The organism is Salinisphaera sp. SWV1, assembly GCF_052044155.1.
In the GTDB taxonomy this organism is placed as follows: Bacteria; Pseudomonadota; Gammaproteobacteria; order Nevskiales; family Salinisphaeraceae; genus Salinisphaera.
The window spans coordinates 1-230,686 of the sequence record NZ_JBQDYE010000001.1 but is presented as its reverse complement, the minus strand read 5'-3'; the positions used below and the strand labels follow the sequence as shown (position 1 = coordinate 230,686).

The following is a 230,686-nucleotide window of genomic DNA, read 5'->3' as shown; positions in this document are numbered from 1 at the left end:
GGCAACCCCCGCCACGCTCGCCGACTGGGTGAGCGTCCGCAATGGCGCCACCCCGGCATGGCTGATCACCGCCTACAACCCCGGCGCCGAAGCGGCCGCCGCGGTCGACAACCGCGCGCGACACCAGGTGCTCGACACCCTGCTCAAGCGTCGCGGTTTCGACCGTCTGGCCGCGGTCAACCGCGATACCGCCGGCGACTGGCCGAACGAACCCGGCTGGCTCGTGGCCGGCATGGAAGAAGGCATGGCGCGCAACCTGGCGCGACGCTTCGGCCAGGTCGCGATCGTCGCGGTCGATCGGGCACGCGTCGACCTGGTCTGGATTTATTAATCCGACATCAAAACAGCTGACTTCATCCGCTGTTTTTAACGCCTTCAAAAATAAAAGCCGGCGCCTGTCCGTCTTTTATTTTCAAAGGCTTCGCGGCCGATGGCCGCGGCGAGCATGCGATCGCATACTCGCGCTATCAACCCGAAAAATCATCTATTTTCGTGCCGGGTTAATAAGGGCCCATCCCAACAGCGCTTGGGCCGCGGCGACCCCGTACAAACCCGTACAAACCCGGATGGCACCCGGGTCATCGCCGGGCCGCCACCCGACGGGCGAGCGATCTACCCTTCAGAATGCCCGAGGTCGCGGTCGGGGTCGATACGATCGCGGATCATCTGTTTGATCGGTTTCGCCTCGGGAAACCCGCCAGCCGCGGCGCGATCGTGCAGGCATTCGCCATCAAGCCAGACCTGAAATACCCCGCGCCCGGCCGGCACCAGCGCCACTTCGCCGAGCGCGCTCCCGAACGTGGTCAGGATTTCCTGGCCCATCCAGGCCGCGCGCGCCACCCAGCGGCAGGCCGGACAATACAGAATGGCCACCCGCGGCGACCGCGGCATTTCAGACCCGGTGGACTGGCGCATAGGCCTCGGCGAACGATGGCGGCATGCGGCACGGTCGGCCGTTCGACAGACAAATCGTCACATACTGGGTCCGCGCGCGGAAGATGGTGCGACCGTCGTCGGCCCGGCGCATCTGGAAGTAACGCCACATCGATATCCGACCGTCGTTTTCGCCGATCCAGGTGGCAACCTGCAGTCGATCCCCCAGCTTTGCGGCGATCAGGTAATCGAGATTATGGTGCCGCACCACGCACGCGGCATCCAGCGCGACATAGGTATCCCAGTCCAGCCCCAGCGCGAGCGTATGCGCCCAGGCCGCCCGTTCCATATATTGCAGGTACACCGAGTTGTTGACGTGATCGAGCCGATCGATGTCATCCGCGCCGACCGCGATCTCGATGTAGAACGGGACATCGATGTCCCACCGTCTGTCAAACGCCATATCCGGCTTTCCGTTGTGCGCGAGGCGCAATCGAAAGAAGCCGGCGGCATGCGCTGGCTTCTCAACATCACGGCGCGTGGTGGATCAGCTCGCGGCCAGGGTGTCGGCCGCGCTTGCCGCGGTCATATCCGGCGGCGTCCCCACCACCTTGTAAAGGCGCGAAAGGAACGCGTCGGCACTGGGCTTGCCCGCGAACAATTGGGGATAGTTCGCCTGCACCCGGGATTCGAACGCCGACTTATCGCGGGCCTGCATCATGTAAGCCAGTGCATCGAGATCCTCGCCCGAGCCGCGCGCCGCCTCACTCTTGAGCATGGCATACTGGGAACGCACGAATTTCTCGCGCGCCCTGTGCGTCTGGGCGAAGCTGTTCCGCGTCGAGTCGGTCGTGGCCTGACTGGTTTCCCGGACGGCATCGGTCGTCGCGTCGGCAATGCGCGCGGTACCGTTGAGCAGCGTGTTGGAAGTCACCGCGACCTGCGAACAACCGGCGGCCAGGAGACCGAAGCCGGTTATCGCACCCAAGCTTACAATCCTGCGCATCGCGCTCTCCCTGAACGTATTCATGGCGGACTTCATTAGAGCGCGTCGGGCTCGGGCGACGCAAGCCCGTGTCCAGGCAATGCCTTGAAGGTGTTTCATAGGGCCCCACTATCGGAAGTATGGGTACGCGGCGATATTAGCCGGGGCTCATTCGCGTTATACTTTCAGGTCGATAACCGACCTTTCTACCAAGATTCGAGTTGCTATGGCCGCACATCAGGACGACGTCGAAGAACTGGTCGCCACGCGCGAATATGAAGCCGGATTCGTCACGGATCTGGAGTCCGATACGGTCGCCCCGGGTCTGAACGAGGACGTCATCCGGTTCATTTCCGACAAGAAGAACGAACCGGAATGGATGCTGGAATGGCGCCTCGAAGCCTATCGGCAGTGGCAGCAGATGAAGATGCCCCGTTGGCCGCATCTGCACTATCCGCCGATCGATTTTCAGAAGATCTCCTACTATTCGGCGCCCAAGTCCGCCAAGGACAAGCCGAAAAGCCTGGACGAAGTCGATCCGAAGCTGCTCGAAACCTACGAAAAGCTCGGCATCCCGCTACGCGAGCAGGAAATGCTGGCCGGTGTGGAGGGGGCCCAGTACCCGACCTCCGGTAGCAACGTCGCGGTGGATGCGGTCTTCGACAGCGTTTCGGTCGCCACGACCTTCAAGCAGAAACTGCATGATGCCGGCGTCATCTTCTGCTCGATTTCCGAAGCCATCCAGGAATATCCGGAGCTGGTCCGCCAGCACCTCGGTAGCGTGGTGCCGCGCGGCGACAATTTCTTCGCCGGCCTGAACTCGGCCGTGTTCACCGACGGCTCCTTCGTCTACATCCCCAAGGGGGTGAAATGCCCGATGGAGCTGTCGACGTATTTCCGCATCAACGCCGAAAACACCGGCCAGTTCGAGCGGACGCTGATCGTGGCCGAAGCGGGCAGCGAAGTGTCGTACCTGGAAGGCTGCACGGCGCCCCAGCGCGACGAGAACCAGCTGCATGCGGCGGTGGTCGAACTGGTGGCCGAGGAAGATGCCCGGATCAAGTATTCGACCGTCCAGAACTGGTACCCGGGTGACGAAAACGGCAAGGGCGGCATCTACAATTTCGTGACCAAGCGCGGCGAATGCCGCGGCGACCGCTCCAAGATCTCCTGGACCCAGGTCGAGACAGGCTCTGCGATTACCTGGAAATATCCGAGTTGCGTACTCACTGGCAACGACTCGGTCGGTGAGTTCTATTCGGTGGCTGTGACACGCGGCATGCAGCAGGCCGATACCGGCACGAAGATGATTCACATCGGCAAGAACACCAGGTCGACCATCATCGCCAAGGGTATTTCGGCGGTGCGAGGCGAGCAGGCCTATCGCGGCCTGGTGAAGGTCCTGCCGAGCGCGACGAATGCGCGCAACTTCACGCAGTGCGACTCGCTGCTCATCGGCGATAAATGCGGCGCGCATACCTTCCCTTACGTCGAATCCCGGAACAGCACGGCCAAGCTTGAACACGAGGCCACGACCTCGAAGATCGGCGAAGACCAGATGTTCTACTGTCAGCAGCGCGGCCTGTCCGAAGAGGACGCCGTCAATCTGATTGTCAATGGCTTCTGCAAGGATGTGTTCAAGGAGCTGCCGATGGAATTCGCCGTCGAGGCCCAGAAGCTTCTCAACGTCACGCTGGAGAACGCGGTCGGCTAGGACCGCGGCTCGAAGCGCAGTCGTTTTCCGGGCCCGGGCGCCAGTGGTGCCGGGCCTGTCCAGTTTTCATTGTTCGAATAACGCATATGATCTCAATCAAGAACCTGCATGCCGAGGTCGAAGGCAAGCCTATCCTCCGCGGCATCAATCTCGAAGTCCCGGACGGTGAAGTCCATGCCATCATGGGCCCGAACGGTTCCGGCAAGTCGACCCTGGCCAGTATTCTCGCCGGGCGCGAGGAATACGAGGTCACCGAGGGCAGCGTGACGTTCAAGGGCCGGGAACTGCTCGAGCTCGCCCCCGACGAACGCGCCTGCGAAGGCGTGTTCCTCGGCTTCCAGTACCCGGTCGAGATCCCCGGTGTATCCAACCTGTACCTGCTGCGTGCCGCGATCAACGCGCGCCGCAAGTATCACGGCGAGCCCGAGATCGACGCCGTGGAATTCATGCAGATGGTTCAGGAGAAGATCAGCCATGTCGGCATGAGCATGGACATGGTCAAGCGCGGTGTGAACGAGGATTTCTCCGGCGGCGAGAAGAAACGCAACGAAATCTTCCAGATGCTGATGCTGGAACCCGCCCTGGCGGTCCTGGATGAAACCGACTCCGGGCTCGACATCGACGCACTGAAGATCGTCGCGAGTGGAATCAACCGCCTGCGCTCGCCGGATCGCTCCGTCATCCTCGTGACCCACTACAAGCGCCTGCTGGAGCATGTCGTACCCGATCGGGTGCACGTGTTGTACCAGGGCCGGATCGTGCGTTCGGGCGGGCCCGAACTGGCCGATACGCTCGAGGAAGAAGGCTACGCCAACCTGGAAACCGACGAGGCCGCTGCGACGTCATGAGCGCGACGCAACAGATCGAACCCAGCATCGACCACTATCTGGCCGAATACGCCCGGGTCGAGCGCGACCTGCCCGGCAGCGACGACTCCAAGCGCGAGCGCTCGGCCGAGCTGACCCGCTTCTCCGAAGCCGGGTTTCCCTCCACACGCGAGGAAGACTGGAAGTACACCAGTCTTCAGCCTGTCGAGAAGCGTCGCTTCGAGATCAGCGACGAAGCCGAACCGGTGGCACTGGACGAACTGCGCGCGTTCATCCCTGCGGATCTGGACGCCCACCGCATCATCTTCGTCGACGGCCGCTTCAACGCGGCGCTGTCGGATGTCGACGATCTGCCCGCCGGCGTGACCGTGCGTTCCTTCGCGGACTATCTGTCCGAAAACGCGGGCGCCACCGTCAAGGCATGCGAGATCGAAGAAGAGCCGGGCAGCCTGACCGCCATGAACGCGGCGTTCTTCACCGACGGCGCTTATGTCGAAACCGCGGCCAACGCCGTGCTGGAGAAACCGCTGCACGTGATCAGCGTGACCTCCGGCGTACGCGACGAGCGCATGACCCAGGTCCGCCATCGCTACGTCTTCGGCGAGAACAGCCAGGCCGTCATCATCGAGCATTCGGTCGGCCTCGGCAGCAAGGCCTACTTCGCCAACCAGGTGACCGAGGCCGTAATGGGGCGCAATGCACAACTCACCCGGGTGCGCATTCAGCAGGAATCCGAGCGTGGCTACCACGTATCGAGCTTCTTCGCCCAGCAGCGCCGCGATAGCCGCGTGTTCAATCACGGCTTTGATCTGGGCGGGCGCCTGGCGCGTATCGATACCAATGCACGACTGGTCGACCACAATGCGGAAGTCCACTTCAACGGTGTCTACACGGCGACCGGGCGCCAGCATGTGGACAATCACACCCGGATCGACCACGCCACCGAGCACAGTCTTTCCCGGGAACAATACAAGGGTGTGCTCGCCGGTCACGCCCGCGGCGTATTCAATGGCAAGATCGTGATTCAAAAGGACGCGCAGAAGACCGATTCGGATCTGTCCTGCGATGCCCTGCTGCTGTCCGACAACGCCGAAGTCGACGCCAAGCCGGAACTCGAGATCTATGCCGACGATGTGACCGCCGGTCACGGCTCGACCATCGGCCAGCTCGACGAAGACGCGGTGTTCTATCTCAACAGCCGTGGCGTGAGCGAGGAAGGCGCACGCGCCATCCTGACCTACAGTTTTGCCAACGCACTGGTGCAGAAGGTCGGCATCGAGCCGATCGAGCGTTATGTCGAGGCCGCCATCCTGGCCAAGCTGCCGGGCGGTCGCGCATACGTGGATCTGGCCTGAGTTGGCGGGAGAAGCCGTCATGTCCGAAGTGAAGCAGCAGACCGCAAGCGCGGCCCCGGCGTTCGACGCCGAGCACGCGCGCGCCGACTTCCCCATCCTGCTCGAGGCCCTGCCCTCGGGGCGACGGCTGGTGTATCTCGACAACGCGGCGACCACCCAGAAGCCGTTGCACGTCATTCAGGCCAGCGACGACTATTATCGCCACGCCAACGCCAACGTACACCGCGCGATCCACACGCTGTCGCAACGGGCCACGCAGCAATACGAAGCCTGTCGCGACAAACTGGCCGAATTCATCGGCGCGCGCTCGCGCGACGAGATCGTCTATACCCGCGGCACCACGGACGGCATCAACCTGGTCGCCCAGTGCTACGCCCGGCCGCGGCTGAAGCCGGGGGACGAGATCCTGCTCACCGAGCTGGAACACCACTCCAACATCGTGCCCTGGCAGATGGTGGCCGAAGCCACCGGCGCGCAAATCGTGGTGGCGCCGATCGGCGACGACGGCAGTGTATCGCTCGAGGACTTCCGCGCGAAGCTGTCGGAACGTACGGCCATTGCCGCATTCGCGCATATCTCCAACGCCCTGGGCACGGTGCTGCCGGTGGCCGAGATGATCGCCGCGGCGCATGACGTCGGCGCGGTGACCCTGATCGACGGCGCCCAGGCCGTGGCCCACATGCCGGTCGATGTCACCGCTCTCGACGCCGACTTCTACGCGATGTCGGCGCACAAACTGTTCGGCCCCACCGGCTTCGGCGCCCTGTACGCCAAGCGCGAACTGCTGGAAGCCATGCCGCCCTATCAGGGCGGCGGCGACATGATCGAGACGGTGTCCTTCTCGGGTACGACGTACAACGACGTGCCCTACAAGTTCGAGGCTGGCACCCCCAACATCGCCGGCGCGGCCGCCCTCGGGGCCGCCATCGACTACGTCAACGACCTGGATCTGGCCGCCGTGTTCGACTACGAACACGAACTGCTGGCGCGCGCGACGCGCGAGATGCAAGCCATCGACGGCCTGCGCATCATTGGCACCGCGCCGGGCAAGGCCGGGATCATCTCCTTCGTGATGGACGGCGTGCATGCGCACGACATCGGCACCCTGCTCGATGAATCGGGCGTGGCAATCCGGACCGGCCATCACTGTGCGATGCCGCTGATGGAGCGCTTCGCTGTACCGGCGACCGCGCGCGTGTCCTTCGCGCTCTACAATACGCAAGCCGATGTCGATGCGCTGATCGGCGGCCTGGAAAGCATTCAACGTATCTTCGGATAAAAGGATTGTCGCGATGACCGATTGGGTGGATGTCTGCAAGGACGGCGAACTCGACGAAGGCCAGTGCCGCATCGTCGATGTGGACGACACGATGATCGCGGTTTTTTGCTACGACAAGGACTACTACGCGATCCACGACATGTGCACGCACGATGGCGGCGAACTGGCCAGCGGCGATGTCGAAGGCTGCGAAGTGATCTGCCCGCGCCACGGTGCGCGTTTCTGTATCAAGAACGGCAAGGCGCTCAGCGCACCCGCCTACGAGGATGTCGCCACCTTTCCGATCCGCGTCGAGAATGGCGTGGTCCAGGTCCGGGACGATCGTTTCGACTGACGCCTGCCCGCAGCGCCATGCAACGCCGCGATCGGCGTACGCCTCGAAAGCCGCGATGCGTCAATGCAATGCATCGCGGCTTTTTTTGTTTTCCCCAGGTTTGCGGGACTGAGTTAAGAAGGGTACTCGGCGCCGCGGGGCTGCAGAATGGCCCGGTTCGACGTTCACGCTCTCATGACAAGCGCGGGTCCGACCGCCGCGCCGGCGCGTATGGGCTGCCATGCCCACTCGCAGGCGCCGCCTTCGCCCCCGTCGACCACCTGGATACAGCGCAAACAGTCCGGGAGTCTGAGACGCCGTGTCTGTATTTCGGTCCCGTTTGTACGGCGACACCACGTGTTGCCGTGAACCGGCGAAGCCGGCGCCGTGCCGGATGCTCTTCTCTTGGTTACTTCTCTTGAGCAAACAAGAGAAGTGACTCGCGCTGCAGCGCGAAACCGAAGGTCGGCAAAGGCGGAGGGCGTGCGACTTTCACCCGTCCTGGTTCGGCGTTTCCCACCCAGTGCGCCGTGCATCGCGCGCCCCTGTCCTTAACCGCCAGGATTCGCAGGACGCCATGCACCGCTACTCCGCGAAGAACCTGTTTCATCGTCCGCCGTATTCGCCCCATCGCCGCCGGCAGATGGCCGCCGGCCGATCGAGGAAAGACGCGAGTTCAACCGTCGATGCCAACAGCCACAGCACGGCCCCGGTGCAACACGCGCAATGCCTGCTGCCACCAACGATTGATGGCGTCCCGGCACCAGAATGTATATAAAAAGAACTCTTTTCTTTTGTAATCATTTTATGCCTGACCGGCCGCCGATTCTGTCGTACGGGCATCAGCTGCACACCAAGCCCGGTGGTCGCTGGCTGTTCGCCCGCGATCTGCCGGCGTGCGCCGTATTTCGCGACCATCACGCCGCGCGTGAACCTTGTCGAGCCGAGCTTCTGCGCCGCGGCGCTGGGCAAACGGCGGTGACTGCACAACCATATCGGCACGGCGCACGCGATCGCCATGTGCAATCTCGCCGAACGGGCCGCCGGCCTGATGGCCGAAGCCACGGTGAAGCCGGCATGGCGCTGGATTCCCAAAGGGATGACCGTCGCCTATTGGGCCAAGGCCGAAACCGACCTGATTGCCCGGGCCCGCCCGGCCGCCACCGCGACGCTCGATGACGGCGTCGACTACAACGTCGAGGTGTCCATCCGCGATACCGACGAGGTCGAGGTCATGCACGCGACGATCACCCTATGGATCACCCGCACCGTCCATCCCGCCTATTCGTGCCCTGCCCCGGCCAAGGATTGCCTTGTTTATGACCGCCGCCACCGCGCCCTATCCGCATCTGCTCGCACCGCTCGATCTCGGCTTCACTACCCTGCGCAATCGCGTGCTCATGGGATCCATGCATACCGGCATGGAGGACTTCTTCTGGCACTACGACAAGCTCGCCGCGTATTTCGCCGAACGCGCCGCCGGCGGCGCCGGGTTGATCGTCACCGGCGGCATCGCCCCCAACATCGCCGGCTGGGTCTCGCCGCTGGCCGGGCGCATGAGCCATCGCGGCCATGTGATCCCGCATCGCAAGATCACGCGCGCCGTGCACGGCGAAGGCGGCCATATCTGCATGCAGATCCTTCACGCCGGACGCTACGGCTACCACCCGTTCATCGTCGGGGCCTCGCGCCGCAAGTCGCCCATCACCCCGTTCAAGCCGCGCGCGCTGAGTGAACGGGGGGTGCGGCGTACGATCCGGGATTATGTCCGCGCCGCCGAACTCGCACGCGATGCGGGTTATGACGGTGTCGAGGTGATGGGCTCGGAGGGCTATCTCATCAACCAGTTCCTGGTCGAGCACACCAATGACCGGCGCGACAGCTATGGCGGCTCGCTGGCCAAGCGACAACGCATGCCGATCGAGATCGTACAAGGCATTCGTGCCGCGCTCGGCCCGGATTTCATCCTCATCTATCGGCTGTCCATGCTCGATCTGGTCGAAAACGGCCAGCGCTGGGACGAAATCGTATCGCTCGCGCGCGCCATCGAAGCCGCCGGGGCGACGCTCATCAACACCGGCATCGGCTGGCACGAATCGCGCGTGCCCACCATCGTCACCCGTGTGCCCCGCGCCGCGTTCGCCTGGGTCACCGCCAAGCTCAAGCGCGAAGTCGGGCTGCCACTGGTCACCACCAATCGGGTGAACACGCCCGAGGTCGCCGAGTCGCTACTGGCCGACGGCGGCGCCGACATGGTGTCCATGGCACGCCCGTTCCTGGCCGACCCCGAGTTCGTGAACAAGGCGCGGGCCCATCGGGCCGCCGATATCAACAGCTGTATCGCCTGCAACCAGGCCTGTCTCGATCACGCTTTCCAGGGCAAGCGCGCCAGTTGTCTGGTCAATCCGCGCGCCGGGCGCGAAACCGAGCTGAATTTCCCTCCGGTCCAACAGCCGCGCCGCATCGCGGTCATCGGCGCCGGGCCGGCCGGGCTCGAGGCGGCTACCCGGTTGGCCGCGCGCGGCCACCGGGTCAGCCTGTATGACGAAGCGGGCGCGATCGGCGGGCAGTTCAACATGGCCAAACAGATTCCCGGCAAGGAGGAATTCTTCGAAACGCTGCGCTACTTCCGCCGTCGCGTGGAACAGACCGGGATCACGTTACATCTGAACACCCCCGCCACCGTTGACACCCTGGCCAACGAAGGCTTCGATGAAATCGTGATCGCCACCGGTGTGCGCCCGCGCCGGCCGGCGATCGACGGCATTGACCATCCTTCTGTCGCCTCCTACATCGATATTCTGCGCGGCCATCGCGTGGCCGGACCGCGGGTGGCGGTGATCGGCGCCGGCGGCATCGGCTTCGATGTCAGCGAGTTCCTGACCCATGACCGGCCGGCCCCCTCGCAGGATCGCGAACTGTTCTTCGACGAATGGGGCGTGGACCGCACCGCGGTGGCCGCCGGCGGGCTGATCGAGGCCCATCCCTCACCCTCGCCGCGCCAGGTGACCCTGCTTCAGCGCAGCCACGACAAACCCGGGCGCGGCCTGGGCAAGACCAGCGGCTGGGCGCATCGTGCCTCGCTCAAGCACAAGGGCGTGCAGATGCTGGGCGGCGTGGCCTACGAACGCATCGACGACGCCGGCCTGCACCTGCGCGTCGACGGCAAGGCCGGCGTGCTGGCCGTCGATACCGTCGTGATCTGCGCCGGCCAGAAAACCCGGCGCGATCTCGCCGATGATCTGGAAGCGCGCGGGCTGGCCTGTCACATCATCGGCGGCGCGAAGCTGGCGGCCGAGCTCGACGCCAAACGCGCGATCCGCGAAGCCGCCGAGCTGGCCGCGTCATTGGATTGATGCGCCTGGAGCGTTCTTTCTTCCCCGGACTATGTATTCGCCGATCAACGCGGATCTTGATTATGTAAGACACGCAGCTGACTGAATAATCTGGGTATTTTGTCCGCCAATGCACGCGAATGAGCGCAAATAAAAAGTACGATCAAGGCACTGCGGCTTCAGTGACGCAGGTCGGATTAGGTGCTTGCACCGTAATCCGACAGCCGGGCCTCGGAACCTGCGGATTGAGCGTCGGATTACGCGCTACGCGCTAATCCGACCTACCGCTCATGAACGTTGTCGACGCCGGTAACGGGTCATGCCCAGCATCTGCGTGAATCGGCGTTGATCTGCGGAAATTGCCTTGGAAAACAAAAACGTGCGGGCGCGTTTCCGGTAACGTTGGCGTTACAGGGCACCAGCTTCGGCGCGTCGCACGAGCCCGGGCGCGTCGGCGCAGCAGTACTCGACGATCAGGTTCGCGCTCTGGCGCCCGCGGAACTCGTTGACCTGCAGGCGAAAGACCAGCCGATGCACCCGGGCGGCATCCAGCGGCTCGTCGCGGTTGAAGACCATGGCCTCGATCGGCCCGCCGCCGCGGCTCGACTGCACGGTCAGCTTGAGATGTCCGCTACCGACCACACGCTGGTCGAGCACGTGATAGGCGCCGTGAAACAGCGGCGCGTCGAAGCCGGCACCCCAGGGCCCGGCCTGCCGCAGCTCGATCGCCGTTTCGAGGCTATGCTCGGGCCCGTCCAGTTCGCCGTCGGTGACGTACTCGCGCCGGGTCATGGCCGGAGTCAGCCGGGCCGCGACCGCGGCACGCAAGCGCTGCGCGAAGTCGTCCAGCCGTCCGGGCTTCAGGGATAGACCGGCCGCCTGGGCATGGCCGCCGAAGCGTGTGATCAGGCCAGGCGCGTCCGCATCCACGGCGGCCAGAGCGTCGCGGATATGCAGCCCGGGAATCGAGCGGGCCGAGCCTTTCAACTCACCGTGTTCGCCGGGCGCAAACGCCACCACCGGGCGATGAATGCGCTCGCGCAGGCGCGAGGCGATCAGACCGACAATGCCTTCGTGCCAGTCGCCTTCATGCACCACCAGCGCGGGCATATCCTCGTCCAGCGCCGCCAGGCGCTCCAGCGCAGCCTCGGCCTGGCCTTGCATGCGCTGTTGCACATTGCGCCGCTGCCGGTTGATCGACGACAGCGTCTCGGCCGTCCGGCGCGCGGCGTCGGCGGTGCCCGCACGCAGACAGGCCACCCCCAGACGCATGTCCTCGAGCCGTCCGGCAGCGTTGATGCGGGGCCCGATCGCGAAGCCGATATCGTCGGTATCCAGCCGAGCCGGATCGCGGCCGGCGATTTCGGCCAGGGCGACGATGCCCGGCCGGGCCCGGCCGGCCCGGATGCGGCGCAGGCCCTGGCTGACCAGCGTGCGGTTGACGTGATCCAGCGGCACCACATCGGCCACGGTGCCCACGGCCACCAGATCCAGCAGATCGCCCAGGCGCGGCAGCGCCGTGACGCCACGCTCGGCCATGCGCGAGCGCAGCGCGGCCATGACATAGAACACCACTCCGACACCGGCCAGATGCTTGCAGGCAAAGTCGCAGCCGGACTGATTCGGATTCACGATGGCCGCGGCCGCCGGCAGGCGCTCACCGGGCAGGTGATGATCGGTGACCACCACCCGCCAGCCCGCAGCGCTGGCCGCTTCGACGCCGGACAGCGAGGCAATCCCGTTGTCCACGGTAACAATCAACCCGCCGTCGGCGCCCGCCGGGCCGATCGCCTCGACCACGGACGGGGACAGACCATAGCCGTGCGTCGCCCGCTGCGGCATAAAGAAATCCACATGGGCGCCGAACGCCGCCAGCACCTCGAGCGCCAGCGTGGTGCTGGTGGCGCCATCAGCGTCGAAATCGCCCACGATCCGGATCGGCCGTTTCGACACGATCGCCGCTTCCAGTTCATCCACGGCCGCGTCGATACCCTTGAGCGCCGAGAAATCGGGCAAACCCGCCAGGCGATAGTCCAACTCGGCGGCATGCCGCACGCCACGCCCGGCGTAGATCCGCTGCAGCAGCGGCGAGGCCAGCCCATCCAGACCCGACACTCCGGGCATGGACCGATCGACGATGCGCGGCGCGTCATCGAAACCGTTGCGGTCCGATTGTTGCTCCGCCACCGCGCCCGTCACTGCTCAGCGGCGCTTGGCGGCGACGTAGGCCTGGACCTCGGCCAGTTCGGCGGGAAGTACGTCGAAGCGCTCGTCGAGCGACATCAGGTCGGCCATCGCCTCGGGCAGCGGCGCGCCCGGGAATCCGGCCCGCACGATGGCTGCCTCGAACTTGGCCGGATGGGCCGTGGCCAGGGTGATCATGGGCGTCGTGGCATCGGCGCGGCAGCGATTGGCCGCCCGGTAGCCGGTGGCGGTATGCGGATCAAGCAGCTCGCCCGTATGCGCGAACGCCTCGCGAATCACCTCGAGGATAGTGTCGTCGTCGACGCTGTCGCTCGAGAACAGCCGGCGCAACGCGGCGAGCGGTGCGTCGTCGATCACGGCCCGGCCATCGGCGAAGCGATCCAGCAGATCGCGCACCGCCCCGCTGTCGCGTCCGTAGGCTTCGAACAACAGGCGTTCGAAATTCGACGATACGACGATGTCCATAGACGGTGCGAGCGTGGCCAGCAACGCCCGGCGCGAGAAATCATTGTCGGCGATTGTGCGGTGCAGGATATCGTTGGCGTTGGTCGCGATCACGAACTGCTTGACCGGCAGCCCCATGCGATACGCCATGTAGCCGGCAAACAGATTGCCGAAGTTCGCCGACGGCACCGTGAACGATACCTCGCGATGCGGCGCACCCAAGGCAACCGCCGAGGCGACATAGTAGACGATCTGGGCCATGATGCGCGCCCAGTTGATCGAGTTCACCGCAATCAATCGCCGACCTTCGAGAAACCCCTGGTCGGCGAAACTGGCCTTGACCATGGCCTGGGCGTCGTCGAAATCGCCCTCGATGGCGATGTTGTGCACATTGGACGCATGCACGGTGGTCATCTGCCGGCGCTGGACCGCGGAAACGCGCTCATGCGGGTGCAGGATGAAAATATCGAGCTGATCACAGGCCCGGCAACCCTCGATCGCGGCCGAGCCGGTATCGCCCGAGGTCGCGCCCATGATCACGCCGCGCTCGCCCCGCCGGGCGAGAAAATGATCGAGCAGGCGTCCCAGCAGCTGTAGGGCGACATCCTTGAAGGCCAGCGTCGGGCCGTGGAACAACTCGAGCAGATGATGGTTGTGCGACAACTGCTTGAGCGGCACCACCGCATCGTGATTGAAGGTGGCGTAGGTGTCCCGGATGATGCGCCTGAAGTCGGCGTCGTCAATGGCATCGCCCACGAACGGCTTCATCACCCGAAACGCGATCTCGGTATACGGCAGGCCCGCCATCGCCGCCAGCTCGTCGTGCGAGAACTGCGGCATGGTTTCGGGCACGTACAAGCCGCCGTCCGGCGCCAGGCCGGTGAGCACGACGTCCTCGAAGTTCAGCGCCGGCGCTTCGCCGCGCGTGCTGATGTAGCGCATCGCCTCGGTCATTCCTAGTCCTCGAATTCGGCCACACGGTAATGCACCACGCCGTCACGCGTGGTCGGCAGCGCGCGGATATGATCCAGCGCCTCGGTCAGCGTGCCCTCGCGGGCCGGCTTGGTGATGATGATCACGCGGGCGTCATCCTCGGCGGTCGGCGGGTCCTTCTGCAGAATGGCCTCGATCCCGATTTCGAGCTCGGCCAGCAGGCGGGTGATCTCCGCCATGACTCCGGTCTTGTCCGCCACCTGCACACGGAAATAATGCCCGCAGATGAAGTCCGGCGACTCCAGGATCGGCTCTTCGGTGATCTGGTCCGGCTGGAAAGCCAGATGCGGCACCCGACCGCTCGGGTCGACGCTCATCATGCGCGCGGTATCGATCAGGTCGGCGACCACCGACGAAGCGGTCGGTCCCGCGCCGGCGCCGGCCCCGTAGTAGGCGGTCGGGCCCACGGCGTCGCCATACACCATGATCGCGTTCTTCTCGCCCTCGACATTGGCCAGCAACGCGCGCTCGGGCACCAGCGTCGGATGTACGCGCATCGCCACGCCGGTAGGCTGGCGCTGGGCGATGCCCAGATGCTTGACCCGATAGCCCAATTCCTCGGCGTACTCGATATCATCGGCGCCGATGCCGCGGATACCGTCGGTGACGATGCGGTCGAACGACAGCGGAATACCGAAGGCGATGCTGCCGAGAATGGCGAGCTTGTGCGCGGCGTCGATGCCGTCGACGTCGAAGGTCGGATCGGCCTCGGCGAAGCCGAGCTTCTGTGCCTCGGCCAGCGCCTGCTCGAAGCTCATGCCTTCGAACTTCATCTGGCTGAGGATGAAATTGCCGGTGCCGTTGATGATGCCGGCCACCCATTCGATGCGATTGGCGGCCAGCGATTCGCGGATCGCCTTGATGATCGGGATGCCGCCGGCCACCGCCGCTTCGAACGAGACCACCACGCCGGCCGCGTCGGCCGCGGCGAAGATTTCGTTGCCGTGCAGCGCGATCAGGTGCTTGTTCGCGGTGACCACGTGCTTGCCGTTGGCGATCGCGGCCATGACCAGATCGTAGGCCAGACTGTCGCCGCCGATCAGCTCGAGCACGACGTCGATATTCGGGTCCTCGACGATGGCGCGGGCATCGGTTCCGATGTCGATGCCGCCGGTGTCGCATTCACGCGCGCGCTCGAGGTTCTGCACCGCCGCCCGGGTCACACGAATCTCTCGACCGGCACGCCGCGTGATCTCGTCGCCATTGCGCGCGAGCAGATTGACCACACCGGCACCCACGGTGCCGAGGCCGAGTACGCCGACCTTGACCGGTTCCATCATCGTGACTGTTCCTCGTTTGCGAGCCGCGCCCGACGCCGGGTGCGGTCATCCTGGTTGATGCACTAAAAACAGGCTCGAAAGCCCTGCGCGCCGCGACCTGTTCTGCTCAGGCACGCGGCGGCACCCCGCGTTAGGCGGGTTCGACGCCGTCGCGCCGGAACATGCGCTTGATATTGCGCAGCGCCTGTCGCGTGCGCTGGTCGTTCTCGATCAGGCCGAAACGCACGTGCGTGTCGCCGTATTCACCGAAACCGACCCCCGGGGAGACTGCCACATGGGCCTCGGCCAGCAGCTTCTTGGTGAAATCCAGCGATCCCATGTGCTGGTAGGCCTCCGGAATGCGTGCCCAGACGAACATGGTTGCCCTGGGGCGCTCGACCGGCCAGCCGATCTCGTTGAGCCCGTCGCAGAGGATATTGCGGCGCTTTTCGTACAGATCCCGGATCTCGGTGACACAATCCTGCGGCCCGTTGAGCGCGGCAATGGCCGCCACCTGAACCGGCGTGAACATGCCGTAGTCCAGGTACGACTTCATGCGCGCGAGCGCAGCGATGAGTTCCGGATTGCCGCACATGAAGCCCACACGCCAGCCCGGCATGTTGTAGCTCTTGGACAGCGTGAAGCATTCCACGGCGACGTCCTTCGCCCCCGGCACCTGCAGGATCGACGGCGCTTCGTAACCGTCGAACGTCAGATCGGCATAGGCCAGGTCCTGGACGATCCACAGATCGTATTCGCGCGCCATGGCGACCATGCGCTCGAAGAATTCCAGCTCGACGCACTGCGTGGTCGGATTACTGGGAAAGTTCAGCAGCATCATCTTCGGCCGGGGCCACGATTCCTTGATCGCTCTTTCCAGCTCGGCGAAGAAATCGGTGTCCGGCATCATGCGCACGTGGCGCACATCGGCGCCCGCGATCACCGCGCCGTAGGGGTGAATCGGATAGGCCGGATTGGGCACCAGCACCTGATCGCCGTGCTCCAGGATGGCGAGCATCAGATGGGCCAGCCCTTCCTTCGAGCCCATGGTGACGATGGCTTCGCTCTCGGGATCGATGTCGACGTCGTAGCGGCGCTTGTACCAGGCCGAGATCGCCTGTCTGAGGCGCAGCACGCCGCGCGAGACCGAATAGCGATGCGTATCCGGGCGCTGCACGGCCTCGGTGAGTTTCTCGACGATATGCGGCGGCGTGGGCCGATCGGGATTGCCCATGCCGAAGTCGATGATGTCCTCGCCGCGCGCTCGCGCCGCCTGCTTCAACTCGTTGATGATCGCGAACACATACGGCGGTAGGCGATTGATGCGTACGAAGTTGGATTTCGAGGAAGCGTCGGACATGTTGGTTCAAGCGGTTGGGTCGCCCGCACGACGGGCGGCGGAGGTATGCCTGGCCGATGCCGGTCGCAATCGGTCAAACACCGGAGTCTGCCAGATTCGCTGGCCCGGCACTACCAGAGTGCGCGGGTCTGTTCAGCGATCGGGCAAGACCTTCTGCGGATCGATCGGATCGCCATCCTTGCGCACCTCGAAGTGCAACATCGGCTTGTTGCCGGGGCCAAGCCCCATGTTCGCGATATGCGCCCCTGCGGCGACGCTCTGGCCCTGCTTGACGAAGCTCTTGTCGACGAAGCCATAGGCCGACAGATAATGCTTGTCGTGCTTGATGATGATCAGCTTGCCGTAGCCCTTCAGCCCCGAGCCGTTGTAGACCACGGTGCCGCTGGACGCGGCATCGATCGGTGCCCCGACCGTGCCGCCGATTTCGATGCCGCGCCGCCGCGCCGACGGGTCGTAGGCCCGCAACAACGGGCCGCTGGCCGGCCATTGCCAGCCATCCGCACTCGGGCCCCCGGCCTTGACCTTCGTGTGCCGGGTCGCGGCCGATGAGCTCGCGCTGTCGATCGAGCGCTGTTCCCGGGATTGGGTCGGCGAATGCCGGGGTGCGCTCTGTGCAGCGCCGCCGGCATTCGGCTGCGCTCGGTTACCCGCGCCGGACGAATGGTTCGAGGCGGTCGACACCGAATTGCGGGTAACCGTGGGCGCGCCGGGCGTATTGAGCGGCTGGACGTGGCCATTCGACCGACTCGACGGCGCCGCAGACGGTCGATTAGACGGCGTATTGGGCGCACTCGACATATGCGCGTAGTCCAGCCGCGGATAGGGCTTGAGCGTCAGATGCTGCCCCACGTCGAGGCGATACGGCGGCCCGATATGATTCCAGCGCGCCAGCTTGTGCCAGTCGATGTGGTAACGCTGTCCGATCTCGGACAACGTGTCGCCGCGCTGCACAGTGTAACTGTCGGGGCGCATCGCCCGGCTGATCGAACAGCCGGCCATTGCCATCGAGCCCGCCATCACCACGATGGCAGCCGCCGCTAGACGAAGCGATAGACCAGGCAGGCGGTCACGACCAAGGCGACGAATATCCATCCGATCCAGTCCAGATACTTGAGTAGTCGGTCCTCGAACACTGGCCCGAGACAGCGCACGAGCCCGGCGACCAGGAAAAACCGTGCGCCGCGCCCCGCGATCGATGCAAGCACGAAGGCCAGCAGCGGCATGTCGAGCGCACCCGCCGCGATGGTGAAAAGTTTATAGGGCAACGGGGAAAAGCCGGCAAACAGAACCGTCCAGAAGCCGTAGTCGGCGAACCCGCGCCGGACCGTGTCGTAACTCTGTCCATAGCCCACACTATCCAGCCAGGGAAGTATCTGTTCGATGAACAGCGCGCCGATCAGATAGCCGAACACAGCGCCGGCAGCGGAACCGAGCGTGGCGAGCACGGCATAGCGGACAAAGCGTTCGCGCCGGGCCAGCGTCATCGGCATGAGCATGACGTCCGGCGGAATCGGGAAGAACGAACTCTCGGCGAAGGCCAGGGCTACCAGCCCGCCCTGCGCATGCCGGTGCCCCGCGGCGCGGACCACGGCCGCGTAGAGCCGCCGCCACATCAGTCGTGGCCTTCGATCAGGGGCACGAAGCTGACCGGGTCGAGATCCTCGCGCTGGAACGACTGGCCCTGACGGCGCACCACGACCAGGCGCTGGCCGGCGCCGCCGGTCTCGCCCACCGGCACGATCATGCGGCCCTGCTCGGCCATCTGCTCACAGAGCGAGGTCGGCAACGCCTCGGCACCGGCGGTCACCAGGATCACGTCGAAAGGGCCGTACGAGGGCAGCCCGAGCACATCCTCGCGCGCTTCCCGCGCCCGGATATTGCGATAACCCAGTTCGGCGAGCCGGCGCCGCGCCTGGTCGTAGAGCGGCTTGATGCGCTCGACGGTATACACCGTGTCGACCAGTTCGGCCAGCACGGCCGCCTGGTAGCCGCTGCCGGTGCCGATCTCCAACACATGGTCGGGGACGCCGTCGGCCAGCAGCAGACTCGTCATCTGGGCCACGATATACGGCTGTGAAATCGTCTGGCCATAGCCGATCGGCAGCGCCGTATCGTCATAGGCCCGGCTGGTCATGGCCTCGTCGACGAACATATGCCGCGGCACGCGATTCATCGCCGCCAGAACGCGTTCGTCGCGGATACCGAGCTGCTCGAGGCGCGCGATCAGTCGCGCCCGGCTGCGCGCCGAGGCCATGCCGAAACCGCGCACGTGGGGATGCTTGTCCGGCTCGATCATCACAGCCGATCCAGCCAGTCGGACAACGACGACAGACTGGCATGCCGGGTCAGATCGATCTGCAGCGGCGTAATCGATACGAAGCCATTGTTGACGGCCTGGAAATCCGTACCGGGCCCGGCATCGGCCTGCCCGCCGGCCGGCCCGATCCAGTACACTTTTCGCCCGCGCGGATCGCGATCGGCGATCAGCTTCTCGGCACGATGGCGATAACCCAGCCGGGTGGCGCGATAACCGGCCAGCGCGTCGTATGCCACATCCGGGACGTTGACGTTGAGAATGGTATCGGCCGGCAGCGGGTGGGCCAGCAACAGGCGCACCATCGACACCGCGACCCGCGCCGCCGTATCGTAGTGAATACAGGCGTCGCCCGCCAGGGAGACCGCAATCGCGGGCAGCCCCAGCGACCGGCCTTCGGTCGCGGCCGCCACGGTGCCGGAATACAGCACATCGTCGCCAAGGTTGGCGCCCGTATTTATGCCGGAGACGACCATATCGGCGTCTTCATCAAACAGCCCCGTGGTCGCCAGATGCACGCAATCGGTCGGCGTCCCGTCGACGGCGAAGACATTGTCGTCGACCTCGCGCACCCGTAGTGGCCGCTCCAGCGTGAGCGAATTGCTTGCGCCGCTGCGATTGCGGTCCGGCGCCACGGTGACGATATCGTCGCAGACCGCGGCCATGGCCGCGCGCAGCGCGCTCAGGCCGGGGGCGTGACATCCATCGTCGTTGCTCAGTAGTAAACGCATGTACTCACAGACTCGAATTGATCCGGGCGCGCGTGCGCGTGCAGGCACGCGCTCAGCCCGATAGCATAGCTCATACAGGCCCGGCTTGACTTTGTGCCGCCAGCCGCGCGGCAGGGAATACGCGATCATGAGCGCTTCGAATCGCGACGACGACAAAACCAGTGAGGACGAAGCCGCGCTGTTCCGCAGCACGGTCGGGCCGGTCACGGATATCCGCCATCACCGGCGCGCACCGCAGCGTCCCCTGCCCTCGGCTCGCCCGCGCATGCGCGAGGCCGACGAGGCCGCCGTGATGACGGAACTTCTCGTCGACGCCCCGCCCGATCCGGACATCGAAACCGGCGACGACCTGGTGCATCGCCGCGAAGGTGTCCAGCATGCCGTGATCCGACGCCTGCGCCGCGGACATTATCGCTGCCAGGCCGAAATCGATCTGCATGGCATGGTGGTCGACGTGGCCCGTCATTGCCTGAGCGAATTCCTGCACGAGGCGCTGGATCGCGGCTATCGCTGCGTGCGCATCGTCCATGGCAAGGGCCTGCGCTCCGGCAACCGCGGGCCGGTACTCAAGGGCAAGGTCGCCGGCTGGCTGCGGCAACGGGATGAAGTGCTGGCCTATGCCTCGGCCCGGCCGGTCGACGGCGGCACCGGCGCGCTCTATGTCCTGCTTCGCAAGACATGAGCCCCGATCATGCGCCTCAACCGCGACCGGCCATGTCCTCGGCCCGGACCAGCTCGCGGATCACGCTGGTTGCGAAGGCTCCGGCAGACAGCGTGAATGAAAGCCGCATGTCGTCGCCTTCCACCGTAGCCTCGAGCCCGGTCAAGGGCAGTCGAAGGGCGCGCCGTTCGGCGTCCACGCCGAATTGCGCCAGACCGTCGCAGAAATCCGGGAAACCGGCCAGAACGCGATTTTCCATCTCGGCCGCGGCGTCGGAAGGCGACACCGCGCCGTCCCGCCGGCGCCCCGGCATGGGCCCGGTGGGCTCGATATCGCCACGTGCCGCGCGGGCGATGAGCGAATCCCAGGATTCCTCCGTGTCGGCGGCGGCGAACACACTGTGTGATCCGGCCAGCATGAAGACATCCCCGGTCAGCGGGCCGGGCCAGGCACCGGCCCGCAGGCGCGCATCCAGCACCGCATTGAAGATCAGCGAACGGGCCGCCGACAGGGCAAAACTGCGCCGCCCGCGCGACAAGCGACGACCGGAAAACAACGCCTGCGACAGCTCGATGTTGCGGCCGCCGTGGCCGAACCGCTGCGGCCCGAAATAGTTGGGCACACCGTCGCGCCGTACCCGCGCCACACGGGCCGCGAACGCTGTCGCGTCGAGGCCGTCGACCTGGCGCACGACAATATCGAAGCGATTGGCACGGTGCGTACCGCACCGAAGCTTGCGCCCGTGGCGGCGCGCCTCGAGTACGCGCAAGTCGTCGTCCGCGGGCCAGGCCGGCAGCGCCTGCTTGATCGGCCAGGTCAGCGACAACCATTGCCGGGTCATGGCATGGCGATCCTTGAGGCCGCTGTAGCCGATGTTGCGCGCCGCCACACCGATGGCGGCCGCCAGTCGTTCAACCGCCTGCGGGGTGGTCAGCCCGGTCTTCTCCACCCAAAGCCAGACATGCTCGCCCTCGCCGGACAGCTCGACATCGCAGATTTCCTCGACCCGAAAATCGGCCGGCGTCGCGCGCAACCGACCGCTTGCGCTCGGCCCGGATTCGACATGCGCGAAGGCGGCGACGTCGACCGCGTCGCCGTTCAGATAATCCATCCCGCGATCAGCCGGCGCTGGCGGTCTTGCCGGACGCGGCGTGCGACGCCTTCGTCGGGGCGGATTCGTCGGGCACGGTCAGAAAGAACGTCTCACCCGGCTTGACCATGCCCATTTCGACCCGCGCCCGACCCTCGGTCGCGCCCACGCCGGACTTGAGGTCATTGATCCGGGCCTGCATGGCATTGTTGCGCGCGCGGTCGTGCTTGTTCTCCCGGACGATCTTCTGGTGCATCGATTGCAGATGGTGCACCTGCGCCAGACTGCCGTCACCGATCCACAGCCGGTATTGCAGACCCGCGAAAACCACGACCAGCGCAATGACGGCGACGCGATACATGCCTCGATTGTAGCGCGTCGCCGCCGGCTGTCCAGCGTAGGTTTCGTAGTCGGGAACGCCGTCGCGCAATCTCGTCAGATTTCGCAGTTGAAGGCTTTCTTGCCCGGATACACCGCTCGGCTGCCGAGTTCGGCCTCGATCATCAGCAGACGGTTGTACTTGGCAATGCGGTCCGAGCGCGACAGCGACCCGGTCTTGATCTGCGTGGCCGCGGTCGCCACGGCCAGATCGGCGATGGTCGAATCCTCGGTTTCACCGGAACGATGCGACACCACGGCGGTATAGTCGGCGCGGGTCGCCACGTCGATCGCGCGCAGGGTCTCGGTCAGTGTGCCGATCTGGTTGGGCTTGATCAGAATCGAGTTGGCAATGCCTTCCTCGATGCCCCGCTGCAGAATACGCGTATTGGTCACGAACAGATCGTCGCCGACCAGCTGGATCCTGTCGCCCAGACGCTCGGTGAGCAATGCCCAGCCGTCCCAGTCGTCCTCGGCCATGCCGTCCTCGATCGTGATGATCGGATAGCGTTCGACCAGGCCGGCCAGGTAGTCGACGAACCCCTTGGCGTCGTAGTCCTTGCCTTCGCCGGCGAGCTTGTAGGTGCCGTCCTCGTAGAACTCGGTGCTGGCGGCGTCGACGCCCAGGTAGACCTGTTCGCCCGGCTTGTAGCCCGCACGCTCGATGGCCTCGACCAGCGTCTCCAGCGCGGCTTCATTGGACGGCAGGTCCGGCGCGAAGCCGCCCTCGTCGCCGACCGACGTCGACATGCCGCGCTCGCCCAGCAGTTTCTTCAGATTCTGGAAGATTTCCGCACCACAGCGCAAGGCATCCGAAAAACTCGAAAAGCCGGCCGGCACGATCATGAATTCCTGGATGTCGACATTGTTCGAGGCATGCTCGCCGCCGTTGATGACGTTCATCATCGGCACCGGCAGATGCGTCGCTTCATCGTGACCGAGAAACGCATACAGGCCCTGACCGGCATTGTTGGCGGCGGCGTGGGCCGCGGCCAGGGACACGCCCAGCAGCGCGTTCGCGCCCAGACGGCCCTTGTTGTCGGTGCCGTCGAGTTCGATCAGCACCTTGTCGAGACCGGCCTGGTCGTTGACGTCGAAGCCCTTGATCTTCTTGGCGATCTCGCCGTTGACATTGGCCACGGCGCGGGTTACGCCCTTGCCGAGGAAGCGACTCTTGTCGTTATCGCGCAACTCGACGGCCTCGAGGCTGCCGGTCGAAGCGCCCGACGGCACCATGGCCGTACCGGTCACCCCGGATTCCAACTCGATTTGAACCGCGACCGTGGGATTGCCGCGCGAGTCGATAACCTGATAGCCGCGCGTATTGGAAATCTTCGACATAAGCTTTGAATATCGCGTTGGTGTGGAATGAGCCCGAGCCACCGCGTTCTACTGCGGTCGACCAAGATTACCCGCTGTGCGGCGACGGCGCCATGACGCCGCGACGCTTGGCCACGCCATCGAGCTCGACCAGCGTTTCCAGAAGCTCGCGCATCTGTGCCAGCGGCAACGAATTCGGCCCATCGCACAGGGCGTTGTCGGGGTCGGGATGGGTTTCCATGAACAGCCCGGACACGCCCGCGCCGACCGCGGCCCGTGCCAGCACCGGAATATGTTCGCGCGCGCCGCCCGAGGCATGGCCGAGCCCGCCGGGCAACTGCACCGAGTGCGTCGCATCGAACACCACCGGGCAGCCGGTATCGCGCATCATCGCCAGGCCGCGCATATCGACCACGAGATTGTTATAGCCGAACGAGAACCCGCGCTCGCAGACCATGAGCGCCCGGCCGCCCGCTTCACGGGCCTTGGCCACCACGCCGTTCATCTCCGCCGGCGACAGGAACTGGCCCTTCTTGATGTTCACCGGCTTGCCGGAGGCGGCGACGGTCTGGATGAAATCGGTCTGGCGACACAGGAAGGCGGGCGTCTGCAACATGTCGACCACGACCGACACCGGCTCCACCTGGGCCTCGACATGCACATCGGTGGTCACCGGCACGCCGATCTCGCGCTTGACCGCCGCCAGCGTTTCCAGCCCCTGATCCAGACCGGGTCCACGATAACTGGCATGCGAACTGCGATTGGCCTTGTCGAAGGAGCCCTTGAACACATAGCCGATGCCGAGATCGGCACAGATTTCGGCCACATGGCCGGCGATATCGATCGACAGCTGCTGCGATTCCAGGCTGTCCGGCCCGGCGATCAGGAACAGCGGCGCATCGCCGCCGACTTCGAAACCGGCCAGATTCATTTCAGACACCGCGCGCGCGCCGCCGAGATGAAGCCCATGAACAACGGATGGCCGGCCCGCGGCGTCGACGTGAACTCGGGATGAAACTGGCAGCCCAGAAACCAGGGATGATCGGGCAGTTCGATGATTTCGACCAAGTCGTCCTCCACCGAGAAGCCGGAAAACACCAATCCCTTGGCCGACAGTGTCTCACGGTAACGGTTGTTGAATTCGTAGCGATGGCGGTGGCGTTCGAAGATCTCGTCGGCGTCGTAGCAGCGATGCGCCAGCGTGCCGGGCACCAGCCGGCAGCGCTGTTCGCCCAGGCGCATGGTGCCGCCGAGATCGACATTGGCGTCGCGGGTCTGGCGGGCGCCGCCGGCGTCGGTCCATTCGGTGACCAGCGCGATCACCGGATGCGCCGGCTGCGGCTCGAACTCGGTACTGTGCGCGCCGGCCAGCCCGGCCACATCACGCGCGAATTCGATACAGGCAACCTGCATGCCGAGACAGATGCCGAGATACGGCACCTTGTTCAGGCGCGCATAACGCGCGGCCGCGATCTTGCCCTCGATGCCACGTTCGCCGAAGCCCCCGGGCACCAGGATGGCGTCGCAGTCGGCCAGGGCCTCGGCCGGGTCCTTCTCCACCGTTTCCGAATCGACATAGTGGATATCGACACGCGTGGCCGTATGCAGCCCCGCATGCGACAGCGCTTCGTTGACCGACTTGTAGGCATCGGCCAGATCGACGTACTTGCCGACCATCGCCACCCGTACCGACACATCCTGGGTGGTGCGCGCATCGACCAGCGCGGCCCAGTTCGACAGGTCCGCCTTGGGCGCGGTCATCGAGAAATGATCGATGACCAGATCGTCGAGATGCTGGCTTTGCAGCAGACTCGGCATCTTGTAGATGTCGTCCACGTCGACCGCGGCGATGACCGCGCGATCGGAGACATTGGTGAACAAGCCGATCTTGCGGCGCTCGTTCTCGGGTAGCGGCCGGTCCGTGCGGCAGACCAGGATATCCGGCTGGATGCCGATCGAGCGCAACTCCTTGACCGAATGCTGCGTCGGCTTGGTCTTGAGCTCGCCGGAGGACGGGATAAAGGGCACGAGCGTCAGATGCATGAACATGACGCGATCGCGACCCAGCTCCACTCCGAACTGGCGGATCGCCTCCAGGAACGGCAGCGACTCGATGTCGCCGACGGTGCCGCCGATCTCGACCAGACAGATGTCCGCGCCCTCGCCGCCTTCCAGAATGCAGCGCTTGATCTCGTCTGTGATGTGCGGAATCACCTGCACCGTGCCGCCGAGATAATCGCCGCGCCGTTCCTTGTTGATGACGTTGTTGTAGATCTGGCCGGTGGTGAAGTTCGACAGGCGCGAGGTCCGCGTCTTGAGGAACCGCTCGTAATGACCCAGATCCAGGTCGGTCTCGGCGCCGTCGCGCGTGACGTACACCTCGCCATGCTGGAACGGGCTCATGGTGCCCGCATCCACATTCAGATACGGGTCGAGCTTGATCACCGAGACCGACAGGCCACGGGCTTCAAGCAGCGCGCCGAGCGAGGCGGCGGCGATGCCCTTGCCGAGCGAGGAGACAACCCCGCCGGTGACAAAAAGATAACGAGTACCGGTCGCGTGCCCAGCCATGCGCGCTCTTGTGGGGTCGAGGGAGGTGCCAGGCGCGCATGCTAGCCCAAAGCCGGTGCGCGAACAACGCGCGCCCGGTCGCGACATCGCCCGACCGGCGGCATCACACGGCCTGACATGGTATGCCGCGCCGGCTGATCCGCACCGGCGCGCGCGACCTGACCGTCGTTGCGCGAGTCGTGTCGTTCGCTGGCTCCGGGCGCTCAGTCGCGCACGGGGTCGCCGGCCAGCTCATGGCGCCAGACGAACGTCGGCGCGTATCCGCCGAACCAATCCACGATCGCGGGATGCTGCCACCGGCCGGGCAGTGCCACGAGCCGATCATCGACATACACCCGCGGCATCCGTTCCCGGATCCAGGGCGGCACCCGCGTTCGCCGCAGATATTCCGACAGGGCTTCCGTCCCGCCATCGGCGCGGCTCAGACGCGCGCCCGCACCACCGAACGCCAGCACGAGGCCGCCGGGCCATGCGCAGGCCGGCACGCCGTGAACCCGCAATACGCCACAGCCCGGGGGCAGCGTGATCGCGTCGCCGGCATGCCAGGCGAGCACGGTCGCGGCGGGCGGCGCGGCCGGCAACCGAGGCATGGCGAAAAGACGCGCATCGAAACGACGGACTTCGGTCCCGGCGAACGAAACACGGGGGCCGGCGTGTTCCCGGGCGCCGAGCAGGCGTGCGATTTCGGCCAGATGACGATGATTCGGCCGGTCATGCCCGGCTTCACGCAGCCAGCGGCGCAAGACTTCGGCGCGCCGGGCCGGCGACAGCGTGGCAAGGGCGTCGATGGACAGCGTATCCCTGTCAGTCCGCGCGGCCGCGAGATCCAGCGCGGCCAGCGCCCGGACCGCGTCGTTCGCCTGTGCCGCCCATGCCGCACTGCGTGCCAGGGTTTCGGCCGCGGCCGGCCAGCGCTCGACCAGCGCCGGCCAGACGCGGGTACGCAGTTGCCCGCGTGCGCGCTGCCGGCTGTGGTTGCTCCGATCCTCCACCCAGGCCAGGCCGTGCGCTTTCGCATAGGCGGTGATTTCGGCGCGTGGCCGGTCGATCCATGGCCGCCAGAGCCGCCCCGGGCCGAACGACGTCAGGCCCGGCATGCCGGCCAGGCCGGCCACGCCCGAGCCGCGCAGTGCCTGCAGCACAAACGTTTCGGCCTGGTCGTTGGCGTGGTGCGCCGTGAGCAACACCTCGCCCGGGGCGAGATCGTCGGCCAGTGCGGCATAGCGCGCATGGCGAGCCGCGGCTTCGAGCCCGCCGCCCCCGGCACCGACGTGGACATCGAGCCGGGAATAGGCCACGCCGAGATCCGCGCATTCCTGCGCGCAGTGCGCGGCCCAGTCTTCGGCCGCGGCCTCGATATGGTGGCACACATGTACCGCGCGCACAGCCGCCGCGCCGCCCGCATGGGCCAGCGCATGCAGCAGCGCCGTGGAGTCGCGCCCGCCGCTGTAGGCGACGACCAGACCGGCCGCGTGTTCCGGCGGCGTGCGCAGCAGGTCGGTCAACGTGGGCTGGTGTGTCACACCGCGGCGCGCGGCACGCTCGCGCCCTGTCCGGAGCGGCGCGGCGGCATCACCCCGCCGACTTGTAATCGCCGAAGGCCATCCAGCGCTTGTAGCGCGCGTCCAGCAACTCGTCGATGCTCAGGTGCTGAAGCCGGGTCATGTGGGCTAGCAGGCGATCCTTGAGATGCCCCATGAGGCGGGCCGGGTCGCGATGCGCACCGCCCAGCGGCTCATCCACGACTTCGTCGACCAATTCCAGGCGTTTGAGATCGATCGAGGACACCCGCATCGCCTCGGCCGCGTCCTCGGCCTTGGCCGCGGATTTCCACAGAATCGAGGCACAACCTTCCGGCGAGATCACGGAGTAGATGCTGTACTGAAGCATCATCAGCTGGTCGCCCACGCCGATCGCCAGCGCCCCACCGGAGCCGCCCTCGCCGACCACGGTGCAGATTACCGGCACGCGCAGCTTGGCCATCTCGAACAGATTGCGGGCAATCGCCTCGGACTGGTTGCGCTCTTCGGCGCCGATACCCGGATAAGCACCCGGGGTGTCGATGAAGGTCAGCACCGGCAGTTTGAAGCGCTCGGCGGTCTTCATCAGACGCAACGCCTTGCGATATCCCTCGGGTCGCGGCATGCCGAAATTGCGATGAATCTTTTCCTTGGTGTCACGGCCCTTCTGGTGCCCGATCACCATCACCGACTGACCGCCCAGACGCGCGGTGCCGCCGATGATTGCCGGGTCGTCGCCATAGGCCCGATCGCCGTGCAGTTCGACGAAGTCGGTGAACATGCCGTCGATGTAATCCTGCGTATAGGGGCGCAGCGGGTGACGCGCCATCTGCGCGACCTGCCACGTCGATAGCTTGGAAAAGATCTGCTCGGTCAAATGCTTGCGCTTTTCTTCCAGACGCGTGATTTCTTCCGAGAGATTGACCTCGCTACCGTCCGCGACAAAGCGCAACTCCTCGATCTTCTGCTGCAGTTCGGCGATCGGTTGTTCGAAGTCCAGGTAATCGAGGTTTTTTTGCGCCATCGGTTCGTCGTTGCCGGTTGTCGGATCAGCTTACGCTCGTCTGGGCGCGACGATAACGTACTTGCACTTTATCCGCACCCACGAGGCTCTTCAGATCGGCCAGCAACTCCTCGCACAGGCGCAGCCGGGTATCGCCCAAAGTCAGCACCGCGCGGGCCTGTGCGTTGGCGTAACGCAACACGACATCGCAGCCGGCGTCGGCCTTGTAGCGATCCACGCAGCCGGCGAGTGCGCCGACATCCAGCGTGGCTTCGGACTGCAACTGCAGCAGGATACGGCTGGCATAGGCCGCACGCGCGGTCTCGATGTCCATGACCGTGTTCGCGTTGAGCCGGAAACCGTCGGAGAAGTCGTCGTACTGCAGGCTGCCGTCGACGATCACGAGCTTGTCCGAGACCAGCAGATGGCCGAACTCGGCGGCCTTGTCCTCGAACAGGGGGCACTCGATGCGCCCGGAGCCGTCGTCCAGCACGACGATGATCCGCTTGCCCTTCTTCATGCGCCGGACCTCGACCACAAGCCCGGCGACCACCGCGGCCTTGCGCGGACTGCGGCGGCCCTCGCCGCCCTCTTCCGGCCGGGGCATGGCCGCGACCTGATCGGCGATCTTGCCGTCGGTCATGCGCGCCAGCTCGGCCTCCCAGGCCTTGATCGGATGCCCGGTCAGATACAGACCCAGCGTGTCGCGCTCGGCCTTGAGCCGCTCGTCCTCCGGCCATTCGTCGAGATGATCAAGCGGCGGCCCGGCGGTGTCCGGTGTTTCGGCCAGGCCGAACATGTCGTTCTGGCCGACGCGGCTGGCCGCGCGGTCCTGTTCCGCGGCCGCCAGCGCGCGGGTTACACCGTGCATGAGGCTGGCCCGGTTCGGGCCGAGATCATCCAGCGCGCCGGCGTTGATCAGGGCCTCGATCGCGCGCCGGTTGATCTTCGACGTATCCACCCGGCGACAGAAGTCATACAGATTGACGAAGGTGCCGCCCTCGCGCCGCTCGGCGATCACGGCTTCGATCGCGCCCTTGCCCAGCCCCTTGATCGCGCCCAGGCCATAGCGGATGGTCGCATCGTCGACCACCGAGAAGTTGTATTCGGAGGCGTTGACGTTGGGCGGCGCCACCTCGATGGCGAGCCGGTGGCACTCGTCGATCATGATCACGACCTTGTCGGTGTGATCCATATCCGCCGACAACACCGCCGACATGAAGTCGGCCGGATAATGCGCCTTCAGCCACGCGGTCTGATACGACACCAGGGCATAGGCCGCCGAGTGCGATTTATTGAAACCGTAGCCGGCGAATTTCTCGACCAGATCGAAGATATAGGCGGCGGTATCCTCGTCGATATTGTTCGCGACCGCGCCCTTGACGAAACCGTCGCGCTGCTTGGCCATTTCCTCGGGCTTTTTCTTGCCCATGGCACGACGCAACAGGTCGGCGTTGCCCAGGCTATAGCCCGCCAGCACCTGGGCGATCTGCATCACCTGTTCCTGGTACAGGATGACGCCGTAGGTCGGTTCCAGCACTTCCGCCAGGCTGTTGTGCGGATACACCACCTTGGCCCGGCCGTGCTTGCGGTCGATGAAATCCTCGACCATGCCGGATTCGAGCGGCCCGGGCCGATAGAGTGCGACCAGCGCGATGATGTCCTCGAACTCGGCCGGCTGCAGGCGCTTGATCAGGCGCCGCATGCCGGACGATTCCAGCTGGAACACAGCCGTGGTGTCGCCTTTCTGCAGCAGGTCGAACGAGGCCTTGTCGTCCAGCGGGATCTGGCGAACGTCGATCGGCCCCTTGCCGGTTTTTTTCAGGCGGGTGTTGGCGACCTGGACCGCGTTGTCGATGATGGTGAGCGTGCGCAGGCCGAGAAAGTCGAACTTGACCAGGCCGACCGCCTCGACATCGTCCTTGTCGAACTGGGTGACGCGATTGGTGCCGCCCGGCTCGCAGTACAGCGGCGTGAAATCGATCAGGTTGGACGGCGCGATGACCACGCCGCCGGCGTGCTTGCCGGCGTTGCGGGACAATCCTTCCAGCGACAGCGCCAGATCGAGCAGGTAACCCACCTCCTCGTCTTCGCGCGAGGTCCGCAGTTCCTCGGATTCCTCGAGCGCCCGGGTGAGCGTCATGTCCGGGGCGAACGGGATCTGCTTGGCGATGCGGTCAACGAAGCCGTAGGGGTGATTGAGCACGCGCCCGACGTCGCGCACCACGGCCTTGGCCGCCATCGTGCCGTAGGTGATGATCTGGCTGACCTTCTCGTGGCCGTAGGCATCGGCCACGTATTCGATCACCCGGTCGCGGCCGTCCATGCAGAAGTCGACGTCGAAGTCGGGCATGGACACGCGTTCGGGATTGAGGAAGCGTTCGAACAGCAGATCGTAGGCCAGCGGGTCCAGGTCGGTGATGCCGAGCGCATAGGCCACCAGCGAACCGGCGCCCGAACCACGGCCCGGACCTACCGGCACGCCGTTCTCGCGCGCCCAGCGAATGAAGTCGGCCACGATCAGGAAGTAGCCGGGAAAACCCATGGTCTTGATGACGTCGAGTTCGTGGGTCAGCCGGCTCTCGTATTCCTCGCGCCTGGTCTCGCGCACGTCCGCGTCCGGATACAGGTCTTCGAGGCGTTCATTGAGTCCGGCCCGGGATTCGGCCTTGAGAAACGAATCGGTATCGTGACCTTCGGGCACCGGGAAATCCGGCAGCACGTTCTCGCCGAGCGTGAGCTGGAGATTGCAGCGGCGCGCGATCTCCACCGAGTTCTCGATCGCCTCGGGCAGGTCGGCGAACAGCTCGACCATCTGCTCGGGCGTCTTGAGATACTGTTCGGCGGTGTAGTGGCGCGGCCGGCGCGGATCGGCCAGCGTATAGCCGCCGTGGATGGCCACACGCGCTTCGTGCGCATCGAAATCGTCGGCGCCGGGAAAGCGCACGTCGTTGGTGGCCACGATCGGAATATCGGTGGCCAGGGCCAGGCCGACGGTCTCCGCCAGCCAGGCGGCCTCGCCGCTGCGCTGGCAACGCGTGACCTCCAGATAGTAGCGATCGCCGAAAATCGATTGCCAGTGGCGCGCGTGCTGCTCGGCCAGTTCGGTCTTGCCGGCCAGCAGCGCCTGGCCGGTATCGCCGCTCATGCCGCCGGACACCGCGATCAGCCCGTCCGACTTCTCCACGATCCATTCGCGCCGGGTGAGTACCTGGCCGCCGGTCTGGCCATGCAGGTAGGACCGCGTGAGGATTTCGCAGAGGTTGCGATAGCCCTCGCGGTGCTGCGCGATCAGGGTCAGCCGGGAGGCCGGCGCCGCACCTTCGTCCACCAGCAGATCCACGCCCACGATCGGCTTGATACCGGCCCCGAGCGCGGCCTTGTAGAACTTCACCATGCCGAACAGGTTGACGTTGTCGGTCACGCCGACCGCTGGCATGCCGGCCTCGGCCACCTGCTTCATCAACGGCTTGATGCGCACGATGCCGTCGGACAGCGAATACTCGGTATGAACGCGCAGATGGACGAAGGGCGTCGTCATCGATAATCCTCGAACTCGGGGGCCGGAGCCCGCCTATCCTAACGTGAAATTCAGCGTGGTCTGCCGGGCCGCCGCGGCGCGGGCGACCGGCGCGAAACTATGTCGATGGATCGGCGTCGGGCCCAGTTCCGCGAGCGCGGCCCGGTGTGCGGGCGTGCCATAGCCCTTGTGTGCAGCCAGGCCATAGCCCGGATAGGCCACGTCGAGTTCGACCATCTGACGATCCCGCGCCACCTTGGCGATCACCGACGCCGCGCTGATCGCGGGCACGCTGCCGTCGCCGCCAACGACCGTGCGCATCGGCAGCGACAGCGCCGGCGCGCGATTGCCGTCGATCCAGGCGGCGAACGGCTGAACCGACAGCGCGGCCACCGCGCGCTGCATGGCCAGTAGCGTGGCGCCGAGAATATTGTAACGATCGATTTCGGCCACCGAGGCCTCGGCGATGGCCCAGGCGATGGCGCGCTCGCGGATCTTGATATCGAGGGCTTCGCGCGCCTCGGCGGTCAGCGCCTTGGAATCGGTCAGCCCTTTCGGCAGCGGTCGAGGCGGCATGATCACCGCCGCTGCCACCACCGGGCCGGCGAGCGGTCCGCGCCCCACCTCGTCGATTCCCGCCACCACCGGACAGGCAAACTTGCGCCCGGCGCGCGGCCTCATGAACGCGCCTCGATCAGACCCGCCACCGCCTCGGCGGCGCGGGTATCGGCAGCGCGTGCCAGACCCGCATGAATCGCCTCGAAGGCATCGATCTGGGCGGCGCGCGCGGCCGGCGAATGCACGAGCCGATACAGCCAGGCGCCGAGCATGGGCACCTGCGCGTCGGTCTGCAGCAGTTCGGGCACGAGGCGTCGTCCGGCCAGGAGATTCGGCATGCTCACGAACTCAGTCTTGATGAGATCGAGCCCACGTGCAATCCAGTAATTGACGGGCGACAGCTCATAGGCCACCACCATCGGTGTCTTGGCCAGCAGCGCTTCCAGCGTTGCCGTGCCCGAGGCCACCAACAGCGCGTCTGCGGCGCGCATGACCTCGCGCGAACGCCCGTCGACGAGTCGCACGTCGAGATCGGGGAAATCCTCGAGATCGGCCTCGAAGCGCTGGCGTACGCGGGCATTGGCCATCGGCGCAATGAAGCGCAGGCCGGGATCGCGGCGTCGCAGCCAGCGCGCAACGGCCAGGAAGCGCGGCCCGAGCCGGCTGACTTCGGCCCGCCTGCTGCCGGGCAGCAGGCCGACCCAGTGCGCGGCCCGATCCATGTCCAACGCCTGGCGCGCGGCCGCGGCGTCCGGGTGCGCCGGCAGCGCGTCGGCCAATGGATGGCCGACGAAGGTGACGGGAATATCGTGCGCGGCGAAGAATGCCGGTTCGAACGGGAAGATCGCCAGCATCAGATCAACGGCACGGCGAATGCCGCGTGTGCGCCCGGCGCGCCAGGCCCAGGCGGTCGGGCAGACGTAATGGACGGTGGCGATGCCAGCACGCCGCACGCGTTGTTCCAGCCGGGTGTTGAAGGCCGGCGCGTCGACGCCGATGAAGACATCGGGCCGGCAGCGCGTGACTTCGCGATACAGGCGCTGGCGAAGCCGCAGCAGGCGCGGGATCTGGCCGATCACCTCGCTCACACCGAACAACGACAGCGCGTCGATGCCCGCCCGCGATTCGCAGCCTTCGGCGACCATGCGCGGCCCGGTCACGCCGACGAACCGTGCCTCCGGATAGCGCCTGCGCAACTCGCGGATGAGCCCCGCAGCCAGCACATCGCCCGACACCTCGCCGGCGACGATGAAAAAAACCGGAGCGCGACGTGCCATCGACGCCACCGAACCCCCGCCGCCGGTCAGCGGATGATGCCGCGCTGGGCATTATCCAGCGACGCGAGCATCGTGGCCACGGCCGGGCTGGTCTCGGCGTATTCGCGAATCGCCTCCTTGGCCTCCGCCAGACGCATCTTGGACCGATACAGGGTGCGATAGGCCTTCTTCACGGCCGCGATCTCGTCGTTGGAATAACCCATACGACGCATGCCGATCGAATTGATGCCGTGCGGCTCGGCCGGGGAACCGGCCGAGCGTACGAAGGCCGGCACGTCCTGAACCACCCCGCTGCAATAAGCCAGGAAGGCCAGCGTGCCGATATGACGAAACTGGTAAACGAGTGCAAACCCGGCCAGGATGCAGTGGTCGCCGATATGAACATGTCCGGCCAGACTCGCGCCGTTGGCCATGGTGATACCGTTGCCGAGCACGCAATCATGCGCCACATGGGTATACGCCATGAGCAGATTGTCGTCGCCGATGCGAGTCATGCCCTGGTCGAACAACGTGCCGCGATGCACGCTGCAATACTCGCGGAACGTGTTGCCATCGCCGATCACCAGCTCGGTCGGCTCGCCCTTGTAGCCGCGGTGCTGCGGCTCGGCGCCAAGCGAGACAAACTGGGACACCTTGTTGTTGCGACCGATCGTCGTATGCCCGTCGATCACCGCGTGCGGCCCGATTCGCGAGCCCGCGCCGATCCTGACATGCGGACCGACCACCGTGAACGGCCCGATATGGACGTCGTCATCGATCTGCGCTTCGGGGTGAACCTGAGCCGAGGCGTCGACCGGCATTATTCGACCTCGTCTGGCGCCGGCTTGCTCGGGATGGCCATGACCTGCGCGCGACACGCCAGCTCGTCGCCCACCCAGGCTTCGGCGTCGAAACGCCATAGCCGTTTCTTCGCGGAATCGATTTCAAGCTTGAGCAGCAACTGATCGCCCGGCACCACCTGGCGCTTGAAGCGTGCCTTGTCGATACCCGCGAAATACACGATGGTTCCGTCGTCGGCATCGACCGTGCGCATGCCCAGAATCAGACCGGCCTGGGCCAGCGCCTCGAGAATCAGCACGCCGGGCATCACCGGATGGCCCGGGAAATGCCCGCCGAAGAATGGCTCGTTGACCGTCACGTTCTTCAACGCCGTAATCGACTTGCCCGGCTCGCATTCGAGTACCCGATCGACCAGAAGAAACGGGTACCGGTGCGGCACCCGCTTCATGATTTCTCGGATTCCATCCTGTTCGTTCATCAAGGGTCTCCAGCAATCCCGTTTGTCGTCTCGACACGCTTGAGCCGGGCCTCGATTCGATCGAGCGCCCGGAACAGCGCCAGCCGTTTGCGCCAGCTTCGCGCCGGCATGGCACGAAAGGTCGACGAGTATACTCCTTCGACCGCAATATCCCTGGGCACTTGACTGGCCGCGGTGATGATCACGCCATCGGCAATGGTGACGTGATCGCCGATGCCCACGCCGCCGCCGATCATGCAGCGCGCGCCGATCGTGGTCGAACCGGCAATTCCGGTACAGCCGGCAATCACGGTGTGCTGGCCGATCACGCAGTTGTGTGCGACATGGACCTGGTTGTCGATCTTCGCCCCGGTGCGCACGATCGTATCCTCGATCGCGCCGCGGTCGATGGTGCTGTTGGCGCCGATCTCCACGTCGTCTTCAATACACACACCGCCCAGCTGCGGAACCGGCTCAAACCCGGCGGGCCCGGGCACCAGCCCGAAGCCACGCTCGCCCAGCACCGCTCCCGAGCCAATGCGTACGCGCGCACCGACGCGCGTATTCGCACAGATCGTCACCCGCGAGCCGATCACGCCGTCCGCGCCGAGGCTGACGTCCGCATCGATCACACTGCCCGCGCCGATCACCACCCCGGCGCCGACCACGGCGCGTTCACCGATCACCACATGGGCGCCGATGCTGGCGGAGGCCGCTACCCGGGCGCTGGCCGCCACGACCGCGCTGGCGGCCGTACCCGGGGCCGGGGACGGCCGGTCGAATACCGTGGCCACGTGCGCGTAGCTCAAACGCGGGGTATCGCTGATCAGCAGCGCCGGCCGGTCGATGTCGGCCAGCGCGCGCGGCACGATAATGAGGGCGGCACGGCTGGCCTCGACCCGTTGGCGCTGTCGGGGCGTCTCGGCGAACCCGAGACCGTGTTCATGGCCGGGGTCGAGACTACAGACGCCCGCGACCATGACATCGCCATCGCCGACCATCTCCAGCCCGAACCGACGCGCCAGATCTGCGGCACGGAATCGCGTCGACGCGGTCGAGTCGGCCACGGCTTTTTCCTCGTTCAATTCGTCTTTTGGGCGCTGGTAGGTGCGTGATTTGTCCTGGCGTCACCGGCGGCCTGCTTTTTCAGTCGCCGCAGTATGGCATTGGTGATGTCAACCGAGTCGCTGGCATAAAGCACCGAGTCTCCGACGATCAGATCATAGCCATTGTTCCTGGCGTAATCGTCGATCACCTGTCGCAGATCCGAGCGCATCACGGCCAGCTCCTTCTGCTCGGCGTCGGAGACGTCGTCGTTGTAATGCGACCGCTCGCGCTGGAGCTGGTGCCTGGCGTCACGGATCGCGGCCGACAGCTGATCGCGCTGATCGTCACTCATCGAATCCGCCTTGTCCTTGAGCCGATCCATCTTGACCTGGAGCGCATTCGAAGCCTTTTCCAGAGCCTGCTTGCGCTTGGCGAACCGCTCGGCCATGTTCTTCCTGGCCGTCCGCGCCTGCGGCGATTCCCGCACCAGCCGATCGAGATCGACCACCCCGATCCTGGCTGGCGGCCGGGTCGGTTGCGCCTGCACCGCCCCGGCACCGAGCACCGCGACCAGGGCCGCCACCACCAACCAGCAAGGAGCCCGCACCCTCGTTCGCATCAGGTATCGAGCCTAGAAATTGGCGCCGAAGGAGAACTGGAACCGATTGATGTTGTCGCTGGGCTGGGCCTTGCTGACATACGGCGCGTAGCTGACCCGCAGCAAGCCGAAGAAAGGCGTAAACCAATCGAATGCCACACCGGCCGACTTGCCCATCTTCGCGGCGTTGAAATCGCTAGCATTGGCGTACACGTTGCCCATGTCGTAGAACAGACTGAAGCGCGTGGTCTTGTTATCCGACTTGAGGAACGTCGGAATCACCAGGTCCGTCTGCAATGTGGTCAGGAACTGGCCACCGTAGGGGTTGTTGAACGAATCCTGCGGCCCCAGCCCACCGTTTCGGAAACCGCGCACCGACTGGGCGCCGCCGCCAAAGAAATTATCGTACGGCGGCACATCCGTGCCCTTGCCCCAGATCGCGGTCTGGCCAATCTTGCCGTCGAGCTGCAGCACCACCTTGTCGGACAATTTCGGAATCCAGGAGCCGACACGCAGATAGCGCTCGTGCTCGATACTCGCCTTGTAATACTCAAGATCAGAGCCCGGACCCTTGATATTGAACAATATCTTGGTATCCGAACCGCGCGTCGCGAAATAGGTACGATTGCGCGTATCGCGATCGAAACCGGTACGCAGCTCATAGGTCAGTGCGCTCTTGCCATTATCGCGTACGAACTTGGCGACCTGATCGGACACCACCTGATTGCCATTCTTGTTGATGGTCGAGGCGATTTGATTGTCTTCGACCCCCAGACCGGCCCGAATGCTGGAATATTCGGTGATCGGGAAATTGAACGTGACGGCGCCGCCAATGGAGTTGAGATCGAAACTCGAGCCGGTTCGCACCAGTTGGCTGGTCTTGCGATAGAACCCGGAGATCGTGCGTGAGACGCCCTCGGGGGTGAAGTAAGGATTGGTGAAGCTGCCCGAAACACTTTTTGCATAGGAGTTGGTCTGGGCATTGAGCTGGATGGTGTCGCCCGTGCCGCGGAAGTTCGTGTGCTTCACGCCGCCATTGATCAGGAAGCCTTCCGAGTTGGAATAACCGATACCCGCGTTGATCTGCCCGGCCGCGCGTTCGGTGACGTTGTAGTCGACATCCACCAGGTCGTCGGAACCGGGCACTTTCTTGGTATTGACCTTGACGTCCTGCATGAACGGCAGGCGCGCCAGACGGGTGCGCGAGCGTTGCACCGCACGCCGCGAATACGGCGCGCCCTCGAACTGACGCATCTCGCGTCGGAGCGTCTTGTCGTTGGTCTTCGAATTGCCGCTGAAGATAATGTTGCGGACATAGGTCCGTTTCCCGGGGTTGACGTAGAAGGTCAGATCAACAGTCTTTTTCTTGTCGTTAATCTTCGTCAGCGGATCGACATTGGCGAAGGCATAACCGAAATCGGCCATGCCGGAGGTAATCGCCTTGACGGAATCCTGCACCTTCTTGCGCGAGAAGATCTGGCCATCCTTGACCTTGACCAGCCGTTGCAGCGTAGCTTCCGGCACGATCATGTCGCCGGCGAACTTGTAGTTCTTGATCTTGTACTGGGCCCCTTCATCGACGTTGATCGTAATGAAGACGTTCTTCTTGTCGGGCGACAACGACACCTGAACCGAGGTGACATTGAAACGGATATAGCCACGGTTCTGATAATAGGAATTCAGCGATTCCAGATCGCCCACCAGCTTCTCGCGCGAGTAACGATCCGGATGCTTCCAGAACGTCAGCGGGTGGGTATAGAACGGCTTGTGCGACTTCAGCTTGAACACGCTCTTGAGCTGATCATCGGAAAACTGGTGGTTACCGATGATGTTGATGTCCTTGATGGACGCGATCGGGCCTTCCTTGACCTTGATGTCGATCGCCACCCGGTTATTACCGAGGTGCTTGACGTGGGTGTGGATCTTCACGCTGTAGTAGCCGTTGGCGTAGTACTGGCGTCGCAGCTCCTGCTGCAGCGAGTCCAGCAGCGAACGCTTGTACAGCTCGCCCTGCGCCAGCCCCTGCTTCTTGAGGGCCTTCTTGAGCTTCTTGCCGCCGATCGCCTTGTTGCCCTCGATCTTGAAGCTGGCGATCTCCGGTCGCTCGGACACATTCACGATCAGGGTGTTGCCACGCCGGTCCAGGGCCACGTTCTGGAACAGGCCCGAGTCATAAAGCGCGCGAATCGACTGCTGCGCGCGCGCCTCGGTCATCTGGTCACCGACCGAGACCGGCAGATAGGTCAGGACCGTGCCCGGCTCCAGCCGCTGCACGCCCTCGACCTTGATATTGCCGATCTGGAAGTCATACGACTGCGCCCACGCGCCTGCCGCATACATGACCAAGAGCGCGCCTGCCGCACGCTTCACCACTCCATTCATAATTGAGCTCCGCTACCCGAGCAAGCGCAGGATATCGTTATAGAAAGCCAAGGCCATCAACATCAGCAACGCGACCATGCCCGCCTGCTGGCCCGCGGCCTGAACGGCCTCGGATAGGGGCCGCCCCCGAATCCATTCGATCGCATAATACAGAAGATGCCCCCCGTCTAACACCGGGATTGGCAACAGGTTTATGAGCGCCAGGTTGACGCTGATGAAAGCCAGAAAACTAATGAAGGCCACCAGCCCGATCTGGGCTGTCTGGCCGGCGTAGGTGGCGATCTGAATCGGCCCCCCCACGTTATGCCAGGAAATCTGTCCCATGATCATCCGCCCGATCAGACGCACGGACAGGGCCGAGAGTTCCCAGGTCTTGTGCACCGCCGCGGGGATTGCGGCCAGTGGACCGAGCCGATGCACGGTCTGCATCGATTGCCATGCGGCCGGGTCCACCGTAATGGCGGCACCGAGATGCCCGATCTGCCCGCCCTTGGCGGTCTTGCGCTGGGCCAGCCGGATATGAATCTCCTGCGTGCGCCCATCACGACGGATCTTCATGTTCACGCGCTGGCCCGGGTGCGCACGTACCGCATCCACGAGTGCCTGCGGCGAATCCACCGGCTGGCCGTCAACCGACAGCACGGCGTCGCCCCGCGCCAGGGTCGAGCGGGAAGCCGGCGAGCCGGGCTCAATCTGGCCGATGCGAGGCGTCGCCGGCGGCTGATACAGCGTCAACCCCACCTGTTTGAACAATTTCTCCGGATCGCTCGGGGCGTGAGTCAGATCGAGCGTGAGCCGCCGTGTCGTGCCCTCGGGGGTTTTCACGGTGACCTGGACCGGCTTGCCATCCAGCCCGCGTTCGATCAGCGCCAAACGCAGACCCTGCCAGTCGTCGATCGACTGGCCGGCCAATGCGACCACGCGATCCTTGGCGTGGAATCCGGCGCGCGCCGCAGGCGTGCCGACCTCCGGCGTGCCCAGGATCGGCTTGACGCCGGGCACGCCCAGCAACAGCACCAGCCAATAGGCGGCGATGGCGAACAGGATGTTCACACCGGGGCCCGCCGCGACGATTGCGATCCGGCGCCAGGGATGCACGCGATTGAACGCGTAGCGCTTCTCGGCGTCGGCCACGGGCGCCTCGCGCTCGTCCAGCATCTTCACGTAGCCGCCCAGTGGAATCGCGGCCAGCCAGTACTCGATGCCGGTCTTGCGGCTGGTCCAGCCGACGATCTTGCGACCGAAACCGATCGAATAGCGCAGCACACGCACGCCGAGACGGCGTGCCACCCAGTAATGACCGAACTCGTGGATCGAAACCAGGATGCCAATGGCGACGGCGAAGGCCGCGGCCGAGATCAACCCCTGCGTCATGGGCTAACACCCCGCCAGTGATTGCAGGCAGGCACACCGGGACAAGCCATACCGTCGGTCTTCGTAACGCATCCTACCCCTGATCAACCGCTGAGACGGTGTGGATAATTGTCTGGCGCCGCGGTCAGGCCGCCAGCAGCACCAAGTGCAGGCCGATGACAAACCACGGGGCGGCCGCAAGCATGCTGTCGAGGCGATCGAGCACCCCGCCATGGCCCGGAAACAGACGCCCGCTGTCTTTCACGCCGGCCGAGCGCTTGAACATGCTGATGGTCAGATCGCCCACGATCGAAATCGTCGCGATCCAAGCCCCGAGCAACGCCACGCTGAGTGTACGCCAGCCGTCCAGCCCCAGCACTAACGCGCCGAGCGCGCCGAGGATCATTGCCGTCGCCAGCCCACCGGCGGCGCCCTCGATCGTCTTGCCGGGGCTGACACGCGGCACCAGCTTGTGCCGCCCGAGCGTGCGCCCCGCCACATAAGCGCCGGTGTCGGCACCCCAGATCATCAGACACAGCAGCAACACCAGCAACGGCCCCTGATCGGCCTGGTCGATGTACGCAACCGCCACCACCGGCGCGGCCAGCACGATCAGGCCGACCACGAGCGCCACTGGTCGCCGGCCGAGCGTGGCATGCCAGCGCGCCGGAAACCGGACCACGAGCCCGATCGCGCCCACCCAGAAAACAGCCGCCAGCCCGAGGACCAGGCCATCGGAAGATACCGGGCCGTCCGCCTCGCTCAGACCGAGCGCCAGCGCCATGACAACCGCGGCTGCGACCACGAATACGGCTCGCCCGCGCATCGCCAGCCCGGCCAGCGCCGCCCACTCGAAGGCGCCGGCCAGCATCAGCGCGCCCACCGCCACCGCCAGGCCCATGGGCGGCAGAAACAGAATCGCGAGTACCGCCAGCGGCAGTGCCACCGCGGCCGTGAGAACCCGGGTGCCGAGCATGCCTCAGCGCTGGGCCGCTGGCGCCGCAAGACTGCCGAAACGTCGGTTGCGGCCGCTGTACCAGTCGAGTGCGTCGTAGAGTTGCTCCGGGCCGAAGTCGGGCCAGAGCACGTCCGTGAAATAAAGCTCGCTGTAGGCCAGGTCCCACAGCAGGAAATTGCTGATGCGCCGCTCACCGCCGGTGCGGATGAACAGGTCCGGTGGGCCGAACGGGCCCAGACTCAAACCCCGGTTGAAATACTCTTCGGTGATCGAGTCGGCGTCGATTTCGCCCCGGCCGCAGGCACGGGCCAGGTCGCGGGCCCGCTCGACGATGTCCCAGCGACCGCCATAGTCCACGGCAATCAACAATTGCAGGCCGGTATTGCCGGCCGTGCGCTGTTCGGCCGACTGCATTTCGTTGGCCAGCGCCGCGGAAAACCGTGTTCGATTGCCGATGAAGTGCATGCAGACATTGTTGGCATCCAGCGACGCCAGCTCCTTGCGGATGGTGCGTCGCAACAGATCCATGAGCAGACGAACCTCGGGCCGCGGACGCTTCCAGTTCTCGCTGGAAAAGGCGAACAGCGTGAGCGCCCCCACGCCGGCCTTCGACGCCGTCTCCACGATCTCGTGCGCGATCTTGGCGCCGGCCCGGTGCCCGGCCGCTCGCGGCAGCCCGCGCCGGCTGGCCCAGCGACCGTTGCCGTCCATGACCACGGCCACATGTTCTGGAGTGCTCATCTGCCGCGCGCCGATCAGACCGTCATCAGTTCCTGCTCCTTCTCCTGGAGCAGGCTGTCGATATGCTCGATATGCTGATCGGTCAGCTTCTGGATACGGACCTCGCCGTCGTGCTGGTCGTCTTCCGTGATCTCTTTTTCCTTGACCAGTTCCTTCAGGTCCGCGTTGGCATCGCGGCGTACGTTGCGCACGGCGACCCGGGCGTCCTCGGCCTCCTGCCGGATTACCTTGACCAGATCGCGGCGCCGCTCCTCGGTCAGCGGCGGCAGCACGACCCGGATGACCTGGCCGGCGGTGGACGGGTTGAGGCCCAGATCAGCGGTCATGATCGCCTTTTCGATCTTCTGCACCATGGTCTTTTCATAGGGCATGATGGAAAGGGTGCGGGCATCCTCGGTGGCCACGTTGGCGGCCTGATTCAACGGCACTTCGACACCGTAGTAATCGACCGTCACGTGATCGAGCAGGCTGGTGCTGGCGCGGCCGGTGCGTATCTTGGAGAAGTTATCACGCATGACGCTGATGGTCTTCGCCATGCGTTTGTTGGCGTCGTCGTGGATATCGTCGATCATCGATTGGCTCTCGTCGTATTGTTATCGACCAGGGTACCGACGTCCTCGGCCCCCCGGGCGATGCGCATCAAGTCGCCCGGCCGATTGATGTCGAACACCCGCAATGGCATGCCATTGTCGCGGCACAACACGATCGCGGTGGTATCCATCACGGCCAGGCGCTGGTCTATGACTTCATCGTAAGTCAAATGGGTATAGCGAAGCGCATTGTCGTCGGTAAACGGGTCTGCGCTGTAAATACCATCGACCTTGGTCGCCTTCAACATGAGATCGGCATTGATCTCGATCGCACGCAGGCTGGCCGCCGAATCGGTGGTGAAGAACGGGTTGCCGGTACCGGCGGCGAAGATCACCACACGCCCCTTCTCCAGATGGCGGATCGCACGTCGGCGAATATAATCCTCACACACCTGATTGATCCGGACCGCCGACATGACGCGGGCATTCAACCCGGCGTGCTCGACCGCATCCTGCAGCGCAAGCGCGTTGATGACGGTGGCCAGCATGCCCATCTGATCACCGGTGACCCGGTCCATCCCGCGCCCCGCCAGGCCGATGCCGCGAAATATATTGCCGCCGCCGACAACCAGGGCGACCTGTACCCGCGCCTCGACCAGTTCGCGAATCTCCATCGCGAGGCGCTCGACCACTTCCGCCGCAATACCGAAATCCGCGCCCCCCATCAAGGCCTCACCACTGAGCTTGAGCAGGATGCGGCGGTAGCTCGGCGTCGGTTTGTCGGTCATGGGCGGATTGTCCTGGTCGGTCGCGTTCAAACCGGCGAATTATGTCACAACGCGGCGAACAACCCGCAGTGACACCGAGCAAAAAAAAGCCGGCCGCCCCATGGCAACCGGCTTGTCGGCTGGCGCGATCAGGCCGTCTTTTCGGCCTGTGCGCGAACTTCGGCCGCGAAGTCCTCTTCTTTCTTCTCTATACCCTCGCCCACTTCAAGGCGGGCGTACGACTCGATCTTCGCGCCGCGCTGGGATACCAGCTTCTCGACCGTCAGGTCGGGATCCTTGACGAAGGGCTGCCCCATCAGCGTGATCTCACCGAGGAACTTCCTCAGCCGCCCCTCGACCATCTTCTCGATGATCTCCTCCGGCTTGCCGGAATCGCGGGCTTGCGCCATCAGAATTTCCTTCTCGGCGTTGCGACGCTCTTCGGGCACATCCTCGGTGGAAAGATGTGCCGGCGCCGAAGCCGCCACGTGCATCGCCAGGTCGCGCAGCAGCTCGTCGTCGCCGCCGGACACGGCCACCGCGGAGGCGATGCGCGCCCCGTGCGAATACACATCGATGCGACCTTCGGCAGCGTCGACCCGCTCGAACCGGCGCACCGTGATCTTCTCGCCGAGCTTGGAAATCAGGGCGCGCCGCTTGTCCTCGACGGTCTCGCCGCCCAGGTCCATATCACCCAGCGCGTTCACATCCGCGGGCTGCTTTTCGAGCACCAGCCGGGCGACCTGATCGGCGAATTCGATGAACGCTTCGTTCTTGCCCACGAAGTCGGTTTCGCAGTTCACCTCGACCAACACCGCCGCGGTGTCGTCGGCCGAGGTGGCACTTGCAATGCGGCCCTCGGCCGCCACGCGGCCTGCCTTCTTGTCGGCCTTGGCGAGCCCCTCACGGCGCATGTTCTCGGCCGCGGCGTCGATATCGCCGTCGGTCGCCTGCAGCGCCTTCTTGCACTCCATCATGCCGGCGCCGGTACGCTCGCGCAGTTCCTTGACCAGGGAGGCACTGATTGCCATGTCGATTCTCCAGAAATTCGGTCGTTGTTAATCCGTCAACGCGGCAGCCGGCCACGCCGGCTGCCTTGAGTGCCGTGCGGCGGGCAGGCCTACTGATCCGCCTTGTTCGGATCGGCCTTGGCAGGCTCTTCGGCCGGCACCGAGGCGACGTCGCCCAACGCCGCGGTCGCCCGCGGCTCGGCCTCGCCCTGCGATTCCTGGATGACCGTGTTCTGGGTCACCTTGCTCGCCTCCTGGGCTTCGGCCGGCTTGCCCGGCTCGTGTGCCTGGCCGTCCGCCTGCGTCTCGACGAGGTTTTCCTCCTCGCCCGAGAAATCGCCCTTGCTGCCACGGCCGGCGAGCACGGCGTCGGCCACCATCTCGCTGTAGATACGAATCGCGCGGATGGCATCGTCGTTACCCGGAATGACGACATCGATGCCTTCGGGCGAGCAATTGGTGTCGACCACGGCCACGACCGGGATACCCAGCTTGCGCGCTTCGTCGATCGCGATCTTCTCGAAGCCGACGTCGATCACGAACAACGCATCCGGCAAGCTGGTCATTTCCTTGATGCCGCCGATCGAACGTTCAAGCTTGTCACGCTCGCGGTACAGATCCAGGCCTTCGCGCTTGTTGAGCTTGCGGATCGAGCCGTCCTCGATCATCTTCTCGAGATCGTGCAGGCGCTGGATCGAGTTCTTGACCGTCTTGAAGTTGGTCAGCATGCCGCCGAGCCAGCGGTAGTTGACGAACGGCATGCCGGCACGCTGCGCCTGCTTGCCAATCGCCTCGCGCGCAGCGCGCTTGGTGCCGACAAACATGATGCTGCCGCCGTTGGCCGACAGACGGCTGATATAATTATAGGCATCCTTGATCAGCGGCAGGGTCTGCTCAAGGTTGATGATATGAATCTTGTTGCGGTGACCGAAGATGTAAGGCGACATCTTCGGGTTCCAGTAGCGCGTGCGATGACCAAAGTGCACGCCTGCTTCCAGCAGCTGACGCATGCTGATTTCGCTCATAGGTTTTCTCCGGGTTGAGCCTCCGCGCATCCCATGGAACAACCCCGGCCCGGAATGGGCAAGAGGCACCCTGAACCATGTGTCGATACGCGTGTGTATTTCGAAAAATTCGGGCGATGAAAACGCCGCCCGAACGCTGCGGATTGCCGCGAACGCGAGCGGTTTATACCATAGCGGCCCTTCACAGGCCACCGTCGCGCCCGCGCGACGTTGTCATTCTGCCACCGGCAAGGATCGAACGCGATGAGCGCGACAATCAAGACGCCCGAGGAACAGGACAAGATGCGCGAGGCCGGTCGGCTGGCCGCGCAGGTGCTCGACATGATCGGCGCTTACGTCAAACCCGGGGTGACCACCGACGAACTCAACACCATCTGCCATGAATACATGGTGGATGAACTCGGCACCACGCCCGCCCCGCTGAACTACAACGGCTTTCCGAAGTCTGTCTGTACGTCGATCAACCACGTGGTCTGCCACGGCATTCCGGGCGACAAGAAGCTCAAGAAAGGCGATGCGGTCAATATCGACGTGACGTTGATCAAGGATGGCTTCCACGGCGACAGTTCGCGCATGTATTTCGCCGGCGAGCCGTCGATCAAGGCGAAACGCCTCTCCGACGTCGCCGAGAAAGCCATGTACATCGGCATCGAACAGGTCAAACCGGGCGCCACGCTCGGCGACATCGGCGCGGCGATTCAGCAATACGTCGAATCCGAGCGCTGTTCGGTGGTACGCGAGTACTGCGGGCACGGCATCGGACGTGGTTTTCACGAGGAGCCGCAGGTGCTGCATTACGGCAAGCCCGGCAGCGGCATGCGGCTGGCGGCCGGCATGACCTTCACCATCGAGCCCATGGTCAACGCCGGCAAGCGCCACGTGAAGATGCTGCCCGACGGCTGGACCGTGGTGACCAAGGATCACTCCCTGTCCGCCCAATGGGAGCACACACTCCTGGTCACGGACACCGGCGTCGAGATTCTCACGCCGAGCCAGCTCGTCACCGCCTGAGATGACGTCCAACCTGCCCGTTGAAGAACTCGAGTCGGTCGGGCTGACCGACTGGGATGGCTTTCTCGATCGTGTCTGGGCACTCGACATCGGCGACGCCAAATCCGTGCGCGCCGCGCTCGACGAGGGTCAGCAATACATCGCCGACGCGTTCCGGCACGGCGAATCCATCACGCGGCTGGTTCGTGCACGCTGCGAAGTCGTGGACGCGGTGCTGGTGCACGCCTGGCGCGAGCTGGTCGCGACCGACAGCGCCTGCCTGGTGGCCGTCGGCGGCTATGGCCGCAACGAATTGCTGCCGCAATCCGATATCGACCTGCTGGTGCTGTATCAGCATAATCGGCTGGACACGGTGGCCCCTGCGCTGGAAGGCTTTCTGACCTACCTCTGGGACCTGGGCCTGGAAATCGGGCACAGCGTACGCTCGCCGACCGACTGCGCCGAACTGGCGGCCGACGACATCACCATCATGACGAACCTGATGGAATCGCGCGTGCTGGTGGGCGACCCGGCCCTGTTCGCGCGGATGCGGGCCGCGACGTCGGCCGAATACGTCTGGTCGTCGGCCGATTTCTTCAATGCCAAGATCGCGGAACAGGCGGCGCGCCACGCGCGTTACGACGAGACCGCCTACAAGCTCGAACCCAACGTCAAGGAATCCCCCGGCGGGCTGCGCGATATCCAGACCATCGCCTGGGTGGCCAAGCGTCAGTTCGCCGCACATACGCTGGATGGTCTGGTCGACTACGGCTTCCTCAGCCGGCGCGAGTTCTCCGAACTGCATCGCGGCCAGGCCTTTCTCTGGCGGGTGCGCTTCGCGCTGCACATGCTCACCGGGCGTAACGAGAACCGCCTGCTGTTCGACCATCAAATTCAGATCGCGGATCTGCTCGGCTACCAAGACGCTGAAAACACCCTGGCGGTCGAGCGCTTCATGCAGGTTTACTATCGCAATATCAAGGCGCTATCCGCGCTTAATGATGTTCTGCTTCAGCTTTTTTCCGAGGCGATCCTGCATGCCACCGAGGACGAGCGTCCCAAGCCGATCAACGATCGCTTTCAGGCGCGCCACGGTTTCATCGAGGTCACCCATGACAAGGTCTTTGTGCAGACGCCGAGCGCGCTGCTGGAAATCTTCTACCTCATGGAAACCCGGCCCGGCCTGAACGGGATTCGTGCCCGCACCCTTCGGCTGATGCGCCGGGATCGTCGCCTGATCGACGATAACTTCCGCAATTCAATTCATTGCCGCCGGCTCTTTACGGAAATCCTGCGCCAGCGCAGCGGTGTCACCCGGGCCCTGCGCCGCATGAATCGCTATGGCATTCTCGGGCGTTACCTGCCGAAGTTCGGCCAGATTATCGGCCGCATGCAGTACGACCTGTTCCATACGCTGACCGTGGATGAACACACACTGTTCGTGATCCGCAACATGCGACGGCTGGCGATCCCTCGCTTCAACGACGAAATGCCGTTCGCCAGCGAGCTGATGCAGGCACTCAACAAGCCGCAGATTCTCTACATTGCCGGCCTGATGCACGACATCGCCAAGGGCCGTGGCGGCGATCATTCGGAACTGGGCGCCGAGGATGCGCGCGAGTTCTGCAATGCCCACGGTATTTCCTCCGACGACACGGATCTGGTCTGCTGGCTGGTGCGCCGCCATTTGCTGATGTCGATGACCGCCCAGCGCCGGGACATCAACGATGTACAGGTGGTCAACGAATTCGCGCGCGAAGTCCGCTCGCGCGAACGCCTGGACCGCCTGTTTTTGCTCACCATCTGCGATATCCGGGCGACCAATCCGGACCTGTGGAATTCGTGGAAGGAAAGCCTGCTCACCGATCTGTACAACAACACGCGACGGGCGCTCGAGCGCGGCCTGGACGACCCGCTTGACCGCGACGAATTGATCGCGGAAACACGCAGCGCCGCCGCTGCAATGCTCACCCGGGCCGGCGTCAACACGCCGCACTTCAAGAACCTCTGGTCGCGTTTCGACCCGGAATACTTCCTGCGCCACAGCCCCGACGAGATCGCCCGCCAGACCCGGGCGATCATCACCCACGGCGATGACCAAACCCCGCTGGTGTCGATTTCGGAGATTCCCGAGCAGGGCACGACATTGTTCGTCTACACCCGCGATCGCGATTATCTGTTCGGCGTGACCACCGGCGTACTGGCCCAACTCGGCCTGTCGGTCATGGATGCGCGGATCAATACCACCAGCGACGATTACACGCTGGATACCTACGTGATTGCCGAGAACGACGGCCACCCGGTCGAGGATGCCTACCGCCGCGGCGAGGTCGAAGCCGCGCTGGTTCAGGCCATCGCCGACCCCAGGGTCGAGAGCATCGACGTGACCCGCCGCCAGGGACGCCGCAACCAGTACTTCAACGTGCCCACGCAGATCTACTTCACACAGGCGACCGAGCGCGACTGCACTGTGATGGAGATCATGACCGCCGACCGCCCGGGTTTGCTGTCAATCATCGGTGATGTCTTCCACCGCTGCGGCATCCTGCTGGAAACCGCCAAGATCGCGACCATCGGCGAGCGTGCCGAGGATGTGTTCTTCATCACCGACCGCCAGCAGACCGCCATTCGCGACGACGACATATTGCGGGAACTGCGCACCGTGATGACGGCCGAACTCGATCAGTCCGACAACTGAGCGGCGGCGACGGCCGTGAGGCAACGGGTTGCCGGCGGGCCGCGAAGCGCGTCGTACCCGCCGGCGAGCGCCCGCGTCAGGTCTGGATGTACGCCACGTGGGTGCGGGTGTACTCGTACAAGCCGTGCTTGCCGTCGGCGCCGCCGATACCGGACTTGCCGGTGCCGGCGTGGAAGCCCTGCATGGCCTCGAAGTTCTCGCGGTTGACGTAGGTTTCGCCGTATTCGAGTTCGCGGCAGGCCTTGAGCGCGGCGTTGAGGTCGCGGGTATAGATCGACGAGGTCAGCCCGTAATCCGAGTGATTGGCCAGGGCGATCGCTTGGTCGAGATCGTCGACCACCTGGATCGGCAGCACCGGCCCGAAGATCTCGTCCCGCATCACCTCCATCTCGGGCGTGCAGGCCGCGAGCACGGTCGGCTCGTAGTGGAAACCCTGGCCGATATCGGCGACCTGCCCGCCGGTGAGCACCTCGGCCCCGGCCTGCCTGGCTGATGCCACCATGGCGGCCACCTTGTCCAGGCCGGCCTGATTGATCAATGGCCCCATGTCCACCGAGGCGTCGGCGCCGGGGTCGCCGTAGGTGGTCGCCTGCATCGCTTGGGCGATGCGCTGCTGAAAGGCCTCAGCCACGCCGCGCTGGACATAGACCCGCTCGGCACAGTTGCAGACCTGGCCGGTGTTGATCACCCGCGAATCCTTGATCGCTTTCACCGCCAGATCGAGATCGGCGTCGTCGAGGACGATCGCCGGCGCCTTGCCGCCGAGCTCGAGGTTGACCTGGGTGATGTGGTCGGCGGCGTTGTGCATGATCGCCGAGCCGGTGGCGACACTGCCGGTGAAACTGATCATGTCGATGTCGCGATGGGCGCTCAGCGCGCTGCCGGTGGTCGCCCCGCCGCCGGAGACGACGTTGAACACGCCCTTCGGCAAATCGAGGGTATCGAGCAACTTCGCGAACTCGAAACAGTTGTTGGGCGTTTCCTCGCTCGGCTTGATGACGATGGTGTTGCCGGTCACCAGCGCCGGCGCCATCTTGCGCGCGATCAGAAAGAACGGGAAGTTCCACGGCAGAATGCCGGCCACCACGCCGAGCGGCTTGCGAAACAAAAACATATGCTCGCCCGGGCGATCGCTTTCGATGATCTCGCCTTCGATGCGGCGTGCCCACTGGCCCATGTAATCGAGATATTCGGCGGTGAAGTTCACCTCCACCTCGGCCAGACCCGCCACCTTGCCCTGCTCGGCGACGATCACGGCCGCGAGATCGTCCACGTTGGCGCGGATTTTGTCGGCGAGCCGGTGCAGATAGCCCGCGCGCTCGATCGCCGGCCGGGCGGCCCAGGCCTTCTGGGCGCCACGGGCGGCCTCGACCGCGCGCTGGACGTCGTTGGCATCCGATTCCGGCACCCGCGACAACAACGCCCCGGTCGCCGGGTTGCGGTTCTCGCGGGTCTCGCCGGACGCCGACGGCGCGAACGCGCCGCCGATATAGTTCTGATAAGTCGTCACGTCGCTCATCTCGGTCTCCTGGCTGGGTGAGTGCGGGGCAACGCCCCGCTCCGGATCAATAGGTGGCGCGTTCGGCGGCCGGCAAGCCGTCGCGATGGCGGGCGGCGTTGGCATCGGCGGCGCGCTTGAGCATGACCACGTCGAGCCCTGTGGCAATGAAATCGAAACCGGCCTCGCGATAACGGTGGCTATCGGACTCGGCCGGCGCCAGAATGCCCGCCGCCTTGCCGGCGGCGTGCGTCGCTTCGAGCACGCGCCGGATCGCGCCCTGCACGTCGTCGTGGCCCGGGTTGCCGAGATGGCCCATGTTCGTGGATAAATCGGCCGGGCCGACGAACACGGCGTCCACACCCTCGGTGTTGGCAATCGCCTCGACATTCTCGACCCCGGCCGGCGATTCAACCTGCGTGATCAGACACAGCGATTCGGCCGCACGGGTGGCGTAGTCGGGCACCGACCCCCAGCGGTCGGCCCGGATCACGCCCGCCCCCATGCCGCGGAAGCCGCCCGGGGCATAGCGCATCGCCGCCACCAGCGCGGCCGCCTGGGCGCCGGTCTCGACCATCGGCACCATGAGCGTGCGCGTGCCGATATCCAGCAGCTGCTTGATCAGCGCCGGATCGTGATTGACCGCGCGCACGATCGCCGCCGCCGGCCAGGGCTCGATCGCCCGCAGCTGATCGAGAATGGTCACCACCGTATTCGGTGCGTGCTCGCCGTCGATGAGCAGCCAGTCGAAACCGGCGGTGGCGACGATCTCGGCGCTGTAGGCATTGGCCAGACCCAGCCAGCAACCATAGAGCGGCGCCTCGGCCAGTTTGGATTTGAACGCGTTGGCAGGAAGTTCCATGGCGTGTTCCGTAAACGTGATGTGGGTCACTGCAGGTTGACGTACAGCCCGCCATCAACCAACAACGCGGCACCGGTGACGTACTTGGCCAGATCGGAGGCAAGGAACACCGCGGGCCCGCCCATGTCGTCCGGCGCGCCCAACCGGCCGAGCGGCGTACGCAAGATCATGTAATCGCGCTTGGTCGCATCCGACAGATCCTCGCGATTGATATCGGTTTCGATCGTGCCTGGCAGCAGCGCGTTGCAGCGGATGCCGTGCGGGCCGAGCGCGATCGCGGTGGACTGCATCAACGACAGCACACCGGCCTTGGTCGGCGTGTAGTGCGTCTGCATGCCGCCGCCAACCAGCGCCGAAATCGAGCTGACCGCGATGATGGCCCCGCCCTGGCCCTGCTCCACCATCCGGTTGGCCGCCGCCTGCACCGCGAAGAAGGCACCGTTCAGGTTCACCTCCACAGTCTTGAGATAGGTCTCGCGCGGCATGTCCAGAAACGAATGAAACGGACAAATGCCGGCGTTGTTGATGAATACATCCAGCCGGCCGAAGGCATTGACCGCGGTTTCGACCAGCGCCGCGCCCGTCTCCGGATGCTCGGCCGCTGCGGCGACCCAGGCCGCCCTGACGCCGTACGCCTCGATCTCGGCAGCGGTCGCCGCGAGTATTTCGCGCTCGGCGGCCGTGTCCTCGGCGCTGATCGCGACGTTCGCGCCGTGCTCGGCACAGGCCAGCGCAATGCCGCGGCCGATGCCGCGCGAGCCGCCGGTCACGAAAATGTTCTTGTCCTTGAGCAGCATGTCATTGCCTCGTTGTGGTTGCACGGGCGATGCGTCGGCTCGCGCATCAGCTCAGATAATTGCCCCAGCCGACCATGACGATCGAGACCAGGATCACCGAGATGCCGGCGGCCAGCACGCCGCGGTTGGCCGCGGTCGTGCCCCGCCATTCCTTGAAGAACACGCCCCATAGGCTGGACACCACGATGATGAACGACATGTGCAGCACCCAAGAGCTGGCGTCGTTGTGCAGGCGTGACGCGCCCATGCCGTAGAAGAAGAACTGCAAAAACCATGTGGTACCGGCGGCCGCGCACAGCAGGTAGTTGCGCAGCAGCGGCGACTCGGTGTTCACGTAATCGCCGTAGCTGCGGTTGCGGATGTTCATGGCCACGCACCAGAGGGCGTTCGTGGTGAGTCCACCCCACATGATCACCATGAAGGTGACGTTGTTCTGGAACAGTGAATTGGCCCCGCTGGCGACGGCCGCCCGAGCCAGCGGATGACCGGCAGCGATGCCCCAGTTGAACGACGCCGAGAGCACGCCGGACACGACCGCCACGATCAGCCCCTTGCCGAGCGAGAACTCGGCGACACCGGCGTACTTGTCGGCGTCGGAGACCTGTTTCTCCTTCATTATGCCGGCACGGCCGCAGATCGCGATCCCCACCAGCGAAACGGCCACGCCGATCAGCACCCACTGCCCACCGGCGTGGGCGAACATATAACTGATCGTGCCCTGGTCCGCGTTGGTGAACAGATCGCGATAGACCGGCGGCATGAGCGCGCCGAAGGCGGAAGTCAGCCCCATGACGATCGACATGCCCAGGCTGAGGCCGAGATAACGCATGGTCAGGCCAAACGTCAGCCCGCCGACGCCCCAGAGAACGCCGAAGAGATAAGTCCAGAACAGGGTCGAGGCGCTGGCCTGAGATAACACCGATGCATAACCGGGCACCGTCAGCAGCGCCGCGATCCACGGCACCAGCAGCCACGAGAACAGCCCGCCCAGAATCCAGAGGCTCTCCCACGACCAGCGCTTCACTTCCTTGTAGGGGATATAGAAGCTGCCCGCCGCGAATCCGCCGACGAAATGCAGGAAAACTCCGAGTATTACAACACTCAAAAGACGCTCCTTTCAGCCCAGACGGCTCACGCCGTCGGGTCGCCGAGGCGATAGACCCGACGGGCGTTGTGTTCGAACAGCGCCGCTATCTCGGCCGCGCTCGCGCCGGAAACGATCTCGGCATAGGCCTGCCAGATCGCGTCGTAGCCGGCGTACAGCCCGTCTACTGGATAATTCGAGGCGAACAGACAGCGCTCGACGCCGAAAGCATCAATGGCCTCGAGAATCAGCGGACGGATCGAACCCAGCGTCCAGTCGTGATCGAGCATGCCGAAGCCCGACAGCTTGAGCGCCACGTTGGAAAGACTCGCCAGCCGCCGCAGACCGTCGCGCCAAGCGCGCCAGCCGGCAACGCTCGATCGGTCGACGTACATGCCGGCGTGGTTGATCACGAACGGCACATCCGGATGCTCGGCCGCCAGGATCGCGGCCGCCGGCATCTGATCCGGATAGATCTGCAGATCGAACGACAGGCCGAGCTCGGCCAGCAAGGCGAAATTCGCGCGCCATGTCGGTTCGCGCATGTAATGCCGCCCGACATAATCGAACAACGGATCGGCGTGCACATTCAGGATCTGGCGCACGCCGCGCACGCGCTCGCTGGCTGCAATCTGGCGCTCCAGCACGTCGCGTGCGTCCGGCTTCGACAGATCGGCGCCTATCACGAGTGCCGTCGGTAGATCGCCCGCGCCATCCGAATCCGGCAGACTCACGAGCCATTCGGTCTCGCGCACCGGGTCGACTGCATCGGCCTCGATATGCACGGCTGCCGCAATCTCGATATCGCCGGCCGCGGCACGCAGGTCGGCCGGGCCGAAATCATGCGCCATCGGCGAATAATCGCCCAGCAAATTCGGCTCCGGATTCTCCAGCCACGGCTGATTACCGAGATCCAGCCGCCAAAAATGTATGTGCGGGTCGATAATACGCATAGTCAGAAGCGCTCCCGGGCCTCGCAACACGGCGAGCGCTCATGAGTTCTGCTCGCTCCTGCCGGGGTCGCTGGCTGCCGGCAGCGGCCGCAGGTTGGCGCCACGGCCAAAGACACCACCGGAAACCGCATCCCCAACAGCGTCGATCTGCCCACCCGCGAGCTAAGGCTGCCGGCAACGATCGAAGCCTTCATGATTGCGCCGCCACCGCCCGCGGCGGATTCATCTTTTTCAGGCCCCAGATCAAGAACGAGCCGATGACCGCAACCGCTGCCAGAGTCAGCAATCCGGCCGATTTATTATTGAACAGTTCGTCTGCGTGCACCCGAATGATCGGGGCCAGGAAACCGCCGACCGCCCCAAACAAATTGACGAAGCCGATCCCGGCCGCCAGCGCCGTGCCCGACAGCAGGCGGATGGGCATGGTCCAGAAGACCGGCTGTACTGCGATGAAGCCGATAGCCGCCACGCATAGCCCGATCATCGCCAGCAGTGGCGGGACAAGACCGGATATTCCGATTCCGATGCCTGCGGCCAGCAACGTTAGCGCTGCCGTATGACGACGCTCGTTAAGCCGGTCGGAAAGCCGGGGGATATACCAGGTGCCAAACAGCGCGGCGACCCAAGGAATGGCGGCGACCACCGAGGCGAGAAAACCGATCTTGGTTCCCATCAGCGCCGCGACCTGAGTCGGCAGGAAGAAAATCAGGCCGTAGACAGCAACCTGGATCATCATGTAGATCAGCGCCAGGTGCCAGATACGCGGATTGCGCACCGCCTCGCCGATATTCGAGGTCACGGAATGTTCGCCGTCGTACTTGAGCCGGCTCAACAGCGCCTGTTTTTCATCGGCGGTCAGGAAATCGGCTTTTGCTGGCGAGTCATCGAGCCAGATGAACGTGAACAGCCCTGCCACGACTGCCATCAGGCCTTCGACCATGAACATCCAGAACCAGCCGGGCTGGCCGAGAAAACCGTGCATCTCCAGCAACGCACCCGACAGCGGCGAACCGAACGTCAGGGCCAGCGGCGCGCCCATATAGAACAGGCCCATGACGCCGGCCCGGCTTTCCTGAGGGAACCACTTGGACGTGAGATAGATCATGCCCGGGAAGAACCCGGCTTCGACCGCCCCCAGCAGAATACGCACCAGAAGAAACTTGGCCTCGGTATCGGCGAACGCCATGCTGGCGGACAACAGGCCCCACAACACGGTAATGGTGCCAATCCATTTCTTCGCGCCCCAGCGATGCATGATCAGGTTAGCCGGCACACCCAGAAAGGCATAGAGCACGAAAAAGATACCGGCGCCCAAGGCATAGACGTCATCGCTCAAGCCAGTGCTGAGCTGGTAGGCATCCTTGGCGAACCCGATGTTGGATCGATCCAGAAATGCGAGCACATACAGCGCCAGCATGAATGGCACCAGCCGGTATCGATTCTTTCTTACCGCTGTTTCGACAGATGACATGCCTCAAGCCCCCTCCAGCGCGTTATATCCTCGATGCAAGCCGCACGAGCCTTGGCCGATATCCGCCCGGCTCATCGACTTGTCTCCTCACCGTCCGGCTCGCTCATGACGAACACTGGGGCCAGATCCTCGGTAACCGGCGCATTGTCCGGCCGAGTGGCCATCAGATCGGCCATTGCATCCCACCAGCGCTGCATGACGGGTAGATCCGGCAGTGCATCCACGGTGTGGTCTTCGTCGAGCCGCATAACGGCGAACAGACGATGGCTGTTCTCGTTCACGAAGATGCGGTAATCACGCACGCCAGCCGCTCGTAGAGCATCCACGAGCTCCGGCCAGATCGCGTCGTGGCGCCGCCGATATTCGGCGGCCTGCCCCGGCTTGAGCTGCATCTCGAAAGCAAGAACAGTCATGGCCTGGCTCTAGTGCTCGTAGGGCCGCGCCAGATCGGCGTCGGCGGCGATGGTCACACCAAAGCCCGGCTTATCCAGCGCCGAGGCCCTGATGCGCCCGTTCTCCGGCACCGGCTCGCCTTCCAGCAGGGGCGTGAACATGGGCACCACCTCGTCGGCCGCGGGCGCCATCATCAGGAATTCCGAGAACGGGCTGTTATGCCGGGTAATCACGAAGTGGTAGCTGTAGACCGACGAGCCGTGCGGAATCACCAGTTTCTGGTGCGCATCGGCCAGTGCCGAGATCTTGATCAGCTCGGTGATGCCGCCGCACCAGCCGACATCCGGCTGGATCACGTCGCAGCATTCCATTTCCAGCAACATGCGAAAGCCCCAACGCGTGGCCTCGTGCTCGCCGGTATTCACCCACATGCCGACCGGCACGTTGCGGCGCAGCTCGGCATAGCCCCAGTAGTCGTCCGGCGGCAACGCCTCCTCGATCCACTTGAGCCCGTATTCGGCGGCGCCATGCGCCAGGCGGGTGGCGTATTCGACGTTCAGGCTCATCCAGCAATCGAACATCAGCCAGAAATCGTCGCCCACCCGATTGCGCATATCGGCGAGCTGGTCGAGATTCGCCTTCAGGCCGGCATCGAATTCGGCCGGACTATGCTTGAGCGGCAGCTTGCCGCCGATGAAGCCCATGTCCTTGGCTAGATCGGGCCGCGCGCCGGTGGCGTAGAAAATAAGTTCGTCGCGTACCGGCCCACCGAGCATGGCGTGCACCGGTTCATCGCGCACCTTGCCGAGCAGATCCCACAGCGCCAGATCCACACCGGAGATGGTGTTCAGCACGATGCCCTTGCGGCCGTAGAACAGCGTGGCGTGGAACATCTGGTCCCACATCAGTTCGATGTCGGTGACCTTCTGGCCTTCGATGAAGCGCGCCAGATGTTTTTCCACGATGAAGGCACCGATTTCGCCGGCGGTGGTCACGCCCACGCCGATATTGCCGTCACTGGCTTCGACCTCGACCACCAGCGTGCCCAGCACGTTGAGCCCGAAACTGCGCCGCTTGGCGCGATATTCCGGGTACTTGCTCATCGGCGTCGAGATCTGGCTATCGATCCAGTGGCCTTCGCCCTGATCGTGATAGTCGGCCCCGCCACCACGCACCGTATAGGCACGAATCTGCTTGATCGTCGGCATCGCCATCGTGGAACGCTCCCGTGTACGCCCGTCGTGTCTTGAATCGGCTACTGGAATAACAGCCGCTCGGAAGCCGCGACCAATACGGCCCACATGAAAGCCGATACGATCTTGTTATCGGGCGCCGGAAATACCGACGCTTCAAGCTTTTCAAAGGAACGTGTAACGCCTTAGCTCAGCGTTCATTCGACCAATGTCGAACACATCGCCAGGCCGATAGCATTAAGGTATTGAAACTTTCCGCGTTCGACAGGTCGGCCCATGGCCCTGGTTTCCCGCACCACCCTGCTCAATCGGCTGCGCTACAAGCACCTGCTGCTGATCCGTCTGCTCGATGAGCGCCGCAACCTGCATCGCGTGGCCGAGGCGATGAATATCTCGCAGCCGGCGGCCACCCGCATGCTGCGCGAGATCGAAATCACTTTTGATAGCGCGTTGTTCACCCGCGACGCCAAGGGCGTGGCGCCGACCCGTCTCGGCGCCGTGCTGGTGTCGTTCGCCCACAACGCGCTCACGCGGTTGGACCGCTGCGCCGAGGAATTGCAGCGCTATCGCACCGGCGACGGCGGCGAGCTGGCGGTGGGCGCCATCATGGGCGCCGCGCCGGATCTTGTCGCCCAGGCCGTGATCGAGATGAAACAGGACCGGCCGCTGCTGCGCATCCGACTCATGGGCGAGACCAGCGACCAACTGCTGGACCTGCTCTCGCGCAGCCAGATCGACATGGCGATCGCGCGTTTTTCCTCCGCGCTCCAGCACAACGAGTTCGACTTCGAGCCACTCGGCAACGAGCGCATGATCGCCGTGGTTCGGCGCGGCCATGCCCTTGTCGGCCAGTCGGGTATCGAACTTTCCCGGTTGCTCGAGGAATGGCCGTGGCTGCTGCAACCGGTAGAAACACCCGCGCGCCAGGCGCTGGAAAAAGAACTGGAACAGCGCGGGCTGGTCTCGCCGCGCGACGTGGTCGAATGCGGCTCGATCTTCGCCGCCTTGCAGTTGGTCAAGCGCAGTGATGCGATTCTGGTGATGGCCGAATCGGTGGTCCGGGACTATCTCGATTTCGGCGTGCTCACCCGCCTCCCGATCACGCTCGGCCAGGCGCTGGCGCCGTTCGGCATCCTCACCCGCCGCGGCGAACGCCTGAGCGAAGCGGGGCATCAGTTCGCCGCCGTGGTCCGCGCACATGCCGCGTCCTGCGCCGCGCCGGCTGTCTTGCGACATGGCGACGCTGCGTCAGACGGTGATTCCACGTTAAACTCGCGCGCTTGAATTGCACCCTTGAGCGAAACGACCATGGCCGGAATACAGCAGATCATCGAGGACGCCTTCGACCACCGCGACCAACTGTCGCCGGCTTCGGCCGACCCGACCATCGTCGAGGCGGTCGAATCCGCGCTGGCCATGCTCGATGACGGCTCGGCCCGTGTCGCCGAACCCACGGCCAATGGCTGGCAGGTCAACGAATGGCTCAAGAAGGCCGTGCTGGTGTCGTTCCGCCTGCGCGACAACGCGCCGATCGACGGTGGGCACACCCAGTATTTCGACAAGGTGCCGGGCAAGTACGCCGACTACGACGAGGCGGCCTTCAGGAAACAGGGCGCGCGCATCGTGCCGCCGGCCATGGTACGCCGTGGCGCGCATATCGCACCCAATGCGGTGGTGATGCCGAGCTATGTGAATATCGGCGCCTATGTCGGCGCCGGCACGATGATCGATACCTGGGCCACGGTGGGCTCCTGCGCCCAGGTCGGCGAAGGCGTGCATCTGTCCGGCGGCGCCGGGCTGGGCGGCGTGCTGGAGCCGCTGCAGGCCGCGCCGACCATCATCGAGGACGGCTGCTTCATCGGCGCGCGCTCGGAGATTGTCGAAGGCGTGCGCGTCGGCCGCGGCTCGGTGATTTCGATGGGCGTTTTCATCGGCGCCTCGACCCCGATCTACGACCGCGAAGCCGACAAGATCATCCACGGCGAAGTACCGGCCGGCTCGGTGGTCGTCGCCGGCAGCCTGCCGCGCGACAACGGGCGCTATTCCATCAACGCCGCGATCATCGTCAAGAAAGTCGATGCCTCGACCCGCGCCAAGGTCGGCGTCAACGAACTGCTGCGCAACGTCGAATAATGCGGCAGTTGTTTGGCATCAAGACCTGCGATACCTGTCGCCGCGCCCGCAAATGGCTGGATGACGCCGGCATCGATTATGCCTGGATCGATGTGCGCGAAGACGGCGTCAGCCGCGAACGCCTGGACGCCTGGCGCGAAGCGCTGGGCGACGCGGCGCTGCTCAACAAGCGCAGCAAGACCTGGCGCGATTTCGACGCCGACCAGCGTGCGGCGGCCGAGGCCGATCCGATGCCGGTGCTGCTCGCCCATCCCACGCTGATCAAGCGGCCGATCCTGGAAACGCCGCGCGAAACGCTGGCCGGATTCTCGCGGGCGCGCTACGAAAACGCGCTCACCGGCGGCAGCTGTTGATGCCGGAAACGCCCGCGCTCGATCTGGCCCGCGAATTGATCCGCCGCCCCTCGGTCACGCCCGAGGACGCCGGCTGTCAGGATCTGCTCGCCGACCGACTGGAAGCCGCCGGCTTTGCGATCCAGCGCCTGCGGTTCGGCCCGGTCGACAACCTGTGGGCCGTGGCCGGCAAATCCGGCCCCCTGCTCTGCCTGGCCGGGCACACCGATGTGGTGCCCGCCGGGCCGGCCGAACAGTGGTCGCACGATCCGTTCGCCGCCGAGATCGTCGACGGCAGGCTCTACGGCCGCGGGGCGGCCGACATGAAATCCAGCGTCGCCGCCATGGTGTGCGCGGCCGAGCGGTTTCGCGCCGAACAGCCCGGTCACCCTGGCCGCCTCGCATTCCTGTTGACCAGCGACGAGGAAGGCCCGGCCATCGACGGCACGCGGGCCGTGATGCGCTGGCTGGCAGAACGCGGCGAGCGCATCGATTTCTGTCTGCTGGGCGAGCCTTCCAGCAGCCATGAGCTGGCCGACACGATCAAGAACGGGCGTCGCGGCAGTCTCAACGCCCGCATCCGCGTGCGCGGACGACAGGGCCACGTCGCTTATCCGCAGCGCGCCGACAACGCCCTGCACCGCCTGATCGGCCTGTTGCACGACCTCACCGCGCATCGCTGGGACGACGGCGATGCCTTCTTCCCGCCGACGTCTTTCCAGGTCTCCAATCTGCGCGCCGGCACCGGAGCCGAGAACATGATTCCCGGCGACGCCGACGCGGTATTCAACTGGCGCTTCTCGCCGTTGCAGAGCGCCGCGTCGATTCAGGCCGTCGTATGCGATTACTGCGGCCGCCACGGCGTCGATCCCCACGCCATCGAATGGCGCCTGTCGGGCGAGCCCTTCATCACCGAGAGCGGCCCCCTGATCGATGCCGCGCGCCGTGCCATTCGCCAGTGCTGCGGCCACGACGTGACGCTTTCGACCGCCGGCGGCACGTCGGACGGCCGCTTCATCGCGCCGACCGGCGCCGAAGTCATCGAACTGGGGCCGCTGAACGCCTCGATCCATCAGATCGACGAACACATCGAGGCAGCCCATGTAGATCAGCTGGCCGGTGTCTATTACGCGCTGATCGGGGCACTGCTCGGCGGTTCGTGACCGCCCGACGGCCGGTCAGACCGTGGACAGCGGCGTCGGTCGCAGCCCGGCCATGGCCGGCCGGCCCAGCGCATCGCCGCGCTCGCCCGCGGCTTCGAGGGCGGCCCGCCATTCGTCCAGCTTCTGGTCGGCGTGACAGTAGCCACGATAGACCACATCGTCGAGCGTGTCCCAGTCGAACATGCCGATGCCTTCGACCGGCATGTGCAGCGCCAGGTCCGCACGCGCGTCGATCTCCCGGCGTTCGCGGTCACTGGACAGCGTGGCGGTGTGGAACAGAATACGGAACATGTTCAGGTGTCGCCCGGCCGCGCCGAGTGACAGCAGCGAGGTCGTGGGCGAATCGTCGGCCATTTCCACGGTCAGCGTCGACTCGCTGCTGACGTCGGAGACGATCACGTGCCCGCGCCCCATCTCGGCCATGGTGTCGAAGGGAATCGCATTGAGCAGGCCGCCATCCACCAGCAATTCGCCGCGATGGACGGTGGGCGGCGCAATGCCCGGCACGGCCATGCTCGCCGCGACCCAGGTGGCGAGTTCGCCCTCGTCGTGCACCACGGGCAGGCTGCGCGACAGGTTGGTCGACAGACAATAGAACGGGATATCCAGGTTCTCGATCAGCCGGTCGCCGAAGATCGCGCCCAGTTGCCGGCGGAATTTCTCCGCCGTGATCAACGAGATGCGCGACAGCGAATAATCATTGAGATACTTGCCGGTGACAAACGTCTCGCGCAGGCGCGCCAGCATGGTGGTGGCGTCGTCACCCATTGCGATCATGCCGGCGATGAGCGCCCCCATGCTGGTGCCGCCCACGGCATCGATCGGGATGTTCTTTTCGTGCATGGCCCGCACCAGGCCGACGTGGGCGAAGCCGCGCGCCCCGCCGCCGCCAAGCACCAGACAATTCGCCCGGCCCGAGACGAGCCGCGCGACACGCGCCATCTGGTCCGGCGGATAATCACGCGCCACGCGGTGATGAAAGCCGGCACGCGCCACCCGACGCCAGCCGAGTGCGGAATACTCATCGTCCTGGCCGTACAGCAACACGACCTCCATCGGCGCGCGCAGCGCCTGCTCCCCCAACCAAGCCAGATTGCGCGAGACAAACGGCCGCTGTTCGCCATAAGCGACAATCAGTACGCGGTCGGCCTGGCGCAGCCCGCGGCGTGTCCAGGCGTCAGGCTCGGCGCTGCCCTGATAGATCAGGTAGCGGTAGCGTTCCTCGAGCTGCGTCAGCCAGCGGGTGAGCGCCCGGTGCGACTCACCCGCGCCCAGGTCGGCCTCGGCCGTCCCATCGCCCAGCGCCGTATCCACGCGCGAGGCGTCGATACGCAATGTCGGCGCATACGCCGCCAGCGCACTGGACAACGCGCGCGAAAACCCCGCCACGTCCACCCCGGGGTGCGCCGGCACCACCGCATACGTCCGGCCGCTCTGCACGCTGTCGCGGCTGGCCATCGGCGACATGTCGCTCAGGCGATCCGCGATCAGCCGGGTCACCTGCAGCATCGCCTGCGGGTAACGTGAGACCAACGATTCGAACTGCGCGCGCGATATCCGCAGCAGCTGCGTGTCGCGCATGGCGAGGCCATCGGCGGAATGCTTCTGCTCGCGAATGATGGAGATCTCGCCCACCATCTCGCCGGCGCCAAGCTCACCCATATGCATCGACGGCCCGTCGTCACGCGGGCGGACGACACGAATGCGGCCACTGACGATCACATACAGCGCATCGCTGTCGTCGCCGGCTCGAAACAGATATTCCCCGCCCCCGATTTCCACCCACTCCGCGCGCGCGGCGATGGTGCGCAGCGCGCGGCGGTCGAGATCCCGGAACAGCGGGTTGGCGCGCAATATGGCCTGCGTATCCATAGACTTCAGTGTATCGGCAATACCGGGGCTCGCGGTACGTGCATAAAAAAGCCCGGGCCGATCACGGCCCGGGCCACGGAAGCGCCGTTCCGACCAGCGGTCAGGCCGCGTCTTCCATGTCGGGGTTGTACTCGCCGCGCGCCGCCGCACCATTGTTGCGGGCACGCTTGAGAAACGCCCGTTGGGCCGCGGGTACGTTATCCGTCTGCCCGGCCCACGCCTTGAGCGCCGGCGTCTGCAGCGCACGACCGAACGAGAACGAAAGCGTCCAGGGTTGCGGCCCCCGGCGATTCATCGCATCCAGATGCGCCGTAGCGTCTTCATCGTCCTGCCCGCCGGAGAGGAAAACAATGCCGGGCACCGCGGCCGGCACGCAACGCCGCAGGCTTTGCAGCGTGGCGTCCGCCACCTGGTCCACCCCGGCCTGCTCGGCACAGTATTTACCCGAGACGACCATGTTGGGCTTGAGCAGCATGCCTTCCAGCAGCACACGCTGTTGTTTCAACTCGGCGAACACGGCATCGAGCACCGCCTCCGTCACCTGCTGGCAGCGTTCGATCGAGTGCTCGGCGTTCATGAGCACTTCGGGTTCGACGATCGGCACGATGCCCGCTTCCTGGCACAGCGCGGCGTAACGAGCCAGCGCATGCGCATTGACCTGAATGCAATAATCGCTCGGCCGGTTTTCCGCGATATCGATCACGCCGCGCCACTTGGCGAAACGCGCGCCCGCATCGGCATAGGTCGACAGGCGCTCGCGCAGCCCGTCGAGGCCTTCGGTGACTTTCTCCTCCGCGCTTCCCGCCAACGGCTTGGCACCCTGGTCCACCTTGATCCCGGGAATCATGCCCTTGCCGGCCAGCAATTCCGGAAAAGGCGTGCCGTCGTCGGCTTTCTGAAAGAGCGTTTCCTCGAACAGAATCACGCCGCTGATGAACTCTTCCGCGCCCGCGGTCGTGAACAGAAGATTGCGATAGGCCCGGCGGGTCTGTTCCGTCGATTCGACGTTGATACTGTCGAGTCGCTTCTTGATGGTACCGGTGGATTCGTCGGCAGCCAGCAGCCCCTTGCCGTACGTCATCAACTGACGAGCGGTGTCTATCAAAACCTGGTCTTGCATTGCGCTCTATCCTCCATAGTAGTGGTAACGGTGGTGTCGCAGCCTCTCCCGGCCACGCCACGAATACGCGCAATTTGTTGTATGGCGGAGAGGGTGGGATTCGAACCCACGAGGGGCTTGCACCCCTGCCGGTTTTCAAGACCGGTGCATTCAACCGCTCTGCCACCTCTCCCAAAAATCCATGGACCGTTGGCTGAATCGCCGGGGACTCGCGAAACCGCGCCCGGCCGACGCCTCACGACGCTATTTTCGAGCCGCAGTATGCCGCCATGCAAGCCGCGCGGCCAGGGCTTTTCCCATGGTCACGGTCCCACCGCCGACCGGCCGCGCATGGGCGTTGTCCGATTCGCGCGCTTTCTTTATACTCCGCGCCTCGCAAGTTTCGCCGGGATAGCTCAGTCGGTAGAGCAACTGATTCGTAATTAGTAGGTCGGAGGTTCGATTCCTCTTCCCGGCACCAGATAAAAAGCCCCCGCGTCATCGGCTCGGGGGCTTTTTCATGGGCCAACCACGATAACGCGGGGGCACTTGCCTGCTATCGCCACCGTTCGGGGCGGGCACTGTCGCCGCTCGCCGCCGACCGATAGGCCGCTTCGACCAGCGCGAGCGTGTTGAAGTTGTCCGGCCCCGCGGTGGGCGCGCCGTCGGCATCGCCCTCGGCCATCCGGCAATGTTCGCTCACAAGTACATCCTCCGCACCTTTTTAAGTGCCCCCCGCTGTGTGGCGGCCATCGGGGCGCGGTGGTCCCACCGCCGTCCATCGGCTGCGCGCCAGCGCTCGTCGAGCGATGCTGCGCCACGGGATGAAAACAGACTAAGCTAAGAACATAACAAAGGGGAAGGCACAATGGGGGCCGCCAACATCCGCGGATTCACGCTGCTCGAGCTCATGGTCACGATTGCCGTGGCCATAGTGTTGCTGACGCTCGCGATTCCGTCGTATCGCAGCTTGGTCACGCGCAATAGTCTGGCGGGCAACGTCAACGATCTCGTGGGCTCCCTGAACTATGCCCGCAGCGCAGCGGTAAGCCGTGGCACAACGGTCTATGTCTGCGCCAGCCAGAACCAGACAACGTGCCGCGACGACGGCGTCTGGAGCGACGGCTGGATCATCTACGCGCCGGATCCAAGCACGACCGACACCTCACCCAGCGCCAGCAATATGCTTCGTGTCCACGGCGCCACCGGCTCCGGCGTCAAACTGATCGCGAACCACGACGTGCCCTTGAGTTTCAACGCGGACGGATTCGCCATCATAGGACGAACCTTTACCGCCACCACCGAAGATGGCCGGACCAGCACATCGGTCACCGTGGCCTCGACCGGACGCGTCGACAGCAGCACGCCATGACCTCGCCGGCGCCCCAGAACGGTTTCACCCTGCTCGAGGCCCTGGTGGCACTCGTGGTGATCTCGATCGGCCTGCTCGGCCTGCTCGGCCTTCAGACCGTGGCCATCGTCAACACGCATGTATCGAAATCGCAGACGCTGGCCAGTATCGGGGCCGACGATATCGCCGACCGTATACGGGCGAATCCTGCGGCAGATGCCTCGCTGGTCTACGCGCAGATTTCCGACAGCGGCACGACGCAGCCGCAAACTGATTGCACGCAATCCGTGTGTGATCCATCGGCCATGGCAAGCTACGACGCCTGGGAATGGCAACAGACGCTGGCGAACACCCTGCCCGGTGGACGAGGGGACGTCAGCTGTGTCTCGCCCACGAATCCCGGCAGCAACGACCCATGTCGCATCTACGATGTCACCGTACTCTGGCGGGGCCGGGATGCGGCGGCCGGCAGCGGCACCGGCGATGTGTCGGCCTGCCCGAACGCGAGCAACGGAGGCGGTGTCGGCACGGGGTTGCGCTGTTATTCCATCGAGGTCCAGCCGTGAGCGGTGTCGTGACGGGGCGCCAGCCCGCGAACCAACGCGGCTTCACGCTGGTGGAACTCATGGTCGCGCTGGTGATCGGCCTGCTGTTGTTGGCCGGCGTGCTGCAGATTCTGCTGAGCAATCGCGCCAGTTTCGACGCCCAGCGTGCCACCGCGCACCTACAGGAAAACGCGCGCCTTGCGGAGTTCGTTCTCAGCCACGCGATCGCCCACGCGGGCTATCGCACGGAGCTGGATGCCGCCGAAACCACGATTTTCCCCGCAACCTCGAACCAGAAAACGGCCAATTACCCCGACGGCGCCTACATCACCGGCGCCACCGATGCCGATGGGGACAACGATGCGCTGCGCATGCGTTTCCAGGCACGCGGGGATGTGCGTGATTGCCTCGGTGGCTCGGTCGGCACCGCCCAATCCGCCGAGACCACCGACTTCGAGTTCTTCGTCAACGGCAACGACACCCTGGAATGCACCAAATTCAGCAACGGCGGATCGACAACGCAGCCAATCGTCGAGAACGTCGACCGGTTCAAGGTGCGCTACGGGTTGAACACCAACGGTACCGCCGGGGTCGATCACTACGTCACCACCCTGACCGGCACCCAGGCCCGGGAGGTCCGCAGTGTTCGAATCCAGCTGCTGCTGCACAGTGCCGACAACGATCCCGCGCTGTCACAGCCCGTCGACCAGAAGTACGATTTCAGCGATGGCTCGACCTTCGAGACCACCGATCGCCGCGCCCGCCTGCTCGTTGATCGTACGATCGCGATCCGGAACCCGAGCCCATGAGCATGCCCCGCCCAGCGACGCCCGTCGCCAGCAGACGCCAGGACGGCTTCATTCTGGTGACGAGCCTCATATTTCTCGTCGTTCTGACGTTGCTGGCGGTTTCGGCGATCAACTCTTCGACGCTACAGGAACGCATGGCCACGAATCAGCGAGAGAAGTCGCGCGCCCTGGACGCCGCGGATTCCGCCCTAAGTCACGTGGAAACGCTGCTCGCCTCGACCGGCTTTCGTCAGTGCAACCCGGTCATGAACCCCACCGCGGGCACCAGCGCCGCTGCAAACAGCGGCTGCGATACCAGCGCTTCCGGGCTCACCGTCATCCCCGCGGGCTCTGGCACATCGGACTCGACGAGCTACTATCTTTCCGACCAGTTCTGGTCCCAGGCCGGCGTGAGCAGCTATCAACTGCCGGCCGATGCGAGCAGCACCGGTCTGAACGTGCAATACGTTGTTGAATACGTGCGCGAGCAGGCGAACGATCTCAACCCGGGCTCGGCCGGCACCGTCATACTCTTTCGCATCACGGCTCGAGCAGACGGGCGTTCGCCAGCGTCCCGGGCCGTCGTGCAGAGCATTTACCAGGTCACCACCTAATGGCCTGCAACCTGAATTCATCGCAGGATTTCGGCGTTTCTTCGCACCGTGTGGCCGCGCACCCATGCGCCGCGGCCCCGATACGGCTGATCGCCACGCCTTGCCGGGCACAACAAGACACTCGCACCACATGGCGCGAACTCGCGTCAAGGGACGCTAGGGGGATGCCGATGCCGCACAAGAACGCCCGACCGCGCCTGATCGAGCTACTGTTTCTGATCGTCGTGATCACGCTCGCCTGTGCGGCACAACGTGCCACCGCGGCCAGCAGCTCGGCCATCAATTTGACCGACCAGCCGGTCGTAACCGGCTCGGGATTGGCACCGAACATTCTGGTCGCGGTCGACAACTCCGGCTCGATGGATTTTGAAACGCTGTTTCCCACCGACGACGGCGTCCTGTTCTGGGACGGTTACAGCCGGTCGTTCTGGTCCAACGGCGGTTATGTCCAGAACAGCAACACCGGTTATGTCTACCTCTTCCCCAACGGCTACAACAATTGCTACGGCAGCAACTGCACCTACCGCGACCGTCGAATCTACTCGGCTTATCTCGCCTTGCCGCCGATTCCCGCCTTCGGCTTCGCCCGCGACCCGGAGTTCAACAAGGCCTATTTCAACCCCGCCACGCAGTACACGCCCTGGGTAAACCGTGACCCTTCCAATCCAAGTGCGGCGTACTACGACCCCGAGATCAAATCCGGAACGATAGACCTTACGCAGACCAAAGAATCAACTGCCAACGGAGAAAAGTTCGACTTTCAACCGGGCATGGTCATACCGGCCGGCACCAAGTATTACCACACAACACAAACAACCTCTTCAGCTACTTATTACAACATCTGTTATAACCAATGGCGCGGGTATGCGTACTATGCCACAACAACAGAAATTTATAACAGACAATGCAATTACTATGGCTATACGTTTTATGCGCAGAAAAACATTCCAACAACAAGCCAATCCACTGGCTTCATAGCGGATAACTCAGATCACCGCGTCTCTTACGCCACCAGTTACGGCGTCGCATACTTCCCTGCAACGTTTTACTTAAAACAATCAACCCCTCTTCCCGCCAACTTCGGATGGAAAACAGGCGCGCCTAAAATTCAGGGCCAAGGTCCGGACGGTCAGTCTTTATACGGCTATGAAATCAAGCCCGCGAACTTCACATCAACCGCCGCCTACAATGCAGCGATCCAGAACTTCGCCAACTGGTTTACCTATTACCGCAAGCGCAGCCTCGCCATCCGCGGCGGCATCACTCGGGCATTCAAACAGATCGGCCGCGTGCGCGTCGGCAGCTGTACGATCACGGAGGCTAAAAACCGTCTGAGCAGTATGTACAACGGCTCGTCCTACCTGACCATGACGAGCCTGCCGGCGGTGGGCGACGAAAGCGGCGGGGTCCGCCGGGACTTCTACGAATCGATTTATGGCCTGGATTTCAGCCAGGCGCTCGGCACGCCCAACCGCCCCGCCCTGTACTACCTGGGACGAGAGCTGGAAAACAACCCGAATATTATCCAGTCGCCCTGCCAACGCAACTACGCACTGCTTTTCACCGATGGATACAATAACGGCACCGTGAGCCGCGTCGGCAATGTCGACGGCAACTACGGCACCGGCAACCATTCCCCGATTCCGGATCGTTATACGAATACGATGGCGGATATTGCCATGCGGTTCTACAAGCAACTCAACCCGCCCAGCAACATCGGGGATGCCGCAGTTCTGCCGCTGCCCAAGGGTTGCCCGGGCGACGAATCGGTCGATTGCGAACAGAAGCCGCATATGACCACCTTCGGGATCACCCTCGGGCAAAGCGGTTATATCTTCGGCAATAGTGCCTACGCGGCGCAGAATAAAGACCCATATGCCAATCCGCCACCGTGGTATCTCAGCTCCTACAGCGGCAACCGCTATGCACCCGGCAACTTGCCGACCTCGGGGCCGCAGGAAATCGATGATCTGTGGCACGCAGCGATCGATTCCCGCGGCGCGCTGCTCAACGCGTCCTCGCCCCAGGAGTTGGCCGGCAAATTCACGTCGGCACTGAACCAGATTCTCGGTCGCGGCGAGACGCTGACCAATGCCACCGGCAACAGCACATCGCTGACATCCAATTCGGTGGTCTTTCAAACACAGTACGAAACCACCCACTGGACGGGCGACCTGATTGCCTTCAACGCAAAGACCGGGTCCACGGCTGCATCGGACCGCCTGTGGAGCGCGGCGTCGCTTCTGACCGGCGTTAAAGGGGCCACTACGAGCGATGGGCGCACGATTATGACCTCACTGCGCAGCAACAGCTCGACCACCGGCGGCGCGGTATCGGGGGTGCCATTCACATCCGCCGGCCTGGCCTCGGCGGGTATTCCCAGCCTCACACCCGACGCCATCGCTTATCTGCGCGGCCACCGCGACAAGGAACAGACCGGCGCCAGCAACGACATCGCCAACGGCCGGATCTACCGTAATCGTGGCGATACCGTACTCGGCGATATCATCAACTCGGTGCCGACCTATGTCGGCACGCCCACACCGCTGCGCTACGCCGGCACGTGGCACGACCAGCTCTACCCGAACCAGTCCATGCCCGAGAACAGCGGGCAGACCTATTACAACCCGAGCAGCTCATCGAGTTTCGTATCGCAACAGGCCAGCCGTGAGCCCATGGTCTATGTCGGCGCCAACGACGGCATGCTGCATGGCTTTGATGCCAAGACCGGCGCCGAAAAACTGGCTTATATCCCGAACACCCTGCTCGACTCGCTGGCCGGCGGCGCCGACCCGCTGACCAGCCCATCCTACGCGCATCGTTCCTTCGTCGACGGTCAAACCACCGCCGGCCCGGCCTATTTCAACGGTAAATGGCACACCATGCTCGTCGGCGGTCTGCGCAACGGCGGTAACACGGTGTATGGGCTCGATATCACTGACCCGAGTACTTTCAGCGAGTCCAATGCCGGCAGCATCGTCCGCTGGGAGTTCAAGGCCCCCGGGCTCGGCAAGACCTTCGGGAAACCGTCCATCGTGCGTCTGCACAATGGCGAATGGGCCGCGATATTCGCCAATGGTTACAACAGCGACAACTACGGCGCATCGCTTTATATCGTCGATATCGCCGACGGCCACGAGATCGCCCACCTGACCACCGGCGCGACGCCGGTCAACGGCGCCCAGGGCAACGGCCTGGCCACGCCCTTTCCTGTCGATATCGACGGCGACCATGTCACCGACTATGTCTACGCTGGCGATCTGTACGGCAATGTCTGGCGTTTCGATCTCACATCGAGCAATCCGGGCGACTGGTCCGTTCACAAGATATTCCAGGCCAAGGCGTCCAACGGCAGTATTCAGCCGATCACCACCCAGGTGCAGGTCGCCGCCCATCCGAATGGTATCGGCTACGGCGTGATGGTCTACTTCGGCACCGGCCAGGATATCCAGCCACTCAATGATAACCAGAGCGCCACGCCGAACAGTTTCTACGGCGTCTGGGATCCGGAGGTGATCTCCTACGATCTGGGCACCAATAATGCCCCGCCCCGGCCGGATAACTGGTTCGTCACCCGCGATCAACTGGTGTCGCAGTCGGTAAGCACGATCAGCCCCGGCAACGGCATTGCGGGGCTCAGCTACCGGACGGTAACGGACAATCCGGTCACCTACATCGACAATAACGGCAAGATCGCGGACCGTGGTTGGGCCATCGATTTACCACAGGACAGCGGCGAAGCGGTGCTCAATCCAGCGTCGATCGTGGGCGATAACGTGGAATTTTCCACCACCGTGATCAACCGCCAGACCTGCTCACTCACCAGCAACGGGTATTTCATGGCGGTAAGCCGGGTCAATGGCGGGCCGGCGGCCAACAATATCTTCGACGTCAACGGCGACGGGGTCGTGAACGAGCAGGACGCCAGCACGCCACGCGTGGCCGGCGTCGGCTTCGGCTCGAAGAGCGGTTCGCCCGGCCGGGGAGCGAGTTTCAACGACCTCGTCCACGGCACACAGGTGATCAAGACACCATTGACCGGCGGCGGCACCGCAACCATTACACTGGCCCGGGACTTCCTCAACGGTCGCCGGTCCTGGCACGAGATTCGACGATGACCATGCGCAGATTCAGACGCTATCGGGAGCGGCGCGCTCCTGGCCGGCTACAAAACGGATTCACGCTCATCGAATTGATGATCGTGGTGGCGATCATCGGCATCCTGGCGGCCATCGCCTATCCGAGCTATCTCTCCCACGTTCGCGAAGCACGCCGGGTAAACGCCAAGAGCCTGTTGCTCAAGGCTGCCAATGAAGAAGAGAAGTACTATTCGGTACAGAACCAGTACACGGCGAGCATGAACAAGCTGGGCCTGCCGAGCACCACCGAGAACGGGTTCTATAAGGTCAGTGCCAGCGTCTCCGGCACGAACAACGACAAATACACTATCAGGGCCACCGCGCAGGCCGATCAGGTCAACGATACCTGCCGCACCATGACCATCGATCAGACCGGCGCCAAAAAAGCAACGAACGCCAGCGGGCAGGACGTTTCCGATACCTGCTGGTAGCCGCCGCGCCCGCCGGGCCGATGACCCGAGTACGGCGCTCAGCCGTTACGCCTGGGCCATAGCATGTCCACCGCAATCAGCACCGCGCCGATGCAGATGGCGCTGTCCGCCAGATTGAATGCGGGGTAGTGCCATGCCCCGATGTGGAAATCCACGAAATCCACCACGAAGCCGCGCGTGGCGCGGTCGATCGCGTTGCCGAGCGCGCCGCCGGCCACCAGGCTGAGCGCCGCCGCCAACAACCGGCTGTCGTGCGGGTGGCGACGCATCCAGACCAGAATACCGATCACCACGGCCACGCTGAGCCCCACGAACAGCCACGGCGTCGCGCCGCGCAGCATGGAGAAGGCCGCGCCGGTGTTGTGCACCAATGTGAAATTGAGCCAGGGCAACAGCGGCGTCGACTCGTACAACGTGAAATGATTGACGATGAGCTGCTTGGTGATTTGATCGGCCGCGATCACCAGTGCCGATAGCCAGAGCCAGTGCACGTTCTGCAACTCAAAGCCCCGTTCGGCCCCGGCGTCGTCTCGGAATTGACTCATTGCGAACTCGTGTTATCCAGCAGCCGTCGAACCTCGGCGACGTCGGCATGCATCTGACGGGTCAACGCGTCGAGGGAGTCGTAATGCTCCTCGGCCCGTACGAAGTGCTCGAAGAATACGTCAATCCGCTGGCTATATAAATCGCCCGAGAAGTCGAGCAGATAGATCTCCAGCAGCTCATCGCGGCCGTTGACCGTCGGGCGCACGCCGAAGCTCGCCGCGCCGGCATGCGCACGCCCGTCAGCCCGTTGCACGCGCACCGCATAAACGCCGTAACGCAGCGCCGCCGGGCGCTTCAGGCGCAGGTTCGCGGTGGGAAAGCCGAGCGTTCGCCCGAGCTGCTCGCCGTGCACCACGCGCCCGGTGATCCGGTAGGCGCGGCCCAGCAGCCGCGAGGCCGCCACCACGTCGCCCACGCCCAGGCGTTCGCGCACACGGGTCGAACTGACGCGCTCGCCATCCACACAGACATCCGGCACGGGCAGCAGTTCGACGCCGCGCGCCTCGGCGAAGCGTTCGAGCGTATGGATATCGCCCGCGCGCCGATGACCGAAGCGGAAATCGCGCCCCACCAGGATCGCACGCGCGCCGAGCCGTCGCTGGATCAGATCGTCCAGAAACGACTCGGGCGACAGCTGGGCGAAGGCCCGGTCGAAACGCGCCCGCACGAACAGATCGATGCCCAGCGCGGCGGCATCCTCCATTTTTTCGCGCAGCGACGACAGCCGCGGCGGCGGATCATCCGGCATGAAGAAGGCGCGCGGCGTCGGGTCGAACGTCATCAGCGCGGCCGGCAGGCCGAGCGCGGCGCCGCATTCGTGCACGCGCTCGATCACCGCCTGATGCCCTCGATGCAGGCCATCGAAATTGCCGATCGTCAGCACGCAACCCTGCGGCTGGACTGGCGCGGCGCGTACGGAACGGATAATGCGCATCAGGCTTTCCCACTCACTCCCGATCACTGACTCGAGCCGTGGCCCAGGCGAAACTGGCGCGGCCGGATGCCGACCAGCCCGAGCACGACGAAATAAATCGCGACGCCGACGCCGATCCAGAACGACAGCCAGGCCGCGCGCATGAGCGCGCTACGCGATTCCCAGACCATTGTGGTGGCGGCGCCCACGTGCAACGCCACCGCCATCACGATGCACGCCAGCGCAACACGCCACAACAACGCCGCCCAGCCGGCACCCGGCTGATAGGCACCGCTGGCGCGCAGGTGGCGAAACAACAGGCCCGCGTTGATGAATGCGCCCAGCGAACCAGCCAGCGCCAGACCGGCATGCGGCGCCGGCCAACGCATGTACAGGAAGATACCGACGAAGATGAGATTCATCGCCATGCCGCTGATCATCGAGATCACGCCGCAGCGCACCGGCGTGCGCGAATCCTCGCGCGAATAAAACCCGGTCACCAGCACCTTGACCAGCGAGAACCCCATGAACCCCAGCGAGTACGCCATCAATGCGTATTGGCTCATGAGCGCATCGTGCGCATTGAACGAGCGATAAGTGAAAAGCGTGGCTACCAGGGGCCCCGCAAGCACGAACAAACCCACCATCGCCGGCAGGCCAAGCAGTGCCAGCAGCTTGAGCGCCCAGTCGAGCGTGGCCGAGAACGCCGCCGTCGACGCGCTGGCATGGCGCGCCGACAGCGTCGGCAGAATGACCGTCGCGATCGCCACGGAAAAGATGCCCAGCGGGAATTCCATCAGCCGGTCGGCATAGTACAACCAGCTCACGCTGCCGGCCGCCAGGCAGGAAGCCACGATCGTATCCAGCAGCAACGTAAGCTGTGCGACCGATGAGCCGAACATGATCGGCAGCATCAGGCGCAGGATACGACGCACCTTCGCGTCCGCCCACGCCCAGCGTGGCCGCGGCAGCCGATCGATGCGGATCAGGAATGGAATCTGGAATGCGAGCTGCGCCGCCCCGGCGATGAAGACCCCGATGGCCAGCGCGATCTCGGGGCGTGCGAACAGGGGCGACAGCCCGAGCGCGGCGCCGATCATGCAGATGTTGAGCAGCACCGGCGTGACCGCGGGTACCGCGAACTGCCCATAGGTATTGAGCACCCCGCCGGCCAGCGCGGTCAGCGATATGAACAACAGATAAGGGAAGGTAATCCGCAGCATGTCAACCGCCAGCGAGAACTGGCTCGGCGAATCCGCGAATCCGGGCGCAAAGGCATAGATCAGTAGCGGCGCTGCAATCACGCCGATCACGGTCAAACCGATGAGAATGACGCCAAGCGTACCCGCCACCGCCGACACCAGCGCCTTGACATCGTCGCCGCTCTCCTGGTTGCGCGTCGACGACAATACCGGCACGAACGACTGCGCGAACGCACCTTCGGCGAACAGGCGCCGCAGGAAGTTGGGGATCTTGAAGGCCACGAGAAACGCGTCCATCGCCGGGCCGGCCCCGAACATCACCGCCAGCGTGACATCGCGCACAAAACCCAGAATGCGCGAGCAGAATGTCATCGCGCCGACGACGCTGGTCGATCGGGCCAGAGATGAAGCCATTGCAAATGCACGAAGCCGAAACGCTGCGCACTATAGCCTTTAATGCGTGCGAGTCGAAACACGCGCGTGCAAGTTGACAACGGCGCGCGCAGAACCCATAATCGCGCGCCTTTCCGGCATCCAACCCATATTTCAGGAGCTGTCCGTGGCGAATACTGCCCAAGCCCGCAAACGCGTCCGCCAGGCGACCGAACATCGTCAGCGCAACATGGCGCAGCGTTCGCTCGTGCGTACGCATATCAAGAAGGTGCAGAAAGCCATTGCCGCGAACGATCTGTCGAGCGCGCAGGAAGCTTTCAAGAGCGCCGTGCCGGTCATCGACCGCATGGCCGGCAAGGGGCAGATCCATCGCAACAAGGCCGCGCGTCACAAGTCGCGCCTGAATGCGCAGATCAAGGCGATGGCCCAGGCCTGATCGCTGCCGCGCCCCGCGCATGAAAGCCCGCCCCGGCGGGCTTTTTTGTGTCCGACGCACGCGTCGGCGATTGCGCCATGGACGCGGCCGCCTGCCGGCGCGCCGTGAATCCGCCCGAGCCCCGCACCACAACGTCCCGGCCCACAACCAAGGGGCGGCGCGCCCAGCCACACACATGCAGGCTTTCGCGAGAGCCGGCGGCACGCACGCGAACGCGCCGTACGTAGTGCCGCCCCGGCACACGGCAACGCCGGACAGCGGGCGCTCGAATGCCTTGCGGCAGCGACCGTCCCGGCGGCCGCGACGGCATTGAATGCCGGGCCGACACCCGCGACAGGAGCCAATGTCCTGTCACGCCGATGCATCGTCCTATTTCGACTCTTTTAGCGCCGTGCGGCGTTGCCGCCATTCACCGCATGCCCGGATACGGCGCGTCACCGCGCCCTGCCCGGCAAAAGCGCCCGCATCCATGACGCACGCTAGCGCGATATCGTCACCAGGTTATCGCGATGGATGAATTCCGGCTCCCGATCGTAGCCGAGGATGGCCGGGATACGCTCACTCGTCTGGCCCATCAACAACCGGGCCTCCCGGGCATCGTAATTGACCAGTCCCTGCGCCACCTCGACGCCCTCGGGCGCCACACAGACCACGAGATCACCGCGCCGGAAATCCCCCTCGACCCGCGTGACGCCGATCGGCAACAGGCTGCGGCCCGACTCACGCAGGACACGGGCCGCCCCCGCGTCGACATGCAAACGCCCACGCACCCGGCGCTGGCCGGCCAGCCAGTTCTTGCGCGCCGCGCGCCGCCCGCCCGGGCGTGGCAGTAACAGCGTGCCCAGCGCCTCGCCCGCCACCACCCGCTCCAGCACGCGCGACTCACGGCCATTGACGATCACCGTCATGGCGCCGGAGTCGGCCGCCTGGCGCGCAGCCCGGATCTTGGTTTGCATGCCGCCCCGGCCCAGTGCACCGCCGCCGGCACCGGCCATGCCGAGCAGTTCCGGCGCATAGGCCTCGACCTCATGGAGCAGGCCGGCATCGGGGTAAATTCGCGGATCGGCCTCGTACACCCCCGCCTGATCGGTGAGGATAATCAGGCCGTCGGCGTCGATCAGATTGACCACCAATGCGGCCAGCGTATCGTTGTCCCCGACCCGGATCTCCTCCATCGCGATGGCGTCGTTCTCGTTCACGATCGGGATCACGCCCAGACCCAGCAACGTCATCAACGTGCGCCGCGCGTTCAGATACCGTCCGCGATGCGAGACATCGTCATGCGTGAGCAACACCTGGGCGACCCGGCGGTCGAAGGTCGTGAACGCGCGGCCGTATGCCTCGACGAGCCCGGCCTGGCCGACCGATGCGGCCGCCTGCAATTCGTCGAGACGCTGCGGGCGCAAATGCCAGCCCAGACGCACCATCCCCTCCGCCACCGACCCCGAGGAGACCAGCACCACCTCACTGCCGCCGGCTGCCAGTGCCGCGATCTGACGCGCCCACTCATCGAGCCGGTCGCGGTCGAGCCCCTGGCCGTCTGCCGTCAACAGCGCACTGCCGATCTTGACGACCCAGCGACGCACGCCGGTCAGGCGGTCACGCGTGCTCATCGTCCGGCGACTCGGCATCGTCATGGCCGCTGTCGGCATCCTGTTGTGCCGATTCCGCCTCAAGTGCGTCCATCGCCTGCTCGATCAGCACGCGCAGCGAATCCGGATTGATTGCGGAAATCGTGTAGACCGGCCCCTGCCAGTCCAGCGCTGTCACCACGCGATCACGCAGTGCCGCCACGGCGTCGGCATCCAGGGCGTCCACCTTGTTCAGCAACAGCCAGCGCGGGCGCCTGGCGAGTTCCGGGTTGAATCGCTCGAGTTCCTCGGTGATCGTGCGGATCTGTGCCACCGGATCGCGCCCTTCGATATCGACGGCATCGACCAGATGAAACAGCAGCCGTGTCCGCTGGACATGACGCAGGAAGCGGTGCCCCAGGCCGATCCCCTCGGCCGCCCCCTCGATCAACCCCGGGAGATCAACCAGGGTAAAACTCCGCAGCGGCCCGGCGGCGACCACACCCACCTGCGGCTGCAGGGTCGTGAACGGATAGTCGGCGATTCGCGGCCGGGCCGCGGAAATGGACGACAGCAACGTGGACTTGCCGGCGTTCGGCAGCCCGACCAGCCCGACATCCGCCAACAGCTTCAGCTCGAGGCGCAGCTCGCGGATCTCGCCGGGCGTGCCGTCGGTCGTCTTGCGCGGCGCCTGATTCGTGCTCGACTTGAAGCGGGCGTTACCGAGCCCGTGGTAGCCCCCCTGGGCCACACACACGGTCTCGCCGTCGTGCGTCAGATCGCCGATCAGCTCGTCGGTCTCGCGCGAGTAGCAGAGCGTGCCCACCGGCACGGGCAGATAACGATCGTCGCCCTTGGCACCGGTCCGGTTCTTGCCCGCGCCGTTACCGCCGCGCTCGGCCTTGAACACGCGGTTGATTCGATAATCGTAAAGCGTGTTGAGGTTGTGATCGGCGATCAGGTAGACGCTGCCGCCATCACCGCCATCACCGCCATCGGGGCCGCCGTGCGGTACGTATTTCTCACGCCGAAAACTCAGGCAGCCATGGCCGCCGTCGCCAGCTTCGACCCGGAGATTGGCTTCATCAACGAATTTCATGCGGTCCGCCCTCAGCGCGGGATGATGACCGGCTTATCACAACAGTACGAGCAAGCATAAAAAAGCCCCGCCGGAGCGAGGCTTTCGCGATCGCGCACCGATCGCCTGTCAGTCGGCGGCCGGAACCACGGAAATGAACTTGCGGTTACGCGGGCCTTTCACGGAAAAATCCACGGTGCCGTCGATGCTGGCATACAGCGTGTAGTCCTTGCCGGTGCCGACATTCGAGCCGGCGTGAAAGCTGCTGCCACGCTGACGAACGATGATGTTGCCGGCCTTGACCTGCTGGCCGCCGAATTTCTTCACGCCGAGGCGTTTGGATTCGGAATCCCGGCCATTGCGGGTACTGCCGCCTGCCTTTTTATGTGCCATGAGCTAGTTCCTCCGGTTCGAGGGTGTCGATGCCGATGCGCTCAAGCGCCCGGAATCGAGGTGATCTTGAGCTGCGTGTAGTGCTGGCGATGACCATGCGTGCGACGATACTTCTTGCGACGCTTGAACTTGATCACTTCCACCTTGTCGGCGCGGCCATGGCTCTGCACGTCGGCAGACACTGCCTTGCCGTCGAGCACTGGCGTGCCGACCTGGACGTTTTCGCCGTCGGAGATCAGCAATACGTCGGCCAGTTCGATCGTGCTGCCGGCCTCGGCATCGAGCTTCTCGACGCGCACCACATCGCCCTCGGCGACCCTGTACTGTTTACCGCCGGTACGGATTACCGCGTGCATGTCCACTCCAAACGCAGGTTGCGGGCTTGTTCGGCCCGTTTAAAGAGCGCGAATGATACGGCTTTGGGCGGCGCCGGTCAACGCTTGTGTGCGGCGCCCGCTTTCTTGACAGATAGCAGCCGCAGCCCTAAGTTTGCCGCTGTTTTTGCGATCCCGGACAGATGAATATCCAGCCGCTGTTTCAGCCGGTCGAAAATGACATGCGCGCAGTCGACGCGCTGATCCGTAAACGGCTGAGCTCCGATGTCGTGCTCATCAATACGCTGGGCGAATACATCATTGCAAGCGGCGGCAAGCGCATCCGCCCGGCGCTGGTCGTGCTCGCCGCGCGTGCCGCCGGGTATCAGGGCAGCGCTCATCACCTGTTGGCGGTGATCATCGAGTTCATTCACACCGCCACCCTGTTGCACGACGACGTGGTGGATGAATCCACGCTCCGCCGCGGGCGGGAAACCGCCAACAGCGTCTGGGGCAATGATGCCAGCGTGCTCACCGGCGACTTCCTCTACTCGCGCGCCTTCCAGTTGATGGTGGAGCTCGACTCGCCCGAGGTGATGAAGATACTGGCCGACGCCACCAACCGCATCGCCGAAGGCGAGGTCATGCAGTTGATGCATGCGCATGACCCGAACCTGAGCGAATCCGATTATCTGGAGGTGGTGGACCGCAAGACCGCCAGCCTGTTCGCCGCCGGCTGCCGTCTCGGCGCGCTGATCGCGGGGCGCACGCCGGCCGAATGCCAGGCGATGGCCGATTTCGGGCGCCATCTGGGCATCGCCTTCCAGGTGATCGACGACGCACTCGACTATGGCCATGGCGACGACAGCTACGGCAAGAATCTCGGCGATGACCTGTCAGAAGGCAAGACGACACTGCCGCTGATCTGCGCGCTGGCGCGCACGCCCGAGGCTGAAGCGGCGCCGCTGCGCCAGGCAATTCGGGACGCCAACCTGGGCGCGCTGGATTCGATTAAAAAAGCGATTGAATCCACCGATGCGATGACATACACTTTCGGCCGCGCCGACGAGGCAGCCAACGCAGCGATCGATTGCCTGGCCCCGTTCGAGTCGACGCAGTTCAAGGACGCCCTGATTCTGCTGGCCGAATTTTCGGTCCAGCGTCGGTCCTGACCGTCATCGGAGTATAGCTCAGCTTGGTAGAGCGCCACCTTCGGGAGGTGGAGGTCGTAGGTTCAAATCCTGCTACTCCGACCATCTTTTTTGTTCCCGCCTGACACCCCGACAACCGCGAATCGCGCGTGAACGCTCGGGCGCTGGCGGAGCGTAATCCCCCCGCCCCCGCGGTTTCGGGCGGCCACGACAACGACGCGACGCTGGACGCCGCGCCGCACCGCCTCAAGGCGAACCGTCGGCCTGCTCCGCCATCATCCGATCATAGCCTCGCGCGAGTTGCGCCTTCTCGTCGTCGTCGAGCACGCGACCGGCGACCTGAAAGATTTCCCGCTCCTCCTCGTCCAGGTGATGCGTGACCAGATCCTCGAGCTTCCGGGCGGAACTCAGCCATGCGGGCGAGCTGTAATCGGTCGCTTCGATCGCCGCCACCAGCTCGTCGATCTCGTGGTGCTCGGCCACGCTGTGGCGCGCTTTTTCCTGCGTCATATCGTGCTCCATCAGCGGATTGTAGAAGTACCGCTCCTCCGCGTTCTCGTGATGCACAAGCTCCGCCTTCACCGCGGCAAACAGGCCTTCCCGCTTGTCGGAGTCGCCGTGCGTCTCGCACAGCGCGGCCAGCAATCGGCGTTGCTTGTCATGGCTTTCGCGCAGCGCTTCGAAGATCGTTTTCACGTGGATTCTCGCTGTGAATTACAGCCCGACCATAGTTCATGGCACGCCATGAGGAAACCGCCTACAATCGACGCATCGGTTCACCCGTGTAATCTGACGTACTCGGCGGCCCGATCCAGCGGATCGACAGCTTTTGGTACGCGGTGCAACTATGCCGACAACCCAACGCACGACGCGCCAGACGACCCTTGGCGGCCTGGCGCGACAACTCGTCGAAGACGGCCTCATCGAGTACGAGGCGGCGCTTCGTATCCAGGCAGAAGCCCAGCGCAACGAAGAGTCGTTCGTGGCGCGGGCGGTGGCGACCCGGGCGCTTAGTGCGCCGGTCCTGGCACGGGCCCTGGCGCGCGCCTTCTCCATGCCGCTGCTGGATCTGCGCGCGGTGGATCTCGCCCATGCCCCGATCGACGCCGCCCCCGAGAGCCTGATCCGCAAGCACGGAGCGCTGCCCATTTTCCGGCGCGGCCGGACGTTGTATCTGGCGGTGGCGGATCCCACGAATTTGCAGGCGCTGGACGAATTCCGGTTCAATACCGGCCAGCAGATTGAAGCGGTACTGGTCGAGCAGGACAAGCTCGAACGCGCGATCGAATCGAACTTCAGCGCGCTCGACAGCGCGATGGCCGGCCTGGACGATGTCGCGCTCGACAATCTCTCAGCCGAGCAGGATGGCGGCGACAGCACCAGCTCCGATGCGCTCAAGGCCGACGCCGATGACGCGCCGGTGGTGCGTTTCGTGAACAAGGTGCTGCTGGATGCCATCAACCGCGGCGCTTCCGACATCCACTTCGAGCCCTACGAGCAACGCTACCGGGTACGCCAGCGCCAGGACGGCGTGCTGCGCGAGGTGGCCTCGCCCCCGGCCGCCATCGGCATGCGCCTGTCGGCACGGCTGAAGGTCATGGCGCGACTGGATCTGGCCGAACGACGCATCCCGCAGGACGGGCGTATCAAGCTCAACCTGTCGAAGAACCGATCCATTGATTTCCGTGTCTCGACCTGCCCGACGCTGCACGGCGAAAAGATCGTGTTGCGTATCCTCGATCCGGCCAGCGCGCAGATGGGAATCGAAGCGCTCGGTTACGAGGATTACCAGCGCGAAATCTTCGAGTCGACCATTCATAAGCCGTACGGCATGGTGCTGGTGACCGGCCCTACCGGCAGCGGCAAGACAGTGTCGCTCTATACCGCGCTCAATATCCTCAACACGGCGGACCGCAACATTTCCACCGCCGAGGATCCGGCGGAAATCAACCTGCCGGGCGTGAACCAGGTCAACGTACAGCCGCGCGTCGGGCTGACCTTCGCCGCCTGCCTGCGGGCTTTCCTGCGCCAGGATCCGGACGTCATCATGGTCGGCGAGATTCGCGACCTGGAGACGGCGGAAATTGCCATCAAGGCGGCCCAGACCGGACATATGGTGTTGTCGACGGTGCACACGAATGACGCGCCGCAGACCCTCACCCGCCTGATCAACATGGGCGTGCCCGCCTACAATATCGCCGCCTCGGTGACGCTGATCATCGCCCAACGCCTGGCCCGCCGGCTCTGCCCCCAGTGCAAGACCGCAGCGGAAATCCCGCCCGATGCGCTGATCGAGGAAGGCTTCTCGGCCGAGGAAATCGAGCATCTCACGATCTACGAAGCCAATCCGAAAGGTTGCGATCATTGTACCGACGGCTATCGTGGACGCGTGGGGATCTATCAGGTGATGCCGGTCACCGATGCCATCGGCCAGATCATCATGTCGGGCGGCCATGCCGACGATATCGAGAAACAGGCCGCCTCGGAGGGCGTGCTCAACCTTCGCCAGGCCGGCCTCAACAAGGTGCGCCACGGGGTCATCAGCCTGGCCGAACTCAACCGCGTTACGGTGGAATAGAGATCACGGCCCGTTGTCGCTGCCAACGGCGGCGTGGCAAGCCCGATCGCATCCCGCGCCCTCGCCGAATGGGGCCATTCGAACACACCGGGGGGACCGCCAAGCCTTGGCATGACGTGCCATCGCGAACCGGTCGGCACCCATGCCGCGTAACCGCAACCGAACCGGGGCATCGCGGTCGCACCGTGCGTAGACTGAAGGATTTGCGTCGCAACGCCGTGTGATGCAAAACCGCGCCGGCCGCCGGCCAGGCCGGCGCGGACAGTGGCGTAGGTCGGATGAGGTGCTTGCACCGTAATCCGACAGCCGGGCCTCGTAACCCGCCGGTTGAGCGTCGGATTAAGCGCTGCGCGCTGATCCGACCTGCCGTCAGGTCATTGTCTTTAAATTAATTCACTGCAAAAAAGAGCCTGCCCAGGCCCTCGTTGACCCAAGAGCGGTATAGCTGTCGCACTGCGCCCGCGCCGAGGTTCACCTGCCCGGCCTGCGCCGGACGTGGGCGGCCGCCCCGCCCGAAGCGGCGCGTCGCCCACGTCGCCCTTATCAGGCCTGCTCGGGCGTCTTCTCGCTCGACGAGACATCCAGATCGAGCTCATCGTTGACCACCCGGACCACCACGCGGCCGCCGTGGGCCAGTTCGCCGAACAGCAGTTCCTCGGCCAGCGGTTTCTTGATGTTCTCCTGAATCACGCGGCCCATCGGGCGTGCGCCCATCTTCTCATCGTAGCCGCGCGCAGCCAGCCAGGCTCTTGCCTCGGACTCGACCACCAGCTCCACACCGCGCTCTTCGAGCTGGGCCTCGAGCTGCAGCACGAACTTGTCGACCACACGCTCGATGATATCGCCCTTGAGCGGCGCGAACTGGATGATGGAGTCCAGACGGTTGCGGAACTCGGGCGAAAAGCCGCGACGGATCGCCTCCAGGCCATCCGTGCTGTTATCGGATGGATTGAAGCCGATACTGCGGCTGGCCATCTGCTCCGCGCCGGCGTTGGTCGTCATTACCAGGATGACGTTGCGGAAATCCGCCTGCCGGCCATTGTTATCGGTGAGCGTACCGTGGTCCATCACCTGCAGCAGCAGGTTGTAGATGTCCGGATGCGCCTTTTCGATCTCGTCCAGCAGAATCACCGAGTGCGGCTGCTTGTTGACCGCCTCGGTCAGCAGGCCGCCCTGGTCGTAGCCGACATAGCCCGGGGGCGCGCCGATCAGGCGCGACACGGTATGCCGCTCCATGTATTCCGACATGTCGAACCGGATCAGCTCCACGCCCAGATGCAGCGCGAGCTGACGTGTGACTTCGGTCTTGCCGACGCCGGTAGGCCCGGCGAACAGGAACGAGCCGATCGGCTTGTCGCGGTTATCCAGTCCCGAGCGTGACATCTTGATCGCGCTGGACAGCGAGTCCACGGCCTCGTCCTGGCCGAAGATGACCAGCTTGAGATCGCGATCGAGCGTGCTGAGCACGGCGCGGTCGTCGCGGGACACGGTCTTGGACGGAATCCGGGCGATCCGCGAGACCATTTCCTCAATATCCCGAACCTGCACCGTCTTGCGCCGCTTGGTCGACGGCCGCAGACGCAGACGCGCCCCCGCCTCGTCGATCAGGTCGATCGCCTTGTCGGGCAGATGCCGGTCGTTGATATGACGCGCCGACAACTCGGCCGCCGCCTCCAGCGCCGGGTTGGTGAAGCGCACCTGGTGGTGCTCCTCGAACCGGGTCTTGAGCCCCTTGAGGATCTGCACGGTGTCGGCCACGCTCGGCTCCGGCACATCCACCTTCTGGAACCGGCGCGCCAGCGCACGATCCTTCTCGAAGATGGTCCGGAACTCCTGATACGTGGTCGCGCCCATGCAGCGCAACTCGCCCGAAGCGAGCTTCGGCTTGAGCAGGTTCGAGGCATCCATCACGCCGCCCGAGGCCGCGCCGGCGCCGATCACGGTATGGATCTCGTCGATGAACAACACCGCACCTTTTTGCTTGCCGAGTTCGGCGAGCACACCTTTGAGGCGCTTCTCGAAATCGCCGCGGTACTTGGTGCCCGCGATCAGTGCGCCAAGGTCCAGCGCATAGATCACGCTCTTGGACAGAATATCCGGCACACGCCCTTCGACAACCATCCGCGCCAACCCTTCGGCGATCGCGGTCTTGCCGACGCCGGCCTCGCCTACCAGCAAGGGATTGTTCTTGCGCCGACGGCACAATGTCTGGATCACGCGCTCGATCTCGTGCTCGCGGCCGATCAGCGGGTCCACGTCGCCCTCGGCGGCCTTGCGGTTCAGATTGGTGGCGTACTGTTCCAGCGGCGACGCGCTCGACTCGCCGTTCTCGTCGCTCTGCGACTGGCCGGCGCTGCCGGCGTCACCGGATTCCTCGCCCGACTTATTGACGCCGTGCGAGACGAAATTGACCACGTCCAGGCGCGTGACGTCCTGTTCGCCCAACAGGTATACCGCGTGCGACTCCTGCTCGGAGAAGATCGCGATCAGCACATTGACCGCGGTGACCTCCTTCTTGCCGGACGACTGCACGTGATAGACCGCGCGCTGCAGCACGCGCTGGAAACCCAGCGTCGGCTGAACCTCGTGGTCTTCGCCGGCCGGCACGACCGGCACATGCGTGTCGATGTAATTCTTGAGTTCACGCTCGAGACGTTGAATGTCGGTGTTCACGGCCTCGAGCACCTCGATCACTGCCGGATTGTCCAGCAATGACATCAGCAAATGCTCGACGGTGAGCATTTCGTGATGCTGACGACGCGCAACCATGAAGGCGGCGTCGAGTGCAGTCTGCAGTTCTTGGCTGAGCATTTTGCGTCCCCGAACTTGGCGTTCGATTTAAACCTGCGGCGCGACGTGTCGGCCGTCCTTTCAGGCCTCTTCCATAGTACACAACAGCGGGTGCTGGTGTGCGCGTGCGTGGTCGTTGACCAGCTGCACCTTGGTCTCCGCGATCTGGGCGGTATAGGTGCCGGCCACGGCCTTTCCGCGTGTATGAACGGTCAGCATGATCTGTACCGCCTTGTCCCGGTCATGGGTGAAATAAGTCATCAGCACTTCGACCACGAATTCCATCGGCGTGTAGTCGTCGTTATGCATGACCACCTTATACAACGGCGGCTTCTTGGTCCTGGGCTTTTCGGGCGCGACCGCGGTACCGCCGTCTTCGTGCCCGATTTTCGGTTTGTCGGTATCAGTCATGTCGACCCCTGGTTTTCATTCGACGTGAAACGCGACGCGCGCCGGTGTCGCCGCCGATTGAAAGATAGAGAAAGACGGGTGGCATGGCGGCACCGAACACGCGGCATTCACGCCGGCCGTGCAGGCCATCTTCGATCCGATTATGCGATCCGCAACCATCAACGGCTACAGATATAGGGGCAGGAAGGCCGTGAATCAATCGCTCGATCAAGGATCCGGCCCGCACCCTCGAATCGCGCGAAATCCGGCCTATTCGCCGAGGTTATGCGCCAACTGCTGACGAATCCGGCGCGGCACGCCCTGCGCCACCTCGAGCCGCGCGACGCCGATCGCGCTGGCAAATGCCGTCGCGTCGGCATCGCCATGAGATTTGACCACGGTCGCCTGCAGCCCCACCAGCGTAGCGCCGTTGTACTGGCGTGGGTCGACACGGCTGCGAAACGCCCGAAGCACGGGCATGGCCAGAACCGCCGAGGCCTTGGTCAGCCAGTTGCGCGCGAACTCCTCACGCAGATACTGGGCGATCAGCTTGCCCAGGCCCTCGCTGGTCTTGAGCGCTACATTGCCGACGAAACCATCACAGACCACCACATCCACATCGCCGATATAGATATCGTCACCTTCGACAAAGCCGATGTAGTTCAGTCCGCTTGCCGCGAGCAGCCGGCCGGCGTCCTTGATCTGCTGATTGCCCTTGATTTCCTCGGCGCCGATGTTGAGCAACCCGACGCGCGGATGCTCGATCCCGTGCACCGCACTCGCAAGCACGGCGCCCATGACCGCGAACTGGAACAGCTGCTCGGGCGTGCTCTCGGCACTCGCGCCCAAATCCAGCATCAGGGTGTGCCCGTCGCGCGAGGGAATCGGCGAAATGATCGCCGGCCGATCGATGCCGGAGAGCGTCTTGAGTACGAACCGGGCAGTGGCCATCAGCGCGCCGGTATTGCCCGCCGATACGCAGGCATCGGCCTCACCGCTGTGCACCAGATTGACCGCCACGCGCATGGAGGAGTCTTTTTTCTGGCGCAACGCGCGCGCAGGCGACTCGCACATGTCGACGACCTCGCCGGCATGCACGACCTCGAGACGATCGAGCACGGCATCGCTTTTCTGACGCCGCCCGCGACCCGCGATCTGTGCCTCGAGCGCCGCCGCATCACCCACCAGTTTCAGCACGATGTCCTCGTGCCGACGCAGGCTGGCGATCGCCGCTTCGACGGCCACGGCACTGCCATGGTCGCCACTCATCGCGTCAACGGCGATACGAATCATGCCGGACACGTGATCGCCAGCGGTCGCTGCACTTGTTTCATCCCCTCGCCCCATGTTCAACGCGATACCGCGCAGCGCCCGTCACCCGGACGCCGCGCTATCGGCTGGATACGATGACGCGCGCGGAAAACTCTAGACGTCGTCGCCGGTCTCGACCACGCGCCGGCCACGGTAGAAACCGTCGCGGGTCACGTGGTGACGACGATGCGTCTCGCCCGTGGTCGGGTCGATCGACAGCGTCGGACGATCCATGCTCGCATGCGTGTTGCGACGCTTGTCACGCTTCGAACGGGATTTACGGTTTTGTTGGACGGCCATAGCACTGCCTTTGGGTTATCCGGATCGGGGTCTACCGCGGCTCATCGTCATCGCGCTTGAGCGATGCCAACGCCGCGAACGGGTTCGGTTTGTCTGGCGCCGGACTGTTCTCCGGCGCTTTCTGTTCGGTGTCGTAGGCCGCCCGGCATACCGGGCGGTCGCACTGCACGATCATCGGCAGCGCGAGCAGGAGTTCATCGTCGATCAGCGCATGCACATCCAGCATATCGCCTTCGCTCAGAATCGGCTCCCACTCGCGCGGCACGGCGGCCGCGGCCTCGTCACTTGCGACGACGATGCCCGCGACGTCGACATCCATCGCCTGGGCGGTGGGCTGCAGGCAACGCTGACACGGCAGCATGAGTGTCGTGCGCACTCGCCCGGTCAGCACCACCCGTCGCTGGTTATCCTCGTCGAGCAACAACGACGCCTCAACCGGCGCATCCGACGCCTCGGCCACGACGGCACGGGTCCGAGGCAACGCCGCCAACGACAAACGGCCGGTCAGGCGCGCCTTGTCGACCGCCCGGCGGCGATAGTCTATTCGCCGCGTCATTTGTTGCCCCGACGACATGGCGCGCGATAATAGGGTGCAAGCCGCCGCAAGTCAAAGCTTTTCGCCCGGGCGACCGGTCGTATCCGGCCGTGCGGTCGCTTGCTTTATGCTCGCTTGCGTCATTTTCAATCCCACACGCTCATGAGCGCGCATCGCCCCCACGTGATTCTGGCCTCCAGCTCGGTCTGGCGCCGCCAGCTGCTGCAACAGATCGGCCTGCCCTTCGAGGCCACCTCGCCCGATGTCGACGAGACCGCGCACGCCGGCGAGTCCGGCGACGCGCTGGCCTGCCGCCTGGCCCGGGCCAAGGCCGAGAAGGTGGCCGCCGACTGGCCCGAAGCGGTGGTCATCGGCAGCGACCAGGTTGCCGACGTCGATGGATACATTCTGGGCAAGCCGGGCACCGCCGCCCGCGCGCGCGAACAATTAAGGTGGCAGTCGGGCAAGCGCGTGCTCTTTCATACCGGGCTGTGCGTCTGCGCGCCGGCGTTCGCCGAGCCGCGCCTGCACCTCGAAACCGTGACCACCCGGTTTCGCGAGCTGGACGATGCCGAGATCGCGCGCTATGTGGCGGCCGAGGATGTCACCGCCACGGCCGGCAGCCTCAAGTCCGAAGGCCTCGGCATCACCCTGGTGGCGGCGATCGAATCCAGCGACCCCAGCGCCCTGGTGGGGTTGCCGCTGATCGGCCTGCGCCGGCTGCTCGCCGAGGCCGGGATTGCCCTGCCCTGACTCAGGGCGCCCCGGCTTTACCGGCGGCCAACCAGGCCGGCAACGCCCGTACATCCGCGATCACGTCGATGGCGCCCGCGCGGCGCAGGCGGATTTCATCGTGTACGCCGCAACGCACGGCGAGCCCGTCGATTCCCGCGGCGCGCGCCATCACCATGTCGTATTCGGTATCGCCGACCATCAGCGCCGCCTCCGGCTCGGTTGCCGTGCGCAGCAGGATATCGTCGATCATGTTGGGCGCCGGCTTGGGCACCGACTCATCCGCGCACCGGGTGATGCGAAACAGCCCCTTCGAATCGGTTGCGTGCATCGCGCGATCCAGCCCGCGCCGGTTCTTTCCGGTCGCCACGGCCAGCTCGATCCCCTGCTCGCCGAGATGAACCAGCGCCTCGCGCGCGCCCTCGAACAGTCGCGGGGCCGCGCGTGGCCAACCGTAGCGCTGGCGATACCGGCTGATGCGATCGCGCACCCGGACCGGATCCAGCTCGGGAAACAGTCGCCCCAACACCTCCTGGATACCGAGGCCGACGAGCTCGCGCATCTGGGCCGGCGTGCGCTCGGGCAGGCCGGTATCCTGAATCGCCTGCTGCAGGGTGCCGACAAGCTCGCCGGCCGAATCCATGAGCGTGCCGTCCCAGTCGAATATGATCAGCTGGTAATCGCGCGCCATCACGCTCGCCCCAGGCGGTCGAAGACCGCTGCCAGATCGGGCGCGAGCGGTGCCTCGAAGACATGCGGCCGCCCATCGAAATGCAGCCGTACCGAGGCCGCGTGCAGCGCCAGCCGCGCCAGGCCCCGATCACGCCAGCGACTGGCCCGCGCGTTCGGGCCGTACTTGTCGTCGGCGGCCACGGGATGACCGCAGTGCGCCGCGTGCACCCGGATCTGGTGCGTGCGGCCGGTCCGGATCTCGACGTCCATGCGCGTGGCGTCGGCATAGAACTCGGCCGGGGCGAAGCGCGACAGGCTGGCCCGTCCGCCGTCGTGATCGACCGTGACCACGCGCTCGCCGGCGCGCTCCACATCGCGCGACAGCGGCGCATCGACCTCGATCGTGCCGTGGGGCCACCGCCCCTCGACCAGAGCGATGTAGCGCTTGGTCGCCGACGCGTCGTTGAGGCCGGCCCGCAGATCGTCGAGCGCGGCGCGGGAACGCGCCACCAGCAGACAGCCGCTGGTCTGCCGGTCGAGGCGATGCACGAGCTCGAAATACTGGCCGGGGCGTGCGGCCCGCAGCACTTCGATCAACCCGAAGCGCAGGCCGCTGCCGGCATGCACGGCCAGCCCCGCCGGCTTGGCGAACACCAGATAATCGGCGGTTTCGGCCACGACCGCGGCGTTGACCTTGTCCATCAGCGCGTCGGGCGGCCGCCCCGGGTCGGCCTTGGGGGCCTGGTGGACCGGCGGAATACGCACATCGTCGGCTTCGACGAGCCGGGTCCCGGGCCTGGCCCGGCCCTTGTTCACGCGCACTTCACCGCTGCGAATGATTTTGTAAACGCGCGATTTCGGCACGTTTTTGAATTCACGCAGCAAAAAATTATCCAGCCGCATGCCGTCGTCGTTGGCATGCACCCGAACATGTCGTACTTGAGGCCGCTGCGTTGTCAGATTACACTCCCAAGGTCGCGCATACGCGGCACATCGGAAGTCGATGTAGCCAGCGAGCGCTGACCGACAGTTATTTCGAACACGCTGGTGCGTAACGGTTGAAAGCCTATCACGGCACGTTCGCTCAGCGGTTCCCGATTCTCGAGTTATCCATTCATCTTATGCGCTCCTGTCTGACCGCCGTAGTCCCCATTCTGCTTGCCGCGATGCTTGGCGAGTGTGCGCGGGGTACGTCGCGGTCGGCCGCGTGGCAACGCGTCCATACGCGCCGCGCCCGGGTCGCCAGTCGAGCGCGCCACTGGATCCCAATCCATGAAACGTATTTTGGTCAACGCCACCCAGCCGGAAGAGCTGCGGGTGGCCATCGTCGATGGACAGAAACTGCATGACCTCGACATCGAGGTCGGTTCTAGAGAACAACGCAAGGCCAATGTCTACAAGGGACGCGTAACCCGGGTCGAGCCCAGCCTGGAGGCCGCCTTCATCGATTACGGTGGCAATCGCCACGGGTTCCTGCCGCTCAAGGAAGTCGCCAAGTCCTACTACGAGAAAGCGGACGGCAACGGCCAGGGCAACGGCAAGGCGACGCTATCCGAAGGCCAGGAAGTCATTGTCCAGGTCGAGAAGGAGGAACGCGGCAACAAGGGGGCCGCGCTCACCACCTACATCAGCCTCGCCGGGCGCTATCTGGTGCTCATGCCGAACAACCCGCGGGCGGGCGGCGTGTCCCGTCGCATCGAGGGCGAGGAGCGTAACGAGCTGCGCGAAGCACTCAACGAAGTCCAGGTGCCCGAGGGCATGGGCGTGATCGTGCGCACCGCCGGGGTCGGCCGCTGCGCCGAGGAACTGCAGTGGGATCTGGACTATCTCGCGCACGTCTGGAAAGCGATCAACGATGCGGCGGACGCGCGCAAGGCGCCGTTCCTGATCTACCAGGAATCCAACGTCATCATCCGCGCGCTGCGCGATTACCTGCGCGATGATATCGGCGAGGTCGTCATCGACCAGCCCGAGGTCTACGAGACCGGGCGCGAGTTCATGCAGCAGGTCATGCCGCACGCCCTGAACAAGCTCAAGCAATACACCGATGAAACGCCGCTGTTCTCGCGTTTCCAGGTCGAGTCGCAGATCGAATCCGCCTTCGAGCGCGAGGTCACCCTGCCCTCCGGCGGTTCGATCGTAATCGATCACACCGAAGCCATGACCTCGGTCGACATCAACTCGGCACGCGCCACCAAGGGCGCCGGCATCGAGGAAACGGCCTTCAACACCAACGTCGAGGCGGCCGAGGAAGTCGCGCGTCAGCTGCGCATTCGCGATCTCGGCGGCCTGGTGGTGATCGATTTCATCGACATGGAGAGCGCGAAGAACCAGCGCGAAGTCGAGAATCGCCTCAAGCAGGCGGCCAAGGCCGATCGCGCGCGCGTCCAGATCGGGCGGATATCGCGCTTCGGCCTGCTGGAGATGTCGCGCCAGCGGCTCAAGCCGTCGCTGTCCGAATACTCCAGCCAGGTCTGCCCGCGCTGCCTCGGCCGCGGCTCGATCCGCAGCGTCGAATCGCTGTCGCTGTCGATCCTCCGCTTGCTGGAAGAGGAGGCGATGAAGCCGGGTACGGGCCGCGTGATCGTGCAGTTGCCGATCCCGGTCGCGAGCTTCCTGCTCAACGAAAAGCGCAGCGATCTGGCGGACGTCGAACGGCGCGCCAAGACCCGGATCACGCTGGTTCCCAACAACGAACTCGAAACGCCGCACTACGAGATCCGGCGCGTCCGCGGCGACCAGCTCACCGAAGAAGACAACAACGCCGCCAGCTACAAGATCGACACCCAGGTCGATATCGAAAAACCGGCGGAGCCCGATCACCAGGCCAGTACGCGCAAGGCCCGCGAGGAGCCCGCGGTCAAGCGCGTCGCCCGTCCCGATGCGCCGGTCATCGAGCGCAGCGAGCCCGCCAGCACCACCGCCGGCGCCAGCACCACCGCCGGCGCCAGCACCCCGCCGCCGGCGGCAACACCCGAGCCGGCCGCCACCATGACCCCATGGCAGCAGCTCTGGGACGCGCTTCGGCGCATCTTCAGCGGCGAGGCCGATCTCGGCGCCTCAGGCTCGGGCCCGGCCAGCCGCGAGACAACCACGCAGAAAACCGAACACGACCAGCGCCGCCGCGGCGCGGACGCGAAGTCCGGCGACGAGTCGGCCGGCCGGCGCGCGGAATCCGGCGACGGCAACGCGAAGACAAATGCGCGCGGCGACAAGTCGCGGAATGACGACAACAACCGCGGCACCGGCAACAGCCGGAGTGGCAACAGCCGGAATGGCAATCGTCGGCGTGGCGGGCGCAACCGCAGTCGCGACGAGGACAGCAACGGCCAGTCGTCGAAGCAGAGTCCGGGCCAGAATGCGGACAAGGCGGCGCCGAAGCAGGACGCCGGGAAGTCCGACAAACCGGCCGAGGACACGGCCCAGAGCAACCGCGACAAGGCCGCCGCGGCACGCAAGGACGCCGACAATTCACGCAGCAAGGCCGCCGAAGCGCAGGCCAAACAGTCCGCGCAGGGCAACAAGCGCGCGGACAATAGCGCGAGCCGCAAGCCGGAGCCGAAGACCGACGACGCCGATCAGGCCAGCGACGAGCCGAACCGGACGAACAACGACGCATCGGGCGCCGATGACAACACCGGATCGGGCGAAGCCAAGCGCGGCCGGCGCCGTCGGCGCGGCGGCCGCGGCCGGCGCGGTGGCCGCAAGCGCGGTGGCGGCACGGACAACGACACCGACGAACAGAAGGCGGCCACGACGAGCGATACCGCTAACGGCGCGGCAAGCACCGAAGACGAGGCGTCGGGCGCGGATCAGCACGCGCAGGCCGCGCAGACCCGGCCCCGTTCCGACGCAGGCGAAGCCGAGATGGCCGGGGGCGACGACGACAACACGCCCGCGGCAGACCGGAAGGCCGAGGGATCGGCGGATACGTCTTCGAAACGAAACCGGGGCGATGCCCAGGCCAGTGAGGACAGGCCGGATCGGGGTGCCGATGGCCAGAACGGCACAAAACGCCAGCCCAGGGCGACGCTTCCCGAAGTCGAGGACAAGCCCTGGTCGGCCGTGACCGCGAGCGATAACGCCCGCAGCGCCAGCCAGAATGACAACGACACCCCCGCGGCACCGAAAACCGAACCCGAGGGTGGCAAGCCGGACAAGCCCAAACGCCGCCGGCGGGCCAAGGCTTCGAGCGCCGCCGATACGGCGGACGCTACCCCGGGCGAAGACGCGCCGAGCGCGCCGGCCGCCGGCCAGGACGACGGCACGACGGCGGATTCGAGCGAGATTGCCGACAAGCCACGCAAGAGCAAGCCGAAACGTCGGCGTTCGACCGCCAGCAAGGCGGCCGCCAGTGAGGACACGGATGGCCAGGCCGCCGCGCCGGCCGAGCCGAACAAGACGCCGCAGGAAGCGCCGGCTGCCAGCGCCGAGGAGTCGGCCGCCGTGTCCGAGTCGGGCGAGGCCGCCGGCAAACCGGTCGACACCCCGGCCACGGCCGCCACGCCGGACGCGTCGAGCGCTTCGCAGACCCCGTCGGCACGCGTTGATGACGTGACGCCGGCCACGAACGCCCACGAGGTGAAAGCAGACGAAGCCGGGCATGCGTCCGACACCGCGTCGCCGACCGGCGCTACGCAACCGGGCAACGATGAGCGCGCCCGCCTGCAGCAGGTCGAAACCAGTGCGGCGGCGACATCGCAGCCCGAGACCGAAGACCGCGTCGCCGACGCATCGACCGAGGCGGCGCACGATGAGGCCGCGACCGCGTCGGCCGACGACGAACCGGTTGCCGCCGCTGCCACGCGCGTCGCGGCATCGGCGGTCGTTGAGGCGGCGTCCCCCGCCGAGCCCGAACTGACGCAGGTGGAAACGCGTTCCGAGCAGGCGCCGCACGCCGCGCACGGAGCCGATACCGAAGCCGGGACCACGACGCAGGACGGCGAGAAAACCCAGCCGGACGATACCCCGGCCGCGTCTGCGGACAAGGCAGACGAAAGCCCGGAAAAGCCCCGCTGATCGCGGGGCAGATGGCCGTTGCATCGGTTCGCGCCCGGCATCGGGCCTGCCTTGTCGTGCCGCGTGCCGCGCGCGGCACGGCAAGGCACCGACACCAGACGATGAATTGACGTAACGAGACATAGCACGCAGCCGGCCCCTTGAGCGCCTGTTTCAATAGCGGCAAGCGCGGGCCGGTTGCCCGGTCGGGCTCAGCGTGCGACGAGACGCCCGCTGATATCGACGATCAGCCCCTCGATACAGGTTTCGATCATGTTCAGTACACGATCGAATCCACCCGCGCCGCCGTAATACGGGTCGCCCACGGGCTGGCCCCGGTATTCGGCGCTGAAGTCGCCGAGCAGGACGATTCTGTCCAGCAATTCGCGACGACCATCGGCCATGGCCCGAAGATCGGCCCGATTGCTCTCATCCATGGCAATCACATAATCGAAGGCCGCCAGATCGACCGGCGATACCTGCCGCCCGCGCAGGCGGCTGAGATCGTAGCCGCGGGCAGCGGCCGCCGCCATGGCGCGCCGATCCGGCGGCTCCCCCACGTGCCACGGCCCGGTGCCGGCGGAATCCACCACCACACGCCCGGCCAGACCCGCCGCGTCGAGGCGGCGTCTCATGATGCCTTCGGCCGTGGGCGATCGGCAGATATTGCCGAGGCACACGAACAGGACACGCATTTCGGCGTTGTTCTCGAGCCCGCTCATGCGCCCTGCATCCGCTGTGTCACGAGGGCGAGATCGGCTTCGGTGTCGACCCCGGGCCCCGGCAGGGCCACGGCATCAACCAATGCGATCGGCAGCCCGATATCGAAGGCGCGCAGCTGCTCCAGCGATTCATGGCGCTCGAGAAAACCGGGCGCGGTGGCGGCGAAGGTCCGCAGGGCGTCGACCCGGTAGGCGTAGATGCCGAGATGGCGCTGGGCCGCGCCCTCGAAGGCGGTGTTGCCGCTGTCGCGGTGATAGGGAATCGGCGCCCGGCTGAAATACAGCGCGCGTCCTCTCGCGGCCACCACCTTCACGATGTTCGGGTTGCGAAAATCCTCGGCGCTGGCAATCGGCGTCGCGGCCGTGGCCATCGCGGCGCCGGGATCGTCGTGCAGCGCCTGTGCCACCTGATCGATCAAGGCAGGCGGCATCATGGGCTCATCCGCCTGCACATTGACCACGATCGCGTCGGCCGCCCACTGCGCCCCTGCCACCACCTCCGCGATGCGATCACTCCCACAGCTGTGCTCCGGGCGCGTCATGACCGCCCGCGCGCCGGCCCGCTCGACCGCCGCCGCGATTTCCGCCGAATCGGTCGCCACGATCACCGAAGCCGCGGAACTCGCCGACGCGGCCCGACAGACGTGCTCGACCATCGGCCGGCCCGCGATCTCGCGCAGCACCTTGCCCGGAAGACGCGTACTGGCCAGTCGGGCCGGAATGACGACGTGAAAATTCATTCGTGCTCCTGCATGGGAACGATGCGCCGCAGTAACGCATCGATGTCGTTCGTACAATCCGGCGACAAGCGCGTGGTGACCGGCACGGCCCAGAGGTCGCGGTCGCCGAAGCGCGTGCATTTCACCGCATCCTTTTCGGTCATCAAGACGGGCCGATCGTCGCCGAACGCGAGATCGGCGCGCCGGTAACGATGGTGATCGGGTGCGGCATGCCGAATCACGTCGAGACCGGCGGCTTCGAGCATATCGAAAAATCGCGCCGGCTCGCCGATGCCGGCCACGGCATGCACCGTCGTGCCGCGAAAGCTCTCCAGCGCCGCCATCCGGCCATCGCGCAGCGAACGCGCCCGGCCCGGCTCGAGCCAGAAATCGCGACCCGCGCCCTGGACACACTCCAGATCGACCCGAGCCAGACGGCTTGTCGGCTCGCGCAGGGGCCCGGCCGGCAGCAGCCAGCCGTTACCATAGCCGCGGCGCGCGTCCCGCACGGCGATCTCGGCGTCGCGCGCCAGCCGATAGTGCTGCAAGCCATCGTCGGCAATGACCAGGTCGACATCGTGCCCGGCGATCAGATGCCGCGCCGCGGCCACCCGGTCCGGATCGACCACCACCGGGATGCCGGCGCGCTGTGCAATCAGGACCGGCTCGTCGCCGCCCTCGGCGGGTCGCGTGTCGGCGCGTACCGTCAGCGGATAATGCGCGGCGTGCCCGCCATAGCCGCGCGCGACCAGCCCGGGGCGCAGCCCGAGCGCGCGCGCGCGTGCAATGACGGCCAGTGTGAGCGGCGTCTTGCCGCTGCCGCCGACGCTGATGTTGCCCACCACGAGCACCGGCCGCGCCACGCGTTGCGCGGCCCGCCAGCCCCGCCGGTACGCCATCCGGCGGCCGGCCACGATCATGCCGTAGAGTACGGCCAGCGGCACCAGCGCCCAGGGCGCATGCGCACCATACCAGCGCCGCTCGATCGCTACCGACCACCGCGATCGGCTCACGCCCCGTCCGGACGTGCGAACTGGATGTCGTGCAGGCCCCGATAATGACCGGCATGCGCCATCAGTTCCGCGTGGCTGCCCTGCTCGACCACCCGGCCATCGTGCATCACCACGATGCGGTCGGCATCCTGGATGGTCGACAGGCGATGCGCGATCACCAGGGTGGTGCGATCGCGCATGAGGTTGTCGAGCCCCTTCTGGATCGCCTTCTCCGACTCCGTGTCCAGGGCCGAGGTGGCTTCGTCGAGGATCAGGATCGGGGCATTCTTGAGCAGCGCGCGCGCGATCGCCACACGCTGCCGCTGGCCGCCGGAGAGCATCAGGCCGTTCTGCCCCACAAGCGTGTCGTAGCCCGCGGGCAGTGATTCGATGAAGTCAGCCGCGTAGGCGCGACGCGCGGCGTCTTCGATCATCCCGCGCCGGGTGTCGCCGAGCGCGCCGTAGGCGATGTTGGCGGCAATCGTGTCGTTGAACAACACCACGTTCTGGTCGACCAGGCTGATCTGGCGCCGCAAGTCGGCCAGCCGGTAGTCCGCAATGGGCACATCGTCGAGTGCGATCCGCCCCGTCTGGATATCGTAGAAGCGCGGCAGCAACGACAGCAGCGTCGACTTGCCGCTACCCGAGCGGCCCACGAACGCCACCGTCTGCCCCGGTTCCACATGGAAGCTGATGTCGTCCAGCACGTCGTGATCACCGCCCGGATAACGAAATGATACATTCGCCACATCGATCCGGCCCGCGGCGCGCGCCAGGCGGCGCGTGCCGCGGTCGGGCTCGCCCGGCTCGTCGATCAATTCGAAAATCGCACCCGCGGCCGCCATCCCCGCCTGAATCGTGGCATTGACCCCGGTGAGGCGCTTGATCGGGCCCATCGTCCCCATCATGGCGCCGAAGAAGGTGGCCAGATCGCCCGGCGTCATCACGCCGCCGCCGGTGTTGTGCACCGCCACCGCGACCACGAACGCAATGGCAATGGCCGCAATGAACTGAATCACCGGTATGCTCGCCGCGCTCGTGGTGGCCTTGCGCATCGACACCTGCCGATTGCGGCGGTTGACCCGCTCGAACGCATCGCGCTCCTGGTCCTCGCCACCGAAGACCTTGACCACGCGCTGGCCGGTCAGCGCCTCCTCGCTGATGTGCGTGATGTCGCCCATCGACTGCTGAATGGTGGCGCTGTAGCGCCGGAATCGCCTCGACACATGATTGACGATCAACGCAATGATCGGGCCCACCAGGAGCGTGATCAGCGCCAGCGACCAGTTGACCCAGAACATCAGCAGCGTGAACCCCACGATGCGCAGGGTGTCCTGGATGACGATGGTGATCGCGCTGGTGGCCGCCCCGGAGATCTGGCTCGTGTAATACGTCAGCATCGCCGTCGTGCGGCCGGTGGTATGACGGTCGAAGAAACTCGCCGGCAGGCGCAGGAACTTCTCGAACACGTCCGAGCGCACGTTGTAGACCACGTGGTTGGCGACCCAGGCCATGCAATAACTGGCCACGAAGCCGGCGATGCCGCGACCGACGAACAGGCCCAGGATGAAGACCGGGATCCAGCGGATCATCCACGGATCGCGATGCACGATGCTGCCGTCCAGCAGCGGCTTGAGGATATAGATCAGGGCCGTGTCGGCACCGGCGTACACCGCCATGCCGGCGCCCGCGAAAGCCAGCCAGTGCTTGTAGCGCCAGGTGTAGCGCAGCAGACGAGGATAGATTTCCCCGATCGGCATATCGGTTTCGATGCTGTTGCGCGCCAACTGGACTGCTCCCTGTCGCCCCGGCTCGCGGCAGCCGGCTGGCTCGGACGAGCCGCTGCATGGCTCGCCATGGCCGCTCCCACGGCCGCTGCCGTGAACGCGCATGATAATCATGCAGTTGCCGAGGGGCTACCCGCCGGGCCGCGGCTGCTGCCAGAAACGACGGTGCTGCCAGCGCCAACGCGTCACCCGCGGCGCATGCGGCGCCGGCCACGCCACCTCCAGCGCCCCGGCGGTCGCGGTATTGAACAGCTCGATGCCGCGCGCTCGATAGCGGGACACCACCGCCGGCCGCGGGAACCCCCAGCGGTTGTGCCAGCCGGCGGATACCAGCGCCACCGCCGGGTCCACTGCGTTGATGAATGCCGGCGAAGACGAGGTCGTGCTGCCATGGTGCGGCACCACCAGGACATCGCTCGCGATCGCTTCGCCTTCCCGCTCCAGCAGCGCCCGCTCGCCCGGGGCCTCGATGTCGCCGGTCATGAGCACACTCGCGCCCGGCGCATGAATCCGCAGCACACAGGAATACTCATTGCTGTCATGTGCGTCGGCGGCTTCGGCCTCGCTGGGATAGCGCAGGTCGAAATCCACACCGTCCCACCGCCAATGCTGACCGGCGCGGCACGGATCCCCGCTGTGCGCGCCCTGGCGATGCAATACCTCAGCCTGCGCCATGACCGCCGCTGCGCCGCCGACATGATCCATGTCGCCGTGGCTGATCAGCAGCCGGTCGATTTCAAGCCGCCCGACCTGGCGCAAATACGGCAGCACGATCATGGCGCCGGCATCGAAACCTGTGCGGTACGCCGGTCCCGCGTCGAACACCAGCGTGTGATGCGCGGTGCGAACCACACTCGCCAGCCCCTGTCCGACATCGAGCACGGTCAGGCGAAAACGGCCGGGCGCGATGGCCTGACCGGACGGGCGCCAACCAATGACCGCCGGCAGAATGAGCATTGCGCCGAGCGCACGAATTCGCCACGGCACCGGCACGGCCGCCAGCAACAGGGCAGTGATGGCAAGGACGAGCGCCAGCCCGCCCGGCAGCACGTGATGGAATGACGCCAGCGGCCATTGCGCCGCCCATTCCAGACCCGGCCACAGCGCGGCCAGCGCCGCGGCGATCTTGGCCAGCAACCAGCCGCCCGCACCGGCCGGCGCCACCAGCGCGGCGACCCCGCCCAAGAGCACGAGCGGTACCGCGAGGCTGGCCGCCGGGATCAGGAGCGCGTTGACCAGCGGCGCCACCAGCGACGCCTGGCCAAAGAACCAGAGCGTGAGCGGCATCAGCACGGCCACCAGACCGAGCTGGAAGTACAGCGCCTTGCGCCACCAGGCCCCGTCCACCAGGGTCGCGATCCAGATCAACCATGCGACCGCCGCAAACGACAGCCAGAACCCGGGCGCGATCACCGAGGCCGGATGCCACAGCACCACGATCAACGCCGCCCAGGCCAGCGCCCGGCTGGCGCCGATATCGCGTTCGGCCACCACCGCAGCCAACAATACGGCCGCCATGATCACCGCGCGCTGGGTGGGCAGCGCCCAGCCGGCCAGCGCGGCATAGCCGACGGCCCCGGCCATTGCCACCACGGCGGCCACACGCCGCGCCTGCCGCGCCGCGGGCGTACGCAGCGTCAGCCAGCGGGCGACGGCAAACAACAGGCCCGCGATCAGGCCGATATGCAGGCCCGATATCGCCACCAGATGCGTGGTGCCGGTGGCGCGCAGCGTCGCCCACTGGGCATCGGTGATGTGTTGCCGCACGCCCAGCGACAACGCCTCGATCAGGCCGCGCATGGGCCGCTGTTGCAGGATGGGCGCGAGGCGTTGCAGCGCAGCATGGCGCAGTCGATCGATGCTCCAGACCGGTGCCGCATGGCATGCGGCGGAATCGCGGACATAGCCGGTGGCGTCGATCCCCTGGCGCCAGAGCCAGGCGCTGTAGTCGAAACCGCCCGGGTTGGCCGAGCCGTGCGGCGTCGACAGCTTGGCCCGGACATGCAGGCAATCGCCGGGGGCCAGCGCCGGCGGCTTGCCGTACCACGACAGGCGCAGCCGCCGGGCCGGGTTGCTCGTCGCCATCTCGAAGCGTGTGCGATAACGCCCGGCCTCCGGTAGACCGACCACATGACCGGTCAACCACACGATCTCGCCATCGGCCGCCGCCGGCAGGCGATCGGCCATGGCGTGGTGCGCCTGAATCAGGCTCCAGGCCGCCATCGTGCCGACGACGGCCAATAATGCGCGGCCGGGGAACCGGGCCATACAAAGCAGCAGCGGGGCCAGCAACCAGGCCGGGCTGGGCAGTTCGGGCAGTTGATACACGGCCGTGACGGCCGCCACGCCGGCGACGGCGATCAGCCGGACATCGTCGAACACGGCAAACCACGCCAGCGAGCCGGTCGGCCCATGGCCCATCACTTCCCCCTAGTGTCCTGTCACGGGTATTTTGCCGTATTCAGAACGCCTGTGCGGGCCCAGCACAAGGCGCGCGACTGCGCCATAGCGTGCCTATGGCAAAGGAGTGCAACGCGGTGATGGGCGCGCACAGGCGTTCCCTTCGGGATATCGGGTGCGGGGCGAGGCGGTGCGCGCCCGTGGACGGCGTTGCGCCGTTTGGCCAGGGGGATGCCCTGGCCGGCGCGGCGCGCCTTGCCACGAACGCGCGCCGCCTCGCTGAATGCGACAAAATACCCGTGACAGGACACTAGCCGCTGCGCGGCCGTTCCGGGATCGAGACTAGCGCGACGCCGCGGTCGGTACCAGCCGGGACGGCACCGAACGGCGCATGGACCGGGCCGCCCGAGTGGGTCAGACCGCGGCGATCACACCAACTCGGAAAGCTCGGCGGGGGCCAGGTGACCATCGGTGAGCGTCCAGATCTGGTCCATGCGCTGGGCCAGCTGCCGATCGTGGGTCACCATGACCAGACTGGTGTCGAGATCGGCGTTCAGCTCAAGCATCAGATCGAACACGCTCGCCGCCGTGCGGTGATCCAGATTGCCGGTCGGCTCATCGGCCAGGATACAGGCGGGCTGGGTCACCAGCGCCCGCGCCACGGCCGCGCGCTGGCGTTCACCGCCGGACAGTTCGGTCGGCTTGTGCTCCAGCCGCGCGCCGAGACCCACCTTCTCCAGCAGCTCACGTGCACGGGTCAGCGCCGGGCCATTCGGTCCACGGCGGAGCATCAGCGGCATGGCCACGTTTTCCACCGTGGTCAGTTCCGGCAGCAGATGATGGAACTGATAGATGAATCCCAGTTTCTCGTTGCGCAGGCGGCCACGAGCGGCATCGGACAGGCGCGTCATGTCCTGGCCGGCGATATGCACAGTGCCGGTGGTGGGCACGTCGAGCCCGCCGAGCAAATGCAGCAACGTGGACTTGCCCGAGCCCGAGGCGCCGATGACCGCGATACGCGCGCCGGGCGCGACATCCAGATCCACACCGTCGAGCACCGTGATCGGCTCGCGCACTTCGGTGAAGGTCTTGCTCAGGCGGCTCGCCGAGAGCACGAAATCCGCAGGGTTGTCACTCATAGCGCAGCGCCTCCGCCGGCTGCACGCGCGCCGCCCGCCAGGCCGGATACAACGTGGACAGGAACGACAGCACGAGCGACAGACACGAGATGCGGATCACGTCCGCCTCGTGCAGCTCGCCCTTGAGCTGGCTGATGTAGTAGACATCGGCCGACAGCAGGTTAGTGTGCAGCACCTTCTCCACGAACGGCACGATATCGACCATGTAGATCGACAGCAGCACGCCGAGGACGACGCCGATCGCGGTGCCGATCACCCCGATCAGCATGCCCTGGACCATGAAGATCGCCATCACCGATTTCGGTTTCATGCCCAGCGTGCGCAGGATCGCGATATCACCCTGCTTGTCGGTGACCACCATCACCAGCATGGACACGATATTGAACGCCGCCACCGCGATGATCAGCGAGAGAATGATGAACATCATCGTCTTCTCGGTCGCGATGGCGTGGAAGAAGTTCGCATTCTGCTGGGTCCAGTCGGTCACGCGATAGCGATACGGCAGGATTTGCGACAGCCGATGCGAGACCTGCGGCGCCTTGAACATGTCCTTGAGCCGCAGCCGCAGCCCGGTCACGCCGTCGCCCATGTGATAGAGCGTCTGGGCGTCCTTCATCGAGATCAGGACCATGCCACTGTCGTATTCGTACATGCCGACGGAAAAAATGCCGGAGACATGAAACCGCCGGAAGCGCGGCACGATGCCGGCCGGCGTGACGTTGGCCTCGGGGATGAGCAGATCGACATTGTCGCCCACACCCACACCGAGCTGATTGGCCAGATCGACACCCAGAATGATGTTGTAAGTGCCGCCCTGCAGCGAATCGAACGATCCCGCCACCATATGACTGGCCACATCCGAGACATCCTTCTCGCGCTTGGGCACCACGCCGCGAATCAGCGTGCCGGAGATCGAACGGCCACTGCGCACCATGCCCTGGCCGGAGACATACGGCGCCGAGGCCACCAGCTGCGGCGTCCGCTTGTCGACCTGCTTGCGCAGATCCTGCCAGCCCTGCAGCGCGCCGTTGTTGGCCTGGATCTCGACGTGCGCGGCCATGCCGAGGATGCGATTGCGCAGCTCCGACTCGAACCCGTTCATCACCGACAACACGGTGATCAGCAGCATCACGGCGAGCGCGATCCCGCCCATCGATATCGACGAGATGAACGATATAAAATGATTGCGCCGCTTGGCGCGCGTGTAGCGCAGGCCCAGCGCCAGTTCGAGTGGTCTAAACATGGCCGCGCATTAAATCACACAGACAACGATCGGCACAGCCGCGCATCGCGTGCTCCGGTGGTGGGAAAAGCATGGACATACCGCGAGGAACATTTCGCACCCGATGGCTTCAGATCGCGATTCTCTATGTTTTGACCGCAACCGCCACGGGCGCATCCTTCGCCGCAGACTATGCCAGCCCGGAAGACGGCACGACGAACACAACCCAGTCCGGACGCGCACAGCCCCGCCGTCCCGTCGCGCCGCGCGCTTCGGCCGCGCCCGCTTACGGCGACCTGCCGCACCGCGGCCAGACCATGGCGGCGGTCCGCGCCCGATTCGGGCCGCCGCGCTCACGCCGCGGCCCGGTCGGGCGTCCGCCGATCACGCGCTGGAACTACCACCGCTACCATGTCTACTTCGAAGACAACCGCGTGATCCATACCGTGATACCGAACCACCCCGAACCGCTGTACCACGTCGATCAGCTCCAGGCCGTCCGGCCGTGACGGCGCGCCACCTACCCGCCGAATGGGCGCCGCAAGGCGCCACCCTGCTGGTCTGGCCGCGCGCGAACGGCGACTGGGGCGACGGCGTGACGGCCGCGCGCGACACCGTTGCGGCGATGGCCAGCGCCCTGCTTCGTTTCCAGCCCGTGGTCCTGGTGGCGCCGGACGACGACTGCGCGGCTGATATCCGGGCGCGCAGCCGTCATGACGACGCGCCGCTCGCCGGCATCCGGATCGCGACCTGCCCCGCCGACGATATCTGGGCACGCGACACCGGCCCGGTCACCGTGCACGAGGCCGGCCGGCGCCGATTCGTGGATTTCCGCTTCGACGGCTGGGGCGGCAAGTTCGAAGCCGCGCGTGACGATGCGCTCACGGCTGCGCTGTATGCCGATGGCGCGCTCGGGCCCGGCGACCCCGAACACCACACCGCCGTGCTCGAAGGCGGCAGCATCGAATCCAATGGCCGCGGCACGATCCTGACCACCGAGCGCTGCCTGCTCGCCGGTGAGCGCAACGCCGGCTTCACGCGGGCCGACGCCGAACGGCTGCTCGCGCGTACCCTGGGCGCCCGCACCATCCACTGGCTCGCCCACGGCAACCTCATCGGCGACGACACCGACGGCCACATCGACACCCTGGCCCGCTTCGTCGCCCCCGACACCATCGTGCATCAGGGCTGCGCCGATCCGGCCGACGCACACCACGCCGATCTCGCGGCCATGGCCGGCGAACTCGCGGCGCTGCGCGACGCCAACGGCGCCCCTTACAAACTGATCGAGTTGCCGCTGCCCGCGCCCCGATACGACCCGGAGGACGGCCATCGACTACCCGCCGGCTACGCCAACTTCCTGATCGCCAACGGCTGCGTGCTGGTGCCGGCTTTCGATGACCCGGCCGACGCCGAGGCGGCGGCGATCATCGGTCACTGCTTTCCCGATCGAGAGATCATCCGCATCGACAGCCGTGCATTGATCCGCCAGCATGGCGGGCTGCACTGTGCGGCCATGCAGATCCCCGCCGAGCCCGACCATGCCTGATGCCCGCAACCTGACCGTCGCCGTGGCCCAGTACGCCTGCACCGACGACGTCGAGACCAATCTCGCCACGGCCGAGCGCTACATCGCCGAGGCCGCTCGCGGCGGCGCCCGTCTGGTGCTGCTGCCCGAGCTGCACAACACGCCGTATTTCTGTCAGCGCGAGGATCCGGCGATCTTCGATTACGCCGAGCCCATCCCGGGCCCGTCCAGCCAGCGTCTGGCGGCGGCGGCGGAAAAGGCGGGCGTGGTGGTGGTGGCCTCACTGTTCGAGCGGCGCGCGCCCGGGCTGTATCACAACACCGCCGTGGTGCTCGACGCCGACGGCCGGCTGGCCGGGCGCTATCGCAAGATGCATATCCCGGACGACCCGGAATACTACGAAAAATACTATTTCACGCCGGGCGATCTCGGCTTCACGCCGATCGACACCTCGATCGGCCGGCTGGGTGTTCTCGTCTGCTGGGACCAGTGGTATCCGGAGGCAGCGCGGCTGATGGCGCTCGCCGGCGCCGAGCTGCTGATCTATCCTTCCGCGATCGGCTGGGATGACGCCACCGACGACGCCGCCGAGCAGGCGCGTCAGCTCGGCGCCTGGCAGGGCGTGCAACGCGGCCATGCCATCGCCAACCACCTGCCGGTGGTGACCTCCAACCGGGTGGGCGTGGAAGGCGATAACGGCACCGAGATCCGTTTCTGGGGCCACAGTTTCGTATTCGGGCCACAGGGCGAGACGCGGGCCGAGGCCGGCGAAATGCCCGAACTACTGATCGCCGACCTCGACCTGCATCACACCGAGACGCTGCGGCGTATCTGGCCGTTCTTCCGTGACCGCCGCATCGATGCCTTCGGCGACCTGACCCGGCGCTTTCGTGACTGACCGGGTCGCGGCTCGCCGCGACATTCGCCCCTATGCAATAATCCGCGCCCTCTCATGGTAGCCAGCACACCTCAAATCGCCGCGCCCAGCCCGCTGTCGCCGCCGGCGCTCGTCCCCGGCGCGGCCGCGCGCTGGAGTCGGCTCGCGGGCGCGGCCAGCGCGCTGGCCCTGGCCTCGGTCGCCGCCCAGCGACCGGGGCTGACCGTGGCCGTGGTCGCCGACGAACATCGCGCGTATCGGCTGGAAGACGAACTGAAGTTCTTCGCGGCGGCGGACCTGCCCGTGCATCATTTCCCGGACTGGGAAACGCTGGCCTACGACGTATTCTCGCCGCACGCCGACATCGTCTCGCAGCGGTTGTCGCTGTTGTTCCGGCTGCCGTCCATGGGCCGCGGCATCGTGATCGTGGCCGCGGATACCCTGCTCCAGCCGCTGCCGCCGCACGCCTTCGTCGATGGCCGCGCCATGGCGTTCGCGGTCGGCGAACGGCTGGATTTCCATGCCCTGCGCGAGCGCCTGGAAGCCGCCGGCTATGCCGCGGTGTCGGAAGTCCGCACGCACGGCGAATTCGCCATCCGCGGCGCGGTGATGGATCTGTATCCGACTGGGTCGGACCAGCCCTACCGGCTGGACCTGTTCGACGACGAAATCGAGACCATCCGCGCCTTCGACCCCGAGACCCAGCGCTCGACCGAGAAGATCGACTCGATCCGCCTGCTGCCCGCGCGCGAGTTCCCGCTCGACGACGACGCCATCAAGGCATTCCGCCAGCGCTATCGGCAACGGTTCGACGGCGATCCGGGCGCAAGCGCCATCTATCGCGATATCTCCCGCGGCATCCCGCCGGGCGGCATCGAATCCTATCTGCCGCTGTTCTTCGACCAGGTCTCGGCACTCACCGATTACCTGCCGGGCAACGCCTGCCTGGTGGAACTCGGCGATGTCGCGGCCGCACTGGACTCGGCCTGGGCCGCGATCGCCGATCGTCACGAACAACGCGGGGTGAATCCGGAACGCCCGATTCTGCCGCCCGACGAAGCATTCATCGAACCCGCCACCCTCAAGTCGGCGTTCGACGCACTCACCGGCGCGCGTATCGTCGACGACGATGACGGCGATGCCGTCTTCGCCGCCCAACCCGTACCCAGGCTGGCCGGTGCCGACGTCGCGGCGACCGGGCGTGCATTGCAGACATTCTTCGAGTCATTCGAAGGCCGCGTTCTGATCACCGGCGATTCCGCCGGCCGCCGCGAAGCCATGCGCGACTGGCTCACCCAACTGGGGCTGGCCCCGGCGCGGGTCGAGGACTGGGACGAATTCAGCCGCGGCAACAAGCGCATCGCGGTAACCGCCGCGCCGCTGGAGGCCGGTTGCGTACTGGCCACCGACGGCCTCGCGGTGATTGCCGAAAGCCAGCTCACGGGCGCCAGACCGCCGGCCAAGAAACGCCGCCGGGCGCCGGCGCGCGATCCGGAAACCGCAATCCGCGAGCTCACCGATCTCGCCCCCGGCGCGCCGGTGGTGCATCAGGACAACGGCGTCGGGCGTTATCAGGGCCTGATCAAGCTCGCCGCCGGCGGCGTCGAGAATGAATTCGTCACCATCGAATATGCCGGCGGCGACCTGCTGTACGTGCCGGTGTCCTCGTTGCATCTGGTGCATCGCTTCACCGGCGGCGATGCTGAAACCGCGCCGCTGCACCGGCTCGGCAACGACCGCTGGTCCAGGGCGCGCAAGAAAGCGGCCCAGCAGGCCCGTGACACCGCCGCCGATCTGCTGGAGATCCAGGCCAAGCGCGAATCCGCCCCCGGCGTCGCGATGACGCCGGACGAGGCCGATTACGCGAAGTTTGCCGCCCAGTTCCCTTTCGAGGAGACGCCGGACCAGCAGCGCGCCATCGACGAGGTCATGGCCGATCTGTCGCGCGCCACGCCGATGGACCGGGTGGTCTGCGGCGACGTCGGCTTCGGCAAGACCGAGGTCGCGCTGCGCTCGGCGTTCGTGGCCGTGTCGTCCGGCTACCAGGTGGCGGTGCTGGTGCCGACCACCCTGCTCGCCCAGCAGCATTACCAGAGCTTTGCCGACCGCTTCGCCGACTGGCCGGTGAGAATCGGCGCGCTGTCGCGCATGCGCACCTCCAAGCAGCGCGACACCCTGCTCGAGGAGATGACCGACGGCAAGCTCGATATCGTGATCGGCACGCATCGCCTGCTGGCGAAGGACATCCGCTTCAAGAAGCTGGGGCTGTTGATCGTCGACGAGGAGCATCGCTTCGGCGTGCGCCACAAGGAGCGCATCAAGAGCCTGCGTGCCCAGGTCGACCTGCTCACGCTCACCGCCACGCCCATTCCCCGTACGCTCAATATGAGCCTGTCGGGCCTGCGCGATCTGTCGATCATCGCCACGCCGCCCGAGTCGCGGCTGGCGATCGAGACATTCGTGTCGAAATACGACGGCGTGCTGCTGCAGGAAGCCGCGCGCCGCGAGATGCGTCGCGGCGGCCAGATCTATTACGTGCACAACAAGGTCGCCGATATCGAGCGCAAGGCACGCGATCTGGCCGAGCTGCTGCCCGAGGCGCGCATCCGCATCGCCCACGGGCAGATGCACGAGCGCGAACTCGAACAGGTGATGCTCGATTTCTATCACCGCCGCTTCGATATTCTGCTGTGCACCACGATCGTGGAATCCGGCATCGACGTACCGAGCGCGAACACCATCATCATCGACCGCGCCGATACCTTCGGCCTGGCCCAGCTGCATCAGCTGCGGGGCCGGGTCGGACGCTCGCATCACCGGGCCTATGCCTATCTGCTCACGCCCGACGATGTCTCGATGACCGCCGATGCCCAGAAGCGGCTCGACGCGCTGGCCTCGCTGCACGATCTGGGCGCCGGTTTCGCGCTCGCGACCCACGATCTGGAGATCCGCGGCGCCGGCGAACTGCTCGGCGAAGGCCAGTCCGGCCAGATCCAGGAAATCGGCTTCGATCTGTATCGCCAGATGCTCGACCGCGCGGTGGCGGCCTACAAGCGCGGCGAAGTGCCGGATGCCGATGCCGACGAGCTCATGGGCGCCACGGAAGTGGAGTTCAGTGCGGCCGCCCTGTTGCCCGAGGATTATATTCCGGACGTGCACATGCGCCTGGTGTTGTACAAGCGCATCAGCGCGGCCAAGGACGGCGCCGCCCTGCGCCAGCTCAAGATCGAATTGATCGATCGTTTCGGATTGCTGCCGGAGCCGGCGGAGAATCTGTTCGCGGCAACCGAACTCAAGCTCCAGGCCGCGCCGCTGGCCCTGGCCAAGCTCGAGGCCGGCCCGGACGTGGGGCGCCTGCATTTCGGCAAGGCCAGCAAGGTCGACCCGGCCACGCTGATCACGCTGGTCCAGGCCGACCCGAAGGCCTACCGGCTGGAAGGCGACGCCAAGCTCGTGTTCTTCCGCGACATGCCCGACATGCCGACCCGCGTCGAGCGCGTGGCCGAACTGCTGGAGAAACTGGGCGCGCCGCGGGTCAACGAAGCCGAGGAAGCGGTCGCCGGCTAGATCGCTCGTTGTGCAACGGAAAAATCCGCAAATGGACGCCGATCAACACGACACCGACACGCCGGAGGCGAATTCAGCACCGAACTCCGGTCATCATTGGTGCGCTTGATTATGTACGATATTCAGCGGGCTGAATAAGCAACGACATTTTGTCCGCAAATGCACGCGAATGAGCGCAAATTAAAGAAGATCAAGGCACGGCTGCTTCGGGTGCGTGAACAATCGCGGCGTCAAGCCTCTGACTGAACTTCGTACATCATTTAAGTTCGCGCGCATTTGCGTTTATTTGCGGACTGCCTTCCGAAACAGCCGCGACAAAACCGTCTAGAGGGCCGGCAGCACGGTTTCCAGCAGGCGCTCGATATCATGCATGCCCTGGGCCAGGGTCGCCTCGATCTCGGCATGAATCGCCAGCCCGCCGGTCCGGCCGGCGGCCTTGTTCACCACCACCGCGGCACAGGCATAGTCCAGACCGGCCTCACGCGCCAGCCCGGCCTCCGGCATGCCGGTCATGCCGACGATGTCGCAGCCGTCGCGCTCCATGCGATCGATCTCGGCGGCGGTTTCCAGGCGCGGGCCCTGGGTCACACCGTGCACGGCCTGCCGGGCCGGATCGAACCCGAGTTGTTCGGCGGCGCGGATCAATGCCCGACGCAGCGCGGGGGTGTAGGGGTCGGTGAAATCGACATGATCCAGCTCGCCGCGCGCCGGATCGTCGTAAAAGGTGTGTGCGCGTCCCCAGCTGTAGTCCACGATCTGGTGCGGCACCACGATCCGCCCCGGCCTCATGGCGGGGGCAATGCCGCCCACGGCCGCGACGGCGATCACCTGGCGACAGCCGGCATCCGCGAGTGCGCGGATATTGGCGCGATAGTTGATGGCATGGGGCGCGATCCGATGGCCGGGCCCATGACGCATGACAAAACAGACCTCGCGACCGGCGAGTCGGCCGGCGACCCGCGGGCCCGAGGCGCGGCCGAAGGGGGTGTCTGGCGCGTTTGCGTCGGTCGCCGCGCCCTGAACACCGGCGAGGTTGGCCAGCGCGGTGCCACCGATGATGCCGATCGGCGCACTCATCGGCTGTCGTCCGCCTGGCCGATCGCCCAGACCCCGGGCAACTGGCGGTAATAGCCCTTGTAGTCCATCCCGGAGCCGAAGACATAGCGATCGGCCACGGTGCAGCCGACATAGTCGGCGCTCAGTCCGGGGGCCCGGCGATCGTGGTCTTTCAGCAGCAGCATCGCCGTGCTCACCGAGGCCGCGCCCTGACCGCGGATGGCCTCGAGAATCGCCGCCAGGGTATGGCCTTCGTCGATGATGTCGTCCACGATCAGCACATGCCGGCCGTTCAGGCGCAGGCTCGGGCTGACCTTCCACACCAGTTCGCCGCCCGCGGTGTCACCGCGATAGCGGGTGGCGTGCAGGTAATCCAGCTCGAATGGAAACGCCAGGCGCTTGCCGAGTTCGGCGGTGGCCTGCAGCCCGCCCAGCATCACGCACATCACCACCGGGTCCAGCTCGGCCAGATCGCGGCTGATCTCGGTGGCCATGCGGTCGTAGGCCGCGTTGATCTCGGACTCGGAGATCAGGCAGTCGGCCCCGGCGTACACGGCCCTGGCCTCGTCATAGCGCTGTCGGTCAAAACCGCTCATCGTCATCCCTGGTTCATTGTTCGCCGGCATCGTCCGGCCCTACCTTGCCCTGATCGCTGGCGCGTTCGCGGGCGACGTCTCTTTTTTCCTCGGATTGTACCTTCTCGGCGTCGATCTCCTGCTGATCGTCATCCGCGCCGCCCGCCTTGCGCGCACGCGCGACCACCAGTTCGTCCGGCACATGAAGCGTCCGGGTCGGGAACGAGATCGCGCCGCCGTGTTCACGGATACGGTCCTGGACGCGCTGCAGCACGCCTTGCTTGACGGCCAGATACTCGGCCCAGTCGGTGGTGTGGGTATAGCAGTAGACCAGCAGATCGAGCGATGAGTCGGAAAGCGAATCGAGATAGGTGAGGACGACCTGGTCCGAATCGATGTTCTCGTCCGCCGCCAGCATTGCGCGGATATCCTCGACCAGATCGGGCACGATGGCCGCGTCCTGATAGCGCAGCCCGATCGTCTCGTTGATCAGGCGATGGCTCATTCGCGACGGATTCTCCAGCGCGACGTTCGAGAACACGGCATTGGGCACGTACAGCGGCCGCATGTCGAAACGACGCACCGTGGTCGCACGCCAGCCGATGGCTTCCACCGTGCCCTCGATGTCGCGATCCGGCGAGCGGATCCAGTCGCCGACGGAAAACGGCCGATTCATGTATACGGTCATGCCGCCGAAGATATTGGCCAGCATGTCGCGTGCCGCGAAACCGACCGCGATCCCGCCGACGCCCGAGAACGCCAGCAGTCCCGAGGGGGATACGCCAAACTGATCCAGCAGCACCAGCCCGGCAATGATCAGGGTGACGGCGCGTACGAGTTTCGCGATGGCATCGGCGCTGGTGGCATCGAGCTTGTCGTTGCGCCGTGCCGCGCGGGCCAAGGCGTTCTTCTCGATCGTGGCGATCAGCCGGAAGAAGAACCAGACCATGGTCAGCGTGATCAGAATGCCGCGTGCCGGGGGCACGTAGTCCCGCCAGGCATAATTCGACGACGTCGCCAACACGATTGCGATCGAAATGCCACCGATCCAGAGCAGAACCTGCAGCGGACCGTTGACGCTGCGATAAAGTGCGTCGTCCCAGAGGTTGCGGGTCTTGAGCACCTTGCGGTGCAGCCAGGCGAACAGGCCGCGCGTGACCAGGTCGAGCAGCCCGGTGAGAACCAGGATGCCGGCCACATCGATCGCCGTGCCCCAATCGTTACGCAACGACAGGTAGCGCGACATGAACGCCTGATAAGTGCCGACTACATCCATCAGGCGGCGCCCACCAGGCGTGCGGCGGTTTCACGCGCGGCGTCCAGGCGCGCCGGGTCCGGTGCGGACCGCGACGCGGACCGGCCCAGTCGGCGTGCCAGTGCTTCGCGTCGTGCCCGGCCGCGATCGGGGGCGCCATCGGCCACGGTGCGGCGTGCGACCAGCGCGGCATCGCGATCGTTGCACACGGGCAGATAATCGCAGCCGGCCGCCAGGGCCAGCCGCGTGCGATCGGCATAATGACCCAGTGCCGCCGCACCGCCCATGCTGAGATCGTCGCAGAATACGCAGCCCTCGAACCCCAGCCGCCCACGCAGGATATCCTCGATCCAGCGCGCCGACAGACTGGCCGGACGCGCCTCATCGACCGCGGGGAAGCGTACGTGGGCCATCATCACCGAGGCCACGCCCTGATGAATCAGGGCCGCAAAGGGCGCCCAGTCGTGCGCCAGGTCTGCAAGCGCGCGATGATCGACCGGCAATTCGCAGTGCGAATCGGCGGGCACATAGCCGTGGCCGGGGAAATGCTTGGCCGTCGCCGCACTGCCGGCATCGGCCAGGGCGGCGGCAAACGCGCCAGCCAGATCGCTCACGCTCTGCGGCGTCGCGCCGAACGCGCGGCTGCCGATGACCTCGGACACCCCGTAGTCGAGATCCGCCACCGGGGACAGCGGCATGTCCACGCCCACGGTCTGCAGCTCGGTGGCCACCAGCCAGGCCAGTTCACGGGCTGCGGCACGCGCCTCGACCGGGTCTTGCTGATAAGCCCGGCCGAGTGCGCGCATGGGCGGAATGGGGGTAAAGCCGTCACGAAAACGCTGCACGCGACCGCCTTCGTAATCGGCCACGATCAGCAGATTCGGCCGCACGCCACGCATGTCCGCCGTCAAATCGGCCAACTGTTCGCGGCCGGCGAAATTGCGCGTGAACAGGATCGCCCCACCCACGGCCGGATCGGCGAGCAGTTCGCGATCGGCGTCCGTGAGCGTCGTGGCCTCGATATCGACCAGCAGCGGTCCGGGCGGCGGCAGTGGACTCATTGTTTCTCGCCCCACTGGCTGTAGGGCGCAAACGCCAGCGCATGGTTGTAGTAGCGCACGTCGTCGGTAATCTCGGCCCCGAGCCAGTCGGGGCGCACGAATACCTCGTCGGCGGCGTCGAGCTCGATTTCGGCAACCACAAGCGGGGCATTGGCGCCCACGAATTCGTCGATTTCCCAGACATGCCCGGCATGCTCGAGCCAGTGGCGCGTCTTTTCCACCGGCGGCGTCAGGGTCAGCTCATCCAGGATCTCGCGGGCTTCGGCCAGCGGTATCGGATATTCATATTCGGCGCGCGACGAACCGACGCGGGCCGCCTTGAGATTGAGGTTCGCCTGCTCGCCCTCGATGCGCACGCGCACCGACGCCCGGCCCGCCTGGTTCAGGTAGCCCTGGGCGAAAAACTGGCTCGCATGTGCGGCATCCCGCCAGGCATCGCCAACGACGAGAAACTTGCGTTCGATTTCCACTGCCATGGAGGATCCATCGTTCTATCGGAAATTCTATCGGGCGAATACCGCCATCGATTCGATGTGCGCGGTATGCGGAAACATATCCATCACGCCGGCGGCGAGCAGACGATAACCATGACGCTCGACCAGGGCCGCCGCGTCGCGCGCCAGCGTCGCCGGGTGGCATGAGCAGTACACGACACGCGCGGCACCGGTCGCGGCCACGTGATCCAGCACCTCGGCCGCGCCCGAGCGCGGCGGATCGAGCAGTACCTTGTCGGCCCGCTCGGGCCGCCATGCCGGCGGCGTCGCCGGCTCGAACAGATTGTCGACGTGGGCCGTGACGTTGGTTGCGCCGTTGCGCGCGGCATTGGCTCGCGCCCGCGCGACCAGACCGGCGTCGCCTTCGACCGTGATCACCGCGCCGGCGCTGCGCGACAAGGGTACGGAGAAATTGCCCAGCCCCGAAAACAGTTCGAGCACCGTGTCGTCGGGCTGCACGTCCAGCTGCGCGATCGCGGCATCGATCATCCGGCGGTTGATATCGCCGTGAATCTGTACGAAATCGTTCGGCTCGAAACACAGCCGCGCATCGTAGGTCGGCAGATCGTAGTACAGCGGTTCGGGTGCGCCGGCGAGCGGCGCGATCGTGCTTTCGTTACCGGGCTGCAGGTAAATGACGAAGCCGGTGGCCTCGGCGTAGGCCGCTAAACGTTGTCGATCCGTCGGCGTCGGCGCTTCCAGCACACGAAAGACGAGCGCCACGTGATTGTCGCCGGCCGCGACCTCGATCTGCGGAATGGCACTTCGAATCGACAGCTCGTCGATCAGCCGGCCGAGTTCGGCCAGCCGCGCGCCGACTTCCGGCACCAGTACCTCGCAGCGTGACAACTGGGCGATGAACGGGGCGCCGCGCTCGCGAAAGCCCACCAGCGTACCGCCCTTCTTGGGCACGTATTTCACGCCCAGACGCGCGCGCCGACGATAGCCCCAGTGTTCCCCGGTCAACGGTTCGAGCACGCGTTCCGGCGTCACCCCGCCCACGCGCGCCAGGGCATCGATGAGCTGGCGCTGCTTGAATTCTACCTGCGCTTGCGGCGTCGCATGCTGCAGGACGCACCCGCCGCAGACACCGAAATGCACGCAGCGCGGGGTGGCGCGCTGGCTGGACGCCGAGAACAGTGTCGCCATCTCGGCCTGTTCGTAAGCGCGCTTGACCTTGACCGGTTTGTACAACGCCCGTTCCCCGGGCAGCGTATCGGCCACGAAGATCGCCTTGCCGTCGACATGCCCGACGCCGCGGCCATTGCTGGCCAGATCGGTGATCTCGACCACGCCGTGCTCGGGCGCCTTCCCGCGCTTGCGCCGGCGACTCATGTGCCGTCCCCGATCCCGAGCCCGGCCAGCCGCGCCTCGCGTGCGGCGCGGTCGCCGGCGTCGACCGTGCCGGTCACATACTGCCAACGCAGCCAGAGCCGATAGCGGGCAATCGCCCGGGCCGCCGGCGCTGGCTCATCCGTGGCGCCAAGCCCCGCCATCAAGCGCAGGCATTCCAACTCGACCCGCGCCGCCGGCGCCGGGTGATCGGCCGGCGCCGGTGCGACGCGCGCGCCCAAGGCGCAGGCACGGCCTGTCGAAAACCCGTCGGGCAGCGGCATGTCGTGAACCAGCGCCCGGGCCGCGAGCAGGGCCCGGGCGACCCCATCCCAGTCCACCAGGGCCACCGCACCCGTTGGCCAGGCGTCGAACAGCGCCGCCAACCGGTCGCGCTCGTGCGCGCCGGCCGGACCGATCAGGGACAGGGCGTGACCGTCATCGACGACTGCCGCCAGCCGCTCGATCCGGCAAAGATGTCCCGGCAGATCGGCCCGGCCCCAGCGCTGCATATGGACCTGTTCCAGCGCCCGTGCCACGCCGGCATCGTCCAGCGCGCCATAATCGGCCAGCCGGCGTGCCGCATCCACGTCCAGCGCGGTATGCGCGACCAGTACGACCGTCGCGGTCGTCACGGTTTGTCGTAGACGCCGGTCGACAGATAGCGGTCGCCGCGATCGCAGACGATCATGGCGATGGTGGCGTTCTCCACCTCGGCGGACACCGTCAGCGCGGCAAACACGCTGCCGCCGGACGACGGCCCGGCGAAGATGCCTTCCTCACGCGCCATGCGCTTCATGGTCGCCTCGGCGTCGGCCTGCTCGACATCGATAATGCGATCCACGCGCGCCGGCTCGAAGATCTCGGGCAGATAGGCCTGTGGCCAGCGCCGGATGCCGGGGATCTTCGATTCACCGGCCGGCTGCACGCCGATGATCTGGATGTCCGGATTCTGTTCCTTGAGATAACGCGAGCAGCCCATGATGGTGCCGGTCGTGCCCATGGTGGCCACGAAATGGGTGAGCTGCCCGTTCGTGGCCTGCCAGATCTCCGGGCCGGTGGTTTCGTAGTGCGCGCGCGGATTGTCCGCGTTGGCGAACTGATTGAGCAGGTGGCCTTCACCGTCGTCGTGCATCTGCCGGGCCCGATCGCGTGCGCCTTCCATGCCTTCGGCTTCGGAGACCGACACGATCTCGGCGCCGTAAGCCCGCATCGAAGCACGCCGCTCCTCACTCATGTTCTCGGGCATGAGCAGGCGCATCCGGTAGCCTTCCATGGCCGCCACCATGGCGAGCGCGATGCCGGTATTGCCGCTGGTGGCCTCGATCAGCGTGTCGCCCGGCTTGATCTCGCCGCGCTCGGCGGCGCGCCGGATCATCGAGAACGCCGGCCGGTCCTTGACCGACCCGGCGGGATTGTTGCCCTCGAGCTTGGCCAGCAGCGTATTGGAGGTGTCGCCGGGCAGCCGCTGAAGACGGGCGAGCGGGCTGTTGCCGACGTAGTTCTGGAGCGTGGGATAACTTTTCATGAGGCGAGTCTAGCAGTCGCGTGTTCGAGGCTTAACCGGGCCGAATATCAATGCAGGTTGCGGCGCGCGGTTTCCATCGCCGCGCGCATCTCGCGCACCGCTTCGGCCAGCCCCACGAACACTGCCCGCGCGACCAGCGCATGGCCGATATTGAGTTCGACGATTTGCCGAATCCCGGCGATCCGGCCGACGTTGTCGACGTGCAGACCGTGCCCGGCATGGACTTCGATACCGTGCCGGCCGGCCCACTCGGCGGCCTTGACGATGCGCTCGTGTTCGCGTGCGACCACGCCTTCATCGGGCGCATCGGCATAGGCGCCGGTATGAATCTCGATAAAGCGCGCACCGGCCCGGGCGGCGGCGTCGATCTGGTCGATCTCGGGATCGATGAACAACGCCGCGTTGATGCCCGCGCCATTCAGCGCATCCAGCCCCTCGCGCACGCGCTCGACCTGGCCGGCGACGTCCAGCCCGCCCTCGGTGGTCAGTTCCTCGCGCGATTCCGGCACCAGGCAGCAATCGCGCGGCTTGTGCCGCAGCGCGATCTCGACCATCTCGTCGGTGAGCGCCATTTCCAGGTTCACGGGCACATCGCCCGCCGCGCACAGGGATTCGACGTCGGCATCCTGAATGTGGCGGCGATCCTCGCGCAGATGAATGGTGATGCTGTCCGCACCCGCGGCCATGGCCTGCCGGGCGGCGTCGGCCACACTCGGATAACGCGTGCCGCGCGCCTGGCGCAACGTGGCGACATGGTCGACGTTCACGCCGAGGCGCAGGTCCGATGGCTGAATGGTGGTGCTGGCGTTCATGAGGAGGCTCCCGCATCGGGTTCGCCGCGGCGGCCGCCGGCGGCGAATTGTTGCATCGCTTGTAGAGTCTGCACGGATTTTAACGGCTTGGCGCCGATATGCGGAGCCAGCGCCGCCTGCATCAGGTGCCGCGCCTGGCGCACCGCTTCGCGATCGGGCAACCGGCCATGCAGCAGGCCGATCAATGTGCGCCCGCCGACGGCGATCTCGTTCGCGGCCGCACGCGCCGGACCGCGGCGCAGTCCCTGCTCCGGATGCCAGGCGTAATCGGCCTCCGCCACAACCGGATCGCCGTCCCCGGTTGCGACCAGGTTCAGGCCGTAGCCCAGCTCTTCCAGTAGATCGCGCTCGAAAAAACGCAGACCCACGATCGCCGGTGCGCCCTCGCCCATGGCATCGAGCAACGCCGCCAGGCTATCGTGAATACGCGGATGCGGATCGTCCCGCGCGGTCAGGCGCATCACCAGCTCGGCCGCGTACAGTCCGCCCATCAGCGCATGCCCGGACAGGACATACCCGCGCATGTATTCGACCCCGGTGAGCGTATACAACTCGCCGCGGCCGGACCAGGACAGCGCCACCGCCGACAGCGGCTCGAGCAGACCGCGCCAGCGCGATCTGGCCCGGCGCGCGCCCTTGGCAATGGCACCGACGCGCCCGTGCTCGCGCGAGAACGCCTCGACGATCAGGCTGGTGTCGCGCCAGGGCCGCCGGTGCAGCACCAGCGCGGGCGTCAAGTCGACGCGCATGGCCCGCCACGCGGGGCGCGTGCTTCACGACGAGGGCGACACGCAAGAATATTTTTGCCCGCGGATGCACACAGATACACGCCGATAAAACAGGAAACCCTTATCGTTTCTCCCTTGCCATGCCCTCGGCGTCTATCGGCGGTCATCTGCGGACGTCTTCCGTTCGGCCCCGCCCGATCAGTGGCCGAGATCGCGCACGCTGGTCTCGGAATCGATCCAGTTGTCGCGCACCTTAACCCACAGCCGCAGATCCACGCGCTGGCCGAGCCGATCCACCAGATCGAGCCGCGCGGCCCGGCCGATCTTCTTGAGCATGGCGCCGCCGCGACCGATCACCATCGCCTTGTGGTTGTCGCGCGCGACCCAGATACAGGCATGGATCTCGATCTGCTCACCCGAGCTGTCGAAGCGCTCGATCTCGATCGCGATCGAATACGGCAGCTCTTGCTGGAGGTGCATCATCAATTTCTCGCGCACCGCCTCGGCGGCGAGAAAACGCATGTTGCGGTCGGTGTATTCGTCCTCGGGGAACAAATACGGGCCTTCCGGCATGCGGGCGCGGCATTCGTCGATGAGCGCGTCGAGATTGTCGCCGCGCTGGGCCGACAGCGGCACCACGAACTCGAACGCACGGCGCGCGATCATCTGTTCCATGAACGGCAGCAGCTCGGTCTTGTCGGGCACGCGATCGGTCTTGTTCACGACCAGGCCGACCGGTGCCTGGATGCGTTCGAGCCGGGCCAGCGCCGCGGCATCGTCATTGCGCCACTGGCCGGCCTCGACCACGAACAGGACGAGATCGATTCCGGCCAGGCTGGCCACGGCGGTCTCGTTCATCACCCGGTTGAGCGCGGTCTTGGCACCAGTATGCAGGCCCGGCGTGTCGACCAACGCGACCTGTACATCATCGCGCGTGAGCACCCCGATAATGCGATGCCGCGTGGTCTGCGGCTTGGGCGTGACGATCGATACCTTCTCGCCGACCAGCGCATTGACCAGTGTGGACTTGCCCACATTGGGCCGGCCGACCAGCGCCACCATGCCGCTCTTGAGGGAAGAGGATTCGCTCATGTCTGTTTGCCTTCCAGGCGTTGCAGCATCCGCTGGGCGGCGTTCTGTTCGGCCTTGCGCCGGCCGCCGCCCTCGCCCTCGACCGCCTCGCCGCTATCGGCCAGGCGACAGCGCGCCACGAAATGCTGGGCGTGGTCCGCGCCGGAGACGCTGACCACTTCGTATTCCGGTCGGGACCGGGCGCGGGCCTGCAGCCATTCCTGCAGGCGAGTCTTGGCATCCTTGAGACTGTCGGCGGAGGGCAGTTCCGCCAGGCGCCGCCGGTACAACGACAGGATGACATCGCGCGTTCGCTCGAAGCCGGCGTCGCAGTAGATCGCACCGAGCACGGCTTCTACCGCATCGGCCTTGATCGAGGCACGCCGACGGCTGCCGGCCCGGTTTTCGCCCGGGCCCAGCACCAGCAGTTCGGCCAGACCCAGCTCGTCGCAGATCTCGGCCAGCGTACGCTCGCGTACCAGTGACGCGCGCAGACGCGACAGATCGCCTTCCGGGGCCGCCGGATTTTGCTCGAACAGGGCAGCTGCGATGACAAAATTGAGAACGCCGTCGCCCAGGAATTCCAGCCGCTCGTTATGATTGGGGCCGGCGCTGCGATGGGTCAGCGCCTGGCCGAGCAGCGCGCGCGCGCTGAAATCGTGGCCGATACGCCGTTCGAATGCATCGCGCGCCTGGGCGCGGTTGACCGACTCACCTCCGCTCATGCCGGATCAGCCGTCGCCGGGCTGCATGACGGCCTTGTCGTCGAAGCTGTAGACCAACGACATATTGAATGCCAGCGGCCGACGCACTTCGTAATGCAGGCCCAGCACGCGGGTTGCGCCGTCGTGGCTGATGGTCACGTCATGCGACGACACGCCGGACGCGTACCCCGCTTCGAAATGACGCGCCACGGCGCGCTGGATCGCGATCGCATCGGCATGCTGCAGTGACGGATCGCGGGCCACTTCGGTCAACGCGTGCTGAATCTCACGGTTGTTGAGATACACCGGCACGCTGCGGATGGCGATGAACACGATGAGCCCGAGCGTGACCAGCACATACAGGCCCGACCACAGGGTGAAACCACCCTGGCGCCGCGCCGAGGCGGCCTGCGACATGTCGTTCAATCCAGCCATGTACCAATCCGCGAGAAGCGTACCTTGAAGTCCGAGAAATCGACGCTGAGCCAGATCAGGACGGCCCGGCCGACAAGATCGTGTTCCGGCACGAAGCCCCAGATACGCGAATCCGAACTGTTGTCGCGATTATCGCCCATGGCGAAATACTCGCCCTGCGGCACGGTCACGCTCGCCTGCGGGCCCTGCCGCCCGATCACGTGCAGCATCTTGTGCGGCTTCGCGCCCGGCAGCTTTTCCATGAACAACCGCATCTGGTCGTAAACATCCGCGTCCGGCCCGTGATACAGGCCAAGACTCTTCCTGGGTACGGGCTTGCCGTTGATGTACAACTGTTCGTTGCGATAAGTGATCTTGTCGCCGGGCAGACCCACGATGCGCTTGATGTAATCCTCGCTGGTATTGTGCGGGTAGCGGAACACGGCCACGTCACCGCGCTTGGGCTCGCCGGTATCCAGAATCTTGGTGTGCGTCACAGGCAGGCGCAACCCGTACGAGAACTTCGACACCAGCACGAAATCCCCCACGAGCAGCGTCGGCACCATCGATTTGGAGGGGATACGGAACGGCTCGAACACGAAGGCGCGCAGCACCAGAACCGCCAGCAGCACCGGAAAGAACGAACGACAGAACTCGATTGCCCAGTTGCCTTCGGCGCCCGCCGGCCGGCGCCTGGACAATACCAAGCGATCGACCAGCCAGACGATGCCGGTGATCAGGCAGGCCAGCGTCAGCCAGGCTTCGAAGTTCATGTCGATATGGCTCATGGGGTCGGGATTCCTGGCTAGTCTTTGTCGTCCGTGGAAAGCACGGCAAGGAAGGCCTCCTGGGGAATCTCCACACTGCCGAGTTGCTTCATGCGTTTCTTGCCTTCCTTCTGTTTTTCCAGCAGCTTGCGCTTGCGGGACACGTCACCGCCGTAGCACTTCGCCGTGACGTTCTTGCGCATGGCCTTGACCGTCGAGCGCGCCACGATACGCGTGCCGATGGTCGCCTGGATGGCGACGTCGAACATCTGCCGGGGCACGATGTTCTTTAGCTTCTCGACCAGCGCCTTGCCGCGATCGTAGGCCTGTTCGCGGTGCACGATATGAGCGAGCGCATCGACCGAGTCACCGTTGATCAGCACGTCCAGACGCACCAGGTCGGCGGCCTGGAAACGCACAAAATCATACTCGAAGGACGCGAAACCCCTTGAAACGGATTTCAGGCGATCAAAGAAGTCGAGGACGACTTCCGACATGGGCAGCTCGAAATCCATCTGCACGGAATTGCCCATGTACGCCATGTTCTTCTGCACACCGCGCTTTTCCATGCACAACTGCATGACCGGGCCGACGAACTCCTGCGGCATCAGGATCGAGGCCTTGATGATCGGTTCCCGGATTTCGTCGATCTCGCCGGTGGGCGGCAGCTGCTGCGGATTGGAGATCGCGCGCTCTTCACCGGCATGGGTCAGCACCTGATAGACCACCGTCGGCGCGGTGGTGATCAGTTCGAGCCCGTATTCGCGCTCCAGGCGTTCCTGCACGATCTCCATGTGCAGCATGCCGAGAAAACCGATGCGAAAACCGAAGCCGAGTGCGGCCGAGGTCTCGGGCTCGTAGTTGAGCGAGGAATCGTTCAGGCGCAGCTTGGCCAGTGCGTCGCGAAAATCCTCGTAGTCGTCGGAATTGACCGTGAACACGCCGGCGAACACGCGCGGCTGAATCTGCTTGAAGCCGGGCACGCGCTCGGCGCAGGGGGCGTAGGCATGGGTAAGCGTATCGCCCACCGGCGCGCCGTCGATGTTCTTGATACCGGCCACAACGTAGCCGACCTCGCCCACTTCCAGCGCGGGGCGCGATTTCTTCTTGGGCGTGAACACGCCCACGTCGTCGACCTCGTACTCCCGTCCGGTCGACATGACCTTCATCCGATCGCCCTTGGCCAGCCGACCGTTACGGATGCGCACCAGCGACACCACACCCAGATAGTTGTCGAACCAGGAATCGATGATCAGCGCCTGTAACGGCGCCTCGGCATCGCCCGCCGGCGGCGGCACGCGGCGAATGATGGCCTCGAGCACCTCGGTGACCCCCTCGCCGGACTTGGCCGACACCAGCAACCGCTCCGTCGCCTCGAGGCCGATCACGTCCTCGATCTGCTGGGCGACGCGCTCGGGATCGGCGGCCGGCAGATCGATCTTGTTCAACACCGGCAGCACTTCGAGATTCTGCTCGATGGCGGTATAGGTATTGGCCACACTCTGGGCTTCCACGCCCTGAGAGGCATCCACGACCAGCAGCGCGCCCTCGCAGGCGAACAACGAGCGCGACACCTCATACGAGAAATCGACATGCCCGGGCGTATCGATGAAGTTGAGCGTGTAGGTCTCGCCGTTGGCCGCGGTGTAGTCGAGCGTGACGGCCTGCGACTTGATGGTAATGCCGCGCTCGCGCTCCAGATCCATCGAGTCGAGCACCTGGTCCGCCATTTCGCGCTCCGTCAGCCCGTTGCAGGCGCGGATGAAACGGTCGGCCAGGGTGGACTTACCATGGTCGATGTGCGCGATGATGGAAAAATTGCGGATATGTGACTGCATTCAGTGGGCCAGCGCCGACACAAAACAATCGCCCCGGCAAAGCCGGGGCGATACGGATTAGGATGCGCAGTATACGCGCACGGGCAGCGTTTTTTTAGCCGCCCTGGCCGGGCTGGCCTGTCGCCATGGGCAGATAGAGGCGCACCCCGTCCCGCAGGACCAGTAGCGCGACCGGCCCGTCCGCCTGGCGCAATGCATCCAGCAACGTCCGCCGATCCTCGATATCGGTCGAGCCCACGCTGAGGATCACGTCACCCGCGTGCAGGCCCGCCCGAGCCGCCGGCCCCGGCGCAACGCCGGTCACGCGCACCCCGCCCCGCTCCAGGCCGAGCGCCCGGCGTTGCTTGGTGTTCAGCGATTCGAGCGTCAGGCCGAACGGCGGCTTGTTCGGCCTGGGTTGGTCCTTCGGCCCCCCCGGGCCACCTGCACCGCCCTGCAGGCGCGCCGGCAGGGCCGCGACCGTCACCTGCTCGGTACGCGTCTTCCCGTTGCGCAGGATTTTTAGCCTGGCCTTGTCGCCCGGCTTGACCGAAGCCACCAGTGGCGGCAGATCGGACGCCGAATCCACCGTTTGGCCGTTGAAGGCGAGGATCACATCGCCGACATCGATATCGGCCCTGGAGGCCGGGCTGCCCTTGAGAATCTGCGTGACCAGCGCGCCTTCCGGCCGGCTCAGCTGAAAGGATTGCGCCAGCTTGCGGTCGACACTCTGGATCTGGACGCCGAGCCAGCCACGGGTGACATGGCCGGTCGTGCGTAATTGCCGGGCCACCTTCATGGCAATATCGATCGGGATCGCGAACGATACGCCCTGATAGCCGCCGGTCTCACTGTAGATCTGCGAATTGATGCCGACCACTTCGCCAGCCATATTGAACAGCGGCCCCCCGGAATTGCCGGGGTTGATCGCGACATCCGTCTGCAGGAACGGCACATACTGGTCGTCCGCCAGGCTGCGGCCCTTGGCCGAGACAATGCCGGCGGTGACCGACGTCTCGAACCCGAACGGCGAACCGATCGCGACCACCCAGGCGCCGACATCGAGCTTGTCCGGGTTACCGATCGCCACCGTCGGCAGATGCGTCGCCTTGACCTTGAGCACCGCCACGTCGCTGTCCGTGTCGGCACCGACCACGCGGGCGATAAGCTGACGGCGATCGTTGAGCTTGACCACGATCTGGCCGGCGCCGGCGATGACGTGGCGGTTGGTCAGAATATAGCCGTCCGACGAGATGATGAAGCCGGAACCCAAAGAGACATGTTGGCTGTCATCGGGCATTTGCGGCGCGCGCGGTCCATTGCCGTCGTCGCCGAAGAAACGATGCAGCCAGTCACCAAGCGCACCGTCCGGCCCCGGGCTCTGCTGCCCCGGCGACGGCGCGGCGTGGTCGGAACCGGAGCCGGCAGAGTTGCCGGCCGGTTGGCGAGCCTGGGCAGGCAACGCGCTGATGTTGACCACCGCCGGCGAGACGTTCTTGACCAGCCGCGTGAAGTCCGGAAGCCCGGACACCAGCGGCTTGTTTTTATTGTCCGCGTGACCGGCTTGTGCATCCGGGCCCGCGGATGCGTGGTCGGCCCGGGCCTGGTCGTTGGATTGCGAATCATCACGGCCGCAACCGCCAAGTACCAGCGCGCAGCTCACGACAAGGATGACCCATCCCACGCGTGTGCAAAGCATTTGCATTGCATTGTCCCCTTGTTTGTTGTGGACGCCGTATCTCCCTGACGTCCTCGCTCAGTCTACCGCGACAGCGAGCGATTGGGCCGTTTGCCCGTTCGCGGCACGGTCCGGGGGCCCTCAGTGGCTTGACGCCGCCTTGTTTGCAGCCTTTTTTGTCTGCACCAGATTTTCAGCGATACGGCGCGCGGTGATGGCGGGGACTTCGCCCACGACCGTGATCTGCGTGTGATTCACGATATCGCCGTAGGCATGGACCGCCCCCATGCGGGTCGCCCCCTTGAGCGGCGCGCGCAGTCCGGCGGGCGCGATGAAGGCAGAAACCGTGGCCACGCCATCGGTGAACAACATCTGCCGCACCGAGGCCTTCGACGTCAATTGCCGCACGCCATCCTCGGCGAGCCTGAAACCGGGCGGGAGATCGGTCGCCTTCCATTGTTCCTCGGGCGCGTCCGAGGCGCTCTCGGCCACGTGAACAGCCTGATGGCGCACGATGCGAAAGCCGTGCACATCATAGCTCGGCACGAATTCCGAGTCGGAAATCTTCTTGGGGAAGGAGACTTCGGTGAACATCATCTGCTCGAGCCGCTTGCCGTGGTCGAGCAGGTCGAGCTTGAGCGGCAACTCCGTCCTGCTGTCGATCAGCATCTTGTAGCCATAGCGAAACTTGTCGCGTGGCCGGATGGCGATCACCCGGCATGCCCGGCCCGCCGTGCGCGTGGTGCCCATGTCGACGACCTTGTAGTTCGCCTTGAGTTGCTTCGGGGAAAAGTGCGACACGCTGCCGAGCAGGCTCTTCGGCGGATGTTCGGAGACCAGCACCAATCGATGATCGGGCAGGATCGACGTCACCTTGTTGCCCTTGCGGATCACCTCTCGCGCCTCGCCGCTCAGCGAAGTCAGCCGCTCCTCTTCCATGTGGTCGTGGTAGCGATGCACCACCTTGAGCGTGTCGGCGTCGCCGCTGCGCAGGTACACGATAACGCCGCGATAGGTTTCGTGGCGGACGGCGTCGGAAGCCTGACTGAGGAGGTCGATGGCCTTCGCGCTGTCACCGTCATCCTTATGCGGCGCCGCGACGGCCGGAGCGATCAATCCGAATGCAAGAAGGAACGCGGTCAGCGCTCTCGTCACTGCGGCACATCCTGTCCGTAAGCGGCCACCCGCACCAGTGCCGGCGTAGTGCTCGACATGCCATAGCCGCGCGCCATGCCGTTGTGGTCGACCAGATAGCCGTTGAGCTCGTCGCGCACCGCAGGGTCGGACACCGACCAGTGGTCGGCCGGGCCGTCCGACGACGACAGCCCGCGCGAACGCGCTCCGGCCGACGCGACCGTCTGCACATGCGCCGACTGTGCCGGTACCGAGCTGAAGTCGGCCAATCGGCTATTCCAGCCACCGCTGGCAAAGCCCTGGTGCTGGCTGCCGGCCGCATCCCGGGTGCGTGTGGCCGCCGGACCGTCGTTGGCGCTCGCCACGCGACCTTCCGAACCCGAGGTGCTGCTACGCACGAACGGATTGCCGGCCAGCAGCACCACGCCGGCCACCGAAGCCGCCGCCGCCATGCCGGCCACGCCGCGCCAGCGACGTGTGCGCCGCCGCGGCGCCATGCGCACGATGTTCTCGCGCGGCGCCACGGATTCGGGATGCTCATCGGCGGCGATTGCCGCCATCACGCGATTGGCGAAGCCGGTATCGACATGGACGGCCGGCTCGGCACTGTGGGAACGCAGTGTCGTCCGAATCCAGTGCTGGCGCGTCCAGCTGTCGCGCAGCGACTCGTCACGCAGCAACGCATTGACCACCGCATCGGCCTCGTCTCGCGTGGCCTCGTTATCCAGAAAGGCGGACAACTGCTCGTTCATAACAACCTCACTTGTCCGAAAGGGACACCAGCTTTTCCTCGATCGCCGCACGCGCGCGGAATATTCGCGAACGCACCGTACCAACCGGACAATCCATCGACTCCGCGATCTCTTCGTAACTCATGCCATCCAATTCGCGCAACATGATGGCCGTCCGCAGATCCTCGGGCAGGTCGCGTATGGCCGTGATCACCGCATCGCGGATCTCTTCGCTTTCCAGCACGGCCTCCGGGGTCGCCTGCTCGGAAAACCGGTCCATGTGCCCGAACGCCTCGGCGTCCGCCACGTCGATGTCCTGGCTCGCCGGTCGTCGCGACCGGGCCACCAGGTAGTTCTTCGCGGTATTGATCGAAATACGATAAAGCCATGTATAGAACGCGCTATTGCCCTTGAACCCGGCGAGCGCGCGGTAAGCCTTGATAAAGGCTTCCTGCGCGACATCGGGCGCATCGGCCGGACTGACGTACCGCGCGGCCAGCTTGATCACCTTGTGCTGATACTTGCGGACCAGCAGATCGAATGCGCGATCGTCGCCGGCCTGTGCCCGCGCAACGAGCTGATCGTCGGAAGCGTCTTCGCTCATCTAAACGCGGCACGCGCCCGGACTACGGATTGTCAGGATAGATCGACGTGCATTTGCCTCGCTTTGCCAAAGCACCGTGTCTGCATTATTCCCATAGACCGCGGCGGCCGGGAATAGTTCGGCAATTTTTTGAAGACGTTGGCAAATCACCATGCGGGCGAGGTCCATCCAGCTGACGGCAATAACCCCCCTAGTCTAGCGGCGCAGCGGCTCGGCGTCATTCGTGCCTCGTTCATTGACCCGTCGGGGTGATCGTGCACCACCGTTGGCCTGTCCGGCGCAGGACACCACGCCCAGCCAGGCCCCTTGACGTGCGATGAAGCGGGCCGCGACCCGCTGTGCGCAGGCGTTACCCCGGATCACGCCATGACCGCCCCCGACCACCGGCAGGAATTGCCAGCCCGGATGCGCCAGCACGGCCCGTGCCGCCGCCGCGGCGGGCGTGAACACATCCCGGGTACCGGCGACCAGCAGTGTCGGCACATGCTCGGCATGGCGCACCGGCGCCAGCCGGGGAACCGGCCACTGGCGGCAGGCGGCCGCCGCGGTGCGCCCGTCCCGACGCATTGGCCGCGCCGCGAACTGACAGCGGGTGCTCCAGTACACCGGCGCGGTCCGCGATCTGTGTTGCCTGAGCGCAAGCAACGGCCCGGCGAGCGCGCCCAGCGCGCCGGGGTTTTCGACTGCGCGGCGCAGCATCCGGACGACGCGCGCATCCTCCGGACGGCCATACGCCGACAGCAGCAGCAGCGCACCCAATGTCCGGCCGTCGATGGTCACCGACCGCGCCGATCCCGGCGGCTGCGCGACGGTGATCGTCACCGGATGCCGCGCCCGTGAGGCTATCAACCCGGGGATCGTCGCGCGCAACGAAGGCACTGCCAACCGGCAAGACAGTGTGCGCGCGCAGGCACGGCGCAGCTGACGTCGGCGTCGCCGCAAGGCTGCCGCTTGCCTGTCGCGTTCCGGGCGCGGGCGCAGCACCGGCGAATCCAGAATCAACAGGCGCACGTCGCCGGGGTGCTTGGCCGCCAGGCGACCGGCGATCAACGCGCCGTAGGACTCGGCCCAGATCACGGCCCCGCCCGGGGCCAGCGCCGTAATCAGCCGATGCAGATCCGCAACCTGCGCCGTGGCGCCAAGCCGGCCCGCGGTGCCGGCACCCAAGCGCGCGAAGCACGCGGCTAGACGGCCTGCAGGGGTCGCGTCCGGCCGGCTCGGACAGACCGGGCGCGGCGCACTCTTACCGGTACCGCGCGGGTCGAAGATGACCAGATCGCGCGGCCAGCCCGCTGCCTGCTGGAAACGGCGCCAGGCCCGCAGCACGGGCGCTCGCTGCCCGCCGGCATCGCCCGGGCCGCCGGGCACATAGATCACCGGGTGTCGCGTCGGCCCCTCGGGGCGTGCCTGCAGGCGGGTTATCCGCAGATGCACCCGCCGCCCATGGATGCGGTCACCGGAAATGAAATCGCCGCAGTGCATGACGGCGGCGCTATAGCCACCCCGGGCGCCCGACGGGCAAGCGTGCCAGCGAATAACGCCGCCGAACGCGGCGCCGGCCGTCATGACGCCCCCGAAGAGCACGCCATATCGCAGCAGGCGACGCGCCGCACGGCGGCCGCGAGTCACGTCCGGCGCGCGGGCGGCATCACCCGACACCGGGCGCGCAGGCGCCGATGCACGTCGGCGTCGACGCCATCGAACGGGATGATGATCGCGCGGGCGAATCGACGGCCCGGGATACGCATCTTCAGCCGAACCCAGGCCGCGCCCCAATGCCGGGCCTCGATGCATTCGCCGTAATGCTCGCGACCCGCGCGGTCCTGCCAGTAGAGCCGGTGGTCGGCGGCCCAGCGTAGCCGCACGGGCACCCCGCCCCCCCGCAATCCCAGAGCCCGTTCGCAACGAATCGCGGAAAACACGACGAACAGCGCCGGGAAACCCAATACCGGACGCGATACCGTCAACGCCGCGACAACGACGAACGCCGCGCCATGCGCGGCCAGGCTGGTGAGCCGAAGCGCCGACGACGGCCGGAAGGTGACGTGGATGGTATCGCTAAACCGCACCGGCACAGCATAAGTGCGCGCGACAGCCGCCGGTCAAACGACGAGGGCCTGTTGCCGTTTCGTCCGCGTCCGCGCCAAGCGCTGTTTTGCGGCAAGACGAGGCGTAGCGAACGTAGCGTAGTCGTTCTACGTGAGAGAGCTGCAACGCTGTATTGCCGCAAAACAGCGCTTGTCCCGAAGGGTTGGGCCGCCCATAAAATAAACCAGGGCGCCGATACGGCGTTGCGCGTCTTGATCGTGGCTCGCCACGACCGGCGACGCGCGCCTTGTCTCGACGGATTTGCGGTCTCCAACGCGGCACGTGTACGAAACGGCAACAGGCCCCCGGCAACCGTCAATCTCGGCCGCGATCAGGTCCCCGGCGGGCGCTGGAACTCCCGGATGCGTGCCAGCAGTTCGCCCTGCGCGGGATTCTCGGGCTCGGCCCGCCCCATCATGAGCACCCACAGGTCGGGGTCCTCGTGATTGAGCAGATGCACGAACTCCGTGTGCTGCTGCTCGGTCAGCGTGTCGTAGTCCGACCGGACAAAACGCTCGAGCAGCACGTCCAGTTCCTTCATGCCGCGCCGACACAGCCAGCGCACGCGGGATTTTTCGCTCATATCAGCACCCGGACCGTAAAAGCCCCGCGCTGGCATCCAGCGCGGCGCGTCGGCGAATCGCACCGCCCATCAGTTGCGGCGTGCGACCATCAGCTTCTTGGTCTCCTGAATGGCCTTCGCCGGATTCAGGCCCTTGGGGCAGGTATTGGTGCAGTTCATGATCGTGTGGCAACGATACAGCTTGAACGGATCTTCCAGGCCGTCCAGGCGTTCACCGGTCGCTTCGTCGCGCGAATCCACGATCCAGCGATAGGCCTGCAACAGCACGGCCGGCCCCAGATAGCGCTCGGGGTTCCACCAATAGCTCGGGCAGGCCGTGGAACAGCACGCACAGAGGATGCACTCGTAGTAACCGTCCAGCTTGGCCCGGTCCTCGGGCGTCTGCAGGCGCTCGCGCGTGGGCGGCGTGGTATCGGTCTTGATCCACGGCTCGATCGACTCGAGCTGGGCATAGAAATGCGTGAGGTCGGGCACCAGATCCTTCACCACCGGCATGTGCGGCAGCGGGTAGATACGGACATCGCCGTCGATATCGGTGATACGGGTGGTGCAGGCCAGCGTGTTCTTGCCGTCGATGTTGAACGCGCAGGAACCACAGACACCTTCACGGCAGGAACGGCGAAAGGTCAGTGTCGGGTCGATCTCGTTCTTGATCTTGATGACCGCATCGAGAACCATCGGCCCGCAGCGGTCCAGATCGATCTCGAAGCTGTCCACCCGTGGGTTCTCGCCCGCTTCGGGCTCCCAGCGATAGATGCGGAAGGTCTTGGTGTTCTTCGCATCCTTGGGCGCCGGATGGCGCTTGCCCTTGGAGATACGCGAATTCTTGGGCAGTCGAAATTCAGCCATGCTGAGGCTCCATTTCCAAAGTGACCGGTCGGCGCACGGCGCCGACCGCGATTATCCAACGCTAGTAGACGCGTTCCTTGGGCGGGATGTGCTCCATCTCGTCGGTCATCGGATTCATGTGCACCGGGCGATACTCGATGCGCACATCGGTCTCGCCGCTGTTGTGCCAGGTGAGCGTGTGCTTCATCCAGTTCTCGTCGTCGCGCTCGGTGTAATCCTCGTGCGCGTGCGCACCGCGGCTTTCCTTGCGGTTGGCCGCGCCGTGCATGGTACAGATGGCACAGCCCAACAGATTCTCCAGCTCCATGGTCTCGACCAGGTCGCTGTTCCAGGTCATCGAGCGATCGGCAACCGAGACGTTGGCGAACGACTCGACTTCCTTGCCGATCTGTTCGACGCCCTCGGCCAGCATGTCGTCCTTGCGGAAGACCGCGGCGTATTTCTGCATCGAGGCCTGAAGGCTGTCGCGCAGCTCCGCGGTCGGCGTGCCGCCATCGGCGTGGCGCAGTCGGTCGAAGCGATCCAGCGCCTTTTCCTCGGACGCCCGTGTGTCGGCCTTGTGCATCTTGCCCTTGGGTACGATCTCTTCGCAGCGATGGGCGGCGGCCCGGCCGAACACGACCAGGTCGAGCAACGAGTTGGAACCCAGACGGTTGGCGCCGTGGACCGACACGCAGCCGGTCTCGCCGACCGCCATCAGGCCGGGCACGACGGATTCCGGATCGCCGTCCTTGAGCGTCACGACCTCGCCGAAGGCGTTGGTCGGGATGCCGCCCATGTTGTAGTGCACGGTCGGCAGGACCGGGATCGGCTCCTTGGTGGCGTCCACGCCGGAGAAGATGCGCGCCGTTTCGGTGATGCCGGGCAGCCGTTCGTGCAGCACCTCGGGGCCGAGATGCTCCAGGTGCAGGAGCATGTGGTCCTGCTTCTCACCCACACCGCGGCCTTCGTTGATCTCCACCGTTTCGGCACGGCTGACCACGTCCCGCGACGCCAGGTCCTTGGCGTTGGGCGCGTAACGCTCCATGAAGCGCTCGCCTTCCGAGTTGGTCAGGTAACCGCCCTCGCCGCGGGCGCCTTCGGTGATCAGGCAGCCGGCGCCATAGATGCCGGTCGGGTGGAACTGGACGAATTCCGGATCCTGCAGCGGCAGACCGGCGCGCAGCGCCATGCCGATGCCGTCGCCGGTACAGGTGTGCGCCGACGTACAGGAGAAGTACGCCCGGCCATAGCCGCCGGTCGCCAGAATCACCTGGTGAGCACGAAAGCGATGCAGCTTGCCGCCCTGAAGATCCCAGGCCAGCACACCCTTGCACTCGCCGTCCTCGGTCATCAGCAGGTCGATGGCAAAGTATTCGATGAAGAATTCGGCGCGGGCCTTGAGCGACTGTTGATACAGCGTATGCAGCAGCGCGTGGCCGGTCCGGTCGGCCGCGGCGCAGGTGCGCTGGGCGTTGCCCTTGCCGAAATGCGTGGTCATGCCGCCGAACGGGCGCTGATAGATCCTGCCGTCCTCGGTCCGCGAGAACGGCACGCCGTCGTGCTCGAGCTCGATGATGGCCGGAATCGCTTCCTTGGTCAGATATTCGATGGCGTCCTGGTCGCCGAGCCAATCGCCGCCCTTGACCGTGTCATAGGCATGCCAGCGCCAGTCGTCCTCGCCCATGTTGCCCAGCGCGGAAGCGATCCCGCCCTGCGCCGCCACGGTGTGGCTGCGCGTGGGAAACACCTTGGTCACGCACGCCGTTTTCAGGCCCGCGTCGGCCAGCCCGCGGGTGGCGCGCAGACCGGAGCCGCCGGCGCCGACGACGACGACGTCATGCTGATGTTCGATGATGTCATAGCTTTCGCTCATCAGGCGGCTCCCACAAGAATCATGAGTACGGAAACGATGGCCGCGACGGCCAGCAGGATGTTGATCAGTTGCAGCGCGATCAGGGTCGCCAGTTTGACCCCCTCGTTATGGATGTAGTCCTCCACGATCGTCTGCAGGCCCAGTTGCGAGTGATAGAAGATCGCGGCGAGATAGATCGCCAGCAGCGACGCCTGGAACGGCGAGGACAGCCAGTTGGTCACGCTCGAGTAACTGGCGCCGAACTGCGAGGCGAGGCACGCGACAAACCACAGGGTCAGCGGCACCAGCGCCACGGCACTCACGCGCTGGGCCCAGAAGTGGGCGGTGCCGGTCTTGGCGCTGCCCAGGCCGCGCGCCTGGGCCAGCGAAGAACGAATACTGCTCATAGCAAAATCTCCGAAGAACGTCGGCCGTCGATCAGGCGATCAGCGCCCAGATCCAGACGAAAATAGTCAGCGCCGCGGCCACGCCGATGGCGACGAAACCGGTCATGCGGGCCGTTTCCAGATCCAGGCCCACGCCGACGTCCCACACCAGGTGCCGGATGCCGTTGCACAGGTGGTAGAACAGCGCAAAGGACCAGAAGAACATGATCAGCTGTCCGAACCAGGATGCGAATACCCCGTTGACCGCCGCGTAGGCGTCCGGCCCATTGGCGGCGGCGATAAGCCAGACCGCGAGCAGCACGGCCCCGAGCGCGAGCACGATGCCGGAGGCACGGTGGGCGATCGAGGTCAGCATGGATATCTGCCAACGATAAATCTGCAGATGCGGCGAAATCGGTCGGTTCGGCTGACTACTCATACGGTCCCCGGCAGTCGTTTTAAGGAAAAATCGGACGAAATCAGAAGTCGATGCAGCGGCCGTTCTTCTCCCAGTCGCCATAACGAACCGGATCGGGGCCATCGCGACCGCCGTATTCCCTGGGCCGGGACTGTTCCGACAACGGTGTGGTGTCATCCGGCTCTGGCTGAACGCGATCGGGCGCGGACGGCGCGTCGGACGGCTCGCTCATGACTTCGGAACGGGGGTCGTCGACGGGCGTCGCAGGCTGCTTCGGCATACAAATACTCTAAACCTCGCGGGATGGGCTGGCAACCGCGCCGCGTCGGCGAACGGCGTTGCCACACATTGCTTTACAGTCGCTCTACAATACGGGCAAACATGCTTCTGGATGCACTCATGGGCGACGATACGCCTACCGACTCCCTGCGCCTCGGCGTAATCCGCGTGACCGGCCCGGACGCGGGTGAATTCCTGCGCGCACAGCTGTCTAACGATGTCTCGCGGCTCGGCCCCGACCGGCATTTTCTGGCCGCCTGGTGCGACGCGAAGGGCCGAACCCAACTGGTACTGCGCGTGGTGGCGACCCCGGAGGCCTATCTGCTGCTGCTGCCGCAATCGCTGATCGCGAGTGCGCTCAAACGACTGCGGATGTTCGTGCTGCGTTCGAAAGTGGAGCTGGCCGACGTCGGCGCACGCTACGGCATCGTCGGACTGCACGACGCCGACGCCGCGCCGCAGGTCAACGAAACCGCGATCCACGACGGCCAGATATGGCTCGGACTGCCCGGATCGGCCGAGCATCCCGGCCGCACGCTGGTGCTGCATGCGGCGGACACATCCGCGCCCGACCAGGCGCTGGCCGCTGATTCCAGCGCGTGGTTGTTGTCGGACATCGATGCCGGAGTACCGCAAGTGACCGCCGCCACCCAGGGCGAATTCGTGCCGCAGATGCTCAACCTGCACTGGCTCATGGCGGTCGATTTCGACAAGGGCTGTTACCCGGGCCAGGAAGTGATCGCGCGCCTGCATTACCGCGGCCGGTTGACGCGCCGCGTGTTCCGCCTGGCCTGGACCGGGACCTGCCCGATGCCGGGCGAGCCGGTCCACGACGAAACCGGCGATCTCGCCGGCCAGATCCTGCAGGCGGCGGGCGACGACGCAGGCCGGGCCCTGGCGGTCCTCAAGATCGAAGCCGCAGCCCGAAACGGGCTGCGCGCCGAGCACGCCGGCGCGCTGACGCCCCTGGCGCTGCCCTACCCGACGCCCGATTGAGCCGCAGACCACCGGCGGCGGGCCGGCCGCATCAGGCCGGCTTGCGGGGCCGCAACTGCGGGAACAGCAACACGTCGCGAATCGCACTCGCGCCGGTCAGCATCATCACCACGCGATCGATGCCGATGCCGGCGCCGCCGGTCGGCGGCAGCCCGTATTCCAGCGCCGCGATATAATCGGCATCGTAGTACATGGCCTCCTCGTCGCCCGCCTCCTTGGCTGCGGCCTGGGCCCGGAAGCGCTCGGCCTGGTCCTCGGCATCATTGAGCTCGGAGAAGCCGTTGGCGACCTCACGCCCGGCGATGAACAGCTCGAAGCGTTCGGTAACGCTCGGATCGTCATCGCGGCGCCGTGCCAGTGGCGACACCTCGGCCGGATAGTCGGTGACGAACGTCGGCTCGACCAGCCGATGCTCGACCGTGGCCTCGAACAGCTCGGTCAGCCACTTGCCGGGGCCCCAGCTGTCCTCGCCCTTGACGCCGGCGGCCGCGGCGACCGCCCGCAAGCGCTCCGCGTCGTCCAGGTCGGCCGCTTCGATGGCGTCGTTGTAGCGCAGCACCGCCTGCTTCATCGGCAGCCGATCGAACGGCTTGTCGAGCGCGACCGCGTTTTCGTTGCGCGCTGCGGGATACTGTTCGGTCACAACCCGCGACAACTCACGCAGCAGCGCCTCGATTTCGTCCATCAGCACCCGATAATCGGCGTAGGCCTGATAGAACTCGAGCATCGTGAATTCGGGGTTGTGTCGCGTCGACAGCCCCTCGTTGCGGAAATTGCGGTTGAGCTCGAACACACGCTCCAGACCGCCGACCACCAGCCGCTTCAGGTACAACTCGGGGGCGACGCGCAGGTAGAAATCGTGGTCGAGTGCGTTGTAATGCGTCACGAACGGCCGGGCTGCGGCGCCGCCCGGGATCGCCTGCAGCATCGGGGTCTCGACCTCCATGAAGCCGCGCCCCTCGAAGAAGCCGCGCACGGCCCGCAGAATCGCACTGCGCGCGGCGAATACCGCCCGCGCCTGCGGATTGATGATCAGATCGACATAGCGCTGACGATAGCGGGCCTCGGTGTCGGACAGGCCGTGCCATTTTTCGGGCAGTGGCCGCAGCGACTTGGTCAGCAGCTGCAACGCCACTGTCTTGACCGACAGCTCGCCCTTCCTGGTCCGGGTCAGCGTGCCGCGCACGCCGATGATGTCGCCGATGTCGAGCTGCTTGAATGTCTTGTACGCCTCCTCGCCCAACAGGTCGCGCTGCACGAACAGCTGGATCTGGCCACTGGCGTCCTGCAGCGTGGCAAAGCTGAGCTTGCCCATGACGCGCTTGGCCAGCATCCGCCCGGCCAGCGCGACTTCGGTGGCGTCGGCTTCGAGCGCCTCGGCATCGTCGTCCGCGTGCTGGCGCTGCAACGCGTCGGCGCTCGCGCTCGGGCGAAAATCGTTGGGGAATGCATGGCCGCTCTCGCGCCAGCCGGCCAGCTTCTCCTTGCGCTGGGCGACAAGTCGGTGTGTTTCCTCTGCGTTCGTCGGAGCGTCACTCATGTTTAAAGACCCTGGTTAAAGACCCTGCTTGAGGCTTTCTTCGATGAACTGATCGAGATCGCCGTCCAGCACGGCCTGCGTGTTCCCGACCTCGACCCCCGTACGCAGATCCTTGATGCGCGACTGATCCAGCACATACGAACGAATCTGGCTGCCCCAGCCGATATCGGACTTGTCCGCCTCGGTGGCTTCGGCCTCGGCCCGCCGCTGCGCCATCTCGCGCTCGTACAGCTTGGACTTGAGCTGCTTCATCGCCGTCGCACGATTCTTGTGCTGCGAGCGGTCATTCTGACACTGCACCACGATGTTGGTGGGCAGGTGGGTGATGCGCACCGCCGATTCCGTCCGATTGACGTGCTGGCCGCCCGCACCACTGGCACGATAGACATCCACCCGCAGATCCGACGGGTCGATTTCGATCTTGATGTCGTCGTCGATTTCCGGCGCGACAAAGACCGCAGCGAATGAGGTATGCCGGCGCGCCCCCGAGTCGAACGGCGATTTGCGTACCAGCCGGTGAACCCCCGTTTCCGTGCGCAGCCAGCCGTAGGCATAGGGGCCCGTCACGGCGACCGTCGCACTCTTGATTCCAGCGACATCGCCGGCCGACAACTCGGTCACTTCGGTCTGAAAACCGCGATGTTCGCACCATCGCAAGTACATGCGCAGCAGCATCTCCGCCCAGTCCTGGGCCTCGGTGCCGCCCGAGCCGGACTGGATATCGACAAACGCATTGCTCGCATCCGCCTCGCCCGAGAACATGCGCTGAAACTCCAGCGCCTTGAGGTGGCGTTCGACGCCGTCCAGTTCGGCGTCGATCTGATCGACCACCTCGGCGTCGCTCTCGGCTTCGGCGAGTTCGAGCAACTCGTCACTTTCGGCAAGGGTCGCCGTCGCGGCGTCGATCGGCCCGACGATATCCTGCAGCCGCGCCTTTTCCTGCCCGTAGGCCTGCGCCTTGTCGGGCGCCTCGACCCAGATCTGACCTTCGGCCAGTTCCGCATCGAGCTCGCTCAGGCGGTCCTTTTTCTCAGCATGGTCAAAGATACCCCCGGAGGTCGCCCAAGCGCTCGCGCAGCGAGACCATGCGGGTTCGAACAGCGTTGACATCCATATAATTAAAGCTCGGCAGCGTCGGCAAAGCGGTGAATGATTGCAGGTTAGTTTTTATTTCACAACCTGGGCGCTGGATTGCGAACTTCACCAAAAGGTCGCATACTCTTCTAGCACGTCACCGGTCAGGAAACTTGCGTTTACCACTCGGTGAATGGGACCGCACAACAAACCTAAACCCGTTCAAGGGAGTTTTGAACTATGCAATTCAAGCAACCGCTTACCGCATGCGTTGCCGGCGCGCTGGGGCTCGCTGTCTCGGCCGGCGCCTTCGCGCAGGACAATGGCAAGCCGCAGGACAAGCGCTTCTATGTCGCGCCCATGGTGTCCTACGGATTCTTCAACAATGACACGATCGGCAAGTCCTCGGATAGCTTCGGTCGTCTGCATGTGAGCAACGACGATAGCGTGGGTGCCTCGCTCGCCGTCGGCAAGCCGATCAACAGCTGGTTGAACCTCGAGCTGTACGGCTTCTATTTCAATCCGGGCCAGAAGCTCAACGGCCAGGACGCGGGTAACGCCGACCTGTACGGCTTCGGTCTGGACGCATTGTTCTTCCCGGCCCGTGACACCCTGCCGGTATACGGCATCCTGGGTGCCGCCTGGGGCAAGCAGAACCCGGGCTACGGCTCGATCAACGGCAACAACGTCGGCAATAATGCGGATGCGCAGTATCTGGACGCCGGTGTCGGCTACATGTACACCCTCAACGATTACGGCCTGAAGGTCCGCGCCGAGTACCGCTATCGTTACACCACCGTCACCTCGTCCGACGTGCTCGGCGCCGGTTACGAGGACGCGCGTTACAACGACAACATCGTCTCCCTGGGTCTGCAGATCCCGCTGGGTGCGCCGCCGCAGGCGCCGCAGCCAGTCGCGGCGCCGGCACCGACCGGTCCGAAGGATAGCGACGGCGACGGCGTGATCGACGCCAACGACCAGTGCCCGGGTACGCCGCGCGGCACCGAAGTCGATGCCCGTGGCTGCCCGATCGAGAAGAAGGCCCCGATCGTCCTCAAGGGCGTCACCTTCAACTTCGATTCGGCCAAGCTGACCTCGCAGGCGGAAAATCGCCTGAACAACGTGGTCGACGCACTGAACGCCAGCCCGGACGTTGATTTTCGTATCGATGGCTACACCGACAGCATCGGCACCCAGAAGTACAACCTGGGCCTGTCGCAGCGTCGTGTGGATTCGGTCAAGAGCTACCTGACCAATCACGGCATCGGCGCCAGCCGCATCACCGGCACCAAGGGTCACGGCGAGTCCAACCCGGTCGCCACCAACAAGACCGCGGCCGGCCGTGCCCAGAACCGTCGCGTCGAGCTGCACGTCACCAACCAGGGTGACGACAACAGCACGAGCGGCAACAGCGGCATGTAATCGAAGGGTTAACCCCCGACGATCACCGCTTGATGCGGGAAAGCCCGGCCTTTTCAGGCCGGGCTTTTTTATGCCGGCGATCCACGACTCGCGGGTATGCCGGCCCGCCCTTGCCGCGGCGACCGCTCGACGTATTAGACTGGGTGAACCATGGCCGTTCCCGACGATATACGCCGCTGTCTGCGCGACGAGATCGAACGCTACGACACGACGCGCTGCGTTCAGATTGCCCCGGCCGCCTCATTTGTCGACTGGGATGATCTGGGCGTAAGCCGCCTCGTTCTGGATCCGGATTTCGATGCCCGCCGGCCCCTGCCGACGGAACGTGCCGACCTGGCCGTCGTGCTCGATGCGCCGACAGTACTCTCGCGACAAGCCACCCGGGAATTGCTCGGACGGCTGCGTAACTATGCCGCAGGCGCGATCATCGCCGCCTTCCCCAGGGCAGAGACCGGCCGAGACAATGCCTGGTCAACCAGCGACTTTCTCGGCCTGGGGTTTCGCCGCCTCCCCTCGCAACGAGCGATCGAATCCGCCTACTGGCTGTACCGCTACGACATCTTCGATTACAAGATCACCCCCGACTGGCTGAATTCGCGCTACTGGGCCAATCCGGAGCAATGGGGCAAGCGTCGCTGGTAGGCACTGTCGATGTCGTTGGCGCGCGATGGATCTCGCCGGTCGTTTTCATGGCGGGCTCGGCCCGGGCACGTGCGGTATCGGCTGGATACAGCGCATGGCGCCCGTGCGCCTGCGCGACAGGTCGCGCAGGCGGCAACGCCGTCAGTTCCCGGCTGCGGTGGCAGCGTTCGTTCGACGGTACGTTCTTCGCCGCGGCACGCGATCCGCGTCCCAGTGTTCGACCGCCCAGTCGATCACGCCAGCCACCGAGTGCGCCGCAAGCGCGGCAGGCGGCCTCTGTCCGAGCAACAAGAGGCACTGGACCAGCTGTTCCTGACGTCGAACCGAATCCAGCGCCAGCGCGCCCGTGCTCTTGCCCAGCTTCTCGCCGGCCGCGTCCACGATTACCGGAATATGACCATAGGTCGGGGGGCAAAGATCGAGACAGCGATGGATCCAGACCTGACGAGGCGTGGACGACAACAGATCGGCGCCCCGTATTACCTCGGTTACCCCCTGCTCGGCGTCATCGAGAACGGTCGCCAGCTGATACGCCGCTACGCCATCGGCACGGCGTATCACGAAATCGCCGATGTCCGCCGCCAGATCCTGCACATAGCGCCCCTGAATGCGATCGGCCACGGCAACAACGCCGGCATCGGCACGTAGCCTGACCGCGCGTGCGCATCGCCCCTGCGGAAGCCCGTCGCGGCACGTGCCCGGGTAGATGGGACCCTCGAGCCCCGCCGGCCCGCTCTGCGCTTCACGGCGGCTGCAAGCGCAGTCAAACGCCAGCGAAGCGTCGCGCAGGCCTGCCACAGCGGCAGCGTAGGCCGCGCGGCGTTGCGACTGATACAGAATCGGGCCGTCGTGCGTGAGACCGAAAGCCGCCAGTGTGTCGATGATGGCGCGGTCGGCGCCCGGCACCACACGGGGCGCGTCGAGATCGTCGATACGCAGGAGCCAGCGGCCGCCCTGGCTGCGGGCCTGGCAGAAGCTGGCCAGCGCGGCAATCAGGGACCCGAAATGCAACGGGCCAGTGGGTGATGGCGCGTAGCGTCCGACAATCTGGATCATATACCGATCCCGTAATCGTTACCCGCATTCCGGCCGAGCGCGCGCCAAGTCCGCGGCCGCGTCCCCATCCGCCATAAAAAAACCCTGCTCGGAGGCCGATGCAAGGCATTGCTCTGACAGTAAGATGGTCGGGGTAGCAGGATTTGAACCTACGACCTTCTGCACCCCATGCAGACGCGCTACCAAACTGCGCCATACCCCGACGAGCTGCGCATCATAGCAGACTCTGCGCCAGTGACAAGATGCGGATCACGGCGTCAGCAACTGCACGATCGATTCAAGCTCCCGCCTCACCGCGGCCAACGAATCGGCCGCGACCGCGCTGTCGTTCAATGAGGCGAGCGCCCGGCCCTTGCCCGCCAGTTGCTGGCGCGCCCCCTGAATGGTGAACCCCTGGTCGTAAAGCAGATGGCGGATGTCGCGCGCGATCTGAATATCGCGTTGCTGATAGTAGCGACGATTACCTCGCCGCTTCACGGGTTTGAGCTGCGAGAATTCCTGTTCCCAGTAACGCAACACGTGCGACTTCACCCGACACAGATCGCTCGCCTCGCCGATCGAGAAGTAGCGCTTGTCGGGAATGAGCGGCAGCGCCGCAGCTTCAGTTGTCGGTTCGGGACTCGACCCGGGCTCGCATTTTCTGTCCGGGCTTGAAGCTGACGACTCGCCGTGCCGAGATTGGGATTTCTTCACCGGTTTTAGGGTTTCGCCCTGGCCGCTCGTTCTTGTCGCGGAGTTCGAAGTTCCCGAAACCGGAGAGTTTGACGTAATCGCCGTTTTCGAGGGTGCTTCGAAGTTCTTCGAAGAAGAGATCGACAAATTCCTTGGACTCTCGCTTGTTGAAGCCAAGCTGTTCGAACAGCCTTTCCGTCAGGTCCGCTTTCGTAAGCGCCACGTCATTCCCCCCTGAGTCTGGCGTCGCAACGCGCGCGCAGAGCGTCGGTTACGTCAGTTATGATTCGATCCACCGTCTCGTCATTAAGCGTGCTCGTTTTATCTTGGAAAATCAAGCTCAAAGCCACGCTTTTCAAGCCGCTTTCCAGATCGTGGCCACGGAACACATCAAATACCTGGACGGACTGAATCAGGTCATTGTCCAACGCGTCGACGGCGGCGATCAGGTCGCCGACGGCCACCGTCTCGGGCACCACCAGCGCCAGGTCCCGAGTCACCCGCGGCTGATCGGACGGTGCGGTGTAACGCACGACATCGGTCGCTTCCAGGGCGCTGCGATCGATTTCGAACAAATAGGGCAGCGCCTGCCCCTTGTAGCGGCGAGCGAACCCGGGCGCCAGCTGCCCGACCCAACCCACGGGCTGACCACCCACGTAGATCCGTGCCGATCGGCCCGGATGCAGCGCCGGGTGCGTCTCGGGCTGCAGTTCGGGAACACTTCCGGCGCGTGCGAACAGCGCCTCGACATCGCCGCGCACGTCAAAGAAATCCACTTCGCGCGCGGTCTCGTCCCAATGCGGCGGGTGTGCCGCGCCGGCGATCAGGCCCGCGATCGTGTCGACCTGCGCCATCCCGTTCTCGGCCCCGGCTGCAGGCCAGAAGCGCAGGCCCTGCTCGTACAGGCGCACCCGTGACTGTTGCCGGCGGCTGTTGTGCGCCCATGCGCCCAGCAGGCCGGCCCAGAGCGTGCGCCGCATCACGATCATCTGCTCTGAAATCGGATTGTCCAGGGTCAGGGCCGCGGCATCGCCGGTGAGTTCGGCGTGCAACTCGGGGTCGACGAAACTATAGGTGATGGCCTCGTGGTAGCCGCGCTGGCGCAGCACCTCGCCGGGCAAGCTCGCTTCCAGCAGCGCATTGCCGACCCGCGCGGGCGGCAGGACGACGCCCGCGGCCTCGGCGGTTAACCGGTCGTAACCGTAAACGCGCGCGACCTCTTCGACCAGATCGGCTTCGATCGACAGATCGTAACGCCAGCTCGGCGGCACGACCCGCCACGCCTGATCGCCGACCGGCTCGCAGCCTGCGCCCAGGCCGATGAGTGCCGCCGCGATGAAGTCCCCGGGAATAGGCTGCCCGAGCAGTCGCGTCATCTGCTCGCCGTGCAGCTCGATGGTCCGGTCTTCGGGCCATACCGGCCGGCCCTCGACGATTGCCGCCGGGCCGCAGCGACCACCGCCGAACGCCAGCATCAGGGCACTGGCACGGTCCAGTGCGCGCGCATGCAGCGCCGGGTCCACGCCACGTTCGAAGCGGTGCAGTGAATCGGTATGAATCTTGTAGCGACGCCCCTGGCCGGCGACCGCCGCGGGGGTGAAACATGCCGCCTCGAACAGGATATTACTGGTGTTCGCGTCGACCGCCGTGCGTTGGCCGCCAATCATCCCGGCGATGGCGACCGGTCCCTCGTCGTCGGCGACGACGAGCGTATCCGCCTGGAGTTCGACGTCCTGACCGTCCAGGGTGGTGATCGGCTCCCCGGCACGCGCACGCCGTACACGAATGCTGCCAACGAGCTTGTCGGCATCGAAGGCATGCATCGGCTGGCCGATATCGAGCATGACATAGTTGCCGATATCAACCGGCAGATTGATCGAGCGAATGCCGGCCCGGCGCAGGCGCTCGCGCATCCAGACCGGCGCCGCCGCGAGCGGATCGACGCCGTCGATACGGCGACCGGCATAGGCCGCGCACAGGTCGGCCGCCTCGATGACGATGTCAGCAGCGCCAGCGCCGCCCTCGGCGGGCGGATCCGCCGGGGTATCCCTGAGTTCAGCGCCGAAGGCCACCGCGACTTCGCGCGCGACGCCGCGCATGCTCAAGCAATCGCCGCGATTCGGCGTGAGATCGATCTCGACCACCGTATCGCTGGCGTCGAGATAGTCGGCCAACGCGCAGCCTACCGGAGCGTCGGCCGGCAGCAGCCACAGCCCCGCGGTGTCGCCGCCCAATCCCAGCTCTGAGGCGCTGCACAGCATGCCATTGGAGGCGACGCCGCGCAGTTTGGCCGCCTTGATCTTCATCCCGCCCGGCAGCCGCGCGCCAACTGTCGCCACCGGAACCCGGACACCGGCGGCGACGTTGGGTGCGCCACAGACGATCTGCTGGCGCGCCGCACCGGTATCGACCTCGCAGACGCGCAGTTTATCGGCATCGGGATGGGCCTGGCAGCTGACCACCTCGCCCACCACCACGCCGCTGAGATCGGGCGCCGCCGGCTCGATGGCATCGACTTCCAGCCCTGCCATCGTCAGCTGCTCGGCGATCGCCTCGATGCTCGCGTCCACGGCCACCCATTCACGGAGCCATTGCTCGCTGATTCTCATAGCGCGTCCTTAAGCGAACTGCGCGAGCATGCGCAGATCGTTGTTGTAGAACTGGCGCAGATCGGTCACGCCATAACGGAGCATGGCCAGCCGCTCAATCCCCATGCCGAAGGCGTAGCCGGTGTAGCGCGACGGGTCCACACCGGCGGCTTGCAACACGTTCGGGTGGACCATGCCGCAACCCAGCACTTCCATCCAGCCGGACCCGGTGCCAAGTCCCAGGCCGTCGATGTCGACTTCGGCCGAGGGTTCGGTGAACGGGAAATACGACGGCCGGAAGCGCAGCGTGAGTTCCGTATCGAAAAACGCCTGAAGAAACGATTGCAGTTCCGCACGCAGCTCCGCGAAGCTCACATGCTCGGCGACATACAGGCCCTCCACCTGATGGAACATTGGGCTGTGGGTGCGATCGGAGTCGTGCCGATAGACGCGCCCCGGCGCAATCACGCGGATCGGCGGTTGCCGCTGCTCCATGGTACGGATCTGAACCGGAGAGGTATGCGTGCGCAGCAACAGACGACCGGCGTCGAGGTAGAACGTGTCCTGCATGGCGCGCGCCGGGTGATCCGGCGGCACGTTGAGGGCTTCGAAATTGTGATAGTCGTCCTCGATCTCGGGACCTTCCACCACCTCGAAGCCGCGCTGGACGAACAATGCCTCGATGCGGCGGCGGGTGAGCGTGATCGGGTGGATCGCGCCGGGCGTCTCGCCGCGCCCGGGCAACGTCACGTCAACCGACTCGCGCGCCATGCGCTCGGCGAACTGGCGCTCCTCGAGCGCGTGGCGCCGACGCTCGATGGCCTCGGCGAGCTCGCGCTTGAGCGCGTTGATCTCCGCCCCGGCCGACTTGCGTTGTGCCGCGGGCAGCGCGCCCAGGGACTTGAGGCGCGCGGTGATCTCGCCTTTCTTGCCGAGCAGCGCCACGCGCTGCGCATCAAGGGCGCGCAGATCCTCGGCCGCTGCGATATCCGACATCGCGCGTTGGCGCAACTGCTCGAGTTCACTCGTCATGCGCTCGGCCCTCCCGGCCGTCTCCGAACTACGGTTTGTTTTGAGGCCCGCAAAACAAAAGGGAAAGGCCACGGCCTTTCCCTTTGATCGCCATCCATCAAACAGCGCGCGACGGGCGCGCAGCGATCACAGCTATTGGGCGGCCTTGGCCTGCGCCAGAACGGCGGCAAACGTCGCCTTGTCGCGCACCGCGAGATCGGCCAGGATCTTGCGATCGAGCTCGATACCGGCCTTCTTCAAACCGTTCATGAATGTGCTGTAGGACATGCCCTGGGCCTTGGCGGCAGCGCTGATCCGGGTGATCCACAGCGAGCGGAAATCGCGCTTGCGATTGCGACGATCGCGATAGGCATACTGGCCCGCCTTGATGACCGCCTGGTTCGCCACCCGGAACGTGCGGCTGCGCGCGCCGTAGTAGCCCTTGGCCTTTTTGAGAATCTTCTTGTGACGGGCCTTGGCCGTCACGCCGCGACTGACTCGTGCCATTTTCGCGCTTCCTGTTGTAAATCTAATGGAAAGCGCGCCGAAGTCGGCGCGCTATGAATATCCGAGTGTCGGCAACGCCCTATTTATAGGGCAGCAGACGCTCCATCGGGCGCTGGTCCGCCTTGTCGACGAGGGCGCTCTTGGCCAGGCGCTGCTTACGCTTGGGCGCCTTCTTGGTCAGGATGTGATTCCCGAAGGCGCGAGCGCGCTTGAGCTTGCCGCTGCCGGTGCGCTTCAAGCGCTTGGCGGCGCCGCGATTTGTCTTGATCTTAGGCATACGACTCTCTTCTCGACTCGAACTGTAGGCGGTTACGCCGCTATTTCTTGCTGTTTCGGGGCACGCCCTTGATCGGGGACATGACCATGGTCATCAGGCGACCCTGCATTTCCGGCCGCTGTTCAACGGTGGCCCATTCCTCCAGATCGGACTGGACGTGTTCCATCAATTCCATGCCAAGTTCCTGATGGGCCATTTCACGACCCCGGAAACGCAGCGTGATTTTGATCTTGTCCCCGTCTTCCAGAAACTCTTTGAGCTTGCGCAGCTTGATGTTGTAGTCGCCCTTGTCGGTACCGGGGCGAAATTTCACTTCCTTGAGCTGCGTTTGCTTCTGCTTCGACTTGCCGGCTTGCTGCGTCTTCTTCTTTTCGAAGACGTGCTTGCCGTAATCCATGATCCGCGTTACCGGCGGGCTCGCATTCGGCGACACCTCGACGAGATCGAGATCATATTCACCGGCTTTCGCCAGCGCTTGCTCGATTGGCATGATGCCAACCTGTTCACCTTCGGGATCGATGACTCGAACTTCCCGCGCAGTGATCGCTTCGTTTCTGCGATCTTTTTGGGCAGCAGCGATTGTCGACATCCTCCTTGCTAAGCCGGCGTCACACCCGGTCGACCGGTCCGACGGGCGTAAAGCGCGCGATTATATATAAAACACCGCGTGAATTCTACCAGCTTGTTGGGTTCATTCTCGGTTCCTGATCTGGGTCGTCGCCCGTTCCACGAAATCGGCCACCGGCATGGCGCCGAGATCCTCACCATTTCGGGTACGAACGGCCACCGCGCCATCAGCCATCTCGCGATCGCCGACTACCAGCAGATAGGGCACACGTTGCATTGTATGCTCCCTGATCTTGTAGCCGACCTTTTCATTTCTCAAGTCCGTATCGACTCGGATGCCGGCATCCCGCAGGGTATGCGCCAGCGCCGACGCGTATTCGGCCTGGGCATCGGTAATGTTGAGAACAACCGCTTGCGTCGGCGACAGCCAGACCGGCATCGAGCCCGCATGGTGTTCGATGAGAATACCGATGAAGCGCTCGAGAGAGCCCAGTATGGCACGGTGCAGCATGACCGGCACCTGCCGATCGCCGTTTTCGTCGACGTATCCGGCGCCCAGCCGCTCGGGCATGGAGAAATCCAGCTGCATGGTGCCGAGCTGCCAGACGCGATTGAGACAGTCGCGCAGCGAGAACTCGATCTTGGGGCCGTAAAAGGCGCCCTCGCCCGGCTGCAGCTCGAAATCCAGGCCCTTGTCCTCGAGACACTTCTGCAGGGCCGCCTCGGACTTGTCCCAGATCTCGTCGGAGCCGACTCGCTTTTCCGGGCGCGTCGACAGCTTGATCAGCACGTCGTCGAAGCCGAAGTCAGCATAGACCTCGTACAGCAGGTCCGTGAACCTGGACACCTCTTCGCCCACCTGCGCCTCGGTGCAGAAGATATGCGCATCGTCCTGGGTAAAACCGCGCACGCGCATCAACCCGTGCAGCGTGCCCGAGGCCTCGTTGCGATGACAGGAGCCGAACTCGGCCAGCCGCAGCGGCAGGTCGCGATAGCTCTTCAGGCCGCGATTGTAGATCTGCACGTGCGCCGGGCAATTCATCGGCTTGACCGCGAACTGGCGATCCTCCGAACCGGTGATGAACATGTCGTCGGCGAACTTCTCGGCGTGGCCGGATTTCTCCCACAACGACAGATCGATCAGCGACGGTGTATGGACTTCCTTGTAGCCTTCGCGATCCAGGCGCGCGCGGATGTAGTCGGTGATCTGCAGATAGATCTGCCAGCCGCGGTCGTGCCAGAAGATCATGCCCGGGGCTTCTTCCTGGATATGAAACAGATCCTGCTTGCGGGCGATCAGCCGATGATCGCGCTTCCTGGCCTCCTCGAGGAAGACCAGATGCGCTTTCAGATCCTTCTCACTGGCCCAGGCGGTACCATAGATGCGGGTGAGCATCTCGTTGTCGGAGTCGCCGCGCCAGTAGGCGCCGGCCAGACTCATCAGCTTGAAGTGGCGCAGGTGCCGCGAGTTGGGCACGTGCGGACCGCGGCACATGTCCACGTAATCCTCGTGGTGATACAGCGCGATGGTCTCGCCTTCCGGGATTTCACGCACGATCGCCTGCTTGTAGGGCTCGTTGCGATCGGCAAACGTCGCCAGCGCCTTGTCGCGCGTGACCACTTCGCGGATCACCTCGTGATCGCGCTTGGCCAGTTCGTGCATGCGCGCCTCGATCGCCTCGAGATCGTCGGGCGTGAGCGCGCGGCCGATGTTGATGTCGTAATAGAAGCCATCGTCGATGACCGGCCCGATGGCCATCTGCACGTCGGGATACATCGTCTTGAGCGCCTGGCCGAGCAGATGCGCACAGGAGTGGCGGATGATGTCGAGCCCGTCCGGCTCGCGTGCCGTGACCAGTTCGACTTTCGCGTCATGATCGATGGGCACGGAGGCATCGGCCAGTTCGCCATCGATGCGCGCGGCAAGTGTGGCCCGGGCCAGGCCGGCGCCGATCGACTCGGCGACCTGCATGCCGGTCACGGCCTGATCGAACTGTTTGACGGTACCGTCGGGAAGCGTGATGGCGGGCATCGCGATGTCCTACTCAGTGGCGGCCGATACGAAGAGCCGCGTGCATGGCCGACCCGAGCGGGCCGCTGAAAGCAAAAAAGCCGCCGGCGAGAGCCAACGGCTGATTCTTCGATTCTGGTACGCATGGCCGGATTCGACAACACGACACCAACGCCGCAGGGCGACAGCAGGATCCACGTCTTCGCGAGAAGGCGACAACCGCGACCCGAAGGGTCGATGGTGACAATCCCACGATCCATCGCCACACGGCAATCCACGGCTTTAACCGCGAATCAGCGAAAGTGGTAGGCGCGGCCGGATTCGAACCAGCGACCTCTACCATGTCAAGGTAGCGCTCTAACCAACTGAGCTACGCGCCTGCTGAGGTGCGAAAAGATACCGGCATCCGTCGGTTTCGGCAACCCCCTGCCGGAAAAAATCTCGAGAACCCAGACGCGGCGAACCTGTCGCCCCCTGCGGCGACGCAGCCGCGGCGACTACCCCGCCTTCGCCGGCAGTTCCAGCGCATACTCGCGGATCTTGCCGATCCGGTCGCGGATCCGGCCGGCCTCCTCGAATTCGAGATTCTCGGCGTGCTTGAACATCTGCTTCTCGAGCTTCTCGATCTCCTTGGCCAACTGGCTTGCCGACATTTTGGCGTAGTCGGCGCCGACCTCGGCAACCTTTTTCTTCTCCTTGACCTGGCTGTAGTCCTCGTAACCGTGGCGCATCACGTCGGCGACCGCCTTCTGGATGGTCTTGGGCGTGATGCCATGCTCTTCGTTGAAGGCGATCTGCTTGGCGCGCCGGCGTTCGGTTTCGTCGATCGCCCGGCGCATGGAGCCAGTGATCTGGTCGGCATAGAGAATCGCGCGACCCTCGACATTGCGGGCCGCACGGCCCATGGTCTGGATCAGCGAACGCTCGGCCCGCAGGAAGCCTTCCTTGTCGGCATCGAGCACGCCCACCAGCGCCACTTCCGGGATATCCAGCCCTTCACGCAGCAGGTTGATTCCCACCAGCACGTCGAACTCGCCGAGACGCAGATCGCGAATGATCTCGCTGCGCTCGACGGTGTCGATGTCCGAGTGCAGATAACGCACCGCCACCCCGGCTTCGTGCAGGTATTCCGTCAGATCCTCGGCCATGCGCTTGGTGAGTGTGGTCACCAGCACACGCTGCTTTTTCGTCACCACGGTCTGAATCTCGGACAGCAGATCGTCGACCTGGGTCTCGGCCGGGCGAATCTCGACCTCCGGATCCACCAGGCCGGTCGGCCGCACCACCTGTTCGACGGTGTTGTCGGTGTGTTCGAGCTCATACGGCCCCGGCGTGGCCGAGACATAGATCCGCTGCGGCGCCACCCGCTCGAACTCCTCGAACTTCAGCGGGCGATTGTCCAGCGCCGACGGCAGCCGGAAACCGTACTCGACCAGCGTCTCCTTGCGCGCGCGGTCGCCCTTGTACATGCCGCCGATCTGGGGCACGGTCACATGCGACTCGTCCAGCACCATGATCGCGTCGTCCGGCAGATAATCCAGCAGACACGGCGGCGGCTCGCCCGGCGCGCGACCGGACAGATAGCGCGAATAGTTCTCGATGCCGGAACAGAAGCCGATCTCGTTGATCATCTCCAGGTCGAACAGCGTGCGCTGCTCGATGCGCTGGGCCTCGATCAGCTTGCCCACCGACTGGAAATACTTCACCCGCTCCTGCATCTCGGCCTTGATCGAATCCATCGCGCCCACGATGCGCTCGCGCGGGGTGACGTAATGAGTCTTCGGATAGATCGTCAGGCGTGGCACCTTGCGATTGACCGTCCCGGTCAGCGGATCGAAGAACGACAACCGCTCGATCTCGTCATCGAACAGTTCGATGCGCACGGCCTCTTCATCCTCCTCGGCCGGAAACACGTCGATGATCTCGCCGCGCACGCGATAGGTGCCGCGCTCCAGCGTCATGTCGTTGCGCGTGTACTGCAGCTCGGTCAGGCGCTTGACCAGATCGCGTTGACCGATCTGCTCGCCTTCGTCCAGATGCAGGACCATGGCGAAGTAGGCCTGCGGGTCGCCCAGGCCGTAGATCGCCGATACCGAGGCCACCACGATGGTGTCGCGGCGCTCGATCAGCGCCTTGGTCGCCGACAAGCGCATCTGCTCGATGTGCTCGTTCATCGACGAATCCTTCTCGATGAAGGTATCCGACGACGGCACATACGCCTCGGGCTGATAATAGTCGTAGTAGGAGACGAAGTACTCCACGGCGTTGTCCGGGAAGAACTCCTTCATCTCCCCGTACAACTGCGCCGCCAGCGTCTTGTTCGGCGCCATGATCAGCATCGGCCGGCCGGCCTTCATGGCGACGTTGGCCATGGTGAAGGTCTTGCCCGAACCGGTCACGCCCAGCAGCACCTGATGCGCAAGGCCATCGTCCAGCCCTTCCACCAGGCCCTCGATCGCAGCCGGCTGATCGCCGGCGGGCGCCCAATTCGCTTTAAGTTGCAGTCCGTTGCTCATAGCTCCAACCATTGGCCCGGAAACGGGCGATTACAAGGCGTTGCGATACGCACCGCGCCGCGCCGTCGACGCACCCGCGGGCGAGCTGCGAACGCATGCATACAACCGGATTCCCGGTACGACAAACGATTTGCCGACACAGGCTTGCCAATCGGGATTTCATCGCCTAGGATACGCGTCCTTCGCCGCGGTGCGGTGAAGAAATTCCCCGGTAGCTCAGTTGGTAGAGCGGGTGACTGTTAATCACTAGGTCGGCGGTTCGAGCCCGTCCCGGGGAGCCAAATAAATCAAAGGGTTGCGCGCTTCGGTCGCAACCCTTTTTTATGCGTGTCCGGAATATGTCCGTGTATAGAACACGCCATTAATTGCGAACGGTGAGTCTTGCGCCCAGCATCCGGCCAACCTCTACCGGTAGACACCTAACACTAGATCGTGCGCTGATTCATCTACCGGTAGATATAGATCTGAGCTGGAATCAGTGCCCGGGCAGAAGCGGCCCCGAATCCACGTCCAGGTCCACCGGCCCCTCGCTCCAAAGGGAGCGCAGCTGCGGCCGGCCTTCGTGGTCGATCTGGATCCGGATAAGGCCGTTGACGGGCTGTTGCGGCGCCGCCGGTTTGGCTGCTGACGGTTGGTCGGTCGATCGGCGCCGCAGCGGCGGCGGCTGGTTATCCGGCGCGGCCTGTTTATGCGGTAGCCAGGGTCTGGGCATCGCACTGCTGTCAGGCGCCGGCCGCGGCGGCGCCGGCCTGTTATCTGGCGCGGATGGCTTGGATCTGCGTGCCTCACGCCCACCGCCGGCTCCAAACCATGACTTGATACCGCCCAGCGCTTGCTCAGCGTAGCGGTATGCCAGCCACGATCCCGGCGACAAGGCGGATCGCTTCGCCATCCATTTATCGAGGCCATTCTTTTTGATCTGGTTATAACTATCCCAGCCCCCAAGAGCACCGAGCGTGATCAAGCTGGTGCCGGCGCCACCGAGCAGCCCAAGCTTGCCAGCGCCGCGCGTTTCCATTCCGCTACGAAGCTCTTTCTGCTTCGCGATCACTTTGCCCAGCTTCCAGCCGTACTTGAGCACAGCGCCGCCGGCCGTTGCCAATGCAACCAGCCAAGGCCCTGCGAGCAGCCCCATGATACCCATGGCGGCATTTTTCCAGCCGCCGATCATGTGCACCAGGTTCTGGATCGATTGCGCCGTGTCTTGAATCGACTTCATCGTCTTCTGGATGCGCTTGGGCAGCTTGTTCGCGAATTGAGCAGACCAGCGGGCGATCTCAGCATGGTGTCCGACGATGTAGTTGGTCAGCTTCTTGATGCTCGCCGTCAGCGCATCGAGCTGTTTGCCAACGATCGTGAACTTTGCGCCCTGAAGGGCTGTGCCGAGGTTCGTCAGCGCATCTTTGAAGCGCTCTGCCGCATGCGCCGTGTCGGCGGACATCGCCCCGAAAAGCCGCTTGTACTGCGCCTCCAGCTGTTGGACCACGCCATACCCGCCATCGACGATCTGGCTTATTTCCAGATTGCCCCGGCTGAACGCCGCAGCGGCGCCGGCGATACGATCGGCATGATTTGGCGTGGCCGCCATTGCTTTCAGATAGAGGTTGAACGCCGTTTTAAGTTTTTTGGTGTGCTCGAGCGCCTTGAGTAACTGCGGGTTCGCGTCTTTGAGGTACGTGCCCAGCGTCCCTTTTCCGTGCTGGGTTCGAAGCTGCCCCCAGCGCCGGGAAAACGTCTTGAGCCCCTGATTCAGCTTGTCCTGCGACACACCCTGGCGGTTCGCAACGTACTGCCACCGTTGCAGCGTCTTGATATTGACGCCGATATCGCGCGAAGTCTTGGCGAGCTCGTCGCCTGTGTCTGCCACGTTGGAGACCGCCCGACTGGCCGCATAACCAATGCCGGTCGCCGCACCCGCGATACCGACGGCATATCGTCTCGTGACCCGGTTCAGGCGACTGAAATCCCGTCCGACTTCGCGCGTGGCGTGGCGCACCTGCCGCTGCATCTGCCGCAGCGGGCCGCCGATACGGTTCTGCAACTCCAGGATTACTGAGCTTTTGCGTTCAGACATGAATCACCTGTCATCCGGGCGAAGGTGCTGGATACGCTCGAGCCAGAACTCCGCTTCAGACAGCCGGAGAGACCAGAGCACGGGCGGCGGCCAGCCGTAGGTTTGCGCGATCAGCCCGAGGGCGTCTTTCCAATGGGTGCCGCGCCACCCGACAAAAAATCGTTCAGCCACTCGAACATCGGCAGCGTGTCGCGCAGCGGTAGCTTCTTGACCTCAACCGCCTGAATACCGGCGCAGCTGGCGATCAGGTTGACCATCTGTTCGTTCTGGTTGCCCTCCGGCTCCATGCTGCATAGATCGCCGGTAACCGGTTCGCGAAGATGCAGCTTATCCAGCTCTGTGCCGTCCAGATCTCGGACAGGCGTTGATAACGGGAACGCGGTTCGTGATGGATTCGGATTCATTTGCGGACTCCGTTGAACGGTGTAAGCGGCCGAAGGCGCGGAAGCACACGGAGGCGCAACCCAAACCGTTGCTTGATTTCGCGCACGGGCCAGCCAATGCGGTGTTTCACCTCCAGGATGGCGCTGGATTTTCGTTCCATGGTGATCTCCGGTGGTGATCGGCGCTCAGCCGCTGCCGTGCGGTAGATTTGCGACAGGGCGAGGCCGGTGGTCACGCGCTTCCTGCTTTCACCGCCGGCGGGGATCTGAAAAGGATGATCCTCGATCAGCTGACGGATCACGGCGTTTCGTGTCAGCGCGTATTGATTGACGATGGTGTCGAGCTGGTACACCACGTATTCGGGTAAGTCGATCTCGATTCGCTGCGAAGCGTTGCTGTGTTGCATAACGCGTTTTCAACTTCCTGTTTTCGTGGCGTGATAAAGGTTCCGCCGTCGCACCCCGGAGCAGGGCACACGGAGGCGGAACAGCCGAGATCAGCGGGTCTCGACCCCGTTGCAACGCGACATGCCAACGCGCGCCACTTGCCAGCAGCTCATAAAAAGATGCATGCAGGCGCTAGGCGCCCGGATTCATGTACATCGCGTGCCAGTCGATCGCGGCCACGCCCATGTCGAACACCACGCGCCAGCGCAGATTCAACGTATTGAAGTCTTCATGCTGGCGGAGCTGGCCCGTCGATTGGCCGTCGAGATAGACCACTTCGAACGTGTCATGAGCATGGGGGTTGCCGGTCAGGAACCAGGCGCCGCCCGCAAAATCATCGATGCGCGGATCCACCACGACAGTCAGCTGACGAATCCACTCCGGAACCACGGAGCTGGTCATATTGGGCTGAATCGAGGAAACGATTTGAAGCGCTTCGGTCTCGCGATCCGCGCCGACTACGATGCAATGGGGCGTGACGTTGAGATAAGACAGACCCTGAATACCGCGCTGCTTGCGCAGCGCTGCCCGCGCTTCACCTAGTGATGCGGTCGTGATCGCCGAACCGGTCGCCGCCACGTTGCCATGGCTCGAATCAAACAACGGATTGCCGTCGCGCATCGTGGGGTTATCGGCAAGCAGCTGATATACCAGATCGGATTCCTTGCGCGCAGCGGCCATGCCCATGGCCTGCGGGACTCGGGTCAGCTGGCCCAGGTCGTCATTGATCAACGCTTTACGGGAAATCGACACCATGCGCGCATAGGTCTCGGCCTGGATCGTCTCCTTTGCGGTATCCGACATGCCGCCTTCGGTGATCTCGCCGTCTTCCTTGACAATCTCGAGGTCGGGCGCTTCGGAGAGCGCGACCCGGCTGCTTTTCTTGAAGTCGGACACACTCCCGCTCCGCGTCCAAGTATCGCGATGCGTCGTCGCGCCTTCGGACTCGAGGCCGTGGATAAGCGCCTTGTGCGCAATGTTCTCTGTAAGTGCTGGCAGATCGGACGTGGTGAGCGCTGCCTGGATCATGCCGTCTGCACCTTCACCGGTCACGGTGCGGCCATGGCGCGAGAGGCAAGCCGCAGCGAGATCGCGAACCGTGCAGCCGCGAAAATCGCGCGCCGCCGGATGCGGGTCTTTCAACGGGATGCCATAGCGCAACAGCATGCCGTCGGTTGCGGCTTCGATGAAACCGTCCTGGCCACGGCTGAAACTACCGCTGTAGCGACGCGACCCGCCGCCAACGGGGGCAATCTGAGCGTTACCGAACATCTCATCCTGATGCGTGCCGAGTGGTTCGGCGTCCTGGCCGATCTTGTTCAACAGCCGCGTGCGAGCCGCATCGGCGCTGCATTCCATGTCATCGATGCAGGCCTGCTCGACTTCCGACACGCCCGGCTGTGAACGAAACGCCGCAAACGCCGAGCGGATATCCTGCCGACGGCTCTGCTCCTTCGCTTTGAAATCATCCAGGGCGGCGGCCGCCGTCTGCGGGTCCGTGTTCTTCGCCGACTGCGGACCGGTTGCTTTGTCTGCCATTGCGTATAGCCTCGTTTGAATATGCGCTGGGACGTTGCCAAACGCGGATAGATCGATGGACGCGGCCACGTCGAGCGCACCGGTGATGCGATCGACAAAACCAGCCGCTTGGGCTTCTTCGGCCGTGTACCAGGTTTCGGCGGCCATGATCGCCTTGACGCGATCAAGCGGCATGCCGGATTTGGCGGCGTAGGCGCGCTGCATGCTGTTCGAAACTTTGTCGAGCAGTTCCGCCGACTGGCGTAGATCCCGCGCGTTACCGCCGGCGCCGACCCATGGGTCATGAATCATCATCAGCGCGTTGTCGGCCATGGCAACGTCATCGCCGGCCATGGCGATGTAGCTGGCCGCCGATGCCGCGATACCGTCTATGTAAACGTTGACGGGGGCACGGTGCTGTTGCAGCGCGTTGAATATCGCGCTGCCTTCGAAAGTCGAGCCGCCACCCGAGTTGATGCGGACATCGACGGGCATGTCAGGCAGCGCCGCAAGCTGTTCGACAATCGGCTGCGATTCAACTTCGCCGCCGATGTCGCCGTAGATCCAGACTGTCTGGGGTATCGTCATGCAGCTAGGTTGCGCGCGAGCCCGCCCTGTTTGAATAGTCGGCAGAATCAAACAAGGTCATCGTTTGAACCAGCCCATCGCGCTGCGCTTGCGTCTCACCTAGCAGCACCTGGCGGAGCGCCGACCGCGACGTGGGCACCTCGCCCGGATATCGTGTGATCAACAGCAGCAAGATATCCAGCGACAGCGCCGGCATGTCCCACCGTTTGCGGTTCACCACGCCCGCGATACGGGTTGCGTTGAAGTTGGTGCGGCCGCCCGCGCCGTCGGCTGCGGCGAGAATCAACCGCTCGATCGCCGCCCGCCGACGCTGGCGAACTGGATGCTGCCACGCACGGCCCGATTCACCATTCAGCCCCAGACCGACCTCGAGGGGCGTGCCGTGTTCATATTGGTCGGCGGCCGCAAGCCACCAGTCGGCCACATCGCGCGGCAGCGGCCGGCCGGAAGCGACTGCGATCCGCATGCGATCGTACATATCAGCGCATTGCTGGCGCGATAGATCGGCCATCAGTGTGCTGTCTGGTTGCCCGCGACGGCACCCGTACGACGCCGCACCCGCGCCTCGATGGCAGCGCCCATCAGCTGGTAGTACGCAGGCGGCATCCGCTCGGAGAACTCGTGATCAATCATGCCCTGGGCATCCACGCCGACGGCCCAGAACATCTGGCTCGCGGGCTCATAACCGAATACCCACTGATCTCGGAGATGGCCCGCTTCGATTTCCGATTCTGCGATGCGCCGCAAGTTTTCCGTTAGCTTTTCCATAGCTTTGCTCTATTGATTCGAGTGATTAGATAACTAGCTGCTATCCTGTGAACCGATCCCGGGTTCTGAAAATCCGCGTGAAAACTGCGCTTTCCAACACCCGCATCGAGGCCGCTCAGAGGGACCCGCTCGCGGAATCGTTGGGACCAGCGTTCGCATGCGAACGCAGTCGCTGTCGCAACGCATCGAGGTGTTTTTGCGCTGTTTCCGCGCTGGCGTATTTCAACGGCAGAACGTTGCCCTGGAACTCCACGCGCTCGTATGGCTCGCGACGCGGGCGGCACAGTGCGCGAAACTCCGTGGCGCCCGGTGGCCAGCCGTTGCTGCGCTCGGAGTAACCGGCTAGTGCATCGACACCCCGGCGCAACTCTTCCATCGACAGACCCGCCAGGCGCTCGGCCCATACTGCCTTGGTGGCCTGCTCGGCTTGTGCAGTCGGCAGCGCGCTGGTGAATTTGTGGCCGAACTCAGCGGCAAGCCGCGTGAATAATCGGTCCATGGTTTCGCTACCCATGGTCGAACGCTTGGCCTTGTCTCCTATTCCAGAACCCGTTCTTAGCTGATTGCGGGCGCTCTCTGTTATGTCCCGGGTTGCCCGTGCCATTGCTATTACTCCGTGTCTCATTGGGCTCGAAAACACCCTGCCAACCGTTGATGATGGAACTCTCGAGGGCCTGACTGACGTCGTGACCGGCTCCGTCCATCCGCTCCAACTTCCGCACCAGTCGGCGCTGCGCTTCGTCGGTCATCGGTTTCTTGATGGCCTTCCGGTGATTGACAAAGTCCGCCCATAGCTGCGAATCAACCCGGGCGGGAAGCCCGTCCGGGGGATATAGGGGGTTGTCTTTTGGAGTTGTTTTTTGGGGTTGTCTTTTGTGTGTCCCGTTTTGGGACGGACTGTTTCCCGTTTTGGGACGCTCTCCGTCCTTTTTTGGGACATGTCCCGTTTTGGGACGCGCCCATCGGGAATTATCCTTCTGTATTTTCAACAGATAGCCATATCGGCCGTCCCGTTTCAGGACAGCACCAATCGACACCAACTCCGCGAGCGCTTCGGATACATGACTGCGCCGCAGGCTGCACATCGTCGCCAGCTGCGTCACCGTGATATCGTCCTCGACCTTGTTGAACCCATAGGTTTTGCGGATGATTGCGAGCATTACGTACAGCTGCCGCTTACTGAACCCGTATTGCAGGATCGCGTCGAATAGCTGGTTCGCGATGCGCGTATAGCCGTTCTCAAGCTGAGGTAAATCGCCGGGCTCGCTCATTAGCCAGCCCGCCGACCGTCCGAAACCTGACGCGGTCTCATAAGTCTTCCAAAAACTCGAGCGCTATGGACGTTTTCTCAACACAAGCCCCGATCGCAAGATTGATCGCGGACTGGTACCGCTCGCTCCACCATTCCGGCATCTCGCCGGTTCCACTGTCGTCGAAAATTTTTTCCTGCAATTTCAGCAGCCCGTCAACCGCTGCGGCCATGTCCCGCAACTCATCGAGGGTGCGCCGATATCGCTCTGTTATGAAGGTCGTTTTCTCTTTTTCGCTCATGCCGACCCCTCCCCGGAACTCAGACCTCTATGCAGCTGGTCTCGCGCGTAATCGACGGCTTCGATAACTGCCCTCAGGTGCAAATACCGTCCGTGTTCATAACTGATATCCACTACGTCTGAGGGCGATGATTCCGCCGCATAAGTCAGAGCCGCCATAACACGATCGAGCGTGTTGATTATGTCGAGCTGGTTCGCATGCGAACGTATCGAGCCGTCCACCGGTACGGAGATATATGGATTCATGCCGTGACCTCCTTCTGCTTTTGAAGCCAGTCACGAACATCGTTTTGGTGGTAATAGATGCGGTTGCCGACCCGCGTTTGGCGCGGTCCGGTGCGCAGCCAGGCCCAGCGCGCTAACGTGCGCGTTGTCTTGCCCAACTCGGCCGCTAATTCGTCTCGAGTGTAATAGTCGGCAAGAACGCTAGTGTCTGCCGTAGATTGATCGGATCGCATGACGCTGATACCTCGTGTAGTGAATTCGAGTATCAGTGTCTTGTAAGATCAATGCGTTAGCAGCTTTAGATTTCGTGATCAAAAACGTTCTGGAAGGTACAGCCGGCCCGATAATCTTCGAGCCCGTCCCATGCCGGATTCTCGACAGTTGACATTGGCAGCCCTGCACCTCCGCGAGATTCGCACTGATCGAGAACAACCTTTACGAGTTGCAAGTACCGGCTGCCTTCTCCGTCCTTCTCGCGTGACGCACGTGTAAAGGTCGGCTCCTCACCGACGATTGCGGCGTAATCCAGCGCCAGTTCGCTGGCGACCTGTACTCTTGGAGTTTTGTATCTTTCATCCTGCGCTCGCAGCCGAGTTTTGACCGCCGCTTCGCTATAGACCCGGGCCAACTCCTCTATCTGACTAGACAATTCGACAAGCGAGAGTTGATGCAAACCGAGCGAGTCTGCTGCGTCTCTCAAATCACGGCCGATCGCCCCCGACTGCCATATTTTCTCGGAAAGCTTGAAGCATTCGCCAGCCATGTGTTCAGCCAGCGCGCGCTTTTCTCCTCGGCCACCTTGGCGGTCTTCTGTCAACGCTTGGTTCCTCGAGTGCGCGATCTGATGGAACGTATCGATAGCCCGCGAGCAACACGAGCGCATACTTTCGAGCGCATCATCAGGCAGGTCTGCAAATATCCTTCGAAGCTCTTTATCTGTCTTCTCCGTAAGAGCCAAATCTATTGAGCGGGAACCAATAATTGGTTCGCGGAAAACGGGTTTCTTAGGCATTTCCAGCGCCCCGGCCGCGCTCGTCGGCGTTTGCTTCCTCGAGGAAACGGCCAACGCGTTCAGTTGCCGCGCGCAGCGGGTCATCCATCAGGTGGCTGTAGCGCGCGGTGGTCTGCGCCTGCGTATGCCCGAGCAGTGCGCCGATAATAGGCAGCGATAGCCCCGCGCTCGCGAGCTGGGCAGCATAGGTGTGCCGCAGGTCATGGATGCGAACGTCCGGGATCTCGGCGAGCTCTCGCATGCTCTCCCAGGTCGACTTGATGTCCTGCTGGTGGCCACCCGCGCGGCCCGGGAACACGTACTTGCTATCCGCCGACATCGAGGCCAGCAGCTGGCGCGCCGGCGCGGATAACGGGACACGGTGCATCGTCTTCTGCTTCGTGTTTGCGCCCGGCTTTGTCCATACTCCGTTGGTCAGGTCAAATTGGTCCCAGGTCGCGGACAGAAGCTCGCTCTTGCGCGCGCCCGTGAGCATCAGCAGCCGAATCGCATTACAGGACTGCTCGCGCTCTCGCAGCGGCGTTTTGCGATCTTGCCACGCCCACCGCTGACCGCGCCTCAACGCCTCATCGCGTCCGAGTCGCACTTTCTCCTTCCATGGATATTCGGCCAGCGCCTTCGATAGTCGGCGCAGTTCTGGTCCGGATAAATAGCGCTCGCGCTTCGCTTCTTGGTTGCGCTCGATACCTTTCGCGGGATTATCCGTGCGCCACCCCCAACGGATCGAGAGATTGAACAGCTTCGAGCAGAGCGCGGCCAGGCGATTAGCGATATAAGGACCGTTCTCCTTCGTCACGCGCCGATGCAGTGCGTCGATGTCCGAATACGTAGCCGCAGCGACCTTCAACGTACCTAGGTGCGGCTTGATGAACCGATCGATGTAGTCGGTATTGCGCGCGATCGTGGCCGGCCGGTTTTTCTGGACCGCGTAATCCTCGAGATAGCGCTTGCACAGCTCGGCCACCGTGCGCTCTTGACGTTTCGCCTGGCGATCGCCCATGGGGTCGCCGCCGGTGTCTACTTGGAGCCGCAAACGGCTAGCTTCTTCGCGCGCGGCCGCTACAGACCAGGCCGGATACTTGCCAATTGTATAGCGGCGCTCACGACCACCGCTGGCATACGCTAAGACGAAAGACTTAGTCCCGGCCTTGGTGACCCGCACACCAAAACCGGTGATATCGATGTCGTAAGTGATGTGGTAACTGGCTGCCGGAAGCGCCAGCGACTTGACCATACGGTCGGTGATCTTCGTGCCCATGTGTCCGCCTATGTCCGGAATATGTCCGGACACAAACACGTATCCGGTTACGGACAATGTCTCACGGTGTCACATGGTCAGCAATAGTTTTCCTTTTATTATCGGCATTTCCGACGAACAGAACGGTCGGACAAAGTCTCAACAGGGAAATTAAAATAAACTGTTAATCACTAGGTCGGCGGTTCGAGCCCGTCCCGGGGAGCCAGACAGCGAGGGCATGGAGGTTCTCCATGCCCTTTTTATTGCGATAGCCAAGCTCTCACCGCCCATATGCGCGCGGGCGCCGCTCGATCGATACGATTTCGTCAGCTGGCCTGGCCATCACTGTTTAAACTGGTGCCCCGGCCCACCGAAACAGCGATGTCAGACCGCCCTGGACGAGCCTGCATGACCGATCGCAATCACATCTTACCGATGCATCCCGACTTGCCGGAGGACAACGCGTCCGCCCGGCTGATCCTTGAGCATCTTTTCGAAGACCTGCCCGAAGCCGTCATCATCGGCAGCCCGGATCGCCGGCTGGCCATGGTCAATGCGGCGGCCGCGCGTCTGTTTCGCTGCAGCAAGGCGGATCTCGTGGGTCAGCCGGGCTCGCTGCTCTACGCCAACGAGACCGACTTCTTCGAGCAAGGCGAAAAACGTTTCAATCTACGCACGAACGCGCGCCACGATCAGTACCTCGCGCGCTACCGGCGACTCGATGGCAGCGTTTTCACCGGCGAAACCATCGGCGGCCCGATCAGCGACAGCCAGGGCCGGGTCACGCTGTTCATGGCGATCATCCGCGATGTCACCGCAAAGCTAGCCAGCGACAACGTGCTGGAACGGCTGTATACCATCAGTTCCAACCCGGAACTGTCGTTCGAACAAGCACGCCGTGCCATCCTCGAACTCGGCTGCGAATACTTCGGCATGCCCGTGGGCATCGTCAGCCGAATCGAGAACAATCGCTATGAAGTAGTGGACGCGGTGGACGCCCACGATTACATCCAGCCGGGCCAGGTTTACGACGTACGCGACACGCATTGTTTCGAGATCGTGTCGCGGCGCGGCCCTTACGCGGCCGACCGATCGACGCATCCGGAGATCTGCGATCACCCGGCCTACCAGCGTTTCGGCGTTGCGTCGTATATCGGGGCACCGCTTAATATCCGGGGCCGATTCATCGGTGCCATCGGGTTTTCCAGCTCGGAATCGACCACGGCATTTACCGATCACGATATCAAGCTCGTGAGCATGTTCGGGCAATGGCTCAGTCACGAGATGGATCGCAACGAGACCCTGCGCGAGTTGCGCCAGGCGCATGACCAGTTGCAGCGCGTGGCGAGCCAGGACGAACTGACCGGCCTCGGCAATCGGCGCGAACTCACCGACCGCATCCGGCGCGAACTCGACCGCGGGCGCCGCCAGGGTCGCTCCCTCGGCGTGGCGCTGTTCGACTTCGATCATTTCAAACAGATCAACGACCATTACGGTCACGCCACCGGCGATGCCGCCCTGCAGTTGTTCGCAAGACGGGCCGCGGCGCGGCTGCGCGGAACCGACGTACTCGGGCGCTGGGGCGGTGAGGAATTCCTGTTGTTGCTGCCCGACGCGACCGCGGAGACGGCGACCCGGGTGGTCGAGCGTTTGCTCGAAGCACTGCGCTCTGCCGATTTCCGGGCCGGACCGGACCGGATCGCGCTGTCGGGCAGCGCCGGGCTCACGCTGACCGACTGCCGCGAGAATATCGACGATATCCTCAAGCGGGCCGACCGTGCACTGTACCAGGCCAAGCGTGGCGGCCGCGATCGGTTCATTTTACTGGAACGCGATGCACGGCCCGCCGCTCAGGCCAGAAACGCGAAGTAACCGACGAAGATCACGAACAACGCATAAAGAATCGGGTGCAACTCGCGCCCTCGCCCACTGACCACCATGGTCACGGGATACACCACCAGGCCGAGCGCGATACCGTTGGCGATGCTGTAGGTCACGGGCATCGTGATCAAGGTCAGAAACGCCGGCACCGCGATCTCCAGACGCTGCCATTGGATTTCACCGAGCGACGAGACCATGAGCACGCCGACGATTATGAGCGCCGGCGCGGTGACACTCGAGGTCACCACGGAAAGCAAAGGCGAGAAGAACAACGCCAGCACGAACAGCGACGCGGTGACCAGCGAGGCAAAGCCGGTGCGCGCGCCGGAGGCGACACCGGCGGTGGATTCGATATAGGACGTCGTCGGCGAAGTCCCGATCACGGCGGAGGCCACCACCGAGCCCGAATCCGCGAGCAGCGCCTGGCGCGAGCGCCGGATGCGGTTGCCGTCGATCAGCCCGGCCTGGGTTGCCACGGCCATCAGCGTGCCCGCGGTATCGAAGAATTCGACGAACAGGAACGTCAACACCACCACCAGCAGTTTGAGCGTGAATACATCGCCCGGCGCGTGGAACAGCTGCGTGATGGCCACCCCGAATACCGGCGCCACGCTGGGCACGTGGCCGATGATGGCGTGCGGCGTCGTGATCACGCCCGTGGCCATCCCGAGCAGCGCGGTCAGCACCATGCCGAAGAAGATCGCGCCCGGCAGGCGACGCAACATCAGCACGATCGACGCAAACAGACCGAATACCGTCAACAGCGTGCCCGGCGAGGTCAGATCGCCAAGGGTGACCAGCGTGGCCTTGTTGTTGACGACGATCCCGGAATCCTCGAAGCCGATCAGGGCGATGAACAGGCCGATGCCGCATGCGGATGCCATCTTCAGATCGACGGGGATGGCATCCAGAATCATCTCGCGCAGCCGCAACACGGTGATCAGTACGAAAATCAGGCCCGAAAACAGGACGCCGACCAGCGCCGTCTGCCACGGCACGCCCATGCCCAACACCACCGAGTAGGCGAAAAAGGCATTGAGCCCCATGCTCGGCGCGATCCCGACCGGGTAACGCGCCACCAGCGCCATCAGCACGCAACCGACGATCGAGGCCAGCGCCGTGGCCGTGAACACCGCGCCCTGCGCCATGCCCGCCGCCGAGAGAATGCTCGGATTGACGAACATGATGTAGGCCATGGCCAGGAACGTCGTCACGCCGCCGACGATCTCGCGCCGGTAGTCGGTGCCCTCGCGATCAAACTCGAAGAAGCGCGCGACCGGATCCCGGTCGGTGGCAGCGGCTGCGGCATCGTCGCCGTGCTGGGTCATCGGTGCATGCTCCTGTGACGGCGGCCACGGCCGCCAGCTTAATGGGTCAGGGCCGTGACCGTGCAGCTTGCGTACCAGGCCGGACCCGCACCCGCCACCGGCGCGCGACGTCCGGCCGGAAGAGGTGAGGCGGCCGAGCGCCGCCCCGGGCTCAGTCTTCGGCCAGCGGATGCCGGAGAATAATGGTGTCGGCCCGGTCCGGCCCGGTCGATACGATGTCGATCGGCACGCCGGTGATCTCGGCCAGCCGATCCAGGTAGGCACGCGCGTTGGCCGGCAGCGCCGTGTAATCGCGCAGGCCGACGGTGGATTCCTTCCAGCCCGGCATTTCCTCGTAAATGGGCTCGCAGCTGGCCAGTGCCTCGGCCCCCGCCGGCGGCACGCTCAGCGTTTCATCGCCGCAGCGATAGCCGGTGCAGAGCCGGATGGCGTCCAGCCCGTCGAGTACGTCGAGCTTGGTGATGCACAGGCCCGACAGGCTGTTGTTGAACGCCGCGCGCCGCAGGCCGACGGCATCGAACCAGCCGCAGCGACGCGGCCGACCCGTGACCGCCCCGAACTCGGCGCCCTTGTCGGCGAGATGCTTGCCGTAATGATCGTCCAGTTCGGTCGGGAATGGGCCGGAACCGACCCGCGTGGTGTAGGCCTTGACCACACCCAGCACATAATCGAAATAGGTCGGGCCAACGCCGGAACCCGTCGAGGCCCCGCCGGCAGTGGTGTTCGAGGAGGTCACGAACGGATAGGTGCCGTGGTCGACGTCGAGCAGTGCCCCCTGGGCGCCCTCGAACAGAATCGACTCATCGGCCACATAGGCTCGGCGCAGCAACTCGACCACATCGGCGACCATCGGGCGAATCTGCTCGGCGTGTTCGAGCGCCTGGTCGAGTGTCTGCTGGAAATCGACCGGCGCCTGGCCGAGATAGTTCTTGAGCACGAAATTATGGAAATCGAGCGCCTCGCCCAGCTTGGACGCCAGCAGCTCGCGCCGGAACAGGTCGGACACGCGTACCGCGCGCCGGGCGACCTTGTCCTCGTAGGCCGGGCCGATACCCCGCCCGGTCGTGCCGATGGCGGTCTTGCCGCGCGCGGCCTCACGCGCCTTGTCGAGCGCGATGTGATACGGCAGGATCAACGGACAGGCCGGACTGATGCGCAACTTGTCGCGCACCGGCACGCCGCGGGCGTCAAGCTCGCCCATCTCCTCCAGCAACGCGTCCGGCGACAGCACCACGCCGTTGCCGATATAGCACGTCACCCCGTCGTGCAGAATGCCGGACGGAATCAATCGCAGGATCGTCTTCTCGCCGTTGATGACCAGCGTATGCCCGGCGTTGTGCCCGCCCTGAAAGCGCACGACGTGCCGGGTGCGATCGGTGAGCAGATCGACAATCTTGCCCTTGCCTTCATCACCCCACTGGCTGCCGATGACGATGACCCGTTTACCCATGTTGCCTATCCCCTAGCGGACGGACCTGCCAGGTGCCGTCGATCTGTTCCAGAATGCGATCGCAGCCCGAACCGGTGGTTTCGGTATGCGCGGGCGTGGCGACCACCACGCGCTCGCCGGACGCCCGCAGGCGCCGGATTTCGGCGAGTAATGCTTGGTCGTCATCGTCGGACGGCGCGAAAATACCGCCGGCCGGCCGATCGTCGGCGAACTCGCCGAGTGCGGCCAGCAGGTTGAGATCGGCCGAGAAGCCGGTCGCCGGCCGCGGCCGGCCGAAAGCCGAGCCGACATCGTCGTAGCGGCCGCCACGCGCCAGTTCCCGGCCGAGGCCGGGGGCGAACGCGGCGAACAGCAAACCGGTCTTGTAGCGATACCCGCGCAGCTCGGCCAGATCGACGAACAATGGCATGTCCGGATAATGCGCCTCGATCAGCGCGACCATGGCGGCTGTTTCGTCCAGCGCATGATCGATGCCTTCATCGATGCCGCCGAGCGCGGTGCGCGCCGCGGCCAGTACCGACGCCGGACCGTTGAGCCCGATCAGCGTGGCGAGACGGTCGTGCAACGATGCCCCGAGCCGCCCGTCCGCGGCCAGCCGGTCTAGATCGGGCCGCGACTTGCGCTGAACCACGTCGAACAGCGTGGGCTCGAAATCGGCCGAGACGCCGGCGAGCGCCACCAGTCGGCGATAGATGGCCACGTGACCGAGATCCAGATAGGCCCGCTCGATCCCCATGCCGTGCAGCGTCTCCAGCATCAGCGACACGATCTCGAGATCGCTGTGCAGATGGGCGTCGCCGAATTTCTCCACCCCGACCTGCAGCGGCGAGCGCGAGCCGCCCGGTTCGTCCGGGCGGGTCCGCAACACGCTGCCGATATAGCAGTAGCGCGCGGGGCCGGTCGCAGCCAGCCGGTGCGCATCGATGCGCGTGGCCTGGGTGGTCATGTCGGAGCGGACGCCCATCATGCGGCCGTTGAGCTGATCCGTGAGCTTGAACGTATGCAGATCCAGCTCATGGCCGGCGCCGGTGAGCAAGGAATCGAGATATTCAATCAGCGGCGGCCGAATGAGTTCGTAGCCCCAGCGCCAGTAGAGATCGAGCAACGCCCGGCGTGCCGCCTCCAGCCGCCACGATTCCGGCGGGACCGTCTCCTGAACGCCTTCCGGCAGTAACCAACGTTTGGATTGCATGGCTCTAAAAATGGTGTAGAAACTGCAGCGCCACGACGCCGACGGCGATCATCACGGCCCCGAAGATACGCAACTGGCGCGGCGCGACATTGGCCAGCCGCATCACGGTCTCACGCCAGCGCTCCGGCGCGATGAAGGGCATCAGCCCCTCGATCACGCAGACGAGCGCCAAAGCGCGCAACAGATCGGCCCACATCGTCCGCGGCTGCTATTTCTGGTGGCCGGCACCCGCGGCGAGCGCGGGATTGAAGTACTTGAAAAGCTTGCCATCGGGCTTGAGCAACAGGACATCCTTGTCGCCGATGCTCTGCCGGTAGACCTGCAGACTGCGATAGAAGCTGTAGAAGCCGGGATTCTTCTTGTAGGCATCGGCGTAGACCTGTGCCGCCTTGGCATCGCCCTGCCCCCGGATCGACTCGGCCTGCTTGTAGGCCTTGGCCAGCACCACTGTACGCTCGCGCTCGGCATCGGAACGAATTTCCTTGGCCGCCGCATCGCCCTGCGCACGCAGCGTACGGATCACTTCCTGGCGCTCCGAGCGCATGCGCTCGTAGACCGTATCGCTGACCTTGGACGGCAGATCAAGCTTCATGATGCGCACATCCTTCACATCGATGCCGAGCTGCTTGGCGGCCTGGTTCACCTGCACCTGAACCGCGGCGACGATCTCGTTACGGTCATCGCCGACGGCCTGCCGGATGGTGCGCTTGGAGAACTCCGCCAGCAAATCGTTCTGCACGGACTCGGTCAACAGGCTGCGTGCCCGATCGGCGTTGCCGTGGGTCGACAGATAGTACTTCACCGGCTTGGCGATCTGCCATTTGACGAAGTAATCCACCGACAGGTTCTTGTTCTCCGAGGTCAGCACGCGGTGGATATCGCCGGTCAGCGTCATCACACGCCGATCGAAACGATGCACCTGCTGCACGAACGGAATCTTGAAGTGCAGGCCGGGCTGGTACTGGGAACCGATGATTTTACCCATCTGCACCACCACCACGCGTTGGCGCGGCGTCACCACAAACACCGAGTCATAGGCCACATAGGCCGCGATGACGACGAGGATCAGAGCAAAAATCTGCTTGCCATTCATGAGTTGCGGCTCCGGCTGCGCAGGTTGTCGACGTTCGAGCCGGAGTTGCCGCTCGTACTCGAACCGTTGCCGCTACCGTTGTCACCCGACTGGCTCGGCAGGGGGGCGGACGCGTTGGCGCTGCCGCTCGAACCGGAATCGCCATTGCTGGCGGATTTGTTCGAACCCGTCGACTTGCCGAGAATCTTGTCCAGCGGCAGATAACTCATCGAATTCGACGACCCGTCGTTGAGGATCAGATGAGAGGCCGACAGCACATCGCCCATGGTCTCCAGATACAGCCGCTCGCGGGTCACCTGGGGCGCCTTCTCGTACTGGACGAGCAGGTCGGAGAAGCGGGCCGCCTGGCCCTCGGCGCGGTTGATCTTGCGCTGCTTGTAAGCGCGTGCCTGGGCAATGATCTGCGCCTTGTCGCCCTGGGCGCGCGCCACGATATCGCGGGCATAGGCACGGGCGATGTTCTTGGCGCGCTCTTCTTCCTCGCGCGCCTTGATGGCCTCCTGGAAGGCGCCCTGCACCTGCTCCGGCGGCTGGGCGTACTGCACGTTGACCGCGATAATCTGAATGCCGGCGTGATACTTGTTCAACGTGTACTGCATGATCCGGCGCACGTTGTCCGGCAGCTTCGCACGCGAGCGATCGGTGATCTGCGGGTATTCGTTCTGCTTCTGCTTGACCTGGCTGGCGAGCTTCTTGTCCATATCCTTCAGCCCGTTCTTCTTCTTGGGCTGACCGGAGTTCTCCTTGAGGTCGACATGGGCCATCGCCTTGTTGTCGAGCTGGTTGACCTGAACCCCTTCCTGGATCACCTGGTTCATGTCCGAAGTGCCGACGATCTCGCGCACAGCCGAACGCAGCACCTGCTGCACGGTGTTCTCGGGATCCTGCAACTGGAACAGATAGCTCATGGCATCCGAGATGCGGTATTGCACCGAGACCTCGACATCGACGATGTTCTCGTCCTTGGTCAGCATGACCGCGCGGTTGCTGGTCCGACGCACCTGGTGCGTGTCGACCTTGGACACGGTGCTGATCGGGTACGGCAAATGCCAGTGCCAGCCCGCGTCGGCGGTGTGTGTATACGCCCCCAATCGCAGCACGACGCCCTTCTCGCCCGGCTGTACGACGTAAAGCCCGGTGGCCAGCCAGATCACGAAGACGACCGGCACGAGCGCGACAAACACGCCGCCGCCGATGCCGCCCCCGCCATTGCTGCCGCCGCCGGCGCCACCGCCGCGCTTGCCGGAAAAGCGCTCACGAAAGCGCTTCCATATCTGGTCGAGATCCGGCGGTCCGCCACCGTTGCCGCCACTGTTGTTGCGGTTGCCCCCGCCCCACGGATCCTTGCCCTTGCCGGGCTCGTTCCACGCCATGCTAGAAAGCCTCTGATCGGGTCGACGGCACGGCTTGCACACGGCCGCGCCCCTCGCGTTCACATCGGGCGGCCGCTTCAGGGCACCCGCCCGTTTTCGCGCGCATGCGCACCGGCCGCTTGCCGGTCAATCCCTGAGTGAACAAACCGCTCTCCTTGAATGTCACCGGTCGCACACGGGGCCGTGGAACGGCCCGAAGCGGCGCGACCCGGCAATACCGATGCGCGAGCGGCCTGCGATTCCCCGCAAGTCTATAGTCCGCCCGAAACCCTGTCGAACGTTGTGCCCCGGAAAAACGCACATCAGGCCGGCCGGCGCGGGACGCGCGCTTCGGCGAGGCGCTCGACGTCCGGGCGTACAGGGCGGCGATCGATGAGCACGTCGCCGAATACCAGCCCGGCCTGGGCCACCACCCGCTCCAGATCCGCCTGCGATGCGGTCACCGAGAGCAACGCATCACCGTTGTCGGCATAACGTTCCTCGCCGACCACGCCGAGCTCATAGAGCTGAGAGCGCAACCAGCCGGCGGCCGGTGGCACGCGCAGCGTTCCGAGCACGGTATCCGGATAGCAAAAGGCAGCCAGGGCATGACGCAGCTCATCCAGGCCTTCGCCGGTCACCGCCGAGACATACACCCGTACCGGCCGGCCATGAGCGTCGTATTCAACGCGGGGCGGCTCATCGTCAAGCAGATCGACCTTGTTGAAGACCTCGAGCTGCGGCACGCCGCCCGCGCCAATATCGCCAAGCACGCCGTTGACCTCGCGGGCATGCGCCCGCCGCTCGCTGTCGGCCACGTCGATGACGTGCACCAGCACGTCGGCCTCGCGTGTCTCCTCGAGCGTCGCACGGAACGCGGCCACCAGTTCATGCGGCAGATCGCGAATGAAACCGACCGTATCGGCGACGATCAGGGGCTCGCCCACGGGCACGTCCATGCGCCGCAGGGTCGGATCGAGGGTCGCGAACAGCTGGTCGGCGGCATAGATCGTCTCGCCGGTCAGTCGATTGAACAGTGTCGACTTGCCGGCATTGGTATAGCCGACCAGCGACACTACCGGGGTCCGCGCGCGCCGGCGCGAAGCGCGGCCCTGGTCACGCCGGGCCAGCACCTTGTCCAGACGGGAGCGCAACAGCTTGATGCGGTCGTTGAGCAGGCGGCGGTCGGTCTCGAGCTGGGTCTCGCCCGGCCCGCGCAGCCCGATACCGCCTTTCTGGCGCTCGAGATGGGACCAGCCGCGCACCAGGCGCGTGGCCAGATGTTGCAACTGCGCCAGCTCGACCTGCAGCTTGCCCTCGTGAGAGCGTGCCCGGCGCGCAAAGATATCCAGGATCAGACCGGCACGATCGAGCACCCGCGCGTTCATGCGCTTTTCCAGATTGCGTTCCTGGCTGGGCGACAGATCGTGGTTGAACACCACCAGTTCGGCGCCGTGTTCGGCCACGGCGGCGGCAATTTCGTCGGCCTTGCCGCCGCCGATGAAGAAACGCGGATCCGGGACCCGGCGGGAGCCGCCGACATGACACAGCACGTCGGCGCCCGCGGATTCCACGAGTTCGCGAAATTCCTGATCCGCGGCCTCGTACTCGTCGATGCCGAAGGCGATATGGACGATCACGGCCGCCTGGCCGGTCGGCGGCCGCTCAAACATGTGCTCGAACCCTAGCTATCGTCGGACTCCTGCGACATTTCGTCGCGCACTTCACTGCGGACGTTGCGCGACGGCACGATGGTGGAAATCGCGTGCTTGTACACCATCTGATTGACGGCATTGCGCAACAGCACCACAAACTGGTCAAAAGATTCGATCTGCCCCTGCAGCTTGATGCCGTTGACGAGATAGATCGACACCGGCACACGCTCTTTGCGCAAGGCGTTGAGGAATGGTTCTTGTAATGTTTGGCCTTTTGCCATGGAACAGACTCCACAAAGTCGGGGGGACAAAAAAGATCAAGAAAATATTAGCATGATTTCAGGTCGTCCCGGTCGCCGTTTCGACGAGCCGTCGCGCCCTGTTTTTCATTGTGTCGTCGTCGCTCGCGAGCCAGGGGGCATCATCGAGAGAACGCAGCCATGTGAGCTGTCGCTTGGCCAGCTGGCGTGAGGCGATCACCGCCCGGTCCACGGCCTCGTCCAGGCCGTACATGCCGTCCAGTGACTGCCACAGCTGACGATAGCCAACAGCTCGCATCGCAGGTTGCGCTAGATCGAGATCGGGACGGGCATGGAGCTTTTCAACCTCTGCCAAAAATCCTGCGGCCATCATCAGGCCAAAGCGCTGGGAAATATTGCGATGCAAGCGTTCGCGTGTACTCGGCGCGACGATCAGTTTGTGGATCGACCACGGCGGATCGGCCGCGCCGCTGCTTGCGTGCAGCGCGCTCGGCGCCTGCCCGGTCAGCGCATGAATCTCCAGCATGCGCTGGATGCGCTGGGCGTCGTTGGGATGGATGCGTGCCGCCGTCGGCGGGTCGATACGCGCCAGGCGCGCGTGCAGGGCCGCCCACCCCCGATCCACGGCCTCCTCGGTCAGGCGGGCGCGCAGCGCCGGATCGCGCCCCGGCATGTCGGACAGGCCATGCTCGAGCGCCCGAAAATACAGCGACGTGCCGCCCACCAGAAGCGGCAGCCGCCCGGCGGCATGAATCCGCTCGATCTCGGCCCGGGCGTCGCGCACGAAATCGGCCGCGGAGTAGGCCTCGGCCGGGTCACGGATATCAATCAGCGCGTGCGGCGCACGCGTCAGGGTCGCCGCGTCCGGCTTGGCCGTGCCGATATCCATCCCGCGATAAACCATGGCCGAATCCACCGACACGATCTCGGCGTTCATCGACGCAACCAGATCGATGGCCAGCCCGGTCTTGCCGGAGGCGGTCGGGCCCAGGATGAAGACAACCGGCGGCTTGCCCGGCATCGCTACTGGCCGCGCATGAACAGGCGATCGAGACCGGCACGATCGACACTCACCCAACTCGGGCGGCCATGATTGCAGTGCCCGGCCCGGTCGGTGTGTTCCATGTCCCGCAGCAGCGCGTTCATCTCGGCGATCGTCAGTCGTCGTCCGGCCTTGACCGCGGCTTTGCAGCCCATGTCCGCGAGGATATCGTCGAGGATGTCGCGCACCGCATCCGCGCCGCGCGGGCCGCCGTCCAGCTCGGCGATCACGTCGCGCGCCACGGCCAGATAATCGCGATCGGCCAGCAGCGCCGGCACCCCGCGCAGCATCGCGCTGGTCGGCCCGCTGCGCCCCAGTTCGAAGCCCACCTCGGCCAGCAGTTCGGCGCGGTGCTCCACGACCGCCGCCTCGCTCTCCGACAGCGACAGCGTCTCGGGCACGAGCAGTCGCTTGCACTGGATGCGCCCGGCCGAGAACTCGGCCTTGAGCTGTTCGTACAGCACACGCTCGTGGGCGGCGTGCATGTCGACCAGAACGAGCCCTTCGGCGTTCTGGGCCAGAATATAGATGTCGTGCAGCTGGCCGATCGCATAACCCAGCGGGGGCGTTTCCTCCTCATTCGCCGGCGCGCGGGGGGCCGGCGTCTCGACGTCGCGCGCGGGCGTATCGCGGTTACCGGGCGCGGCGGCTTGCGACGCCGGTTGCTGGAAGCGATAGCTGGCGGCCGTCTCGGCGAGACCGGGCCGTGCCGGCTGTGTCCCGAAGTGCAATCCGCGCGGGGTCATGGGTCGCTGCGGGGTCGATGAGTCGACGGCGCCGGGCGCCGGTGCCAGCTCGACGGTTCGCGCCTCGTGCGGGCGCGCCTCCACCGCGGCCAGCGCCCGCGAGACGCTGCGAAAGACGAAATCGTGCACCAGCCGCGACTGGCGAAACCGCACCTCGGCCTTGGCCGGATGGGCGTTGACATCGACCTGGCGCGGATCGAGCGTCAGATACAAGGCATAGGCGGGATGGCGCTGATTGTGCAGCAGATCGCGATAGGCCAGCCGCACCGCGTGATTGAACACCTTGTCGCGGATCGGCCGGCCATTGACGAAGCTGTACTGGCGATCGGCCTGCCCGCGCGAGAAACCGGGCGTGGCGATCCAGCCGGTCAGGCGCAGGCCCGCCGCCGATTCATCCACGACCACGGCGTGATCATCGAATTCGCCGCCCAGAACATGCGCCACGCGTCGCTTGCGGGCCTCGGCGTCGCGACAGGCGCCCAGGGCCGCCGATTCCACGTCGCCGTGACGCAGGGTGAAGGTCACATCGAAGCGCGACAGGGCCAGTTGATTGAACGCCTGACGGATATGCTTGAACTCGGTCGGTGGTGCGCGCAGAAATTTCCGGCGCGCCGGAATCCGGGCGAACAATTCACGCACCTCCACGCGGGTCCCGGGGGCACCGGCCGCCGGGCGCGCCCGGGTGTCGATGTGCGGCGAAATGGCATAGGCGCGATCGGCGCCGACGACCCGCGAGGTCAGCGTCAGCTCAGCGACCGAGGCAATGCTGGCCAGTGCCTCGCCCCGGAAGCCGAGGCTGGCCACCGATTCCAGCGCATCGAGACTGTCGATCTTGCTGGTGGCGTGCCGGGCAACCGCGAGCGGCAGTTCATCGGCACTCACGCCGCTGCCGTCGTCTTCGATCAGTATGCGTCGCAGCCCGCCCTCTTCCACGTCCACGGCGATACGGCTGGCACCGGCGTCCAGGCTGTTCTCGACCAGTTCCTTGATGATGGACGCCGGGCGTTCCACGACCTCGCCGGCCGCGATCTGGCTGATCAGTCGATCGTCGAGCAGTTGAATAGGCATCACGCAACCGGCGTCGAAACGCATATGGGAACCGAAACGCCGCTCAGTGTCCTGTATGTCACCCTCACTTGGCAAAGCAAGTCGCGGGTTCGGCGCGCATGGGCGGCCAGCGCCCACCGTGAGCACGAACGCCTCGGTCCGTCATTGCCGGCGCAGACTCCAATACAGTGGGGTGGCGCAGCCGGCGTCATTGACTGATTCGTTTTCTTGACTCATTCCAGAAAATAACCAATGATCGAGTTGCCATGAGTCGATACCCAGACGCCATTGCTGCTGAACTACGCGAGCGCGGCCTGCGCGTCACCGCCCCGCGTCACGCCGTGCTCGACTGGCTGGTCAGCCATCCGCACGCCACCGTCGAGCAAGTGCATCAAGGCGTTTCCGAACGCCTCGGCGCCATCTCGAAACAGGCCGTCTACGACGTGCTGTCGGCATGCGTGACGGCCGACCTGGTTCGACAAATCAAACCGGCCGGCCACCCGGCCCGGTTCGAGCGGCGCACCGGGGACAATCATCATCATCTGGTATGCCGTGGCTGTGGGCGCATCGCGGATACCGATTGTCATACCGGTGATGCCCCCTGTCTGACACCCTCGCATGATGAGGGTTTCGACGTGGATGAAGCCGAGATCGTGTTCTGGGGCCTGTGTTCCGAGTGCCAGTCTCGCAAGGATTCAGCGGCGGAGCCTATCGACTGACCGACCGGAGCCCGGCGGTCTCCCGCGATGGTCACGTGACCATCGCGTACACAAAACGCCTGCCATGGTTCGCAGGATTATTGATCGAAAGCAGGAACGAAGCATATGAGCGAAGAAGTCAAACTGGAAGGCAAATGCCCCTTCGGTGGCGACCGCATCGGCGGCGCCGTCGGCTCGGGCACGACGCTGGAAGACTGGTGGCCCAACCGCCTGCAAGTGGAACTGCTGCACCAGGACCCGCAGGAAGCCGATCCGCTGGATCCCGATTTCGACTACGCCGCGGCGTTCAGCAAACTCGACCTCGATGCAGTCAAGGCCGACATCAAGGCGTTGCTGACCTCCTCGCAGCCGTGGTGGCCGTCCGACTATGGCAATTACGGCCCGCAGATGATCCGCATGGCCTGGCATTCGGCCGGCACCTACCGTATCGCCGATGGCCGGGGCGGTACCGCGCAGGCGATGCAGCGTTTCGCCCCGATCAACTCGTGGGAAGACAACGGCAACATCGACAAATCCCGCCGCCTGCTGTGGCCGATCAAGAAGAAATACGGCAAGTCCCTGTCCTGGGGCGATCTGATGGTACTCACGGGCAACTGCGCCCTCGAGATCATGGGTTTCAAGACCTTCGGATTCGGCGGCGGCCGTATCGACGCCTGGGAGCCGGATCGTGCCACCTACTGGGGGCCGGAAACGGAAATGCTCGGTCGCGATCGCTGGGAAGGCCAGCCCGACGAAGAGCACTATGATCTCGAAAACCCGATGGGCAATTCCCAGTTCGGCCTGATCTATGTGAATCCGGAAGGTCCGGCTTCCAACAATGTCCCGGAACACTCCGCGCGCGAGATCCGACAGACATTCGGCCGCATGGCCATGAATGACGAAGAAACCGTCGCGCTGATCGCCGGTGGCCATGCGTTCGGCAAGTCCCACGGTGCCGTCTCCCCGGAAAACGTCGGCCCGGCGCCGGAAGCGGCGCCGATGGAAGCCCAGGGCCTGGGCTGGATGAACAAGGCCGGTACCGGCTTCGCCGAGTACACCATGACCAACGGCATCGAGGGTTCCTGGACACCGCGGCCGACCAACTGGGACAACGACTACCTGACCAACCTGTTCAAATACGAATGGGAGCAGACCAAGGCACCGTCGGGCGCGACCCAGTGGAAACCCACCGACGCCAGCGCGCCGAAAACGCCCGACGCCCACAAGTCGGGGGTCGAGCATCCATTGATGATGATGACCTCGGACATCGCGCTGAAGGTGGATCCCTCGTATCGCAAGATCTGCGAAAAATTCCTCGCGGACTTCGACTACTTCGCCGACGCATTCGCGCGTGCCTGGTTCAAGCTGACGCACCGCGACATGGGTCCGAAGGTCCGCTATCTCGGCCCGGAAGTGCCGGAAGAAGAGCTGGTCTGGCAGGATCCGACCCCCGCCCGCGATCATGACCTGATCGACAGCAACGACATCGACCACCTGAAGACCCGGATTCTCGATTCCGGTCTGACGGTCTCCGAGCTTGTGGGTGTGGCCTGGGGCTCGGCCTCCTCCCATCGCACGTCCGACAAGCGCGGCGGCGCCGATGGCGCCCGCATCCGTCTCGCGCCCATGAAGGACTGGAAAGTCAACAACCCGGCCGAGATCAAAAAGGTTGTGGAGACGCTGGAAGACATCAAGGCCGACTTCGACGGTGCCCAGGCAGGCAACAAGCAGGTTTCCGTTGCCGATCTGATCGTGCTGGGTGGCTGTGCTGCGGTCGAGAAGGCGGCCAGGGATGCCGGGGTCGACGTCACCGTGCCGTTCACGCCGGGGCGTACCGATGCCACTGACGCGCAGACCGATGCCCAGAGCTTCGATTGGTTGCGCCCGGTCTCGGATGGCTTTCGCAACTTCCAGGACAGCAATGTCCGCTACAACGTGACGCCGGAGCGGATCTTTCTGGACCGCGCCGACCTGCTCGGCCTGACCGCGCCGGAATGGACCGTGCTCACGGGCGGCCTGCGCGTACTGGACATCAACACCGGCGGTTCCCAGGACGGCGTGTTCACCGACCGCCCCGGCGTGTTGTCCAACGACTTCTTCACCAACCTGACCACGATGGACTACTACTGGCACAAGGCGGACCAGGACGGCATGGCGTTCGAACTGCGTCGTCGCGACAACGACGCCAAGAAGTTCACCGCCACGCGTTGCGACCTGGTCTTTGGCGCCAACAGCCAGCTGCGCCAGATCTCGGAAGTCTATGCGTCCGACGACGGTCACGAAAAAATGGTGCATGACTTCGTCAAGGCGTGGCACAAGGTGATGATGCTCGATCGCTTCGACGTCGCCGCCTGAGCCATGGCGGCCGATTCGATTCCGGCGGACCGGTTTCGAATCGGTCGGCTTGCCCGCGGCGCTTCGCGCGAAGCGCCGACAACCCAGGCCGAGGGCTACTGACGCCGACCGCGTCAAGCGTGACCGATGCGGTTCCGCGGCGTCCCGGGGTCTTCGCACAAGACGCCGACCCATCCGGCTTCCGCCCGAGCGGCGGAGCCGGATTCTTGATTGCGCGTGCCAGCCGCGCGCCGACGTCCCATTTACCTGCTGCTGTGCCCATGCGACCGGGGTGTCGCGCATGCGGGCGCCGCCCACCGGGCCGGTTGCCGCATACCCGCCGATCCGCGAAGTTTTTCCCTACCGGCGCGTCGCGTCCGGGTCCCGATCTCCGGCCACGGCGAGCGCCGGGTCGATGCCCTGGCGGTGCCGCCATCGATCCCATGCCCGCAGCCGGAACGTGCCCGAGACAACGCCCGCGCCCGGCCCGAGATCGGGCGCCACGGGACGCCATGGCGAGGCATAATGCGTCACGCCCCGGCCCCTCGTCGGCCCACGGAGCGCGGATAAAACCACTCGGGCCTGCCGGGCACCGTCCCAGCCCGGCAATACACGGCGCCCATCGAGCGAAGCCGCCGCACCCGTAATCTGCACCGACGCCGCGCGCGGACTCGCCAGCCGACGGTCGACCCTCAGGCCGGGACCGTAAATCGGCAGGTTCATCGCCAGCACCAGCGAATCGGGCTCGGCCGGCCCGGCACAGATGACATGATCGGCACGGAATCGCCGGCCATCGCGGCATTGAATACAGCACGCGGCCAAGCCGCTGGCGATCGCGCCAGGGATCACATCGACACCGACCCAGGCCAGGCGGCGCAACGCCGCCCGCGTGGTCCGGCTGTAGTCCCGCCCCGGCCACAACAGTGTCACCGAGGCCACACGGCAGCAGCCGGCCGCTGCCGCCACGCCACCGGCAATCTCCAGCGCCGACCGCGACCCGCCCGCGATCACGATCGAAGTACGCGTCCCGGCGTCCAGCGCGGCCCGAAGCGCAATCAGCTGCATGGTCGAATGCCCGGACCAGACGCGGGGACAACCGGGCCGCTCATGCGCGGCCCAGGCCGGCAGTCGGCGCGTCCCCGTGTTCAGGCTGAGACGGTGGTAACGCATCATCCGCCCGTCCGCCAGCCACAGCCGGCCATGGGTCGGTTGGCAGCCGATCGCCCGGCTCGTGATGACGTGTGTAGCCGAAGGCGGCGACCAGCGCAGCCGATGCGGCGACACGGCTCCCGCGAGCATGGCCGCCGTGGCCCCGCCATATCGGCCGTCGTGCGGCGCGACCACGGTCACGCCAAATGTCTCGCCCGGGCCCCGGAGGTGGCTCAGCAGATGCCGGTGGGTTTCGCCGAGACCGACCAGAACGAGATCGTGTACGGCACCAGGCGGGCTTCGCTCGGGCCGCACCGCTCAGCTTCTGCTGGCCAGTTGTTGCGCTTGCGGCGGCGGAATCTTCAGCGTCTGGCCAGCCTGCAGCCGGTTGCTGTTCATGTCGTTGTAGCGACGCAGCGCCGGCACGCTCACCCCGTAGGTCTGCGCGATCTGCGAAAGCGTGTCGCCGCGCTTAACACGATGCTGCTGGTCGGCGGCGATATAGGTCGACGGCCGGTAGCTCGCGAAATACCCCTTGATGCCGCGCAGCATGGCCGCGGCCAGTCCGTTCTGGTAGCGCGCACGCGCCAGCCGGTGTTCGGTCGCGCGATTGGAGATGAAGTTGGTCTCGACCAGAATCGACGGAATATCCGGTGACTTCAGGACCATGAAGCCGGCCTGCTGCACCCGGCTCTTGTGCAGCGAGCCGAGGTCATCGAGCTGGGCCAGCACACGCCGACCGGCATCCATGCTGGCCTCGATACTCTGACTTTGTGACAGATCCAGCACGAATGACGCCAGACTGGAATTCTTGTTCTTCAAGCTGACCCCGCCGACCATGTCGGCGCTGTTCTCGCGCTGGGCCAGCCAACGCGCATGTTCGCTGGTCGCGCCATGCGGCGAAAGCGCATAAACCGAGGCCCCCTTTGCCCCGCCGCCGTCCGGCGATGCATCGCAATGAATCGAAATAAAGAAATCGGCCTTGTCCCGCCGCGCGATCACCATGCGCTGGCGCAGGCCGACGTAGTAGTCGCCGTTGCGGGTCAACACGCCCTTCATATGCGGTTGATCATCCACCATGCGCTTGAGCCGCCGCGCGATGGCCAGCGTGATATTCTTCTCCAGCAGCCCGTCCGGGCCGTGTGCGCCCGGGTCCTTGCCGCCGTGGCCGGGATCAATGGCGATAACGATGTCGCGCGATGGCGCGCGACGTTCAGGCACCCTGGGCTCATCCTGGGTCCCGGTAGCCGACCGATCGGCCGGCGAGTCGGCGGGTGTCGGCGAAGAGGCCTGCGCCATGGCGGCGGCCGACTTATCGGCAGTGGCCTGGCTATCGTCGCTGGCGGTCAATTCACCATCCGAATTTTGCGCATCCGTACTGGCGCCGGTTTGTGCCATCGCGGTGTCGGGCGCACCGTCTCGCGGATACAAGTCGAGCACGAGCCGATAGCGATGGCCGTCTGCCGGTGAGAGCATGAAACTCTTGGCGCGGATCATTTCAGCCAGATCGAGCACAACGCGCACGCCGGTGCCCTGATGCACGCCGGTACGAATCTTTTTGATCAGGCCGCTGCCGCGGGCCTGTCCGGCGACGCGTCCGAGATTGCGCGTGTGTGGCAGATCAATCACCAGCCGTAGCGGATGATCGACCATGAAGATATTCGGGTCGGTGTCCGCGGACAGATCGAAAACGACACGTGTTTTGTTCGGGCTCGCCGACATGCGCGCATCGTGCAGCCGTGCGACCTGGGCCGCAGCCGGCAACGTCAGCGTGAGGAAACCGAAAAAAATCAGCCATTGCACGCTACGGATCATGTGTCACCCCGTCTCCCCCACAGGGTTCGCGAGAGAACCGTTTTCCAGAGATTATCGACCGGGATCACCCGGCGCAAATTTTTTGACAGGAAAAACAGGACCTAGCGTGAAGGTGTTGGCTATCCACTTGAATTATGTGCGCGATCTGAATTGCTGCAGCTTCGCGATCACCTGCCGACCCGCCGCTGAACGGGACTGAAGATGCGCAAATCGCCCCTCACCACGGTATTCCAGCGTGATGTCGAGATCCGGCGCCGGCAGAAACCCGGCACCGCGATCGGCCCATTCCACCAATACCAGGTCGGAGTCGAGGCAGATGTCGCGGATGCCGAGAAATTCCAACTCTTCCGGGTCGCCCAGGCGATACAGGTCCAGATGATGCAGCCGCCGCCCCGACAGATCGTAGGGCTCGATCAACGTATAGCTCGGCGACACCACCGGTCCGGCATGACCGAGCCCCTGGATCGTCGCCCGCGCGAGCGCGGTCTTGCCGGCACCCAGTTCCCCCGTCAGCGTGATCACCACGCCCCGGGCGTGCACCTCGATCGCCCGTGCCAGCTGCCGGCCCAGCTGATCGGTGTCGGCCGGCGTGGGCAGGGCAACGTTCACGGGCGCTGCGGATTGGCCTGGCGTCGTATGCAGGGCAACAGATCGGTCGGCAACAGACCGCGCTCGCCGTCGCCGACGGCGGCCTCGTCGCCCGCCAGCGCGTGAACATAAACACCGAACACAGCGGCCTCGGCCAGCGTCATGCCCTGGGCCGCGAAACCGGCGATCACGCCAGTGAGCAAATCGCCCATGCCGCCGACCGCCATGCCGGGATTGCCCTGGGTGCACAGCCAGAGCTCGTCGGGCGTGGCGATGAGCGTGCCCGCGCCCTTGAGCGCCACCACCGCGTGGTAGCGCTCGGCCAGACGCCGCGCGGCCTGGACCCGGTCGGCGACCACATCGGCCGTCGACCACCCCAGCAGGCGCGCCGCTTCGCCGGGGTGCGGCGTGAGAATCCAGTGTTTGCGCTCGACCTGGGCGGCCGCCAGGCGATTGAGCGCATCGGCATCGACCACCAGCGGCCGATCCGAGTCGAGCGCGCGCCGCCACAGCGCATCGCCCCAGTCACCACGCCCCAGACCCGGCCCGATCGCGATCAGCGACGCCGCCGCGATCAACGCGTCCAGACGCGAAACCGCGTCGGCGGTACCCGGGTCGTCGGGCAGGCCCTGGCACATCAACTCGGGGCGCGCCTGGCTCATCGCGCCCGCATGATCGTGATGACAGGCCACGCTGACCAGCCCGGCCCCGGCCCGCAGCGCCGACTCGGCCGACATGCGAATCGCCCCGCCCATGCCCGGCCCGCCGCCAATGCACAGCACATGACCGTTGTCGCCCTTGTGCGCGCCGCGCGGCCGCGCCGGCAGCACATGCCGCAGATCGCGATGCGTGATGCGCCGGGCCACGTGGGGCTGATCTCCGTACAGCGCATCCGGCGCGCCGAGATCGTCGAAGGCGAGCTCACCGCTGTGCGCCGCGCCGTCGCCGGTGAGCAGGCCCAGCTTGAGGCCGATGAAAGTGACCGTGGTATCGGCGACCACCGCACGCCCCCAGGTGCGCCCGGTGCCGGCATCCACGCCGGAGGCGATATCGATGGCCAGCACCCCGACGCCCCGGCCCGACGCTTCGTTGATGCGATCGATGGCCTGGGCCATGGCTCCGGTGACCTCGCGGTTCAAGCCGGTGCCGAACAGGGCATCGACGATCAGGTCGGCCTGAATCGGCTCATCGACGAAATCACGAATCTCGCCGCCGGCCTCGCGCCAGGTGTCGAATGCGCGCGCCGCGTCGCCGGTGGCCTTCGCCAGATCCAGCGGTGCGACCAGCGTCACCCGCCACCCGGCTGCCATCGCCTGGCACGCAACCAGCGCCCCATCGCCGCCGTTGTTGCCCGGCCCACAGAACACGACCAGCCGCCCCGGCATGGGCCAGTTCTGGGCCAGTTCGTCGTAGGCCGCGCGCGCAGCGCGCTCCATCAGGGCAAAACCGTCCACCCCGAATTCGTTGATGAAGCGCGTATCCAGGGCTCTGAGCTGATCGGCGTCATAGACCAGGTTCGGCAGATAATCGCTGGTTTCGGTCATACGGAATCCGGGACGGGATCAGCGGTTCCAGGCGCGGCGCACGCGGGCCACGAGTGCGGCCGTCGAGCCGTCGTGCGCGGCGGCCCGCGGCTGCTCCCCCAGTTCGTCGACGATCTGGCCGGCCATGGTCTTGCCGAGCTCCACGCCCCACTGGTCGAAGCTGTTGACGTTCCAGATCACGCCCTGCACGAACACCTTGTGTTCGTAGGCGGCGATCAGGGCCCCGAGGTGATGCGCGTCGAGCGCATCGAGCAACAGCATGTTGCTCGGCCGGTTACCGTCGAACCGACGTGCGGCCAACCGGTGTTCGAGCGCGTCGCCCGCCAGCCCCTGGGCTTCGAGCTCGGCCCGCAGTGCATCGCTGTCGCGACCGCACATCAGGGCTTCGGCCTGGGCGATACAGTTGGCCACCCGCTCGCGCTCGCGCGCATCGCCGGCCGCCTCGGGGGCCGACAGCGGCAGCACGAAGTCCAGATCCACCGCCGGATCGCCTTGATGCAGCATCTGGAAATAAGCGTGTTGCGCATTGGTGCCCACGCTGCCCCAGATGGTGGGCACGGTGGAAACCGTCGCCGGCTTGCCTTCGCGCGTCACCGACTTGCCGTTGGATTCCATCTCCAGCTGCTGGAGAAACGCCGGCAGCGAGGCCAGGCGCTGGGCATAGGGCACCACGCAGTGGCTCTTCAAGCCCAGGAAATTGTTGTTCCAGATACCGGTCAGCGCCAGCATCGCGGGCAGATTGTCCGCCAGCGGTGCGGTACGGAAGTGCTGGTCCATGGCATGGGCGCCGGCCAGCAGTGCTTCGAATTGTTCGGGGCCGGCCGCAAGCAGGATCGACAGGCCGACCGCGGACCATAGCGAATAGCGACCGCCGACCCAGTCCCAGAAACCGAACATGCGCTCGATACCGAACTCGGACACGGCCTCGGCATTGGTGGATACGGCCACGAAATGCTTGGCGATATCGCCCTCGCCCGCGCCGGCATCGACCAGCCACTGGCGCGCCACGCGGGCATTGGCCAGTGTTTCGGCGGTGCCGAAGGATTTGGACGTCACGATCACCAGCGTGGTGGCCGGGTCGAGGCCAGCCAGCGTGTCGTCGAGATCGGCCGGATCGACGTTGGCCACGAAATGCGGCCGCGGCCCATCGCCCGCATACAGCGCTTCGCAGATCAGGCGCGGGCCCAGGTCGGAGCCGCCGATGCCGATGTTGAGTACATCGGTGATCGGCCGGCCGGAGAAGCCGGTCCAGCGGCCGCTGCGGACCTCATCGGCGAACCCGGCCATGGCGCGGCGGACGTCGTGAACCGCTTCATCCATCGGCGCCTCGTCGGGCGCGCGCAGCGCGACGTGCCAGGCGGCCCGGTTCTCGCTGGTGTTGATGGCATGGCCGGCGAACATGTCCTCGCGCGCCTGCAATACGCCCTGCGCTTCGGCCAGTTCGAGCAGGGCCGCGCGCACGTCGTCGTCCATACGCTGCTTGGAATAGTCCAGCGTCACACCGGCCGCGGCCACGCTATAGCGCGAAGCGCGGGCTGCGTCGGCCGCAAACAGATCCAGCATCTGCTGGCTCGCGTTCTTCGCCGCCAGGGCGACGAGGTTCTTCCAACCGGGTTGGTCGAGGGGGTCGGACATCGATTCCAGCCTTTGCGCCGTTTCGGCGCGAGTCAGACGATACGAAAAGGGGCGACGACATGCGTGCCGAGAGCATCGAGACTAGCTAAAAACGGCCGTCTCAGCTAGCGCGGGCCGGCGGCCGGATCAGACCGATACGCCCATGTTGTCGATCAGGCGTGTCCGCCCGAGATACCCGGCGGCGAGTACGCGAAAATCGGTCGTGTCGGGTTCGGCCGGACCGAGATCGGCGGCACGGATCTCGAAGTAATCGGGCTCGAAACCGCCATCGACGAGCCGGGCCCAGCCACGGGCTTCCAGCCCGCGGAAATCGCGCTGCCCGGCGGCCAGCCGCTCGGCGACATCCGCGATCGCCGCCGACAGGGTCAGGGCCTGGCGGCGCTGGGTGTTGTCCAGATAATGGTTGCGCGAGGAATACGCCAGCCCGTCATCGTCACGCACGGTCGGCACGCCCTCGACCGCCACGTCCATGCACAGATCGGCGACCATGCGCTTGATCACGGCGAGTTGTTGGTAGTCCTTTTCGCCGAAGAAGGCCGCATCGGGATGCACGATATTGAACAGCTTGTTCACCACCGTGGCCACGCCGCGGAAATGCCCCGGCCGGCTGCGCCCGCACAGGATCTCGGTGATGCCCGAGACCTCCACCGTCGTGGCACTGCCGCCATCCGGATACATTTCGTCGACGCCGGGCACGAACACGGCATCGACGCCGGCATGAACGAGCGCGGCGCGATCGGCATCGAAGGTGCGCGGATAGCTCGCCAGGTCCTCGTTCGGCCCGAACTGCAGCGGATTGACGAAGATGCTCGCGATCACCCGGTCGCAGCGCGCGCGCGCGGCGGCCACCAGGGCCAGATGGCCGGCGTGGAGATTGCCCATGGTCGGCACCAGGCCGACCGTCTCGGAGCCGGCACGCCACTGGCGCACCGCATCGATGGTATTCAGGACTTGCATGGACGATCCCATCCCGGGAACCTATTTGAAACCGTGCTCCGGCGCCGGGTAGCGGCGATCCTTGACCGCGGCGACATAGTCGGCGGTGGCGGTATCCAGGCCATCCGCGTCCTGCATGAAGTTCTTCACGAAACGCGGTTTCTTGCCCGGCGACAACCCCAGGATGTCGTAGATCACCAGAATCTGGCCGTCGGTGTCCGGCCCGGCGCCGATACCGATGACCGGCACCCCGGACTCGGCCGTGATCCGCGCCGCCAGCGACGATGGCACGCACTCCAGCAGCAACAGATCGGCGCCGGCCTGTTCCAGGCGTTTGGCGTCGCGGCACATGGCCGCGGCCGCGGCCTCGTCGCGCCCCTGGACCTTGAACCCGCCCAGCTTGTGTACCAATTGCGGGCGCAGGCCGAGATGCGCACAGACCGGCACGCCGTAGGTGGCCAGATGCTCGATGGTGTCGGCGATCTCGGCGCCGCCCTCGATCTTGACCATCTTGGCGTCGCCCTCGGCCATCAGCCGGTGGGCGCCGGCAAGCGCGGCGTGCTTGGTGGCATAGGACAGAAACGGCAGATCGGTCATCACGAAGGCCCGTTCCAGGCCAGCCGCGGTGATGCGGCTGTGATAGACCATGTCGTCCATCGACACGCCGACCGTGGTCGTCGCGCCCTGGATCACCATACCGAGGCTGTCGCCGACCAACACCACGTCGACGCCCGCGCGATCCTCGAGTGCGGCGAAGCTGGCGTCATAGGCCGTCAGGCAGGCGATTTTCTCGCCCTCGGCCTTCATCGTCGCCAGATCGCCCAGCGTCAACGGCTTGCGGGTCTGCTGCTGCAGATGCGGATAAGGACTGGTATTCATGGCGCGGACTATAGCATCGGCGCCTATGTCTGCGGCAGGGATTGCACCGTCACGGGGCGCTCCAAGGCCGAAAGCAGGGCCCGATAATCGGCGTCGTTACCGACCAGGTCCATGGCCTCGGCATCGACGCGAACCAGGCGCGTGGCGTCGTAGGTCGCGAAATGCGCGCGATACGCCGATACCACACGGGCGAGATAATCCCGTTCCAGATTCGCTTCGGCCGGCCGCCCGCGCCTGGCGATGCGTGCCATGAGCGTGTCGAGCGGCGCATCCAGATAGATCACACAGTCCGGCCGCGGCGCCTGCCACGCCAGCCGGGCGTAAATATCCTCGTACAACGCCAGCTCCGGGCCGGACAGCGTCAGCCGGGCGAACAACGGATCCTTGTCGAACATGAAGTCGGCGACGCAGCCGCCGCCGAACAGATCCGACTGGCGCAGCGAATCGACCTGGCGGGCGCGCTGCAGCAAAAAGAACAACTGGGCCGGCAAGGCATGCGCGGCCGGATTGTCATAGAAATCGCCGAGAAACGGATTGTCGTCCGGGGCCTCGTCGAGCAGCCCGGCGTCCAGATCCGCCGCCAGCCGGCCGGCCAGCGTCGATTTGCCGACGCCGATGGGGCCTTCGATGGCGATATAGCGCCCGGCTTTCATCGCGTTCTCGGCCACGGCTGCACGTCGTCGCAGTGCACATCCCGCAGGCAATCGACGACGCGGCCATGTGAACCGAGCACGAGCGCCGGCGCGATCTCGGCCAGCGGCACCAGTACGAAGGCGCGCCGGTGGGCGCGCGGGTGCGGCAGCACCAGATCCGCGGCGTCGAGCCGGCGCTCGTCGTAGGCGAGGATATCCAGATCGAGCGTGCGCGGGCCCCAGCGCACCTCGCGCACTCGATCGTGCGCGGCCTCGACCGCCTGCAGCGCCTGCAACAGGGCGCGCGGCGCCAGATCCGTGGCCAGCGCGGCGGCGGCATTGCAGAACATGGGTTGACCGGACGGGCCACCCACCGGTGCGGTGCGATAGAACGACGATACGGCAAGCAGCGCCACGCCTGGAGTCGCGCCCAGTGCGTCGAGCGCGCGCTCGATCTGGTCGGCCGGATCGTCCAGATTACTGCCGAGGCCGATCCAGGCGACATGCCGGCCGGCCGACCGGGTCACGACGAATCGGCCGCCGCGGACTTGCGCGGGCGCCCGCCGCGACGCTTGCGTCGGCGCGCCCCGGCGCCCGACGCCGGCTTGGGCGTGGATGGATCGTCCTGCATCACGGTCCACCATTCGGCCAGTTCCGGCTCGACTTCGCCGACCTCGGCCCGCAGCAGTAGAAAATCATAAGCGGCACGAAAACGCGGATGCGGGATCAGGCGCTCGGGATGACGCCCGCGAATCTTGTGAAAGCGCGGCTGCAACTGCCAGATCTCGCGCATGGGGATGGAAAACCGCTTGGGAATCGCCACGCGCTGGATCTGTCGCGAAACCACCTGCGACTGGGCGCTGGCCAGCGCCGGCGCCGGCGGCATGCCCTCACGCTCGAGATTGGCCGCGCCTTCACGCACGGCCGGCCAGAGCAGCGCGGCGAAGATAAACGCAGGCGTGACCGGCTTGCCCGCTTCGATGCGGGCCGCCGTGTTGGCAATCGCTTTTTCGATCAACGCCTCGCTGGCCGCGCCCGCCGGCGATTCGATCACGGCCATGGTGTCGGCGAACAGCGGGCGCAGCAGATCGTAGTGGCGCAGCATGCGATAGACCTTGGGGCCCGACGGATGCATGAGCAGCTTGAGCACTTCGTCGAACATGCGCGCCGAGGGCACGTCGGCCAGCAACTCGATCATGTCGGCCGGCGGCTCGGCCGCCGGGTCGAGCGCCAGATCCAGCTTGGCCGCGATGCGCACCGCGCGAATCATGCGCACCGGATCCTCGCGGTAGCGCACGCGCGCCTCGCCGATCAGCCGCAGGCGGCGTGCCTTGATGTCGGCCAGGCCATCGACATAGTCGTAGATGCAATGGTCGGCGATATCCAGATACAGACCGTTGATGGCGAAATCGCGTCGGCGCGCATCCTCGGCGATCGAGCCGAACACATTGTCGCGCAGCACGCGCCCGGCATCGTCGAGTTCGCGCGCATCCTCGGTTTCGGCATTGGCCGGATCGGCACGGAAGGTGGAAACCTCGACGATCTCGCGCCCGAAGCGCACATGACAGATCTGGAAACGGCGCCCGATCAGTCGCGCCTTGCGGCCGAACACCTCGACCACCGCCTCCGGCTCCGCATCCGTGGAGACGTCGAAATCCTTGGGCGCCACGCCCAGCAGGAGGTCGCGTACCGCGCCGCCCACGAGGCACGCGCGGTAGCCCGCCGCGTGCAGTCCGTCGAGCACGGACAATGCCGCCTCGCTGATGTCGCCACGCGTGATGCCGTGCTCGTCCGGCTCGACCTTTCTTACTTCGTTAATGAATCTGCCCCAGTGCGCTCAATGGTTCATTCGATGAGTTCAGGGTCCGGCGTGTCATGGGAAACCGCGCCAACGACCGCGTGCCCGCCGGACCAGACGCGGCGAGCCTAACGCAGCGAGTTTACATGAGCGAACCGCAACGCTGAATTGTGCGCTCGCCCCGGCTGCGTACGACAGCCGCCCGCGCCGCCCCCGTGTCAAGTATCGGCCGCGGGCGGTAACGTATGCCGCAGCACACGGCGCGTCGCTCTGCCAGCGCCATTCGACTCCTGCAAGGACTGCCCATGGATCATCGCGACTATGTCCGCCACGACGCAACCGCTCTCGCCGACTTGATCGCGCGCGGTGAAGTGTCTGCCACCGAGGTCGTTTCGGCCGCGCGCCATCGCCTGGAGGCCGTCGACCCCACACTCAACTGCGTGGTTCGCCGCATGGACGAGATCGCCGACCAGCGCGCGCTGGCCACGGTATCCGGCCCGTTCGCGCAGGTCCCGTTCCTGATCAAGGACCTGTTCCAGAACTATGCCGGCGTCCCCACCACCTATGGCAACGCGGCACTCAAACGCATCGGCTACAAGCCGCCGGTGCATGCCGAGGTCGTGCGACGATTCATCGCCGCCGGGGTCAATATCCTCGGCAAGACCAACACCCCGGAGTTCGGCGCCAAGGGCATCACCGAACCGGAAGCCAACGGGCCGACGCGCAATCCCTGGAATACCGCCCATACGCCCGGCGGTTCCTCGGGCGGCTCGGCCGCCGCGGTCGCGGCCGGCGTGGTGCCGATGGCCGGCGCCAACGACGGCGGCGGCTCGATTCGAATACCGGCCGCCTGCTGCGGTTTGTTCGGCCTCAAGCCCGGCCGGGCCCGCGTGCCGGGCGGCCCCGACCATACCGACATGATGCACGGCGCCGCCGTGGATCATGTGATCAGCCGCTCCGTGCGCGACAGCGCGGCCATGCTGGACGCCATCGCCGGCTACGAACCGGGGGCGATCGTGCGCATCGAGAGCCCGCCGATGCCCTATCGCCAGGCCATCGAGCGCGATCCCGGGCGATTGCGTATCGGCGTGATGGACAGCTCGCCACTGGGCCACCCGCTGCATCCCGAAGTCGGCACGGCCCTGACCCGGACCATCCAATGCCTGACCGACCTGGGCCACGAGGTCGAGCCGGCCGCCCCCGAGCTCGACGGCGCCCGGCTGTGCCAAGATTTTCTGTCCATGTGGTTCGTGCAGATGGCGCGCGTGGTGGACGAGGTGCGCGCGCTGACCGGGGCCCGCGCCAGTGAATTCGAACTCGACACGCGCGCGATGGCGCATCTCGGCCGCAGCCTGTCAGCCATCGAGTACAGCCGGCTGCACGGCCGCTGGCTGGGCTACCGCCAGGCGCTGGCCGCCTTTCACGCCGATTACGACCTGCTGCTCACGCCCACCCTGGCCAGCCCGCCGGTGGCGATCGGCGAACTGGCCACCCCGGGCTGGCAACACGCCGCGCTCAGGCCCCTGCTGCACATGCCCAGCGCCCGGGCGTTGCTGGCCTCGGGTATCGTCGACCGGATGGCGCACGAGAACCTGCGCCATGTACCGTTCACCCAGCTCGCCAACCTGACCGGCACGCCCGCCATGTCGGTACCGCTGCATGTCAGCGACGCCGGCCTGCCGATCGGCAGCCAGTTCGTCGGCCCGCCCGGCGGCGAGATGTTGCTGTTCCAGCTGGCCGCCCAGATCGAGCGGGCCGCGCCCTGGTTCGACCGGCTGCCCCGGATCGCCGGCATCGACCCGTGATCGGCGATATCAGTTCAGCCGATGCATCCAATACCCGGTGCCCCCGGCCAGCAGGACGGTCGGCAGACTGGCCGCGATCCATGGCGGAATGCCGTAGACCGGCCCGGTCGAAGCCACGATCTCGTTGACCAGAAAGAACAACAGACCGGTCAGGCCGCCCATGAACAGCCGCTGCCCGGCACTGGCGCTGCGCAGCGAACCGAAGGCGAACGGCAAGGCGAAAATCACCAGGACCCAGACGGTGAACGGCGTGACGATGTTGCGCCAGAGCGCGAGTTTGTAGTCGTCCGCGTTGATGTCATTGGCGTCGAGGTAGTTGATGTACTGCCACAGGCCATAGGACGACAACTCGTCCGGCTGGGTGACCGCAAGCTCGAGCGTCTCCGGCTTGATCGCGATGGGCAGCGACATCTGCGGCGGGGATGCGGTCCGGCTGTGCCGCAGCGCCAGATGTGTGATCCGCGGCTGGTCGATGATCAGGTTCTGTCCGTCGACATGCGCCCGATCAGCCGCCACCGCCAGTTGCAGCTGGCCGTCGCCGTTCAGGCGATAGACATCGAGCCCCTGGATACGCCCGCCCGGCAGCACCGAATCGATGCGCAGGACATAGCCGTTGCTGCGCAGCCACAAGCCGTTGTCGACCGAGCGCCCGGCTTCGCCGTGGCGTGCCTTGTCGCGCAGCATGGTCGCATTCTGCACCCCGATCGGCGCCGCCAGCTCGCCGAGCACGACCGTGATCACGGCCAGGATGAAACCGGCGATTCCCACCGACACGGCCAGCCGCTTCATCGACACGCCGGCGCTGCGGATCACCACCAGCTCGCTGCCGGCTGCCAACGCACCGAGTGCCAGCAGCGCGCCGAGCAGCGAGACCACCGGCATCACGAAGGCAAGCCGCTCGGGCAGCATAAGCACGCACCAGACCAGGATCTTGGCCAGTCCCCAGCTGCCCTGTCCAATGTTGTCCACTTCGCCGATGAACAGCATCAGCGACAGCAGCGCGGCGATCACCGCCACCACCATGCCGGTTGCGGCCAGGATGGTGCGTGCAATGTAGCGATCGATGATCCGGATCATGCCGCGCCCCCGCCGCGCCGCCGTGGCCAGCCGCTTTCACGCGCGATCAGAACCACGGCGATGGCGAACACCACACCATGCACCCACCATTCGCCGATGACGGGCGGCAGCAGGCTGCTCTCGATCGCCTGGCCGGACAGCCGTACGAGATTGAGATAAATCACGAAGAACAGAATGCCCACGATCACGCGCCCGTAGCGCCCTGCCCTCGGCGGCACCCGGCCGATGGGCAACGCGATCAGCGCCAGGATGAAAATCGACAATGGCACGGAAATCCGCGTCTGCCACTTGGAAATCGCCTTGCCCCGGTCGCTCTGCATCAGGGTGAGTGTGGACTTGGCGTCATAGTCGTTATCCTTGAGCGCGCGCGCCGGCGACAGGCGGATGCCGTGCTTGTCGAAGTGAATGATGCGATAGTCCGCATCGCCCGGCACCCCTTCGTAGCGCCACCCGTCGGAGAGCACCAGGGTCACCGCGTGCTCGTCATTGACGCTCTGGCGCGCCGTGCTGGCCGTCACGATCGTCTGGCGGTCGCGGCCCTGGTGTTTCGACAGCACGCGCACGAACACGTGGTGCAACCGCCCCTGGGCGTCGCGGCTCTCGGCGTAGAACGACACCCGGCCGCCGTCGAAGCTGGCAAAACGCCCCGGCGTGACCGACTGCACCGCGTTGGCCGCGGTCTGCGCGCCCAGCCGATTGATCTCGCGCTGCGCATGCGGCGCGACGATAATCGACATCGTGCCCGCAAACAGGGCAATCAGCGCGGCGACCGTCAGAAACGGACGGTAGATGACCGCAAGGCCCACGCCGCCGGCCATGAGCGCAGCCATCTCGTTATCCCGGCACAACCGGCCGACCACGAGCATGATGGCCAGCAGGACCGAAATCGGCATGACGATATCGAGGTTGCTCACCACGCTGAGCGCGGCCAGCGTGGCGACCGTGTCCACCGGCACCTGGCCGGCCGCGGCATCGCCGATGTAGCGCGACAACCCGATTCCGAGGGTCAGGAATACGAGCACCGCGGTAATCACCAGCCAGGTTTTGGCGGTCTCCCCGAACAGGTGCCTGAAAATCACACTAGGCATGAATGGCCAAACTCGCACAACAGAGGGAATGTTTCATTTGGCAGCGGTGACCACGTCGGGGGTGATTTTTTCGAAAATTTATGTAGACTTCGCGCTTTCGAATCATTTGATCAGGCCCTAAGCGCTTCATTTGCAGGTTCACGGAACGGTTGAGGCGCGCCACCACAACTCAGGATTATCGGCTTTGCAGGAGCAACGCATGGAATATCTCGTAAAGAGCGGCAGCCCCGAAAAACAGCGGGTCGGCTGTGTAATCGTCGGTATCTTCGACCGCCGCAAGCCTTCCACGCAAGCCGAGGCTCTGGACGTGGCGAGTGGTGGACTGATCGCCTCCGTCATGCGGCGCGGCGACATGGACGGCAAGCTGGGGCAGACCACGCTGCTGCACGGTCTGGATGACCTGTTCTGCGATCGTATCCTGCTGGTGGGATGCGGCAAGGAACGCGATTTCAATACGCGCGCCTACCAGAAGGCCTGCGCGGCCGCCGCCGCCGAACTCGACACCATGGGCGGTGTCGATGCGGCCTTCTACCTCACCGAACTCAATGTGCGCGGTCGCGACGACTTCGGCTGGAGCGTCAAGCAGGCCCTGCTCACCGTCGAGGACGCGTTCTATCGCTTCGAGGCCTGCAAGGGCCCCCGCTTCGAGAAGCACAGCCGCAAGCTGTCGCGCCTGGTGTTCCAGGTGCCGCGCCGCTCCGATCTGCCGGCGGCCGAGCGCGGTGTGAACGAAGGCGTGGCCACGGCCAACGGCGTGAAAATGGCCAAGGATCTGGCCAACATGCCGGGCAACATCTGCACGCCGACCTATCTCGCCGAACAGGCCACCGCCCTGTCCGAGCGCAGCCCGGGCGTGAAAACGCAGGTGCTCGAGGAAGCCGACATGGAAGCGCTCGGCATGGGCGCGCTGCTGGGTGTCTCGCGTGGCTCGAGCCAGCCGGCCAAGTTCATCGTCATGGAATACATGAACGGCACCAAGAGCGACAAGCCGACGGTACTGGTCGGCAAGGGCGTGACCTTCGATGCCGGCGGCATCAGCCTCAAGCCGGGCGCGGCCATGGACGAAATGAAGTACGACATGGGCGGTGCGGCGAGCGTGTTCGGGGCGATGGAGGCGGCCGTCGAGCTGGAACTGCCGATCAACCTGGTGGGCGTGATCGCCGCCACCGAGAACCTGCCGGACGGCAACGCCTACAAGCCGGGCGACATCCTCACCAGCATGTCGGGCCAGACCATCGAAATCCTCAACACCGACGCCGAGGGCCGTCTGGCGCTGGCCGACGCGCTGACCTACGTCGAACGCAACTACGACGCCGATGCCGTGGTGGACATGGCCACGCTGACCGGCGCGGCGGTGGTCGCACTGGGCCATCATGCCTCCGCGCTGTACGGCAACAACAGCCCGCTGCGACGCGCCCTGCGCGATGCCGGCGAAACGGTCGGCGATCGCGCCTGGCCCATGCCGCTGTGGGAGGATTACCAGTCGGATCTGGATTCCAACTTCGCCGACATGGCCAACGTCGGCGGCCGCGCTGGCGGCTCGATCACCGCAGCGAGCTTCCTGCATCGCTTTGCACGCAAGCTGCGCTGGGCGCATCTGGACATCGCCGGCACGGCCTGGAAATCGGGCAAGGAAAAAGGCGCGACCGGCCGCCCGGTGGGCCTGCTCACGCAGTACCTGATCGACCGCGCACAACAGGGCTGACGGAACGCGGACACACCTGATGACCGAAGTCTTCTTCTACATTCTGGAAGACGGCGCCGCGGATGCCGCGGCGCAATTCGCCTGCCGGCTCACCGAGAAGGCACACAGCGAAGGCCATCGGGTGTTCATCCACGTCGCGGACGCCGAACAGGCGAACGCGCTCGATGAGCTGCTCTGGCGATTCCGCCAGGGCAGTTTCGTCCCGCATGTCACGGCCGAAGCGCTGGCAGCGGACGATGATCTCACGCCGGTGGTCATCGGTACCGGCGAACCTCCCGTCGGCTTCGACGATATGCTGATCAACGTCGGCGGCGAGGTCGGCGGCTTCTTTTCGCGTTTCGCCCGCCACAACGAAGTCGTTGGCCCCGAGGCGATGGCCGCTGCACGCCGGCAATACCGTTTTTTCAAGGATCGCGGCTACCCGTTGACCACGCACAAGATCGCGGCCCGTTGAGCGCGCCCCGCGTTGCCCGCGCGCGGTCTTGGAACACGTCGCCCGCGCCCGCAAACTGGGCGGTCAAGCCGCCGCACGAATCGATAAAGAGATCTTCCATGGCCGAGATGGACAAGACCTTCGACCCCCACGCGATCGAAGCCCGCTGGTATCCCGTGTGGGAGGAGCGCGGTTATTTCGCGCCCGACATGAACGCATCGGGCGACCCATTCTGCGTCATGCTGCCGCCGCCCAACGTCACCGGGCGACTGCACATGGGCCATGCCCTGGACGATACCCTCCAGGATGCCCTGACCCGCTATCACCGCATGCGGGGCGTACCCACGCTGTGGCAGCCGGGCACCGACCATGCCGGCATCGCCACCCAGATGCTGGTCGAGCGCCAGGTCGAGGCCGAGGGCAGCTCGCGCCATGCCATGGGCCGCGAGGCCTTCGTCGAGCGTATCTGGCAGTGGAAGGCCGAATCCGGCGGCCACATCACGACCCAGATGCGGCGCCTGGGCGCCTCGGTCGACTGGTCGCGCGAGCGCTTCACCATGGACGAGGGCCTGTCCGAAGCAGTGCGCAAGGTCTTCGTCGATCTGTACGACAAGGGCCTGATCTATCGCGGCCAGCGGCTGGTCAACTGGGACCCGGTGCTGCACACGGCGATCTCCGATCTCGAGGTCGAGAACGTCGAGGTCGACGGCCACATGTGGCACTTCAAGTATCCGCTGGAAGGCGGCGCCACCTACGAGTACATCGAGACCGACGCCGAGGGCAACGAGACCTTCCGCGAAACGCGCGACTACATCTCGATTGCCACCACCCGTCCGGAAACCATGCTGGGCGACGGCGCGATCGCCGTACATCCGGACGACAAGCGCTACGCGCCGATCGTGGGCCTGCGCTGCGAGATTCCGGTCGGGCCGAAGACCCGGCGTCGCCTGATTCCGATCATCACCGATGACTATCCGGACCCGGACTTCGGCTCCGGCGCGGTCAAGATCACCGGCGCCCACGACTTCAACGACTATGAAGTCGCCAAGCGCAACCATATCCCCATGTATCGGCTAATGGACGAATCGGCCGCCCTGCGGACGGACGGCGCGCCCTACGCCGACGCCGCCGCCCAGGCCGCCGCGATCGTCGCCTCGGGCGATACGCCGGATGCCATGGCCGTCGACGCCATCAATCTGGTGCCCGACGAATACCGCGGCCTGAATCGTTTCGAGGCGCGCCGCCGGATCGTCGAAGCCATCGATGCCGAAGGCCTGATGATCACCGCCGAGGACAAGAAGATCATGCAGCCCTACGGCGATCGTTCGGGCGACGTGATCGAGCCGATGCTCACCAACCAGTGGTTCGTCGACGCCAAAACACTGGCCAGGCCGGCGATCGAGGCCGTCGAGGACGGGCGCATCCGTTTCATCCCCGACAACTGGTCCAAGACCTACTTCGAGTGGATGCGCAACATCCAGGACTGGTGCATCTCGCGCCAGCTCTGGTGGGGCCATCGCATTCCGGCCTGGTACGACGAGGCCGGCAATGTCTACGTCGGCGCGAGTGAAGCCGATGTGCGCAACAAGCACGGCCTCGCCGAGGACGTGGCGCTCAGCCAGGACGAGGACGTGCTCGACACCTGGTTCTCGTCCGCCCTGTGGCCGTTCTCCACGCTCGGCTGGCCGGAGCAGACCGACGCACTTGCCACCTTCTACCCGACCAACGTCCTGGTCACCGGCTTCGACATCATCTTCTTCTGGGTCGCCCGGATGATCATGATGGGCCTGGAGTTCATGGACGACGTCCCCTTCCGCGAAGTCTACATCCACGGCCTGGTGCGCGATTCCGAGGGTGCGAAGATGTCCAAGTCCAAGGGCAACGTGCTCGATCCGATCGACCTGATCGACGGCATCGACCTGGAATCGCTGGTCGCCAAGCGCACCTCGGGCATGATGCAGCCGGCCAAGGCCGCGAAAGTGGCCAAGGCCACGCGCGCTGAATATCCGAACGGCATCGCCGCCTACGGCACCGATGCCCTGCGCTTCACCTTCGCGGCACTCGCCTCCTACGGCCGCGACATCCGCTTCGATCTCGGCCGTGTCGAGGGTTATCGCAACTTCTGCAACAAGCTCTGGAACGCCGCGCGCTTCGCGCTCATGCAGGTGCCCGACGACTTCGTCCCGGCCGACGACGAAAACATCGAGTTGTCGATGGCCGACCGCTGGATCGTGTCGCGCCTGCAGCAGCTCGAAGCCGACATGGCCACACATTTCGACAGCTATCGCTTCGATCTGGCGGCCAATGCCATCCACGATTTCACCTGGCACCACTTCTGCGACTGGTACCTGGAGCTGATCAAGCCGGTGCTCTCCGGCGATGCCCCGGAGGCCGCCAAGGCCGGCACCCGCCGTACGCTGGTGCGCACGCTGGAAACGACGCTGCGCCTGCTGCACCCGTTGATGCCGTTCATCACCGAGGAAATCTGGCAACGCGTGGCGCCGCTCGCGCGCGGTCGCGCGCTCGCCGCCGCGGGGGAAAGCATTTCCGTGCAGCCCTTCCCGGCCGCCGACGACTCGCGCATCGACGCCAACGCCGAAGCCGACATCGAGTGGCTGAAAAAAGTCATCAACGGCCTGCGCACGATCCGCGGCGAAATGGATATCGCGCCGCGCCAGAAGATTCCGCTGGTCGTGGCCAATGCCAGTGCGACCGATCGCGAGCGCCTCGCCGTGCACCGTGCCGCCATCGATTTCCTGGCCGGCGTGGCATCCATCGACGAACGGCCCGCCGCCGAGATTCCCGAATCCGCCGTGGCACTGGTCGGCGACATGCAGCTGCGCGTGCCGCTGGCCGGGCTGATCGACACCGAGGCCGAACTGGCCCGGCTCGACAAGCGCCTGGCCAAGCTGGAAAAGGACCTGAACGGCGTGCGTGGCCGCCTGGCCAGCGACTCGTTCGTTGCCAAGGCGCCGGCCGAGGTGGTGGACAAGGCGCGCGCCCAGGCCGAGGAGCTTGAGCGCGAGCAGGTCGAACTCACCGAGCAGCGCGGGCGCATCGCCGCACTGTAGGCGCGCCCGGGCGCGCTGAAAGCGGCGCGACGACGACTTGCCTGTGCGACATCCGGCACCACATCACAATCAATGAGGAGAGCGCCGGCTCGATGTCGGCCGGCGTGCCGAACGAGGTTGACCATGGCCGCACGACTGTTACTGCTGTTCATCATCGCGCCGATCATCGAGCTGTTTCTGCTGGTCAAGATCGGCGGCATTATCGGCGTGATTCCGACCATTGCCCTGGTGCTGCTGACCGCCCTGATCGGCAGCCAGCTGGTACGGCGGCAGGGGTTGGGCGTGATGAACCGTATCCGCGCGGCGCAGGCGCGTGGCGAGGCCCCGGCCCTGCCGATGCTCGACGGCGCGGCCCTGCTTCTGGCCGGTTTCTTCCTGCTTACCCCCGGCTTCATATCGGACGCGCTCGGCTTTGTGCTGCTCATTCCGCAACTGCGCAGGCGATTGGCGAAAAACCTGCTATCACGCTTCGTGATTCTCACCCCGGGCGGCGGCGGATTCGGCCGCGGCCCGTTCGGCGGCGGTGCCGACGACGGCACGATCGAAGGCGAATACCAGCGCAAGTCCGGTCGCGCGGATGGCGCGCACCACGACAACCGGCTCGACCGCGACGACTGATCCGCCAGCGCACTGGATGTCTTTCAGGCGCGGCTTCGATAATCTGGTGAGCCTGTCACCCTCCCCGATGCAAGCATGTCGTCCCGACCGCCCCTACAGCCCGATGCAACGGAGCGCGCGGCCATCGCCGGCGCCCTCGACCGCGCGCGCCGCGCCATCGGCCAGCGGCTGTACGACAAGGATCACGCGATTCGACTGGCACTCGCCTGCCTGCTGGCCGATGGCCACCTGCTGATCGAGGATATTCCGGGCGTGGGCAAGACCACGCTGGCACACGGACTGGCGGATGCGCTGGGGCTGGCGTTCTCGCGCATCCAGTTCGTCTCCGATCTGCTGCCGAGCGATATTCTCGGTGTATCGGTATTCGACAGGAACGAGGCCGAATTCGTATTCCGGCCCGGCCCGATCTTCGCGGAACTGGTGCTGGCCGATGAGATCAACCGCGCCAGCCCGCGCACCCAGAGCGCATTGCTGGAGGCCATGGCCGAACGCCAGGTCACCATCGAAGGCGTGACCCACCGGCTCGAGGCGCCCTTCAACGTGCTGGCCACCCAGAACCCGGCGGATCACAGTGGCACATTCAACCTGCCGGATTCGCAGCTCGATCGTTTTCTCATGCGGATCGATCTCGGCTATCCCTCGCGCATGGCCGAGCGCCGGCTGCTCGCGGGCGGCGTGTCCCGGGTGGACGCGTCGCATGACCGGCTGGCGCCGGTCGCCGGGCCGAACGACCTGATCGCCTGGCAGCGCGCGGCCGCGGCCACCCTCGTGCGCGATCCGCTGCTCGATTACCTGCAGGCCCTGATCGAGCACAGCCGTAGCGCGAGTGCGTGCGAACGCGGGCTGTCGCCGCGCGGCGGGCTCGCGCTGCGGCGCGCGGCCCAGGCCTGGGCGTTGATCGATGGCCGCGATCACGTATTGCCCGAAGACGTCCAGGCCGTGCTGCCGGCGGTGGTCGATCATCGCCTCACCCTGCGCGAGCGCGACGCCGGCAAGCCCTCCGCGTACCTCCTGGCCCGCGTCGACGTATAACGCCTTGGCGCTCGGCATGCCGCTTAGCCACCGTATCGACGCCGCCATCCGCCGGCGTGCACCGAGCGGACCGCCGCCGCTGCGCATTCCGGCGCGCCGCGTCTACATCGTGCCGAGCGCGACCGGCGCACTGTTCGGCGTGCTGCTGGTCGTCATGCTCGCCGGAGCGACCAACTACGGCAACAATCTCGCCTTCACCCTGACCTTCTGGCTGGCCGCCGCCGCACTGGTTTCCATGCATCGTGCGCATCGCAATCTCGCCGGGTTGGCGCTGGCCGAGGTCCAGGCGGCGCCGGTATTCGCCGGCGAGACCGCGTGCTTCGTCATCGAGCTGGCAAGCCATGCGCGGCCGGTGCGCCGGGGTCTGCACGTCGCCGGCGGCGCCACCGACATCGGCCGCGCGCTCGCGGTCGATCGCGAACGGGCCGGGCAGGCGTCCATCGCGGTACCGACACACGGCCGCGGCCGGCTGAACTGCCCGCGTCTGACCATCAGCAGCCGCTACCCGATGGGCCTGTTTCGTTGCTGGAGCCATGCCGCGCCCAGCGCCCGGGTGCTGGTCTACCCGGCGCCCATCGATCGGCTCGGGCCTGCCGCCATGGCGCAGGCCGGCGACGAGGGTCACACCGAGCCGGCCCGCGCCGGCGAGGCCCTGTTCGCCGGCCATCGCCGTTTCCAGACCGGCGATTCCCGGCGTCGCATCGACTGGAAAGCCAGCGCGCGTACCGACGATCTGATCATCACCGAGCACCACGACACCCGCGCGCCCAGCCATTGGTTCGACTATGCCACGCTCGATGCGCTGGCCCCCGAGGCGCGCCTGTCGCAGCTCGCCTACTGGGTGGTCGAGGCCGATCGACACGGCGCCGTCTATGGCTTGCGCCTGCCGCGGCAAACGCTCGGCCCGGCCACGGGAACGGCCCACCGGCGCGACTGTCTCGAAGCACTGGCCCTGTTCTGATGGCGGCTACCGGAGCCATCCACACGGTCCGCGCCGTCAGCCGCGGCGAGCGGCTCGCGCTGACCGCGCTGGTGGCTGTCATTTGCGGCCCGCACATTCTGCATCTGCCGTTCTGGGTGAGCTTCGCCGCCGCCGCGCTGCTGGCCTGGAACGTGCTGCGGATCCTGCTCGGGCAGGCCACGCCACACGGTCTGCTGCGCGCGCTGCTCACCATCGCCGGGGTGAGCGCGGTGTTTCTCGGCTTCGGCCACCTCAACGGACAGACCGCGGGCGTGGCGCTGCTCGTGCTCATGCTGGCGCTCAAGCTCAGCGAAACCCAGCGCTATCGCGATGTGGTGATCGTGCTGGCGCTGTGCTGCTTCGTACTGGTGACCCAGTTCCTGTTCTCGCAGTCGCTGGGCATGGCGCTGTACCTGATCGGCGGCAGCTGGCTGATCGTGGCCGCTTTCGTACACATCCACGCCGGAGACGACGCCCCGCCCTCGACATCGGCCGCGGAGTCGGCCCGCCTGCTGGCATTGGCGATTCCGGTGGCGGCGGCATTGTTCGTGCTGTTTCCCCGCCTGCCCGGCCCGCTCTGGGGCCTGCCCGCCGACAACGGCAACACCGCGCGCACGGGTCTGTCGGACACGATGTCGCCGGGCTCGATCGCCGATCTGGCCCGCTCGGGCGCGGTCGCGTTTCGCGTGCGCTTCGACGGCCCCGCGCCGCCACCGGCGCTCCGCTACTGGCGCGGGCCGGTGCTCTGGGATTACGACCACGGCACCTGGCACACGGGCCCGGGCGTCGCCCGCGATATCGCGCCGGCCAGCGTACACGCCGACGGCCCGACCCTCCGCACCGATATCACCCTCGCCCCCAGCCACAAGCGCTGGCTGATCGCGCTCGACATGCCGCTGACTGTCAACGCCGCGCATCGACGCACGGCCGGCGGCAACTGGGTCGCGCCCCGGCCCATCGACCAGCGCGTCCGCTACATCGCGCGCTCGGCCACGCAATACACCCTGGACGCCAATCTGACACCGGCCGCCCGACAACGCGCGCTCGCACTGCCGGCCACGGGCAATCCGCGCGCCCGCGCGCTGGCCCACCGCTGGGCACGGCACGACCCGGGCGCCCGCGCGGTGGTGCATAGCGCGCTCGATTTTCTACGGCGCGGCGGTTTCAGTTATACCCTCGACCCGCCGCGGACCTCGCGCGACAACAGCGTCGACGACTTCCTGTTCACCACCCGCGCCGGCTTCTGCGAGCACTTTGCGGGCGCTTTCACGTTCCTGATGCGCGCCGCCGGCGTGCCGGCCCGCGTGGTCACAGGCTACCAGGGCGCCGAACACGCCAGCCTCGGCGATTACTGGATCGTGCGCGATTCCGACGCCCATGCCTGGAGCGAAGTCTGGCTCGCCGGCGCCGGCTGGGTGCGCGTGGACCCGACCGCAGCGGCGGCACCGAAGCGTATCGCGGACGGCATCGACGCAGCGGTGGCCGACACCGGCGATCTGCCGTACATGGCCGGCGGCCACGGCCGCGATGCCTGGTATCGCGCGCGCATGCTCTGGGATGCGGTCGACGCGGGCTGGAACCGCTGGTTTCTCGCCTACGGTCCGGACCTCCAGCAACGTCTGTTCGCGGCCCTCGGCATCGCCGGCTTCGGCACCGCGATCGCCATCCTGACCGGGCTCGTGGTCGGTCTGCTGATGCTGGTGTCGCTTTGGCTCGCCTGGCGCATGCAGGCCGCCCGCGAGCCTGATCCGGTGGTGCGCGCCTGGCAGGGTGTGTGTCGCCGGCTCGCCCGCCGCGGCATCGCCCGCCGCACCGGCGAGACACCGGCCCATTACGCCGAGCGCGTCGCGGCCCGGCATCCGGCGCTCGCCCGTGCGATCACGGATCTCGCCGCGCGCTATTCGCGGTTACGCTATGCTGCGACGCCCGGCCCTGCCGAGCGTCGCGATTTCATTCGCCGTGCCCGCCGGTTTCATCCACTGCGGCGCGGCTGAAGGCCTAGGAGAGACCATGGATCCACGCCGCTATTGCCCCGTCTGCGCCACGCCGCTGGTCGTGCGCGAGATCGCCGACATGGATCGTCTGGCCTGCCCGGCGGACGACTGCGGTTATATCTTCTGGGACAACCCGATCCCGGTGGTTGCGGGCGTGGTCGAACACGAGGGCCATCTGGTGTTCGCGCGCAACGCGAAATGGCCGCAGGGCATGTACGGCCTGGTCACCGGCTTTCTGGAACCGCGCGAAGACCCGGCCGAAGGCGTGGTGCGCGAGGTGGCCGAGGAACTGGGCATCGAGGCCGAGATCACCGAATTCATCGGCGCCTACGGCTTCGCCCGCAAGAACCAGCTGTTGCTGGCCTACCACCTCGTCGGCCAGGGCGAGATCGCGCTCAACGAGGAACTGGCCGAATGGTTCCACGTGCCCAAGCACGAGGCCGAATACTGGCCCGGCGGCACCGGCCTGGCCGTGCGCGACTGGCTGCGCGCCCAGGGCTACGACCCACAGCCGCGCGAATTGCCGGCCCAGGTCGAAGCCTGGCTGAAGGCACCGCCGGATATGGACTGATACACGCCCCCGAACACCGTTCGGCTCAATCCGGCGCGGCGCGCGCACCGGCGGTCGCATTCCGGGAATCGCGGCCAGGGCGTGGCCGCGATTCAATCGGTATCGGGGGTGATCACCAGCTTGCCGGAGACCTCGCGGTTCGCGAGCGCGGCGATCGCCTCGCCGCCGCGGGCCAGCGGATACACGCCGCCGATATGGGGGCGCAGGCGGCCTTCGCGGATCCACTCGAAAACCGTCTCGAGCTGTTTGGCGTTGGCCTCCGGCTCACGCTGCACGAAGCTTCCCCAGAACACGCCGATGATCGAAGCGCCCTTGAGCAGGGCCAGGTTCAAGGGCGGCTTGGGAATATCGCCGCTGGCGAAGCCGATCACGAGCAACCGCCCACGCCAGGCCGTGCCGCGCAGCGCGGCTTCCGTCGCGGCGCCGCCCACCGGGTCGTAGACCACGTCCACGCCGGCGCCGCCGGTCAGATCCTTGAGTGCCTGTTTCAGGTCGGTACTTGCGTAATTGATCGTCTCGTCCGCGCCATGTTCGCGGCATATGGCGAGCCTGGCCTCGCTCGACGCGGCCGCGATCACATGCGCGCCCAGCGCCTTGCCGATCTCGATCGCGGCCAGCCCCACCCCGCCCGAGGCGCCCAGCACCAACAGGCTTTCGCCCGCGGCGAGTCCGGCCCGGTCGGCCAGGGCATGGTAGCTCGTGCCATAGGTCATCACGCACGCCGAAGCGGTCACGTAATCCAGCCCCGCCGGCTTGGGCATGACCCGGTCGGCCCCGGCCACCACCTGTTCCGCAAATGCGCCGTACCCCGTGAATGCGATCACGTCGTCGCCGGGCCGTACACGGGTCACGTTCTCGCCGACGGCCGCGACGGTGCCGGCCAGCTCGCCGCCCGGCGAAAACGGCAGCTCGGGCTTGAGTTGATACTTGTCCTGGATGATCAGGCTGTCCGGAAAATTGACCGCGGCGGCGCGCATGTCGATGAGAACCTGGTCCGGCCCAACGGGCGGCGTGTCGACCTCTTCGAGCACCAGCGTCTCGGGCGGCCCGAACTGTTTGCAGCGCAATGCCTTCATGGCGATATCCCTTGATTGATGAGGGGCAGCGACGCGGGCCCGCGACGGCATGCCGGTGTGATCGGCGCCCGGCTCATTTGAAAGCCTGCAACCCGGTCTGGGCCTTGCCCAGAATCAAGGCATGAATATCGTGGGTGCCTTCGTAGGTGTTGACCGCTTCGAGATTCATGACATGCCGGATGACGTGGTATTCATCGGCAATCCCGTTGCCACCGTGCATGTCGCGGGCCTGGCGGGCGATCTCGAGTGCCTTGCCGCAGTTGTTGCGTTTGAGCATGGAGACCATTTCCGGCGCCCATTGGCCCGCATCCATCAATCGACCGAGCCGCAGTACAGCATGCAGACCGAGGGTGATCTCGGTGCTCATGTCCGCCAGTTTTTTCTGGATCAGTTGTGTGGCCGCCAACGGCCGGCCGAACTGCCGGCGTTCGAGCGTGTAACCGCGGGCCGCGTGCCAGCAGAATTCGGCCGCGCCCATGGTGCCCCAGGCAATGCCGTAGCGGGCCTTGTTCAAACAGGAGAACGGGCCTTTCAGTCCGGTCACGTCCAGGCGGTTCGCCTCGGGCACGAAACAGTCATCGAGCATGATCTGGCCGGTGGCCGACGCACGCAGCGAGAATTTGCCGTCGATGTGCGGTGTCGTCATGCCGCCGAAGTCGCGCTCGACGACGAAGCCGTTGATTTGCCCGTCGAGACTGGCCCAGATGATCGCGACATCGGCGATCGGCGAATTGGTGATCCAGGTCTTGGCGCCATTCAGAACATAGCCGCCCTCGACCCGCGACGCGCGCGTGCTCATCGAGCCGGGATCGGAGCCGTGGTCGGGCTCGGTCAGCCCGAAACAGCCGACCCATTCGCCACTGGCCAGCCTGGGCAGATACCGGTTGCGGAGCGTCTCGCTGCCGAATGCATGGATGGGATGCATGACCAGCGACGATTGCACGCTCATCGCCGACCGATAACCCGAGTCGACCCGTTCGACCTCCCGCGCGAGCAGGCCGTAGCAGACATGGCTCAACCCCGCGCCCCCGTACGCCTCGGGAATGGTTGACCCGAGCATGCCGAGCGACCCCATTTCAGTCATGATCTCGCGGTGGAAGATCTCATGCCGATTCGCCTCCAGCACGCGGGGCATCAGGCTGTTCTGGCAATAATCATGAACCGCATCGCGGATCATGCGCTCGTCCTCGCTCAGCTGCCCGTCCAGCAGCAGGGGGTCGGACCAGGCAAAGTCCTGCATCGTCGTCTTCCTTTGTCGATCGCATGGGCATCCGGGCCGCTCACGCCGTGGCCGGTGGCACGCATGCACCACCACCACGCGAGCATCCGGACGCCCGGAAACATTCAGTCACCGATACTAAAACGAAATGCCATTTCGTATTAATGCGGCTTATGTATGAGTTCGTCTCGGCGGCCGCTCGCCGCCGCGTCCGGTCACACGCACCGAGCGCTAGCGCCCGAAGCGCGCGAGCACGAAATCGATGAAGTTGCGCAGTTTGGGCGAAAGGCGACGGTCACGCCGATACAGCAGATGCAGCGGCCGTTCGGGCGAACGGTAGTCGGGCAGCACGTTCACCAGATCGCCGCGTTCAATGTCATCGGCCACGGCACGTTCCGGCAGAAATGTGATGCCCATACCGGACAAGGCCGCCCGCCGCAGCGCCGCCGCGCTGTTGACGTAGACCCGGCCGGTGACGGTGACATCCACCGCGCCCGCCGGGCCGGCCAGATTCAGCACATAAGAGGACAGATCCGCGTGAATCTGGCGGGCGTAGGTATAGAGCAGGCAGTCGTAATCGACCAGTTCGGCCGGTTCGGCCGGCTGGCCGTGGGCCGCGATATAACCGGGCGCGGCGCAGAGTAGCGATCGGAACGGGGACAGCGGCCGGGCCACGAGATCCTCGTTGGCCAGCTCGCCGATCCGGATGGCGGCTTCGAACTGGTCGTCGACGAGGTCGAAAAGCCGATCGTCGACCACCAGATCGATCGTGACCTGTGGGTATTGCGCGGTGTAATCCGTCAACGCGGGCATGAGCCAATCCGCACCGAAGGCATGGGGCGCGGTAATCCGCAGCTTGCCGCGCGGCGTGACCTGGGATTGCTGCGCCAGCATGTCGGTGTCTTCGACCAACTCGAGGATATCGACACAGCGCCGGTAATAGAGGCGACCGAACTCGGTCAGACTCTGACGGCGCGTGGTCCGGTTGAGCAATGTCATCCCCGTCCGTTCTTCCAGCGCACGGAGGTGATTGCCCACCATGGCCGGCGATAGCCCGCTGCTGTTCGCCGCGGCCACAAGGCTGCCCTCGTCGACAATACGGACGAACGTCGTCATGGCGTTGAGCAGATTCATTCAACAATAAAACTAAATAAACAAATGAATATCTAGCGGTTTATTCACTCGACGTAAGTCAATAGAGTATGCACCAACAGCTAGCTTCGGCGATAGCAAACACGCATCGCCATTTATTGACGAGAGTATCGAGCATGAACACATTGGCTCAGAAAACCCGTACCGGCGCAGCCCTCCTCCTCGGCTTCGGCCTGGTTTTCGGCACTATCTCGGCTCAGGCCGCCAACCCGTCAACGGCGACCGACAGCCTGTCGAACCCGCAACGCGCGACGCAGACAAAGGGTGGCACCTTCGAGATCAAAAACGCCTTCGCTTTCCAGCAACCGGCCGGGATCGGTGCGCGTTCGCACGATTTCAGCCACACGCCTGACAGCAACGGGGCGTCAGAGCACACAAACGAGCGTTTCAAGAGAGAGCGCTCAAACAGCCCGGCTGTGCTCAAGTATCAATCGCCCTATATGTCCGCCCCCTACTGAACGGCTAGAGCCGAACGACCGCCCCTATGCTCTTCGGGTAACGGGCCGTATCTCGGCCCGTTTTACCAGCCCGCACACCTCTTCAGGAAGAATCGTCAAGCCAGGAGCGGGCGTTCAGTCGGAGGCGCGCCTTTAGATATTGAGTGCTGCCTTAATCCCGGCTTTCAAACCTATTCGTCACCACGCGTATTACGAAACACCATTCCATAATACAAAATGATGATAGCGAACATTGAATCCGGGGCGTGAGTATCGAACGGCGCGATACACAATAATCAAGGGTGTCCCATGAGCACTGCCCCGACTCGACCAACCGCCGACCCGGCACCGCTTGGCCTGTTCGCCACGGCCCTGCCCGCCTGGTTGCTGGGCATGATCAACGCCGGCTGGTATCCGCCGGATAACATCGGATTACTGATCGCAGTGGTCTTTGCCTTCGGGGGTGGCGCCCAGGTCATTGCCGGCTGCCTGGAATTCGTTGGTGGCAATACGCTGGGCTTTACCGGATTCACCGCCTTCGGTGCCTTCTGGTGGTCACTGGCGCTTTATCTGTTGTTCTTTCATAAAGGCGTCGCACCGGCATTCGCCGGCTGGTATTTCCTGTTGTTCGGCACCGTTTCCCTCGCTTTATGGCTCGGAGCGCTCAAGGAATCGCGTGCGCTACAGTTCTTCTTTCTAAATATCACGGTCAGCTTCGTGCTGGCCGCGTTCGGGCATTGGTTCGACTCGCAGGTCTGTATCGTGCTGGGTGGTTACGCGACATTGATGCTCGCCGTGGTGTCCATCTATCTGGCCTTTGCCGCCATCGTCAACGGCGCCAACGATCGCATCGTATTGCCCGTTGGCGCGGCGCAGTCGCCACCGGCGGGCGGCTTGTGATCGACTCGCCGCATCGACGTCATCCCGGCGGCGCCGGCCGGGATGAAAACAGCGCCTCGGCGCCGGCGGCACAAACGTGGGCTGAACCCCGCCCGCAGCCGTCGGCCTGCCGTCGCCGCCGCCGGCAGGCCGACGATCGGCGGCTTAGATGACTTACTTACGCCGCGTTCGCCAGCGCATTGTCGCCATCGACAAGCGCGCGGCGGAACGCGGCCATGTGCCAACGATGATCGCCCAGCCAGTGGTCGATCATGATGATCCGCTTGGCGTAGTGCGCAATCGGTGATTCCGCCATCATGCCCATGCCGCCGAACAGCTGTATGGCCTCTTCGGCGACCTGGCGGCCGGCCCGTCCGACCATCACCTTGGCGGCCGCGATGCGTTGCCGGCGTTCGGCCGGCGCGGACTCCAGCGAACAGGCCGCCCAGAACGTCAGGGCGCGGACTTTTTCCAGCGCAATCCGCATGTCGACCATGCGATGCTGGAGTGCCTGGAAGCTGCCGATCGGCACACCGAACTGCTTGCGCTGCTTGAGATATTCCAGCGTCAGTTCACAGGCCCGGTCCATGGCGCCCGTGGCCTCGGCGCAGAGATAAATCACCCCGCGTTCGAGCGCCGCGTCCAGAGCGGCCCCCGCCTGCCCGGCTTCGCCCAGCAGCGCATCGGCCCCCACGCGGACGTTGGCCAGCGTGATATCCGCAGCCCGGTGGCCATCGATCGTGGGATAACCACGACGGGCCACCCCTTGCGCGCTGGCATCGACCAGAAAAGCGCTCAGCCCGTCGCGATCGCCCGGTTCGCCGCTACTGCGGGCGATCACGATCAGGCGATCGGCGCTATCGCCATGGGCCACCACGGCCTTGCTGCCATCCAGCACATAGCCGTCGCCATCGGCGCGCGCCGTGGTAGCGATCCAGTGCGGATCGTAGCCGCCATCGGGCTCATGACAGGCCAGCGCGTAGCGCATTTCACCGCTGATGATCGACTCGGCGAGTTCGGCCTTGTGTACGCCGTCGGCGAGCGCATCGATCAGGTGGCCACAGAGCACCACGGACGCGAGATACGGCTCAACCACCAACGCCCGGCCGAAGCCCTCGGCGACCACCATCAACTCGGCGCCGCCGCCGTCGAAACCCCCGGCGTCCTCCGACAGGGGCACGCCCAGCAGGCCGAGTTCGGCGAACTGCTGCCACATCTGCGTCGAATAGCCGGCGCTCGAGGCACGCGCGGCTTCGCGCGTGTCGAAATCGTACTGCTCGGCGACCAGGCGGTCGACCATGTCCTTGAGCATGCGCTGCTCATCGCTGTATGAAAAATCCATGACGGATCTGCCTCGTGTGTCTAGAGACCGAGAATGGCCTTGGAAATGATGTTCTTCTGGATCTCGTTGGAGCCGCCGAAGATCGAAAGCTTGCGCAGGTTGAAATAGGTCGGTGCCGCCACACCGGCGAAATCGGGGCCCACGGGGGCGTCGTCTTCATCGATGAACGGCAGCGCATGGGGGCCGGCCGCTTCACGATAGAGATCCGAAATCTTCTGGCGCACTTCCGTACCCATGATCTTGAGAAACGAGCTCTCGGCACCCGGCACGCCGCCGGCCTCGGCCGCGGCGACCACGCGCAGATTGGTCATCTCGACCGCCATCAATTCGATCTCGATCTCGGCCAGCCGGTCGGCGAACGCCGGCTGTTCGATCAGGCGCTGCCCGCGAATCCGGTACTCATGGGCGATGGTCTTCAAATGCGTCAGCGCGGCCTTGGATATGCCGACGCCGGCGATGCCGGTGCGCTCGAAGGTCAGCAGGTACTTGGCGTAGGTCCAGCCCTTGTTTTCTTCGCCGACCCGGTTTTCCACTGGCACTTCGACGTTGTCGAAAAAGACTTCGTTGACCTCGTGCTCGCCGTCCAGCGTGATCAGCGGGCGCACGGTCACGCCCGGGCTGTTCATGTCGATCAGCAGGAAGGAAATGCCCTCCTGCTTCTTCGCCGCCCGGGGATCCGTGCGCACGAGGCAGAAGATCATGTTCGCGTGCTGGCCGAGCGTGGTCCAGGTCTTCTGGCCGTTGACGATGTAGTGATCGCCCTGGCGCTCGGCCCGCATTTTCAAACTGGCCAGATCCGAGCCGGCCCCGGGCTCGGAATAGCCCTGGGCCCACCAGTCGTCCATGGTGAGCATGCGCGGCAGGTAGTAATCCTTCTGCGCCTGGCTGCCGAACTTGATGATGACGGGGGCCACCATGTTGATGCCGAACGGCAGCAGGCGCGGCGCCCCGGCGGCGGCGCACTCTTCCTCGAAGATATGCTTCTGGATCGGCGACCAGCCCGGGCCGCCGTATTCGGTCGGCCAGTGCATCGCCAGCCAGCCTTTCTCGCCCAGCACGCGATGCCAGTGCACGGTTTCATCGCGGCTCAAGCGTCGATAGTTGTTGACCTTTTCGGCGATCGCGGCCGGAAGATTTGCCGCCAGAAAGCCGCGCACCTCGTCGCGAAAGGCGCGCTCGGCGTCGTTGTATTCAATATCCATGGGGTGTCGTTACCGAAACAGCTTAGAGGTCGGCGAAGCCCTTGCCTTCGCCAGCGAGTTTTTCGAGCAGGGGGGCGATCTGCCAGTCCGGATCGCCCGTGTCCTCGTGGAATGCCTTGATGCGTTCACGGACGTTTTCGAGTCCGAGCCGGTCGGCCCAGAACATCGGCCCGCCGCGGTAGGCGGGAAAGCCGTAGCCGTAGATCCAGACGATGTCGATATCCAGCGGCCGCGCGGCGATACCTTCTTCGAGGATCTTCGCGCCTTCGTTGATCATCACGTAAAGACAGCGCTCGCGAATTTCCTCGTCGCTGACCTCGCGCGGCGTGATGCCCTGCTCGGCCCGATATTTATCGATCTCGGCGGCCGTGGTTTCCGACGGCTCCGGCGTACGGCCGCCGTCGGGGTAGTCGAAGACACCGCCTCCGGTCTTCTGGCCGAAGCGGCCGGCCTCGGCCAGCGCATCCATCCAGTTGCGCGCCGGGGCGTTGGCGGGATCGGTTTCCCGCAGGCCTTCGCGAATACGCCAGCCCACGTCCAGCCCGGCCAGATCGGCCATCGCGAATGGCCCCATGGGCAAGCCGAAATCGTAAAGCACGCGGTCGACCTGGAACGGCGTGGCCCCTTCATTGACCAGCGCCACCGCCTGGGCCTGGCGCTTGTGCAGCATGCGATTGCCGACAAACCCGTAACACACGCCGACCGCGACCCCGACCTTGCCGATACGTCGCGCCAGCGCCATCACCGTGGCCAATACATCGTCTGCGGTCCGCTCGCCGCGCACCACCTCCAGCAGCTTCATGACATTGGCCGGCGAGAAGAAATGCATGCCGAGCATGTCGGACGGCCGGGACGTCGCCCCGGCAATTTCGTTCACGTCCAGCGTCGAGGTGTTCGTTGCCAGAATCGCGCCGGGCCTCGCCACCCGATCAAGCTCGCCGAACACGGTCTTCTTGACGTCCATGTTCTCGAACACGGCTTCGATGATCAGATCGGCCTCGGCCAGGTCGGCATAATCCAGCGTGGTCGACAGACGGCCCATGTTGGCTTCCACCTGTTCGGTCGTGAGACGACCTTTTCGGGCACTGGCCTCGTAGTTCCGGCGCATGGTTGCCACGCCGCGATCAAGCGCGTCCTGCTTGTTTTCCAGCAGTGTCACCGGGATCCCGGCGGACAGGAAATTCATGGCGATGCCGCCGCCCATCGTGCCCGCCCCAAGCACCGCGACGCGCTTGATCTCGCGTTGCGGGGTATCCTTTGCCAGCCCCGGCACCCGGGCCACCTCGCGTTCAGCGAAGAAGACATGGCGCAGGGCCGCCGACTGCGGCGAATCGAGTAATTCGGCAAACAGCTCGCGTTCGCGCGCCATGCCGGCGGCGAAATCCATCTCGGTGGCCGCCTTGACCGCCTTGATGCAGTGAAACGGCGCCAGGTGGCCGCGTTTTTTGCGCGCGATGGTGGCCTCGAACTCGGCGAAGACAGCGGCTTCTTCTGTCGCAACGGAAAGCTCGCTGACCGGGCGGCGCGGCGCGTCCTCAGCGATCAGTCTCTGGGCGTAGGCGATGGCTTCGGTCTTGAGATCGCCGCTCACTACCACGTCGACGACCCCCATCTCCGCCAGCCGCGCGGCCTTGATCGGCTTGCCCTCGACGATTGCTTCCAGTGCCGCCTTCGCGCCGATCAGGCGCGGCAGGCGCTGCGTGCCGCCGGCGCCGGGCAGCAGGCCGAGGTTAACCTCCGGCAGCCCCATTTTCGCCGAATCCAGTGCCAGTCGATAATCGCAACCGAGCGTGATCTCCATGCCGCCGCCGAGGGCCGTGCCATGAACGGCAGCGATCACTCGTTTATCGCTGACCTCGATTGCATCGATGACCTCGGGCAGCGCCGGCGGCTTCGGTGTCTGGCCGAACTCGCGGATATCGGCGCCCGCCGGAAAGGTGCGGCCAGCGCCCATGATCACCAGCGCCCTGGCGGATTCGTCGGCCAGGCCCTCGTTCAAGGCCTCGAGCAGGCCCTGGCGAACCGCGTGGCCCAGGGCGTTGACCGGCGGGTTGTCGACCACGATCAGGCCGACGCCCGCCTCGCATCGATAGGAAACGACATCGCTCATGAATACTCCTTGCGCTGCAAAACCCTCGCCGGGCGAAGCAAATATCCGGTTATGCGTCTTGCCATTCGGCCTCCTGCAGGCGACGCCACATGACCTTGCCGGTCTGGGAACGGGGCAGTTCGAGACAGATCTCGACCGCCCGCGGCACTTTGTAAGCCGCCATGTTGTCGCGACACCAGGCCAGAATGTCGGCCTCGGTCGCGGTCGCGCCGTCGACCAGCACGACACAGGCCTTGACCGATTCACCACGACGGGTGTCGGGCGTGGCGATCACGCAGGCTTCGCGGATCTCCGGGTGGCCGTACATCAACGCCTCGACCTCGGCCGGCCAGACCTTGTAGCCCGAGGCGTTGATCATCCGTTTGACGCGGTCGACCATGAAGAAATAGCCGTCCGCGTCATAGCGGCCGATATCGCCGGTCCGGAGGAAGTGCTTGCCGTCGATCTCGATGAAGGCCGCGGCCGTGGCCTCCGGCCGATTCCAGTAGCCGACGCACACCTGCGGCCCATGCAACACGATTTCCCCGCTCTCGCCGATCGACACCTCGGCCTGCGTTTCCAGGTCGATGATCCGCGCATCGACACTGAACACCGGAATCCCCAGACACTGGGCTTTCGGCGCCCCGAGCGGATTGATATGAGTCGCCGCCATGGTCTCGCTGAGACCGTAGCCTTCGATGTAATCCAGCCCGGTCAGGTCGCGCAGTTTGCCGGCTACCGCGGCCGGCATGGCCGCCCCGCCGCCACCGATGTATGTCAGGCTCGACAGATCGAAGGACTCGATATCGGGATCGGCCAGCAGGTCCACCGCCATGGTCACGATGTTGGTCCAGCGATCGACCCGGTGGCGTTCGATAAGCCGGGCCGCCGTGCGCCGGTCCCAGCGCGTCATGATGACCAGAGTGGCGCCGGCATAGATGGGCGCATTCATGCTGTTCTGCATGCCGGTGACATGAAAGAACGGCAGCGTGGCGAGATTGACCGCCTCGGAGGTGCCGTAACTCCACACCACGCTGTGCACCGCCGTGGCCATCACCGAGGTGTGGGTATGCATGCAACCCTTGGGCTGGCCCGTGGTGCCGGAGCTGTAGGGCAATACCGCGAGATCGTCGGGGCCGACGTCAAGCGCCGGCGGCGCGTGGCCGGCGGCCATGGCATCGCGCCAGGCGGTCACCCCGGCTGCCTGCGGTGTTTCGAACGGTGCCGAGACCTCCGCCGGCAGTTCGAAATCGCAGGCCGCCGGCGCGTACTCGCTGTAGGCCGTCACCACGATCTCGTCCAGCAGCCCGGATTCGACCAGCGGCGTGACCTCGGCCAGACGCTCCTGGCCGCAGAGGCACAGGCGGGCTTCGGTATCGCGGGCGTAGTGTTCGATTTCGCCGGTGCGATTCATCGGATTGACCGGCACCACCACCGCATTGGCGCGCAGAATCGCATAGAAGGCAACAACGTACTGCGGCGCGTTCTGCATATAGAGCAGTACCCGGTCGCCGCGGGCCACGCCCTGCGCTGTCAGATAGCCGGCCAGCGCCAGCGCCTCGCGCTCAAGCGCGGCATACGTCATCGCGGCGCCGTAATAAAGGATCGCGTCACGCTCCGGATAGCGCTGCGCGGAAATCGCGAGATTGGCGAACACGCTGGTCCGGGGCAGGGCCAGACGGTGCGGCAGGTAGGCGGGCCATACGGCATGGTGCCGATCGAACATTGCGTGCATCTCCTCGTCGTCCAACAGACCCGGCCACGCGTTCTCAAGCGCATGTTTTATCCGGATGGATCCGACTCTGTCACCGGCCGCCGGTGGCGTCAATGTATTTTGAAACGACATTCCATTTTTTAATTCCAATGTCGTACGCCGGCGCAATGCAGTCCATGGCCCGGCGCGCCATGACGATCAGCCGCTCATCGCTCAGCGGCGAATATCGATATCCGGATCGTCCGCCGTCCGCGCGAGCAACGCTTCGTTGCAGCGCGTGCCGTGCAGCGGCGTGGCCGAGACATGGTGCTCGCGCAAGGCCGCGACATCGCCGCGCGGGTCGTCGACCGCAGCTGCGTTGCTGTGGAAACCCAGCCACTGGCCAGCGTGCGGATCGTTGGCGGTGACTGGCGTCAGCTTCGGGGCACGAATCGCACCCCGGGTCTGACGGGTGAAACGCAGGCCGCGTATGGAATCCAGCGGCTGCATGGGGAAGTTGACACTCCAGCAGCAGCTGCCGTCGCGGGCCCGCCGGGCCAGCAACGACTCGATGACCCGTCGGGCATAAGCCCGGGCCACGCTGAAATCCGGCGCGGCGCCGGCATGATAGGCCTGGCTGAGCGCGATGGCGTCGATGCCGAGATGGTTGGCAGCCAGCACCGCGCCCACGGTGCCGGAATACATCACCGAATCGGACAGATTGGCGCCCCAGTTCACCCCGGACAGCACCAGATCGGGGGCCCGATCTGCACACAGCGCAGCCAGCGCATACATCACGCAGTCGGCCGGGGTACCGGAAACCGCATAGCGACGCGCCTCGCGACGTAGCGCTCGCAGTGGCTGGTGCATGGAAATGCCCTGGCCTACACCGGACTGGTCGGTCTGCGGCGCGACCACCCATACCTCGTCGGCCAGCGTGGTGGCCAGCTGTTCGGCCACCGCCAAGCCCGGCGCATCGATGCCATCGTCATTGGTGACCAGGATGCGCTGAAAGCGCGTCATGCCGACTCTCGATTCAAAAACGGGCCGAGCGAACTGCCGGTCAATCGTGGCTTCGCGCGATTTCCCAGCCGCGCTCGGCCAGCCGGCCGGCCTGGCGCCCGACTTCCAGTGCATTGGCGTTGCTGGCATTGCCCTGAACCGCGCGCGCATAGACCCCCTGCAGGATGGCGGCGATCCGGAACAGCGAAAAAGCGATGAACACGGGCCAGTCATCGATCTGAGCGAGATTGCGGCGCGCGCGGTAGCGCGCGAGCAACTCGGCCTCATCCGGGATGCCGTGTTCGGCCAGGTCGAGGCCCACCAGACCGGGCAGACCCGCCTGGCCCGGCGGCAGGTAGTACGGCAGGCAGGCATAGGCCAGATCGGCCAGGGGATGCCCGAGCGTGGCGAGCTCCCAGTCGAGCACCGCACGCACTGCCGACAGATCCGGCGCCAGCAGCAGATTGCCGATGCGGAAATCGCCATGGGCGATGGTCGGCGGGCTGTCCGGCGGCAGATGTTCGGCGAGCCAGTCGCCGAGCGCGATCATGGCCGGGTCGGGTTCGTCGGTGGACTGGTCGTACTGCTTGCGCCAGAGGGCAACCTGGCGCTCGACATAGCCCTCGGGCTTGCCGAAATCGGACAACCCGACTGCCGCCACATCGACGGAATGCAGCGCCGCCAGCGTATCGATCATGCGGTGATACACCCCGGCCCGCTGATCGCGCGCAACATCGGCCAGGGTGGGCTGGTTATTGAACACCCGGCCCTCGACATAATCCATTACATAGAACGGCGTACCGATCACCGCGGCGTCATCGCAGTAGCTGCGCATGGCCGGAACCGGCACGTCGGGTACGTTCGCCAGGGCATCCATCACCCGGTATTCCCGGTCCACGCGATGCGCCGAGGGCAGAATCCTGCCCGGCGGCTGCTTGCGCAGCACATAGCGCGCGCCGCGTTCGCCTTCGCCGATCTGCAACAGGAAGGTCGGGTTCGACTGGCCACCCTGGAACTGCTTCACCGACAGCGCACCCGTGAGCAGCCCTTCGCGCTCAAGATAGCGTTCGAGTGCGCCGGTATCGAACCGATGGGCGCTTCGAATATCAACCAGCGCTGGCTCGCCTGCCTCTTGTTCGCTCATAACGCGTCCTCGCCGGTTCAGCCGGCAATCGTCTCGCCGCCGTCGGCGACCAGCGTCTGCCCGGTGACGTAATCGCCGGCCGCGCTGGCCAGGAAGACCGCCACCCCGGCGATGTCATCGGGCTCGCCGATCCGGCGCACCGGTGTGCGCTGTTCGGCCTGGGCCAGCCGCTCCGGATCCTCGATCAGCGCTTTCGCGAAATCGGTACGCACCAGCCCCGGCGCGATCGCATTGACGCGAATGTTTTGCGGCCCCCACTCCACCGCGAGGTTGCGTACCAGCGCCGCCTCGGCCGCCTTCGAAACCCCGTACGTCCCGATCACGTTGTTACCGCGCAGGGCGGCGATCGACGACAGCACGATCACCCGCCCGCGCCCGCGTTCGGCCATGCCCGGCAGCACCATGTTGCACAACCAGAAGGTCGAGCGGACGTTGGTGTTCATGATCTTGTCCCAGGCCTCGTCGGTCATGTCGCCGGTCGGGCCGTACACCGGGTTGGTGGCGGCGTTGCATACCAGCACGTCGATACCGCCGTAGGTCGTGATCGTGGTATCGACCAGATGCTGCAGCTGGCTCTTGTCGCCGACATGACAGGCAATGGCGATGGCGTCGAAGCCGGCGTTGCGCAGTTCTGCGGCCACGGCGTCGCAGGCCTCGGCCTTGCGGCTGGAGATCACGACCTTCGCGCCGTGCGCCGCCATCTGCCAGGCGATCGCCTTGCCGATGCCCCGGCTGGAGCCGGTAATCACCGCGACCTGGCCGGTCAAATCAAACAGTTGCCCCATATCCCGCTCCTGTAAGCCGTGTTCGCCGGCTTAGCCGGCATCGGCGCTCTGGCGCCGCAGTTCGAGTTTGGCGATGGCATCCAGATGCACCTCGTCCGGCCCATCGGCCAGCCGCAACGTGCGAATGTGTGCCCAGGCGCGCGCGAGGAAGCTGTCCTGCGACACACCGAGCGCGCCGTGGGCCTGGATCGCCCGGTCGAGCACCCGCAGTGCCATCTCGGGCGCCACCACCTTGATCATCGCGATCTCCTGGCGGGCGGCCTTGTTGCCGACCGCATCCATGCGTTCGGCGGCGTGCAGCGTCAGCAACCGCGCCTGATCGATCTCGACCCGGGAACGCGCGATCTGTTTGCGGATCGAGTCGAAATCCGCCAGCTTGCGGCCGAAGGCCTCGCGCTCGGCGACCCGCGCGCACATCGCTTCCAGCGCCCGTTCGGCCATGCCGATGGTGCGCATGCAATGATGAATACGCCCCGGGCCCAGCCGGCCCTGGGCGATCTCGAAGCCGCGCCCCTCGCCGAGAATGATGTTCCCGGCCGGCACCCGCACGTTGTCGTAATGAATATCGGCATGGCCTTCGGGCGCGTCGTCATACCCGAACACATGCAGTGCACGCTCGATCTTCACACCCGGCGTATCCAGCGGCACGAGAATCATGGATTGCTGCTTGTGGCGCTCGGCCCCGGGGTCGGTCTTGCCCATCACGATGGCGATCGCGCAATCGCGCGACATGGCCCCGGACGACCACCACTTGCGGCCGTTGATCACGTATTCATCGCCGTCGCGCACGATCGACGTGCCGATATTGGTGGCGTCGGAGGAGGCGACCTCCGGCTCGGTCATGGAAAAGCAGGACCGGATCTCGCCTTCGAGCAAAGGCGTCAGCCAGCGTTGCTGCTGCTCGGGGCTGCCGTAACGTGCCAGTACTTCCATGTTGCCGGTGTCCGGCGCGTTGCAATTGAACACACTCGGCGCGATCGGGCTGCGCCCCATGATTTCGCACAGATGGGCGTAATCGTGGTTGGACAGACCGGCGCCGTGCTCGCTGTCGGGCAGAAACAGATTCCACAGCCCCTGTTCGCGTGCCCGGGCCTTGAGCTGGCCATGAATCGGCGGCTCCGACCAACGATCCGCCGCCTGTGCGTGCTGGGCGGCATAGACCGCCTCGTTCGGATACACATGCTCGGCCATGAACTTTCGCAGCCGGGATCGCAGCGCCTCGGCGCGATCGGAAAGCGCTCCCATGGACCTCTCCTCCGTCGAATCCTCCCGACCGGCCGATTCGGCCGTCAGGCGTGTTGTGCTGATCCGCAAAGTGACACAGCGCCAGAGAGGCCGTCAACAAATCAAAACAGCATTCCACTTGTGTCGATATGCGCGCCCGAAGCGGGCGGCATCAGCCGCGATCGTCGCCGCCTTCGATCAACTCGCGCACCTGCGCCACCATGGCGCGCAGCCGGGGGCCGAGGTTCTCGGTCAGAATCTGATAACTCAGACGCAGCGACGAGCCGCTGCAGTTGAATGCCACCACACGGCGCCCGTTTTCCAGTGCCAGGGGCACGCCTACTCCGCTGACATCACGGGTCCATTCGCTTTCGGCGACACAGAAGCCGAACTGTTCGTACTCGCGATCGGCACGATCCAGGGCGCGCTCGACGTGCGGCCACGCGCTCGGATCGTCGCGCTGGATAAGCTCGCGATAGGGGCGGCGCTGATCCGCCGGCAACGCCGCGAGAAAGGCCCGGCCGATCGCGGTATAGGCCATGGGCACACGGGAGCCGGTGCCCATGCGCATGATCAACGGGCCCGGCCCCTGGCAGGTCTGGGTGTAGGTCATCTGCGTGCACTCGGCCACGCCCAGCGCAATGAAGCAGTCGGTGGCATCCGCCAGCTCCTGCATGAACGGCCGCGCGATGTTGCTGACGCCCTCGCTGGCCAGATAGCGATAACCCAGACCGAGCACGCGCGGGCCGAGTCGATAGCGTTCCAGATGCGGTACGTAAATCAGATAACCCAACTGGGTCAGCGTCGCCGTCAGACGCGAGACGGTCGGTCGCGGGATGCCGGTACGCTTGGCCAGCTCGGCATTGCCCAGATACTCCGCCGCGTCACCGTAACAACGCATCAATTCGAGCCCGCGCGCGAGCGCGGTCACGAAATTGGGATCCTTCTTCCCATCCACTGAATTCGTCCCTGTTTTTGTTCGACGCATCGGTGCTGCCCTGGTCGTTGTCATGTTCTCGAACCCTCGAGTTCGCCCCTTTTCCGGCCCGTGTAATGCGAGCGCAGATTCAATCGCCGGCCCCTTGGACGCCCCCCGGCCGGGATTCGACATCCGTCGCAGGCGATCCGCCCCCCGAGCGGCTGTCGCGGCAGGTTTGACGATACGTCCATCGCCCGCCCGCCGCCAACGCAAGCCAATCCGCCACAAGGTTTCCGGGCGCACCGACGCGTTCAAAAACACATCCGAAGACCGCTCGCGCCGCGCTGCGTCGGTCGATCGAGGCGGGTCGGCGTCGCTTGACGACATCAGCGTCACAGTTTAGACCCAATTCGAATTGCAAAACGCAATTCCAAAAAAAAACAGCGCGTAATTTCGGCCATGCCCCACCGATAGCCGGCATCGAGCAACCGCTTGAACAGGCCTTGCTCACGCGACGCCGAAATCGCTGGCGCGTGATTTTAAAAGAACCGGCATGCCATTCGGGGAATGCCGGGACAAAAACGAAAAGAGGAGAGCACGACCATGCACAGTGGTTTTCGCAAAAGGGGACTGTATGCCGCCGGCTTGTTGTCATTCGCCGGCCCCGCCCTCGCCGGCGGCAATATCGATCTCGGGCATGGCGTTTCCGCCGACTGGAACCTCAAGGCGATCGCCGGCAGCGCCATCCGGACCCAATCGCCCAGCAACGACATCCTGTTCGCGGGCAACAAGGCCGGCGGGCGCTCGGATGATGCCGTATCGGACGACGGCGATCTCAATTACAAGAAAGGCGACTTCGTGAAGGGCAGCGCCCAACTCTACGGCAGCGTCAAACTGAGCCATGGCAACTACGGGCTATTCGTCAGCGGCCAGGCCTGGGAAGACTACCTCGAGGACAACAAGTCGGTGGCGCACGGCAACGTGCCCAACGGCTATGTGCCGAATACACCGCTGAGCGACCACGGTTTCAACAGACGCGCCAAGTTCAACGGCGCCACCTTCCAGCAGGCTTACGCCTTCGGTAAATTCGATGTCCGGGGACACGACGTCAGCTTCAAGCTCGGCAAGCAGTTGCTGCTGTGGGGCCGCAGCCTGTTCACCCGCGGCTCGTTCGGTTCGCTGAATGCCATCGACCTGCCGGCCTTTCATCGGCCGGGTTCCGGCTACCAGCAGTACCTGATTCCGGCCGGCATGCTCAGCGCCGACCTCGGCTTGACGCAGCATCTGGACATGAAAGCGTTCTACCAGTTCAGCTGGCAGCATTCAGTTACCGACGGCTGTGGCACGTTTTACGCCACCTACGACAATGTCGCGCCCGGATGCTATGCCACGTTTTCCAATCAGGTGGTGGTGCCGAACCGCTACGCGCTCGATCATGGCCTGTATTTCCGCCGTGGCCCGGATAACAAGGCCAGCAACGGCGGACAGTACGGCTTCAAGCTCCAGTACTCGTTCGCTCAGCAGAACGCGCATATCGGTGCGTACTTTTTCAATTACAACGCCCGCCTGCCGTATTACTCGCTGCACAAGAACGCCGACCCCCGACCGACCCCTTCCGCGCCGGCGGTCTTCAATTCCGTCACCTTTCACTATGATTACCCGAACGACATTCGAGTGTTTGGCCTGACGGCCGACAAGACCTTTCAGAACATCGGCAACCTGGCGCTCAATCTGAGCTATGTCGACAACATGCCGCTGCAGATCAACACCCCGGACCTGACCACCCAATCGGCCACATCCGCCACCGGCTCACCGGCCAACCCCAACATTCCGGCCGGCACCCAGGCCTATGTGGATGCAATCGGTCTCGGCCAGAACGTCCAGGGCTACAAACGCTACGGTGTGGAGCGCGCCGAGCTGACCTTCACCACCATCATCCCCGATCTGCTCGGCGCCGATAAAACGGTGGCCTCGGCAGAGACGGCGTTCGAAACGATTCCCAACCTGCCCAGCCACAACGACATACGCTTCGGTCGGCACACGAATTTCGGGATCGGCGCGCCCGGTGCCGATGGCTACGTGACCGATTTCAGCTGGGGCTATCAGATTTCGCTCGAGTCCACCTACAACAATGTCATTGGCGCGCTTGCGCTCAAGCCCAGCTTGACCCTGCGCCAGGGCGTCGACGGCTTTTCCAGCGATAATTCGTTCGAAGCGCATCAACGCACGATCACCGTCGGGCTGGGCCTGCAGTACCATCATCTCGGCGGCGACCTGTCGTATACCAACTACAACACCACCAAATACAGCACGGTCCAGGACCGCGATTATTTCGCCTTCAGCGCCAGTTATTCGTTCTAGCGCCGTCAGTGAGCCACCCGAGGACAACTCAATGAACAAGATCATCAGGGCTTTGGTGCTGGGCGGGACGACCCTGCTGGCCGCCTGCGCGAATTCGCCTTATCGACATACGCGCGTGGTCGATGTCCGGCCGAACATGGAAGCAACCGCGAAACCCCCTTACCGCGCGCCGGTGGTGGGCGTGCTGGTGGATTCGGCGAGCCGTAGCACTCTGGAGAATGCCGTGGTCGCCGCACTGCGGGCGCGTGGCGTGAATGCTCGTGCTGCCATGCCGATTTATGGCAACAAGGGCATTCAGGACAAATCCCGCGCCTATCTCGCACACCGGCTGCAACAACACGGATTCGACAGCGCGATCGGCATCCATCTCGTGCACAAAAAGATCGAGAACGTGAAGGTCAGCGCCGGGCCCTCTGCCCCGGCGCCGGCCGGCGCCACCCTCAGCATGCGCGCCGAGCCGCTCGGCCCGGATTTCTCGCTCAATGAAACCACCTACGTGGCACGAATCAATTTCTGGGACGTCAAGCAGCAGGCCATTGTCTGGTCGGCCACCTCCGTCACCTACAATCCGAACGGCCTCAAGGCCGGCGCCGACCAGTTCGCGAGCGTCGTGGCCCGACAACTGACCCAGGCCGGGCTGTTCGATGCCCCGGCGCCAGCCGCGGGGCAGTCCAAGTCCAGCCCGCCCGGACAATAAAAATGGAACCGAATTTCACTTTTATTGACCCGCGTTCGATCAGCGGTAGAATCGTGCCATGCATCCCGCGAGGCTCAGCGCCCGTCAAGCCATGAACCGATTCGATCAGCGCATCGCCATGATCACCGGGGCCGCGAGCGGCATCGGCCGGGCCTGCACCCGGCGCCTGATCGCCGAAGGCGCGACCGTCGTTGCCCTCGATCGCGATGCAACCGCGCTGGCCAGCCTCCAGGCCGAGCTTCCGGCCGGGGCCGGCCATGTCGCAGGCACGCTGGACATCCGCGATCCCGCCGCCGTTGCATCACGGGTCGAACAAGTGATGACGACGCACGGCCGGATCGATGTGCTATGCAACAACGCCGGTATTGCGGGTACGGATCATTCATCGATCGACGACAACGATCTTGCCAACTGGCGCCACGTCGTTGACGTGAATCTGCTCGGCAGCGCGCAGGTGCTGAAAACCGTGGCCGGCGCGATGCGGGCCGCCGGCCGCGGGGCAATCGTCAACACCGCGTCGGTAGCCGGGCTGCGCTCGGGCGCCGGCGGCAATGCCTACAGCGCCACCAAGGCCGGGGTGATCAGCCTGACCCAGACCGCCGCCTGCGACCTCGGCAAATGCGGCATTCGTGTGAACGCCGTCTGTCCCGGCCTGATCGAAACGGGCATGACCCGACCGGTATTCGAATACGCGGCCGCACACGGCAAGACCCACAAGCTGGGTGCCCGCTGCGAACTGCGTCGCTACGGCCATCCCGAGGAAGTGGCGGCGGCGATCGCCTTTCTGGCCAGCGACGATGCCAGCTTCGTCACCGGCCAGGCACTGGCGGTGGACGGCGGCAACACCGCCTCGTTGAACATGCCGGGCATGAAGTTCTGATGGCGATCGCGAGCCGCCGCATCCCCCCGTCCCGTGTCTTTGCTGCCGGCACACGGGCCTGTTTCCCACTGCCGATCACGAACCGCCCATGACCGAACAGACCGAACGCGACATCATGGCCTACGACGTGCTCGTCGTCGGCGCCGGCCCGGCCGGGCTGGCCGCGGCCATGCGCATCAAGCAGCAATCACCGGAAACCGACGTCTGCGTGCTCGAAAAAGCCTCGGAGGTCGGCGCCCACAATCTCGCCGGCGCGGTGATCGAGACCGGCCCGCTCGACGAACTGGTGCCGGACTGGCGCGACGATCCGCCCGCGATCTGTGTCGATGCGGTCGAGGATGAGTTCTGGCGGCTCACCCGTGACGGCGCGAAGCGGCTGCCGACACCACCGCAGCAGAACAATACCGGCAATGTGATCGTCTCCATCGCCAATCTGATGAGTTGGCTGGCGCCCAGGGCCGAAGCGCTGGGCGTGGAGATCTACCCCGGCTTTCCCGCCGCCGAGGCGCTGTTCGATGACGGCGGCGCGGTCAAGGGCGTGCGTACGCCCGACATGGGGCTGGACCGCGGCGGTCGGCCCAAGGACAGCTTCACCCCGGGCATCGAAATCCATGCGCCGGTCACGTTGTTCGCCGAGGGATGTCGCGGCCATTGCAGCAAACAGCTCATCCGGCATTTCGAGCTCGACCGGCACAGCGATCCGCAGACCTACGGCATCGGCTTGAAGGAACTCTGGAAAGTACCCGAAGGCCAGTGCAAGCCAGGCCTGGTGCAGCATACGATCGGCTGGCCGCTGGACAACGACACCTACGGCGGCAGCTTTGTCTACCATCTCGACGACAACCGCATCGCCATCGGTTTTGTCGTCGGCCTGGATTATGCCGATCCGCGGCTGCGCCCGTTCGAGGCCTTCCAGCAACTCAAGCATCATCCGAGGATCAAACCCATGCTGGAGGGCGGCGAGATTGTGTCGGCCGGCGCCCGGGCGTTGGTCGAGGGCGGCTGGCAGTCGCTGCCAAAGATGGAGATGCCCGGCGCGATGCTGCTCGGCGATGCGGCGGGCACACTGAATGTGCCCAAGATCAAGGGCATCCATACCGCGATGCGCTCGGGCATGATCGCGGCCGATCATATCGCGGCGCACGGCACAGCCGACGGCTTTGATGCCGCGCTGCGGGCCTCCGAGGTCGGCACCGAACTGAAACGGGTCCGCAATATCCGGCCCGGCTTCAACAAGGGCCAATGGACCGGGCTGCTGAATGCGGTCTGGGAGACGGCGACCCGAGGCGCCTCGCCCTGGACGCTGTCCAATCATGCCGACTGGCAGACCACGCAAAGACTCGATCAACTCGACGCCCCGCCCCCGGACGAAGCGCAGGGTTACGTTGAACGCGACCTGGCCCCGCGCGATCGCCTGGCCTCGGTCTACTACGCCCAGACCGAGCACGATGAGGATCAACCGGTCCACCTGCAGGTGCTGGATCCGAGCATCTGTACCGACCGCTGTACCCGGGAATACGGCAACCCCTGCACGCGTTTCTGTCCGGCCAGCGTCTACGAGATGGTGGAAAACGAGGCCGGCGAGCCGGCACTCAAGATCAACGCCGCCAACTGCGTGCACTGCAAGACCTGCGATATCAAGGATCCGTACCAGATCATCAACTGGGTCGCGCCCGAGGGCGGCTCGGGGCCTAATTACTACAACCTCTGACCACGCAAGGGACAGCCATGAAAGTACTGGTCAGCGTCAAGCGCGCGATCGACTACAACGTCCGCATCCAGATCAAGTCCGACGGCTCGGGCGTGGTCACCGACGGCGTCAAGCACAGCATGAACCCGTTCGATGAAATCGCCCTCGAACAGGCCATCCGCTGGAAGGAAGCCGGCACGGCGGACGAAGTCGTGGCCGTGACCATCGGTCCGGATCCGGCGGCCGAACAGCTGCGCACGGCCCTGGCCTTCGGCTGCGATCGCGCCATTCACGTCAAGACGGAAGACGCGGTCCAGCCGCTCACCGCCGCCCGCGTTTTCAAGGCGATCGCCGAGAACGAGCAGCCCGCGGTTTTCCTGATGGGCAAACAGGCGATCGACGACGACGCCAATCAAACCGGCCAGATGACGGCCGCCCTGCTCGGCTGGCCCCAGGCCACGTTCGCCTCGGTGATCGAGTTGGCCGACGACCACGCCCGGGTCACCCGCGAGATCGATGCCGGGCTCGAAACCCTGGAGGTGGACCTGCCGGCGGTGATCACGGCCGATCTGCGCCTCAACGAACCGCGCTATCTCAAGCTGCCCAACATCATGAAGGCCAAGAGGAAACCGATCGAGACCCGCAGCCTGACCGAGCTCGGCGTAGCACCCGCTGCGATGCTGGAAACCCGCAGGACCGCACCGCCGCCGCAACGCGAGGCCGGCATCCGCGTGCAATCGGTCGACCAACTGGTCGCCAAACTCAAGGAGAAGAGCCTGCTATGAGCGACAGGATTCTGATCATCGCCGACCATCTGGACGGCCGCCTCAATGAATCGACCGCGCGCACGGTGACCTGCGCACAACAGATCGCAGACCGCGAGATCGATGTGCTGGTGCTGGCCGACGACGGTGCGACTATCGCCGGCGAGGCCGCGCGCATCAACGGTGTGGCGAGCGTGCGCCATGCCGACCACCCGGCCAACGCGCACCCCACCGCGGCGGTGTTCGCGCCGCAGATCGTGGCGGCGGCCGAACAAGGCCGGTACAGCCATGTGCTCGGCCCGAACACCACCTTCGGCAAGGACCTGATGCCGCGGGTGGCCGCCCTGCTCGGCGTGCCCATGGTCACCGACATCATGGCCGTGCACGGGCCGCACGAGTTCGACCGGCCAATCTATGCCGGCAATGCGGTGACCACGGTCGCCGCGCCGGCCGATCAAGTGCTGGTCGCCTCGGTGCGCTGTGCGTCCTATCCCGCCGCGAGCACGGACAACCAGGCCACGGTCGAGCCGATCAAGCTGGATGTCGAGCTGCCCGGCCACACCCGCTTCATCCGTCTGGAACAGCAGGCCTCCGACCGGCCCGACCTGCAGACCGCATCCAAGGTGGTATCCGGCGGGCGCGGCGTCGGCAGCGCGGACAACTTCCGGCTCATCTACGATTTCGCCGACAAGATCGGCGCCGCCGTCGGCGCCTCGCGGGCGGCGGTGGACGCCGGCTTCGTGCCCAACGACATGCAGGTCGGCCAGACCGGCAAGATCATCTCGCCCGACCTTTATATCTGCTTCGGCATCTCGGGGGCCATCCAGCACCTGGCCGGCATCAAGGATGCCGGCACGATCGTGGCGATCAACAAGGACGAAGAGGCGCCGATCTTCGAGATCGCCGACATCGGCCTGGTCGGCGATCTGTTCGAAATCATTCCGGAACTCGAGCGTGCCGTTGGCTAGCGCCGCCATAGTGTTTGGCCCGATCGAAATCGCTCATGCAGGCCTTTGACGATATACCGGCACTACAGGCACATGTCGGCGCCGAACTCGGCAGCAGCGGGTGGTTGACGATCGACCAGTCGCGTATCGATGGCTTCGCCGATGCCACCGACGATCATCAGTGGATCCATGTCGACGTCGAGCGCGCAACGCGCGACTCGCCCTTCGGCGGGCCGGTGGCCCACGGTTTTCTGACACTGTCCCTGCTGCCGCGCCTGGTCGGCGAAGTCTTTACCGTGCGCGGGGTCGGCACGCGCGTGAATTACGGGTTGGATACCCTGCGTTTCATCAATCCGGTGCCGGCCGGTGCGCGGATACGGGCACGGGTCCGGCTGGATGAGGTGATCGCGCGCGGGCCCGGTGCGTTCCGTGTCGGCTGTCATGTGACCGTCGAGATCGAAAACCACGACAAGCCGGCCTGTATCGCCGAGACCCTGACCCTGTACATCGTCTGACCTGGCTATATACACAGTTCAGACAAAGGCTTGACGACGCCATTGCCTGCGCACCTGAAATCAGCAGCTTGTTGATCTTCCTTCTTATTTGCGCCCATTTGCGTGGATTTGCGGGCGCAATGCTCTTGCTTATTATTAATCCGGCATCAAAACAGCTGACTTCATCCGCTGTTTTCAACGCCTTCAAAAATAAAAGTCGGCGCCTGTCTGTCTTTTATTTTCAAAGGCTTCACGGCCAATGGCCGCGGCAAGCATGCGGTCGCATACGCGCGCTATTAACCCGAAAAATCATCTATTTTTGTGCCGGGTTAATAAGCCAGCCGAGTGTCGTACATAACCAAGTCGTCTGATGCCCGTCGCCGGACTCGAATCGGCCCTGTCGAGCGACCGGTATCCGCGGCGCCGGCGGCTCAGCGCGCGCCGAGCCGCTGACGGGCCGCGTTGTATTCCGCGACCAGTTGTTCGACCACATCGGCCACCGGCTCGATGGCGTCGATGTTGCCGACGCCCTGGCCCGCGCCCCAGATATCCTTCCAGGCCTTCTTGCGGTCGCTGCCGAAGCTCATGGCCTGCTTGTCCGATGTCGGCAGATCATGCGGGTCGAGTCCGGCGTTCTCGATCGAGCCACGCAGATAGTTGCCGTGCACCCCGGTGAACAGATTGCTGTAGACGATATCCTTCGCGCTCGATGTGGTGATCATGGTCTTGTACTCGGCCGCCGCATTGGCTTCTTCGGTGGCGATGAAACGCGTGCCCATGTACGCGAAATCCGCGCCCAGCGCCTCGGCCGCCAGGATATGCGCGCCGCGGGTCATCGCACCGGACAGGACCAGCGGGCCATCCCAGAACCGCCGGATCTCCGAGACCAGGGCGAACGGACTCAGCGTACCGGCATGCCCGCCGGCGCCGGCGCAGACCACGATCAGGCCATCCACGCCCGCTTCGATCGCCTTCTCGGCATGACGCACGTTGATCACATCGTGGAACACGTGCCCGCCATAATCGTGGGCGGCCTCGACCGCCGCATGCGGGGCGCGCAGGCTCGTGATCAGCAACGGCACGCGGAAATCCGCGCAGGCGCGAAGATCTTGTTCCAGCCGGTCGTTGGAGGCATGCACGATCTGGTTGACCGCGAACGGCGCGATCCGGGCCTGCGGGCGCGCGGCGCGCTCGGCGGCCAGGGCGTTCATGATGCGCTCGAGCCAGACCGGCAGCTGCTCGGCCGGCCGGGCATTGAGCGCCGGGAAGGCGCCGATGATGCCCGCGGTGCACTGGGCGATCACCAGCGCCGGGTTCGACACGATGAACATCGGCGAGCCGATGACCGGCAGCCGCATATCCGCGCGAAGTCGTTCACTCAGTGACATCAGCAAGCCCCGTTAAGCGCTTTACGCATATCTTGACGCTGACCCCTACCCTCAACATACTGGTTGACCATATTTTGAAACGTCGTTTCAATTTAGTTAAGCGGCCACCTTTTGGCAATGGCGCGGCCCACGCGCCATTGCCCCGAAGCCATCGAGGATTTTCATGCGCCAAGCTGTCATCGTTTCCACGGCACGCACGCCGATCGGCAAAGCCTATCGCGGCGCTTTCAACAACACCCAGGGTCAGGCCCTGGGCAGCCACGCCATCGAACATGCCATCCAACGCGCCGCCCTCGAAGCCGACGCCGTGGATGACGTGATTCTCGGCGTCGCCCAACAACAGGGTTCAACCGGCGGCAATGTCGCCCGCCAGTGCGCGTTAAGGGCGGGTCTGGCCACCGGCGTGCCGGGCATGACGATCGACCGGCAATGCGCATCCGGGCTCATGGGTATTGCCACCGCGGCCAAGCAGATCGTGCACGACCGGATGAACGTGGTCGTCGGCGGCGGGCTGGAATCGATCTCGCTGGTGCAGAACGAACACAACAATCAATATCGGGCCCGCGATCCCTGGCTGGAGGCGAATCAGCCGGATATCTACATGAGCATGCTCGAAACCGCCGAGATCGTGGCCGATCGCTACGGCGTATCGCGCGAGGCGCAGGACGAATACGCGTATCAGTCGCAGATGCGCACGGCCGCGGCACAACAGGCGGGCCGCTTCGACGACGAAATCGTGCCCCTGAGCACGGTCAAGACCACCGTCGACAAGGCGACCGGCGCGACCGGCTCGGAAGCGGTCACGTTGCGTCAGGACGAGGGCAATCGACCCAACACCACCCGGGAGGGTCTGGCCCAGCTCAAACCCGTGTTCGAAAATGGCCAGCAGATCGGCAAAGGACGATTCATCACCGCCGGCAATGCATCGCAACTGTCCGACGGCGCCTCGGCCAGCGTGCTCATGGAAGCCGGCGAAGCCGAGCGGCGCGGGCTGGAACCGCTGGGCGCCTACGTCGGCATGGCGGTCGCCGGCTGCGCCCCCGACGAAATGGGCATCGGCCCGATCTATGCCGTGCCGAAACTGCTGAACCGCTTCGGCCTGGCCATCGACGACATCGGCCTTTGGGAGCTCAACGAGGCCTTCGCCAGCCAGTGCCTGTACTGCCGCGATCATCTCGGCATCGACCCCGACATCTACAACGTCGACGGCGGTTCCATATCCATCGGCCATCCCTACGGCATGTCCGGTGCCCGCATGGTCGGCCATGCGCTGATCGAAGGCCGGCGCCGCGGCGTCAAGCACGTGGTGGTCACCATGTGCGTCGGCGGCGGCATCGGTGCCGCGGGATTGTTCGAGGTTTTCTAACGCCGCTGCCGAGAGCGCGTCGGCTTGTCGCGGCGCGACCGCTCAAGCTGCCGCGGGTCATCGAGGGCGTAGGCGAACATATCCGGTTACGCCCCGGTCGAAGGATGGGCGCGGCGCGCGTCCACCCGCGTGAGCAGCCAGCCGCCGGCGATGAACAGAACCACCACCGACAGGATCGACAGCCGCGCGCTGCCGCTCATGGCGGCGACCACGCCGACCAGCAGCGGCCCGATCACGGCAGCGAACTTGCCGAGCATGTTGTAGATGCCGAAGTACTCGCCGGCCTTGCCCTCGGGAATAAGCCGGGCGTAGTAGGAGCGCGACAACGATTGCACCCCGCCCTGCACCAGCCCGATGGCAACCGCCATGGCATAGAACTGCCAGACGTCGTGCAGGAAATAGGCCCAGGCCGAGATCGCGGCATAGACACAGAGCCCGAGATAGATTGCCTTCTTGGTCTCCCAGATCGAGGCCAGCCAGCCGAAGGCGATCGCCGCCGGAAAACCGATGAACTGCACCAGCAGCAGCGCCATGATCAGACTTTCCTGACCGAAGCCCAGGCTCAAGCCGAAATCGACCGCCATGCGGACGATGGTATTCACGCCGTCGATGTAGAGCCAGTAGGCCAGCAGGAACAGCCAGATCTCGTGCTGCGCAAGAATGTCCTGCGCCGTGCCCCGCAATTCGCGGAGCCCGTCGCGCACGGCCCGGACGGCGGACACGCGGGCGCCATCCGTGCGCTCGCGGGAGAACAGGAACAACGGCAGCGAGAACAGCGCCCACCAGACTGCGACGCTCAAAAAGGACCAGCGCACGGCATCCGCACGGCCGGCCAGGCCGAAGGCATGCGGCCAGATCGTCATGGCGACATTGAGCGCCAGCAGCAGTCCGCCGCCGAGATAGCCCAGGCCATAGCCGAGCGCCGAGGTGCGATCGTAGTCGCCCGGCGCGGCCACATCCACGATCAGGCTGTCGTAGAACACCATGGCCATGAAGAATCCGATCGAGGCCAGCACGAACAGCGCCATCGCGGTCAGCCATTGGCCGTGGCCGACCCAAAACAGCCCGGCGGTGGCGGCCACCGAAAGCCCTGTCGACAGCGCCAGCCCGGCTTTCTTGCGATGCCCGCGGTCGGCGATCGCGCCGCCGACAGGCGCCAGAAACAGCACCACAAAACTCGCCAATGCGCTGCCCACGCCCAGCTGCAGCGTGCTCGTTTCGGCCGGATAGTCGGCGCTCCAGAATGTCTTGAAGAACACCGGGAAAAAGCCGGCCACGACGGTCGTCGCGAACGCGGAATTGGCCCAGTCGTAGAAGGCCCAGCCGAACCGGCCGCGCCAGGTGAAACGCGTATCGCTCAAATTGTGATCACCTTTGACAAGACCAACGCATCCTCGCGGCCATGCCTGTGCGGATAATAGTTGGGCCGGCGGCCACGCGTTTCGAAACCATAGCGGGCATAGAGCCGGCGCGCGGCACGGTTGGAGGGCCGTACCTCGAGAAACAGTTCATTGGCGTTTTCCGCAGCCGCCCGTGCAATCACCACGTCCAGCAGGCGACCGGCCGCGCCGTTGCCGCGCGCGCTTTCGGCCACGCACAGATTGAGCAGGTGGGCCTCACCCACCGCGATCGAGGCCAGCGCGTATCCCGCTACACTTCGCCCGGCCTGATCCACCACCCAGGCGCGATAGCCCACGCGCAGGCAATCGCGAAAAATGCGTTCGCTCCAGGGATGGCTGTAGGACGCATGCTCGATCGCCACCACGGCATCGACATCGTGGGAACGCATGCGCCGGACCTGCCAGAGATCGTCGGGCGCGGTGCTCATGGCTCGAAGGACCGGATATGGCGGGCGATCATTTTCAGATCCGCCCAGGCCTTGCTCTTCTGCTGCGGACTGCGCAACAGGAACGCGGGATGATAGGTCACCAGCACATCGAGATCGCGCCGCGGGTAACGGTGCAACCGGCCGCGCAGCTTGCCGAGCGGGGTCTGGCAAGCGAGCAGCGTCTGCGCGGCGACCCGGCCGACCGCCACCACCAGGCGCGGCGCCATCAAATCGATCTGGCGTTCCAGGATCGGCCAGTCAGCCGCGACTTCATCCGGCGTCGGGTCGCGATTGTCCGGCGGGCGGAACTTGCAGATATTGGTGATGTAGACGTTGGTGGCGCGCGAGCAATCGATCGCCGCCAGCATGCGGTCGAGCAACTTGCCGGCGCGGCCGACAAACGGCACACCCTGGGCGTCCTCGCTCGCACCCGGGGCCTCGCCCACGATCAACACCTGCGCATCGCGTGCGCCGATGCCGAATACCGGGCGGGTCGCGCCGCGATGGTCCTGGCGTGCCAGATAGGCCTCCAACCCGTCCCAGTCGAGCCCGGCCGGGCCGGTGCCGGCATCCGGCGTCGGCGCCGGGCTGGCGTCGGCCCCCGGTTCGCGCGCGTGGTTCACCG

General features: G+C 65.2%; 208 protein-coding genes, 6 tRNA genes and 2 pseudogenes (1 of these 216 cut by a window edge). 58 read left to right on the top strand and 158 right to left on the bottom strand.

The features are described from left to right. Positions 1-331 carry the 3' portion of a DUF3293 domain-containing protein gene (locus ACS8YF_RS01080; protein WP_440848361.1) on the top strand. The gene continues 92 nt to the left of window position 1, outside the view, so the window shows 331 of its 423 coding nt (coding positions 93-423); its start codon lies beyond the left edge, outside the window; it ends in the stop codon at positions 329-331. Positions 332-612: 281 nt separating this feature from the next. Here ACS8YF_RS01080 and ACS8YF_RS01075 read toward each other — a convergent pair whose 3' ends face one another. From ACS8YF_RS01075 to ACS8YF_RS01065, 3 genes are all read right to left on the bottom strand, one after another. Beyond that, positions 613-891, bottom strand: a complete 279-nt coding sequence (locus ACS8YF_RS01075) for a SelT/SelW/SelH family protein (protein WP_440848360.1) — start codon at positions 889-891, stop codon at positions 613-615. A 1-nt stretch (position 892) separates the two neighbouring features. Beyond that, a complete protein-coding gene (locus ACS8YF_RS01070) occupies positions 893-1,336 on the bottom strand; it encodes an acyl-CoA thioesterase (protein ID WP_440848359.1) in 444 nt (147 codons plus the stop codon). An 84-nt stretch (positions 1,337-1,420) separates the two neighbouring features. Beyond that, positions 1,421-1,915 (bottom strand): DUF3015 family protein, encoded by a 495-nt coding sequence (locus ACS8YF_RS01065; protein WP_440848358.1) that lies wholly within the window; start codon positions 1,913-1,915, stop codon positions 1,421-1,423. Positions 1,916-2,084: 169 nt separating this feature from the next. On the opposite strand from ACS8YF_RS01065, the gene sufB reads away from it, so the two are divergent. The 7 genes and pseudogenes from sufB to ACS8YF_RS01030 all read left to right on the top strand — a co-directional run bounded on the left by sufB (position 2,085) and on the right by ACS8YF_RS01030 (position 10,702). Beyond that, a complete protein-coding gene (gene sufB / locus ACS8YF_RS01060; RefSeq protein WP_440848357.1) occupies positions 2,085-3,572 on the top strand; it encodes a Fe-S cluster assembly protein SufB in 1,488 nt (495 codons plus the stop codon). 86 nt (positions 3,573-3,658) lie between these two features. After that, positions 3,659-4,420: a Fe-S cluster assembly ATPase SufC gene (gene sufC, locus ACS8YF_RS01055; protein WP_440848356.1), complete on the top strand. Its 762-nt coding sequence runs from the start codon at positions 3,659-3,661 to the stop codon at positions 4,418-4,420. After that, positions 4,417-5,754 (top strand): Fe-S cluster assembly protein SufD, encoded by a 1,338-nt coding sequence (sufD, locus tag ACS8YF_RS01050; protein WP_440848355.1) that lies wholly within the window; start codon positions 4,417-4,419, stop codon positions 5,752-5,754. The genes sufC and sufD overlap by 4 nt, the downstream gene beginning before the upstream one ends. A 19-nt stretch (positions 5,755-5,773) precedes the next feature. Further along, a complete protein-coding gene (locus ACS8YF_RS01045) occupies positions 5,774-7,033 on the top strand; it encodes a cysteine desulfurase (RefSeq protein WP_440848354.1) in 1,260 nt (419 codons plus the stop codon). 13 nt (positions 7,034-7,046) lie between these two features. Further along, positions 7,047-7,367, top strand: coding sequence for a non-heme iron oxygenase ferredoxin subunit (locus ACS8YF_RS01040; RefSeq protein ID WP_440848353.1), 321 nt, complete (start codon positions 7,047-7,049; stop codon positions 7,365-7,367). Between the two features lie 841 nt (positions 7,368-8,208). Next, positions 8,209-8,547: pseudogene (locus tag ACS8YF_RS01035) on the top strand (DUF4442 domain-containing protein); the annotation flags it as partial. 118 nt (positions 8,548-8,665) lie between these two features. Next, positions 8,666-10,702, top strand: coding sequence for an oxidoreductase (locus tag ACS8YF_RS01030; RefSeq protein ID WP_440848352.1), 2,037 nt, complete (start codon positions 8,666-8,668; stop codon positions 10,700-10,702). 387 nt (positions 10,703-11,089) lie between these two features. Here ACS8YF_RS01030 and recJ read toward each other — a convergent pair whose 3' ends face one another. The 8 genes from recJ to surE (ACS8YF_RS00990) all read right to left on the bottom strand — a co-directional run bounded on the left by recJ (position 11,090) and on the right by surE (ACS8YF_RS00990) (position 19,987). Next, positions 11,090-12,805 (bottom strand): single-stranded-DNA-specific exonuclease RecJ, encoded by a 1,716-nt coding sequence (recJ, locus tag ACS8YF_RS01025; protein WP_440848351.1) that lies wholly within the window; start codon positions 12,803-12,805, stop codon positions 11,090-11,092. A gap of 78 nt (positions 12,806-12,883) precedes the next feature. Further along, positions 12,884-14,272 (bottom strand): threonine synthase, encoded by a 1,389-nt coding sequence (thrC, locus tag ACS8YF_RS01020; protein ID WP_440848392.1) that lies wholly within the window; start codon positions 14,270-14,272, stop codon positions 12,884-12,886. A 14-nt stretch (positions 14,273-14,286) separates the two neighbouring features. Beyond that, positions 14,287-15,600, bottom strand: a complete 1,314-nt coding sequence (locus ACS8YF_RS01015; RefSeq protein WP_440848391.1) for a homoserine dehydrogenase — start codon at positions 15,598-15,600, stop codon at positions 14,287-14,289. 133 nt (positions 15,601-15,733) lie between these two features. Further along, positions 15,734-16,942, bottom strand: a complete 1,209-nt coding sequence (gene alaC / locus ACS8YF_RS01010) for an alanine transaminase (protein ID WP_440848350.1) — start codon at positions 16,940-16,942, stop codon at positions 15,734-15,736. A gap of 132 nt (positions 16,943-17,074) precedes the next feature. Further along, on the bottom strand, positions 17,075-18,034 hold the full coding sequence (locus tag ACS8YF_RS01005; RefSeq protein WP_440848349.1) for a peptidoglycan DD-metalloendopeptidase family protein: 960 nt from the start codon (positions 18,032-18,034) through the stop codon (positions 17,075-17,077). Beyond that, positions 17,980-18,555 (bottom strand): YqaA family protein, encoded by a 576-nt coding sequence (locus tag ACS8YF_RS01000; protein WP_440848348.1) that lies wholly within the window; start codon positions 18,553-18,555, stop codon positions 17,980-17,982. Before ACS8YF_RS01000 ends, ACS8YF_RS01005 begins: the two co-directional genes overlap by 55 nt. Beyond that, the gene (locus ACS8YF_RS00995) at positions 18,555-19,238 is read right to left on the bottom strand and encodes a protein-L-isoaspartate(D-aspartate) O-methyltransferase (RefSeq protein ID WP_440848347.1); all 684 of its coding nucleotides are present in this window, start codon (positions 19,236-19,238) and stop codon (positions 18,555-18,557) included. The genes ACS8YF_RS01000 and ACS8YF_RS00995 overlap by 1 nt, the downstream gene beginning before the upstream one ends. Beyond that, positions 19,238-19,987 (bottom strand): 5'/3'-nucleotidase SurE, encoded by a 750-nt coding sequence (surE, locus tag ACS8YF_RS00990; RefSeq protein WP_440848346.1) that lies wholly within the window; start codon positions 19,985-19,987, stop codon positions 19,238-19,240. The genes ACS8YF_RS00995 and surE (ACS8YF_RS00990) overlap by 1 nt, the downstream gene beginning before the upstream one ends. Positions 19,988-20,114: 127 nt before the next feature. Here surE (ACS8YF_RS00990) and ACS8YF_RS00985 point away from each other — a divergent pair, with 127 nt between their 5' ends. Beyond that, a complete protein-coding gene (locus ACS8YF_RS00985) occupies positions 20,115-20,669 on the top strand; it encodes a Smr/MutS family protein (RefSeq protein WP_440848345.1) in 555 nt (184 codons plus the stop codon). A gap of 16 nt (positions 20,670-20,685) precedes the next feature. Here ACS8YF_RS00985 and truD read toward each other — a convergent pair whose 3' ends face one another. The 22 genes from truD to rpsB all read right to left on the bottom strand — a co-directional run bounded on the left by truD (position 20,686) and on the right by rpsB (position 45,533). Beyond that, entirely contained in the window at positions 20,686-21,759 is a 1,074-nt protein-coding gene (gene truD / locus ACS8YF_RS00980; RefSeq protein WP_440848344.1) for a tRNA pseudouridine(13) synthase TruD, read from the bottom strand. Between the two features lie 7 nt (positions 21,760-21,766). Further along, positions 21,767-22,099 (bottom strand): septum formation initiator family protein, encoded by a 333-nt coding sequence (locus ACS8YF_RS00975; RefSeq protein ID WP_440848343.1) that lies wholly within the window; start codon positions 22,097-22,099, stop codon positions 21,767-21,769. Between the two features lie 74 nt (positions 22,100-22,173). Continuing rightward, on the bottom strand, positions 22,174-23,457 hold the full coding sequence (gene eno, locus ACS8YF_RS00970; RefSeq protein WP_440848342.1) for a phosphopyruvate hydratase: 1,284 nt from the start codon (positions 23,455-23,457) through the stop codon (positions 22,174-22,176). 67 nt (positions 23,458-23,524) lie between these two features. Continuing rightward, complete coding sequence (kdsA, locus tag ACS8YF_RS00965; RefSeq protein ID WP_440848390.1) at positions 23,525-24,367, bottom strand: 3-deoxy-8-phosphooctulonate synthase; 843 nt, start codon at positions 24,365-24,367, stop codon at positions 23,525-23,527. Continuing rightward, positions 24,364-26,007, bottom strand: a complete 1,644-nt coding sequence (locus ACS8YF_RS00960) for a CTP synthase (protein ID WP_440848341.1) — start codon at positions 26,005-26,007, stop codon at positions 24,364-24,366. The genes kdsA and ACS8YF_RS00960 overlap by 4 nt, the downstream gene beginning before the upstream one ends. A 203-nt stretch (positions 26,008-26,210) precedes the next feature. Next, the gene (gene tilS / locus ACS8YF_RS00955) at positions 26,211-27,530 is read right to left on the bottom strand and encodes a tRNA lysidine(34) synthetase TilS (protein ID WP_440848340.1); all 1,320 of its coding nucleotides are present in this window, start codon (positions 27,528-27,530) and stop codon (positions 26,211-26,213) included. Between the two features lie 49 nt (positions 27,531-27,579). After that, entirely contained in the window at positions 27,580-28,551 is a 972-nt protein-coding gene (locus ACS8YF_RS00950) for an acetyl-CoA carboxylase carboxyltransferase subunit alpha (RefSeq protein ID WP_440848339.1), read from the bottom strand. Positions 28,552-28,576: 25 nt separating this feature from the next. Then, complete coding sequence (dnaE, locus tag ACS8YF_RS00945; protein ID WP_440848338.1) at positions 28,577-32,071, bottom strand: DNA polymerase III subunit alpha; 3,495 nt, start codon at positions 32,069-32,071, stop codon at positions 28,577-28,579. A gap of 33 nt (positions 32,072-32,104) precedes the next feature. Next, positions 32,105-32,731: a ribonuclease HII gene (rnhB, locus tag ACS8YF_RS00940; RefSeq protein ID WP_440848337.1), complete on the bottom strand. Its 627-nt coding sequence runs from the start codon at positions 32,729-32,731 to the stop codon at positions 32,105-32,107. After that, positions 32,728-33,885, bottom strand: a complete 1,158-nt coding sequence (gene lpxB / locus ACS8YF_RS00935) for a lipid-A-disaccharide synthase (protein WP_440848336.1) — start codon at positions 33,883-33,885, stop codon at positions 32,728-32,730. The genes rnhB and lpxB overlap by 4 nt, the downstream gene beginning before the upstream one ends. 26 nt (positions 33,886-33,911) lie before the next feature. Further along, entirely contained in the window at positions 33,912-34,685 is a 774-nt protein-coding gene (gene lpxA, locus ACS8YF_RS00930) for an acyl-ACP--UDP-N-acetylglucosamine O-acyltransferase (protein WP_440848335.1), read from the bottom strand. Beyond that, the gene (gene fabZ / locus ACS8YF_RS00925) at positions 34,685-35,143 is read right to left on the bottom strand and encodes a 3-hydroxyacyl-ACP dehydratase FabZ (RefSeq protein ID WP_440848334.1); all 459 of its coding nucleotides are present in this window, start codon (positions 35,141-35,143) and stop codon (positions 34,685-34,687) included. Before fabZ ends, lpxA begins: the two co-directional genes overlap by 1 nt. Beyond that, positions 35,143-36,189 carry a UDP-3-O-(3-hydroxymyristoyl)glucosamine N-acyltransferase gene (lpxD, locus tag ACS8YF_RS00920; protein ID WP_440848333.1) on the bottom strand — a complete coding sequence of 349 codons (1,047 nt, stop codon included), beginning with the start codon at positions 36,187-36,189 and terminating at the stop codon, positions 35,143-35,145. Before lpxD ends, fabZ begins: the two co-directional genes overlap by 1 nt. A 14-nt stretch (positions 36,190-36,203) precedes the next feature. Continuing rightward, a complete protein-coding gene (locus ACS8YF_RS00915) occupies positions 36,204-36,788 on the bottom strand; it encodes an OmpH family outer membrane protein (protein ID WP_440848332.1) in 585 nt (194 codons plus the stop codon). A 12-nt stretch (positions 36,789-36,800) separates the two neighbouring features. Next, on the bottom strand, positions 36,801-39,149 hold the full coding sequence (gene bamA, locus ACS8YF_RS00910) for an outer membrane protein assembly factor BamA (protein ID WP_440848331.1): 2,349 nt from the start codon (positions 39,147-39,149) through the stop codon (positions 36,801-36,803). A 12-nt stretch (positions 39,150-39,161) separates the two neighbouring features. After that, positions 39,162-40,523, bottom strand: a complete 1,362-nt coding sequence (gene rseP / locus ACS8YF_RS00905) for an RIP metalloprotease RseP (protein ID WP_440848330.1) — start codon at positions 40,521-40,523, stop codon at positions 39,162-39,164. Between the two features lie 124 nt (positions 40,524-40,647). Beyond that, positions 40,648-41,478, bottom strand: a complete 831-nt coding sequence (locus ACS8YF_RS00900) for a phosphatidate cytidylyltransferase (protein ID WP_440848329.1) — start codon at positions 41,476-41,478, stop codon at positions 40,648-40,650. A 3-nt stretch (positions 41,479-41,481) separates the two neighbouring features. After that, positions 41,482-42,201: a polyprenyl diphosphate synthase gene (gene uppS, locus ACS8YF_RS00895; protein ID WP_440848328.1), complete on the bottom strand. Its 720-nt coding sequence runs from the start codon at positions 42,199-42,201 to the stop codon at positions 41,482-41,484. Between the two features lie 14 nt (positions 42,202-42,215). Then, a complete protein-coding gene (gene frr / locus ACS8YF_RS00890; RefSeq protein ID WP_440848327.1) occupies positions 42,216-42,773 on the bottom strand; it encodes a ribosome recycling factor in 558 nt (185 codons plus the stop codon). Then, on the bottom strand, positions 42,770-43,519 hold the full coding sequence (gene pyrH / locus ACS8YF_RS00885; RefSeq protein ID WP_440848326.1) for a UMP kinase: 750 nt from the start codon (positions 43,517-43,519) through the stop codon (positions 42,770-42,772). The genes frr and pyrH overlap by 4 nt, the downstream gene beginning before the upstream one ends. 128 nt (positions 43,520-43,647) lie before the next feature. Next, positions 43,648-44,529, bottom strand: a complete 882-nt coding sequence (tsf, locus tag ACS8YF_RS00880) for a translation elongation factor Ts (protein ID WP_440848325.1) — start codon at positions 44,527-44,529, stop codon at positions 43,648-43,650. A gap of 89 nt (positions 44,530-44,618) precedes the next feature. Next, positions 44,619-45,533 (bottom strand): 30S ribosomal protein S2, encoded by a 915-nt coding sequence (gene rpsB, locus ACS8YF_RS00875; protein WP_440848324.1) that lies wholly within the window; start codon positions 45,531-45,533, stop codon positions 44,619-44,621. Between the two features lie 243 nt (positions 45,534-45,776). Here rpsB and map point away from each other — a divergent pair, with 243 nt between their 5' ends. Both map and glnD read left to right on the top strand, forming a co-directional pair. Then, positions 45,777-46,544 (top strand): type I methionyl aminopeptidase, encoded by a 768-nt coding sequence (map, locus tag ACS8YF_RS00870; RefSeq protein ID WP_440848323.1) that lies wholly within the window; start codon positions 45,777-45,779, stop codon positions 46,542-46,544. A gap of 1 nt (position 46,545) precedes the next feature. Further along, positions 46,546-49,221 (top strand): [protein-PII] uridylyltransferase, encoded by a 2,676-nt coding sequence (gene glnD / locus ACS8YF_RS00865; protein WP_440848322.1) that lies wholly within the window; start codon positions 46,546-46,548, stop codon positions 49,219-49,221. 76 nt (positions 49,222-49,297) lie between these two features. Here glnD and aldA read toward each other — a convergent pair whose 3' ends face one another. From aldA to rhmD, 8 genes are all read right to left on the bottom strand, one after another. Then, on the bottom strand, positions 49,298-50,740 hold the full coding sequence (gene aldA, locus ACS8YF_RS00860; RefSeq protein ID WP_440848321.1) for an aldehyde dehydrogenase: 1,443 nt from the start codon (positions 50,738-50,740) through the stop codon (positions 49,298-49,300). Between the two features lie 46 nt (positions 50,741-50,786). After that, positions 50,787-51,581: an aldolase/citrate lyase family protein gene (locus ACS8YF_RS00855; protein WP_440848320.1), complete on the bottom strand. Its 795-nt coding sequence runs from the start codon at positions 51,579-51,581 to the stop codon at positions 50,787-50,789. Positions 51,582-51,607: 26 nt separating this feature from the next. Beyond that, positions 51,608-52,378, bottom strand: coding sequence for an SDR family NAD(P)-dependent oxidoreductase (locus ACS8YF_RS00850; protein WP_440848319.1), 771 nt, complete (start codon positions 52,376-52,378; stop codon positions 51,608-51,610). Between the two features lie 46 nt (positions 52,379-52,424). Further along, positions 52,425-53,483, bottom strand: coding sequence for an L-rhamnose/proton symporter RhaT (gene rhaT / locus ACS8YF_RS00845; RefSeq protein ID WP_440848318.1), 1,059 nt, complete (start codon positions 53,481-53,483; stop codon positions 52,425-52,427). A gap of 26 nt (positions 53,484-53,509) precedes the next feature. Then, complete coding sequence (locus ACS8YF_RS00840) at positions 53,510-54,415, bottom strand: amidohydrolase family protein (protein ID WP_440848317.1); 906 nt, start codon at positions 54,413-54,415, stop codon at positions 53,510-53,512. Between the two features lie 190 nt (positions 54,416-54,605). Beyond that, the gene (locus tag ACS8YF_RS00835) at positions 54,606-55,886 is read right to left on the bottom strand and encodes an MFS transporter (RefSeq protein WP_440848316.1); all 1,281 of its coding nucleotides are present in this window, start codon (positions 55,884-55,886) and stop codon (positions 54,606-54,608) included. 71 nt (positions 55,887-55,957) lie between these two features. Further along, positions 55,958-56,299: an L-rhamnose mutarotase gene (gene rhaM, locus ACS8YF_RS00830; protein WP_440848315.1), complete on the bottom strand. Its 342-nt coding sequence runs from the start codon at positions 56,297-56,299 to the stop codon at positions 55,958-55,960. 9 nt (positions 56,300-56,308) lie between these two features. Beyond that, on the bottom strand, positions 56,309-57,493 hold the full coding sequence (gene rhmD / locus ACS8YF_RS00825; protein ID WP_440848314.1) for an L-rhamnonate dehydratase: 1,185 nt from the start codon (positions 57,491-57,493) through the stop codon (positions 56,309-56,311). Between the two features lie 255 nt (positions 57,494-57,748). Between rhmD and ACS8YF_RS00820 the strand changes: the two genes are divergently transcribed. The 4 genes from ACS8YF_RS00820 to dapE are packed head-to-tail and all read left to right on the top strand — an operon-like array spanning position 57,749 to position 61,100. Next, a complete protein-coding gene (locus ACS8YF_RS00820; RefSeq protein ID WP_440848313.1) occupies positions 57,749-58,756 on the top strand; it encodes a LysR family transcriptional regulator in 1,008 nt (335 codons plus the stop codon). 24 nt (positions 58,757-58,780) lie between these two features. Then, positions 58,781-59,605 (top strand): 2,3,4,5-tetrahydropyridine-2,6-dicarboxylate N-succinyltransferase, encoded by an 825-nt coding sequence (dapD, locus tag ACS8YF_RS00815; RefSeq protein ID WP_440848312.1) that lies wholly within the window; start codon positions 58,781-58,783, stop codon positions 59,603-59,605. Further along, positions 59,605-59,958 carry a Spx/MgsR family RNA polymerase-binding regulatory protein gene (locus ACS8YF_RS00810; RefSeq protein WP_440848311.1) on the top strand — a complete coding sequence of 118 codons (354 nt, stop codon included), beginning with the start codon at positions 59,605-59,607 and terminating at the stop codon, positions 59,956-59,958. Before dapD ends, ACS8YF_RS00810 begins: the two co-directional genes overlap by 1 nt. Then, positions 59,958-61,100, top strand: coding sequence for a succinyl-diaminopimelate desuccinylase (gene dapE / locus ACS8YF_RS00805; protein WP_440848310.1), 1,143 nt, complete (start codon positions 59,958-59,960; stop codon positions 61,098-61,100). Before ACS8YF_RS00810 ends, dapE begins: the two co-directional genes overlap by 1 nt. A gap of 15 nt (positions 61,101-61,115) precedes the next feature. Here the strand turns inward: dapE and ACS8YF_RS00800 are convergent, their stop codons facing one another. The 3 genes from ACS8YF_RS00800 to ACS8YF_RS00790 form a co-directional block, all read right to left on the bottom strand. Beyond that, complete coding sequence (locus ACS8YF_RS00800; RefSeq protein ID WP_440848309.1) at positions 61,116-62,972, bottom strand: patatin-like phospholipase family protein; 1,857 nt, start codon at positions 62,970-62,972, stop codon at positions 61,116-61,118. Between the two features lie 100 nt (positions 62,973-63,072). Continuing rightward, complete coding sequence (locus ACS8YF_RS00795) at positions 63,073-64,092, bottom strand: class I fructose-bisphosphate aldolase (RefSeq protein ID WP_440848308.1); 1,020 nt, start codon at positions 64,090-64,092, stop codon at positions 63,073-63,075. Positions 64,093-64,174: 82 nt separating this feature from the next. Next, positions 64,175-64,264 (bottom strand) — tRNA-Ser (locus tag ACS8YF_RS00790). Positions 64,265-64,476: 212 nt separating this feature from the next. Here ACS8YF_RS00790 and ACS8YF_RS00785 point away from each other — a divergent pair. Further along, positions 64,477-64,552 (top strand) — tRNA-Thr (locus ACS8YF_RS00785). A gap of 75 nt (positions 64,553-64,627) precedes the next feature. Here ACS8YF_RS00785 and ACS8YF_RS00780 read toward each other — a convergent pair. Continuing rightward, positions 64,628-64,774: a hypothetical protein gene (locus tag ACS8YF_RS00780; RefSeq protein WP_440848307.1), complete on the bottom strand. Its 147-nt coding sequence runs from the start codon at positions 64,772-64,774 to the stop codon at positions 64,628-64,630. 165 nt (positions 64,775-64,939) lie between these two features. On the opposite strand from ACS8YF_RS00780, the gene ACS8YF_RS00775 reads away from it, so the two are divergent. The 6 genes from ACS8YF_RS00775 to ACS8YF_RS00750 are packed head-to-tail and all read left to right on the top strand — an operon-like array spanning position 64,940 to position 71,939. Next, positions 64,940-65,443 (top strand): GspH/FimT family pseudopilin, encoded by a 504-nt coding sequence (locus ACS8YF_RS00775; protein WP_440848306.1) that lies wholly within the window; start codon positions 64,940-64,942, stop codon positions 65,441-65,443. Beyond that, positions 65,440-65,988, top strand: a complete 549-nt coding sequence (pilV, locus tag ACS8YF_RS00770) for a type IV pilus modification protein PilV (protein WP_440848305.1) — start codon at positions 65,440-65,442, stop codon at positions 65,986-65,988. The genes ACS8YF_RS00775 and pilV overlap by 4 nt, the downstream gene beginning before the upstream one ends. Then, positions 65,985-66,776: a PilW family protein gene (locus tag ACS8YF_RS00765; RefSeq protein WP_440848304.1), complete on the top strand. Its 792-nt coding sequence runs from the start codon at positions 65,985-65,987 to the stop codon at positions 66,774-66,776. The genes pilV and ACS8YF_RS00765 overlap by 4 nt, the downstream gene beginning before the upstream one ends. Continuing rightward, the gene (locus ACS8YF_RS00760) at positions 66,773-67,369 is read left to right on the top strand and encodes a pilus assembly PilX family protein (protein ID WP_440848303.1); all 597 of its coding nucleotides are present in this window, start codon (positions 66,773-66,775) and stop codon (positions 67,367-67,369) included. Before ACS8YF_RS00765 ends, ACS8YF_RS00760 begins: the two co-directional genes overlap by 4 nt. Beyond that, entirely contained in the window at positions 67,369-71,487 is a 4,119-nt protein-coding gene (locus ACS8YF_RS00755; protein WP_440848302.1) for a pilus assembly protein, read from the top strand. Before ACS8YF_RS00760 ends, ACS8YF_RS00755 begins: the two co-directional genes overlap by 1 nt. Positions 71,488-71,489: 2 nt before the next feature. Further along, complete coding sequence (locus tag ACS8YF_RS00750; RefSeq protein WP_440848301.1) at positions 71,490-71,939, top strand: type IV pilin protein; 450 nt, start codon at positions 71,490-71,492, stop codon at positions 71,937-71,939. Positions 71,940-71,977: 38 nt separating this feature from the next. On the opposite strand, the gene lspA is transcribed toward ACS8YF_RS00750, so the two are convergent. From lspA to murJ, 3 genes are read right to left on the bottom strand one after another with little or no spacing between them, the layout of a single operon-like run. Further along, positions 71,978-72,484, bottom strand: a complete 507-nt coding sequence (gene lspA / locus ACS8YF_RS00745; protein ID WP_440848300.1) for a signal peptidase II — start codon at positions 72,482-72,484, stop codon at positions 71,978-71,980. Next, positions 72,481-73,419 carry a bifunctional riboflavin kinase/FAD synthetase gene (locus tag ACS8YF_RS00740; RefSeq protein ID WP_440848299.1) on the bottom strand — a complete coding sequence of 313 codons (939 nt, stop codon included), beginning with the start codon at positions 73,417-73,419 and terminating at the stop codon, positions 72,481-72,483. The genes lspA and ACS8YF_RS00740 overlap by 4 nt, the downstream gene beginning before the upstream one ends. A 23-nt stretch (positions 73,420-73,442) precedes the next feature. Further along, complete coding sequence (murJ, locus tag ACS8YF_RS00735) at positions 73,443-75,014, bottom strand: murein biosynthesis integral membrane protein MurJ (RefSeq protein ID WP_440848298.1); 1,572 nt, start codon at positions 75,012-75,014, stop codon at positions 73,443-73,445. Between the two features lie 145 nt (positions 75,015-75,159). On the opposite strand from murJ, the gene rpsT reads away from it, so the two are divergent. Beyond that, a complete protein-coding gene (gene rpsT, locus ACS8YF_RS00730) occupies positions 75,160-75,429 on the top strand; it encodes a 30S ribosomal protein S20 (RefSeq protein ID WP_440848297.1) in 270 nt (89 codons plus the stop codon). 479 nt (positions 75,430-75,908) lie between these two features. Here the strand turns inward: rpsT and proB are convergent, their stop codons facing one another. The 4 genes from proB to rplU all read right to left on the bottom strand — a co-directional run bounded on the left by proB (position 75,909) and on the right by rplU (position 78,827). Further along, the gene (gene proB / locus ACS8YF_RS00725; RefSeq protein WP_440848296.1) at positions 75,909-77,042 is read right to left on the bottom strand and encodes a glutamate 5-kinase; all 1,134 of its coding nucleotides are present in this window, start codon (positions 77,040-77,042) and stop codon (positions 75,909-75,911) included. Continuing rightward, on the bottom strand, positions 77,029-78,099 hold the full coding sequence (gene cgtA, locus ACS8YF_RS00720) for an Obg family GTPase CgtA (RefSeq protein WP_440848295.1): 1,071 nt from the start codon (positions 78,097-78,099) through the stop codon (positions 77,029-77,031). Before cgtA ends, proB begins: the two co-directional genes overlap by 14 nt. A gap of 108 nt (positions 78,100-78,207) precedes the next feature. Next, on the bottom strand, positions 78,208-78,471 hold the full coding sequence (gene rpmA, locus ACS8YF_RS00715; RefSeq protein WP_440848294.1) for a 50S ribosomal protein L27: 264 nt from the start codon (positions 78,469-78,471) through the stop codon (positions 78,208-78,210). Between the two features lie 41 nt (positions 78,472-78,512). After that, positions 78,513-78,827, bottom strand: coding sequence for a 50S ribosomal protein L21 (gene rplU / locus ACS8YF_RS00710; protein ID WP_109995450.1), 315 nt, complete (start codon positions 78,825-78,827; stop codon positions 78,513-78,515). 161 nt (positions 78,828-78,988) lie between these two features. Here rplU and ACS8YF_RS00705 point away from each other — a divergent pair, with 161 nt between their 5' ends. Both ACS8YF_RS00705 and ACS8YF_RS00700 read left to right on the top strand, forming a co-directional pair. Beyond that, entirely contained in the window at positions 78,989-79,957 is a 969-nt protein-coding gene (locus tag ACS8YF_RS00705) for a polyprenyl synthetase family protein (protein WP_440848293.1), read from the top strand. 7 nt (positions 79,958-79,964) lie between these two features. Further along, positions 79,965-80,041, top strand: a tRNA-Pro gene (locus ACS8YF_RS00700). Between the two features lie 141 nt (positions 80,042-80,182). On the opposite strand, the gene ACS8YF_RS00695 is transcribed toward ACS8YF_RS00700, so the two are convergent. Continuing rightward, entirely contained in the window at positions 80,183-80,632 is a 450-nt protein-coding gene (locus ACS8YF_RS00695; protein ID WP_440848292.1) for a hemerythrin domain-containing protein, read from the bottom strand. Between the two features lie 151 nt (positions 80,633-80,783). Between ACS8YF_RS00695 and pilB the strand changes: the two genes are divergently transcribed. Next, positions 80,784-82,514 carry a type IV-A pilus assembly ATPase PilB gene (gene pilB / locus ACS8YF_RS00690; RefSeq protein ID WP_440848291.1) on the top strand — a complete coding sequence of 577 codons (1,731 nt, stop codon included), beginning with the start codon at positions 80,784-80,786 and terminating at the stop codon, positions 82,512-82,514. Positions 82,515-83,057: 543 nt separating this feature from the next. Here the strand turns inward: pilB and clpA are convergent. The 5 genes from clpA to ACS8YF_RS00665 form a co-directional block, all read right to left on the bottom strand. Continuing rightward, the gene (gene clpA, locus ACS8YF_RS00685; RefSeq protein ID WP_440848290.1) at positions 83,058-85,325 is read right to left on the bottom strand and encodes an ATP-dependent Clp protease ATP-binding subunit ClpA; all 2,268 of its coding nucleotides are present in this window, start codon (positions 85,323-85,325) and stop codon (positions 83,058-83,060) included. A 60-nt stretch (positions 85,326-85,385) separates the two neighbouring features. After that, positions 85,386-85,715: an ATP-dependent Clp protease adapter ClpS gene (gene clpS, locus ACS8YF_RS00680; protein ID WP_109994376.1), complete on the bottom strand. Its 330-nt coding sequence runs from the start codon at positions 85,713-85,715 to the stop codon at positions 85,386-85,388. 249 nt (positions 85,716-85,964) lie between these two features. Continuing rightward, complete coding sequence (gene plsX, locus ACS8YF_RS00675) at positions 85,965-86,996, bottom strand: phosphate acyltransferase PlsX (protein ID WP_440848289.1); 1,032 nt, start codon at positions 86,994-86,996, stop codon at positions 85,965-85,967. Positions 86,997-87,119: 123 nt separating this feature from the next. Further along, complete coding sequence (gene rpmF / locus ACS8YF_RS00670) at positions 87,120-87,305, bottom strand: 50S ribosomal protein L32 (RefSeq protein ID WP_109994374.1); 186 nt, start codon at positions 87,303-87,305, stop codon at positions 87,120-87,122. A 31-nt stretch (positions 87,306-87,336) separates the two neighbouring features. Then, positions 87,337-87,861, bottom strand: a complete 525-nt coding sequence (locus tag ACS8YF_RS00665; protein ID WP_440848288.1) for a YceD family protein — start codon at positions 87,859-87,861, stop codon at positions 87,337-87,339. 141 nt (positions 87,862-88,002) lie between these two features. Between ACS8YF_RS00665 and ACS8YF_RS00660 the strand changes: the two genes are divergently transcribed. Beyond that, on the top strand, positions 88,003-88,593 hold the full coding sequence (locus ACS8YF_RS00660; protein ID WP_440848287.1) for a Maf family protein: 591 nt from the start codon (positions 88,003-88,005) through the stop codon (positions 88,591-88,593). 1 nt (position 88,594) lies between these two features. On the opposite strand, the gene ACS8YF_RS00655 is transcribed toward ACS8YF_RS00660, so the two are convergent. Both ACS8YF_RS00655 and ACS8YF_RS00650 read right to left on the bottom strand, forming a co-directional pair. Continuing rightward, positions 88,595-89,263 carry an HAD family hydrolase gene (locus tag ACS8YF_RS00655; RefSeq protein WP_109994371.1) on the bottom strand — a complete coding sequence of 223 codons (669 nt, stop codon included), beginning with the start codon at positions 89,261-89,263 and terminating at the stop codon, positions 88,595-88,597. Next, a complete protein-coding gene (locus tag ACS8YF_RS00650) occupies positions 89,263-90,147 on the bottom strand; it encodes an RluA family pseudouridine synthase (RefSeq protein ID WP_440848389.1) in 885 nt (294 codons plus the stop codon). Before ACS8YF_RS00650 ends, ACS8YF_RS00655 begins: the two co-directional genes overlap by 1 nt. A 369-nt stretch (positions 90,148-90,516) precedes the next feature. On the opposite strand from ACS8YF_RS00650, the pseudogene ACS8YF_RS00645 reads away from it, so the two are divergent. After that, positions 90,517-92,460, top strand: a pseudogene (locus ACS8YF_RS00645) (Rne/Rng family ribonuclease); the annotation flags it as partial. A gap of 1,994 nt (positions 92,461-94,454) precedes the next feature. On the opposite strand, the gene ACS8YF_RS00640 reads toward ACS8YF_RS00645, so the two are convergent. The 7 genes from ACS8YF_RS00640 to ACS8YF_RS00610 all read right to left on the bottom strand — a co-directional run bounded on the left by ACS8YF_RS00640 (position 94,455) and on the right by ACS8YF_RS00610 (position 103,244). Further along, positions 94,455-94,964 carry a low molecular weight protein-tyrosine-phosphatase gene (locus ACS8YF_RS00640; RefSeq protein ID WP_440848286.1) on the bottom strand — a complete coding sequence of 170 codons (510 nt, stop codon included), beginning with the start codon at positions 94,962-94,964 and terminating at the stop codon, positions 94,455-94,457. Beyond that, positions 94,961-95,704 carry a 3-deoxy-manno-octulosonate cytidylyltransferase gene (kdsB, locus tag ACS8YF_RS00635; protein ID WP_440848285.1) on the bottom strand — a complete coding sequence of 248 codons (744 nt, stop codon included), beginning with the start codon at positions 95,702-95,704 and terminating at the stop codon, positions 94,961-94,963. The genes ACS8YF_RS00640 and kdsB overlap by 4 nt, the downstream gene beginning before the upstream one ends. Further along, entirely contained in the window at positions 95,701-96,696 is a 996-nt protein-coding gene (lpxK, locus tag ACS8YF_RS00630) for a tetraacyldisaccharide 4'-kinase (RefSeq protein ID WP_440848284.1), read from the bottom strand. The genes kdsB and lpxK overlap by 4 nt, the downstream gene beginning before the upstream one ends. Then, positions 96,693-98,462: a lipid A export permease/ATP-binding protein MsbA gene (gene msbA, locus ACS8YF_RS00625; RefSeq protein ID WP_440848283.1), complete on the bottom strand. Its 1,770-nt coding sequence runs from the start codon at positions 98,460-98,462 to the stop codon at positions 96,693-96,695. Before msbA ends, lpxK begins: the two co-directional genes overlap by 4 nt. A 129-nt stretch (positions 98,463-98,591) precedes the next feature. Further along, positions 98,592-100,883 carry a DNA internalization-related competence protein ComEC/Rec2 gene (locus ACS8YF_RS00620; protein WP_440848282.1) on the bottom strand — a complete coding sequence of 764 codons (2,292 nt, stop codon included), beginning with the start codon at positions 100,881-100,883 and terminating at the stop codon, positions 98,592-98,594. 407 nt (positions 100,884-101,290) lie between these two features. After that, entirely contained in the window at positions 101,291-102,001 is a 711-nt protein-coding gene (gene lolD / locus ACS8YF_RS00615; protein WP_109994367.1) for a lipoprotein-releasing ABC transporter ATP-binding protein LolD, read from the bottom strand. Further along, entirely contained in the window at positions 101,994-103,244 is a 1,251-nt protein-coding gene (locus ACS8YF_RS00610; RefSeq protein WP_440848281.1) for a lipoprotein-releasing ABC transporter permease subunit, read from the bottom strand. Before ACS8YF_RS00610 ends, lolD begins: the two co-directional genes overlap by 8 nt. Before the next feature lie 71 nt (positions 103,245-103,315). Here ACS8YF_RS00610 and ACS8YF_RS00605 point away from each other — a divergent pair, with 71 nt between their 5' ends. The 4 genes from ACS8YF_RS00605 to mfd are packed head-to-tail and all read left to right on the top strand — an operon-like array spanning position 103,316 to position 109,195. Further along, the gene (locus ACS8YF_RS00605; RefSeq protein WP_440848280.1) at positions 103,316-103,732 is read left to right on the top strand and encodes a hypothetical protein; all 417 of its coding nucleotides are present in this window, start codon (positions 103,316-103,318) and stop codon (positions 103,730-103,732) included. After that, positions 103,729-104,772, top strand: a complete 1,044-nt coding sequence (locus ACS8YF_RS00600; RefSeq protein ID WP_440848279.1) for an agmatine deiminase family protein — start codon at positions 103,729-103,731, stop codon at positions 104,770-104,772. Before ACS8YF_RS00605 ends, ACS8YF_RS00600 begins: the two co-directional genes overlap by 4 nt. Beyond that, the gene (locus ACS8YF_RS00595) at positions 104,765-105,649 is read left to right on the top strand and encodes a carbon-nitrogen hydrolase (protein WP_440848278.1); all 885 of its coding nucleotides are present in this window, start codon (positions 104,765-104,767) and stop codon (positions 105,647-105,649) included. Before ACS8YF_RS00600 ends, ACS8YF_RS00595 begins: the two co-directional genes overlap by 8 nt. A gap of 54 nt (positions 105,650-105,703) precedes the next feature. Next, entirely contained in the window at positions 105,704-109,195 is a 3,492-nt protein-coding gene (mfd, locus tag ACS8YF_RS00590; protein WP_440848277.1) for a transcription-repair coupling factor, read from the top strand. A gap of 324 nt (positions 109,196-109,519) precedes the next feature. On the opposite strand, the gene ACS8YF_RS00585 is transcribed toward mfd, so the two are convergent. The 27 genes from ACS8YF_RS00585 to ACS8YF_RS00455 all read right to left on the bottom strand — a co-directional run bounded on the left by ACS8YF_RS00585 (position 109,520) and on the right by ACS8YF_RS00455 (position 133,346). Next, positions 109,520-110,272, bottom strand: a complete 753-nt coding sequence (locus ACS8YF_RS00585) for an S-methyl-5'-thioinosine phosphorylase (RefSeq protein ID WP_440848276.1) — start codon at positions 110,270-110,272, stop codon at positions 109,520-109,522. Beyond that, on the bottom strand, positions 110,269-110,847 hold the full coding sequence (locus ACS8YF_RS00580) for a hypoxanthine-guanine phosphoribosyltransferase (protein ID WP_440848275.1): 579 nt from the start codon (positions 110,845-110,847) through the stop codon (positions 110,269-110,271). Before ACS8YF_RS00580 ends, ACS8YF_RS00585 begins: the two co-directional genes overlap by 4 nt. Positions 110,848-110,860: 13 nt before the next feature. Next, positions 110,861-112,102 (bottom strand): mechanosensitive ion channel family protein, encoded by a 1,242-nt coding sequence (locus ACS8YF_RS00575; protein WP_440848274.1) that lies wholly within the window; start codon positions 112,100-112,102, stop codon positions 110,861-110,863. Beyond that, on the bottom strand, positions 112,102-113,142 hold the full coding sequence (gene nagZ / locus ACS8YF_RS00570; protein ID WP_440848273.1) for a beta-N-acetylhexosaminidase: 1,041 nt from the start codon (positions 113,140-113,142) through the stop codon (positions 112,102-112,104). The genes ACS8YF_RS00575 and nagZ overlap by 1 nt, the downstream gene beginning before the upstream one ends. Next, positions 113,139-113,618, bottom strand: coding sequence for a CYTH domain-containing protein (locus ACS8YF_RS00565; protein WP_440848272.1), 480 nt, complete (start codon positions 113,616-113,618; stop codon positions 113,139-113,141). The genes nagZ and ACS8YF_RS00565 overlap by 4 nt, the downstream gene beginning before the upstream one ends. 27 nt (positions 113,619-113,645) lie before the next feature. Then, positions 113,646-114,971, bottom strand: coding sequence for a 23S rRNA (uracil(1939)-C(5))-methyltransferase RlmD (gene rlmD / locus ACS8YF_RS00560; RefSeq protein WP_440848271.1), 1,326 nt, complete (start codon positions 114,969-114,971; stop codon positions 113,646-113,648). Then, a complete protein-coding gene (locus ACS8YF_RS00555; RefSeq protein WP_440848270.1) occupies positions 114,968-115,603 on the bottom strand; it encodes a hypothetical protein in 636 nt (211 codons plus the stop codon). The genes rlmD and ACS8YF_RS00555 overlap by 4 nt, the downstream gene beginning before the upstream one ends. Next, positions 115,600-116,496 (bottom strand): cysteine synthase CysM, encoded by an 897-nt coding sequence (cysM, locus tag ACS8YF_RS00550; protein WP_440848269.1) that lies wholly within the window; start codon positions 116,494-116,496, stop codon positions 115,600-115,602. The genes ACS8YF_RS00555 and cysM overlap by 4 nt, the downstream gene beginning before the upstream one ends. A gap of 47 nt (positions 116,497-116,543) precedes the next feature. Beyond that, positions 116,544-117,308, bottom strand: coding sequence for a pyridoxine 5'-phosphate synthase (locus tag ACS8YF_RS00545; protein WP_440848268.1), 765 nt, complete (start codon positions 117,306-117,308; stop codon positions 116,544-116,546). Then, positions 117,305-118,057 (bottom strand): DNA repair protein RecO, encoded by a 753-nt coding sequence (gene recO, locus ACS8YF_RS00540; RefSeq protein ID WP_440848267.1) that lies wholly within the window; start codon positions 118,055-118,057, stop codon positions 117,305-117,307. Before recO ends, ACS8YF_RS00545 begins: the two co-directional genes overlap by 4 nt. Before the next feature lie 177 nt (positions 118,058-118,234). Next, positions 118,235-119,128, bottom strand: a complete 894-nt coding sequence (gene era / locus ACS8YF_RS00535) for a GTPase Era (protein ID WP_440848266.1) — start codon at positions 119,126-119,128, stop codon at positions 118,235-118,237. Beyond that, positions 119,125-119,832 (bottom strand): ribonuclease III, encoded by a 708-nt coding sequence (rnc, locus tag ACS8YF_RS00530; RefSeq protein ID WP_440848265.1) that lies wholly within the window; start codon positions 119,830-119,832, stop codon positions 119,125-119,127. The genes era and rnc overlap by 4 nt, the downstream gene beginning before the upstream one ends. 6 nt (positions 119,833-119,838) lie before the next feature. Then, positions 119,839-120,246: a DUF4845 domain-containing protein gene (locus tag ACS8YF_RS00525; RefSeq protein WP_440848264.1), complete on the bottom strand. Its 408-nt coding sequence runs from the start codon at positions 120,244-120,246 to the stop codon at positions 119,839-119,841. Then, positions 120,234-121,013, bottom strand: a complete 780-nt coding sequence (gene lepB / locus ACS8YF_RS00520) for a signal peptidase I (RefSeq protein ID WP_440848263.1) — start codon at positions 121,011-121,013, stop codon at positions 120,234-120,236. The genes ACS8YF_RS00525 and lepB overlap by 13 nt, the downstream gene beginning before the upstream one ends. A 17-nt stretch (positions 121,014-121,030) precedes the next feature. After that, positions 121,031-122,830 (bottom strand): translation elongation factor 4, encoded by a 1,800-nt coding sequence (gene lepA, locus ACS8YF_RS00515; protein WP_440848262.1) that lies wholly within the window; start codon positions 122,828-122,830, stop codon positions 121,031-121,033. Between the two features lie 94 nt (positions 122,831-122,924). Then, entirely contained in the window at positions 122,925-124,514 is a 1,590-nt protein-coding gene (locus ACS8YF_RS00510) for a Do family serine endopeptidase (RefSeq protein WP_440848261.1), read from the bottom strand. Between the two features lie 114 nt (positions 124,515-124,628). Continuing rightward, positions 124,629-125,642, bottom strand: a complete 1,014-nt coding sequence (locus ACS8YF_RS00505) for a MucB/RseB C-terminal domain-containing protein (protein ID WP_440848260.1) — start codon at positions 125,640-125,642, stop codon at positions 124,629-124,631. Then, a complete protein-coding gene (locus ACS8YF_RS00500; RefSeq protein ID WP_440848259.1) occupies positions 125,639-126,373 on the bottom strand; it encodes a sigma-E factor negative regulatory protein in 735 nt (244 codons plus the stop codon). Before ACS8YF_RS00500 ends, ACS8YF_RS00505 begins: the two co-directional genes overlap by 4 nt. A 7-nt stretch (positions 126,374-126,380) precedes the next feature. Further along, positions 126,381-126,956 (bottom strand): RNA polymerase sigma factor RpoE, encoded by a 576-nt coding sequence (gene rpoE / locus ACS8YF_RS00495; RefSeq protein ID WP_440848258.1) that lies wholly within the window; start codon positions 126,954-126,956, stop codon positions 126,381-126,383. A 195-nt stretch (positions 126,957-127,151) separates the two neighbouring features. After that, positions 127,152-128,522: an alpha/beta hydrolase gene (locus tag ACS8YF_RS00490; RefSeq protein ID WP_440848257.1), complete on the bottom strand. Its 1,371-nt coding sequence runs from the start codon at positions 128,520-128,522 to the stop codon at positions 127,152-127,154. A 59-nt stretch (positions 128,523-128,581) separates the two neighbouring features. Next, complete coding sequence (locus ACS8YF_RS00485) at positions 128,582-129,031, bottom strand: protein YgfX (RefSeq protein WP_440848256.1); 450 nt, start codon at positions 129,029-129,031, stop codon at positions 128,582-128,584. A 344-nt stretch (positions 129,032-129,375) separates the two neighbouring features. Next, positions 129,376-129,627 carry an FAD assembly factor SdhE gene (locus ACS8YF_RS00480; protein ID WP_158590741.1) on the bottom strand — a complete coding sequence of 84 codons (252 nt, stop codon included), beginning with the start codon at positions 129,625-129,627 and terminating at the stop codon, positions 129,376-129,378. Positions 129,628-129,696: 69 nt separating this feature from the next. Then, the gene (locus ACS8YF_RS00475) at positions 129,697-130,476 is read right to left on the bottom strand and encodes a succinate dehydrogenase iron-sulfur subunit (RefSeq protein WP_440848255.1); all 780 of its coding nucleotides are present in this window, start codon (positions 130,474-130,476) and stop codon (positions 129,697-129,699) included. Positions 130,477-130,537: 61 nt separating this feature from the next. Beyond that, positions 130,538-132,331 (bottom strand): succinate dehydrogenase flavoprotein subunit, encoded by a 1,794-nt coding sequence (sdhA, locus tag ACS8YF_RS00470; RefSeq protein ID WP_440848254.1) that lies wholly within the window; start codon positions 132,329-132,331, stop codon positions 130,538-130,540. Continuing rightward, on the bottom strand, positions 132,331-132,717 hold the full coding sequence (gene sdhD / locus ACS8YF_RS00465; protein ID WP_440848253.1) for a succinate dehydrogenase, hydrophobic membrane anchor protein: 387 nt from the start codon (positions 132,715-132,717) through the stop codon (positions 132,331-132,333). The genes sdhA and sdhD overlap by 1 nt, the downstream gene beginning before the upstream one ends. A gap of 31 nt (positions 132,718-132,748) precedes the next feature. Beyond that, positions 132,749-133,135, bottom strand: coding sequence for a succinate dehydrogenase, cytochrome b556 subunit (gene sdhC / locus ACS8YF_RS00460; protein WP_440848252.1), 387 nt, complete (start codon positions 133,133-133,135; stop codon positions 132,749-132,751). Between the two features lie 40 nt (positions 133,136-133,175). After that, positions 133,176-133,346 carry a DUF1674 domain-containing protein gene (locus tag ACS8YF_RS00455; RefSeq protein WP_440848251.1) on the bottom strand — a complete coding sequence of 57 codons (171 nt, stop codon included), beginning with the start codon at positions 133,344-133,346 and terminating at the stop codon, positions 133,176-133,178. 149 nt (positions 133,347-133,495) lie between these two features. Here ACS8YF_RS00455 and ygfZ point away from each other — a divergent pair, with 149 nt between their 5' ends. Then, positions 133,496-134,389, top strand: a complete 894-nt coding sequence (gene ygfZ, locus ACS8YF_RS00450; RefSeq protein WP_440848250.1) for a CAF17-like 4Fe-4S cluster assembly/insertion protein YgfZ — start codon at positions 133,496-133,498, stop codon at positions 134,387-134,389. A 31-nt stretch (positions 134,390-134,420) separates the two neighbouring features. Here ygfZ and lysS read toward each other — a convergent pair whose 3' ends face one another. Both lysS and prfB read right to left on the bottom strand, forming a co-directional pair. Then, positions 134,421-135,929 carry a lysine--tRNA ligase gene (gene lysS, locus ACS8YF_RS00445; protein ID WP_440848249.1) on the bottom strand — a complete coding sequence of 503 codons (1,509 nt, stop codon included), beginning with the start codon at positions 135,927-135,929 and terminating at the stop codon, positions 134,421-134,423. A gap of 15 nt (positions 135,930-135,944) precedes the next feature. Then, a protein-coding gene (prfB, locus tag ACS8YF_RS00440) for a peptide chain release factor 2 (RefSeq protein WP_440848248.1) occupies positions 135,945-137,043 on the bottom strand; the annotation gives its coding sequence in 2 pieces (ribosomal slippage) (positions 135,945-136,970 and positions 136,972-137,043; 1,098 coding nt in all). Positions 137,044-137,243: 200 nt separating this feature from the next. Here prfB and ACS8YF_RS00435 point away from each other — a divergent pair. Continuing rightward, a complete protein-coding gene (locus tag ACS8YF_RS00435; protein WP_440848247.1) occupies positions 137,244-138,425 on the top strand; it encodes an OmpA family protein in 1,182 nt (393 codons plus the stop codon). 150 nt (positions 138,426-138,575) lie between these two features. Beyond that, positions 138,576-139,067: a DUF6231 family protein gene (locus tag ACS8YF_RS00430; RefSeq protein WP_440848246.1), complete on the top strand. Its 492-nt coding sequence runs from the start codon at positions 138,576-138,578 to the stop codon at positions 139,065-139,067. Positions 139,068-139,208: 141 nt separating this feature from the next. On the opposite strand, the gene gluQRS is transcribed toward ACS8YF_RS00430, so the two are convergent. From gluQRS to uvrB, 12 genes are all read right to left on the bottom strand, one after another. Next, entirely contained in the window at positions 139,209-140,123 is a 915-nt protein-coding gene (gluQRS, locus tag ACS8YF_RS00425) for a tRNA glutamyl-Q(34) synthetase GluQRS (protein ID WP_440848245.1), read from the bottom strand. A gap of 125 nt (positions 140,124-140,248) precedes the next feature. Continuing rightward, positions 140,249-140,325: transfer RNA gene (locus tag ACS8YF_RS00420), tRNA-Pro, on the bottom strand. A gap of 47 nt (positions 140,326-140,372) precedes the next feature. Further along, entirely contained in the window at positions 140,373-140,714 is a 342-nt protein-coding gene (locus tag ACS8YF_RS00415; RefSeq protein WP_440848388.1) for a MerR family transcriptional regulator, read from the bottom strand. Between the two features lie 10 nt (positions 140,715-140,724). Further along, positions 140,725-141,018 (bottom strand): integration host factor subunit alpha, encoded by a 294-nt coding sequence (locus tag ACS8YF_RS00410; protein WP_440848244.1) that lies wholly within the window; start codon positions 141,016-141,018, stop codon positions 140,725-140,727. Between the two features lies 1 nt (position 141,019). Further along, a complete protein-coding gene (gene pheT / locus ACS8YF_RS00405; RefSeq protein ID WP_440848243.1) occupies positions 141,020-143,404 on the bottom strand; it encodes a phenylalanine--tRNA ligase subunit beta in 2,385 nt (794 codons plus the stop codon). A 9-nt stretch (positions 143,405-143,413) separates the two neighbouring features. After that, positions 143,414-144,415, bottom strand: coding sequence for a phenylalanine--tRNA ligase subunit alpha (gene pheS / locus ACS8YF_RS00400; protein ID WP_440848242.1), 1,002 nt, complete (start codon positions 144,413-144,415; stop codon positions 143,414-143,416). A gap of 132 nt (positions 144,416-144,547) precedes the next feature. Beyond that, on the bottom strand, positions 144,548-144,901 hold the full coding sequence (gene rplT / locus ACS8YF_RS00395) for a 50S ribosomal protein L20 (RefSeq protein ID WP_109994332.1): 354 nt from the start codon (positions 144,899-144,901) through the stop codon (positions 144,548-144,550). 79 nt (positions 144,902-144,980) lie between these two features. Further along, a complete protein-coding gene (rpmI, locus tag ACS8YF_RS00390) occupies positions 144,981-145,178 on the bottom strand; it encodes a 50S ribosomal protein L35 (protein WP_109994331.1) in 198 nt (65 codons plus the stop codon). Positions 145,179-145,218: 40 nt separating this feature from the next. Continuing rightward, the gene (infC, locus tag ACS8YF_RS00385; protein WP_109994330.1) at positions 145,219-145,767 is read right to left on the bottom strand and encodes a translation initiation factor IF-3; all 549 of its coding nucleotides are present in this window, start codon (positions 145,765-145,767) and stop codon (positions 145,219-145,221) included. A gap of 102 nt (positions 145,768-145,869) precedes the next feature. Continuing rightward, positions 145,870-147,777 (bottom strand): threonine--tRNA ligase, encoded by a 1,908-nt coding sequence (gene thrS, locus ACS8YF_RS00380; RefSeq protein WP_440848241.1) that lies wholly within the window; start codon positions 147,775-147,777, stop codon positions 145,870-145,872. 282 nt (positions 147,778-148,059) lie between these two features. Continuing rightward, a tRNA-Val gene (locus ACS8YF_RS00375) sits at positions 148,060-148,136 on the bottom strand. A 117-nt stretch (positions 148,137-148,253) separates the two neighbouring features. Further along, positions 148,254-150,272, bottom strand: a complete 2,019-nt coding sequence (uvrB, locus tag ACS8YF_RS00370) for an excinuclease ABC subunit UvrB (protein ID WP_109994328.1) — start codon at positions 150,270-150,272, stop codon at positions 148,254-148,256. A gap of 205 nt (positions 150,273-150,477) precedes the next feature. Between uvrB and ACS8YF_RS00365 the strand changes: the two genes are divergently transcribed. Continuing rightward, positions 150,478-150,553, top strand: a tRNA-Asn gene (locus tag ACS8YF_RS00365). Positions 150,554-150,747: 194 nt separating this feature from the next. On the opposite strand, the gene ACS8YF_RS00360 is transcribed toward ACS8YF_RS00365, so the two are convergent. The 12 genes from ACS8YF_RS00360 to ACS8YF_RS00305 form a co-directional block, all read right to left on the bottom strand. Beyond that, positions 150,748-152,346 carry a hypothetical protein gene (locus tag ACS8YF_RS00360; protein WP_440848240.1) on the bottom strand — a complete coding sequence of 533 codons (1,599 nt, stop codon included), beginning with the start codon at positions 152,344-152,346 and terminating at the stop codon, positions 150,748-150,750. Positions 152,347-152,456: 110 nt separating this feature from the next. Beyond that, entirely contained in the window at positions 152,457-152,750 is a 294-nt protein-coding gene (locus ACS8YF_RS00355) for a phage tail assembly protein (protein ID WP_440848239.1), read from the bottom strand. Continuing rightward, positions 152,747-153,136, bottom strand: a complete 390-nt coding sequence (locus tag ACS8YF_RS00350) for a hypothetical protein (RefSeq protein ID WP_440848238.1) — start codon at positions 153,134-153,136, stop codon at positions 152,747-152,749. Before ACS8YF_RS00350 ends, ACS8YF_RS00355 begins: the two co-directional genes overlap by 4 nt. Positions 153,137-153,308: 172 nt before the next feature. Continuing rightward, positions 153,309-155,282, bottom strand: coding sequence for a ClpP-like prohead protease/major capsid protein fusion protein (locus tag ACS8YF_RS00345; protein ID WP_440848237.1), 1,974 nt, complete (start codon positions 155,280-155,282; stop codon positions 153,309-153,311). Between the two features lie 4 nt (positions 155,283-155,286). After that, positions 155,287-155,793: a hypothetical protein gene (locus ACS8YF_RS00340; RefSeq protein WP_440848236.1), complete on the bottom strand. Its 507-nt coding sequence runs from the start codon at positions 155,791-155,793 to the stop codon at positions 155,287-155,289. Further along, positions 155,793-156,050, bottom strand: coding sequence for a hypothetical protein (locus tag ACS8YF_RS00335; RefSeq protein WP_440848235.1), 258 nt, complete (start codon positions 156,048-156,050; stop codon positions 155,793-155,795). The genes ACS8YF_RS00340 and ACS8YF_RS00335 overlap by 1 nt, the downstream gene beginning before the upstream one ends. Before the next feature lie 115 nt (positions 156,051-156,165). Further along, positions 156,166-156,564, bottom strand: coding sequence for a hypothetical protein (locus ACS8YF_RS00330; protein ID WP_440848234.1), 399 nt, complete (start codon positions 156,562-156,564; stop codon positions 156,166-156,168). Further along, positions 156,557-157,321 carry a replication protein gene (locus ACS8YF_RS00325; RefSeq protein WP_440848233.1) on the bottom strand — a complete coding sequence of 255 codons (765 nt, stop codon included), beginning with the start codon at positions 157,319-157,321 and terminating at the stop codon, positions 156,557-156,559. The genes ACS8YF_RS00330 and ACS8YF_RS00325 overlap by 8 nt, the downstream gene beginning before the upstream one ends. Positions 157,322-157,358: 37 nt before the next feature. Further along, positions 157,359-157,601, bottom strand: coding sequence for a hypothetical protein (locus ACS8YF_RS00320; RefSeq protein ID WP_440848232.1), 243 nt, complete (start codon positions 157,599-157,601; stop codon positions 157,359-157,361). A gap of 241 nt (positions 157,602-157,842) precedes the next feature. Beyond that, entirely contained in the window at positions 157,843-158,058 is a 216-nt protein-coding gene (locus ACS8YF_RS00315; protein WP_440848231.1) for a helix-turn-helix transcriptional regulator, read from the bottom strand. 65 nt (positions 158,059-158,123) lie between these two features. Then, entirely contained in the window at positions 158,124-158,837 is a 714-nt protein-coding gene (locus tag ACS8YF_RS00310; protein ID WP_440848230.1) for a hypothetical protein, read from the bottom strand. After that, a complete protein-coding gene (locus tag ACS8YF_RS00305; RefSeq protein WP_440848229.1) occupies positions 158,830-160,095 on the bottom strand; it encodes a tyrosine-type recombinase/integrase in 1,266 nt (421 codons plus the stop codon). The genes ACS8YF_RS00310 and ACS8YF_RS00305 overlap by 8 nt, the downstream gene beginning before the upstream one ends. Positions 160,096-160,482: 387 nt before the next feature. Between ACS8YF_RS00305 and ACS8YF_RS00300 the strand changes: the two genes are divergently transcribed. After that, positions 160,483-161,946, top strand: coding sequence for a bifunctional diguanylate cyclase/phosphodiesterase (locus tag ACS8YF_RS00300; protein ID WP_440848228.1), 1,464 nt, complete (start codon positions 160,483-160,485; stop codon positions 161,944-161,946). On the opposite strand, the gene ACS8YF_RS00295 is transcribed toward ACS8YF_RS00300, so the two are convergent. The 10 genes from ACS8YF_RS00295 to mutL form a co-directional block, all read right to left on the bottom strand. Next, positions 161,925-163,283: an NCS2 family permease gene (locus tag ACS8YF_RS00295; protein ID WP_440848227.1), complete on the bottom strand. Its 1,359-nt coding sequence runs from the start codon at positions 163,281-163,283 to the stop codon at positions 161,925-161,927. The two genes, ACS8YF_RS00300 and ACS8YF_RS00295, sit on opposite strands and share 22 nt — an antisense overlap. A 151-nt stretch (positions 163,284-163,434) precedes the next feature. Continuing rightward, the gene (locus ACS8YF_RS00290) at positions 163,435-164,733 is read right to left on the bottom strand and encodes an adenylosuccinate synthase (RefSeq protein WP_109994325.1); all 1,299 of its coding nucleotides are present in this window, start codon (positions 164,731-164,733) and stop codon (positions 163,435-163,437) included. Then, entirely contained in the window at positions 164,726-165,925 is a 1,200-nt protein-coding gene (locus tag ACS8YF_RS00285; protein WP_440848226.1) for an ATP phosphoribosyltransferase regulatory subunit, read from the bottom strand. The genes ACS8YF_RS00290 and ACS8YF_RS00285 overlap by 8 nt, the downstream gene beginning before the upstream one ends. Positions 165,926-165,929: 4 nt before the next feature. Further along, complete coding sequence (locus ACS8YF_RS00280) at positions 165,930-166,121, bottom strand: DUF2065 domain-containing protein (RefSeq protein WP_440848225.1); 192 nt, start codon at positions 166,119-166,121, stop codon at positions 165,930-165,932. 12 nt (positions 166,122-166,133) lie between these two features. Further along, positions 166,134-167,018, bottom strand: a complete 885-nt coding sequence (hflC, locus tag ACS8YF_RS00275) for a protease modulator HflC (protein ID WP_440848224.1) — start codon at positions 167,016-167,018, stop codon at positions 166,134-166,136. Next, complete coding sequence (gene hflK / locus ACS8YF_RS00270) at positions 167,015-168,391, bottom strand: protease modulator HflK (RefSeq protein ID WP_440848223.1); 1,377 nt, start codon at positions 168,389-168,391, stop codon at positions 167,015-167,017. The genes hflC and hflK overlap by 4 nt, the downstream gene beginning before the upstream one ends. A 302-nt stretch (positions 168,392-168,693) precedes the next feature. Next, a complete protein-coding gene (gene hflX / locus ACS8YF_RS00265; protein ID WP_440848222.1) occupies positions 168,694-170,043 on the bottom strand; it encodes a ribosome rescue GTPase HflX in 1,350 nt (449 codons plus the stop codon). Between the two features lie 11 nt (positions 170,044-170,054). Then, a complete protein-coding gene (hfq, locus tag ACS8YF_RS00260; protein WP_037336764.1) occupies positions 170,055-170,306 on the bottom strand; it encodes an RNA chaperone Hfq in 252 nt (83 codons plus the stop codon). A 58-nt stretch (positions 170,307-170,364) separates the two neighbouring features. Continuing rightward, positions 170,365-171,306 carry a tRNA (adenosine(37)-N6)-dimethylallyltransferase MiaA gene (miaA, locus tag ACS8YF_RS00255; RefSeq protein ID WP_440848221.1) on the bottom strand — a complete coding sequence of 314 codons (942 nt, stop codon included), beginning with the start codon at positions 171,304-171,306 and terminating at the stop codon, positions 170,365-170,367. Between the two features lie 2 nt (positions 171,307-171,308). Continuing rightward, the gene (gene mutL / locus ACS8YF_RS00250; protein ID WP_440848220.1) at positions 171,309-173,141 is read right to left on the bottom strand and encodes a DNA mismatch repair endonuclease MutL; all 1,833 of its coding nucleotides are present in this window, start codon (positions 173,139-173,141) and stop codon (positions 171,309-171,311) included. 245 nt (positions 173,142-173,386) lie between these two features. Between mutL and ACS8YF_RS00245 the strand changes: the two genes are divergently transcribed. Together ACS8YF_RS00245 and katG are read left to right on the top strand one after the other, a co-directional pair. Then, on the top strand, positions 173,387-173,839 hold the full coding sequence (locus ACS8YF_RS00245; protein WP_440848219.1) for a Fur family transcriptional regulator: 453 nt from the start codon (positions 173,387-173,389) through the stop codon (positions 173,837-173,839). Positions 173,840-173,944: 105 nt separating this feature from the next. Next, complete coding sequence (katG, locus tag ACS8YF_RS00240) at positions 173,945-176,173, top strand: catalase/peroxidase HPI (RefSeq protein ID WP_440848218.1); 2,229 nt, start codon at positions 173,945-173,947, stop codon at positions 176,171-176,173. 339 nt (positions 176,174-176,512) lie between these two features. Here the strand turns inward: katG and ACS8YF_RS00235 are convergent, their stop codons facing one another. The 10 genes from ACS8YF_RS00235 to pcnB form a co-directional block, all read right to left on the bottom strand. Continuing rightward, the gene (locus ACS8YF_RS00235; RefSeq protein WP_440848217.1) at positions 176,513-177,616 is read right to left on the bottom strand and encodes a hypothetical protein; all 1,104 of its coding nucleotides are present in this window, start codon (positions 177,614-177,616) and stop codon (positions 176,513-176,515) included. Between the two features lie 3 nt (positions 177,617-177,619). Continuing rightward, a complete protein-coding gene (locus ACS8YF_RS00230; protein WP_440848216.1) occupies positions 177,620-179,116 on the bottom strand; it encodes an N-acetylmuramoyl-L-alanine amidase in 1,497 nt (498 codons plus the stop codon). A gap of 132 nt (positions 179,117-179,248) precedes the next feature. Beyond that, complete coding sequence (tsaE, locus tag ACS8YF_RS00225) at positions 179,249-179,725, bottom strand: tRNA (adenosine(37)-N6)-threonylcarbamoyltransferase complex ATPase subunit type 1 TsaE (protein ID WP_440848215.1); 477 nt, start codon at positions 179,723-179,725, stop codon at positions 179,249-179,251. Continuing rightward, on the bottom strand, positions 179,722-181,248 hold the full coding sequence (locus tag ACS8YF_RS00220) for an NAD(P)H-hydrate dehydratase (protein WP_440848214.1): 1,527 nt from the start codon (positions 181,246-181,248) through the stop codon (positions 179,722-179,724). The genes tsaE and ACS8YF_RS00220 overlap by 4 nt, the downstream gene beginning before the upstream one ends. Before the next feature lie 18 nt (positions 181,249-181,266). Beyond that, complete coding sequence (gene pgi, locus ACS8YF_RS00215) at positions 181,267-182,883, bottom strand: glucose-6-phosphate isomerase (RefSeq protein ID WP_440848213.1); 1,617 nt, start codon at positions 182,881-182,883, stop codon at positions 181,267-181,269. Positions 182,884-183,009: 126 nt separating this feature from the next. Next, positions 183,010-183,831: a pantoate--beta-alanine ligase gene (gene panC / locus ACS8YF_RS00210; RefSeq protein WP_440848387.1), complete on the bottom strand. Its 822-nt coding sequence runs from the start codon at positions 183,829-183,831 to the stop codon at positions 183,010-183,012. A gap of 30 nt (positions 183,832-183,861) precedes the next feature. Further along, the gene (panB, locus tag ACS8YF_RS00205; RefSeq protein ID WP_440848212.1) at positions 183,862-184,698 is read right to left on the bottom strand and encodes a 3-methyl-2-oxobutanoate hydroxymethyltransferase; all 837 of its coding nucleotides are present in this window, start codon (positions 184,696-184,698) and stop codon (positions 183,862-183,864) included. A gap of 23 nt (positions 184,699-184,721) precedes the next feature. Next, complete coding sequence (locus ACS8YF_RS00200) at positions 184,722-185,366, bottom strand: deoxynucleoside kinase (RefSeq protein WP_440848211.1); 645 nt, start codon at positions 185,364-185,366, stop codon at positions 184,722-184,724. Continuing rightward, entirely contained in the window at positions 185,348-185,857 is a 510-nt protein-coding gene (gene folK, locus ACS8YF_RS00195) for a 2-amino-4-hydroxy-6-hydroxymethyldihydropteridine diphosphokinase (RefSeq protein WP_440848210.1), read from the bottom strand. The genes ACS8YF_RS00200 and folK overlap by 19 nt, the downstream gene beginning before the upstream one ends. Then, entirely contained in the window at positions 185,854-187,074 is a 1,221-nt protein-coding gene (gene pcnB, locus ACS8YF_RS00190; RefSeq protein ID WP_440848386.1) for a polynucleotide adenylyltransferase PcnB, read from the bottom strand. The genes folK and pcnB overlap by 4 nt, the downstream gene beginning before the upstream one ends. Positions 187,075-187,433: 359 nt before the next feature. Between pcnB and ACS8YF_RS00185 the strand changes: the two genes are divergently transcribed. Then, complete coding sequence (locus tag ACS8YF_RS00185; protein WP_440848209.1) at positions 187,434-188,933, top strand: amidase; 1,500 nt, start codon at positions 187,434-187,436, stop codon at positions 188,931-188,933. A 9-nt stretch (positions 188,934-188,942) separates the two neighbouring features. Here the strand turns inward: ACS8YF_RS00185 and lptG are convergent, their stop codons facing one another. Together lptG and lptF are read right to left on the bottom strand one after the other, a co-directional pair. After that, positions 188,943-190,010 carry an LPS export ABC transporter permease LptG gene (lptG, locus tag ACS8YF_RS00180; RefSeq protein ID WP_440848208.1) on the bottom strand — a complete coding sequence of 356 codons (1,068 nt, stop codon included), beginning with the start codon at positions 190,008-190,010 and terminating at the stop codon, positions 188,943-188,945. After that, positions 190,007-191,098 carry an LPS export ABC transporter permease LptF gene (gene lptF / locus ACS8YF_RS00175; protein ID WP_440848207.1) on the bottom strand — a complete coding sequence of 364 codons (1,092 nt, stop codon included), beginning with the start codon at positions 191,096-191,098 and terminating at the stop codon, positions 190,007-190,009. Before lptF ends, lptG begins: the two co-directional genes overlap by 4 nt. A 199-nt stretch (positions 191,099-191,297) precedes the next feature. On the opposite strand from lptF, the gene ACS8YF_RS00170 reads away from it, so the two are divergent. The 8 genes from ACS8YF_RS00170 (at position 191,298) to ACS8YF_RS00135 (ending at position 201,483) form a co-directional block, all read left to right on the top strand. After that, positions 191,298-192,803, top strand: coding sequence for a leucyl aminopeptidase (locus tag ACS8YF_RS00170; protein WP_440848206.1), 1,506 nt, complete (start codon positions 191,298-191,300; stop codon positions 192,801-192,803). A gap of 19 nt (positions 192,804-192,822) precedes the next feature. Beyond that, entirely contained in the window at positions 192,823-193,257 is a 435-nt protein-coding gene (locus tag ACS8YF_RS00165) for a DNA polymerase III subunit chi (RefSeq protein WP_440848205.1), read from the top strand. Between the two features lie 107 nt (positions 193,258-193,364). Then, positions 193,365-196,307 carry a valine--tRNA ligase gene (locus ACS8YF_RS00160; RefSeq protein ID WP_440848385.1) on the top strand — a complete coding sequence of 981 codons (2,943 nt, stop codon included), beginning with the start codon at positions 193,365-193,367 and terminating at the stop codon, positions 196,305-196,307. Between the two features lie 123 nt (positions 196,308-196,430). Continuing rightward, positions 196,431-196,925 (top strand): FxsA family protein, encoded by a 495-nt coding sequence (locus ACS8YF_RS00155; RefSeq protein WP_440848204.1) that lies wholly within the window; start codon positions 196,431-196,433, stop codon positions 196,923-196,925. A gap of 123 nt (positions 196,926-197,048) precedes the next feature. Further along, positions 197,049-197,957, top strand: a complete 909-nt coding sequence (locus tag ACS8YF_RS00150; protein ID WP_440848384.1) for an AAA family ATPase — start codon at positions 197,049-197,051, stop codon at positions 197,955-197,957. Positions 197,958-197,973: 16 nt separating this feature from the next. Beyond that, the gene (locus tag ACS8YF_RS00145; RefSeq protein ID WP_440848203.1) at positions 197,974-198,918 is read left to right on the top strand and encodes a DUF58 domain-containing protein; all 945 of its coding nucleotides are present in this window, start codon (positions 197,974-197,976) and stop codon (positions 198,916-198,918) included. Further along, positions 198,918-200,912 carry a transglutaminase TgpA family protein gene (locus ACS8YF_RS00140; RefSeq protein ID WP_440848202.1) on the top strand — a complete coding sequence of 665 codons (1,995 nt, stop codon included), beginning with the start codon at positions 198,918-198,920 and terminating at the stop codon, positions 200,910-200,912. The genes ACS8YF_RS00145 and ACS8YF_RS00140 overlap by 1 nt, the downstream gene beginning before the upstream one ends. Positions 200,913-200,928: 16 nt before the next feature. Next, a complete protein-coding gene (locus ACS8YF_RS00135; protein WP_440848201.1) occupies positions 200,929-201,483 on the top strand; it encodes an NUDIX domain-containing protein in 555 nt (184 codons plus the stop codon). Positions 201,484-201,575: 92 nt separating this feature from the next. Here ACS8YF_RS00135 and ACS8YF_RS00130 read toward each other — a convergent pair whose 3' ends face one another. The 3 genes from ACS8YF_RS00130 to ACS8YF_RS00120 form a co-directional block, all read right to left on the bottom strand. Continuing rightward, a complete protein-coding gene (locus ACS8YF_RS00130) occupies positions 201,576-202,559 on the bottom strand; it encodes an NADPH:quinone oxidoreductase family protein (protein WP_440848200.1) in 984 nt (327 codons plus the stop codon). A gap of 73 nt (positions 202,560-202,632) precedes the next feature. Further along, positions 202,633-203,799, bottom strand: coding sequence for an acyl-CoA dehydrogenase (locus ACS8YF_RS00125; RefSeq protein WP_440848199.1), 1,167 nt, complete (start codon positions 203,797-203,799; stop codon positions 202,633-202,635). 210 nt (positions 203,800-204,009) lie between these two features. Then, on the bottom strand, positions 204,010-204,912 hold the full coding sequence (locus ACS8YF_RS00120; RefSeq protein WP_440848198.1) for a LysR family transcriptional regulator: 903 nt from the start codon (positions 204,910-204,912) through the stop codon (positions 204,010-204,012). A 134-nt stretch (positions 204,913-205,046) separates the two neighbouring features. Here ACS8YF_RS00120 and ACS8YF_RS00115 point away from each other — a divergent pair, with 134 nt between their 5' ends. After that, on the top strand, positions 205,047-205,388 hold the full coding sequence (locus tag ACS8YF_RS00115; protein ID WP_440848197.1) for a hypothetical protein: 342 nt from the start codon (positions 205,047-205,049) through the stop codon (positions 205,386-205,388). Positions 205,389-205,676: 288 nt separating this feature from the next. After that, the gene (locus tag ACS8YF_RS00110) at positions 205,677-206,267 is read left to right on the top strand and encodes an acetate uptake transporter (protein ID WP_440848196.1); all 591 of its coding nucleotides are present in this window, start codon (positions 205,677-205,679) and stop codon (positions 206,265-206,267) included. Positions 206,268-206,424: 157 nt separating this feature from the next. Here the strand turns inward: ACS8YF_RS00110 and ACS8YF_RS00105 are convergent, their stop codons facing one another. The 9 genes from ACS8YF_RS00105 to ACS8YF_RS00065 all read right to left on the bottom strand — a co-directional run bounded on the left by ACS8YF_RS00105 (position 206,425) and on the right by ACS8YF_RS00065 (position 217,685). Then, the gene (locus ACS8YF_RS00105) at positions 206,425-207,588 is read right to left on the bottom strand and encodes an acyl-CoA dehydrogenase family protein (protein WP_440848195.1); all 1,164 of its coding nucleotides are present in this window, start codon (positions 207,586-207,588) and stop codon (positions 206,425-206,427) included. Positions 207,589-207,608: 20 nt separating this feature from the next. Continuing rightward, positions 207,609-208,790: an acyl-CoA dehydrogenase family protein gene (locus ACS8YF_RS00100; protein ID WP_440848194.1), complete on the bottom strand. Its 1,182-nt coding sequence runs from the start codon at positions 208,788-208,790 to the stop codon at positions 207,609-207,611. A 22-nt stretch (positions 208,791-208,812) separates the two neighbouring features. After that, the gene (locus ACS8YF_RS00095; protein ID WP_440848193.1) at positions 208,813-210,900 is read right to left on the bottom strand and encodes a 3-hydroxyacyl-CoA dehydrogenase NAD-binding domain-containing protein; all 2,088 of its coding nucleotides are present in this window, start codon (positions 210,898-210,900) and stop codon (positions 208,813-208,815) included. A 49-nt stretch (positions 210,901-210,949) separates the two neighbouring features. After that, the gene (locus tag ACS8YF_RS00090; RefSeq protein ID WP_440848192.1) at positions 210,950-212,605 is read right to left on the bottom strand and encodes a long-chain-fatty-acid--CoA ligase; all 1,656 of its coding nucleotides are present in this window, start codon (positions 212,603-212,605) and stop codon (positions 210,950-210,952) included. Between the two features lie 201 nt (positions 212,606-212,806). Further along, positions 212,807-213,595, bottom strand: coding sequence for a 5'/3'-nucleotidase SurE (surE, locus tag ACS8YF_RS00085; RefSeq protein WP_440848191.1), 789 nt, complete (start codon positions 213,593-213,595; stop codon positions 212,807-212,809). Positions 213,596-213,635: 40 nt separating this feature from the next. Further along, entirely contained in the window at positions 213,636-214,718 is a 1,083-nt protein-coding gene (locus ACS8YF_RS00080) for a phosphotransferase family protein (RefSeq protein ID WP_440848190.1), read from the bottom strand. A gap of 17 nt (positions 214,719-214,735) precedes the next feature. Further along, on the bottom strand, positions 214,736-215,503 hold the full coding sequence (locus ACS8YF_RS00075) for an SDR family NAD(P)-dependent oxidoreductase (RefSeq protein ID WP_440848189.1): 768 nt from the start codon (positions 215,501-215,503) through the stop codon (positions 214,736-214,738). Positions 215,504-215,533: 30 nt separating this feature from the next. Beyond that, positions 215,534-216,748, bottom strand: coding sequence for an acyl-CoA dehydrogenase family protein (locus tag ACS8YF_RS00070; RefSeq protein WP_440848188.1), 1,215 nt, complete (start codon positions 216,746-216,748; stop codon positions 215,534-215,536). Positions 216,749-216,899: 151 nt separating this feature from the next. Further along, a complete protein-coding gene (locus ACS8YF_RS00065) occupies positions 216,900-217,685 on the bottom strand; it encodes an IclR family transcriptional regulator (RefSeq protein ID WP_440848187.1) in 786 nt (261 codons plus the stop codon). 564 nt (positions 217,686-218,249) lie between these two features. Here ACS8YF_RS00065 and ACS8YF_RS00060 point away from each other — a divergent pair. The 7 genes from ACS8YF_RS00060 (at position 218,250) to ACS8YF_RS00030 (ending at position 225,500) form a co-directional block, all read left to right on the top strand. Then, a complete protein-coding gene (locus ACS8YF_RS00060) occupies positions 218,250-220,007 on the top strand; it encodes a DUF1302 family protein (protein WP_440848186.1) in 1,758 nt (585 codons plus the stop codon). A gap of 31 nt (positions 220,008-220,038) precedes the next feature. After that, complete coding sequence (locus ACS8YF_RS00055) at positions 220,039-220,704, top strand: hypothetical protein (protein WP_440848185.1); 666 nt, start codon at positions 220,039-220,041, stop codon at positions 220,702-220,704. Between the two features lie 91 nt (positions 220,705-220,795). Continuing rightward, on the top strand, positions 220,796-221,584 hold the full coding sequence (locus ACS8YF_RS00050; RefSeq protein WP_440848184.1) for an SDR family NAD(P)-dependent oxidoreductase: 789 nt from the start codon (positions 220,796-220,798) through the stop codon (positions 221,582-221,584). A gap of 88 nt (positions 221,585-221,672) precedes the next feature. Continuing rightward, the gene (locus ACS8YF_RS00045) at positions 221,673-223,295 is read left to right on the top strand and encodes a 4Fe-4S dicluster domain-containing protein (protein WP_440848183.1); all 1,623 of its coding nucleotides are present in this window, start codon (positions 221,673-221,675) and stop codon (positions 223,293-223,295) included. 17 nt (positions 223,296-223,312) lie between these two features. Then, positions 223,313-224,059 (top strand): electron transfer flavoprotein subunit beta/FixA family protein, encoded by a 747-nt coding sequence (locus ACS8YF_RS00040; protein ID WP_440848182.1) that lies wholly within the window; start codon positions 223,313-223,315, stop codon positions 224,057-224,059. After that, entirely contained in the window at positions 224,056-225,006 is a 951-nt protein-coding gene (locus tag ACS8YF_RS00035) for an electron transfer flavoprotein subunit alpha/FixB family protein (RefSeq protein ID WP_440848181.1), read from the top strand. Before ACS8YF_RS00040 ends, ACS8YF_RS00035 begins: the two co-directional genes overlap by 4 nt. 35 nt (positions 225,007-225,041) lie before the next feature. Beyond that, positions 225,042-225,500 (top strand): MaoC family dehydratase, encoded by a 459-nt coding sequence (locus ACS8YF_RS00030; RefSeq protein ID WP_440848180.1) that lies wholly within the window; start codon positions 225,042-225,044, stop codon positions 225,498-225,500. Between the two features lie 410 nt (positions 225,501-225,910). Here ACS8YF_RS00030 and ACS8YF_RS00025 read toward each other — a convergent pair whose 3' ends face one another. After that, the gene (locus tag ACS8YF_RS00025; RefSeq protein WP_440848179.1) at positions 225,911-226,867 is read right to left on the bottom strand and encodes an NAD(P)H-dependent flavin oxidoreductase; all 957 of its coding nucleotides are present in this window, start codon (positions 226,865-226,867) and stop codon (positions 225,911-225,913) included. A gap of 163 nt (positions 226,868-227,030) precedes the next feature. Here ACS8YF_RS00025 and ACS8YF_RS00020 point away from each other — a divergent pair, with 163 nt between their 5' ends. Continuing rightward, on the top strand, positions 227,031-228,233 hold the full coding sequence (locus ACS8YF_RS00020; protein WP_440848178.1) for an acetyl-CoA C-acyltransferase: 1,203 nt from the start codon (positions 227,031-227,033) through the stop codon (positions 228,231-228,233). Between the two features lie 86 nt (positions 228,234-228,319). Here the strand turns inward: ACS8YF_RS00020 and ACS8YF_RS00015 are convergent, their stop codons facing one another. The 3 genes from ACS8YF_RS00015 to ACS8YF_RS00005 all read right to left on the bottom strand — a co-directional run. Continuing rightward, the gene (locus tag ACS8YF_RS00015) at positions 228,320-229,594 is read right to left on the bottom strand and encodes an MFS transporter (RefSeq protein WP_440848177.1); all 1,275 of its coding nucleotides are present in this window, start codon (positions 229,592-229,594) and stop codon (positions 228,320-228,322) included. Beyond that, entirely contained in the window at positions 229,591-230,061 is a 471-nt protein-coding gene (rimI, locus tag ACS8YF_RS00010; protein WP_440848176.1) for a ribosomal protein S18-alanine N-acetyltransferase, read from the bottom strand. Before rimI ends, ACS8YF_RS00015 begins: the two co-directional genes overlap by 4 nt. Continuing rightward, positions 230,058-230,686, bottom strand: a 629-nt coding sequence (locus tag ACS8YF_RS00005) for a uracil-DNA glycosylase (RefSeq protein ID WP_440848175.1), incomplete at its 5' end; no start/stop codon positions are given. The genes rimI and ACS8YF_RS00005, both read right to left, overlap by 4 nt.

Excerpts from the sequence above, each read along its gene's own strand:
- ACS8YF_RS01075 (WP_440848360.1), bottom strand. The coding sequence starts at position 891 with ATGCCGCGGTCGCCGCGGGTGGCCATTCTGTATTGTCCGGCCTGCCGC.
- ACS8YF_RS01070 (WP_440848359.1), bottom strand. The coding sequence starts at position 1,336 with ATGGCGTTTGACAGACGGTGGGACATCGATGTCCCGTTCTACATCGAG.
- ACS8YF_RS01065 (WP_440848358.1), bottom strand. The coding sequence starts at position 1,915 with ATGAAGTCCGCCATGAATACGTTCAGGGAGAGCGCGATGCGCAGGATT.
- sufB (WP_440848357.1), top strand. The coding sequence starts at position 2,085 with ATGGCCGCACATCAGGACGACGTCGAAGAACTGGTCGCCACGCGCGAA.
- sufC (WP_440848356.1), top strand. The coding sequence starts at position 3,659 with ATGATCTCAATCAAGAACCTGCATGCCGAGGTCGAAGGCAAGCCTATC.
- sufD (WP_440848355.1), top strand. The coding sequence starts at position 4,417 with ATGAGCGCGACGCAACAGATCGAACCCAGCATCGACCACTATCTGGCC.
- ACS8YF_RS01045 (WP_440848354.1), top strand. The coding sequence starts at position 5,774 with ATGTCCGAAGTGAAGCAGCAGACCGCAAGCGCGGCCCCGGCGTTCGAC.
- ACS8YF_RS01040 (WP_440848353.1), top strand. The coding sequence starts at position 7,047 with ATGACCGATTGGGTGGATGTCTGCAAGGACGGCGAACTCGACGAAGGC.
- ACS8YF_RS01030 (WP_440848352.1), top strand. The coding sequence starts at position 8,666 with ATGACCGCCGCCACCGCGCCCTATCCGCATCTGCTCGCACCGCTCGAT.
- recJ (WP_440848351.1), bottom strand. The coding sequence starts at position 12,805 with ATGCCCGGAGTGTCGGGTCTGGATGGGCTGGCCTCGCCGCTGCTGCAG.
- thrC (WP_440848392.1), bottom strand. The coding sequence starts at position 14,272 with ATGCGCTACATCAGCACGCGCGGCGAAGCGCCGGCGCTGAACTTCGAG.
- ACS8YF_RS01015 (WP_440848391.1), bottom strand. The coding sequence starts at position 15,600 with ATGGAACCGGTCAAGGTCGGCGTACTCGGCCTCGGCACCGTGGGTGCC.
- alaC (WP_440848350.1), bottom strand. The coding sequence starts at position 16,942 with ATGTCCGACGCTTCCTCGAAATCCAACTTCGTACGCATCAATCGCCTA.
- ACS8YF_RS01005 (WP_440848349.1), bottom strand. The coding sequence starts at position 18,034 with ATGGATATTCGTCGCCTTGGTCGTGACCGCCTGCCTGGTCTATCGCTT.
- ACS8YF_RS01000 (WP_440848348.1), bottom strand. The coding sequence starts at position 18,555 with ATGTGGCGGCGGCTCTACGCGGCCGTGGTCCGCGCCGCGGGGCACCGG.
- ACS8YF_RS00995 (WP_440848347.1), bottom strand. The coding sequence starts at position 19,238 with ATGATCGAGCCGGACAAGCATCCCCACGTGCGCGGTTTCGGCATGGCC.
- surE (WP_440848346.1), bottom strand. The coding sequence starts at position 19,987 with ATGCGTTTACTACTGAGCAACGACGATGGATGTCACGCCCCCGGCCTG.
- ACS8YF_RS00985 (WP_440848345.1), top strand. The coding sequence starts at position 20,115 with ATGAGCGCTTCGAATCGCGACGACGACAAAACCAGTGAGGACGAAGCC.
- truD (WP_440848344.1), bottom strand. The coding sequence starts at position 21,759 with ATGGATTATCTGAACGGCGACGCGGTCGACGTCGCCGCCTTCGCGCAT.
- ACS8YF_RS00975 (WP_440848343.1), bottom strand. The coding sequence starts at position 22,099 with ATGTATCGCGTCGCCGTCATTGCGCTGGTCGTGGTTTTCGCGGGTCTG.
- eno (WP_440848342.1), bottom strand. The coding sequence starts at position 23,457 with ATGTCGAAGATTTCCAATACGCGCGGCTATCAGGTTATCGACTCGCGC.
- kdsA (WP_440848390.1), bottom strand. The coding sequence starts at position 24,367 with ATGAATCTGGCCGGTTTCGAAGTCGGCGGCGATGCGCCGCTGTTCCTG.
- ACS8YF_RS00960 (WP_440848341.1), bottom strand. The coding sequence starts at position 26,007 with ATGGCTGGGCACGCGACCGGTACTCGTTATCTTTTTGTCACCGGCGGG.
- ACS8YF_RS00950 (WP_440848339.1), bottom strand. The coding sequence starts at position 28,551 with ATGGCGCAAAAAAACCTCGATTACCTGGACTTCGAACAACCGATCGCC.
- dnaE (WP_440848338.1), bottom strand. The coding sequence starts at position 32,071 with ATGACGACGCCCTTCGTCCATCTGCGCGTTCATACCGAGTATTCGCTG.
- rnhB (WP_440848337.1), bottom strand. The coding sequence starts at position 32,731 with ATGAGGCCGCGCGCCGGGCGCAAGTTTGCCTGTCCGGTGGTGGCGGGA.
- lpxB (WP_440848336.1), bottom strand. The coding sequence starts at position 33,885 with ATGGCACGTCGCGCTCCGGTTTTTTTCATCGTCGCCGGCGAGGTGTCG.
- lpxA (WP_440848335.1), bottom strand. The coding sequence starts at position 34,685 with ATGCCGGTCGACGCCTCGGCTCAGGTTCACCCCGAAGCGCAGATCGAT.
- fabZ (WP_440848334.1), bottom strand. The coding sequence starts at position 35,143 with ATGAACGAACAGGATGGAATCCGAGAAATCATGAAGCGGGTGCCGCAC.
- ACS8YF_RS00915 (WP_440848332.1), bottom strand. The coding sequence starts at position 36,788 with ATGCGAACGAGGGTGCGGGCTCCTTGCTGGTTGGTGGTGGCGGCCCTG.
- bamA (WP_440848331.1), bottom strand. The coding sequence starts at position 39,149 with ATGAATGGAGTGGTGAAGCGTGCGGCAGGCGCGCTCTTGGTCATGTAT.
- rseP (WP_440848330.1), bottom strand. The coding sequence starts at position 40,523 with ATGACGCAGGGGTTGATCTCGGCCGCGGCCTTCGCCGTCGCCATTGGC.
- ACS8YF_RS00900 (WP_440848329.1), bottom strand. The coding sequence starts at position 41,478 with ATGCTCGGCACCCGGGTTCTCACGGCCGCGGTGGCACTGCCGCTGGCG.
- uppS (WP_440848328.1), bottom strand. The coding sequence starts at position 42,201 with ATGAGCACTCCAGAACATGTGGCCGTGGTCATGGACGGCAACGGTCGC.
- frr (WP_440848327.1), bottom strand. The coding sequence starts at position 42,773 with ATGATCGACGATATCCACGACGACGCCAACAAACGCATGGCGAAGACC.
- pyrH (WP_440848326.1), bottom strand. The coding sequence starts at position 43,519 with ATGACCGACAAACCGACGCCGAGCTACCGCCGCATCCTGCTCAAGCTC.
- tsf (WP_440848325.1), bottom strand. The coding sequence starts at position 44,529 with ATGGCAATCAGTGCCTCCCTGGTCAAGGAACTGCGCGAGCGTACCGGC.
- rpsB (WP_440848324.1), bottom strand. The coding sequence starts at position 45,533 with ATGAGCGAAATCAGCATGCGTCAGCTGCTGGAAGCAGGCGTGCACTTT.
- map (WP_440848323.1), top strand. The coding sequence starts at position 45,777 with ATGAGCGCGACAATCAAGACGCCCGAGGAACAGGACAAGATGCGCGAG.
- glnD (WP_440848322.1), top strand. The coding sequence starts at position 46,546 with ATGACGTCCAACCTGCCCGTTGAAGAACTCGAGTCGGTCGGGCTGACC.
- aldA (WP_440848321.1), bottom strand. The coding sequence starts at position 50,740 with ATGAGCGACGTGACGACTTATCAGAACTATATCGGCGGCGCGTTCGCG.
- ACS8YF_RS00855 (WP_440848320.1), bottom strand. The coding sequence starts at position 51,581 with ATGGAACTTCCTGCCAACGCGTTCAAATCCAAACTGGCCGAGGCGCCG.
- ACS8YF_RS00850 (WP_440848319.1), bottom strand. The coding sequence starts at position 52,378 with ATGCTGCTCAAGGACAAGAACATTTTCGTGACCGGCGGCTCGCGCGGC.
- ACS8YF_RS00840 (WP_440848317.1), bottom strand. The coding sequence starts at position 54,415 with ATGCGTATTATCGACCCGCACATACATTTTTGGCGGCTGGATCTCGGT.
- ACS8YF_RS00835 (WP_440848316.1), bottom strand. The coding sequence starts at position 55,886 with ATGTCATCTGTCGAAACAGCGGTAAGAAAGAATCGATACCGGCTGGTG.
- rhaM (WP_440848315.1), bottom strand. The coding sequence starts at position 56,299 with ATGACTGTTCTTGCTTTCGAGATGCAGCTCAAGCCGGGGCAGGCCGCC.
- rhmD (WP_440848314.1), bottom strand. The coding sequence starts at position 57,493 with ATGGCGATGCCGACGATCAAGCAGATTCGTGCCTATACGGTGCGTGGT.
- ACS8YF_RS00820 (WP_440848313.1), top strand. The coding sequence starts at position 57,749 with ATGGCCCTGGTTTCCCGCACCACCCTGCTCAATCGGCTGCGCTACAAG.
- dapD (WP_440848312.1), top strand. The coding sequence starts at position 58,781 with ATGGCCGGAATACAGCAGATCATCGAGGACGCCTTCGACCACCGCGAC.
- ACS8YF_RS00810 (WP_440848311.1), top strand. The coding sequence starts at position 59,605 with ATGCGGCAGTTGTTTGGCATCAAGACCTGCGATACCTGTCGCCGCGCC.
- dapE (WP_440848310.1), top strand. The coding sequence starts at position 59,958 with ATGCCGGAAACGCCCGCGCTCGATCTGGCCCGCGAATTGATCCGCCGC.
- ACS8YF_RS00800 (WP_440848309.1), bottom strand. The coding sequence starts at position 62,972 with ATGGATACGCAGGCCATATTGCGCGCCAACCCGCTGTTCCGGGATCTC.
- ACS8YF_RS00795 (WP_440848308.1), bottom strand. The coding sequence starts at position 64,092 with ATGCAAGACCAGGTTTTGATAGACACCGCTCGTCAGTTGATGACGTAC.
- ACS8YF_RS00775 (WP_440848306.1), top strand. The coding sequence starts at position 64,940 with ATGGGGGCCGCCAACATCCGCGGATTCACGCTGCTCGAGCTCATGGTC.
- pilV (WP_440848305.1), top strand. The coding sequence starts at position 65,440 with ATGACCTCGCCGGCGCCCCAGAACGGTTTCACCCTGCTCGAGGCCCTG.
- ACS8YF_RS00760 (WP_440848303.1), top strand. The coding sequence starts at position 66,773 with ATGAGCATGCCCCGCCCAGCGACGCCCGTCGCCAGCAGACGCCAGGAC.
- ACS8YF_RS00755 (WP_440848302.1), top strand. The coding sequence starts at position 67,369 with ATGGCCTGCAACCTGAATTCATCGCAGGATTTCGGCGTTTCTTCGCAC.
- ACS8YF_RS00750 (WP_440848301.1), top strand. The coding sequence starts at position 71,490 with ATGCGCAGATTCAGACGCTATCGGGAGCGGCGCGCTCCTGGCCGGCTA.
- lspA (WP_440848300.1), bottom strand. The coding sequence starts at position 72,484 with ATGAGTCAATTCCGAGACGACGCCGGGGCCGAACGGGGCTTTGAGTTG.
- ACS8YF_RS00740 (WP_440848299.1), bottom strand. The coding sequence starts at position 73,419 with ATGCGCATTATCCGTTCCGTACGCGCCGCGCCAGTCCAGCCGCAGGGT.
- murJ (WP_440848298.1), bottom strand. The coding sequence starts at position 75,014 with ATGGCTTCATCTCTGGCCCGATCGACCAGCGTCGTCGGCGCGATGACA.
- proB (WP_440848296.1), bottom strand. The coding sequence starts at position 77,042 with ATGAGCACGCGTGACCGCCTGACCGGCGTGCGTCGCTGGGTCGTCAAG.
- cgtA (WP_440848295.1), bottom strand. The coding sequence starts at position 78,099 with ATGAAATTCGTTGATGAAGCCAATCTCCGGGTCGAAGCTGGCGACGGC.
- rpmA (WP_440848294.1), bottom strand. The coding sequence starts at position 78,471 with ATGGCACATAAAAAGGCAGGCGGCAGTACCCGCAATGGCCGGGATTCC.
- rplU (WP_109995450.1), bottom strand. The coding sequence starts at position 78,827 with ATGCACGCGGTAATCCGTACCGGCGGTAAACAGTACAGGGTCGCCGAG.
- ACS8YF_RS00705 (WP_440848293.1), top strand. The coding sequence starts at position 78,989 with ATGAATATCCAGCCGCTGTTTCAGCCGGTCGAAAATGACATGCGCGCA.
- pilB (WP_440848291.1), top strand. The coding sequence starts at position 80,784 with ATGCCGACAACCCAACGCACGACGCGCCAGACGACCCTTGGCGGCCTG.
- clpA (WP_440848290.1), bottom strand. The coding sequence starts at position 85,325 with ATGCTCAGCCAAGAACTGCAGACTGCACTCGACGCCGCCTTCATGGTT.
- clpS (WP_109994376.1), bottom strand. The coding sequence starts at position 85,715 with ATGACTGATACCGACAAACCGAAAATCGGGCACGAAGACGGCGGTACC.
- rpmF (WP_109994374.1), bottom strand. The coding sequence starts at position 87,305 with ATGGCCGTCCAACAAAACCGTAAATCCCGTTCGAAGCGTGACAAGCGT.
- ACS8YF_RS00665 (WP_440848288.1), bottom strand. The coding sequence starts at position 87,861 with ATGACGCGGCGAATAGACTATCGCCGCCGGGCGGTCGACAAGGCGCGC.
- ACS8YF_RS00660 (WP_440848287.1), top strand. The coding sequence starts at position 88,003 with ATGAGCGCGCATCGCCCCCACGTGATTCTGGCCTCCAGCTCGGTCTGG.
- ACS8YF_RS00655 (WP_109994371.1), bottom strand. The coding sequence starts at position 89,263 with ATGGCGCGCGATTACCAGCTGATCATATTCGACTGGGACGGCACGCTC.
- ACS8YF_RS00650 (WP_440848389.1), bottom strand. The coding sequence starts at position 90,147 with ATGCGGCTGGATAATTTTTTGCTGCGTGAATTCAAAAACGTGCCGAAA.
- ACS8YF_RS00640 (WP_440848286.1), bottom strand. The coding sequence starts at position 94,964 with ATGAGCGGGCTCGAGAACAACGCCGAAATGCGTGTCCTGTTCGTGTGC.
- kdsB (WP_440848285.1), bottom strand. The coding sequence starts at position 95,704 with ATGAATTTTCACGTCGTCATTCCGGCCCGACTGGCCAGTACGCGTCTT.
- ACS8YF_RS00620 (WP_440848282.1), bottom strand. The coding sequence starts at position 100,883 with ATGGGCCATGGGCCGACCGGCTCGCTGGCGTGGTTTGCCGTGTTCGAC.
- lolD (WP_109994367.1), bottom strand. The coding sequence starts at position 102,001 with ATGAGTGACAACCCTGCGGATTTCGTGCTCTCGGCGAGCCGCCTGAGC.
- ACS8YF_RS00610 (WP_440848281.1), bottom strand. The coding sequence starts at position 103,244 with ATGTTTAGACCACTCGAACTGGCGCTGGGCCTGCGCTACACGCGCGCC.
- ACS8YF_RS00605 (WP_440848280.1), top strand. The coding sequence starts at position 103,316 with ATGGACATACCGCGAGGAACATTTCGCACCCGATGGCTTCAGATCGCG.
- ACS8YF_RS00595 (WP_440848278.1), top strand. The coding sequence starts at position 104,765 with ATGCCTGATGCCCGCAACCTGACCGTCGCCGTGGCCCAGTACGCCTGC.
- mfd (WP_440848277.1), top strand. The coding sequence starts at position 105,704 with ATGGTAGCCAGCACACCTCAAATCGCCGCGCCCAGCCCGCTGTCGCCG.
- ACS8YF_RS00585 (WP_440848276.1), bottom strand. The coding sequence starts at position 110,272 with ATGAGTGCGCCGATCGGCATCATCGGTGGCACCGCGCTGGCCAACCTC.
- ACS8YF_RS00580 (WP_440848275.1), bottom strand. The coding sequence starts at position 110,847 with ATGAGCGGTTTTGACCGACAGCGCTATGACGAGGCCAGGGCCGTGTAC.
- ACS8YF_RS00575 (WP_440848274.1), bottom strand. The coding sequence starts at position 112,102 with ATGGATGTAGTCGGCACTTATCAGGCGTTCATGTCGCGCTACCTGTCG.
- nagZ (WP_440848273.1), bottom strand. The coding sequence starts at position 113,142 with ATGAGTCCACTGCCGCCGCCCGGACCGCTGCTGGTCGATATCGAGGCC.
- ACS8YF_RS00565 (WP_440848272.1), bottom strand. The coding sequence starts at position 113,618 with ATGGCAGTGGAAATCGAACGCAAGTTTCTCGTCGTTGGCGATGCCTGG.
- rlmD (WP_440848271.1), bottom strand. The coding sequence starts at position 114,971 with ATGAGTCGCCGGCGCAAGCGCGGGAAGGCGCCCGAGCACGGCGTGGTC.
- cysM (WP_440848269.1), bottom strand. The coding sequence starts at position 116,496 with ATGAAAAGTTATCCCACGCTCCAGAACTACGTCGGCAACAGCCCGCTC.
- ACS8YF_RS00545 (WP_440848268.1), bottom strand. The coding sequence starts at position 117,308 with ATGAACGCCAGCACCACCATTCAGCCATCGGACCTGCGCCTCGGCGTG.
- recO (WP_440848267.1), bottom strand. The coding sequence starts at position 118,057 with ATGCGCGTCGACTTGACGCCCGCGCTGGTGCTGCACCGGCGGCCCTGG.
- era (WP_440848266.1), bottom strand. The coding sequence starts at position 119,128 with ATGAGCGAATCCTCTTCCCTCAAGAGCGGCATGGTGGCGCTGGTCGGC.
- rnc (WP_440848265.1), bottom strand. The coding sequence starts at position 119,832 with ATGAGCGGAGGTGAGTCGGTCAACCGCGCCCAGGCGCGCGATGCATTC.
- ACS8YF_RS00525 (WP_440848264.1), bottom strand. The coding sequence starts at position 120,246 with ATGGCTGGATTGAACGACATGTCGCAGGCCGCCTCGGCGCGGCGCCAG.
- lepB (WP_440848263.1), bottom strand. The coding sequence starts at position 121,013 with ATGAGCCATATCGACATGAACTTCGAAGCCTGGCTGACGCTGGCCTGC.
- lepA (WP_440848262.1), bottom strand. The coding sequence starts at position 122,830 with ATGCAGTCACATATCCGCAATTTTTCCATCATCGCGCACATCGACCAT.
- ACS8YF_RS00510 (WP_440848261.1), bottom strand. The coding sequence starts at position 124,514 with ATGCAAATGCTTTGCACACGCGTGGGATGGGTCATCCTTGTCGTGAGC.
- ACS8YF_RS00500 (WP_440848259.1), bottom strand. The coding sequence starts at position 126,373 with ATGAACGAGCAGTTGTCCGCCTTTCTGGATAACGAGGCCACGCGAGAC.
- rpoE (WP_440848258.1), bottom strand. The coding sequence starts at position 126,956 with ATGAGCGAAGACGCTTCCGACGATCAGCTCGTTGCGCGGGCACAGGCC.
- ACS8YF_RS00490 (WP_440848257.1), bottom strand. The coding sequence starts at position 128,522 with ATGACGGCCGGCGCCGCGTTCGGCGGCGTTATTCGCTGGCACGCTTGC.
- ACS8YF_RS00480 (WP_158590741.1), bottom strand. The coding sequence starts at position 129,627 with ATGAGCGAAAAATCCCGCGTGCGCTGGCTGTGTCGGCGCGGCATGAAG.
- ACS8YF_RS00475 (WP_440848255.1), bottom strand. The coding sequence starts at position 130,476 with ATGGCTGAATTTCGACTGCCCAAGAATTCGCGTATCTCCAAGGGCAAG.
- sdhA (WP_440848254.1), bottom strand. The coding sequence starts at position 132,331 with ATGAGCGAAAGCTATGACATCATCGAACATCAGCATGACGTCGTCGTC.
- sdhD (WP_440848253.1), bottom strand. The coding sequence starts at position 132,717 with ATGAGCAGTATTCGTTCTTCGCTGGCCCAGGCGCGCGGCCTGGGCAGC.
- sdhC (WP_440848252.1), bottom strand. The coding sequence starts at position 133,135 with ATGAGTAGTCAGCCGAACCGACCGATTTCGCCGCATCTGCAGATTTAT.
- ACS8YF_RS00455 (WP_440848251.1), bottom strand. The coding sequence starts at position 133,346 with ATGAGCGAGCCGTCCGACGCGCCGTCCGCGCCCGATCGCGTTCAGCCA.
- ygfZ (WP_440848250.1), top strand. The coding sequence starts at position 133,496 with ATGCTTCTGGATGCACTCATGGGCGACGATACGCCTACCGACTCCCTG.
- lysS (WP_440848249.1), bottom strand. The coding sequence starts at position 135,929 with ATGAGTGACGCTCCGACGAACGCAGAGGAAACACACCGACTTGTCGCC.
- ACS8YF_RS00435 (WP_440848247.1), top strand. The coding sequence starts at position 137,244 with ATGCAATTCAAGCAACCGCTTACCGCATGCGTTGCCGGCGCGCTGGGG.
- ACS8YF_RS00430 (WP_440848246.1), top strand. The coding sequence starts at position 138,576 with ATGGCCGTTCCCGACGATATACGCCGCTGTCTGCGCGACGAGATCGAA.
- gluQRS (WP_440848245.1), bottom strand. The coding sequence starts at position 140,123 with ATGATCCAGATTGTCGGACGCTACGCGCCATCACCCACTGGCCCGTTG.
- pheT (WP_440848243.1), bottom strand. The coding sequence starts at position 143,404 with ATGAGAATCAGCGAGCAATGGCTCCGTGAATGGGTGGCCGTGGACGCG.
- pheS (WP_440848242.1), bottom strand. The coding sequence starts at position 144,415 with ATGACGAGTGAACTCGAGCAGTTGCGCCAACGCGCGATGTCGGATATC.
- rplT (WP_109994332.1), bottom strand. The coding sequence starts at position 144,901 with ATGGCACGAGTCAGTCGCGGCGTGACGGCCAAGGCCCGTCACAAGAAG.
- rpmI (WP_109994331.1), bottom strand. The coding sequence starts at position 145,178 with ATGCCTAAGATCAAGACAAATCGCGGCGCCGCCAAGCGCTTGAAGCGC.
- infC (WP_109994330.1), bottom strand. The coding sequence starts at position 145,767 with ATGTCGACAATCGCTGCTGCCCAAAAAGATCGCAGAAACGAAGCGATC.
- thrS (WP_440848241.1), bottom strand. The coding sequence starts at position 147,777 with ATGCCCGCCATCACGCTTCCCGACGGTACCGTCAAACAGTTCGATCAG.
- uvrB (WP_109994328.1), bottom strand. The coding sequence starts at position 150,272 with ATGAGCAACGGACTGCAACTTAAAGCGAATTGGGCGCCCGCCGGCGAT.
- ACS8YF_RS00360 (WP_440848240.1), bottom strand. The coding sequence starts at position 152,346 with ATGTCTGAACGCAAAAGCTCAGTAATCCTGGAGTTGCAGAACCGTATC.
- ACS8YF_RS00355 (WP_440848239.1), bottom strand. The coding sequence starts at position 152,750 with ATGAATCCGAATCCATCACGAACCGCGTTCCCGTTATCAACGCCTGTC.
- ACS8YF_RS00350 (WP_440848238.1), bottom strand. The coding sequence starts at position 153,136 with ATGCAACACAGCAACGCTTCGCAGCGAATCGAGATCGACTTACCCGAA.
- ACS8YF_RS00345 (WP_440848237.1), bottom strand. The coding sequence starts at position 155,282 with ATGACGATACCCCAGACAGTCTGGATCTACGGCGACATCGGCGGCGAA.
- ACS8YF_RS00340 (WP_440848236.1), bottom strand. The coding sequence starts at position 155,793 with ATGGCCGATCTATCGCGCCAGCAATGCGCTGATATGTACGATCGCATG.
- ACS8YF_RS00335 (WP_440848235.1), bottom strand. The coding sequence starts at position 156,050 with ATGGAAAAGCTAACGGAAAACTTGCGGCGCATCGCAGAATCGGAAATC.
- ACS8YF_RS00330 (WP_440848234.1), bottom strand. The coding sequence starts at position 156,564 with ATGGGTAGCGAAACCATGGACCGATTATTCACGCGGCTTGCCGCTGAG.
- ACS8YF_RS00325 (WP_440848233.1), bottom strand. The coding sequence starts at position 157,321 with ATGAGCGAGCCCGGCGATTTACCTCAGCTTGAGAACGGCTATACGCGC.
- ACS8YF_RS00320 (WP_440848232.1), bottom strand. The coding sequence starts at position 157,601 with ATGAGCGAAAAAGAGAAAACGACCTTCATAACAGAGCGATATCGGCGC.
- ACS8YF_RS00315 (WP_440848231.1), bottom strand. The coding sequence starts at position 158,058 with ATGCGATCCGATCAATCTACGGCAGACACTAGCGTTCTTGCCGACTAT.
- ACS8YF_RS00310 (WP_440848230.1), bottom strand. The coding sequence starts at position 158,837 with ATGCCTAAGAAACCCGTTTTCCGCGAACCAATTATTGGTTCCCGCTCA.
- ACS8YF_RS00305 (WP_440848229.1), bottom strand. The coding sequence starts at position 160,095 with ATGGGCACGAAGATCACCGACCGTATGGTCAAGTCGCTGGCGCTTCCG.
- ACS8YF_RS00300 (WP_440848228.1), top strand. The coding sequence starts at position 160,483 with ATGACCGATCGCAATCACATCTTACCGATGCATCCCGACTTGCCGGAG.
- ACS8YF_RS00295 (WP_440848227.1), bottom strand. The coding sequence starts at position 163,283 with ATGACCCAGCACGGCGACGATGCCGCAGCCGCTGCCACCGACCGGGAT.
- ACS8YF_RS00290 (WP_109994325.1), bottom strand. The coding sequence starts at position 164,733 with ATGGGTAAACGGGTCATCGTCATCGGCAGCCAGTGGGGTGATGAAGGC.
- ACS8YF_RS00285 (WP_440848226.1), bottom strand. The coding sequence starts at position 165,925 with ATGCAATCCAAACGTTGGTTACTGCCGGAAGGCGTTCAGGAGACGGTC.
- ACS8YF_RS00280 (WP_440848225.1), bottom strand. The coding sequence starts at position 166,121 with ATGTGGGCCGATCTGTTGCGCGCTTTGGCGCTCGTCTGCGTGATCGAG.
- hflC (WP_440848224.1), bottom strand. The coding sequence starts at position 167,018 with ATGAATGGCAAGCAGATTTTTGCTCTGATCCTCGTCGTCATCGCGGCC.
- hflK (WP_440848223.1), bottom strand. The coding sequence starts at position 168,391 with ATGGCGTGGAACGAGCCCGGCAAGGGCAAGGATCCGTGGGGCGGGGGC.
- hflX (WP_440848222.1), bottom strand. The coding sequence starts at position 170,043 with ATGTTTGAGCGGCCGCCGACCGGCCAGGCGGCCGTGATCGTCCATATC.
- hfq (WP_037336764.1), bottom strand. The coding sequence starts at position 170,306 with ATGGCAAAAGGCCAAACATTACAAGAACCATTCCTCAACGCCTTGCGC.
- miaA (WP_440848221.1), bottom strand. The coding sequence starts at position 171,306 with ATGCCGGGCAAGCCGCCGGTTGTCTTCATCCTGGGCCCGACCGCCTCC.
- mutL (WP_440848220.1), bottom strand. The coding sequence starts at position 173,141 with ATGCCTATTCAACTGCTCGACGATCGACTGATCAGCCAGATCGCGGCC.
- ACS8YF_RS00245 (WP_440848219.1), top strand. The coding sequence starts at position 173,387 with ATGAGTCGATACCCAGACGCCATTGCTGCTGAACTACGCGAGCGCGGC.
- katG (WP_440848218.1), top strand. The coding sequence starts at position 173,945 with ATGAGCGAAGAAGTCAAACTGGAAGGCAAATGCCCCTTCGGTGGCGAC.
- ACS8YF_RS00230 (WP_440848216.1), bottom strand. The coding sequence starts at position 179,116 with ATGATCCGTAGCGTGCAATGGCTGATTTTTTTCGGTTTCCTCACGCTG.
- ACS8YF_RS00220 (WP_440848214.1), bottom strand. The coding sequence starts at position 181,248 with ATGACCGAAACCAGCGATTATCTGCCGAACCTGGTCTATGACGCCGAT.
- pgi (WP_440848213.1), bottom strand. The coding sequence starts at position 182,883 with ATGTCCGACCCCCTCGACCAACCCGGTTGGAAGAACCTCGTCGCCCTG.
- panB (WP_440848212.1), bottom strand. The coding sequence starts at position 184,698 with ATGAATACCAGTCCTTATCCGCATCTGCAGCAGCAGACCCGCAAGCCG.
- ACS8YF_RS00185 (WP_440848209.1), top strand. The coding sequence starts at position 187,434 with ATGGATCATCGCGACTATGTCCGCCACGACGCAACCGCTCTCGCCGAC.
- lptG (WP_440848208.1), bottom strand. The coding sequence starts at position 190,010 with ATGATCCGGATCATCGATCGCTACATTGCACGCACCATCCTGGCCGCA.
- lptF (WP_440848207.1), bottom strand. The coding sequence starts at position 191,098 with ATGCCTAGTGTGATTTTCAGGCACCTGTTCGGGGAGACCGCCAAAACC.
- ACS8YF_RS00170 (WP_440848206.1), top strand. The coding sequence starts at position 191,298 with ATGGAATATCTCGTAAAGAGCGGCAGCCCCGAAAAACAGCGGGTCGGC.
- ACS8YF_RS00165 (WP_440848205.1), top strand. The coding sequence starts at position 192,823 with ATGACCGAAGTCTTCTTCTACATTCTGGAAGACGGCGCCGCGGATGCC.
- ACS8YF_RS00160 (WP_440848385.1), top strand. The coding sequence starts at position 193,365 with ATGGACAAGACCTTCGACCCCCACGCGATCGAAGCCCGCTGGTATCCC.
- ACS8YF_RS00155 (WP_440848204.1), top strand. The coding sequence starts at position 196,431 with ATGGCCGCACGACTGTTACTGCTGTTCATCATCGCGCCGATCATCGAG.
- ACS8YF_RS00145 (WP_440848203.1), top strand. The coding sequence starts at position 197,974 with ATGCCGCTTAGCCACCGTATCGACGCCGCCATCCGCCGGCGTGCACCG.
- ACS8YF_RS00140 (WP_440848202.1), top strand. The coding sequence starts at position 198,918 with ATGGCGGCTACCGGAGCCATCCACACGGTCCGCGCCGTCAGCCGCGGC.
- ACS8YF_RS00135 (WP_440848201.1), top strand. The coding sequence starts at position 200,929 with ATGGATCCACGCCGCTATTGCCCCGTCTGCGCCACGCCGCTGGTCGTG.
- ACS8YF_RS00130 (WP_440848200.1), bottom strand. The coding sequence starts at position 202,559 with ATGAAGGCATTGCGCTGCAAACAGTTCGGGCCGCCCGAGACGCTGGTG.
- ACS8YF_RS00125 (WP_440848199.1), bottom strand. The coding sequence starts at position 203,799 with ATGCAGGACTTTGCCTGGTCCGACCCCCTGCTGCTGGACGGGCAGCTG.
- ACS8YF_RS00120 (WP_440848198.1), bottom strand. The coding sequence starts at position 204,912 with ATGAATCTGCTCAACGCCATGACGACGTTCGTCCGTATTGTCGACGAG.
- ACS8YF_RS00115 (WP_440848197.1), top strand. The coding sequence starts at position 205,047 with ATGAACACATTGGCTCAGAAAACCCGTACCGGCGCAGCCCTCCTCCTC.
- ACS8YF_RS00110 (WP_440848196.1), top strand. The coding sequence starts at position 205,677 with ATGAGCACTGCCCCGACTCGACCAACCGCCGACCCGGCACCGCTTGGC.
- ACS8YF_RS00105 (WP_440848195.1), bottom strand. The coding sequence starts at position 207,588 with ATGGATTTTTCATACAGCGATGAGCAGCGCATGCTCAAGGACATGGTC.
- ACS8YF_RS00100 (WP_440848194.1), bottom strand. The coding sequence starts at position 208,790 with ATGGATATTGAATACAACGACGCCGAGCGCGCCTTTCGCGACGAGGTG.
- ACS8YF_RS00095 (WP_440848193.1), bottom strand. The coding sequence starts at position 210,900 with ATGAGCGATGTCGTTTCCTATCGATGCGAGGCGGGCGTCGGCCTGATC.
- ACS8YF_RS00090 (WP_440848192.1), bottom strand. The coding sequence starts at position 212,605 with ATGTTCGATCGGCACCATGCCGTATGGCCCGCCTACCTGCCGCACCGT.
- surE (WP_440848191.1), bottom strand. The coding sequence starts at position 213,595 with ATGACGCGCTTTCAGCGCATCCTGGTCACCAATGACGATGGCATCGAT.
- ACS8YF_RS00080 (WP_440848190.1), bottom strand. The coding sequence starts at position 214,718 with ATGAGCGAACAAGAGGCAGGCGAGCCAGCGCTGGTTGATATTCGAAGC.
- ACS8YF_RS00075 (WP_440848189.1), bottom strand. The coding sequence starts at position 215,503 with ATGGGGCAACTGTTTGATTTGACCGGCCAGGTCGCGGTGATTACCGGC.
- ACS8YF_RS00070 (WP_440848188.1), bottom strand. The coding sequence starts at position 216,748 with ATGGGAGCGCTTTCCGATCGCGCCGAGGCGCTGCGATCCCGGCTGCGA.
- ACS8YF_RS00060 (WP_440848186.1), top strand. The coding sequence starts at position 218,250 with ATGCACAGTGGTTTTCGCAAAAGGGGACTGTATGCCGCCGGCTTGTTG.
- ACS8YF_RS00055 (WP_440848185.1), top strand. The coding sequence starts at position 220,039 with ATGAACAAGATCATCAGGGCTTTGGTGCTGGGCGGGACGACCCTGCTG.
- ACS8YF_RS00050 (WP_440848184.1), top strand. The coding sequence starts at position 220,796 with ATGAACCGATTCGATCAGCGCATCGCCATGATCACCGGGGCCGCGAGC.
- ACS8YF_RS00045 (WP_440848183.1), top strand. The coding sequence starts at position 221,673 with ATGACCGAACAGACCGAACGCGACATCATGGCCTACGACGTGCTCGTC.
- ACS8YF_RS00040 (WP_440848182.1), top strand. The coding sequence starts at position 223,313 with ATGAAAGTACTGGTCAGCGTCAAGCGCGCGATCGACTACAACGTCCGC.
- ACS8YF_RS00035 (WP_440848181.1), top strand. The coding sequence starts at position 224,056 with ATGAGCGACAGGATTCTGATCATCGCCGACCATCTGGACGGCCGCCTC.
- ACS8YF_RS00030 (WP_440848180.1), top strand. The coding sequence starts at position 225,042 with ATGCAGGCCTTTGACGATATACCGGCACTACAGGCACATGTCGGCGCC.
- ACS8YF_RS00025 (WP_440848179.1), bottom strand. The coding sequence starts at position 226,867 with ATGTCACTGAGTGAACGACTTCGCGCGGATATGCGGCTGCCGGTCATC.
- ACS8YF_RS00020 (WP_440848178.1), top strand. The coding sequence starts at position 227,031 with ATGCGCCAAGCTGTCATCGTTTCCACGGCACGCACGCCGATCGGCAAA.
- rimI (WP_440848176.1), bottom strand. The coding sequence starts at position 230,061 with ATGAGCACCGCGCCCGACGATCTCTGGCAGGTCCGGCGCATGCGTTCC.